The sequence below is a fragment of the Vibrio sp. Vb1026 genome (assembly GCF_033338745.1).
Taxonomy (GTDB): domain Bacteria; phylum Pseudomonadota; class Gammaproteobacteria; order Enterobacterales; family Vibrionaceae; genus Vibrio; species Vibrio alginolyticus.
In genome coordinates this window covers 112,720-343,405 of sequence record NZ_JAWOTH010000001.1, presented here as the reverse complement: position 1 = coordinate 343,405, position 230,686 = coordinate 112,720, and the positions used below count along the sequence as shown (strand labels likewise).

Here is a 230,686-nt window from a genome sequence, read left to right as displayed (position 1 = left end):
TTGTAGATCTGGGTAGTGTTTCGCAGCCGTATACTCGTTGTCCCTCACTAAACGTAGGGTGACACGTCGGTTTTTTGCTTGGCCATTAACCGAGTTATTGCTGGCAATTGGGTAACGTGAACCATGAGCTCGTGTTTCGATCATCGACTCGTCGACCCCAAGCTCAATCAAAGCATTGGTGACTTGCTCTGCTCGAGTACGTGACACAGAAAGGTTCGTTAAACTTGAACCAACGTTATCGGTGTGACCGTCGATGAGGATTTTGGTCACTCGATCATCCACAGATACATAGCTATACAGCGCTTCTAGTGTTGCTTTCTGTCCACGACTTAACGTCTTCTGACCAAACTCAAATGAGAGCGCCATATCCCTTGCCTCTGAAAAAGACAATTTAGGCAATCGCGCGCGACACGCATTAAATGATTTCAATGCGTTTTGAATTTGAAGAGTAGGAATCACAATCTCTGAAACAGAGGAAGCATTACTTCCTTTAAGTGACAGCGTCACCCAACTACCCGAAGCAATTGAATCCATGAATTCTTCAGCGCCTTTATTAAAGATGAAACGCTGAGACGGCTTGGTAAATTCAAGGGAGCCAAATTCTTTTCTATAAAGCTCATCACTCCAAGGAGCATTTTGAGTTGTTAAAGCAATCGTTTTCCATTTATTGTTTTCATATTCTATATCGGAAATAAAATAGAATTTATTATTAGGTTCCGCTAGGAAATAAAACTTCCCATAGTCATTATTTGATTGCAACAAGTTGCATTTGAATTTATTTCCCTCATATGTCCATTTAGAGAGGTCCATAGGGATTGTTAAGACTTCTTCTGAATATGACACTTTTGAAAAAATAAAACTGATAACAATAATTGTGTTACAAATTATCAAACGGACATGATTCATGTATATCTTACATTCCCATGACTTAAACCGTTTAATTAAATATGCCACCAAGCCGAGAGAACTGGCATAGCTAATCATTTTAATTACCTATTCTGAATATTAAAATTGGTTACAAAACGCTCAAGAGAGCACGCTTAGCCTCCAATGGAAGCTTTAAGCATAAAAAACAGTATCTTATAATTTATTTATTTGAAGTTGTTGTTACGCCATAAAGGCAATTTAAAAAATCTATAACAACTAAAACGCTCAACATTGTTATTTTATTTATTAAGCGATTTATAAAGAAAACTAACTCTTTTTAAATTTCATTAAAAGATTATGACTATATGAACAAAGCAACATGTGAACTAAAGTCACAATCTTAGAGTTTGGAGCTAAAAGATCATTAAAATTTCTGTGTAGACTACACGCCATTAAGTTAAAACACTTTCGATTGTTAACGCACGGTAAAATATAAATGGAAAATAGAGTTAGCGAGCCTATTTCTGATAGTCAACTACTTGATGTAGAATTATTAGGCAAACCTATTCATATCATTCGTGAGAAGCTCGATAATTTAATTTCAGAATCTTGCTCAAACCTTACGACTGAATTACAAAATTGGCTCAGCACAGGAAAAGTGGAAGCTAGCTTAACCTCAGTAGACTTGCACCGCTTTACATCGGTTGAGATGGACAAAGAGCAAACGTCGACCTATCAACATCAGGAAGGCGGCATGGTATTCATCCATGGTAACCCCCACACGCTAATAAAGTTGGCTGATAGATTTTATGGTGCAAGTGCAGAGCGTTCAGCCGCTACTCTGACGGCCAGTGACTTACGTTTACAAGAGCGCATCAGTCGAATCATCATCGGTTGGCTTGCTCCTGGTGAAATGTGGGACACGGGTGAGTATGAGACCCCTAGAGGTATTGGCATTAACGTTCAATTAAACATTGCGTTTGACGATCATCAAGGCTCAATTCATCTCAAGCTAGATGGTCATCTTATTCAAACGCTAATCGAGCAGCTTGAACTGCAGCCTGATACCGATTTGTTTCAACCTTTCTGTCGTTCTTTAGAGACGACCCCCGTTCGACTGAACGTTGTTCTAAGTAAAAAGAAGATGCCTTTAAGTGATGTGGTTGGCTTACAACCCAACGATATTTTACCTATTGAGCTTCTTAACACGGTTCCAGTAAGCATTGGCAACCAATCTCTATTTACAGGTCGTATTGCCGAGCAAGACGGCCAACTTGTTTTGATCTTTAACCCTGATAAGGAACCGCAGCGATGAGCGAAGCGCTAGAAACTAATGCATTCGACGCAGAAGAACTGAACTTTGATGATTTTCAATTAGAAGACTTTGAAGCCGAAGATACGCTCCAACAAGAACCAGCCACTGCGGAACGTGACCTTAGCTTTTTCAAAAGCATTCCTGTCACAGTCACGCTGGAAGTTGCGAGTAAGGAGATCCCACTTGGGGACTTAATGAAAGCGGGTGAAGGCACGGTTATCGAGTTGGAAAAGCTCAATGGCGAGCCTTTAGACGTGAAAGTAAACGGTTCTCTTATGGGCCACGCTGAAGTTGTCGTTGTCAATGATAAGTATGGGCTTCGTCTGATCGATGTACATGACTCTGCATTGAGTGGCGTTGGTCAATAATCTTAGGTAGGCATCACAATGAAAAATCTGAGCGCTTGGCACCGTTGGTTACCTCTTTTGGTATTGGTGTCACTTTTGTTTGCTTTCCCAACAATGGCGGCTGACAACGGCTTAACTATCTTGTCCGTTTCTGATGGCGACACACAACAAGAATACAGCGTTAAACTGCAAATTCTGTTGTTGATGACGGCGCTCAGTTTTCTTCCAGCATTTATTTTGATGGCGACGAGCTTTACTCGAATTGTCGTTGTCCTTGCGATTTTGCGCCAAGCTCTTGGTCTTCAACAAAGCCCACCTAACAGAGTGTTGGTCGGGATCGCTCTCGCATTGACGTTACTGATTATGCGCCCTGTCTGGAGCGATATTTATGAAAATGCGTTTCAGCCATACGACAACGGCGAAATCACGCTAATACAGGCTTTTTCTGTTGCAGAGAAACCAGTGAGAGAGTTCATGTTGGCACAGACGCACCAAAGCTCTCTTGAACAAATGTTACGTATTGCCAATGAGCCTCTCGACCAAAACGTTGAGGATATTTCATTTGCCGTTGTCTTGCCTGCATTTGTCATTAGTGAACTGAAAACCGCCTTCCAAATTGGTTTTATGCTTTTCATCCCGTTTTTGGTCATCGACTTGGTTGTCGCCAGTGTCCTGATGGCAATGGGTATGATGATGCTATCACCTTTAATTGTCTCACTTCCCTTTAAGTTGGTGGTATTTGTACTCGTGGATGGTTGGGCAATGACAGTTGGCACCTTATCTGCCAGCTTCGGTTAACTAGGAGCAGTTATGACCCCAGAACTAACCGTAACGTTATTTTCCGATGCAGTATGGCTGATCATTTTGATGGTTGCCGTATTGGTTGTTCCAGGCTTAATTGTCGGTTTGTGTATCGCCGTATTTCAGGCTGCCACACAAATCAACGAGCAAACACTCAGCTTTTTGCCACGTTTGCTCGTTACCTTATTAATGGTGATTTTTGCAGGTCACTGGATGCTCCGTAAGATCATGGAACTGTTTGATTTCTTGTTCCACAACATACCAGGGATGATTGGCTAATGGCCATCACATTTGCAGAGCTCTCGGCGATACTCGGTCAACTCTGGTGGCCGTTTTTTCGTGTGGGAGCCGTATTTATTTCAATGCCTTTCTTTGGTGATGCAATTATTCCTGTTTGGGTTCGTACTTTACTGGCCCTCTCGATCGTTGTCATTACTGGACCGTTAATGCCACCCATGCCACAAGTCGAATTATTCTCTATGACTTCCCTGTTCCTTGCTTTTGAGCAAGCTATTTGGGGGGTAATGTTTGGGTTAATTTTGCACATGCTCTTTAACGTTTTCACCATGCTTGGTCAGGTGATTTCTCTGCAAATGGGCTTAGGTATGGCGATGATGAATGATCCTATTAACGGGCTTTCTGTCGCCATTTTGGGACGCATATTTCTGATTTTCTCAACCTTGTTGTTTCTTGCGCTAGAAGGACACTTACTCGTCATAGATATCGTGATTCAAAGCTTTGTTGTTTGGCCAGTCGGATCTGGTATCACATCGCTTTCTCTGCAAGGTGTTGTCAATATTTTCGGTTGGATGTTTGCCTCTTCACTAGCTTTGGCTTTACCCGCTATTGTTTCCATGCTTCTAGCCAACATCAGTTTTGGTGTAATGAACCGAGCCGCACCATCACTTAATGTCTATGCGTTAGGTTTTCCTATGACGATGCTGCTGGGTCTATTCAGCGTATTAATCTCAGTTTCTGGTGTTCCTGGTCGCTACACGGCGCTCGTTCACGACACCATTAGACACTTGAGTAACTTTATGTTGGGGGGAGCATGAGCGATCAATCTTCTCAAGACAAAACTGAAAAAGCCTCACCGCAGAAGGTAAAGAAAGCCCGTCAGGAAGGACAAATTCCTCGCGCGAAAGAGTTTACTACTGCGGTTATATTTCTAGCGGTGGCGCTCTACTTTTACTCTCAGCTTAATAGTATTTGGGAAAGCATGTCGGGTATCTTTCGCTACAACATGATGCTGACGCGAGCCGACCTAGAAAATCCTAAACAACTTGTCGAGCAATTGGGACAAAGTTTAGCAGTCATCATCGACATGCTATTACCATTGTTTACCGTCATTATTATCGTGACCTGTGGTAGTAGCCTTGTGCTAGGCGGCTGGATGTTCCGTCCCGCGAACGTGATGCCAAAGCTCAGCAAAATTAATCCTTTGAGCGGGATAAAGCGCATTTTTTCGACCCGCTCAGTGGTTGAGCTCTTAAAGTCGACGTTCAAAGTAGCCGTGATCTTCGGCATCTTATATGGCTATTTAGACAACCACTTACAGCCATTACTTGGCATGCAAAACCTCCCACTCAGCCAAGGTTTTTCTCTAGTAATGTCCATTCTGTTTGAAGGCTTACTCTTAATGGGCTTCGCCTTGTTGTTATTTGGGGTTATCGACATTCCTTATCAGCGTTGGGAACACCTAAAAGAACTCCGCATGACGAAACAAGAATTGAAAGAGGAATTTAAAAATAATGAAGGTCGTCCGGAAGTAAAACAACGTATTCGTCAAATACAGCAACAGTTTGCGCGCCGTAAGATCGATAAAATGGTGCCGACGGCTGACGTGATCATCACAAACCCAACGCACTACGCAGTCGCACTGAAATACGAGCCTTCGCTTTCTGACGCGCCCTTTGTCGTCGCAAAAGGCGTAGACGAAACTGCTATGCACATTCAACGTATCGCCCGAGAAAACAAAGTGGAAATCATTAACTCCCCGCCACTTACCCGTTCGATTTATCACACGACGGCGATTGAACAAGCAATCCCAAGCCAACTGTACATCGCAGTGGCACATATTCTTACTTACGTTTTGCAATTGAAAGCCTTTCGTAAAGGTGAGGGAAAAGAGCCAATTCCTTTACCTCATTTTTCGATTCCAAAACATTTGCAGCACTGATTAACCCGCGTTTATCCAAGGACACGAAAGTATGCTTAACCGGTTAAAACAACTTCAAACATCAACCAAAGGCTACGTTGGCATTCCAATCGTCTTGCTAATGATATTAGCAATGGTGATTCTTCCTTTGCCTCCTCTGCTACTGGATGCGCTGTTTACCTTTAATATCGTCTTAGCAATCCTAGTATTGCTCGTCAGCACAACCGCAAAGCGACCATTAGATTTCTCTGTTTTTCCAACTATTTTGCTGGTCGCAACATTATTACGTCTCACATTGAACGTGGCTTCTACGCGAATTGTACTCCTAGAAGGACATAATGGTGGTGACGCAGCGGGTAAGGTCATTCAAGCATTCGGTGAAGTCGTCATTGGCGGTAACTACGTCGTTGGTATGGTGGTGTTCGTCATCTTGATGATCATCAACTTCGTCGTAATCACCAAAGGTGGTGAACGTATTTCTGAGGTTTCAGCCCGCTTTACGTTGGATGCTTTACCAGGCAAACAAATGGCAATTGATGCCGACTTAAACGCTGGCCTTATCGATCAGGAAACGGCTCGCTTACGCCGTAAAGAAGTCGCCAACGAAGCCGATTTTCATGGTTCGATGGATGGTGCATCAAAGTTTGTGCGTGGCGATGCCATCGCAGGTTTGTTGATTCTGTTTATCAATATCATTGGTGGTATTAGTATTGGTGTCTTCGAGCATGGACTCGCTGCGTCTGACGCCTTTAAAACTTATGCCCTACTCACAATCGGTGATGGTCTAGTTGCTCAAATTCCTTCACTACTATTGGCAACGGCTGCCGCGATTATCGTTACGCGAATTAATGATAGCGATAATGGCATGTCGGAAACCATGCAAAAGCAATTACTGGCAACTCCTGCAACGCTATTTACTGTCGCAGGTATTATGGCGGTAATCGGTATGGTACCGGGTATGCCACACCTAGCCTTTTTTGCGTTTGCTGGCGCATTAGCGTTCGCAGGGTGGCGTCAAACCAAGAAGCCAGTGCAAGACTCCCAGATTGAAGAGGTCGAAGCACTTTCACAAGCGATGCAAGACGATGATACACCGCTGACATGGGATGATATTCCTCACGTCCAAACATTATCACTTGCGCTTGGTTACCGACTCGTCCATCTAGTCAACAAAGAGCAAGGGGCTCCTTTATCACAACGTATCCGCGGTGTGCGTCGAAACCTTTCTGAACAAGTTGGCTTTTTATTACCTGAAGTTCGTATTCGTGACAACCTAAGCCTCAAGCCAAACCAATACACAATTTCTCTAAATGGCGAAGTCATTGAGCAAGGTTTTATTGAACCAGAGCGTTTAATGGCGATAGCGGTTGGCGAAACTTACGGTGAGGTAGATGGCATTTTGGGTAGCGATCCTGCTTATCAGTTGCCAGCTGTGTGGATTGAGCATCAAGATAAAGCAAAAGCACTTAATATGGGTTACCAAGTTGTCGATGATGGCACTGTTATTGCCACTCATATTAGTAAAATCATGAAGACAAACCTTGCAGAATTGTTTACGCACGACGATGTGGAAGCAATAACCCAGCGTTTGACACAACAAGCCCCGAAACTAGCAGAAGCATTAGCAGCAGCACTTAATCCAGCGCAGCAGCTGAAAGTATATCGTCAGCTTTTATTAGACCAAGTGCCACTAAAAGATATTCGCACGATTGCCAACACAATGTTGGAATCCGCGGAAAATACAAAGGACCCGATCCTACTTGCATCTGATGTGCGCTGTGCACTAAAGCGTACGCTTGTTAACTTAATTGCAGGACAAAAGAACGAGTTAAATGTCTACGCACTGTCTGATGAGCTAGAACAAATGCTACTAACTTCACTGCAACAAGCACAATCTTCTGGTACGGTAACACTAGATAGCTTCCCAATTGAGCCAAACATTCTTGGTCAGTTCCAACAAAACTTGCCATTGATCAGACAACAGCTTAAGCAACAGGGGCTACCTCCGATCCTTCTCGTTATGCCACAGCTGCGCCCTCTTCTAGCGCGTTACGCTCGTACATTTACACAAGGGCTGGCAGTATTGTCTTACAACGAAATCCCAGAAAACAAACAAATCAATGTGGTAGGAAACCTTGGTTAATCTTATTTCAACACATGCGATGTACGAACATTTGGTTGGTCTCGCAGTACAACATATCGTCACGGATGACGATCAATTAGTCTTTGATGCTTTAAAACACAATGATGTCCAACACGCATGCCAAGCAATTAGGGAAGCTCAATCAGGGGAAGTAGAATTCCAACACCTGACGTTGAGATTTGGTATGCGTGGAGAACAAAGTGTCTATCAATTCAAACTCTCTGAACAAATGCAGTACTGCCTGGATTTGTTCAGTCTTTACCTTGCACTAAGACAAACACAATTTCAGTTAGAAGCCTTTCACCACGACTTGATTAGTAATGTTGTCGTGCCGATTCGCGTTGATGCATTACTGTGGGAGCCTGGGGTTTATTTTCTCGAACAGACGATTCAATTCCACTCTTCTGCTTTTCAACATGTGATTCCTTCTCTTCAAGCTGATGAAACGTTATGTGATCGTGATAAAGTCGCCACACTCACCAAAAAGTTAAAAGAGAATGCATATTCACTTTGGTTTGAAGTCGCGACATCGCAAGTGAACTTCGAGCGCGTCGCAGACTTTAGTCCCGATATGATCAAATTGTCAGTCACACTAGAAGATAAAGAAGAAAGACACGCTTTCCTACCTATTGCTAAGTTCTTAAGAAAGCATAAATATACTTGGGTTGCCGGACGTGTAGCGAGTCAAACGGAACTTAACCGTTATCGTTTATTGGGTGCCAGTTATTATTTTGGTTATTTCAGCGATATCCCAACCTCTCTCTCCTTTCAGTCTTTTGATGAGGAATAGTTGAAACTCAACCATTTATATTTAAAACAGCACGATTTATTCGTGCTGTTTTTTTATTTATAACGGATAACCACAAGATCATTGGGCAATAGTTTCTTTAACTTAACTAAAAAATTTAGGCTTATATGATGATTTCCCCGGTTTTCATGGAATACAAATCACTAAAAATCATCAATTTTTATCTTTTTTAGAAATTTTTTAATTTTCAAATTAATCATTAAAGCCGACCGACCGCCTCTAGTTAGTGACAAGGGAATATCCCGAGGCCTGAAAGATATAGTGACTAACTAAGGAGACTAAGATGGCTTTATCAATGCACACTAACTACGCTTCGCTTGTAACTCAAAACACAATGAACACAACAAGCGGACTTCTAAACACAGCAATGGAACGTCTAAGCACAGGCTACCGTGTGAACTCAGCTGCTGATGACGCTGCTGGTCTTCAAATTGCTAACCGTCTAGAAGCGCAAACACGCGGCATGTCAGTAGCAATGCGTAACGCACAAGACGGCATCTCTATGATGCAAACTGCTGAAGGTGCGATGGATGAAATGACAAACATCGTTTACCGTATGAACGACCTTGCTACACAATCGTTGAACGGTTCAAACAGTGCAACAGACCGTGCGTCTCTTAACAAAGAGTTCACACAGCTTACTGCAGAACTAAACAACATCGTAGACAACACTAAGTTCGGTGGTCAAAACCTTCTTAAAGGCGGCGGCTTCGGTGCAGGTGACGTAACATTCCAAATCGGTGCATCTTCTGCTGAAACATTGACTGTAAGCGCAAGCGCAGGTATCGGTGAAATCACTACTATCCTTGCTGATGCAGCAATTACAGATGGTATCGATGACGCGACTAAAGCAAAAGCAGCACTAGACAAAATCAGCGGCGCTGACGGTCTAGTAGAAAAAATTGGTAGCTCTCGTGCAGACTTCGGTGCGAACATCAACCGTCTTGAGCACACAATGGCTAACCTTGGTAACATGGTAGAAAACGTTACAGCATCTAAAGGTCGTATCATGGATACAGACTTTGCAGTAGAGTCTTCAAACATGACTAAGAACCAAATGTTGATGCAAGCAGGTACAACTGTTCTGTCTCAAACTAACCAGCTTCCAAGCATGGCAATGTCACTACTACGCTAATTACTTAGTTAATAGTGCGCTTAATTTAAATCGTCTTAATTATAAAGCCTTCCTATGGAAGGCTTTATTTTTATCTACGAATATAAATAGAGCTCGTATTATCTTTGTGAGATTCAGGCACTCTGAATCCGAATTTCAACATAATATTAAATAAAACCTTATTAAACAGTTCTAATTCTATCGTCTCTAACTTGCTTCCTATTTTACTATCTCTAAGTTCAGGAAAATTGAACTTAGCTTCCTTTAAGATACTAGCTATCTCATCAGAATTGATGCTCTGTTTACTTAATAGTTTTTTGTTAATGAACTCTTCATATGCACGAGCACATTTCATCAATCGTAACGCAAATTCATTCATAACTGACATTCTTTGAAACGTAAAAAATTTAATTTTTAGTGAGAACACTTGCACATCGCACTATCAAAAATAATATCAGAACGCAATTAATGCACTCTGTAAGAATTATCTGAATCAAGCTGAAGTAAAGGCTGAATATAACGTCTAATTAAAACATCTCTCCTAATTAGAACCGTCAATACAATTAAATATTTTCTTTGTTTAGGTCGCCTTTTCTTATAAGGAAATTACTTTTTCCATGGAGGAAGGCGGAACAAACAAGGTGGAAACACCACTTCCTCCCAAGAAAACAAAATAGCTTTAAACCTTTGTTTTAATTGGATTTAATATACGGCACGCATCTTGCCACTGATAATTAAACTAAGGCGTAGCATTCAAAGTATTCAAGCCAATAAGAGATGAGAGGAGCACACCTCATGAGTTCTTTAGACCCAGTAAAAATGGCAACCCAATTCGCACAATTGGACACAAACCCATTCAAAAACCGTTACCAAGCGCAAGCTAATGTGTACCAGTCACAACTGTCAGCTTTTAATAAAGTTGAAAGCGCACTACGTGATTTTCGTACTGCAATGAAAGAGATGAATAACAGCACAAACAGCATCATCAAAAACAGTGCGACACTCTCTCAAGAAGGTAACTTTACTGCAAACGCGGATGCTAAAGCGCTAACGGGTAACTATCAGATTTTTGTAGAAAAAGTGGCAACGGCGCATCAAGTATCTACAGGAATGCCGGCAGACCTTGAGGCAACGACAGAAGTACCAACAACTGGATCTTTAGAATTCACCATCAACGGTGAAACAATGACTCTAGACTTGTCCTCCGTTGATGTTAATGGTGACGGCACTGCAACGATCAGCGATTTAGCCAGTGCGATTAACAATCACACGGACAACCCTGGCGTTAACGCCACTCTAGTTCGCTCGAATGGTCAAACACACTTTATGCTATCGAGCACTGAGACTGGTGTCGAAAATAAGATCAACGTATCTGCATCGGGTACTGGCCAAGCGTGGTTTGAAGACGCCTTCACCAACCTCAAGCAAATCAACGCTCCGCAAGATGCGGTTATGTGGCTAGGTGCAAAAGACTCAGGCCTGAAACTAACCAACGCAAGTAATACTTTTGAAGGTGTCATCGACGGTGTTGACATTACCGTATCTAAACCGCAAGCCGCGGGAGATTCTCCAATCGGTTTAAAAATTGGAGCTGATAGCGAAGGCACTAAAGAACAACTAGATAAGTTTGTGGAAACCTACAATGCCCTTGTTTCGACTATCGATCAGTACACCCAAATTGGCGGTGAAGATCAGAAACGCGGCGTGCTCGCTAGCGACTCGACATTGCGTTCTATTGAGAGTCAGTTAACGGGGTTAATCCGAGGTGAACACAATGGTATGCGCCTAAGCGAAATCGGCGTGAGCCTAGACCGCAACGGTAAAATGAAAGTTGATCAAGAAAAGTTCAAAGAAGCTCAACAAACAAACAGCGCAGGCTTAGAGGCGTTGTTTAATGGGGATGACGCTTTGCTAGATTCTCTTGACGCGATGGTAGAGCCTTTCTTGAAATTCTCATCAGGTACCTTCAGCACGCGTAAAGACGCAATACAGTCAAGCTTAGACCGAATCAAAGATAAACAAACCAATTTAGAGCGTAAGTACGAAATGTCGTACAACCGCTATCTCAAACAATTCACTCAAATGAATTCAATTATGACCCAAATGAACCAAACCATGTCCATGTTTAATGCTCAAAAATAAGACATTTGGTTCCAAATTTAGGAGAAATATTCATGCTTATGGATTCTGGTTACGATTCGTACCAACAAGTCGATCTCGACGCTCAAGCGGCAGCAGCAAATCCACACCAATTAGTCATCATGTTAATCGATGGCCTACTCGATGAAGTTGAACGTATTCGCGGCCACCTAGCCGCAAATCGTTTGGCCGAGAAAGGGAATGGAATCAACAAATGCATGAACATCTTGATTGGACTAACAAGTGCTCTAGATGATGAAAACGGCGGTGAAATTGCGGAAAACCTACGCCAGCTTTATGACTTCTGCCAAGTCGAACTTTATTACGCTAGCGTGCAAAACGATGCAAATCGCTTGGTTAACGTTGAGCGTGTAATGGGTAACATTCGTGAAGGTTGGATGAATTTTGGACAACAAGCATAAAGTATCGCCAGAGCGATTCCGTCATTTATCTCAGCTCATCCAGTTCGCCGCAAAAACGGCCGATTGGCATGCGCTCAAGCGGTACGACTTGCAGTTGCGAGAGCTTTTGATCAGTCACAAGCCTTTTTTGAAAGATCCTAAGCTTGCACCTGAAATCCAGCGAGCGAAAACAGTGCACGCTAATGCCTTCGCAGTATTAGAGAAGTCGACCAACGAGTTGAAAAAAGAGATGAACATGGTCAATGACCATCAAGAACGCGCTATGGCCTATCAATTAGCAATGACCATGGAGCTAACTCAATGATCATACCTTCTTCAACTCAGCACTCGGGTAATTCGCCAGCTAACAATGAGGGTCACATCAAGCAAGCGAACTCGGTACACGGCTTTTCTCATGGTTTTAAATCAGGGAACAAGCAGAATGGTGAGCAAGACTTTAACTCTGCGTCAGCGGTACCGAGTTTTCACCTTACGGCCTCTACTTTGAACAACGCAAACAAAGTACAAAGTCATGGTTTTGATACTGATGACCGCTCAGCTTCAGATCCGGATGCCAACTTGACCAGTACACCAGGGTTAACAGAATCGACTGATCTTGCAGCGCAAGCTCAAGCTTTAACCCAGGGTATGATTACCATGGCAGAGAAGCAGGCTGAGAAACTAGGAAAAGCGTCATCTTTAATGACTGCGAGCGAAGTTAAGTCTGTTACTCAAGATTCGTCTAACGCTATGTTAAACACATCATCAAAACAAGATGTGAAGCAAAGTCTGCCGACTTCATCGAGTTCGCGTTTGCCTATCTCCGGTGCTGAGTTTCAAACTCTTTTGAATCAACCTGTTCAAGGGCAACCAACCGCATCTCTACTTCAAGCACAAGCCCCTACAACACAATCTGCACATTCACCGGTTGCGACGAGTCATGTTCAAGCTCAAGGCTCTGAGTGGGCAGCGGTGCGTGTTGATACCACTGCCGGAAAGTGGGGGGAGCAAATGATGCAAGTATTACATGATCGCGTGACGCTCCAAGCTCAACAAAATGTACAAGAAGCAAAAATCCGCCTAGACCCACCAGACTTAGGGAAATTGGATTTACTTGTACGTGTTGAAGGTGACCGATTGAGTGTCCACATCAACGCCAATGCCGCAGCAACACGAGAAGCTTTAATGCAAGTTTCGGAACGATTGCGTACTGAGTTACAAGAGCAAAACTTCGTTCATGTCGATGTCAATGTTGGCTCTGATCAAAACCAAGGTCGAAATGACCCACATGCAAACGAAGAAGACGCCAATATTTTCGCCGCACGAGAATCTGGTGCATTCCAAACCACGACAACAACTAACTATTCAGAACACTGGCTAAGCACTCAAGCTTAGTAAATCTTCGAGGAAAAAGGTTATGACCAAACAACAAATGATCGCCCTGTTTATCGCCATGATCATCACCAGTGCCCTCGTTTCGGCCGTCACAATTATGGGCGGAATCTGGTACTTAAACAAACACGCTCAAGAGTCACCTGACTCTGGTTCACTGATCGAAGACTCTCCACTGTCTTTTTTGGTCACAGAACAACCGACAAGTAAAGGTCCTAGCTTCCATCCTTTGGACAAAGTCGTTTTGACCGTTAAAGGCAAGAAACAGACTCACTTTGTGATGCTAGAACTGGCAATTGAGACACGCCGTCCAGAGCGTATCAAAGAGATCGATGAATACATGCCTATGGTACAAAACTCTCTATTAAAACTGTTTAGCGACAAAACGTTTGATCAGTTACAGCAAGCGGGTGCCATCGATATTCTGCAAGACGAAGTGAAGCAAACGCTTCTACTCGCTTTTGCCAAAACAGACATCGTCCGAGAAATCGACGATGTTTTGTTGACTAAATATGTTGTGCAATAACGGAGCACAACCATGTTAGACATGAATGTACAAGACACTTACACCACAGAAGAGGAAGTGACAACACCGTCACGACCAATTGATGAAAACGCATTGCTACAACGTCATCAGGTCATGGTAAAACGCGTAGTTAACCAGCTGCGCGTTCATGCCACTTCTCACTGTAGTATTGAAGATATGCAGCAGATAGGCCTTATCGCTCTAGTCGAGGCTGGACGCCGATATGGCGATGTTGACGATCCTCACTTTCCTGCTTTCGCCGTTTGTCGAGTTCGGGGAGCTATTTTAGACGAATTACGCCGACTAGATTGGCGTTCACGTAAGACTCGTCAACAAGCCCACGAGCTCAACGACGTGACTCGAGATCTCACTCGAACGTTAGGTCGAATGCCAACGGATGCCGAAATCATCCAGGCTTTAGGGACGAATGAGCAAGATTATTACAACCGCCAAAATGCCGCTCTCGCAGGCGAGATGCAAAGCCTTGACCAACTGATGGAGAGCAGCGGTGATAGCTACATTGGCGGACAATACGATGGCATGGAACATGAACATATTCGTCGTAGTTTAGACAGTGCTTTGGGTAAGTTACCTAAGCGCGATCAACTGCTCCTGACTCTGTTCTATCAACATGAACTCAACTTACACGAAATAGCTCTGGTATTGGATCTGACACCACCTCGTATATGTCAGCTTCACAAACAAGCGCTGAAACAACTCAACCAATTAATGTCCTCTTAGGAGTCACAAGATGCAAAAGTTTTTTGGAGTGCTCACTATCCTGGTGTGCGTCTTCGGTGGATATATGTGGGCCGGTGGTAGCTTAGGTGCTATCTGGCAGCCAGCCGAATTCCTTATCATTATTGGCGCCGCTGCTGGTTCTTTGATCATCGGTAATCCGCCTCATGTACTGAAAGAAATGCGTCGCCAAGTGCCAGCGACCATTAAAGGTCCAACAGAAGAGCATGAGTACTACATGGAATTAATGGCACTACTCAACAACTTGCTAGAGACAGCGAGAAACCGCGGATACAAGTTTCTGGATTCTCATATTGAGGCTCCGGAGCAAAGCTCTATGTTCCTCGCTTACCCGACGATCGCAGAAGATCATCGCCTAATTTCTTTCATTACTGACAATTTACGTTTAATGGCAATGGGACAGATGTCGCCTCATGAATTAGAGGGACTGCTAGAGCAAGAAATCGAAGCAATACAGAACGAAATGCTTTTACCTTCACGCTCACTACAGCGTACAGCAGAAGCACTACCTGGCTTCGGTATTCTTGCAGCAGTTGGTGGCATCATTATCACCATGCAAGCTATTGATGGCTCAATCGCCATGATTGGTTATCACGTTGCGGCAGCTCTCGTTGGTACATTCATTGGTATTTTCGGTTGTTACTGTGGCTTAGATCCACTAAGTAACGCCATGGCTCAGCGAGTAAAACGTAATATGACTGCTTTTGAGTGCGTTCGTGCAACCTTGGTTGCCTACGTAGCGAAAAAGCCGACATTGCTCGCCATTGACGCTGGTCGTAAACATATTCAGCTAGACATCAAACCAACATTCAACCAAATGGAGAAGTGGTTAGCTGAACAGGAGGGATAATGCAAAAACAAGAGCATGTAGTGTTCAAACGTGCCAAAGTATACAGCCATGATGAGTCGTCTCATGGCGGCGCGTGGAAAGTCGCGTTTGCTGACTTCATGATCGCCCTAATGGCGCTGTTTCTTGTACTTTGGGTTATGCAGGTGGTAGACAAAGAAGAGCGTAAAGCGATTGTTGCCCACTTGCATAGTTCAAGCGTATTCGACAAGAGTTACGGCAACCCATTTGATACGTCACAAAGTATTTCTCCTATCGACTTGGCACAGGACTCTTCTGTGCCAAGTAAACACAACTCCAACCATGTGGTAAGCTCTTACTTCAAAGGTGATGGGGATGGACCAGAAATTGATTCTTTGATTCCTGGTAACTTCGATACTCAAGAGCAACTTGCCGCACTAGCGAAAGTAATTGAGCAAATGACTGCCCAAATTAATGCGCAGGGAAATGTAAACGTCACGGTGACACCACAAGGTTTGCGTATTGTCCTTCAAGATGATTACAAACAGCATATGTTCAGCCGTGGTGGTGCAGAACTTACTCCTTTTTTTGAAGATTTACTGCTCGCACTAGCACCTGTATTTCATCGTGTTAACAACCCTCTGATCATCAGCGGACACACAGATGCAATTCCATTTAAAAAGCGTTTTGGTCGTCAATCTAACTGGGCGTTATCAGCCTCTCGAGCAGACGTAGCAAGAAATACGTTAGTTGAAGGCGGTATGCCGGACGATAGAGTAATGCAGGTAACGGGTATGTCAGATAGAGCGCTGCTTAATCCTGATGAGCCAGATTCTAGCGAAAACCGTCGTATTGAGCTGTTTGTTTTAACGACTCCTGCCGCTAAAGTGCTTGAAACCCTTTTTGGCAACCACCAAGAAAGTGAACTGCAAAAAGCGAAAGATAAGGCTGAATTTAACCAACCAGTCATTCGTCAAGAAGTCATCAATTACTCCGGCGATACCGCCACCAGCGAAGTAAAAATTCAAGAATTATAATCTTAAAAGGTCACCACTCTGATGGTGACCTCTCTAACCAAAGCCTCTGTTACTGTGACTTTTTAGTTGAGTTCTATATGCACATAACATCATCCGAAAAAAGAAAAAGCGACTTACTGAAGAAAGCCTTTTTATGGCTCATTGTCTTCGATTACCTTTTATTGGCGTTTTTCTTAACTCAGCTATCAAGTATGACACTAAACAGCGGAACCATGATCAGCTTGTTACTTGTTGTTTATAACGTCTTACTTGTTTCGCTATGTTTTCAACGAACCAACAAGCAGGACTCTTACATTATCTACCCTGTTTTGTCCGCAACGTTATTAGCATTTGTCTGCTTTCTTTACTTCTTTTTTTTAATTTAGCTCCCCGACTCGACCATTGATTTTATTTTTACTGCTTTTTCGAAGTGGTCGAGCTGATGAGTCTGAATCCACCACGTAGCCGCTTCCATCAACAGCTCTGGGTCGTCATTTTTATTAGCGAAAAACGCATAAAATGAGAGACCAACCAATTCACCTTTACTCGCGATCTTTTTGTCACAGACCTCTATAATTTTGTCTCTCAGCGAAGCTCTCATTTCTAACCCCTTAACCTAGTACATACTCACTAACCATACGGTTGAAAGAAATCAAATCAAACGAGCCTTTAATTTCAAAACGCACTCTTCCCACCTCACTCATGAAGAACTCGATTTCACAATCCAAATCAAAAGTACCAGAGGTCTCGATAGAAAATGCATTGATCTTACTGTAAGGCAAAGAAGTGTAATCCACTTTTGAGCCGGTAATCCCTTGCACATTTGCCGCTATCACTCGCTTGTTCGTAAACACCACTTGGTCACGAACTGTTTTAAAAGCAGCGAAAATAGTCTCACCATCAATCAAGAACTTAAGGAAGTCTTCTCTGGCATTAGAAACGTCAATCGGCTTAAGCTTAAATACAGAGGAATTGTCGAAATCAATCATAATTAATCCTTTGAGTGGGCGTTAGAACGAATTATCAACGTATCAGATAGCACCACTTTTGCCTACTCGCAACGCACGTTTCTGCTTGATTCGCCCAACAACGAAGCGTCACTCACTTCCACCCTTGCATCCATTGCTCAGAGTCTTTTAGGTCTTGCCAGTTCATCTCTTGGTCGCGTTTACTCATGACTGCCTCGATGACACATCTCACAACGTTACCATCTTCATCTAGTTCCATTTCCGTCACGACAAAATGCTTCTCTTTGTTTTTAGGTGAAATTGCCGTCCATTTACTGTGCAATAGTTTCTTAGGGTGGATTCTGTTCATCGCATTGTACCAATTTAACTACCATGTTGATGTATACGACTGAATACCAAGAGAGAATCAGATTTTGTTTTTGCAAACCGACAAAAGATAAAACCGCAAAAGAGATCACTCCCTTTCGCGGCTCTAACTACAATCCGACTAGGTCTTCTGACCATTCAATCGAGGATTTAAGTACTGACTTTGTAGCAACTGTAACCCTTTACCGACCAGAACAATCACTATCGCGCCAATCAGGACAGGCGTGAAGAGAAAACTCCATCCCTGCCCAGACGCCATGATCAAAATTGGATTTGCACCCGCAGGTGGATGAGTGGTCTTCGTAATCAGCATCGCAGACACACCCAGCCCCGTCGCAATCGCGAGCGTGACCGGCGTGACGTCAACATACTGGCTAAACGCAATACCGATAGAGGCCGTGATGAAGTGACCAATGATCACGTTTTTGGGTTGAGCAAGAGGGCTGCCTGGCACCCCAAACACCAGTACTGCGGTAGCACCAAATGGTGCCATCAGGAGTACTACCTCAGTAAGAGATACCTCGGCGTAAGACAACACACCAATAGCCAGCGTAGCGCCAAGTCCGGCAACCAACGATAAAATTAAATTATTCATAAACACCTCAAAAGTAGACCAAATTGTCTACAAAATAAAATAGACAAACCTGTCTACCTTTGTCAATATGTGTTTATGGAACTTTTTGAGGACGTAGTTATGAACAAAAAGAAACAGTTATTGATCGACACAGCTTTGTCACTGTTTTACAAACAAGGCATCAACTCTATTGGCATCAATGAAGTTCTCAATGTTTCCGGCGTGGCTAAACGCACGCTATATAACCATTTTGAGAGCAAAGAAGCGCTTATCATCGCCGCATTAGAACAACGCCACCAAATATTTATGGAATGGTTGGAGGAAAAGCTTTCTTCAGCACAAACGTGCGCGGAGGTGATCGATCAGTTATTTACAGCACTCAACGGCTGGTTTCATGGCTCTGAAGAAAAATTGGGCGAGTTTCGCGGTTGCTTTTTCATCAATACGTCCGCGGAATTCAGTGACGACAGTGGCGAGATCGCAACGTATTGCCGCTACCATAAGCAGCAAGTCAGAGAGCTAATTCAACGCTATCTCAAATCAGACAACGCTGCATTACTCGATGCCATTTGCATCATGAAAGAGGGCGCGATCACTACCGCTTACATGACGAAAGAGTACGACAACGTCACGAAAAAATGCGTGACCATTTTGCACAAGCTGTAATGCGGTCAGGTATAGTCATTTGCGGATTAAGTATTCAAACGAAAGGCACCAATCGGTGCCTTTTGTTTTAGTTAGTCAGTGTACTTATAGCTCGTGTTCAGTACGAGCGATGATGTCGTCTTGCGCATCTGGTGATAGCGCGGTGAAGAAGGCTGAGTAGCCTGCAACTCGCACAACAAGATCACGATATTGTTCAGGGTTCTTCTTCGCAGCTAGCAAGGTCTCACGAGAGACGATGTTGTACTGCACGTGCCAACCTTTGTGGTGGTTGAAGAAGGTACGAATCAACATAGAAAGCTTGAGCTTATCCCCTTCAGACTCAACCGCTGCAGGGCTTAACTTCTGGTTAAGCAGCACGCCACCAAGGATCTTATTCGCTTGGATCTTACCGACCGAGTTGTACACAGCTGTTGGGCCTAAACGGTCTGAGCCAGATGACGGGCTTGCACCTTCTGCCAATGGCGTTTTCGCTTTACGACCATCTGGCGTTGCCATGGTTGAAGCACCGAATGGGACGTTTGCCGAGATACTTGATGTACCTGCGTAGTAACCGCCGCCAATTGGACCACGCCCATGACGCGTATTAACGAACTGCTCTAGCTCATCAATGTACACTTGGTACGCGTCTGCCAGTAGTTGATCTACTGCGTCATCATCGTTACCGTATTTTGGTGCAAAGTTGATAAGACGTTGGCGAAGTTGTTCGTTCTCCATGCCGTCGAAATCTTCAGCCAATGCTTTTGCTAGCTCTGGCTGAGTGATTTGCGCATCATCGAAAACAAGGTGCTTGATGGCTGCTAGGCTATTACCTAAGTTTGCGATACCGACTTGTAAGCCAGATACCCAATCGTATTTCGCGCCACCTTCTTTCACGGTTTTACCGCGAGCCAAACAGTCATCCACCAGCGTTGAGCAGAAGATGTCTTGTGCTTGCTGTTCAAGCACGCTGTCGACTACTGTATCAATCTCAATCGATTTACGGGTGTAGTAGCGGATTTGCTCTGCCCAAGAAGCCGTCACTTGCTCAAAGTTCTCAAAGTTACCTTTTGCTAATGACTTATCGTGTGGCAAGAAAGCTTTACCCGTTGTTGCATCCACACCTTCGTTCAATGAAGCGAGCAGGATACGAGCAAAGTTAATGAAGCTCATGCCCGTGCAACGGTAACCCCATTTGCCCGGAACCGCCGTCTCGATACAGCCGATAGATGCATAGTTGTAAGCGTCTTCTTTCTCTACACCAAGCTTGATGAATTCAGGGATGACAATTTCATCGTTGTTGAACGCAGGCATACCGAAGCCGCACTTAATCACTTCGATACAGCCCATTAAGAACTCTTGGTTCAAACCTTCGTGGTAACGCACACTCAAGTTAGGTTGCGTTGAACGTAACTGACCGCAAGATTCCAGAATCGCCCAAGAAAGTGGATTCACTGCGTCTTCAGGCTCACCCTTTTCATTCAACTTCTGACCGCCGATACACACGTTTTGGTACAGCGGAGAACCTGCCGATGCTTTTGAGTGTGCACCAGAGCGAATCTTGTTTACTTCAAGCAACTTCAACCAGCAGCTTTGTAAAAGCTCTAGTGCGAAGTCTTTCTCAATCGTGCCGTTTTCGATATCGCGAACATAAAATTCGTTGAGGAATTGGTCCATACGACCGAAAGAAACCGAGTGACCGTTCGATTCGATTTGTAGCATCAATTGAACGAAGTAGCTCAATTGCAGTGCTTGCCAGAAGTTTTCCGGCGCATCACTCGCGACATGACGACAGTTTGCCGCAATGCTTTCTAACTCAGCTTTGCGCAGCGGGCGCGTCTCTTCTAACGCCATTTTTGCCGCCAATTCAGCGTAGCTCACCATGTGATCTTGAATGGCAAGCAGTACAATTTCGACCGATTTGTAGAACTGCTCTTTCTTCAAGCCTTCAAAGGTCGAAACATCATTGTTAGCACGGTGCTGACGAACATCCTCTAGCAAACCGTTCATGCCTAGCTTAAGGATTTTCTCGTTATCCACCGCTAGGTGTGCGTCACCCGAAGTCATATTGCCTTCGGCTTTAATGATGGTGCTGGCTAAGATTTCTTGCTGCTCATCAGTAAACAAGCCATAACAACGGTCTTGAACGGTTTTACCTCGCCAGTACGGTGTGATGCTGTGGATGCTTTGCTTATCTTCTTCAGTGACCGCAAAGCCTGCACCAGGACGGTCGGCTAGCTCATCAATTTCCGCTTCAATCCAACGTACAGTGTATTCTGGGAAGATAGGCGCAGCGCGTACTTTGCTCGCTTGGTTACCGACGATTAACTCATCATGCTTAATCCAAATCGTACGAGTGCGTAAGTGCTCTTGCAGTGCTAGCGCACGTTGGACAATTACAGGTTTGTCTTCGTTCGCTTGATAAGCACGAGTGTATGCCTCTGCACGCTCGGTACAGACAGGTGGCGTTACGATATTTACCAGTGCCGATTTGTGCGCTTTGATACGCTCAGGAAGGTAATTCAGGTCCATAGTTAACCTCTTACAATCACGTTAAGTTGGGTGTTTTCGCTTGCGTATTGCATGGCGCTTTCTAGCAGTTCTGGTTTGTTTAATGGCTTGTCAGAACACTCGTAAGGCATATCGAGCAAACGGTATTTATTGATGCCGAGCGTGTGGTACGGCAGCAAGTGAAGTTCTTGGCAGCTTTCTAGTGAAGCCGCAAAATCGATGATGTCTTTCAACTCTTCGATGGTGTCATTGAACCTCGGCACAACGGGAACGCGAATCACAATGCGTTTCGCGATAGGTGCCAGTTTTCGGAAATTGTCTTTGATGCGTTTTAGTGAACCTTTCGCCCAGCTAAGAAACTTTTCTTCGTCGGTATGTTTTAAATCCGCCAACCAGCAATCAATATGCGGCGCGGCTTTTTCGACGTACTTCCACGGCACATGCATGCACGATTCAATAGCGGTAGAGACTTGGTTGTCATGCAGACGCTGCGCGAGTTCTGCCACCAAATCCGCTTGCATGAGAGGCTCACCACCGGAGAAGGTCACGCCACCTTGGCTTTGGTCATAGAAAGGTTTGTCTTTCATTAAGGTGTCGAACAGCATGTCTGATTTTGCATCTTCACCACAGACGGTCAGTGCTTGCGTAGGACATACGTTTCGCAGCGCGATCAGTTGGTCTTCTTTGATGGCTTTGCGATTGATGATGATCTGGTTGTCGATGCGTTGAATACCATCGCTCACCGTTTCACTACCCGCCGTGGTTTGAGTTGTAGCTTGATACGCAGAAACGCACAGCTGGCAATCTTCCATGCAGCTTCGCTGATCAAACAACAGTGAATGCTTTTCGCTGCGGCTTTCTGGGTTTTGACACCAAGGGCAAGACAAGCTGCATCCTTTAAGAAAAAGAATGGAACGAATGCCATCGCCATCATGGGTAGAGAATCGTTGGATATTGAAATACATCTCTGCTTGCCTCTTGGTCTGTGCTACCGCTGTGTACTTAATCTGTTTCTTGCTGGTTAAGCCTTATGAACGGCTTTTCTTTGTTCTAACTGAAAGCTTCATTTGAGTGTTCACAAGTTTCACTTAACTTTCATTTGATGAAATTATTATAGTTTCAAATGAAATTTCAATTGATCGAAATCAAGATCTCGTTCGATTGTCAGATCTATAGTGATCCCATCATCAAAACGAAGATTTTGTTTAAGGTAGAAACCATGATTGAACTTTATTTAGATACTGCTGATGTGGCAGAAGTAAAACGCTTTAACCAATGCCTACCGCTAAAAGGCGTGACGACAAACCCAAGCATTTTGGCGAAGTCAAAACAGGGACTGAATGAAACCCTAGCAGGCATGCAAGAAGCACTTGGCGGTACACCTCGCTTTCACGCTCAAGTCGCGAGTTCAACCGTCGAAGGCATGGTGGCAGAAGCGCGCCAACTGAATGAATTGCCTTACGATATGGTGGTAAAAGTGCCAGCCACAGAAACAGGCTTAGCTGCAATTAAGCTAATGAAAAAAGAGGGAATTCAGGTTCTTGCTACCGCTATCTATTCAGCTCAACAAGGGTTCCTTGCAGCACTGTGCGGTGCAGACTATCTAGCACCTTACGTAAACCGCATTGATGCGATGAACGGCAACGGTGTTGAAGTGGTCGCGGATCTTCAATTGTTGCTCGATCAAAACCAACTACCAGCGAAGATTTTGGCAGCCAGTTTCAAGAACACTCAACAAGCGATGGAGGTGATGAAACTTGGTATCGAAGCCATTACATTACCAACCGATGTGGCGGCACAAATGTTCGCACATCCAGCAGTAAAACCGGCGGTTGAACAGTTCGATAAAGACTGGAAAGAGACGTTCGGCGAGAAGCTTTCATTTGAAAGCTAATTAAAAATAGCAGCTAGACTTCATAGTTAACAATAAAGGGAATCTTAACTCACCCTGTGCGCCGGTGAACTTAAGGTTCCCTTTTGTATTTCATATAAACAGGTGAGGTTTACAGTAGTTCTCTATTGGTCAGTGACCAAAGGTACACGCGCTTTAGTAAACTGATTTTGATCCTTTTACGAATACCTCGTTTGGAATGGCGGAGTCGGTTTGGTAGCGCAATGGCTTTCACCTCGGTTTTCATTTCTTTTCCATCCACCAACACAGTAGACCCCCGATGCAGTAAGCCAGCAGATCTTTCCAATCAAATGTGGCGCCCAAAATCACAGCCAGAGGCGATGAAGATTCGATACCAAGCCAAACCGTGACCTGTAACAATTGCCCTAACTCAACAGCAAACGCAATCAACACCACCAGTGAAACCAGCCAGTTAACGGGCATGGAGAACAAGCTTGCAAGAAAGTAGTAGAGCCAAACCACAACGAGAACATCACCAACTGTCGGACGAATAAAGCTGTCTCGAACATAGAGCGCGATAACGACCAATGCGATAAAACACACCAAGCTTTTGAGTCCATTTTTTGCAGAAAATTGCAGGCGGATAGCAGACGTTTCTTCCACCATATTGCTTGGCTGCCCAGTGAGAATTGCTCGTTTAAACATCTTCATGATTCGCCTTTGCGCTTTCTTCCGCTTTCTTATTTCGTGCGTACCAGTCGATGTTGCGTGTAATAACCATAGTGAAGCTCAAAATCGCGAAACACAGCAATGTCCCCATAACCAATGCGTAGCTTTCTGCTTGTAGCAAGCCAAACAGTAATCCGTAGAGAGTGAGCAAACACGCTCCGAATACCGCGCCGTGCGTGGTGTTGCTCAACATACCGCTCACGTACACACTTAAAAGTCCCGTCGAGGCGATTGCCGACACCACATACGCCCAGTTAAAGCCGAGGTGTTCACTCATCGAAATCAACAACAGATAGAAAAGCGCTAAAGCCAGACCAATAAAGCCGTATTGCACTGGGTGAACCGGACGCGCTTGGAACAGCTCCAGTAAGAAGAAACTCGCAAATACTAATGTGATAACCAACAGTGAATAGTTCACAGCTCGGTGAGACTTCAAATAGTGGTCAACGGGGTCAATCAAATCTACGCCCATTTGTCGCTGTTCAAGCTCGTGACACGCATGATTCGATGACAAACAGCTTTGGAACAGCTGCGCGATATTGGTAGAGAAGTTATTGCTCGCCCACTGTGCATTAAATCCATCTTCAGATACCTCTGACGACACCGGTAAGTAATCACCGATAAAGCTTGGATGCGCCCATTTTGAAGAGAGCTCAACCGTTGTTTGACTGCCGATTGGTGTGACTTGAAGCTGCCCCATCCCTTGCAACAAGAAGTTAAGATCGAATGCCAAAGGTTGTTCTGCGTTTAGGTCTGCAAGTGTCAGAGTACTGTGGAAGCCTTGTGGTAACTGGTCTAACCCCGTTCCCGGTGCGACTTCGATGTTAGCACTCGCCATGGTCATGTCATCCAAACGAATTAATCCGCGGCTGTCTTCAATGCCAACCACTAGGCTCATGTTGTCAATATCAAGCCCATGCAACGCCGCGAGATCGTCTGCATCGAAAGTGCCTTTCAGTGCCACTTGTGCTTTGTATAAACGCGCACGGTAAATGCCTCGGTACTTTTCAAAACTGTCCAGATTCGCGCTCATATCAAAAGTGCTAGGTAAAAGAAATTTACGACGCTCTTTAATCTGTACTTTGTCATCTCGGTAACTGGTTTCGGTGTAGTTAACCATGATGAATGGACCAATGATGCGCTGCTCGCCGCTGCTACTGCGTGCGATGTCGTTTCTGACTTCATCTTGGCGATATGAGCGTTCTGAGATCAGCCCTGTGACCATTGAAAGCGGGATTTGCAGTAAGACAAACAAAAACAGCACGAAGGCGAACTTCGTGCCGAGTTGGTTATTGAGGATCTTTTTCATGTTTCATTCTCCATTTGCTGATGGGAGTAATCTAAATCAGCAATTTGGAGAACGAATGGAGCTAATGTGGAGTTTCTATGGAGTTGGTAAAACCAGCGTCACTTTCACGCCAGAATCGACGTTTTCGACTTGCAACTTACCCTTGTGCAGTTTGATCACTTGCTCAACAAAATTCAGCCCGAGCCCAGTGCTCTTAACACCATTTTTCCGAGCGAGGGAGTAGAAGCGCTCGGTTAAACGAGGCATTGCATAGTCGGGAATATGAGGACCTGAATTGAAAATCGACAGGCACACCTTTTCTTTCGTGACCTCAGTTTTCCACTCAATGCGTCCCTCTGAATGAACAAAATCCAGCGCATTGTCCATCAGGTTAAAAACGGCTTGTTTCAGTAAGAAGGCATCACCAAGCACGGCTTGGTGGTCATCAATTTGGATGTTGGCAATCACCGACTTTGCACTCAAACGCGCATCCGCCGATTCAACCACTTCATTGACCATTTGTTTTAGCGAGATAGCTTCGACTTGCTCTAGATCGGGGCGCTTTTCAAGACGAGCCAGTTCGAGCAACTTATCAATCAATGACTGCATGCGGTCGCTTTCTCGCTCAATGTTGCCAGCAAAGCGCGTGACCTTTTCTGCAGGCAACGGCATTTGCAATATTTCACTCGCGCCTTTAATCGCTGATAACGGGCTTTTCAGCTCATGAGTCAGCGTCTGTACGTACTCTTCCACATATTGTTTACCATCGAGTTGATTGCGCATCTTCTCTAATGCGTCGCTTAGCGTGCCGTACTCATAAAAGATACGAAATGTCGGCTTAGAGACCTTTTCACCTTCACCCATTTTGGTCGCGTAGTCTTCTAGCTTGTTCAGTGCTGAGTGAATTCGCCAAGCAAACAATGCCCCTGCCAATAGCACTAAACCACTCATCCACACCATCCAAAACAGCACATTGCGTTTAGATAGATCGATGAAGGGTTGTACTGAGCGATTGGATTTTGCCACCGTCACGCTACCAATGATTTCGCCTTTGTGGTAAACGGGCGCAGCAACGTGCATAACGGTTGAGAGTGGATCTTTCGGGTCTTCGATGGTACTGCGCGCGCCGTATTGACCACGCAACGTGAGATACACATCGTTCCATTGCGAGTAGTCTTTGCCTACGTCTTGCTGCCAAGAATCCGCAATCACAATGCCTTGTTTATCGGTGATGTAAATTCGATGGTTAATCGCTTTTTTGCCAATTTCCCAAATGCGCGCTTGGGGTTCTCGCTGCCCATAAGCCGCTAGTAGTTTGGAGAAGCGACTCTCAGACAACTTTCCGTTTGCAACGTCTTCTTCCGCCAATACCGCAAGCAAGTTCGCCATATCCACCAGCGTCTCTTCGGTGGTTTGACGCACGGTTGGCTTCAGTTCTTGGACAACGGTTTTGCTCACCATGTAAGCCGTCATTCCGACTAAGATGAAGTAGAGAAAAAACAGTCTGAGTCCAAGCGGGATCTTCGGCCAGCGATTCATCATTCACCTTTAGTGCAGTAAAAGTAACCAAAGCCACGTTTGGTACAGATGCGTTCAGACATCTCAAACGGCTTCAACTTATGGCGAATGGCTTTGATGTGGGTATCGATATTGCGCTCGTATGCAGCCTCTGGCGCCATGTCTGCCGCGACCATGAGCTGCTCTCGGCTCAATACATTGGAAGAGACGGAAATCAGCCTATCGAGGATCTTAAATTCCACCGCAGTTAACCCAAGCATTTGTCCACCGACACCGTAGTCGAAGTTCTGCGCAACCAAATCTTGACTAAATTGAGGTTGTTCTGGAACAGCTACAGGCTCTGGTTTGTGCTCCATCATTGGCGCTTTAGCTTTGATTCGAAGTTTAATGCGAGCCAACATTTCGCGCGGGCTAAATGGCTTAGTCACGTAATCATCCGCGCCAATTTCCAAACCGACTACGCGGTCAATTTCATCGCTTCTTGCGGTGAGAAAGATTATGGGAATATCAGAAAACTCACGGATGGTTTTGCATAATTCAAAACCATTGCCATCCGGTAAGCCTACGTCTAAGACAAGTAACGCTGCGGAGTTGTGCTGCAAAAAAGCTAAGCCCTCTCCTGCTGTTGCAAACCACTCTGCGTGGTAGCCATCCATCTCTAATACATGAATCAGGTTCTCTGCGATAGCAGATTCATCCTCGATAATAAGGACGGTGGGTTGTTCGCTCAATGTCTTAGCCTCATTGACGGTGTTTATCTTTATGTTGGTATTATCACTTAATTTGGGGCCAAGGCTAGTGGATTGATGCAGCAAAGGCGCAGTTCGTGGATAATACTAATCAAACACACTTCTATTCAGCATAATAAATTTATCACTTAGATTAATGAGTCACCACAATTGTGAATACAATGATTTCAACCATTGATATGAACAGTGTTCATTTTAAACTCAAGTTATCAATTCGATTTTATTTAAAGGACAGTCACTGATGAAAAGAGCGCTAATCCCCCTGGCTTTACTGACTTTGCTCTCAGGTTGCGCCAGCATGTCTCCGGATGAGTGCAAAACGGCAAACTGGTACAACGTAGGTTATCAAGATGGCCGAGATGGCAACGATCCAAACATTATCAATAGCTATACCGAAGACTGTGGTGAAGCGGGTGTGACACCCGACCGAGCGAAATGGAAAGAAGGCTTTGATAAAGGCACTATCCAATATTGCTCACCAGACAATGGGTACACTGTCGGTATCGAAGGCAAAGAATATTACGGTGTATGCAGCAGCAAAGAGTTTATTGAGAACTACCAGTTAGGTCATCAAGAATATCAACGCCAGCAACGCATCCAACAAATCGATACTGAAATCTCGGTCATCGATAATCAGCTTGATGGCAATCCAGACAAAGATAATGCCAAACGTCTGAAAGAGAAGAGAAAGCGATTGGCTGACGAGCGTTCAAGCCTCTTGTCGCCAACCATCAACTTGAATCTGAATTTCTAAATCGATTGGATTTAGCTTCTAAAAATTCATGGCCCTAGCTCAGTTCTAGGGTCATGAATTGACTGTTCGGATCGAGTTCGTAATCCCCGAACGGCTCGCAGTACACAAAGCCATGCTTTTCATACAACAGGCGCGCTGGTTTAAAAAACTCCATCGAGCCCGTTTCTAAACTCAAGCGCTGCAAACCTTTTTGCTTCGCTTGCTCAATCACATGAATCAATAATTGAGATGCCACACCTTGGTTTCTTGCCGTAGGCGTGGTGCGCATGGATTTCAGCTCCGCGTGTTGGTCATCCAACTCTTTAATCGCCGCACACCCAAGCAGTTGCTCACCTTTCCATCCGGTCCAAAATGTCACTTCTGGCGCTTTGAGCTTATCTAAATCTAACGCATGCACGCTTTCTGGTGGTGACGTGGCGTACATGTCCTGTAAATGTCCTTCCAACAGCGCAATCACTTGCGGCCGTTCTAAATTGTCGATTTCAATTCTCATATATCCATCCTTGGTTTTTCATAGCTAAAGCGGCTGTCTCATAATGTGCTGCGGTCCAACTGGGCCGCCGTGGTAAAGCTCATTGGTATCTTCAAACCCTGATTTTAAATAGCACTGATAAGCAGGTATGTTGCGGCAATTCACAGTGAGATAAAGCGCATCAAATTCGGGATAATGGCGTTTGGCGAAATTGGCAAACTGTTGAATTGCTCGCTTGGCGATGCCTTTGCCTTGATGACGGTGATCCACCAGCAAAGCACGCACGCCTAAACTGTTTTTCGGGCAAAAATCGTATTTCTCGCTGTAAGCTGCATCAAATAGAAAAAAGCCAACCACGTCATCGTCCGCCAGAATCAGATGCGGAAGCTCTGTGGGTTCAAGACGTGTAAGCATTTCACCCACATCCGCGACCGTAAACTGCGATTGCTCTTCTAGCACGCTAAGTTCGCAAGTTTGTTCATGTCGCTCAGGCGAATACTTTTCAATGGTAATCATAATCTTCCTTGTTGTTTTTATGCTCAATTCATACAGGGTATGTCGTAAATAGAAATACCTGGTGTCGTATTTCCCACTCGCAGGCAAACGTTTAGCACTCTATTATCCTCGCCATTCGATAGAGAGGTTTCCATGTCCCGTTTTTTACTTTGTAGTTTTGCACTCGTTTTACTCTACCCTACTGCCATTGATTTGTATCTTGTTGGTTTGCCTCAAATTGCGTCAGATCTCAACGCCAGTGAATCTCAGTTGCATATTGCGTTTTCGATCTATTTAGCTGGCATGGCTACCACCATGTTATTCGCGGGGAAAATTGCAGACTCTGTGGGACGAAAGCCTGTTGCCGTCGTCGGCGCGATGATCTTCGTGCTCGCGTCTTTTCTCGGCGGAATGGCTGAACAACCAAACGCTTTCTTGATTGCTCGCTTTTGCCAAGGCATCGGTGCTGGATCTTGCTATGTCGTCGCGTTCGCGATTTTACGCGACACGTTAGACGATGAACGCCGCGCGAAAGTATTGTCGATGCTCAATGGCATCACCTGTATCATTCCAGTGATCGCCCCCGTGATTGGTCACTTGATTATGCTGAAATTTCCTTGGCCGAGTTTGTTTACCACGATGGCAGGAATGGGCATTCTCGTCAGTGTATTGGCCATTTTTGTTCTCAAGGAATCACTACCCAGCCAACAATGTGAAGAACAGACAACGCCAGAGAGCCATCAAGAGACTTTCTTCGAGCGATTTTTTATCAGTAGGCTGATCATTACTGCACTTGGAGTGACCACCATCCTGACCTTTGTTAACGCTTCACCAATTGTTGTGATGAGTATGCTTGGTTTTGATCGCGGTGGCTATTCTTCCATCATGGCGGGGACTGCGACGATCAGTATGTTGATTTCGTTCTCGGCGCCATTGGCATTGGGGATTTTCAAGCAGCGAACCTTAATGATGAGCTCTCAAGGATTGCTCGTTTGTTCAGCCATCGTGCTCAGTGCAGCCCATTTCCATGATGGACAACCTTTTTACTATGTTTTCGGACTTGGGCTGATTTGCGCAGGCTTCGCTTGTGGCTTTGGCGTGGCCATGAGCCAAGCGCTCAGCCCATTCTCTCAACAAGCTGGCGTGGCAAGCTCGTTACTGGGCATTGCTCAAGTTTGTAGTTCCGCGTTCTATATTTGGTTTATGGGTTTCATCGGCGTTACTGCACTGAATATGTTGGTGTTTATCTTAGTGCTAGGTAGCGTAATCAGCCTTGCTCTAATACTATTGATTCCAAAGCCTGTTCACGATACCCATTATGAAGAAATTCCTAGCGCGACTTGATTTAAACTTACTGTTCACTCTGCAATTATTGTTGCAAGAGCAAAGCGTCTCGAAAGCCTCGAAAAAGCTGAACGTTACGCCCTCTACCGTAAGTAAGTCGCTCAACAAACTTCGTCATTGGTTCGATGATCCTTTGTTTGTCAAAACACCTAAAGGTCTTGCGCCAACGCCCTTGGCGCAAAGCATGGAGCAAGATCTTGCAGAATGGCTGCAAATTGGCTGCCAGATTGCAGAAAAACGCAGCGATATTACGCCTAAAGGAGTGCGTTTTGATATCACGATTGAGTCGCCATTAGTGCTCACAATGCTGGACAGACTCATCGTCGCTATCCACCAGCGATACCCTGAAGCGAAAGTAAAAACCAGTAACTGGGATTACGATTCACTCGACGCCATCATTCGAGGCGAGGCGGATATCGGTTTTACCGGCCGAGAAAGTCACCCGAGATCGAAAGAGTCGTTGGATCTTCTGCCGTATTTCTTGGATTTTGAGATTCTATTTTATGACCTGCCGATGGTGTATTTACATAAAGATCATCCGGCATTACAGCAAGAGTGGAATCTCGAGACCTTTCTGAGCTACCAACACATCAATATTGTTTGGGAAAAAAGTGAAACTTGGGCGTTGGATGAAGTATTAACGGAACTAGGGCTACAGCGCTCTATCGGGCTGACGATGTCCAACTTTGAGCAATCCCTTTTTATGGCAGCGCAGCCGACGCATGGCATGATCACCACCGCGCCGCACTATTGCAAAAGCTACACAGAAAAGCTGCATCTCGATTTGGTGTGCTTGCCAATTCCGTTAGACCAAACTCAACAAGACAAGTTACTGATTCCATTTACCATGATTTGGCATAAACGCAATGCGTACAACCCCAAATTGCTATGGTTGAAAAACACCATTAAGTCATTGTACAAACAACCTTCCCAACCACAGTAAGACTCAGGCTAAGGTCAGGTTTTCTCTGGTTATTTTTAATGACTTTCTTGCTCTGATAGCTATAACTAATCACTTTATCAACTAATAAAAATGTTCTTTTGGATCTACACTAGCTGTTCATTTACACGCTAAGGATCAAGGATGTCGACCTTCTTACTCACTGCTATTGCAATGCTGGCGTTCGCTGCCAATTCATTATTGTGCCGACTTGCCTTGGCAGAAGGGTTAATTGATGCAGGAAGCTTCACGCTCGTTCGATTGATATCTGGCGCGATTACCTTAATCGCAATGCTTGTCGTGAGAGGTCAGTGGAAAACCGATCGGCCAACTTCTCGCTTTCGCTTTTTTGCTGGCGTGGCGTTATTTGGTTACGCAGCCCTTTTCTCTTTCGCGTACTTACAACTGGCGACAGGAACTGGTGCTTTGCTTTTGTTTGGTGCCGTGCAACTTACATTACTGGCGATCTATTGGTTGCAAGGTGAGCGCTTTCAGTTTCTCGAAATCATCGGTATCGGCCTTTCGATTGTTGGCTTTGTTTGGTTAATGTTGCCATCTGCCACTCGCCCCGACACCAGTTCTGCACTTCTCATGTTGATTTCTGGCGTTTGTTGGGCTGCGTTTACTGCGCTCGGTAAACAAGCGCCTTCTCCAAGTAGTGGCATCACGTGGGGATTCATCGCTGCATCAATAATTGGCGTGCTCCTTTCGCCATTAATCTTGTCCTCAATCCACCTTTCTTGGAGCGGAGTGTTGCTCGCTATCGCATCTGGTGCCATTGCCTCTGGCCTTGGTTATACACTTTGGTACCAAGTCGTACGTAAGCTCTCTTTGCTTCAAGCCGCCGTCAGCCAACTTTCTGTGCCAGCCATTGCTTTGCTACTCGGCAGCATCGTACTCCACGAGCCTCTTTCACTGCATACTCTTTCAACCAGCGGCATCATTCTTGGTGGGATCGCTTTGGTTTTTTTATCTCGATCCAAAAAAACAAACGAACAATCAGCAAGCCGATAAAAAGTAATAACTTTCCCTCTCAAATACCCATTCATCATCTATGCTTTTTAAAGCAGTAAAGCTCATTGCAGATGGTATAAGTGGTCTGCTTTGGTACCAGGCGAAGAATATAAGGTGAGCATTGGCTCACACAATGCAACGATTTTGTTTCAAAAGTGAGAATCATCACAGATCGCGAATTTGCTCGTTTTAGGCGTTTCACCAATAACGCCAAGGGCTAGCACGAGATCAAGCCAAATACGCACTTTTTGTTTTGACAAAGGGTTTACAAAGCACACTTTTTCACCCGCTATATTCCGCCCCCGAATTTATTCAGAACAAGATTCTGATTATTCATATAAGAAATTCATCAACTTATAACGATAAGCCTGAGCAAACTTTGACACTATGAACGACAAAATAAAATTCGCTATTAAAGTATCGCTTAGCCTGACTCTGGCTTATCTGATCCCGTTTGCCATGGGTTGGCCGCAAGCATCGACGGCCGCAACTACTGTAATGCTGATTGCATCGACAGGCAGTCGTCGTGAATCACTCGCCAAAGGTACCTTACGCGTGTTAGGTACATTGGTTGGTGCCGTGGTTGGCTTGTTACTGGTGGGGTTGTTTGCTCAAGACCGCTTGCTGTACATGCTGAGCGTGTCGGTTGTGGTCTCATTCATTTTTTACTTCCGTAATGCCTATCAAAAAGATCCAACGCTACTCATGCTGACCGGCGTGATGACACTGATGATGTCCAATGGCGGTGACGCAGAAGGTGCGTTTCTATATGGCGTTGACCGCGCCTACATGACGGTGTTTGGGGTGGTGGTTTACACACTCGTGGGGACTTTCTTATTCCCGACCAAAACAGAACAAAACCTAAGACAGCTCATCGAACAACTCAACCAAGCACAACGCGCGTTGTTCACCTCTATCTTGCAAAATTTCGAGCAAAAATCGGCAGGGCAAATCTCTCCTCAAGAAGGCGGAGAAGAAAATCCAGAAGCGGAAGAGCCACAACCTCCTAGCGTGGACACTCTCATCGAACAGATGTTTGCCGCTCAAAATGCGCTCGAACAGCGTTTTGCCACGGTCAGTGTGGAATGCAGTGACGTGTCGGCCTACATGAAAGAGTGGCGCTTGGCAGTTCATTTGAACAAGCAGGTAACGCAACAATTGACCGTCGCGGCGCACAGCCACTTTAGCCACCAGCAAGACCGTGAAAGCATCAGCAACTTTGATCAAGCCGTGGCGGAAATTGACGCGCTATTTGATACCTGCCAACAAGTCTGGGACGAAAAAGAACCCGCTTATCGTGCTCAGGAATTCAAAGTCAAATACAACCAAGCGTTGCTAGAAGACGCAGCGCACCTAGAGAAAGGCTCTGCGCTTACGCTTGGTCACCTGTTGGAACTGATGCATCAAAATTTGTCGCGTTTAGCGGAGAGCATTAGCTGTATTGACTCTGTGACGAACAATGTCTCCTTTGACGTGCCACTGCCGAAACCGAAAGGCAAGTTTCTATGGTGGGACGCAGAAAACTTTAAAACTGCGGTCAAAACCTTTGTTATCTATTGGATTGCAGGACTGATTTGGATTTATTTCAATCCACCAGGCGGCTATTCATTCGTGGTCTTCTCGACCATGTTTATGTCTTTGCTGTCGTTCGTACCTGTGCACCCGATATTGTTACTTGTGCTGTTCACTTTCGGCTTCTTGTTCGCGGTGCCTTCTTACGTCTTCATTCTTCCGCAATTGGATCTCGGATTAGAACTTGGCCTGTTTATCTTTATCTACACCTTTATCGGTTTTTATCTGTTTAACGGGCCAGTGACGATTTTCTATATGATTGGCTTGTTTGTTCTCGGTTTAGACAACAACATGTTTTATCACTTCGGGATCCTCATGACGATCATGCTGTTGTTCTACATGGTGGTGTTCATGATTATTTTCGCGCACTACTTCCCGTTTAGCTCACGACCAGAACACCTCTTTTTGACCATAAAAGAACGCTACTTCCGACATACCCGAGAGCTGTTCACTACCTATCAACAGCAGTCTAGCTCGGTTATTACGCCGCTCAAACGGGCCTTACACTTAGTGACGCTCAATGTCTCATCGAAAAAGCTCAAAGTCTGGGGTTCGAAAATCAACCACAAACACTTTGATAAAACCACGCCAGAAGCGATTGGCGCGTTTAGCAAAGCGTGTGATGTACTCAGTAATCACATCAACATCTTAATGGCCGCCGAGAAAAAGTTGATGACCAATCCACTAATTACTCAGCTTCGCCAACAGCACCGCGATTCCATCATTCCTTTGATGGCGGGCGCTTTAGCCAGCCATCAAGCAACACAAGAACTCGACTCCGTATTCGACCAATACAGTCAAGATTACCAAACATTCGAAGATAAACTGGAAGATTTTTTTAGTGAGTTGGATTTATCTGACTACGCTTATTCAGAGATAGCCGGTTTTTATATCTTGCTGAATTTAAAACGGAACGTGTTCGAAGCAATCAAGCATTGCAAGCAAACCTACGAGGATATCGATTGGGTGAACTTACAACAGAAGCGTTTTTAAAGGTGGGGATATGATGCTTCCAAAACTAACCAAACCAAGCCTCGCCATACTTTCTTTGCTCGGACTCAGTGCGTGTACCACGGTAGGACCAGATTATGTTCATCCAAAGCAGGCGCCACTGCCAAGTGACTGGTCGGTGCAAAAAGCAGCCAAAGATACGCAGCAATCAGAGCAACAGCTACAACAATGGTGGCAGCAATTTAATGACTCGACTCTTAATCAGCTGGTTGAGTTGGCGAGCAAACAAAACCTCGATTTAGAAGCCGCAGGGCTACGAATTGTCCAAGCACGTTCATTGCTTGGTATTTCGACTGGCTTGCAATACCCACAAGTTCAAACCGTGTCAGGAAACCTAGCGCGTGCCTACGTAAATGATCAGGGCGTGAATAACGCCACTTTGTCGTTTGATGCTGCTTGGGAAATGGATGTTTGGGGCAAGTATGCTCGCGGTATTGAGTCGGCAGAAGCGGGTTACTACGCATCCATCGCATCGTATCACGACATCATGGTCACCATAACCGCCGAAGTGGCGCGCAATTACATCAACTATCGCACATTCCAAGAACGTATTTTGCTGTCTCGCCGCAACATAGAGATTCAAGAGCGTGTCGTACGTATTACTCAGGTGCAGTTCGACTCTGGCAACGTTACAGAATTGGACGTTCAACAAGCTAAAAACCAACTCTACACCACCAAAGCAGCGTTACCGAGCCTCGAAGTGGCAATGAAGCAATCACGTACTGTGTTGGCTTTGCTACTGGGTCTGTTACCAGAAGAAGTAGATCGACTGCTACAGTCGGATGGGATGCACAAGCAAATCGCTGAGTACGAAGCCCAGTTCAAATCGACGGGCAGAAAATCGGCACTATCGGGCACCGACGAGCTTTCCATTGTGCCACGTCCACCGCTTTTGGATACGCAAGTGGATGCTAACTTAGTGATGCGACGTCCGGATTTGCAAGTCTCTGAGATGCAAGCTCGCGCGCAAAGTGCGCAGATTGGCGTGGCAGAAACCGCTCTGTACCCAAGCTTTTCGTTGTTCGGTTCCATCGGTATCGACAGTACGGTTCCCGATGGCAGCAGTTTCAGTTTTAGCGATTCGCTCACCATGGTGGTTGGCCCAACGTTCAGTTGGAACATTTTCCAATACGGACGCGTGAAAAATAACATTCGTTTCGAAGATGCTCGCTTCCAAGAAACGCTGACGAACTACAACAAAAAGGTACTGCAAGCCGTTAATGAAGTCACCAATGCAATCGAAGCGTATGACCTGTATTTGCAACAAAAAGATTTACGCTTGCAATCGGTCAACTCTTCCATTCGTGCGTTCAACATATCCATGACACAGTACGAAAACGGACAAATTTCATTCGAACGTCTGCTTAACTCGGTAGAAAAAATGACCCGTGCGGAAGACAGCTACGCAACGATCAAAGGGAACGTGGCGAACCAAGTTGTTGCACTCTATAAAGCCCTCGGTGGAGGCTGGCAAACCCAAACAGGCAAACCCTTCCTCAGTGAATCTATTGCCAAGCAAATGACAGAACGAACTGACTGGGATGGTTATTTAAATGAAGAAAACCGCGTATTGCCGCCTTTGCGCCTCGAAACTCCGGCTGAGACCAGTGATGAAAACAAAACGGAGGATCGGTAATGCCTCATGAACTCTCTTGGGGAGACGTTTACTTTTCTCCTACGCTACTCGTGCTCTTTCTCGCCGTCACGGCCACGTGGATAACGGTGATGATATTGAACAAGACACGTTTGTCTCGCTTCATCGCTTTTCCGTCTCTGACGTTTATTGCCATCATGGTCGGTTATGTGGTGGCCATCGACAGCTTTTATATTCAATTTTAGGTGCCAAACAAGATGAAAAAACTATTCGTAATCGCACTCAATCTTGTCATTCTTGGTGGCGCAGCTTGGCTCGGCTATCAAAAGTTTGAGGAATACTTTAATAACCCATGGACACGAGATGGGCAAGTGCGTGCTAACGTCATCAAAGTGGCTCCTCGCGTATCAGGCCCAATTGTAAATGTCGCGGTGCAAGACAACCAAGAAGTAAAAACGGGGGATTTACTGTTTGAAATCGACCCTGCGACTTACCAGGTTGCGTTATCTCAAGCCGAAGTAGCACTGGAGCGCTCCATTGTTAGCTCTCGCGGTAAAAAAATCGAATATGACCGCTTAAAAGACATTCGTGCCAAAGACCGTGGCGCAGTTTCTCATAAGGATCTGATTCGTCGTGAAATCGCTTACGAAGAGTCGCTACTGCAAATCAAATCTGCAGAAGAGCAACTAAAATCAGCACGCCTTAATCTCAGCTTTACCAAAGTTTATGCGACCGTCGATGGTTTTGTATCTAACCTCGATATTAGAAACGGTACGCAAGCGGTCGCAAACCAACCACTGCTCGCACTGATCGACAAAAACAGCTTTTGGGTATTTGGTTTCTTCCGTGAAAACCAACTTGCGCAAATCGAACCTGGCAGCCAAGCGCGTGTCACTTTGATGTCTCACCCAGACACGCCAATTGACGCGACGGTTGACTCGATTGGTTGGGGTATTGCGCCCAAAGACGGCACGGTCGGCTACAACCTTCTGCCAAACGTAAACCCTGTTTTTCAGTGGATTCGCTTAGCACAACGTATTCCGGTGCGAATCTCCCTACAAGAACTTCCTGAAGATGTTGATCTTCGATTCGGGCTTTCTGCGTCCATCATGGTGATGAAAGAGTCATCCGCAGACAGTGAACAATAACTAAGTGAGAAGAGCCATGGTCATTGGTAAAAACCTCAAAAACATTAATGAAGAAAACAACTTCTTCTATCTAACCTTAGCGCTAGTGATTTTGTTGCTAGGGAGTGCGATGGCACAAGTAGTAGGTGAAGGGACGATTGAACACATACTTCAGGCTTTCACGGTTCTGACGTTTATCGTCTGTTTTGCGAGCCTTCGCTTTGACAAAACCTGGTCTCGTTTCCTCTACAGCCTGTTTGGTGTTTGGGTTCTTGTGATTGTGATCAAGACCGTTTTCGACATCAGAGAGATGAATGTGGTGATGCTTGCCCTCACCTTTGCGTTCTTTTTCGGCACTTTTAAATCCATCGCAAGACAGATTCTTTTCACCGGCCATGTCAACAGCAACAAAGTCATTGGCTCGGTAGCGCTTTTCTTGCTGCTTGGTCTGATGTGGGCGATTGCCTACCTCATTCTGCTTGAGTTTTCGCCTGAAGCCTTTACCGGTATGGAAGCGATTTCTTGGGGGCAGAACTTCTCCAATGCAGCGTATTTCAGTTTCGTTACCTTAACCACGCTCGGTTATGGCGACATTAGTCCTCTAACACCACTGGCTCAAGTCGTGGTGTATTTAGAGGCCATCACAGGTGTTTTTTATATGGCGATTGTTGTTTCAAGTCTCGTCAGTTCTAACATTGATCATCAGGTAAACAAAAATGGATAAACAATCGGTAAAAATCGACAGTAAGCTTTTCATCAGTAATATGGTGGAATCAGCAATACGCATTGGCTTGATCTTTGTCTTGCTGATGTTTACGTACGACATCATCAAACCCTTCATACTTCCGGTTATTTGGGGCGCTATTATAGCCGTCGCTTTAATGCCGCTTACCCAAAAATTGCAGCGTGTATATGGTGGTCGCAGAGGCCTGGCAGCCACAACCATTGCTTTACTTGGTATTGCCCTCCTTGTCACGCCACTTGTTATGGTATCAGGCTCCATTGTGGATGGTGCAACGCACGCGCTTGAAGTACTACAAAATGGACAAGTGAAAATACCAGGGCCAAAAGCTTCCGTAGCGGATTGGCCTATCGTGGGTGATAAGCTCTACGAAGTGTGGACCCTATTCGCTACTAATCTTGAACAAGCTATTCAAACCTTTATGCCACAAATAAAGGCAGGACTCACATCTTTACTGGGTACACTGGGGGGCGTATTGGGAAGTTTACTGCTTTCAATCTTGTCACTTGCGATTGCAGCAGGTTTCATGACGTACTCTGAATCTGCGGCATCAGGCTTAAGAACCATCGCGATTCGAACCGCAGGTGAAAACGCAAAAAGCTGGACCACGCTTATCGCAGCGACAATTAAAAGCGTACTGCTTGGCGTAGTCGGTGTAGCGGCGATTCAAGCACTGTTGATCGGTGCTGGTTTCTTCGTATTTGGCGTTCCGGCAGCAGGTTTACTCACACTGCTTCTAATGATCTTATGTATCGCTCAGCTCCCGGCGTTGCTCGCTGTGCTACCTGTGATTGGCTTCATGTACATGACCCAAGACACCTCAACAGCAACCATGTTTACTGTTTGGGTCGTAGTTGCGGCTCTTTCTGAAAACCTGTTCAAACCAATGTTAATGGGACGTGGCGTCGACGTGCCAATGCCTGTGATTCTGCTCGGTGCCATCGGTGGTATGCTTTTCTACGGCATCGTTGGTCTGTTCTTAGGTGCCGTTATCCTAGCAATTTGGTATGAGTTATTTGTTTGGTGGTTAAGCATTGAGAAAGCACAACAGCAAGAAGAAATGGCAGAACAACAAGACGCTTCTAATGACCAATCAGAACCTGGACACGGTGCAGGCATATAATAAATCAATAAGTTAGAAATAAATTTAATCTATAACTTATGATATCAAACCGCTGCATTTCAGCGGTTTGATTCTATTTGGATCACAGTTTCGTCGTAATAAATGCGATAAAAATGACGTTCTTGTTAAATTTTCATACTTATTACACTTGGGAGTTGCAATCGGGCAATGAACGATGCACTCTCGATGACCACTAATTTGCTTAGGATAAAAACAATGAAATTGATCAAGCCTTTAACTTGTGCGCTTGCTCTCGCAATGAGTGGCATGGCATTCGCAGATGTAACCGTGAGTGTTCCTGACAACGTTTCAGTATTAGCGGCTAACGGTGAAAAAGCAGATCTTTCGGGTGGTTTTTTCGCCTCTGAAAGAACACTGACGTTACCTGATGGCCTTAACCAAGTCGTATTTCGTTTCGCCCCTTACTTCAACCAAGGTAATGACCGTTTAAGTGTTGAAAGCGATGTTATCGTTACACGATTTGACGCGACCAATGCCGAACTCACTCTACAAATGCCAGAATACCGCAACCTACGTGATGCGGAAGAGAAGATCAAAGACTTAGATTGGAAACTGGTTGATGATTCTGGCAACGCAATCGCGGTTGACCAGGACAAGTTGCTCAAACCGGGTATGCAAATCGGTCGTGATTACGTGCGTGAAATCGAAGATTATAACCAAGCTGGCGGTGCAGCAGCCGTGGCTTTTGCTGGCGCAGCAACCATGCAGCCAGTCACGCTTCCTGCAAAGGTTCCTGCGGATATGAAGCAAGTGAGAGCAACTGCGGTTAAAGCGGATTCGACAGCTGAAGAGATGCTGCACTTCTGGTACCAAAAAGCAGACGCAGAAACCAAAGCTCGCTTTAAGAAATATGTTAATCAACAGTAAATCTGGTTAACTTTATCGATATTAAAAAAGCCACTTCACGTGGCTTTTTTGATCAAAAATTAGGAAGCTTGGACAACTTTAGTATTGGCGATCAAGTCATGCAACAATCGTCGCTCCGGATGAAAGAACAACAATGCCAAATTTACCAACGGGATCCCCGGAATGAGCATCTCCAGCAAGTAGCTAATAACAAGCCTTAACCCTGCTGTAACTTTCGTTGCCTTACTATCATTTTTCATTACAACTTTAATACCAATCATGCGCATACCAATGGTTTGCCCATGACTCAATGCATTCCAGTTGATCATTAAAACCGTTGGTAAAGAAAGCAAGTAAAACGCCTGAGTTTCACGAACAAGCGTAAGGTTATCTGCTAAAGAGAGCTGAAAGTCGTTAAGAAAAGAGTTAATACTCAATGCGATGATTAACACGACCACCATCGCAAAGAGCAGGTCGATAAAACCAGCAATGATTCTCTGTTGCTTGCTCGCGATAAAAGCATACATGGACTTCAGTCACCTCAATGTAATTGGTTAAGCGAGAATGACTGAGTGTACAGACGCGCAATGGTGAGCGCAGTTTAGGTATTGCCAACATAATATTCAACTAAGAACATACTAAATCGCGGTCGTATCTCAAAAGTAATCATTACATCTTGAGCATAACCGTATCAATTTAACAAAACGCTACCAGTAACGTTCGTAAATGATATTTCCCCCAGTTTGATGGCGATACTTTTCCAAGCCTAGCTCTTGTAAAACGGGCACGGTATCTTTGATCATTTGTGGATTCCCACACATCATGACAAAGCTACGCTGAGCTGAGAATGGCGCATCAGCGGCGTTGGACAGTAAACCCGATTCGATGAGTTCAGGAATTCGGCCTTGTAATTTACCATCAACCACTTCCCTGCTGACTATCGGTATATACTTTAATCTGCCTTCATATCGTTGCTGAAGCTGTTCAATTAGGTATTTATAAACCAGATCTTTTTCGAAACGAACGGCATGAACCAGCACAATGCGCTCATTGTGAGGCGGTAAGTTTATATCATCCAGCAGCGACAAAAACGGTCCAATCCCCGTACCTGTAGATAGCAGCCACAGGTCATGAGCCTGTTTAGGAATAGAATCATGGATTAAATCGCCATGTGCGGTGGTACCGACATAAATGCTATCACCAGATTTAAGCTTTTGGAGCCGTGGAGAAAGTTGTCCTTGAGGGTCGGCTACTATTAGAAACTCCAACCAATCGAATTGCTCGCTTGGCGCATTAACCACAGAGTAAGCGCGGCTGATCGGCTTACCTTCATCATCAAGCAAAGCAAGCTTGGTGAATTGGCCAGCTTTAAAGGAAAGAGGCGCGCCAGATATTCTCAAACTGAACAGCTCACCTGTCCAATCGATGCGTTTCTCAACTCTTGCGAGGTTGAAACCTTTGAGTTCAATCATGAGACACCTCCTATCTGGTTACTCTTAGTTAAACTTACGCCTTCAACTCGATTATGTAAAGTTTCTGGTTTACATAATCAAACCACTATTTCATTTCACATTTTAAAAACAATTTTATTACATATTAAATGATTACATCTAGAATAAATGCTCAAAGTGATAAGTCGCGTCGCAATTTGTGGCAAAGCAGATGAAAAAGGAGCAATAGAAATGGACACACTGTTAAAGGACTTTCCCGTTATCACAGAGATAAAAGTCGCATGGGGTGAAATGGATGCTCTGCAACACGTTAATAACGTGGTCTATTTTCGCTACTTCGAGACCGCACGTTTAGATTACTTCAACAAAATTAACCTGCTGGTCGACCTGCAGACCTCGCAAATTGGGCCAGTACTGAGCGAGACTCAATGCCGCTACAAATTGCCTGTTACTTACCCAGACACGCTATTAGTCGGTTCTCGCGTAATCGACATGCAAGAAGATCGCATCACGATGGAGTACCAAGTGCTGAGTAAGAAGTGGGGTAAAATTGCGACCATCGCGACCGCCACTGGTGTGATGTTTGATTTTAAGAACAACGTTAAAGCTGCGATTCCAGATCACGTTCGCCAGTCGATTTTAGACTTGGAAGGAACCGTGGGTAGTACGCATCATTTGGAGTAGCAATAAACGAGAGATTAAAGGCGAGGTTCCCGACAGCGCTTCTTCATCGCTATCGGGAATGATGCTGAGGTACCATTCCAACTTACGTAATAAGAAAACTAGCGTCACTCTAATGAGCCTAAGTGAATCATTCGAAACCTCGCTAAACGTAACAGCAGCGCGACTCTTCCAGCCTACGCGATAAGAAAGGCTACGTCATTCTAGCGAGCCATAGCGAGACTAAGAATCTACTTACCGCTTGCAGCAGACCATAAAGCCATGAATAAACTCAATACAATCTGAGAGTAGATTCTTAATCACGCTCGTTCCTCGCGGTTCAGAATGACGGTTCGAGATTGGCTCTGATCTCTACAAAACCATCTAAAAAAGCGATTGCAGACAAGCCTAAGTGACCATCCGGAATTTCGCTTTAGACGTAACAGTAGAGCGACTCTTTCAGCCCACGCGATAAGAAAAGCTACGTCATTCTAACGAGCCAAAGCGAGACTAAGAATCTACTTGCCGCTTGCTGCAGACCATAGAGCTATGAATAAACTCAATACAATCTGAGGGTAGATTCTGAATCACGCTCGTTCCTCGCGGTTCAGAATGACGGTTCGAGTTTGGCTCTGAGCTCTACAAAACCATCTAAAAAAAGCGATTCCAGACAAGCCTAAGTGACCATCCGAAATCTCGCTTGAGACGCATCAGCAGCGCGACTCTTCCAGCCTACGCGATAAGAAAAACTTCGTCATTCTAGCGAGCCAAAGTGAGACTAAGAATCTACTTGCCGCTTGCTACAGACCATAGAGCCATGAATAAACTTAATACAATCTGAGGGTAGATTCTGAATCACGCTCGTTCCTCGCGGTTCAGAATGACGGTTCGAGTTTGGCTCTGACCTCTACAAAACCATCTAAAAAAGCGATTCCAGATAAACCTATGTGACCATCCGGAATCTCGCTTTAGACGTATCAGTAGAGCGACTCTTCCAGCCTACGCGATAAGAAAAACTTCGTCATTCTAGCGAGCCATAGCGAGACTAAGAATCTACTTACCGCTTACTGCAGACCATAAAGCCATGAATAAACTCAATACAATCTGAGAGTAGATTCTGAATCACGCTCGTTCCTCGCGGTTCAGAATGACGGTTCGAGTTTGGCTCTGATCTCTACAAAACCATCTAAAAAGCGATTCCAGAAGAACCTATGTGACCATACGGAATTTCGCTTTAGACGTAACAGTAGAGCTACTCTTTCAGCCTACGCGATAAGAAAAGCTACGTCATTCTAACGAGCCAAAGCGAGACTAAGAATCTACTTACCGCTGCTGTAGGCCCATAGAGCTATGAATAGACTCAATACAAGCCTGAGGATAGGTTCTGAATCACGCTTTAAACGTAACAGCAGAGCGACTCTTCTAGCCTACGCGATAAGAAAAGTGGCGTCATTCTAGCGAGCCAAAGCGAGACTAAGAATCTACTTACCGCTTGCTGCTGACCATAGAGCAGTTAGCAAAACGTCTCGATATACAGCGCTTCGACTTTGTCCCGCGCCCATTGCGTTTTGCGCAGGAACTTCAGCGACGATTTGATTGAAGGATCTTTCTTGAAACAGTTCACACGAACGCGCTCATACATGCCATTCCAACCAAAGTGTTCAACTAGTCGGGTGACGATTTTCTCTAAACTCAACCCGTGAAGTGGGTTATTCGGCTGCTGTTGGCTCATGCTATTGATCCGGTAAAGTGAAGTTGCGCGCTAATCTAACTCAAACTCGCCGTGCAACCTAATGTTTTAACCTTGAATTGGCCTACGACTCTCCCCTATAGTAGCCCAAACTTCTTAAAAGCCCTTTTCATTATGAAAGCCCTCAACGACCTCAATATTTTTGTCGAAACCGCGCGCCAAGGCAGCTTTTCAAAAGCCGCTAACAGCATGGACATGACACCTGCCGCCATTAGCGCATCGATTAAGCGTCTTGAAGGGCAAATCGGTTTCCCGTTGTTTGTGCGTTCCACCCGAAGCCTGCGTTTAACCTCAGAGGGCGAACTGTTTTTAGACAAAACCACGCAAGCGTTGGCAACATTGCAAGAGGGGTTGGATCAGATCTCAAGTGCGCGCGGGGAGTTGTCTGGTCAGCTGCACATTACTGCACCCTCCGATTTTGGTCGCAATATGTTGCTCGATTGGGTGGATGAGTTCATCGATCTCTACCCAAATGTTTCCATTAAACTAGAGCTGTCCGATAGCTTGACGGATATGTATACCAAGCCTGTCGATATTGCGATTCGCTACGGCGAGCCGGCCGACTCCAATCTGGTCGTATTGGCATTGTGTGGGTCAAACGAACGGATCTTATGTGCATCGCCAGAGTACGTAGCTACACATCCAGAACTCACCTCTCCTGCCGATTTAACGCAACACAATTGCTTGTGCTACATGGTCGCGGATTCGGTCTACAACAAATGGACGCTCACGCGTGGCAGCGAGAAAGAACAAATCGTGGTCAGCGGTAACTTGTTGAGCAACGATAGTGACTTGCCACACCGGTTAGCGATCAAAGGCAAAGGCATTGCGAATAAATCATTGATGGACATTAGCCGAGACTTAATCGAGGGAAGATTGGTACGAGTGTTACCAGAGTGGGATTGCGGCCCAGTGCCGCTCTACATGGTATGTGCCGATCGTCGATTATTGACGCCAACGATTCGGACTTTCCGCGACTTTATCCAACAAAAATGCTGCCAGCAACGCGCCAACGTGCTGGCAACCTTCTGTCATTAGGCGATAAATCGAAGAGGACGAATCTGGGTATATTCAACCCAATCGTTCTCTTCCAATGTTTCAAGAAACGTCGCCATATGCGGGCTTTGCAAATGCTTATCCAAGGCCTCTTGCGACGCCCAGATTTCTTGGAACATAAATAGGCCATCAACTTTTTCGTCGAGATACAACTCGTATTGGCAACAGCCTTCTTCTTTACGAGTTGGCTCTAGTAAACCAGCAAGCAAATTCACCACCTGATCCTTACTATCTGGATAGGCTTTCACTTCTGCGACTAAGTGGATCATCGTTTTATCACTCTTTTGCGATTTATATATTGATTACGGGGTGCTACGTCACCTGTAAGTAAGCTCGAATTAGATCTCGGTGAATACGGTTTCTGCGTCCCAGCGAGACTTTGGCGTTTTCGCGTTGAAGTCATCTTCCGCGTGGTAGCCAAGCGGCACGATCACAACACTGGTATAACCTTTTTCACGCAAGCCAAATTCTTCATCCAGCACTTTTGGATCAAACCCTTCAATTGGTACTGCATCGATTTCTAGCGTCGAAGCACCCAACAGCAACGTACCCACGTTGAGGTAAACTTGTTTCTCCATCCAATGGTTTGCATCTTTCAAATCAAAACGGTGCATGTTCACAAAGTAGCTACGGCCACCGCGCACAGCCGCTTTCGCTTCTTCAGTTGGGAATCGACCATCTTTTTCTTCTTGCACCATTAGCGCTTCAATGTAGTCGTTATCAATGCCTGTTTTTGCACAAAACACCAATACGTGAGAAGCGTTGAGAATCTTCGCCGCGTTAAACGCGTAATTCTCTTGCGCCGCTTTAGCGATGCGCTGCTTGCCTTCTTCTGTGCTTGCCAGAATGAAATGCCAAGGCTGGGAGTTCACACTCGATGGACTAAAACGAATCAGCTCTTTAACTGCATCGATTTTTTCTTGAGGTAGCTTGCGCGTTGGGTCAAACACTTTCGTTGAGTAACGAGATTTTGCAGCTTGTACGATATCCATGAGGTTCTCCAATTAATGAATTTAAGCTGTGTAACAGCATAACCTCATGATATAAAGGGAAAAACCGATTTCGATTAAAAACATTTTCAAAATAAATTTGAAAATAAAACGATAAGAAAGGCTTTGAGCGTTCTCACTGAACTTCTTCATCTTTTCAGCAATAATGCATGTTTGCTCGCAACCAAACTCAACTCATGCTGCCTCAAGATAACGTTATTACATCCTTTCTGTGCAAAAAGCTCGGTCACAATCACCTTCGAATTGCCGGCGAATATTGGCACATTGAGAAGTTGGCGGCCTTGCAATGCATGATGTTGAAAGAAGCGCCTAACCTCCAAGAAGGGCTGCTTTGGTGGAGTAAAAGTGTCTCATTATTCGACCGCCGTTTGTACGTCACATTGCAACATGGTGATGCCCAAATCCATCTGCAAGTCGAATGTAGAACGGCCGATATGCCAAATTGGGCGGAGTCGGTGTTTGGCTTGCTCAAAATGCAGTTGGAAATGCTTGAGCTAAGCGAATCAATACAGGTACAAGTTCACGCCAACAATCCACTCGCGGCCGATATTTTTCTAGAGGAAACGCAAGATTCTAAAACGAGTTCAAACGTGTTTGACTTGGTGAAACATGTTTATTTGCTGCTTTCTCACCAGCCAATTGAACAACCAGAATTACTGAGTGTTTTGAACGCCTTGTTCATCAAAAACAGCAATTACGCGCTCAAGTTAGAGCAAGCGGCAAGGCAACTGGGCGTCTCCAAACGCACCTTGCAACGTCGACTGCAAGAGAAGCAAATGAGCTACTCTCAATGCGTTGATTTCGCTAAAAGAAAGCAAGCACTCACTTTGCTTGCCGACACCCAACTCACAACGCAGCAAATCGCCTATCAACTTGGTTACGAAGAACCATCGAACTTTCACCGCACTTTTCGTCGTTGGTATCCGTTTTCCCCCATGCAGTATCGCCAACAATGTTTGGATAACCGAACTCAACTAAATCAACAACCGATCCGCTTGTACTACGCCAAAGCCAATACCTTCGACGATAACCACATCGACCAACCTGTCGGCAAAATATGGATGGAAGTGGACAATATTGCGTTTGAAAAAGTGGTCTCGGTAGAATGCCGTGACCGTGATGGCGCATGGCGGCGCTATCCCGCCTTCTTCGAGCGTTTTTTAAGTCATGGCACCGAACTCTGGGCGACGACCGAACTTCCGGTGGCGCATCCCCTTACCTTTCGCCTGTGTTATGAAGTCGATGGGGAACGTTACATTGAGAATAACCACCAGCGTGATTATGTGGTTTCTAAGGGGCTTTTAATTGGCGCAACGGAATATATTGTCCCGACTCGGCAGCTTATTAATATTGGGGCGCAATACACGCTCTTTATCGAACTGGCATGCCGACTTGAAAACGTTGTGAGGATTGACTGTTACGCCGATGATGACCCCACACCTCACGCAATGCGCTTGACCCAACACTCGCAACATTATGCTTGTTGGGTGCTGCAATTATCGCTCACTCAAACTGCAAAGCAGTGCCGTTTCCGCCTTTATGATGAATCCGACAACGAGCTCGCGAAAGAGCATTACCCGATACAATATCCTATTGTGCAACCGCTCAATTAAAACTGTCGGTCAGATCAAAACCATCACTTCGTGACATCATTTCACGTCTTTTTTGGCGTGAGATGACACTCTCAATTTCAAACCTTTGCTTTATCGTTTCTGCATTGCTGCATAACGGAGGCAAAAACTGTGTTTGAAACTCTACCTAACCCAATGAATAAAATAAAAATACTTCCTTTAGCGATCGCTCTTGCTCTTTCTGGCTGTGGAAGCGACGAAACCACACCAGTCGATACAGGCAGCCACGTGGCATCTCCTGATTGGCAAGATCAAATCATTTACTTCCTGATGATCGACCGTTTTAACGACGGCGACAGCGCTCTTAATGATCAAGGGCAAAACGAATTCGATCCGACTTCGGATAAAAAATTTAGCGGCGGCGACCTCGTTGGTGTGAGTGATAAGTTAAGCTACATCGAAGATCTCGGTGCCACATCGATCTGGATTACTCCGCCAGTTGCTAACCAATGGTGGGATGCCGAACAAAACTACGGCGGCTACCACGGGTACTGGGCGCGCGATTTCCAAAAAGTGGATGAGCACTTTGGTGACATGGAAAGCTACCAAGCGTTAGCACGCGAAGTGCATGCGCGTAACATGTTCTTAATTCAGGACATCGTGACCAACCATGTAGGCAACTTCTTCACCTACGATGATCCTTACAGTTATGATCCAAGCCTACCTTGCCAAGGCTTCCGTTTGATTAAAAATGCACTACCCGCCGGGCAAGAACTGCCGTACCCACTCAACATGAACGAGTGTAAAACAGACGGCACAGGCAGCTACCACTGGACGCCGACCATCACCGACCACAACGATCCAGTACAAGAAAAAACCTGGCAGCTCTCTGATTTGGATGACCTTAATACGTCCGATCCTGAAGTACGCGCTTATCTAAAAGAGAGCTACCGAAAATGGATTCGCGAAGTCGGCGTCGACGGATTCCGTATCGATACGGTGAAGTTTGTTGAACATGATTTCTGGAATGACTTCCTACACGCCGACGATGGTGTGATAACGCAAGCGGTTGATACCGGTCGTGACAACTTCCTCACTTTTGGTGAAGTATTCGAAACATCGACGCCATACCACACCGAAGGCGAAGAGAAGATGCTGACTTACATCGGTGAAAATGGCTCACCGAAACAGCTAACCTCGGTACTGAACTTCCCATTGCAAGCGACCATGACGCGCGTATTTGCAGCAGGGCAACCGACCGACTATTTACGTTTCCGTCTTGAGAAAATGATGGAGATGTTCCCGAATCCATACATCATGCCGAACTTCATTGATAACCACGACATGCCGCGCTTTCTGTCGCAAGGTAGCGTGAATGACATGAAACAAGCATTGATCACCATGATGAGCGTACCGGGTATTCCTGTGATTTACCAAGGTACAGAACAGGCGATGTCAGCGGCGCGCGATGCTATGTTCGCCGGAGGGTACCGTGAAGATGGCAACTACGTAGACTCGTTCGACCAAAACAGTGAGATGTACTTGTTTATTCAAGAACTTGCCAAGCTACGCACTGAAAACAAAGTCATGACACGTGGCGAAATGAAGGTGATTGGCAGCGACAAAGCGGGCGCGGGCGTGTTCGCCTTTACCCGAACGTTGGATACCGACGAAGTCTTGGTGGTCATGAACACATCCAACTCGCCGATGTTGATGAACCAACTCGATGTAGAGCAAGCGGGCGGTACCGTCTTCAAACAGCAAATCATGTCGAACTGGGCAGACGCTCCAGAGCAGTTAGTCGCCGATGAAAACGGTCATGTAACCCTAGAGCTACCAGCCAAGTCTGCAGTGATTTACTCAAAAACAAGCAGCAATCAATCTGTAGATACGCCAGACCTCAACATCCAACTAGCGCAAGATTGGGAAGGAAAAACCATCACTGGTGATATTGTTATCGCGGGTAGTGCGAACGCCAACGAGAAGTTGAACCTTGTCGTAGACGGTAATCTGGAAACAGCACAAGCCATTACCGTAGGTGCTGACGGTCAATTCAGCGTGACTTTATCTACCCGTCACTTTGCGATTGGCGAACAGCAACACCGCTTCGCGATTTATTCTACTGAGAAAAAAGCTGGCATTGAAGATGTTAACTTTGTGTCGGACTTAAGCTGGTCAAACACGCCAGACGACACTATTGATGACGCGGGTGATGCGCAAGATGGCATGGGCGGTCCTAACGGTAACTATTCGCTACCAACGGATCCAACATTCGATAAAAACAATAGCCAACTCGCAATCAACAAAGCTGAGGTATTTACCGTTGGCAGTAACGTACGTTTGACCTTCACCATGGACAAGATCACCGACACTTGGTTGCCACCAAACGGCTTCGACCATGTGGGTTTCACCATCTTTATTGATTTACCGGAAGAAACGGCAACCAACTTGTCTGAGCTACCGAAGATCAACGCTTCTATGCCAAACGGAACCTGGAGTCGCAATGCGGTTGTTTTTGGCTGGCAAAGCTCGATTTACAACACCAAAGGAGCAAATGCGACGACATGGGGAGAAGCCGTAACACCAGCACCAATGGTCACGGTAGACAAAGCCAACAACACCATTTCGATGGACTTTGCTAGCGATGCACTAGGCCGCCCAGATTCGCTCGATGGTATCCGCTTCTATGTCACGACTTGGGACTTAGACGGCCTTTCGGCAACTTACCGTCCGCTAGAACAAGACAAAGGCCCTTGGAACTTCTCCGGTGGCGCATCGGATGAAAGTAAGATTTGGGACGATTTACCAATCATCACCTTGTCGGAATAAACCGTTAAATAAGACACCGCCCAGCGTTATGACTGGGCGGTCATCAACAAAAGAATGCAGAAAGAAACTTCTGCTCGTTTTTATTCTAGCTAAAGAATGATTTCACCCACAGCACCAAACTGTCCCAAAGCTGACCAAACCACGAGCCCTCTTCTACCGCTTGGCTGCTGACCAAGGGATAACTCGCCACGGTACTGTCATCGCTTTTCCAAACGACCTTACCAATCTCATCTCCTTGCGCGATCGGCGCAATCAACGGTTCATTTAACACCACACTCTTATCAAGCCCAGTCGTCATTGAACGAGGCAGAGTGAGATAGGCATCTTTAGCAAAGATCGCCTCAACTTGATTAGCATTTCCCTTCCAAACGCGAACTTTAGACTCAACTTCCCCCTGTTTAGCAACTTGCTTGGTGTCATAAAAGCGAAAACCATAGCTGAGTAGATTCTTCGATTGGCTGATCCGAGCCTGTTTACTTGGCGTACCCATCACCACCGAGATAAGGCGCATTCTTCCTTCTTTGGCCGAGCTCACCAAGCTGTATCCGGCATTGCTGGTGTAGCCGGTTTTTCCCCCGTCGACATCAATGGAATTGTCCCACAACAACTTATTGCGGTTGTACTGCGTAATGTCGTTCCACTTGAAGACTTTCTCACTGTATAGCGCGTACACATCAGGAACATCGCTGATGATCGACTGCATGAGTCTTGCCATATCGGTTGGTGAGGTTTGGATGCCATCACTATCAAGACCATGGGAGTTCACAAAATAGGTGTCTTGCAGTCCTAATTTCTCCGCCCAACCATTCATCAAGGCAACAAAGCCGCGTTCACTGCCTGCAACATGCTCAGCCAGTGCAACGCACGCGTCATTTCCTGATTGGATGATCACGCCGCGCATTAAGTTCGCAACACTAATTTCATCTTTCGGTTTGATGAACATTTTAGAAGAACCGGGAAACTTGGCCGACCACGCGTTTTCGCTCACGGTGACAACATCATCCCATTTCAAACGCCCCGCTTTGATTTCTTGTCCAACTACATAAGCGGTCATCAACTTGGTTAAACTCGCCGGAGCAAGGCCTGCTCGCCCGTTATACTCGGCAATAATGGCACCGGATTGAAAGTCCATTAATACGTAGCCTTTTGCCTGTAACTGAGGTGGGTTGGGCGTAACAACGGCAAAAGTAGGTACGCTTATTAAACAAGTCACAATTGTCCATCGAGCCAGTGACACTTTCATCCGACTTCCTCCATGCTCTTACTTTGTCGCAACTCTATTGAGCATAGCTCACTCAACCAGTTGCACCAGTCGCTAATCGTTTCATTTTCTTGAACTTACATTGATTTGACCAAGGTATAGAACTGAAGAGGCAATTGGGAAATAGCGTTGGTTCTTCGCGCCATTCGCAGTAAAGTAGCGCTACCCCTCAATAAGGAAATAAAGATAACAATGAACGCTCAATCATTTATCGACGCAGGATTGCATTACACTCCCCACAGTTTTACCGTTCCTCTGGATTACCAAGACGCAAGCAAAGGCACCATTAGAGTCTTCGCCCGTTCGGTTTGCCTAGTTGGCGATGAAGAATCGACCAAACCTTGGTTGGTTTACTTTCAGGGCGGGCCTGGCTTTCCCTCTCCACGTCAAAACGGCAATAATGGCTGGGTAAAACGCGCCCTGCAAGAGTACCGAGTTTTGCTTCTCGACCAGCGCGGTACGGGCAACAGCAGCGTAATTAATCACCAGACGCTTGCTCACCTCACGCCAGAGCAACAAGCAAACTACTTGAGCCACTTCCGAGCGGATAACATCGTGCGCGACGCGGAATACATTCGTGAGCAATTTGGCGTCGAAAAATGGGCGATCTTAGGTCAAAGCTTTGGTGGGTTTTGCTCCCTCACCTATTTGTCTTTGTTCCCAGACAGCTTGCTACAAAGCTACATCACAGGTGGCGTGCCATCAGTCTCACGTCATGCCGACGATGTGTATGAAGCCACTTTCAAACGCACCATGGAGAAAAACCAAGCGTTCTTCCAACAATTTCCAAGTGCGCAACAACTTTGCCAAAACATTGCGAATCACTTGCTGGAAAATGAAGAGTACCTACCAAATGGTCAACGCTTCACGGTGGAGCAATTTCAACAAATCGGCATCAACTTTGGTGTGAGTGATACTTTCTTGCCGACTTACTATTGGCTAGAAAGCGCGTTGATTGAAGTGGACGGCAAACCACAACTTCGCTATGAGTTCTTGAACGATATGTTGGCGCAGCAAAACTTCCAAACCAACCCGATCTACGCCATTTTGCATGAATCGATTTACTGCCAAGGCTTTGCGTCGAGTTGGAGTGCGCACCGCGTTCGCCAAACCCGATCAGAGTTTAATTATGAATCTGGCAAGCCATTTTACTTTACGGGGGAAATGGTCTTCCCATGGATGTTCGACCAATACGTTAACCTCAAGCCACTAAAAGACACCGCAGAAATATTGGCAGCGAAAGAAGATTGGACAACGCTGTACGATCAAACACAACTGGCTCAGAACAAAGTGCCTGTCAGTTGCGCCGTTTACGCCGATGATATGTTTGTTGAAATGGATATCAGTCGAGAGACGCTCGCGTTAATACCAAATTCAAAAGCGTGGATCACCAATGAGTACGAGCACAACGGTTTACGTGCCGACGGTGAACGTATTCTCGATAGGCTCATAGCCATGGGCAAACAGACCGCAGCTACGTTGAAATAAGCACGGCAGAAATTAGAAATACGCCTTTTCAGTATGTGGTGAAAAGGCGTTTATAGCGGTTTATGAACAATGGCGATCAGTCATTCACTCTTTGTCCCTAAACCTTTATCCCTCACCACCTCATGTATAAAACTGCGACATGTCCTTTCCTTGTCAATGACTCCGGTGATTATTTGGTGCTTCTTGCGCCTAACTTTTTTGAAGGGCCTAAAACAGAATAACAACATAAATTTAAACCAAAAGTATCGGCCCCAACCTACCTGACTCACTATAATTAATGCTTATAATTTGAACACATAGCGGCTTCACCTGCGGACATGCACCCCCTATCAAAGACCGCCAGGCCCCGCCTACTCATAATATCCGTATAATTTGTCCGTATTTCCGACTAGTTTAGTCAGGTATACTTCGTGCCGCTAAAATTTTAAGGTCGTTGACCACCTGTATTTTTAAAGGAAACCTCATGAGTCAGTATGTAGTTTGTGCGCTGTACAAGTTTGTTGAGCTGAATAACTATCAAGAGCTACGCGAGCCATTACTTGCGTTGATGGAAAAACACCATATTCGCGGAACATTACTACTGGCAAGTGAAGGTATCAACGGTACTGTTGCATCTGATCGTGCAGGTATTGATACGCTACTGGAGTGGCTAAACAACGAACCTCGTTTGACTGGCACCGTATACAAAGAGTCGTATTCTGAGACCCAGCCATTCAATCGCACCAAAGTGAAATTGAAAAAAGAGATCGTAACATTAGGTGTTGAAGGTATAGACCCTCGCCACGTAGTGGGGACTTACGTGAAACCTCAAGAGTGGAACGATCTTATTGCTGATCCTGAAGTGTTTGTTGTCGATACACGTAATGATTACGAAATCGAGATCGGGACATTCAAAGGCGCTGTAAACCCAAAGACTGAAACCTTTCGTGAATTCCCAGACTATGTAAAAGAAAACATGGACCCGGCAAAACACAAGAAAGTTGCGATGTTCTGTACCGGTGGTATCCGCTGCGAAAAATCAACTGCTTACATGAAAGAACAGGGCTTTGATGAGGTCTACCACCTAGAAGGCGGCATTCTTAAATATCTTGAAGAAGTTCCTCAAGAAGAGAGCATGTGGGAAGGCGATTGTTACGTATTTGACGGTCGTGTTGCCGTGAACCACCAGCTAGAAAAAGCAGATTACGATTTATGTAACGCTTGTCGTCTACCGATCACTGAAGAAGACAAACAGTCAGAATTGTTCGAGCAAGGCGTGAGCTGTCCAAAATGTCACGGCACACACTCAGAAGAACAAATTGCTCGATTCCGCGAGCGTGAAAAACAAATTGTTCTTGCAGAGCAGCGAGGCGAGCAGCATGTTGGTGGTGAAAGTGCCAAGCAAAGAGAAGCCCGACGTGCCGCTAAGTACGCGCAAAAAGAAGCGCAGCGTAAACAAGACTAAGCCCAACTCTCCTTATATTTAGCGAGCTGCCGTATGGTGGCTCGCTTTTACTGCGCACCAATACTCTTTCAGTACAGTTTTGTATCCCTCACCAATACCTCTAGTTGATTGTTTCTTTTGCCTTCGGGTAGCCCCACCATTTCATCATAAGCACTTTGATGTACTAAAACCTGCTTATTTGCTTTGATATTCCTGCACTTCTTTTGCATCTCGATAAGGGAATGAGCCCTCAAAAAGATGCCGTTGTCATCAGTGATAAATTGCGCTTCTCCATCAATCACAACAGATGCCTGATACAATGCGAGATCAAGCGAATGAATGACCAATTTATCTACATAGAAGTATTTTTGTAACTTACTCAATGGTATTGCCATGTGTCACCTCCCTAAAAGTTACCTTTACGTTTTGTAGAATAAAACCGATCATTGGATGAGATTTCTTCGGTTTACTTGCGTACAACATCGGAAACTAAAGAGGATTCCGATGCAAACAATCAATGTCGTGTGGTTAAAACGAGATTTAAGGCTGACTGACCATCAACCACTAACTCAAGCATTATCAACAAAGCACCCAACTGTGCTTTTATATATTGTTGAACCATTGCTATTGAACAACCCACACTATTCTGAGCGCCACTGGCGATTTGTTTGGCAATCACTGCAAGACATGGATGAAACGCTCAAAGCGTATGGGCATCGAATCACGGTGCTGTTTGACGATGCCTTAGCATGTTTCCAATCAATTCAAGCGCAATATCAAATCAACGCTGTTTTTTCTCACCAAGAAATAGGACTCAACTGCACCTTTGAACGAGACCGACAAGTTGCCGCTTGGCTGTATGAGCAGAACATCGACTGGTTTGAATTCGAACACGGTGCTGTAATCAGAGGTGCAATAGACCGGCAAGGTTGGGACAAACATTGGGACTCTGTCATGAGAGCCTCAATAAGCCCTATTGAGCTCCAAACCGACTTATTGCATTCATTGGATGCAGAAGCTCTCGGCTGTTCGTTTTTGCCACCATCATCCTGGCTATCAAAATGCAAAGGAATGCAAACGGGAGGAAGCCGGCTCGCTTGGAAAACACTAGAGGACTTTTTCCATCGTCGAGGTCGTGATTACTATCGAAGCATTTCTAGTCCCACAGCCTCACGCACAGCCTGTACTCGACTTTCTCCATATCTCGCTTGGGGTAACATATCCTTGCGTGAAGTGTATCAATACCTTTTGAAACACTGGCAAGTCGCTGGGTTTCGTCGCAGCTTAATTGCATTGTCTTCACGGCTTCATTGGCACTGTCACTTCATCCAAAAATTCGAATCGGAATACGACATGGAGTTTTACTGCGTTAATCGGGCTTACGAACCATTGATTAAACAAAGTAGTACTTTCGATGAAGAAAAGTTAGCAGCATGGAAATCCGGGCATACTGGCGTACCTTTGATTGATGCCTGCATGCGCTGTTTGCACCACACTGGTTACATTAACTTTCGCATGCGTGCCATGCTGGTTAGCTTTCTTACTCACCACATGAACATGGATTGGCGAGTAGGTGTAACGCATTTAGCGCAACTGTTTCTCGACTTTGAGCCTGGAATTCATTACCCACAATTCCAAATGCAAGCAGGAGTAACCGGGACTAACACAATCCGTATTTATAATCCGATCAAGCAAGCCCAAGAACATGATCCTAACGGTACGTTCATCTACAAGTGGGTACCTGAGTTACAAATGGTTCCTCCCCCTCTTTTATTCGAGCCCTGGACAATGACCCAGATGGAAGCTGTCATGTATCAATTGCAGCCAGATAGCCGTTACCTTGCACCTATTATCGCACCAGACAATGCAGCTAAGGCAGCAAGAGAGCGCTTATGGACGTGGCGGAAACGAGCTGATGTGAAACAAGAAGGCAGACGAATTCTTGCGCGACATGTTAGACCCTCAAAAGAAAGTAGGACGCGATGATCATCTTTCAATCACGATGCGTACAAATGCAAACACACTCCAGGGAACCCGTTGTACCCTCAACTAGTAAGGAACACATTATGTTCAAACGTATCTTAGTTATCGCGGCGACACTGATGGCGACATTATCTTTTATGCTTCCCGTTCAGGCTCATGAGCATGGCATGATGAAAGCCGATATTGTCGACGTTGCCGCTGAAAATGGCTCTTTCAATACGCTTGTTGCTGCGGTGAAAGCAGCGGGCCTGGTTGACACTCTCAAAGGGGAAGGCCCATTTACTGTTTTTGCACCAACGGATGACGCTTTTGCAAAACTGCCAGACGGCACAGTCGACATGCTCTTAATGCCGGAAAACAAAGACAAGTTAGTATCTGTTTTGACTTATCACGTCGTCCCAGGGAAAGTGATGGCTGCCGATGTTGTTAAGCTAGACAAAGCGACTACGGTTCAGGGGCAAGATGTGATGATTAAAACCATGGGCGATAAAGTCATGGTTAACGATGCAAATGTCATCGCAACCGATGTGAAAGCTAAAAACGGTGTCATTCACGTGATTGATACTGTCATAATGCCGAAATAACACCATCCAGAGGGCGGTACACTCCGCCCTTTAGACAGAACTTCTTCCACCCTTAGCACGATTCCTCTCCATTTATCCCCAACAAACCTCCACTCATTCTCCATGATTATTAATAAGATAAAAACAAAATTAAAATCAATATCTTGCAATACGATACTGCATAATATTGACGAGGTTAAGATATCGTTATCTTTCAATTTGAGAACAGGATTCCATGTCAGTGACGTTTACTTTTCCACATGTAAATTCTTAAGCTAAATTTTGGCTGCTCAATCACATTTCGGCAAACCATTCGAAAGGGTGGGACGCAAAGCTTCCGGTCTGTCAGCATTTAAAAATCTAAAAGAATGCTCATGATAGCGGGGTTACCATGACTCAGTGTTACAGAAGTCCAATTTCTGTAGCGTTGCTTTATGCTCAGCATGCGCCGGGGTGTGACATTAGTTTGTCAGTCATAACAGAGGACATGTGATGAAATCATTTCCAACCAAATCCGTACTCGCGTTAGCACTTGCAAGCATTAGCTCAGGTGCTGCGGCTCACGGTTATGTATCAGAAACCAATGGTGGTGTCGCTGCAAGTCGCTCGGCACTATGTAAGTATCCATCGCCAGATACTAACGAAAAAAATAATAACTGCGGTGCGATTCAATATGAACCGCAAAGCGTTGAAGGCCCTGATGGCTTTCCCGAAACAGGGCCTCGCGATGGTAAAATAGCGAGTGCCGAAACCGCTTTAGCAGCTGCCCTTGATGAGCAAACTGCCGACCGTTGGGTAAAACGCCCTATTCAAGCAGGTACACAAACTTTTGAATGGACATTTACCGCTAACCACGTGACGCGCGACTGGAAATATTACATCACCAAGCCTGATTGGAACCCAAACGCTTCACTATCACGAGACTCTTTTGATCTAACTCCTTTCTGTGTCGTCGACGGCAATATGGTTCAACCCCCGAAACAGGTAAGCCATCAATGTAATGTGCCTACTCGCGAGGGATACCATGTCATCCTGGCAGTATGGGATGTTGGCGACACTGCAGCCTCATTTTATAACGTGATCGATGTGAAATTTGATGGTGGCAGTCCCGTTATTCCAGATTGGAAGCAAGGCGGTCAAATTATTCCTACAATGGATTTAAATATTGGGGATTCGGTTTATACACGCGTATTTGATCAAGCAGGTGAAAACGTGGCGTATAGAACTGAACTAGAAATTACCGATGCAGCAATGGGCCAAGCGAAAAACTGGTCTTACGCACTCGCGACTAAGCTAAACCAAGAACAAGCAAAACTGCAAGCCGGGCAGTATGCAGAGGATAAATTCACTCCTGTTTATGGTACTAATCCGGTGTATCTGCAAGCAAATAGCGGCCTTGAGCGAGTAGAGATCGGCTATAACATTGAAACTCCTGTTCCAGAATACTCACTCACAGTAGATGGCTTAGCAGACGAGTATATCATTGAGTCAACACCGACAACGTTGGATCTGACACTAACTGCTGAAGGCGATTTAAATGCAGAACTCACCGTTTACAATCACCATCGCGAACCACTTGCAAGTTGGACAAACGAAATGAAAGACGGCTCTGTAGAGGCGATATCGCTCGCTTTAAGTAAATCAGAGCCGGGTCACCATATGCTCGTGACACGTATTAAGGACAAAGATGGCAACTTGGTGGATCAGCAAACACTCGACTTTCACTTAAAAGAAGAGTCAGTTACTCCACCACCATCTGGTGAGTACGATTTTGTCTTCCCTGAAGGACTATCTAGCTACACTGCGGGCACAAAAGTGCTTGCCAGCGACGGGGGCATTTATCAATGTAAACCTTTCCCATACTCTGGTTACTGTATGCAGTGGAAAGAAAGCGCAAACCATTACGAGCCTGGAATAGGTTCACACTGGGAGATGGCTTGGGATAAAGTCAACTAAATCACCCTTTGAACGTTAAGTAAAAAGAGCCTCACTATGAGGCTCTTTTATAATCAAACGCAAAAATGACAGCTTTCCCGGTCTAAACCATGAACACCAGATAAACTAGTGAGATGCGCTCGCCCCTCAATCAGCCCCATTTCATAACCTTCTAGTAAAACGGATTGTCGCATTGATAAGCGCTGAACATGAAAATTATCTGGTGGGGCAATCACCCTAACATGTGTTCCTGGTGGAGGGTTACGAATAAACTCTAATGATTGATTATAGTTATCTGCACGTCTTAACATCGCATCCGCCATTTTGGGGTGCTCCGCAAACAGTTTCTTCATCAGCCATGTGGTCTTAACTGGCTTTTTGGCATAATTCAGCGGGTGAGAGAGTACTACAGTTATGTCGCGAGCCCCTCGACGATAAGCCTCACGCACTGGGATAGAATCAGCGACCCCACCATCGGTATAACAACCGCCAGAAAAACAAGGGGTATGCTTGTAGGCAATCGGTAATGCTGTTGTCGCTTCAATCGCATGGTGAAAATTATCACGTGTCACGCGATAGTAATCTGCCTGCCCTGTATCTACATTTGTTGTCGCTGCGAGAAAAGGAACGCCATTAAACAGTTTATTTTCATCGACGGGATACAGGCGATTAGATTCTTCAAACAACCACTTCACATCGATGAGGTCCCCACCTTTAACGAAGCGAGTCGGGTCAAAAAAGCGTTTGCTTGTGGCCAGCTTAGTAATGACGTTAATACTGCGATGCGGGTAGTCGGTCAAATACCCAATCAAATTTGATGCACCAGCAGATACACCGATTGCAAAATCAAACGGTTTATAACTCTGCTCTAAAAACGCATCTAACACTCCGCTTGCGAAGACGCCTCGCATCGCGCCACCTTCTACTACAATTGCTTTTGTTACCATATTTCCCCCATTCTCCTTGCCAAAAGAGTAATGAAGTTCGTGCAATCACAACAATTGAATATTCTTATTATTGAAATAGGTGAAGTCTATTTATTTCTCTCTTAGAAAATGAAAACTAAAGTTCAAAAAATCCGTACCCGTTAGGAATGTAATTGCGGGCTTAACCAAGGTGGCAAGGTCTAAGAGAAATCTAGGAGAAAACCGTTTTATAGGCTTCGCCCGCGCCATCAATGAACATTTGAGTACCAATAACCGCTAGAATTAAGCCCATCATTTTAGTCACAACATTTAGAGCACTTGGTCCAACCGCTTTGACCAATTTGTCTCCAAACAAAAACAGTACATAGGTGATCACACAAAGGACAGCGAAAGAAACGATAGTAATAATGGTTTGATCGAAACCACCCGCTGTCGCAAAGTTCATCGCGGTAGCAATCGTTCCAGGCCCAGCTAATATTGGCATCGCCAGTGGAGACACTGCAATACTCAATGCCGCCCGTTGCTGAGCTGGTGAATACGCCTTCTCTTTGGTTTTCTGATGCGTCGAATCACCTTGAAGCATGTTAAAACCTATCAAAAACACCAAAATGCCGCCTGTTATTCGCAATGCATAAAGCGTGATACCAAACAAATCAAAAATTAACTTACCGGCAATAGAAAATATCGCGATGATAATAAATGCAATAAAAACCGAGCGGAGCGCAATGGAACGGATGGTTTCTTTATCTTCATCAGCAGTTAAACTCAAAAAGATGGGGATATTGGCGATAGGGTTCATGATGGCAAAGAAGCCCATAAACACCGTAACTGTATGAACAATGAGTTCTTTCATATTTTCCACTGCATTTAAATTATTGATTCTAAAAACAGTATATACGCTCTCAAACAGAACGAGTGGTGTATTCTCGATTCGTCTTCACACTTATGCACCAAGCATTGTTTTTCTTTTGAGATAGTTTACCGACTCATCAAATGTCGCTAAGGTGAGTCTTCAGCCTTTACACATAACAGGGGATGTTAAGTCACCATGAACAGCACGATTCAAACAATTCTCAATCACCGCTCAATTCGAAAATTCACCTCACAACCGATTGAGAGCGAACAATTAGATGCCATTCTTCAAGCCGGCCTTGCGGCGTCCTCATCAAGCATGTTGCAAGTCGTTTCAATTATCCGCGTGACCGACATAGAAAAACGTACACTATTAGCTCAATATGCCGGAAATCAAGGGTACGTTGAAAGCGCGGCTGAGTTTTTGGTGTTTTGCATTGATTACCAACGCCACGCCAGTATCAACCCAGATGTTCAAGCTGACTTTACCGAGTTAACGCTAATAGGCGCTGTAGACTCGGGCATCATGGCACAAAATTGCTTGCTTGCGGCGGAGTCGATGGGACTAGGAGGTGTGTATATTGGTGGTTTACGAAACAATGCCCAAAAAGTAGACGAATTATTAGGTTTACCTAAAAATACCGCCATTTTATTTGGTATGTGTCTTGGTCATCCAGATCAAGCCCCTGAAGTAAAACCTCGCCTACCTAAGCATGTCGTGGTGCATGAAAATCAGTATCAAGACCTAAACTTGGATGACATTCAGACGTATGACCAAACTATGCAAAACTACTATGCAAACCGTTCGAGCAATCAAAAACAGAGTACTTGGTCACAAGAAGTCACCAGTAAACTGGCTGGCGAATCACGTCCGCACATCCTGCCGTATTTGAATGGGAAGGGGCTAGCGAAAAAGTGACCATGTCGAAAGACAACAAAAAAGAGATCCGAGTCACACTTTTGATAATCCTATTTAATACAACGAGATAATTAGTCGGTAGATTTTCTTGGTTGTATTTTAGAAAGAAAACACTACATATAGAGCTAATAAACAAAATTTGAGCTAATTGAACAAGTTTTTTCTCCGAAATATGAAATCTTGTAAGTGAAAACATAAAAATACGATATTTATCTGGACACTTGCTGCATTATTGTCTATTGCTCTAATCATTGAAATTCATTAGAGTTCATGCCTCCAGATGCAATCAATCCCTTATTGAGCACTTTATAAATAGAAGAAGGTGGTGCTTATAAGGTTATGTTGTGAAGTCTTTTCTGGAAAAGAATGTTGCTACCAGCAACTCGCTCTTTACGTCAGATGAATGAAAAAACATGAATTTCAAACATAAAAAGCTAGCTAGTTTAGTGCTCTCCTCAGTACTTCTTTCTGGATGTACTGTACCCGGTAGTCACCTTTCCACAGATGGAAAAAACTTCGTCGAAGACAGCAATGTTAGTCGCACTTCTGATTTCAATGTTTTTCCACTTACACTTGATAAAGTATCTCAACTTAAAAGTTTGGGGATAGAAGCCAAATCCAACCCTGAACTAGATCGCCAACTTAGCGCTTATGAGTATGAGGTTGGCCCTGGAGATATACTAAACATTACTATTTGGGATCACCCAGAACTAACTATTCCTGCTGGTTCTTATCGCAGCTCTGCTGAAGCGGGGAATTGGGTACATGCTGATGGTACTATCTTCTATCCATATATAGGTATTGTTGAAGTTGCGGGTAAAAACGTTCGTCAAATTCGTGCTGATATTTCTCGCCGATTAGCAAAGTACATAGAAAGTCCTCAAGTGGATGTCAGCGTAGCAGCTTTTCGTTCGAAAAAATCCTACATTACTGGTGAAGTAAGTAATCCTGGACAACAACCAATCACCAACATCCCACTCACCTTGTTAGATGCAATTAACCGTGCAGGTGGATTAGCCGAAAACGCCGACTGGAAAAATGTAACACTGACAAGAAACGGCATAGTTGAAAACATATCTCTTTATGCGCTGATGCAAGAAGGCGACCTCACTGAAAATAGGCTACTTCAACCAGGTGATATCATCCATGTGCCAAGAAATGATTCACAAAAGGTTTTCGTTATGGGTGAAGTTAACGATCCTAAACTACTGAAAATAGATCGCGCTGGCATGAGCCTTACGGAAGCTCTGAGCAACGTTGGCGGTATTAATCAGATATCAGCGGATGCGACAGGTGTATTCGTAATTAGGAGGTCACAAGACGCAGGTTCACTGGGCGACATATATCAACTTGATGTCTCCGATGCGGCAGCGCTCGTTATTGGTACTGAATTTGCTCTGAAACCGTATGACATCGTTTATGTCACTGCGGCGCCTATCAGTCGTTGGAATCGCGTTATTGCACAACTAGTACCTACCATCTCAGGCTTCAATGAACTTACAGAAGGCGTCCTTCGAGTCAGGACTTGGCCATAGAAAAAGCATTCTGAAGGGCTTGTTTGAACATAAACAAGTCATTCAAACGTTGTCTATAAGGAGCAAAACATGTTTTCGAACATTCTTGTCGTGTGTGTAGGTAATATTTGTCGCTCTCCCACAGGAGAGCGGTTACTACAGCAACTACTCCCAGATAAACAGATTTCTTCGGCGGGTATTGCCGTAGAAAAAAGTCGCCTAACCGGAAAGCCAGCAGATGAAACCGCCAGACTTGTCGCGTCAGAACGTGGTATCTACCTGCTAGACCACAAAGCGCAGCAGCTAACCGCTAAGTTGTGCGCAAAACAAGACCTAATATTGGTGATGGAACAAGGTCATATCGATGCTTTGACGGAGCTGGTACCAGAGGCTAGAGGTAAAGCAATGTTATTTGGTCACTGGATAGGTTCCGTGGATATTCCAGATCCATACAGACAGAGTAGAGAAGCCTTTGAGCATGCATTATCTCTGATTGAAAATGCTGCTCATGCATGGGCAAAAAAAATATAAATTCAGATCACTTGGCGAAATAAAAAATAATGGCTAACCAAACAATACAATCATCTGCTCTTGCTGATGATGAGATCGACCTAGGCAAGCTCTTCGGCATATTGATAGACGCGAAATGGTTTATCATCAGCATTACACTCTTTTTTGCAACATTAGGTATCGCGGTCGCGTTGCTATCAACTCCGATTTACAAAGCCGACGCGTTAATACAAATCGAAAAGAAGAGTTCAGGTGGTATCTCGGCGATGGTCGGTGACATGGGAGAACTCTTTTCTGCCGAATCATCTGCAACTACAGAAATTGAAATAATTAAATCGAGAATGATTCTTGGCGATACCGTTGATAAGTTTAACTTAACAACCATTGCCACTCCTGATTACTTACCTTTTGTTGGTAAAGGTCTAGCACGAATCAACGGTACTCAAAACTACATTTCTTTGACCACGTTTGAAGTACCTCGAACGGCTAGAGGATTATCTCATCAACTGATTGCTACAGACATCGAGAAAGGTCAATTCAGCTTGATGCTTGAAGACCAAATGGTACTTTCTGGTTCAGTTGGTCAACTGATTGAGATGAATGGCTATCGTGTAAAAGTGAACCAGCTCAATGCTCAAAATGAAGATACTTTTACAATAAGTAAAATAAGCAAGTTAGATGCTATCAACAAGTTAGCCTCACAACTTTCTATTTCAGAGAGAGGTAGCCAAACAGGTATTGTATCTCTAAGCATTGAAGGTGAATACCCAGACCACAATCAGCTTGTTTTAAATGATGTTGTTCAAAACTATTTTTTGCAGAATGTTAGAAGAAACTCAGCTGAAGCTGAGCAGAGCCTCAACTTCCTTAAAGGTCATTTACCCGAGATTAAGGACAAGCTAACTATTTCAGAAGATACATTGAACAGTTTTAGACAAGAAAACGAATCTATCGATTTAAATCTCGAAGCACAATCGACTCTAAAAGTGATGGTGGCACTTGAAGCCCAACTTAATGAGCTAACATTTAAAGAAAGTGAAATCAGTCAAAAATTCACCCAAGACCACCCAGCTTATAAATCGCTGTTAGACAAACGTCAGACATTACTGCAAGAGAAAGAGCGTCTTAACAAACAAGTTCAAAAACTGCCAAAAACACAGCGCGAAGTCTTGCGTATGACTCGTGATGTCGAAGTAAACCAGCAAATCTACATCCAACTTTTGAATAAAGTTCAAGAGCTAAATATCATAAAAGCTGGCACCGTGGGTAATGTGCGTATTATTGACAATGCACAATCTTACGCCGTTCCTATTAAACCGAAAAAACCTTTGATTGTGGTTTTGGCTACTCTTCTTGGAGGCATGGTAGCTGTCGCATTTGTTCTGGTAAAAACCGCGTTTCATCGTGGAGTGACTTCTCCTGATGTAATTGAGCAAACTGGAATATCTGTATATGCAAGTGTTCCTAAATCGGCACAACAATTGGAAGTCGCGAACAAGCTAAAACGCAAAAACAACAAAGACTTACTTCTTTTAGCAAATGCCAATCCAGCAGATCTATCAATTGAAGCACTACGTGGACTTCGAACCAGCTTACACTTCGCAATGTTGGAAGCCAAAAACAATGTCTTAATGATTTCAGGCCCAGCGCCTTCCATCGGTAAGACGTTCGTATCAACTAACTTTGCTGCCGTTGCGGCTAAAACGGGTCAAAAAGTCCTTTTGGTGGATGCTGACATGCGAAAAGGTTATTTACAGCAATGTTTTGGCCTCACAGCAGAGCAAGGGTTATCTGACTTACTAAGTGGAAAAATTGATCGAGCAACCGCAATCAAGCCAAGTCAAGTTGAAAACTTGGATGTGGTTACTCGTGGTCAAGTACCACCAAATCCATCAGAGCTTTTGATGCATCCACGATTTGTTGAATTTGTAGAACAAGTATCAAAAGAATACGATCTAGTCATCATCGATACGCCGCCTGTACTCGCAGTTACCGACCCAAGCATTGTTGGCGCGCTTGCAGGAACAACTCTGATGGTCGCTCGTTTTGATCAAACGACTTTGAAGGAGATTGAAGTCGCGCAAGGTCGCTTCGAGCAATCAGGCGTTGAAGTTAAAGGTGTGATTCTCAATGCAGTTGAGAAAAAAGCATCTAACTCATACGGCTATGGATACGGCTACTATAACTACGCGTACAAAAGCGAATCATAACTTGAATTTAGATCGCTAATTAAACCAAATATGACAAAGCCCTGCTAGAAACAGCAGGGCTTTTTCTATTGCACTCTTAATTGCTTGTACGTAATCAAACTAAGCAAGACAAAGAATATTGGGTCACTCCAACCAAAACCGACAAATACTCCGATAATGCCGGCATAGGTAGTAATCACTGCCCCTAAGCCATTAGTAATCAATAATGCTTTAAACATCTGTTTCGCAGTATGCCCTGATTCCACATTACGTAACATCAAACTCACCGCTGCGATTCCACCTAAAAAGATCGAAGTATGCTGCGATAAAAACAGCGCGTACTGGTCGTTAATTTGTACTCCATACATCGGCCACATTATGGTTGGTACAAAAAACAACGCAAAAGCGAATACCGTATATACGACACCATGAACGGTTAGAAAAGTGCGGTTGGTCATCATCTCCTTATCCTCTAATAGGCCCTTGATTGAGCGTCGTTAACGGCACATTGATATCGAAAATTTGACCTCGTACTTCGACTACGCCCATTTTTCGTAAGCGTGCGGCATGCATTTCGAGATAAGCTTGCGCCGTGGCTTCATCTTCAAAAAGATAGATACCACCACCGAGTTTGTCTTTTTCGCTTTCCGTCCAGATTTTCCAAATCATGCCCGGCTCTTGGTTAATCGACTTAGCTAAGTCGACCAGAGCATTCGACATCTCGTCACCAAACGGACCATGAAATTCAAAATCAACTTGCAATAATTTCGCCATCTTGAGTCTCCTCTTCTTATTGACTCGTTTTCGATGACAAGATTATTACCTTTATAAAACTGACAGAAAAGTTCATAATTTCGCCATTAACTGTCTAAAAAATTGACTCATGAGACTAAAAACGACCTTAGAACAATGGCAAACGCTACAAGCGATTAATCAAGAAGGCAGCATTCAATCCGCAGCTTTACTTCTCAACAAGAGCCATACCACATTGATCTACTCGGTGAGGAAGTTAGAAGACCAACTTGGTATTCAACTTATCGAAGTACGAGGGCGCAAAGCGGGTTTGACAGAGCACGGCAAAACCATACTGCGTCGTGCACAATCCATGCTTGAACAAGCGCGGGAACTAGAAGTCATCAGCGAGCAGTTAAAAAGTGGGGTGGAATCTCAAATCACGGTCGCAGTAGATCATCTTTGTGACCCTTCTTGGCTTTATGCACCACTCAGTCAATTTTTGGAGGACAACAACACGACCTCCGTTCAAGTGGTTGAAACGTCACTGAGCAAAACAACCGAAATGGTCGTAAATGAGCTCGCTGACATCGCAATCATCAACTTACCGATAACCAACTACCCTGCCGAAGCATTTGGCGTAACAACCATGCTGCCTGTAATCGCAGCACACCATCCACTCGCTAAAAAGCCGCATGTTTCCATCGACGATTTTGCAACCACCAGCCAAATTGTCATCCGTGACTTAGGTGATTCAGACAAAACGAAAAGAGATGTGGGTTGGTTACGCGCACGTCAGCGTATTACCGTCGATAACTTCGACCACGCTTTTCACGCCGTAGAGCAAGGCGTTGGGTTTTGTCGGCTACCAGCGCACTTAGTCTCAGCCCGAAAGAGCGATAAAATTAAAGTATTGGAGCTCGAACACTCCCATCAATATCAAGTTGCGCTGCACCTCACTTTGCCCAAAGGAGCCAAAAGTGGTCCTGCGACTCAAGCGCTTTATCGTATTTTACTCAAAAGTGTAGAAACTCGAGTCTAGCAACAGTGGTATTGAGTTGAATCGCTAGTGTTATCGCCTATTGATTCTCCCTAAACATAGAGAAACGGCCATTTTGTGACGCTACACTCTCACAAAAGGTTGCACGAAGGATAGCGACCACCTACTATCACTCTGCTCATGCCTAAAGCACCCAACACTCGCGGAAAGAACTCGGTTCACGGCAATATCCTCACCTGCTTGGTTTAGCAGGCACAATCTGTTTTTACCTTCTTTTTAGCTTCTATTTAGGCGAGTGTGGAAGAAATAAGAAAGGTGAAATATGAACTCTACAAATAGCTTCTCGATCAATATCAATCAGCAAAAATCCATTGCTAAAAAAAGGCTCAAAGCTATCCGCCTATACGATGACGCCACGTTGGAGTTAGTTAAGCGATTTCACTCCAAACCAGAATCTTTGGCTCCCAATACAATTCAATTGGCTGACGTTCAACATGCACTCGCAAGAGAACTGGGCTTATCCAGTTGGAGTAAACTAAAAGCTCATGTCGAAGAGCTAGAAGCGCACAAACTAGCCATCAAAGAACAAAAACCGCCCCTAGATGCAAAAGTAAAAACGCTACACGTTCGTTGTGGCCACGACATTCAACAACAACTTAAAGCCAGCGGATTTGAAGGGACATTTTTAGCCCTGATCGATCCGCTTTGTATTGGCCCCATACCAGCAACACCGCAGAACTTCCTTGCCATTCGTGCCCAATATGTCGTAGAGACTCTGCTGCCCGTGATGAAGCGTGAAGACTCGGTTCAAGATATAGTCACATTGGAACAATCAAACCTCGATCTGTTGCAAAGTGATGTATTTGAACGAATCGTCTTTTGGGTCGAACATGACAGTTATGATCAATTGATGCTAATTCGTGCTCTAACACAGTTAGAGAATGTAAAGAATAAAGTGATAGAGATCATTGAGTTGAACCAGTTCCCGGGCACTGAACGATTCATCGGCTTTGGGCAGTTGCCTGAAGAAGCTATTCGTTCTTGTTGGCGATACCGTAAACCTGTGACAGCAAAATTATTCAGTCAGGCTAAACGGTGTTGGCACGCTATTACATCACCGACACCTATTTCCATAGTTAATTTGATTCAGCAGCATAACCTGGATTGCTTGCCCAATATATTCAACGTGCTTAAACGCCATTTGCAAGAGTTACCTAATTCACAAACTGGATTGAGCTTGACACAACACCTCGCACTAAAGGTTTTGAGCTCGCAAAATCGTTCAATTCCCATCAAAGATTGGTTTGAGCAATATCAACAACTAGAACCTCTTCCTTACCTAGGAGACGTGATGTTTTACGCGTTACTCCTCCCTCTAGCACAGTGTCAAACACATTTGATCACGATTGAGTCACGTGAAAGGCACTGGTGGGAACAAAGCGTCCGTATCACTGAGGCTGGCAAGCAGTGTTTGGAAGGCTTAATACGAGCGAAACAATGCTATTGGGTTGGAGGGATTAAAAATACCAGTCAAAGTTATTGGAGCTGGGATCACCTCCAACTAACTACACTTGCCAACCATCATTGAGTTGACAAATATGAAAGCATAAAGGGTTCGTTGGCTCTGATGAACACTCAATACTAAATTATCCCTAAAGAAGCGACCGCTAGTCTGAATACAACTTAAATAGTTATGCAGAAATGCATCCACTCAAAGAGAGTATGCACTCTATCTCTTATTAGAATTTATTGTAAATCCTCTTTGTTATCGGTTGTATATTCGATAAAAGTGTTAAAATACAAACTTTTTATCCAGCCAATTCGTTAATATTTGGTTAAAATTCCATTTTTATTAGTGATAAAGTTCACATCTATTAACCATTTAGAGGATTATTCTTTCGTATTTTCTCACTCCGCTGCTAATCTGCTCGCCGCTTTGAAGTGAACTCAAGGTGCATAACTATAAGGAGTGTTCTCATGAATACCAAGAAACCGATGTCGCTTACCAGCCGCGTAATTTTAGGTATGGTTGCGGGTATCTTGACAGGATTTGCAATTCGCACACTTTTTGCCGACAACGGATTTGTCGACGCATACATTGTTAATGGATTATTCGAAGTTGGTGGACAGATCTTCGTTGCCAGCTTAAAAATGCTTGTTGTACCGCTAGTATTTGTTTCGTTAGTTTGTGGTACTAGCTCTCTCAAAGACCTCTCTACACTGGGTCGCATGGGCGGTAAAACCCTCGCTTTCTACGTTACGACAACGGCTATCGCGATTACGCTTGCTCTAACTATGGGTACTCTATTCCAGCCAGGGGCAGGGGCAGATCTAACGGCAGCAAGTTCATTCAAATCAGCCGAAGCGCCATCTTTAGGTCAGGTGATCATCGATATGTTCCCGACCAACCCAATCAGCGCAATGGCAGAAGGTAAAACTCTGCAAGTTATCGTGTTCGCCGTGCTATTCGGTATCGCGATCAGTGCAGCGGGTAAACCAGGCGAACGCATCGCAGCATTCTTCTCTGATCTGAATGAAGTGATCATGAAACTGGTCGCGATTTTGATGAACTTGGCGCCTTATGGGGTGTTCTTCTTAATGGCGAAGCTATTTACTGGTCTTGGTCTGGGCGCGATCGTCAATCTGGCAGAGTACTTCTTAGTACTGGCTGGTACGCTTGTCCTACACGGTCTAGTTACTTACAGCTTAATGTTAAAAGGTTTCACAGGTCTAAACCCAATTACGTTCCTACGTAAGATGGAAGACGCGATCATGTTTGCTTTTTCTACAGCATCATCGAACGCGACGATTCCAGTGACAATGGAAACAGCAAAGCACCGCATGGGTGTTGAGAACCGTGTATCATCGTTCACAGTACCACTTGGTGCAACCGTGAACATGGACGGTACGGCGATCATGCAGGGCGTAGCAACTGCGTTTATTGCTCAAGCTTTCAATATTGATTTAACTATGGGCGATTACCTAATGGTTATCATGACGGCAACTCTGGCGTCTATCGGTACCGCAGGTGTTCCTGGTGTGGGTCTTGTCATGCTTGCTATGGTATTGAACCAAGTTGGTCTGCCGCTTGAAGGTATCGCGCTCATCATGGGTGTTGACCGTCTTCTTGATATGATTCGTACCGCGGTAAATATCACTGGTGACAGTGCTGTAACCGTCATCGTTGCGAAATCAGAAGGTGCATTGGATGAAGCTCGCTTCAACGACCCAATGGCAGGCGTAGCCGAAGAAGAAGTGCACCTGAAACGCACGGAAGCATAAACCCTTCCAAGTTAAATTATCCTGTCTAAGCAAAAACCACCTTACTCTAAGGTGGTTTTTTATTTCCAATTAACCCGAAATCAAAAAGGTTTAGATAAAACTCTCGTCCCCGAGGTTGTTTCAATTACTAATCGGTAAGTAGTTAGATTCTATATTAGTTCATCTACAGGGTTAAGATAACTCGCCTATGTTTATCACTTTGAAAATGATATAAGGGACATTTTCATCATATAGAGATACAAATTCCATTATCAAATTAAAGTTCAAAACCAAATCGCGATAGATAGTAGTCTGATAATTAAGTTGGTACTAAGATACATACATCATAAATTCATGTTTAAAAATAGTCTTTTTTTATTCATTTTCTCATTTCCAATACTTGCATTAGGTTTCAACGAAAGTATGTTCGATTTTTTTAAGAAATTTAAATATACATTAAGCCCAGATATAAAGGGTACTTTAGTTCTTGATCAAAGACCTCTAGAAAATGTAACGGTTTACTTAGAAGCTAATTTTTTAAAAAATAATTACAAAAGGAGTTCAAGTACTAATGAGTTAGGTGAATTTCACTTTAAACCAGTCATACATGCTCAAAGGTTCAAAGAATCAGCTTTGAATCAAACATATTCATATATCGGAATATATACCTATATAAATGAAGAAAAGAAATATATTTGGGAGTCTCAGTTAAACTACGTTTCACCACCTATATTTATAGAGGACAACTTAAGTAATCTTTACTGTGAGCTTGAAGATACCGAGTTTCGATACTTTTTCAAGAATATCAATCTAGAAAATGCTGGAGATCTAATGGTTATTAGCAACTGCAATTTAAATGGATTTTTATATAAAAGACATTTTTCATAGAGTTTATGATTGTGATGATTATTAAACTCAAAGTTCTTTAAAAGAAAAAGCTATACCTGCACGCCTCAATCAAGTTTAAACATATCAATCAAAGTGCTAATTCGCAGAATATTTCTCTAAAGTAATTCACTACTTAACTTTCGTATACTCCTGATTCTACATAACCAGTTAGTTTGCACTGACTGTACACATAAGTATCATCTTCACCATTTCCAAAATAAGAAAAAGCGAAGTAGTAAACTTCATTGGTTACTTCACAATTCAAATTTCCCATATTTTCTCTAGCAAACTCATAAGTCTCATAACCATCAGTTGAAGACTCCCATATCGTCACCCCTTCTCCATTTGCTAGATGAGTCTTCAGGAAAACGAGCACGTATTTCTGATCTAAGTTCAATAAGTCTTGAGACTCATGCTCTTCAAATACAGGGAAGGCAAACGATCCGTTAGCATCAGTAATAGTTTGAAACTCATGAATGGTTCCACGCACACCGACTCGGAGGACCACTAATTGAGATGACAACGGTTTTCCGTTCAAAGTTAGCATACCAATAATATCTGGCGTATACCTGTACATGAAAGGTTTCTCTTAGATAAAAACTTGAATCTGAAAGTACCCTTTCAAATCGAGCAAATCTACTACGGAAAAACGTATTGTGACGAGCTCGTGTACTTTGAGTAAATGTTAAAAATAACAATTTCTTGTTTGCGCTAAACCAAACATAGAACATGTTTGATGGGCCATACCTACTCCACCATCGAATTCAGCTTTTCTCTCGCTTGTTCTTCATGCTCGTCGGTGATGGCATTGCCGACCGAGTTCGCCGCCAGAGTCAGTGCCGCCATATCATCGGTAAAACCGACGCCAGCTAGTACGTCTGGCACCATATCTGTTGGTAGGACGAAGTAAGCCAGCGCGCCACCTAAAATAGCCTTGTGGCGAACAGAGGTGTTGGAATCTGCCATCGCGAGCCATGATTTTATGCCCATTACGGCAATTTCTTCACCCGCTTTCTTAACCGACCCTTTCATTTTACGCCAAAAGGTTTTCTCATCTGGCGCTTGCATCGTTTGGTCTAAGACGTCATCGGACGCCGAATTTACAGACATGCTTGTGGTCATCGTGCCTCCTAAATTTATGACTGTGGCAAAGATATTAAGAAGATGAACCTGAACGTAGGATTAATAGCGAGTAATGATAATGAAGAAAGGAAACAAAATGGCTAGATAAATAAATCCCCAAACCGAAGTCCGGGGATTATTGCCTTGAAATCAAAAGTCTTGGAAATCAAAAGTTTTGGAAACCAAATGGTTTTGAAACCAACAGCTTTGGGAACCAAGCTTTAGAAGCAAAATGCCTTATTGAGCAATCTTCTCCAGTACACGCATCAGCATTTTGATACGTGGTTCGATAGACTCAAGCAACAAGTACTCTTGATCGCTGTGGAAGCCCGCACCGATAGGTCCTAGACCATCCAAAGTTGGAACACCAAGAATCGCCGTGTTGTTTGCATCAGAGCCACCACCTACTTCTTTCCAGTTGATGTCGATAGCCAGTTCACTTGCGGCTTCTTCAACTAGCATCATCAGGCTTTCTGTTTGTGGGCTTGGCACCATAGAAGGCTTATAAGCTTCACGAACCAACTCAATGCTCACGCCATCAACGAATGGTGTTTCCAGCATGCCGTTTAGCTTGCTATCGACATCATCGTATTCTTCGTTGCTCCAGAAACGCACATCCACGATCGCTTCAGCGTGCTCAGGGACGATGTTCGCTCCGTTGCCACCAGAAACAATACCGACATTCAGCGTGGTACCAGATTCAAAGTTGGTCATTGCATTGACTGCTAGAATCCAATTCGCCATCTCAGTGATTGCGCTGCGGCCATTTTCTGGCTCGTTCCCTGCGTGAGCAGCAACGCCATTAAAGGTCATTTTGTAGCGAGCCATGCCTTTACGCGCTTTCACTAAACCACCGTCTGCACGTGCCGCTTCTGCAACCAGTACATTCTTAGCGTTTTTCGCTACTGATTGAATCCAATCCACAGAGTCCAGAGAGCCCGTCTCTTCATCTGGGTTCATGCAGATAGCGATAGACAGCTTATCCAACACCGCTTGGTCTAGATTGCGCATCGCGTATACGATGTTGAGCAAGCCAGATTTCATGTCCGAGACGCCCGGACCGTAGGCTTTCTCTACATCTTGAGACATTGGACGAAGCTCAGCAGTACCCACAGGGAACACGGTATCCATATGACCAATCAGCATCACGTCGATTTGCTCAGCTTCCGGCTTATTTCGAACTTCAAGACCGATGCCCGCTCTGCCACAGTCGATGCGTTTTACGCTCCAACCTGACATCGCTTGGTACTTCTCTTCAAATTGAGAAGCGATAAACTCGATACCATCAGTAGTGTAAGTACCACAATCCACATTGATTAGCGGACGTAGCTCTTCTAGATATTCATTTAGAGAGAATTGCATGATTCACTCCTAGACAAACAGATTCATCACCAGCATTGCGCCAAACGCGTTCAATACTGAGATCGCAATCATAACTGGGATGTAACGACCTTCAGTACCAATTGGGCCCATGATACGACCCATGTACTGAACTTGAGAGCCCATTAGGTAGATAGCAGGTGCAAGAATCGCAATGTGCGTACCGTTTAGGATGCCTTGGTCAAACAGCGTGATAACCACACCCACTGCGCCGCCCATCGACATCCAAGCGCCGATAAGAACAGCAGCCGCTTCACCAGGAAGGCCAAACACCGCCATGATTGGAGAAAACACCGTGCCCATCAGATCCAGCGCGCCAGTGATTTGCAGCGCTTTGATGATAACGAACGCCATCAATACGTTAGGAACCGTAGAGGTAGTCGCAATTACCCAACCTTTCTTAGCACCTTCGACGAAGATATCCGTCACCATTGGTTTTTTCGCTTTAACGTCACCCATTATGCCGTCTCCTCTTTTAGGTTCTCTGATTTGTTTTGGTCTTGTTTGTCTTCTTTACCTTCCGTCATGTTCAGGTAAATACGGAACAGGTTTGCACCGATGATCTTGAATGCGAACATCACCACAACCGCTAAACCAATAGAAGACGTGACCGCTAGAGAGCCGTCAGCCATCGTCAATGTGAACAGCACAGCACCTGATGAGAAGAAGTTCACGATGGTCGCACCTGCAGTAAACTGGAACATGGTAAATACGTCCGTTTCACGCTTAGTTAGGTGACCTTCATCTTTTAGCTGACGCGTCATCGCCGCGCCCGCGTCGGTACTTTGTAGAGAAGCAATTAAAGCCAGACCAGAGTTACCAGGGATGCCCATTAGAGGACGTAGAAGAGGAGTAAGAAGCTTACGAGCTGCTTCAAGTGCACCGTAGTGCTCAAGTACGTTGATCATACCTAAGGCGAACATAACAGTTGGAATCAAAGTAAGTGCGAAAATGAAACCGTCGCGAGCACCGCTACCACCAGTACCGCGAAGCGACGTTGTTGCAACTTGCACACCGTCAGCCGTTTCGGTGACACCATACGCCACCTTGCCGAAAGAGCCATTGAGCGTTGTAAAATCGAATACACCGTACCATTCGCTAGATTGCATCAGGCCAGAAAAGAACACGACCGCAAACGCCAGAGCAACGTAGCACCCCAGTGTAACTTTACGCTCAGTTTGAACAGGAATTTTCATAACATTACCTACACATGTGGAACTTAACACATATGTTCACCTGAATAATGTGCTAGAGAGATGATCAAAATCAATCCGCCTGCCGAACATTATCGCGACTCAGTTATGAAGTTTTGTTTTATGATTCCAATCACAATTGAAAGATAATAAAAATTTGTGCTAACAATTAGGTATATTAATCTATGTCGATAGCTCACGACTTCTTCATCAACTCAACAAATGATTCTGACGAATATTGCTTTCTACAACATTCATGACGTACTTCATACTTTGGCATTGAGGCAATATCGATTAACTCGAAAGTAACATTCAGCCACGAAATTTAGGTTAGGATGGCCCGGTCATATGTAAACGGCATAAACCAGAATTAACAGGACTATACGACCCATTGTTACGCTCACAATATAAAATAGCCAAATGGACACTCGCCCTCGTGCTTTGGGTGGTGATGATATGCTTAAGCCAAAATTCTGGTTTCTCGAAAAGCTGCCCGAAGGCTCACCAAATACAGAGTCAGCAAGATGAAAGCGTGAATTTATCACCATCTTGCGACCTTTCAGAAAAGCTGGTTCAAGCTTACCAACATCAGTTTGATCATATTCTTATTCCATTTTTTCTGTTTGCTTTGATTGTGGCGCTGCCGATGACAACCACAGCAATTCGCTATCTGGAATACACAGAACCGATACGGGAAAAGTATCGGGTTCACCTAAAACTTTGCGTGTTTAGAGAATAAAGCCAGCAAGGCGAGAGACCTTTCGGCCTGACTTTTGTACATATTTTATTCACTTCACATAACAAACAACGAAATTTAAAAGTTTTAGGAAATATTATGACATTCACTCGTACACTTTTGGCGTTAACGATGGCTATCGTACCTGCCGTATCTTTCGCATCAGAAAAGACCGCAGAACAAAAGCTAGAGGAAGTTACTCAGATACTAAAAGAAAACCCTCAAATTCTTGATTCATTGCACCAAAACCTTCAAGAGTACATTGCGTATCAACAGTCATTTGGCGACACCTTGAAGGAGGTTCGTCAATATCTAAGTGATGGCAAACATTCCTCTTTTGGTGCTGAAAACCCTGAGTTAACCATTATTAACGTAACAGACTATAGCTGCCCTTTTTGTAAACGTTTAGAAGGAGAGCTGGTCAAAGTTGGTAAGGAATATCCGCAGGTAAAAGTGCTTAACCTCAATGTCTCTTTTAAAGAACAATACGAGAAAAACGGCTACAACTCGGCAAGTTACGCATTAAATGTTTGGCAAAACCAGCGAGATAAGTACGAACAAGTGCATGAGTTATTGGTGAAAAAACCGGGCGCACATGACGCACGTTCCTTAAATCAAATAGCGAAAAAAACGGGGACAGAAGCACAGCTTGTCGACGACAAAGAGACCAAGGCGTTGCTTGATAAAAACTATCAGTATTTCACGCAACTTGGTTTACGCGGCACGCCCGCGTTGATCATTAATGATCAAGTCATTCCTGGCTATGTGCCGTTTGACGAGCTAGAAAAAGTCATCGACCAAGAACTGGCGAACTAATACAACAAAGCCCTTCCCTGATAACTCAAGGAAGGGCTTTTTCTATCTAGGCTTAAAACGAAGTTCTAACTACTTGTCGCGACCCACAAACGCCACAACGACTTTGTCATTGCCAAGCGAGCGAGAGAACACGTACGCGCCTTCTTGTTCAATTACTTGATGCTGACCCGCACCAATCGCTGGGTGCGCTTTACGGAACTGACCAAGAGTTTGCCAGTGTTTGAGCAGCGCTTGCTTCTCATCAGATAGCTTCCATACCATGTCAGAACGAGTGCCTTGGTGGAAATCGTCCGCGTAAGGACCAATGTTACGACCAACTTCATCACCATAATAAACCTGAACAGCACCAGGACTCAAAAGCAGTGCATTCGCGGCGTTACGCTGCATACCGTAATCTTTGAAGCGAGAGAAGAACAGCTCGGTATCGTGAGAAGACATGTAGCTCACAGGGTTAAAGTCTTTCTCATTGGCGATAGTGTCCGCATAGCTTTGGTAAGTGTCTGCCATTTGGCTGAAACACGCCGCGCCTTTGTCTAACTTCTTCTGCATATCGAAGTTAATCAACGCATCAAAGCCGTCGTCGAAGTAAGGGCTGCGATATGCGGTATGTCCCCATACTTCACCCATCATCCAGAATGGCTGACCTGACTTACCGTTCTCTTTACGCCACTGCTCAAGGCTGCTTGATGCCTCTTCTTTCAAGCGTTTCCACACATCGCCTTCAACGTGCTTCACCGTGTCGACACGGTAACCATCAATACCAAAGCGTTTCACCCAATCAGTTTGCCACTCAATTAGGTAGTCCGAGACGGTGTAATTATCACGCTCCTCAACGCGAGTGCCAGGGTTATCCAATAGCCATTGAGCTGGCTTCACGGCTTTGTCTGATTCAGTGATAAAGTCTGGCAAACCCGCCAATGACATGGTGATATCACTGCTGCCCGGAACTGGGTATCCCGGTAGACCTGTTCTTACCCAGTCACCGCCCCACCATTTCGCCCAGTTTGGACTCTGGTAATCAATATTCTGGTGGTAGCTATGCCAGTTTTCGCCCGCTTTTGGTTTCCAATCCCCCCATTTCTTAGGTAGGTCAGCGTTTGGTTTTAACACCTCAATACCGTCAAATTGCAAATCGGCTAACGTTGAGTAACCAGTGTGGTTGATTACTGCGTCCATCAAGACTTTAAGGCCACGTTTATGTGCCTCTTCCACCAGCTTTTTAAGATCAGCTTCGTTACCGAAGTTCTCATCAATCTTGGTAAAGTCACGCGTCCAGTAACCGTGGTAAGCGTAGAATGGGAATGAGCCGCTATCGCCGCCACCCACAAAGCCGTGTACTTGCTCAACGATTGGCGACAACCAAATCGCATCGGTACCTAGGCTCTTTATGTAATCTAGCTTTTCGATCACACCTTTTAGGTCACCACCGTGAAAGGTACCAATCTCTTCTTTACCGTCTTTCTTGCGACCATAGCTGTTGTCATTGCTCGTATCAGCATTATTGAAACGGTCGACCATCACGAAGTAAATGTTGGCATTGCGGTAATCAAACGGCACTGCTTCTTTGGTTTTCTTCACTGGCTCTAGTAGCACCAAACCGCCTGAATCTTTGCTTGGTGTCAGCGATACTTGCTGATCTTTTACTTCGACCATCTGACCAGAATAGGCATCACGCAACTTGGTGCCATCGGGGAAACTGTCACCCAGCGCGATGGTGACTTCGCCGCCTTGGTAAACCTCACATTGCACTTGTGGGATTGGGCGTTTAAATTCTGTCTTGGCAGCTTTCTTAGGCTCTCGCTTGAAGCGTAGAGTTTTGGCTTCCGCATCAAAAGCAAAAGAGTAATCGCCAGTAAAACGGATTTTTAAAGGCAGTTCTGTTGGCTTTCCACAGTTCAGCGCGATAGGTTTGTTGAATTTGACCTTCTGACCATCAGGCGCGACACAGTCGCCTTCAATACCCGTGATTTTGAGCGTGTATCCGTCTTTGGTTAAGGGCACAACCAAAGGCTGCTCTGCACTTAACGGAAAGTCACGGCTGTTGGTCGTGGTAGCAATGGTGATGTTTGGCTCGGCGATGGCACTTGCCGATGCAAGCAATAAGGTAGTCGTAATCAGATTCAGTTTCATCGTTCAGTCCATTGGTTGCGCATAGGCGCAGTATTCGTGTTGTAGTTTTATTCACACTAATAGTAAATGGATGAAAAACTGAGCACATCATTCTGAAAGGCTACGCCCTAAAGCTTGTGACGCTTCACATTTTGCTTTTATGGGGGCGTAGTTCTACTTATGAGCAGGGTAAAAAGGAGTTTAAAGCTGAATGCTACCAAGGTTACGCATTTGTCTCATCGCCCAATTGACGCGGCTGATGGTGTAAGAAGTCTGAGGGTAAACTTTGATGCGATACGGATTTGGCAGCACCACCGCAAGCCTTGCTGCTTGGCGTGTTGAAAGTTGTTTAGCAGGAATACCAAAGTAGTTTTGCGCAGCGGCTTCCGCGCCATAAATACCTGGACCAAACTCCACCACATTCAAATACACTTCAAGAATGCGTTTTTTACTCCACATTGCTTCCATCAGCAGAGCAAAATAAAGCTCATACGCTTTGCGCACATAAGAGTGTGAAGGAAACAGAAACACGTTCTTTGCAGTTTGCTGAGTAATCGTGCTCGCACCGCGAGAGGGACCGTTCTCGCCAGACTCTGAGATCACTTTAAACAAGGAATCAAAATCCACTCCGTAATGGGTCGGGAACTTTTGATCTTCTGTCGCAATCACGGCCAGTTGAATGTGTTTAGAAATATCACTCAAAGGCACCCATTCATTTTGACTCTCTTCAGGAAATCCTTCAGGAGGAGAAATCATGCGGCTGATCTTCCATCCCCAAATTGGTGGATCGATGTATTTCACTATGCCAACGAGCATCACTGGTAAAAGCAAAAGCACCAATAAGATATTGAACAGAAGGGATTTAATCTTTCTCAAAGTCCGACCTAGCCTGATTTAACAAAACAATATGATGCAAGTATAGAGTATGCAGTCTGTTTATCGTTAGTGAAAACTTGGTCAAAAAAAGCCCGATTTACAATGTAAAACGGGCTTAGAATTTGATTAGACTAAATTATTTGTGCAGCTTGTAGAACACGGTTGAAAGTGGAGGCAAACGAAGCTCAAGTGATTGAGGCAGTGATTCACTTTCAACTTTTTCCGTTTTCACACTGGTCAGCACTTTAAAATCGCTGCCGCCGTATTTGCTGTCGTCTGTATTCAGTAGCAGTTCGTATTGACCTGCATTTGGAACGCCTAAACGAAAGCGCTCGTGTGGTACGGGCGTAAAGTTGGTGATGATCAGAATACGCTCACCTTCTTTACTAATACGCTCGTGCGCTAGGATGCTCGCATCCGCTTCGTCTTGTAGACGCCACTCAAAACCAGCAGGAACACAATCTTGATCGTGCATCGCCGCTTCATTTCGGTACAAGTGGTTCAAATCTCGCATCAGCTTTTGGACACCTTGATGACGCTCATATTCCAGCAAGAACCATTGCAACTGATCATCGTGGTTCCACTCCGCCGTTTGGCCGATTTCCGCGCCCATGAAGTTCAGCTTTTTGCCCGGTTGACCATACATGTAACCGTAGTATGCACGTAGGTTTGCGGTTTGCTGCCATTCATCACCCGGCATCTTGTTATGGATAGAGCCTTTGCCGTACACCACCTCATCGTGAGAGAGAGACAAGACGTAGTTCTCGCTGTGCGCATAAACCAGCGGGAATGTGATGGTATTGTGATGGTATTTGCGGTGAACAGGATCTTCTTCGATGTATGAAAGACTGTCGTGCATCCACCCCATATTCCACTTGAAGCCAAAACCTAAACCACCCATAAAGGTTGGCGCAGACACGCCCGGAAACGCCGTTGACTCTTCCGCAATCGTCATCGCATTCGGGAAGTGCTTGTACACTTCTTCGTTCATCCATTTTAAGGTTGCGATTGCGTCGTAGTTTTCGTTGCCACCGTCGACGTTTGGTACCCACTGATCGTGACTACGTGAATAATCGAGATAGAGCATCGACGCAACAGCATCGACACGAATGCCATCAATATGGAATTGTTCAAACCAGTACAGCGCATTCGAGACAAGGAAGCGACGTACATGTTCACGGCCTAAATCGTAAATGTAGGAGTTCCAATCTTGGTGCCAACCGCGACGAGGATCTGGATCATGGAACAGAGGCGTACCATCAAAGTTAGCTAAACCATGATCATCCGATGGGAAATGCGCAGGAACCCAATCCAGCACTACACCGATACCAGCTTGGTGACACGCATCCACGAAGAATTTGAAATCATCAGGTGAGCCAAAACGGCTAGTTGGTGCAAACAAGCCAACAGGTTGATAGCCCCATGAACCATAGAATGGATGCTCAGACACAGGCATCAGCTCAACGTGGGTGTAGCCCATATCCACAAGGTATGGCACCAACTGCTCCGCGAGTTCGCGGTAGTTCAGGAAATCACCGTTCTCGTCGCGCTTCCATGATCCAGCATGTAGCTCGTAAAACGATAACGCTTCATCACGCTTTTGTGTCACTGCACGGTTTTGCCATTTCGCATCTTGCCATTGGTAACGCTTGTGATCGTAGGTAATGGATGCAAACGATGGGTATTGCTCAGAGTAGAAACCCCAAGGGTCTTGTTTGTGTGGCAACCCTTCCCCATTTGGCCCTTTGAGCTCAAATTTGTATTGTACCCCCTCTTCCAAACCAGGAATGAATAGGCCCCAGATACCGTAGTCTAAGCGTTGCATTGGATGACGACGGCCATCCCATTGGTTGAAGCAACCCACAAGGCTAACAGCAGATGCATGTGGTGCATAAACAAGGAAACGCACACCAGAGATGTTTTCACCGCCACGTTCTAGCGTGACAAAGTGTGCGCCCATGTAGTGATACATGTCTTTTGGCGTATGCAGATGCTCGTACTCTTGGTAGATATTGTGGTACTGGTACGGGTCATCAATAATTTGTTCAACACCATTCCAATCGACCGCTAAACGGTAGTGGGTCAGGTGTAAATCGCGTTGCTCTTTTAAGATGAAACCGCTGTCGCCATCACGCTCAAGCGCCACGCGAGGTTCACCATTAACAAGCAGTTCAACCTTGTTTGCGCCCGGCATCCAAACTCTCAGCGAAGCTTCGTCGTCAATGAAAGGACCCAGCGCCGCAAATGGATCTGAGTAAGCCGCCTCAGCAAGCAGTTCGTATGCGCGTTCGTGTTGTTTCTTTATTTTCTTGGTTTTGGTGGTTTTCAAATCTTTCTCCCTAGAGCCAACATCCTTTTCAAGACCAGAGATCTGAATCAAACATCGGTTTCTCCACAGCCAACGTTGTGAACTCACAAAAAGACTCCGCTTCTCACGTTCGTTGCGTAAACGGCGTCAAAATACAAAAATGCCCGCTATTGTCGCGGGCATAATAACGGTACTTCATCCTAACGGATTGTGTTTTAGGAATGAGTGACCTAGACGGAACTTTCGTACCTCTGAGCTAACAAAATTGGTAATCAGCTCGTCCATCTACGCCACTCTAGGCATCTTACTTACTCGCCTGTGCACGAACTTCAGTAAGGCGTTTAGAAATACGGTTCACATCTTCACGGCTGAAGATTTCATCTAGGTTCATCGACAATTTACGACGCCAGTTTGGATACTCATCCACCGTACCAGGAATATTGACCGGTTGATCCATTTCTAGCCAGTCTTCAAGCTGAACACTAAGCAGTGCAGAGTCACCCGCGGCTACGTGCAGTTGCAGCGCTTCGCTTAGGTATGAATCCATTGGCACGTACTGAGCATCATGACCAATGCCTTCTGGCAAATAGCCATGCCAGCGAACACTGTCTAGAATGCCTTGTTTGCACTTCAAGCGGTCAGCGAATAGGCCTTCCAACTGCTGCTCATCAGGGTACAGACCAATCTCACGCCCCATCTTCAAGTCATCACAGTGCCAGAAACCGCGTAGTGTTGGCATATCGTGCGTACACAGCGCAGCCATAGACTGCTCAGCGTAGTGCTTCGGAGAAATAAAACCGCCGTCGTCTTTTGATGTTTCGAAGAAGAAGACTTTGTACGAATGCACACCCGCATCACGAAGGATATCCACGATTTCATCAGGCACAGTACCCAAGTCTTCACCGATTACAGAACACTGATGACGATGAGATTCTAGCGCTAGGATTGCTAGCATGTCTTCAACTGGGTAGTACAGGTAAGCACCTTCTGTCGCTTTCTCGCCTTTTGGAATCCACCAAAGGCGAAGCAGGCCAAGTACGTGGTCGATACGCAATGCACCACAATGCTTCATGTTAGCACGTAGCAATTTGATGTAAGCGTCGTAGCCAGTCGCTTCTAAAACCTGAGGGTTAAGCGGAGGCAGACCCCAGTTTTGGCCTAGTGGACCAAGTACATCTGGTGGTGCACCGATGCTTGCATCCAATACTAGCGCGCCTTCATCAGCCCATGTTTCACTACCAGAATCAGCAACACCAACCGCAAGGTCACGGTACAAACCCACAGCCATGCCTTTTTCTTCGGCTAGCGCTTGCGCTTCTTTGATTTGATCGTCTGCGATCCATTGCAGGTACATGTACAAGTGAACACGATCTTGGTTATCCTTGATGTACTTCTGAGTACCAGCAGCGTCGAATGTGCGGTATTTCTCAGGGAATACAGGCCAACCCCACATGTTTGCATCTTCTGCATGTAAATCAGCATGAAGTGCATCGAATGCAGCTTGATGTAGCAAGCTGTCGCCGCCTTTTTCAACAAAGTCCAAGAAGGCACGAGCGCGATCGGTGTTTTTGTCTAAATGGCGAGCTTTAAACTCACTGAATAGTAGCGGAAGAACGCTCATTTTTAGTTGCGAAACTTCGGTGTAATTCACCCAATGAGAGTCTCGCGCTTTTTGTAAACGTTGTTGGAACTCTGCGCTACCAACACGCTGTTGTGCTTCTGCACTTAGCGCGAATTCAGGTACAGAGCTTACGTCGATGTACATGATGTTCAACCAACGACGAGAAGACGGGCTGTATGGGCTTGCCCCTTCTGGATTCGCAGGGAACAGCGAGTGAATAGGGTTCAAGCCAATGAAGTCACCGCCACGAGAGGCAATATCACTCACCAGTTGTTTTAGGTCGCCAAAATCACCGATGCCCCAGTTATGCTGAGTACGCAGTGTGTAAAGCTGGATACTAGGACCCCATAGCTTTTTGTGTTGGTTTAGATCGTCTTGTTTGAAACACGCTTTCGGCGTAATGATCAATGACATCTCGTAAGGTGTTTTACGACGCTTACGACTGATGATCAGTTTGTGATAACCCCAAGCCAAGTTCTTTGGCAATGCAAACACTAGAGGGCCACCCTCAGCACGCTCATCACGAACAATTTGGGACTGAAGATAGCCTTCAAGTACCTCTCCTTGTTCTGTTTCTAAACGCCAGCTGAATTCACTCTCACGAGCACTCGTACCTAGGTTTAGTTCCACTTCGACTGGTTCGCCGTCGCGTAAAACAAGAACAGGGGCTAGTACGTCTTTTTTATGTTTCTTTTCAGCAGAAGCCAGTAGTTTTTCATCACTGCTAGTATCGTAGCCAAGCGAAGCGAGCAAGCGGCGTAGCGTCTCCTCAGACACTTTAGCCTCATCTCCCCAAGCACTGACATAGCTATCAGCCAATCTCGCCATTTCCGCGACTTTCTTTAATGCTGTTTGTTCTTTCATCGCTTTCTCCGAAGGTAATACCAACACCTTCCATGTAGGGTTTTATTGTTATCAATAACTTCTTTTGGAAAATGACCAAAGGTAGCGCTTGGCTACCTTGGTCTTAACTAGGTTCTATTAGCGTTTCACCGCTTCAAGTTTCCAGATATTGTTCACGTAGTCTCGGATTGAGCGGTCTGACGTGAACTTGCCAACAAGGGCGGTATTAAGAATGGCCTTCTTCGCCCAGCCAGCTTGATCTTTATATTGTTCGCTCATGTCTTCGTGCGCTTTCACATACGATGCGAAGTCCGCAAGACATAGGTATGGGTCACCGCCATCCAGCAGGCTATCGTACGTTGCACGTAGTAGGCCCGGTTGACCTGGAGTGAATTCTTCACCCAGTAGTAGGTCCATGGACGCTTTGAGTAGGTGATCCGCGTTGTAGTAGTCAAATGGGTTATAACCTTGAGCTTTTAGCGCTTTCACACCTTCAACGTCTAGACCGAAGATGTAGATGTTCTCATCGCCCACTTCTTCACGAATTTCAACGTTCGCACCATCCATCGTACCGATAGTTAGGGCACCGTTTAGCGCCATCTTCATGTTACCTGTACCTGATGCTTCTTTACCCGCTAGCGAGATTTGTTGAGAAACGTCAGCCGCAGGGATAATGATTTCAGCCATGCTCACGCGGTAGTCAGGGATGAATACCACTTTCAGCTTGTTACCGATGCGAGGATCGTTGTTCACCTTGTCTGCAATCTTGTTGATTGCGAAGATGATTTCTTTCGCTAGGTGGTAACCCGGTGCTGCTTTTGCTGCGAAGAACACAACGCGTGGCGTACACTCAAAACCTGGTTCATTAAGAATACGGTGGTACAGAGACAGTACGTGTAGCAAGTCTAGATGCTGACGTTTGTACTCGTGCAGACGCTTGATTTGAACATCGAAGATTGCATTAGTATCGAGCTCGATACCCATGTTCTCTTTCACCCAAGTTGCTAGGCGTTCTTTGTTCTCTTTCTTCACTGCCATGAATTCTTTTTGGAATGTCGCGTCAGTAGCGTACTTCGCAATACCTTCAAGTTGCTCTAGTTTCGCTGGCCATTCTGGGCCGACTTTCTCAGTGATAAGCTGAGACAGACCTGGGTTACAGAACTTCAACCAGCGACGTGGCGTAATACCGTTCGTTACGTTGTGTAGACGTGTCGGGTACATTTCGTGGAACTCTGGGAATAGGTCTTTCTTAACCAGTTCAGAGTGAAGTGCTGCTACACCGTTTACTGCGTAAGAGCCGATTACACATAGGTTTGCCATGCGAACCATGCGGTGGAAACCTTCTTCGATGATAGAAAGCTTCTGTTGCTTCGCGACATCACCCGGCCACATTGCACGTACGTCTTGTAGGAAGCGGTGGTTGATCTCGTAAATGATCTCCATGTGACGTGGTAGCAGGTGCTGGATTAGCGACTCTGGCCATGTCTCTAGTGCTTCTGGAAGTAGCGTGTGGTTGGTGTACGCAAATGTCTTAGAGCTGATTTCCCAAGCCGCTTCCCAAGTTAAACCTTTTTCATCCATCAGGATGCGCATTAGTTCAGGAATCGCAATCGTTGGGTGTGTATCGTTAAGCTGGATAGTCTCTTGCTTAGGTAGATCCGCTAGCGAGTAGCCCGCAGCTTCGTGGCGACGTAGGATGTCACGTACAGACGCTGCTGAGTGGAAGTACTGCTGCATTAGACGCAGTGTTTTACCTTTCTCGTGGTTGTCGTTCGGGTAAAGCACTTTAGTGATGTTACCTGCGTCGATCAGTGCGTGCTGAGCTTCGAAGTAATCACCATTGTTAAAGCTTGCTAGTGAGAATGGTGCAATCGCCTGACATTCCCAAAGACGTAGCGGGTAAACCGTGTCTGATTCGTAACCCACAATTGGAAGATCCCAAGGCATTGCTCTTACTGTCATGCCTGGTACCCATTTGCGAACTTCTTTACCGTTCTCGTTAATCACTTCAACGTGACCGTAGAAACCGATCTCTTGCGCAAGTTCTGGACGCGCAATTTCCCAAGGGTAGCCTTCTACACCGCGCCAAGCGTCAGGTGCTTCTTGCTGGCGACCATCTTTGAATGACTGTTTAAATAGACCGTATTCGTAATGTAAACCATAGCCGACAGTTGGGAATTCTTGTGCCGCACATGAATCCATGAAACACGCAGCCAGACGACCAAGGCCACCGTTACCCAATGATGGGTCGCGCTCTTCTTCTAGCAGATCAGTTAGGTTGTAACCCAGTTCAGCCATTGCTTCTGTTACTTGTTCATACAGACCCATGCTGATTAGGTTGTTACCCGTCAAACGACCGATAAGGAATTCTAGCGAAAGGTAGTTAACGCTCTTCGCACTTTTAATGCGTGGATCTTCTTCTGTCGCAAGCAAATCTAGAGTAGTAAATTCAGCCAGAGCATGCCCCATTGCTAGGTACCATGCGCGGCTGTCTGCGTTTTCAATCGTATGAGCGTAAGTTACAGATAAGTGTTTCTTTACGCTTTCTTGGAACGACTTCTTGTCAAATTGTTTTTGTTGAGTAGGTTTCATTACGAAATTCTCACGTCTTTTGGTAATTCATCTGCCATACATCGTGCATTTACCTCTGTGAATAAACATCCTCCTAATTCTCATCCTTTGAAGGAGGAGGGCTGAGGGCGTAGAGGGGGTACCATTGCTAGGTTAGTGATCCAAATCTCAACAAAGTGAACTTTGCACCAGTTCTTAGTGATTTTGATCACAATGGAATGTGAGAAAGGTTAAAACCCGTTCATGACGCTTTTTATAGTCCACTCATCTGATGATGTGAAAATTGTAATATCGGTCACATTAACTCGGTCAGCGTAGAAGAACTTTTCGTAATCTATGTGCAACGCGATCTTAACGCTAACGAAACAAACGACATTTAAGTGACGACAATCACAAATAAAGGGCGTAGTTGATGGTAAATCCATCAACCCTTGAGAATTAGGAAGTGGATCAAAGTAACGAACATTTCTGATGTCGTAACATCCCTCTCAGCTCACAGGATTGTACGCTTTTTATACAAACTAGAATTAGGCGATGTGAGTTATTTCTAGTTTTCGCTAGCTTTTATATCTAAGTGACCGTATGGAATGGTTTTTCAGACGGACGCAAGCCCCAATAGTAGCGACATTATCCGGTATTCAAACAGTGTTTTTGATGCTGATGACATCATTCAGTAAGACGGCTTTCAAGGGGGCTTTACTAGAATGATCACGTTGCTGTCATTTGGGTATACATAAATAAGGACATAACTACTAATGTGGATTCCATCTAAGCTTACTCGACCAGGACGCCTGCACAATGCCATCGTGCGCCCACGAGTGTTGGACTTACTACAGCAAGCGCCTTACTACAAATTGGTTTTATTCCGCTCCCCAGCAGGTTACGGAAAAACAACAATGGCAGCGCAGTGGCTATCCGATAAGCCAAACGTCGGTTGGTACAGCATTGATGACAGCGATAACGACGGCTTTCGCTTTGTAAACTATCTGCTTCAAGCATTAAACAAAGCCACCAACTTCAGTTGCGCTAACGCACAAAAACTGGCGGAAAAACGTCAGATCTCGTCTTTACGCTCCCTATTTAGCGAAGTATTCGCTGAAATGGCTGACTTTCATCAAGAGTGCTACGTGGTGCTTGATGACTACCATTTAATCACGAATGATGAAATCCATGAATCCATGCGTTTCTTTTTAAAGCACATGCCAGACAACCTCACCGTTGTGGTAACCAGTCGTGCAGCGCCGCCTCTGGGCACTGCAAACTTACGTGTTCGTGATTTAATGATCGAAATCGGCAACGAGATGTTGGCGTTTGATACCGAAGAAACAACTCGCTTCTTTAACCAGCGTATCGCCGATGGTATTGATGAAGACATGGCGAACAGCCTAAGAACCTATGTTGAAGGTTGGCCATCGGCGATGCAGTTGATCGCATTGCAAGCCCAACATCAAAACCGCACATTGGCACAAACCGTAGAGTCGGTATCGCAGTTCAATCACGCGCATTTGTGGGATTACCTAGTCGAAGAAGTGTTTGACTTACTCGATCACGAAACTCGTCACTTTTTAATGCAAGTATCCGTGCTTGACCACTTCAATGATGAGCTAGTGTTTGCCCTTACCCAACGCGAAGATGCACTGGGAATGATTGAATCGCTTAACCGCTACGGCTTATTCATTTACCCGCTCGAAGGGGAACAGAACTGGTTCCGATTCCATAACTTATTTGGCGAGTTTTTGTCTCATGAGCGCCAAGCTCGTATTCCTCAGCAAGAAAAAGATCTCCACCGCAATGCTGCTATCGCTTGGTTACAGCAAAAAGCACCACACCAAGCGATTCATCATGCACAAAAATCGAATGATAAGGACTTAGTGGTAGAGATCCTAAACGAATTCGGCTGGAAGATGTTTAACCAAGGCGAACTCAGCACGCTGGAAAGCTCAATTAACAAGTTGGACGATGATCTGTTGTTCAGCCACCCAAAACTTACGATGCTCCGAGCATGGTTGGCTCAAAGTCAGCATCGTTATAACCAAGTGGGCCACCTGCTTGAAGAAGCGGAAGAGGAACACAAAAAGCGTAACATTGCGTTAGATATTCATTATCAAGGTCAAGCAAACGCGTTGCTTGCTCAAGTGGCTATCAACAGCAACCAGCCAGAAAAAGCTCTCGAATTAGCGGAGTTAGCGCTTAGCCAACTTGATAACACAATTTACCGTAGCCGAATTGTGGCGACTTCGGTTGTTGGTGAAGTTAACCACGTGCTAGGTAAACTAGACCGTGCTTTGCCGATGATGCAACAAACTGAAAAGCTAGCTCGTCAGTATCAGGTATATCACCAAGCGTTATGGGCAATATTGCAGCAAAGCGAGATTTTAATTGCACAAGGTTACGTGCAAGCTGCCTTTGAACTACAAGATTCCGCATTCCGTCTGATTGAAGACCAGCAGCTTCAGCATGTTCCTCTTCATGAATTTTTGCTGCGTATTCGCGCGCAAGTACTTTGGTGCTGGAACCGACTTGATGAAGCGGAAGAATGCGCGTACAAAGGTCTGCAAATTCTCGAAAACCATTCACCAAGCAAGCACTTACATAGCTATTCGATGTTGGCGCGTATTGCGATTGGACGCGGTGAATTAGACAAAGCCGGTAAATTCATTGAGCACATCCAACACTTGATGAAACAGTCGACTTACCACGTAGATTGGACTGCAAACGCTTCACTATCGTTGATTCTATTTTGGCAAGCGCGCGGGAATACCGATGCAATGCAAGAATGGCTCAACACTGCGGTTCGTCCTGAATCGGCATGCAACCACTTTTCTCAATTGCAATGGCGTAACATTGCCCGCGCCCACATTAACTTAGGCCAATATACCGACGCTCGTGCTGCGTTAGATTTCCTCCAAGGTGAAGCTCGTCGCACTAACCTAATCACAGATACTAATCGCAACTTAGTGGTTGAAGCGGTCCTTTCTGCTCGCCAAAAAGATGAGGAGCAAGCCAAGGCTCTGTTAAAAGAAGCATTAGTAATGACGAACCAAACTGGCATGGTCGGAAACTTCCTGATTGATGGTGCAACCATTGGCGGTCTGCTGGAGAAGTTGAGCCTCCGCCATGAACTGGGCGATCTTGAGCGTCACCGTGCTCAACAGTTAATGAAGGACATTTCATCGAATCAACGTAGCCGGTCGATTCACTTTGATGAAGACTTTATTGAAAAGTTGGTGAATCACCCTAATGTGCCAGAGCTAGTACGTACCAGCCCATTAACACAACGCGAATGGCAGGTTCTGGGGCTGATTTATTCAGGCTTTAGTAACGAGCAAATCGCACAAGAGCTGGATGTGGCAGGTACGACAATTAAAACCCACATTCGCAACCTGTACCAAAAGCTTAATATTGCTAATCGTAAAGAAGCCATTGTGACAGCTGAAAATTTGCTGCAGTTGATGGGATACTGAACTGCTCGATAAACGGGTTAAAACGTAAAGTAAAACACAAGGGTTGGCGTAACACGTCAGCCCTTTTTTATGACTGACAGTAAGAGAAGTGCAATTTGCAAAGCACGTAAGTAACGTTGTTCATATAAAAAAATAGCCAACCGCAATAATCGCGATTGGCTTATATTTAGTGTGAACAAATTGTATTCACTAACAACGTCAGTTGGCTAGGTGACCCTCGGCTTAAGAAGGGTCGAGCAGTATTATGCATTAATCATGCCAAAATGCAAAGACTTATTTTTGGGCACAAGATCTCATATAAGCTGGATTTATTCACGCGCAAATTATCAAAATGCAATTTGATAATGCAAATTGCAACTGCATAATGCAACCAAGATTGATAATTGATAGTAGAGTTAATCATCTCAAAAATGTAAACCAAGCATTAAAAGCTCGTTACGGCGGCATTGTCTCTTGACGGGTAATAAAGATAGGCAATAGATTGGATATAAAACCAAGTAGTTACAGCACTATTTCATACTTTTTTCATCGCAATGTTTGTATACTCTCTGCCATCGAAACGACTTAGCATTAGAGCAATGAACTACTTAATTACTTTCTTCAAGGGAATCGCCATGGGTGCAGCAGATGTTGTACCTGGTGTATCTGGCGGCACCATCGCGTTTATCACTGGTATTTACGATACGCTGCTTGAAAACATTCGACGCATTAACCCCTCACTTTTCTCTATCTGGCGAAAAGAAGGGGTTAAAGCCGCGTTTAATCACATCAACGGATTCTTCCTTATCGCTCTGTTTGCCGGCATTTTCACCAGTATTGCAACGCTAGCAAAGTTGATTACTTGGCTTCTTGACACACACCCGATCCCACTTTGGTCATTTTTCTTTGGTCTGATTTTGGTCTCTGTGTATCACATTATTCGTCAGGTTGAGCAACGCGATCTTGTCCGCTTTGTCATTCTGCTCGTTGGTGTCGGGTTTGCTTATAGTATTACTGTGCTCAAACCTTTACACATGGAACCAACGGCCATTAACACCTTATTCGCTGGAGCTATCGCGATTTGTGCGATGATCTTGCCGGGTATCTCTGGCAGTTTTATTTTGCTGCTGATTGGCATGTATGCTCCTGTATTAGCCGCAGTGAAAGGTTTTCAAGTCGATACATTAGCGCTATTTTTGTCTGGCTGCGTGATCGGTTTACTGTCCTTCTCTCACTTATTGTCGTGGTTACTACGCAAGTTCCGTGATTTCACCCTGATGTTTTTGACTGGATTAATGATTGGTACGTTGCCAAAGATTTGGCCATGGAAAGAAACCATCACTTGGCGCACCAATTCGAAGGGCGAACAAGTGCCATTGCTACAGCACAACCTATCACCATTTGAATTTGAACACGTGACATCACAACCTTCTCAGTTAGTACTTGCTGTCGTAATGATGCTTGCAGCCATTGCTCTGGTTTTGGGTCTAGAGAAATTCGCAGATTCAGATAAATAACTTTGGTATCAAGCACATACTGAACCAAATAAAAACGGAGCCAATTGGATCCGTTTTTATCTATTGGCTAAGGGCAAAACATCTCAATTGAAAACTCTGCTGTATTTGATGCAATAAAGTCCGTCGCGTTACTAGGAAGCTGGTCACCGAGGTATAACGCACAATTTACCGAGGTCATGAGTTGGCGAGCGGCGCATCTGTGCTACGATGCTCGTAATGTTAAGTGATAAATGCTGAACCTTAATGAAACTGTTACAAATAGCCGCTGTTTCAGCCGCATTAGTTGTGGGATTTTATGCCCCGACTCTAATAAAAAGCTTTTCTTCTTCCACTCAAAGCAAGTCAATAGATGAATACTGCTTTCTCTCTACAACCTCTTGCGTCCAAGAAAATGTTACGATGACGCTAAACTCAGAAACTGCTCAACCCTTGGTTCCAACCACTCTAAATGTTGAGTGGCATACAAGCGATGCTAAGCAACTCATCCTAAGTCTTTCAGGAAGAGAAATGGAGATGGGTGAGCCAAAGTTTTTGCTGAAGCAAATCGCTCCTGGCCAATATCAAGGTGACATCATTCTTCCGGTTTGCACGGAGGATGCAATGACTTGGGTTGGTGAACTCAGTGATGGAGAGAATACCGTTTACCCTGCTATAAAAATGCAAAGATAAGGAATCGTTATGAGCCGCAATTGGTCCCTATTTCTCGTAGCTGCTTTCGCACTCGGGTTTGGCGTAAAGAGCTATTTAGATAATCAGAAAACGAAGCCAGAGCAAGTGGACAGTTCCACCTCTCAACAAACGGTATTGTTTGGGGAAAATAACCAAGCCGTCAATATCTTCGATGTGAATGACCCTCGCATCCGAGTCGTCTATTTTGGCTTTACTCGCTGCCCAGACGTTTGCCCAACTTCTCTTGCAATGCTGGCAGGAGCACTGAATCAAATTGACGACGCGCAAAAAGCGCAACTACGCCCGATGTTCATTTCTTTAGATCCAGAGCGTGATGAGGCCGATGCATCAGCAAAATATGCCCATTACTTCCATCCAATGATTGAAGGCCTATCGGCGCCACTTGATGTAACGACACCTTTGGCACACAACTATGGTGTCATTTTCCGCAAGACAGAATTGGAAGGCTCGGAACTAAAATACACGCTGGATCATAGCTCTTACTTTTACTTCTTGAAGCCGGATGGCACGTTAATCACTAAAGTACCACATACGCTCTCACCGGCACCGATTGTTGAAGCCATTTCAAAACTAACGACCGAAGACTCTTCAAATGACGGTTAAGTCAGTGCTGAAGCAATTTTTCAATTTCCTAACTCATACCAACCCCAATGTCGAACAAGACGTCGATACGATCATTGACGCCATTGGGGGCATAGAGAACCTGCTAGAAACTGGTGCATGTGCGACTCGGCTGCGTCTTACCCTCAGAGCGACGTCCGTCATCGATAAGAACGCACTCAAAAATCATGGCGCGCATGGCGTCGTGATATTGGATGATCGTCATGTCCAAATCATATACGGCTTAAAAGCCAACACGTATTCGCAGATTATGGAAGAGCGCATCACAAAACAAAGTTAATATTTTTGCAGTATAGCTACCCTCTTTAAAAAAGGGCAGCTATACTCTTTTGGCTTAATTAACTCACTTATTTATTAACCAACGAAGAGGACACAAGATGATTGTATTGAATAACACTAACTGGGCATCGCAAGGGTAACCCTAACAGCACCAACTCTGTGGCATAACCACAACTCCCCTTCTCTGCCCGGTCTTCACCGGGGTCAACTCTATCCGAATTAGACCCTAATGCGATTTGTATTAAGGCGCTTTGTTGCGTCTGGGATAATTCAATAATGAATCAAACACATACTTTTTGTGACACATTAGTTTCAACTTCAAACCCTCTAAAACAATTGGGTTGGAAACCATTTTTTCAGCAACAACTGACATTAGACGATTACGACAACACTATCTTTGCTCGTGTAATTGCGCATCACCGAAGTGGTTATTTATTGGCAACAGAAACTGGGCAAGTTCATCTTAATGCCCACCATTCTTTACCCAATATGACCGTCGGAGACTGGGTAATCTTAAATGAAGATCAGCAATTTGTTCGCTTACTGGATCGCTTGAGCCTCTTTAGCCGCAAAGCCGCTGGCAGCAAAGTGGTAGAGCAACTTATCGCAGCCAATGTGGATACAGTGTTTATCGTCTGTTCCCTTAACGACGACTTCAATTTAAGTCGTATTGAACGCTATCTTGCCTTGGCTCATGAAGCCGAAGTCGAACCCGTCATCGTGCTTTCCAAAGCCGATTTGTGTGACAATACTGATGAACTAAAAAGCCAAGTACAGAAGCTCGACCCTCTATTAGCGATAGAGACAGTCAACGGCTTAGAAATAGAGAGTGCTTCTAAACTCATGACCTGGTGCAAAGAAGGACAAACCCTCGCTTTTATCGGTTCTTCAGGCGTTGGCAAATCAACTCTTGTTAATGCATTACTCGGGCAACAAGAACAGGCAACTGGGCATATTCGTGAAGACGATAGCAAAGGGCGACATACAACTACATCGCGCTCTATCCATCTATTACCTGATGGCGGCATCTTGATTGATACTCCGGGAATGCGCGAGCTTCAACTAGCAGATTGTGAATCGGGGGTCAGTGAGGCATTTTCTGACATTGAGGCGCTCGCTCAGCGTTGTCGCTTTGGCAATTGTAAGCACCAAACTGAGCCAGGCTGCGCAGTTCAAACTGCGATTGCAAATGGCACACTTGAGGTTCGTCGTTTCAATAACTATCAAAAACTATTGCGAGAACAAGCCTTTAACGGCGCGACTTTGGCAGAGCAACGAGCACAAAGTCGACGATTCGGTAAACTTGCTCGCAATGCCATGAGTGATAAGCGCAGGCGCCAACAAAGTTATTAATTTGTTGCGTTTGAGTTGTCAATAAAATCAAAGGAGACGAAAGTCTCCTTTTTAACAACTTTATTAAAAACCATTACTCATAACTAATGATAATTTTCAACATAAAAATCTTATTTAAATAACATTGAGCAAACATTTAATCCAAAAACAAACTAAAACTAGACACAAAATATTACCAAGCTAAGATATGTGATATTCAGCAAGAAAATGGCTGAATTTATAAAAACAGGATAATTGATAATCATGTGTCTTAGTGACCAGAAGCAATGCTCACCCCTTGCAATACAAGGGCATTATCGCCGTGTAATGATGGACTATTGCCCTGCCACTCTGGCATAAAATTGCAGGAATGATGTATGCAACACAACAGCCTCGTTGCCCGATATGCTCGTGGTAACCTCGTCGTCCAGATCCTTGTCGGTATCGTCTTTGGTATTTTGCTCGCGACAATTTCTCCAAGCCATGCCGAAAGCGCGGGATTAATTGGTAGCCTTTTTGTCGGTGCGCTTAAAGCGATCGCGCCAATTCTTGTGTTTATTTTGGTTGCCGCTTCAATTGCAAACCAAAAGAAAAACCAACACACTTACATGCGCCCAATCGTTGTACTGTACCTGATGGGTACATTCTTCGCGGCGCTATCAGCAGTGGTTCTAAGCTTCCTTTTCCCGACCAATTTAACGCTTGTCACCGGCGCTGAAGGTGCAACGCCTCCTCAAGGTATTGCTGAAATTCTACGCACATTGTTGTTTAAACTGGTCGACAACCCAGTAAATGCACTAGTAGAAGCAAACTACATCGGCATTCTTGCTTGGGGTGTGGGTCTGGGTCTTGCACTACACCACGCATCGGCAACAACGAAGGCCGTATTTGAAGATCTAAGCCACAGCGTGTCTCACATTGTGCGCTTTATCATTCGTCTTGCACCATTTGGTATCTTTGGCTTGGTTGCTTCAACGTTTGCGACAACGGGCTTTAGCGCACTAGCAAGCTACGCACACCTTCTGGCGGTTCTTCTTGGCGCAATGATGATCATCGCACTCGTTGTAAACCCAGCGATCGTGTTCGTTAAAACCAAACAAAACCCTTACCCACTTGTATTCCGTTGTCTACGTGAAAGTGGTGTAACTGCGTTCTTCACTCGTTCAAGTGCGGCGAATATTCCAGTAAACATGGCACTATGTGAGAAGCTAAAACTGGACGAGGATACATACTCAGTATCTATCCCTCTAGGTGCGACCATCAACATGGCTGGTGCTGCAATCACTATCACAACACTAACGCTTGCAGCTGTGCACACTATGGGTATCGAAGTTGATCTACTGACTGCGCTACTTCTAAGTATTGTAGCTGCGGTTTCTGCATGCGGCGCATCAGGTGTTGCAGGTGGCTCTCTACTACTTATCCCACTTGCGTGTGGCCTGTTTGGTATCTCAAACGACGTAGCAATGCAGGTTGTAGCGGTTGGCTTCATTATCGGTGTGATTCAAGACTCTGCAGAAACTGCGCTAAACAGCTCAACAGACGTTGTCTTTACGGCAGCAGTTTGTAAATCAGAGCAGCAAAAAGCTCAGTAAGACTGACAGAACAAAGAGAAAGGGGAGCCGATGATGGCTCCCCTTTTTTGTTTAATTGCGCTCAATTACGCGGTGACCAAAGCCACCTCTTCAATTGAGAAATGCTTACTTGGCTCAACAAACTCTTGCTGCGCAGCAATAGTTTGCAGCTCCCATTCGCCTGCATGGTACGTTGCACTTAACACCCCGTAGCATGCGTCATGACAATGTTGGAAAGCTTGCTTGGGAGACCAGCCTTTTAAGAGTCCCGCGGTAAAAATAGCTGAAATAAGATCGCCCACGCCAACAGGTTGTTTAGCAAACTCAAATTGAGGACGCTTCGCAAGGTAAATACCTTCTTGCGTAGCCAATAGCATGTTAAAGCTGCCATTTTCTAGGCAGTAAAGGTGCTTAACTAGCACCACTTTTGGACCTTTCTCTAGCGCACGTTGGCATGCGGTGATCGCATCGTCTAGTGAGTGGATTTCCATCTCAGCAAATTGACTTAGCTCGAATTGGTTCGGAACGATCACGTCCGCCATTGGCATCAAACGCGTTAGAAGATTTTCAGCAATGCCCGGAGCCACAATGCAGCCTTTGTCTGGCGCGCCCATCACAGGGTCGCAAACGTAAAGTGCGTTCGGGTTCGCTTGCTTCACTTTCGTCACGGTATCTTCAACAGCAAGGCACTGCTCTGCGCTACCTTGGTAGCCCGTCAATACCGCTTGGCACTTTTCCAGCGCGCCGATGTTACCAAGTCCACGAACTAACTCGCTGATGTCTTCAGCCGCAAACGCTCGCCCAGTCCAGCCTTCTTGATACTGCGTGTGGTTAGAAAATTGAACGGTATGAATCGGCCATACTTCGAAACCCATGCGTTGCATTGGGAAAACAGCACTGCAGTTACCAGCATGACCAAAAGAAACATGAGATTGTATAGAGAGGATACCTTGCATAGTACCTTACCTCTTATTGTAGTTATCGATAGTTCAAAGACAGCGGCAAGCGCCAGTTTTGCGAAACCAGTAGTGTATCCGACAAACCAAGATTCTCTAACTCAATTCTCCTCAATATCTTCAGAGTAAGTTGGAGCGCTGGTTTTCAACACCATCTTCTTAATTTCCATTTTGTCTTTATTCAGTGCGATTTCTAGGGTATCTCCTTCCCTTATCCCGAGCTGAGCTAGGATTACGCTTGGAATGACTACGGCGGTGTCGTCACCGATTTTAACAGGTTGACTTATCATCTTTCGTCCTCCAAATGTCGAAAATGAGTTTTCACGTCATTGGATGTCTAGCCTCAAATACATCGAGCTGACTTGGATTTGGCGTAACATTTTAAAGACAAAAGAAAAGCCTCAATCTTGAGGCTTCTGGATAAGATAGGTTATGGTTGAAGGAAGTTTTGAGTGAAATCGAGCGCCTCTTTAGAAAGTTTTTTTTCGTTGGGCGATGTGCTTGCCTGACCTTCTGCTGTTACCGTTGTCATGTTAGGCTGAAAATCTAGTGTTGATGCCTCCTCCCAAGCCTCGGAGGCGTCTTTATTCTCATCATTCAACACCGCATTGAGCTCCTCTTCCGCAGGAAAATACGCTTCGCGTTTGTACACTTTGTTAAGGGCTCGAATAATAGAGTGCTTTCTCACCATTCCTGAGGCCAGTTTTCTTTGCAACGGCTTCGCTATGGACTGCAATCCAACGACAACATCAACACCAATATTGGTTGCCACTTCATCACGTAACGTACGCGCAGGTTGGTAGCCCATATTGGCAGCAAGAAACAGCCAAACGTAAGCAATTGCATTACCCGTTTTACCTTTATCCTTCCACGCTTCGCCAGCATGATACATCGCTTTAGCACTGCCACCTTCCGCGGCCCGTTCCAGCCAGTAGCAACCTTTAACCATGCTTTTTTCTGTACCAATGCCATTTAGGTAACATAAGCCGACTTGGATCTTGCCATCCGCACTGTCTTTTTCCGCCGCTTTCATAAACCAGTAAAGCGCATCTGCACTGCGTCCTGCACTATTGTCTGGTGAAAGCTGCCATTCCCCCATATAAATCATGGCATCAATGCAGCCTTCTTCGGCGGCAGTTTCAATCAGTTGGTTACCTTTTGGGATATTTTTTTCAGTTCCTCGACCAAAGACCAAGGCCTTGCCCGTCGAAAATTTCGCTTCGGTATCCCCTTCCATTCCCGCAATTGCGGTACGCCAGAAGTTTGCCTGCTCTTTTAAAATCACATCTTCGCGCATGCGTTCACTTAAGCGAACAATGCCGTACATCCCCGTCACATTGTCCAGTTTAGCGGCTTTATCATACCAATACAGCGCTTGACGAATGTTGTCCTTTTCGGCTTCTTTCGCTAGAAATAAAATGGTGGGGATATGCCCGGTTTCTGCTTTGAACTCTCGCTCTTTACGCTCTTGCTCTCGCGCTTTATGCATCGCCTTTCGATAAGCGGCTTCGCGAGCTTTCCTCTCTGCCTCGAGTCTCTGTTTCCGCATCGACAACGAGATCATCCACACAAATATCAGGACGAGTGAAAGGCCAGTTGCCGCAATGGCAATGCCCATACTACTCATAAATAGCCTCTTTTGGTTTCAGGGCCCAATTCAACTCCCTTTCAGGGAAATCTTATGATTACGCGCCGACATAACGCCGACTACCTTCATTATATAACGACCACTTAGCGAAAATCTGAAGCTTGCGAAGACTTAATGGCGGTATTTTATTCAACATCACTGCAACTTATTTTTAAAAGAAAAATATAGCCCTCATTTTTATAGAACTTAATCACGGTTTTGGGGCTGAGACATTCTCATCCCCTATCATCCCCCCTTACTCATCCCATAAAAATTTACATTTTAATGATGTGCAGAATCTCTCACTATGCGCCTGTTTTATTATTTAATTTGTGAACAAAATCGACTGTGACAGAAAATTTGCACCTGTAAAAAACTTAACAGCCTGCTCTCACATTTTGCTGATGATTCAGTGTATTAGCATCTAATTGAACATTTCCTTTTTTGGCATCTGCCTTTCTAGCGTGTGCAAAACCTTCTTGATGATTGAGTCAGCGAAGGCAGCGCGCAGCTCAATATCAATTCAATAACAATGGATTTGTAAACGTGGACAATAAGACATTTAAATTATCAACAATTGCCAAAACCGTACTGCCTTTGATTTCCGTCGCGGTAATCAGCGGTTGTGGTAGTGATAGCACGAACGAAGATACGACGACCCCTGGCTCAGGCTTGTACCCTGCGGGAGAGAATGAAGTCGTCATTTATTACAAACGTGACGTAGCATCAGCTTCAACAGCCAGCGACTACGAAGGTTGGGGCTTGCACCTATGGAACGGTGAGGGCTGTACCAGCACAGATTTAGACGCAATGGGCATTCCGGGAACAGGAACGGATTGGTCTGCGCCACACCCATTCGATGGCATCAACGACACCTACGGTGCTTACTACGTACTGAAAATAAACCCTGACGCCTCTGACCCACACGAATGCATGAACTTCATTCTGCACAAAGGTGATGAGAAAGCGTTCGGCAGCGCAAACTCAAAAGTAGAGTTGACGAAAATCGGCGAATCGAAAGGTTTGTTTGGCTTCCACGGCAGCAGTGAACTTTACTACGAGCCAATAGAAGAGCGCCCTGTTGATATTGATGGTCAAAAAGCCCATTGGTTAGACGCCAACACCATCGCATGGGAAGCGGCGACCAGTGCGGATTCCATGAAGCTGTTCTACAGCCTTAGCAATGACATCAAAATGGATGAAGACAAGCAAATCTCTGGCGGTACAGCCGTTGAGCTGACAAAAGCTGGTGAGTTGTCTGATGGTCTGAAATCACGCTTCCGTCACCTTGCTAGCCTTCAAGCTGCGGGTATCGATGTCGATGACGCGACCTTGCGTACGATCCTGAAGTCACAAATTGTTATGGTGGCTTACAACGCAAATGGTGACGTCATTTCTGCAACTGAAGTGCAAAAGCCGGGCGTTTTGGATGCGGTGTTTGCCGATTCCAAGGCAGGTAACGCGATCGGTCAAGAACTCGGTGCGATTGTGGAAGGCGATGCCGCAACCTTCAAACTATGGGCACCAACTGCCCAAGATGTTGATCTGATAATCTACGATGAAAACTTAGCAGAAGAAGCGACCGTTGCCATGACGGAAGACCCAGCAACAGGTATCTGGGTTTCTGAGGCACAAAGCAACGTTGTCAACAAATACTATCGCTACCAAGTTAAGGTATACCACCCAACAACTGGCGTCGTTGAAACGCGTTTGGTAACAGACCCATATTCAATGAGCTTGTCTAAGAACTCACGATACTCGCAAGTGGTTGATTTAGATGATCCAAGCTTAATGCCTCAAGATTGGAAAAACTACGCACGCCCAACAGTTAAAAAAGACGAAGACCACGTCCTTTACGAGTCACACATTCGTGATTTCAGCTTTAACGACAGCAAAGGCACACCAAGTCTTGATGGCAAATATCTGGCGCTTACAGAACCTGAGCGTGAGTCTGTATCTCACTTACAAGCTTTAAAAGATGCTGGCCTAACAACGCTACATATCTTGCCAGCATTTGATATTGCAACCGTGGATGAAGACGCTGACAAGCGAGTCGATATCACCGACACCGTGGGTAAACTTTGTGGCATCAAGCCAGAAGCCTCCATTTGTGAGACCGAAGATGACGGCAAAGTAATTGAAGAGGTATTAAATAGCTACGACCCAACAACGGGCAAAGCACAAGCATTGATGAACGATCTTCGCATGCTAGACAGCTTCAACTGGGGTTATGACCCTTACCACTACACCGTGCCAGAAGGCAGTTATGCGACCGATCCTAACGGGTCTAAGCGTATTCTTGAGTTCCGCGAAATGGTTCAAGCGACGCATAAAATGGATCTGAAACTGGTCATGGACGTCGTGTACAACCACACAAATGCATCTGGTGTGAACGAAAAATCAGTACTGGATAAGATTGTCCCTGGGTACTACCACCGCCTAAACGTCAACACTGGCGGCGTCGAAAACTCAACCTGTTGTGATAACACCGCAACCGAGAACTTGATGATGGGTAAACTAATGGTTGACTCATTGATGGTATGGGCGGATGACTATAAAGTCGATGGTTTCCGTTTTGACCTTATGGGCCACCAGCCGAAAGATGTGATGGTTTACGCACTTGAAAAAGTCCGTGAAATTGACCCGAATACCTTGTTCTACGGCGAAGGTTGGGACTTTGGTGAAGTCGCGCAAAACGCTCGCTTCGATCAGGCGACACAAGTCAACATGGCGGGGACAGAAATCGGTACTTTCTCTGATCGTCTGCGTGACGCAGTTCGTGGCGGAAGCCCGTTTGATGGCGGTGTAGATTCTGAAGGTAAGCACCCACTTCGCTTTAACCAAGGCTTTGGTAACGCCGCTTACCCTAACGAAGAAACCAAAACTGACGCAGAGTCGGTGAATGGTCGTTTACACAACCAAGATCTGGTTCGTCTAGGTATGGCTGGTAACTTGGCTGACTACATCCTTCTTGATTACAAAGGCGAAACCAAGCTGGGTAAGAACGTTGATTACAATGGTGCGCCTGCAGGCTACACAAAAGTGCCATCAGAGAACATCTCTTACGTGTCTAAGCACGACAACCAAACATTGTGGGATAACAACGCCTACAAGATTGCGACAGGCACTTCATCTGCCGAGCGTGCACGTATGCAGTCTGTGTCCCTATCAACGGTGATGCTTGGTCAAGGCATTCCATTCATCCACATGGGTTCTGAGCTATTGCGCTCTAAATCTATGCAGCGCGACTCGTACGATTCTGGTGACTGGTTCAACCGTGTATTCTTCGACGGAAGCGACAATAACTGGAACGTTGGTCTACCACGTGAAGACAAAGACGGTGCAAACTGGGAGCTGATCAAAACCATCGTTGGTGACAGCACGGCGAAACCAGATTCAACCGACATCGAGCTGACTAAGCAACAATTCCTAGAGCTACTAAAAATCCGTAGCACAAGCGAACTATTCCGCCTAGATACCGCGCAAGAAGTGATGAACCGTGTGGACTTCCGCAACGTAGGGAAAGACCAAGTGGAAGGCTTGATTGTGATGTCTATCGACGATGGTACATCAGCGGGTGCCGATTTAGATTCGAACTACGATGCTGTCGTGGCCGTTGTGAACTCAACATCAACTGAGAAATCTTTCAAAGTTGCTGGCGCAACTGGTTTCGAACTGCATGAAGTTCAACAAAACTCTGCGGATGACATCGTCAAAGGTGCAAGCTTCACCAATGAAACGTTCACAGTACCAGCACTGACAACAGCGGTATTCGTGCAGCCACAAAACGGCGCGCAAGGTGCTGGCCTACCAGTAAACACGGATAACAAAGACGTATCGAGTATTCCTCCTTACGGCGAAACCGTGGTTTACGTGAAAGGCACGATGAACGATTGGTCTGATAGCAGTGATTGGGCGATGACCTTTATTGGCAACGGTATGTACTCTGTAACTGGCGTTCTTGAAGCTGGTGAACACGAGTTCAAATTCGCGGACTCTGGTTGGGCAAATCCAAACATCGGTTGTGATGCTGCGAATATAGCTTCTGGTTCACTAGAATTAGGTTCAGAAGGTAACTGTAAGCTGTCTGTTGCTGAAACAGGTAAGTACAACTTCACTCTGAACGCGCTACATGTTCAAGATGAAAGCGTAGAAAAACCGGTCGTGTCAGTGACCAAGTCAGCAGATGCACCAACATTCGGTGAAACAGCACTTTACTTACGTGGCACTATCACTACATGGGATGCTCCAGCACAAGACTCAACAGCGAAGTTCAGCTATGTTGCAAATGACGTTTATTCGCTAGACATTACCCTAGCGGCGGGCAACTACGAGATGAAAGTTGCGAGCGCAGACTGGGCAGCAGACACCAACTTCGGTGGTGAAGGCAGTGTTGAGCTTGGTAAAGCGCTGACGATGGAAGCCGGTGGCGGTAGCGCAAACCTAAAAATTGCGATTGCAGAAGCAGGAAACTACAACTTCCACTTCAATGCGGCTGACAAGTCGGCGCCAATCGTGACGGTAACGAAAAACTAGTTTCATTTAAAAACATCCGTAATGAAAAAGGGGAAGCATCACGCTTCCCCTTTGTTTTGTTGGCGTCACTAAATGGTGGATACCAAAATCAAAAAGGTGTTAGTTTCCCCAAATCTGTTCAACAAACTCAGGATGATCAATGAATGGATTACGATTGCCCTGAAAATCAAACACTTGTTGATTGCGGTTTCGTTCTTTTTCACTAACGGGATCATTTTTGTGCCAACGTTTCAGCATGTTTAACATCCAAGGTTCAAAAACCGTTGAACTTGAACCATCAAGGACAGCATCCGCATTGCTTGAATTGCCTTCCCAGTTACCTACAACATTTTCATAGCGGGTTGCCATGTAGAAATAAGCACGGGCGAAGTCGCCCTTAAACTCATCAATCGGCTCAAACACCGTACCGGAGTAGCCCAGACTAGTGCTTGCTTGTCCAAGTTTAGAGCCATTACTAGACACGTAGGTCGCGGTGCCCACTTCACCAAATGGCCAATTACTGCGCTTCGCGTTTACATAACCATCAGTTGCAAACAAGTGATGACCGTCTGAGTTCATCGGCTCAACCTTACCGCCAAACCAGCTTTTCGGAAAAGAGTGCTCACGGTTGTAGCAATCCCCTTCCGTTTTGTATTGGCCACATTGGTCTGTGACTTTGGTAAAGCTTACTGTATCGCTAGCAGATGGCTTTTCAGAGTACATATCGAGAATAGAGCCATCATTTTCATAATAACGATCAATATCGGCATCTTTTACCAAGGTCCAGACCGCAGAATAGCCTCGGCTGGAGTGATTACTGATAATGTTAAACAACGCTGTTTTTAGAGCGTATCCCGTCTTACCAGATGCCGCTTGATAGTAACCATCAACCACTGGTGGGGTCGTCGTTGTGTCACCTAAGTTAAAATCGGTGGTTTCACTTTTCGAGAATTCAGCGCCAGAAGCAAGAGTCTTATCTCCCTCAGTCAGCGTGTACGACCCCGCGCCACTGCCACAACAAATGCCGTCACCATACTCGTCTTGAATCGTGAATTGGTAGTTACCGTCAGCTAAGCACATGCTCTTTTCAATGGTGGTTGCTGACTCGTACCCCTGACCAGAAAACAGCACTTCGGCTTGGTTGTTTTTTAACGTCCAGCTAGTTTCTGAACCATAGTCATCTGTTGTGAGAGTCAAGACCACTTGGTGATCACTACAACTTTCTACAGGAGGTTGTGTACTCGTCTCAGTCGGTTGAAAATTATCGACGTAGACAACTTCTGAGCCATCAAAACTGGCTTCATCGTAAAAACGCAAACCGACGTTGATGGTCTTGTTCGAGCTCGCTGTGTAGTTGTGCGCGAGCTCTTGCCACTGGTTTATCTGTTGTGGGTTCGAGTAATTGTGATAACCATCAACCACCAGACGTGCTTTTACATTTCCTTCGGTATGATAAACCGAGACAGAAAACGGATAGGTTTTCCCTTGCTCCACATTAATGGTTTGCAAAAAGTCGGTGTTGCTTTGGGTACCTGTATTCACGACGACCTGGGCAACCAGACCACCCGATTTGATTTGCTCGCTGCTTGGCGACACTGTAATGCCCGCGTCAATCTCTGACCACTGCGTAGGTACATTGCCATTCCACTGCTCAAAGTCACCGTTGATAATTTGGCTATATGCAAACGGAGAGCTAACAGCAGCAAGGAGACAGAGGGAGTTCGTTATGGATTTCATTATACTTTTCCATTAGTTATATAAATCCCAAACACGATAAACATATTAGTGGGGCATAAGTAATCCTTCAGTCACACTTTTACGTTGCACAAGTGTTAATTTACTTTTTAATGTGCAGCTTATCTCACAAATATTCACCTGCTGAAAACAAACGCCAATACAAAAAGCGAAGCAACTTGTTGGCTACATCGTCGTAAAACCATTAAGGGAAAAGTAAAACAGACAGAAAAAAGCCAAGTGTGCGCCTATGGGGGTCAGCAACAACACTTGGCTTGTTTATAAGAAAGCTTGTGGTCAGCTCAACTGGTGAGCATCAATTCTGGATAATTCCTTAAGGTTTTACCGCAAAGAATCGTCCTTGTAGTGGCGACATCAGAATCTGATATTGACCATTACTCGGAGTAATTTTTTCATTCGTGAGCAAATCCACCAACTCACCAGTACCAACACTCTCCTGAGTAAGAGTGACGCTTCTAGCGCTCTCTAAGGTATTTAGCGCAAACAAGACTTTGTCCGAACCAGATTGTTTCAAGTCCACATAACTGCCGTTACTCGCAACTAAATTCGTGCGTGACCCCTGATAAAGTGCAGGATGCGCATCGCGCATTGTCATCAGCGATGTCACATAAGATTTGAGATCGGCTTGGTTTGCATCAAGCGTCGCCGTCACGCCTTCAATTTTCGCACTGCTGCGCGCAACGTGATCATCGCACAAACCTTGAATGGCGCAGGTGCTGTTGTCTTCTTTTACGGCAAAACCATCCACTTGATCCCCGATTTCATCACCGTAGTACAACGTGATTGGCCCGGTGTACGCCGCTTGGAAAGCAAACGCGGCTTTATGGCGTAACCAATATTCTGCATCATTCACATCCGCCAAGTTTCCACGCTGTAACAAGTCACCAAAGCGCACTAAATCATGGTTGCCGATCATCAAATTCGGCTGCGCATGTGTTGGATATTGATTGTGTGTGCTGTAGCCGTTGTCTAACCAATCCGCACCGCGACCACCCACGCCGCTCTCATTCACGGCTAAAGTTTCAACGATGCGATATCGCATAGGGAAGTCAAACGCAGAGCACAATGCTGGATCGCTGCTCGATCCATACGCCTCATTCGCGATTTCAGACTCCCCTTTCCAAATCTCTGCCACCATGTAACCCAACGGATTCACTTGTTCGCCTTTGCTATTGGTGTACGTCACATTTTGTGAGGCTTCATCGACGGCTTTACGAATTTGTGTCCAAGCGTCTGTCGGAACTTGATAGGCTTGATCTAAACGCCAGCCGTCAATCTTGAGTTCTTTGATCCAATACGTCGCCACCTCTTTGTAGAAATCGAGACTGGCTGGGTAATCCACGGGATTGCTTGAGCCTGAAGGCAACAAGCCGGAAGGCGAGGGTTTGATCAAACCATTCTTATGGTGGCCAAATACGCCATCAAAAAATACGTACAGACCGCGTTTGTGTGCTTCTTCGACTAAAGTTTTCGCGGTCGCTAAGTCACCAAATTTGGGGTCGATTTTAAAGTAATCTGTCGCAAAATAGCCGGTGGCGTCCAAACGATCCGCCCAATGATCTTGTCCTGCTATCTCTTCTGACTCAAAAACTGGCGTCAACCAAATCGCATTCATCCCTAAGTCTTGGATGTAATCGAGTGAATCAATCACTCCTTGCAAATCGCCGTTATGATGGCTGGTGCCATAACCTGTACCGTGACCAATGCTCGCATCACCATCCACAAAACTCTCTACCATGATTTGATAAGTACGAAGTTGGTTACTTTGCGCCATGACATTGGCTTGGCAAGCATAACTGGTATCCGGTAGCGGAGTGCTGCTATTAGTGTCGCCACCACCAGAAGAATTACACGCAGATAAAGCACCAATCACACTTAACGCAAGCAACGATCGAGACAGGCGATGGTTACGTAGGATATTACGCATTTTATTCTCCCTAACTTACTCAAATAAACTACGGAAATTTGAGTAATAAAATTAACCCCGACATGTGTTTCATGCAGGGGTTAATAAATAAAAATAGATTTTAAATAATTGAATTGAATATTATTGGCACTTATTTACCATGACATGAACAGGTTTGCCTTTTCCTTCAAACTGAAGACTCCATACATATTTACCATCTTCTTTAATATCAACCGAAGTATCCGTACCGTAACCACCAAATGTTAATGGTGTTAATTCACCAACGTTCATTCTATTACCTTTTGCGGTAAATTGTGGGAACCACAACTCGGTCGCATACTGCATTTTGTAGGAGCCTACTTTTTCTTGAACCACGGCTTGGTAGAAATTATTCCCTTTGTAGGTGTATTGACGCTGAGGCACGTGTTTCCAATCGGAATCCGCAAAAGTACCCACCACAAATAGTGGTTTAGAAATAGGTCCTTTCGCTGTGCTGTCTGGGTTGTCACACGCTTTCATGAAAGCAACCACTTCGTCTTGAGACATATTAACAACTGGCTCTGTGGCCGCTTCAGGTTCTGCCGTCGATTGACAACCTACTAAGGCAACAAGTAGGGCAGCAGCAAGAGAGGTCTTCATCATGTTCATTTCACGTAATTCCTTTTTAGTATATCCAAAGCAAAATAAACTCAACGGTTAAAAGAAATATTAATCGTTATTAAAATGGAAATATCAAACGCCAAATAAATATCGTCAGATTGCGAATTTAAATCACTTCGAGAAGTTTGTTTATTTCCTAAGTACAAAAAATAAGTTAGGAACTGCCATTAATTATTGATCCAACCTATATAAAAAACAAAGTAATAAAAATAATTATGTGAATAAGGTAACTCTATGTAGGGGTATTTTTATTGGTTTATTTTCTATGAAAAAGGTCAGCATTTCGCTGACCTTTTTTATCTGATTATTTTCTATTTACGGCTTTCACAAACACTTGTTGTGCACCTTCGATACCCAGCTCTTTTGCTTCATCAAGCAAAGTGAGCGCTTTCGGAATATCATTCGCTGCGACTGCTGCTTCAATGGAGCTGTAGTAGTAGCTAGTAAGGTCCGTACCTTGGGGAATGTTATCGTTTTTCGCAACAATCTTAGTATTCACGATATCATTCGCGGATACCGAAAAGCGGAACTGACCAAGTGGGCTATGTTTCGCTAGAGGGTCTGCAATATCTGGCGGCTGAGTGTGGCGCGCCATGGCGAAGGCTTTTGCAGGGTGTAAAACTTGTGTACTTCCTTTTAGATCGGCGGAAGTCGTGTAAACCAACACATGCAGATCGTTACCTGTCATGTCTGGAATCACATTGAGATCAAGTACGAATTTATCGTTGTCCAACAGTTTTGCTGGTTCATACTTAAACTTTGAAAAATCTGCTTGGTAAATGGTTTCTCCTGCCGAGTTCATCACTGCGACATTAGGAGCATAAAATTGAAGTTCTTTACTTACGAATGTCTCTAATTTGATATCGAGACTGCCACGGTTTCCTGGAAGAGCAAACGCTGCAATAGCGCCAGCACTGTTACCATCCAACAACATTTGGCTTTTATCAGTCAAAGCGAATTCAGTAACCACAGGCACGTTAAGCGGTACCCATTGAATATCACCCGATTGCGTGATCACTTGTTGCTGACCTTTTGGACTCATCTCTACTTGTTCTACAGACGCACAACCAGTAGCCAACATGCCCAGCAGTACGGGAGCAAGCCATTTTTTCATTACTGTCTACCTCGACTCTTTATTGTTTTTTAAATAAATACAGCCAGATAAGTTCTGGCTGTATCATTCTAGGACAATTTAGGACTTAGTGGTTAGATGATTACCACCAAGCTTCAGCTTGTACACCGAACTGGAACGTATCGTCTGAACGACCGTTGTCAAATGTGTTTGAGTTGTCTTCTTTGTCAGCCGTTAGGTAAGAAGCGTAAACACGGATTTCAGGACGAGCCCAGAAGCTAGAGCCAGCAGACCATGCTTGAGCAACAGTTAGCTTACCGTATTTGTTTTCTTCGCCGTCGTTATCGTCGATAGCGTAACCAGCTTCGAAAATAGTTTTGTGGTTGTCATCCCATTTGTACATTGGACGAACAACAACAGACATTGTTTCCCACTTGTCTTGGCCAGCCCACATGTCTTCACCAACACCGTACACTAACTGGTGACCCATTTCCCAGCTGTCGCCCATGCCGATTACACCCCAGTTGATTAGGCGGTAACCAGATGCACCGTTGTCAGCTTCTGCGCCGTACCAGCTACCGTCGCCGTAGAATGCCATTGTTTTAGAGTAACCTTCAGTACCGTACTGAAGCACTGTTTTGTTGAAACCAGCGTCTAGACCTTGAGTCAATTCTGCTGTGAACATTACGCCGTTTTTCGCATCTTTAGTGCCGTTTGGCGCAGCGTCAGTTTCGTTAAGAATTGCGTAGTTCAAGCCCATTTCTAGAGAGCCGTTGTCCCATAGAGGAAGACCTGCGTAACGTACGTCTAGAGTGTTTACGTTTGTTGCGCCACCATCGTTGCCTGGGTCTGCGATATCGCCGCGGTCGTTACGAACCCAAGCGAAAGAAACTTTACCAGGACCAGCTTCGATACCTTCAACACCAGCGCCCGCGCCAGAGATGTTCCAGTAGTAGAAGTCAGAGATATGAATGTCGTGACGTTGGTAGTAGCGTTTACCTGCCCAAAGCGTTGCTTCAGGAGCAAAGTTTAGTAGGCCTTTAGCTTGAACGTTGAACTGACGTAGTGCGAATTGTGCATCGTCTACACATTTCACTTCGCCGTTATCCAAACCACAGTTAGCAGAAGTGCTTTCCCAGTCGTTTGAACCGTTAGAAGTCATTGCAACCATAGAGTCTACGTAGAACGTTTTGCCGTTGTTGTTGTAAACTTCTTTACCTAGTTGAATCTCGCCGTAGATATCGCTTTCATTACCTAGACGACCGATCTTGTTCTTTTCGAATGTTAATTGTTGACCACCGTCAGCGTTCACGCCAACGCCAGCACGCATGTAACCGTGGAAATCCACTGCGAATGCAGAACCAGCAGCTAAAGTTGCAGCTACAGCAGCAGCAATTGCACTTACTTTTTTCATTCTTAACTCCATTAAGGGTATTTATAATTCTGTCTTCCCTGCTCACTCTTTTAGGTGAATATAGGCAGTAAAAACACACCTAAAGAAAGAGAGGTAAGATGGGAACGAATCCCCGTTTGTTTCAACAGTTGTGAGATTACCCGAGGCGTACAAGGATGACTTCCTCCGCCCTAAACTAATTTAAGGGGGATGAGAAGGGAGTAGAAAATTTACCGAATGGTGTTTTTTCGAGTCAGATCACCAATCTAGGGAGGAATTAGTAAGTTTGTTCGGTTTTGAGCCGCTACAAAGTGATAGCCATTTCATATTTTTGACTCTAAGCCGTCACATAAAGTAATTAAATTACACGAATATTTTTATATTTAGGGTGGTTGACCTTAGTAAGACAAAGTTTTTAACTTATAGTTTCCTAAAGGTAGCAATAAATATTAAATAAAGTATCTCCGATGACACGACTTCTCTCTCGCCCCTACCCGCTGGGCGCAACATTGAATAAAGAAGGCTGTAACTTCTCTATTCATGCTCCGGGCGTAAAAGACATTCAACTGGCATTGTTTGCAGACGATGGCAGCTACGAGCTTCACGGTTTACCGAATGAATACGCTGGCATACTTCATACTTTTATTCCAGATATTAAGCCGGGGCAAAAATACGGTTATCTTGTCTCCCACAAGGACGAGCCACTGTTAATTTCTGATCCGTACGCAAAATCAATAGATAAAGCCCTCCACTATCACCCTCCCTACTCTCCAGCCAAAAGTTTCGATATGCCGAAGTGCGTCGTTATCGAAGATGATTTTGACTGGCAAAACACGGTTCACCCGCGTATACCCAGAGAAGAGATGGTGTTGTTTGAGACCCACGTCAAAGGGCTTACCCAACGCCACCCAGAGGTTGAAGACAAGCTGAAGGGGCGCTACTTAGGTCTTGCATCACCTGAAATGCTGGCCTTTTACAAACAGCAAAACATCAACACGCTGCAATTGCTACCTGTCGCAGCATGCATGCATGAGCCTCACCTACTAGAGATGGAAAAGGTCAATTATTGGGGATACAACCCTTATCTCTTTATGGTGCCCGATCCGCGCTACGCAGAACAAGACGCCGTTACGGAATTAAAAACAACAATTCGCGAATTGCATAAAAACGGCATCGAAGTGATTCTCGACGTGGTTTACAACCACACTGCTGAAGGTGGTGAAGGGCCTACAATTTTCAACCTGAAGGCCCTCGATTCCTGTTTTTACATCAAACATGGCAACCACTTCGCTAATTACACTGGCTGCGGAAATACAGTGGATCTCACCTACCAACCAGCCTTAAACCTTGTGATGGATACATTGCGCTACTGGGTTAGCGAATTTAAAGTCGATGGCTTCCGTTTTGACTTGGCTGCAACGTTAGGTCGACAGGGCGATGATTACAACCCAGAAGCCGCTTTCTTTAAAGCCGTTGCGCAAGACCCAATTTTGCGTGAAACCAAATTGATTGCCGAACCTTGGGATATTGGTCCAAATGGCTACCAAGTGGGTAACTTTCCATTTGGTTGGAACGAATGTAATGACAAACTGCGTGATATTTCCCGCAGTTTTTGGCGCGGTGATCAAGGCTATTTAAAAGAGTTTGCCACTCGATTAATGGGCTCTCGTGACATTTATAGTGCAGCGAACTGGCCATACAAACTCACCGTAAATTACATCACGTATCACGATGGCTTCACACTGCAAGATTTAGTGTCTTACAAACACAAACATAACGAAGCCAATGGCGAAGAAAATCGCGACGGTCACGGTGACAATCGTTCAGAAAACTACGGTGTTGAGGGCGAGACGGAAAATCTGATGATCATCGCCACGCGTGAGAAGCAAAAACGCAACCTTATTGCTAGCTTGCTGTTTGCCTTCGGTATCCCACACATTCTCACTGCTGATGTTCTGTCTCACACCCAAGGCGGTAACAATAATGCCTATTGCCAAGACAACGAAACCAGTTGGCTGAACTGGGAAGAGACAGAACGTAAGCAACATTTCAAAGCATGGATGTCACAAATGGTCGCCAACCGAAATCAATACATGGTGCCATTTATCCGAGCTTTCAGTGGCGAAAACCGCAATAACAACCGTATTTTCTGGCGCCGTACAGACGGTCGCTTAATGGAGCACGATGATTGGAACCGTTTAAGCTCTGTCGCACTTCACCTTGGTATCGGTAAAGAAGGGCAAGAACTGGTCTACCTCATCAACCAAACTAACGCCACAGCGCGCTTTAAGCTCCCTAATGAGCGAAAGCAAGAATGGGTGACGATCTGTGATACAAACGTACGTAATCTCAACCCAGGACATGCTGAAGGCGAAGTCTTGCTGTCACCCACCTCGATGGTGATTTTGCACTATCAACCAAACCAAAGCACACCAAAAGGTGAGCAAACGCATAGCTAAGTTATAAACGCTCCAAAAAAGGAAAGCCGATGCATCTCAGTGCTTCGGCTTTTTTGTTGGTTAGATGTGCCTAACTCATTATTCGCAAGGCGGCGCTAGGTGAATCAAAGCTAACCCACCCAGTGACGTCTCACGGTATTTCTTGTTCATGTCTTTGCCCGTTTGGTACATGGTTTCAATTACCTTATCCAACGAGATCAGACATTTACTATTACGCTTTAATGCCATGCGAGATGCATTGATCGCTTTCATTGCGCCCATTGCATTACGCTCAATACACGGTACTTGCACTAAGCCACCGATTGGGTCACAAGTCATGCCTAGTGAGTGCTCCATGGCAATCTCAGCCGCAATACAAATTTGCTCATTGCTGCCACCACGTAGCGCGGTCAAGCCAGCTGCCGCCATAGAAGAAGAAACACCGACTTCGCCCTGACAACCCACTTCGGCACCCGAGATAGACGCATTGGTTTTGTACAAAATGCCAATCGCACCGGACACAGCAAGGAAGTCTTTAAGCTGTTTAGTATCAAGTTCTTTGATGAAGCGATGGTAGTACATCAATACCGCAGGAATCACACCCGCCGCACCATTAGTTGGCGACGTTACGACTTGGCCACCAGCCGCGTTTTCTTCACTCACAGCAAAAGCAAACAGGTTAATCCAATCCATAATTTCCATTGGATCGTTTTCGATTGCTGCATTTGCTTCAAGCTTCTTCAACAAGTTTGGCGCACGGCGGGTCACGTTCAAGCCACCATCCAAGATACCTTCTGTCTCGAAACCGCGCTCCATGCAACGCGTCATCACACGCCAGATCTGTTCTGCGCGTTGATTGATGGCTTCCATATCCTGAAACGCTTGTTCGTTTTTCAGAATCATGCCGCCAAGGCTCATACCGTTATTCTCTGCCTGCGCCAACATTTCGTCCGCACTGGAGAATGGAAACTCAACTTCTACGGGAGCAGTCGCACTGCCATTTTGCAGTTCATCCGCCGTTGCGATGAAACCACCACCGATAGAGTAGTAAGTTTCAAACCCAACCTGATTGCCGTGCGCATCTAACGCAGTAATCGTCATTCCATTCTCATGCAGAGGAAGGTTCTCTTCATGGAACAACATGTCCGTTTTGTAGTTGAATTCGATTTCATGACGGCCATCGACAGACATCATGCCCTCTTCAATCGCCTTGCGCATCGCTTTATTCGCAGAAGCGATTTTGATGGTATCTGGTTTGTTACCCAACAGACCCAAAATGGTTGCACGGTCAGTATGGTGACCAATCCCCGTTAACGAGAGTGAACCGTATAAATCGACCTGAATACGAACCACTTTTGCCAAGTTCGATTCAATCAAACGAGTGAAGTGGTAACCCGCGATCATTGGACCATTGGTGTGAGAGCTAGAAGGACCCACACCAATCTTGTAAATATCAAAGATGGACAGCATAAACTTACCTATTACGACAATGCAGCATAAAGCCAATCAGGGAGAACCATACAAGCAGCGATGGTCGCCACGGCGAACACCAACAGCCCGTAATGGCTTGCGGTTGGCTTTGCAAAAAGATGTTTTTGATTATTGATAAAAATTTGTTGCTCGGCAGTCACAGCGCCCCAACGACGGCTCACTAACACACCAAACAAAAGGAAGACAAACGTACCAATTGGCGCGAACCACGGCCAAGCCACGTCGAGATACATGGCAGTAAACACCGCAATCACACTCATGATACTGCCAACGATCACGCCTTTCTCATTGGCTTTTGCCCAGAATAAGCCAAGCACGAATGACCCAAGACGGATACCAACAAAGATGGAAGTCAGGCTAGCAATGGTTTTGAGTACCGATTCATTCGATACCGCCAGAAGAGCTGGCACTACCACCATAGCCGCAGCGAGCAAACTCATCTTTCTTGCGACTTTTTCGTAGTGCTCATCATCGGCACTCTTGCGAACGAAACGCTTGTAGATATCAAACGTTGCGACGGTCGCCATTGAGTTGTAGGTTGAATCCAAGGTCGACATTGCGGCCGCCGCCAATGCGGAAATGATCAAACCAACCACAATTGGGTTAGTGTGGTTGAAGACGAAATCCAAAATCACTTCGTTGCTGTTTTCAAACGATTGATCTTGATAGAAAACACTCAGAAGGACACCGAGTACCGCAAAGAACAAGTACACGAAAAACGCACCGTAACCACACAACAGCATCGACTTCTGCGCCGTCTTTTCACACTTCGTCGCTAGCGTGCGTTGGATGATCAGTTGGTTGGTGCCATACACACTCAGATGCAAAAAGCTCACTGCAACCACGCCTGCCCAGAGTGTGGTATCCACGCCTAAATCAAAGTCTAAGTTGATGATATTCAGGTGATCACGAGAAAGGTAATCTGCCGCATTAATCTCTGTCACTAACATAGCAAAGATGGCGATGCTGCCTGCTACCAATACTGCAGATTGCAACATATCGGTCCAGATCACCGTGGAAATCCCGCCCGCATAGGTATAGCAAGCGGTGAAAATACTAATGTAGATGATGGCTTCAGAAATACTGATGGGCAGAACTTGCACTAAGATCAGCGCCACGGCATACAGAATCACACCCGCAGAAATGCATTGAACCACAATGAACACAATCGAGTTGATGGTTCTTGCATACACCCCAAAGCGGTGCTCAAGGTATTCATAAATCGAAGTCAGACCCAGCTTATAAAAGACAGGTACAAAGAAGATAACAGTGAAAAAGATAACGATGGGATAGTTAAGGTGAATACTCATCGCTTCCATGCCAGAGCTATAAACCCAACCAGGCATCCCTACAAACGTCATCGCACTAATGTAAGTCGCAAGTATCGAAACACCCGCCGTAAACCAGCCAAATTGCTTTCCACCCGTAGAAAAGTCGCCACCATTGCTGTAGCGCTTATTCACTAAATAGCTGATTAATATGGTGATTAGCACGTATAACGCAATCACCACAAAACTTGAATACGTAACCATTTCAGGGTTTCCATAATTCTGGGTGCTAATTATTTGTGCTTGGATATTACTTTAAAAAAGCATATCTAAACGATAATCCCGCCATAACTGTGACTATAATCACCAATATAGACGGTTATATATTCAAAAATGCCAAAAAGACCGATTTAATGAGACTCTCATCACTAAAAACCACTAATTGGGTACGCATTCATTTTAAAATTGATATTGATCACGGATCTAATGACCTTAAAAAAACTATGATTCACCACGACACGAAATCGAAGATGATCCCAATAAGATCGTGTTCTTTAAGTTTGAATAGCAACAAATCCTAAGTGAAATAGAGGTTTATCGGTCATGAATGCCAAAAGACACATGAGCGAAGTTCCTATGATTCAAAGGGTAGCTGCCTATCTAGCGATACTGGTTGGTTACTTTTTCTATTGTTATAACTTTGTAATTATTGACTACGTACGCCCATACATCGTTGAAGCGTATGATGGTATTAGCCTGTCAGACACTGCCCAGTTCTATACATGGCAGTCGGTTGGTGCACTTATCGGTGCATTGAGCTGTGCTTGGTTCGCAACAAAATTTGGTAAGAAATCCACTCTTATTACCATCACAGCCCTAAACGGTGGCGCAACAATCATCAATATGATGTTCACCGACTACACAACATGGGCAGCAATGCGTTTCATCATTGGTTTGTCACTGGGTGGTTATTTCACCGTGGCAGTAAGCCTAATGATCGGCCTATTTACGCCAACGGTACGTGGTAAGTTGACGGCATTCGCGTCTTCTATGTTCTCTGTAGCACTGATGGTAATGGGTGCGTATGCAGCATTTATTGCAAGCATTGATGCACCATGGGAAAGCCTAATGCTTGTAGGTGGTATCCCACCATTGGCAGCAGCTGTTGTCATGATCTTTGTACTACCTAGCGACAGCAAAGTGATCGCTTACGGTGAAGAAGAGCAAGCAAAAGCAGAAGAATCAAATGCACCAGCGAAAAAAGGCTCTTGGGGCGAAATGCTAAGCAAGCCTTACCGCAAGATCACACTAACGTGTCTATTACTGGCTGGCCTTAACTTCTACGGTTTCCAATTCTTTGGTGGCTTCGTAACCACTTACCTACGTGATGTACGTATGTTCGACGGTGCAACCATCGGTCTCATCTTCTCTATCTCAGCATTTGGTTCACTGTTTGGTGCGTGGTTCTGGGGTTGGGTAGCTGACAAATTCGGTCGTAAGGTGAACGCATTTGGCTTCATCCTAGCGGGCATCATGGTTTCAATCTTCTTTGTTGCACCTGGCGACATGGTGATTGGCGGCCTAAACATGCTGGCTCTACTTGGCCTGATTTACAACTTCGGTCTGTCTTCTTCAGCGGTATGGGGCGGTTACTTCTCAGAACTGTTCCCAGCACACCTACGTAGCTACGGCGCAGCGCTATTCCACGGCGGTCGTATCCTCGGTATGTGGGCACCAATGGTACTTATCTTCATCCAAGAACGTACCGACCTACAAACCGCAATGTGGGGTTCACCAATCGTATGGATCCTTGCTGGTCTTCTATGGCTATCACTGCCAGAGACACTAAAAGGCGGCGTGTTCGATAAGAGCAAAAAAGCCGAAGCAGCAAAAGCGTAACTGAATTTCAAAAACTCCGGCTGGCTCCCCGGCCGGATGAAAAAACTTAATTTCGAGTCCTGTTCCCAAAGCCGACTCGACAGCAAATAAGAGAGTTTATTATGTCTAAATATCAAGAAGCAAAACGCGTTGTACGTGAATACTTCAGCGCAATGGAAAACGCAACTCACGAGAACGTGGCAGAAGTACTAAAAGCACATACTTCAGAAGATTACCTTTGGCGTGGTGTTTACCCATTCCGTGAGCAACAAGGCGCTCAAGCAGCGGCTGACGTTTTCTGGGCTCCTTTGATGAAATCAATGACTCGCATGCAGCGTCGTCAAGACATCTTCATCGGTGGTGAGAACGAAGTAACATCAGGTGAAATCTGGGTAATGAGCATGGGTCACTTCATGGGTCTATTCGACGCTGAATACCTAGGCATGCGCCCAACTGGCAAAATCATGAACATCCGCTACGCAGAATTTAACTGTGTTGAAAACGGCAAGATCACTAAGACTGGCCTATTCCTAGACCTTCTAGGTGCAATGGACCAAGCGGGTTGTTACCCACTACCACCATCAACAGGTAAGCACTTCGTATACCCTGGTCCTCGTAACCACGATGGTCTACTGTTCGAAGACGCAGCACCAGAAGAAGGCGTAGCAACACTAGCACTAGTGAACAAGATGGTTGATGACCTATCTGCACTAAACGACAGTGGCGCTATGGGTTGCCCACCAGAAGTTCTTGAGAAGAGCTGGTCTAAAGACATGATCTGGTACGGTCCATGTGGTATCGGTGCGTCTTACACAATCCCTCGTTACCAACAGCAGCACCAATTGCCATTCCGTAACAACCTGAAAGACAAGAAGTTTAACGGCCACGTATGTCGTTTCGCAGAAGGTAACTTCTCTTGTTTCTTCGGCTGGCCAAACCTATCTAACACACCAATCGGTGGTTTCCTAGGTATGACAGGTGGTGAAGTACGTGCAGACATGCAAGTGGTTGACGTTTACTACCGTGACGGCGACAAGCTATCTGAGAACTGGGTACTGATCGACCTTCCTTACTGGCTAAAACAGCAAGGTCTAGACGTGTTCGAGCGTACTCAACAGATCCTAAACCCTTCTCTATAAGAAGTCCTAGGGGCGGATTGTCAACCCGCCTTTATGTTGCCTGAATCCCCTCTCGGTTCAGGCGACATGCTCCCAACTCGTGCCTCAAGGATGGGGCACAACCTCAAGATAGAACCCTTATTCAAAACGGGCATGAACGCACGGTGGCTTTCTGCGCCCTGAATAATGAGATTGATGATGAAAAAGTCGACCCTTTCTGCAGTGATTTTAGCAGCGCTTACTTCTAGCTCAGCCTTTGCTGCACACACTTTTGTTAATGACGCTGGCGACAGCCTAACCATCGATGGCCGTTTCGATCTTCGCTACCAAGACCGTGGCGGTGATGACAACGGCGAATGGAACAGCGGCAGCTCACGTTTCGGTTTGAAAGGCCAAATGGGTCTGGATAACGGCTGGACTGGTTTCGGTCACGCGGAATGGGGCTACAACTCTGGCGCGAACGGCGACAACATTTACGACCGCTTGCTATACGCAGGTGTTGATCACGAAAAATACGGCAAGATTGCTGCGGGCACTAAGCAGTGGTCTACCTTCTACGACGTAGCATGGTACACCGATTTAGGTCGTGTATTCGGTACTCGTGGCTCAGGTGTTTACAACCTAGCTGACTGGGGTATCGCATCCGGTGCTGGTCGTGCGGAAAACTCAATTACGTACCGTAATTCAATTAATGAAAAAGTGAGCTACGGCTTTACTTACCAAACCACGCGTGAAGATGTTGCTCTAGCAAGCAATGCGACAGCCTCACTGAAAAACGGCATGGGTGCGTCTATCACTTACAAACCCGTTGATGGCGTAACACTTGGTGCGGCTTACCATCAAAATGAAGTTGCGGATCTAGACGCAAGCGTGGTTGGCGTAGAAAACGGCGACAACATGCGCATCATGCTATTGGGCGCAAACTACAGCAACGGTGGCTTCTACGCAGGTGCGACTTTCCACGTTGGTGAAAACTGGGAAGCAGTGAGCCAAGGCGGTACGGACGTAATGTTCGATACCCTAGGTGGCGAAATCTACACTTACTACCACTTCGACAACGGCCTACGCCCAACGTTGAACTACAACTACATGGAAGATCGCGGTGACGAGACGCAAGGTTACGAGCGTAACTTGCTGATTCCTGGTGTTGAATACCACTTCCAGAAGAACAAATTCCTAGTTTGGACTGAATACCAATTCGACCTAGGTAAAGATCAGTACGATGGCAGCAAATTCGAAAATCGTGATGATCAATTCGCGGCAGGTATTCGCTACTACTTCTGATAATACTCATCGCTCACCACCTATACCCAAGTAGCCTTAAGGTGGTGAGTGATGAAGTTCTTATCAACACAAAGCAAAGTTATCTTGAAGCCAAGTAGTCATCACTTCACTAACCATTAAAGGCTGCTCCAGCGTAGATAGATGCCCACACTCAGGGATAACATGAAGCGTGACGTTTGGGATGCATCTCTCCATGAGCAGGTGATTGTCTAGCGGACAAAGCTTATCTTCTTTACCTGTTATCACCAACGTAGGAACTTGAATGTCCGCCAATAAAGGTCGAGCATCCGGGCGAGTTGCTAACGCTTTAGCATGCGCTTCAAATGCCTCCAAACCTACATTGACCGCCATGCCTTCAATACGCTCTGTCAACACTTTGTCTTGCAAACGGCTGGGATGAATCAGCACAGGCATCAGAGTGTCAGGCGTAATGCGTTCAAACTCACCACTTAACGCACGGCTAACCAGTGCATCACGCTTTTGTGTCACCTCTGGCTTTTCATCTGCTGCATTGGTATCCATGAGGATCAAGCCTTTGACTCTGTTTGGCGCTTGACGGTACACCTCAAAGGCAAGAATCCCACCCATTGATAAGCCACCCAAGACAAACTCCTGCGGTGCGTCTTGCAACACTCTCTGCGCCAGCTGTTCCATTGACGGCAATGAAGCCAGCGTCGGGCATGAAGGCTCAACCCAACTTGGCAACGCTCGGTTGACTTCCTCAAACAATGTGCCATCACAAAGTAGTCCGGGTAGCCAAACTAACGAGGTGGGTTGCGTCATTTTATTCTCCTGCCAGCGGCTTTGGTTGATCAGAGCCAAGAATGCAATACGTCAAACTATTACCACGCAAGTTCGTCAGTGAGTATGACGCACCTTCTGGAACATTCAGCACATCACCGCGCGTTAAAACAACATTAGCTTGTTCGCCTTGATGCGTGAGGACCACCTCTGTATCGCCATCAAAGTTGATAAGTACTTGTTTTTCTTCTCGGCAGTGTTGAGGAATCGAGCCACCTTCAGAAAGCTCATAAGCCATGATGCTCACTTCATCTTCACTCTTTACTTGGAAGTCATAACTCGCCAAAGGATGACCCGTTAAGGCGTATTGTTTCACGTTGCTTCCGCCGAAATCGCCTTTGATTTCACGATAATCTTTTTGCAGAGCGACAAATGGCATCATCTCTTCTGCGGTGTAGGTATCGAAGGTCGCGAGCTCTTCTTCGGTAAGCAGCGGCATCAATTCTGATTCTTGTGGCACCGGGTCGCCATTAATGGTGTCCACGAGTGTGCCATCGGCTTTGAGGTATAAACCATAACCTTGACTGTCTTTAATAACGTTTGGATGCCAAATAACGCCGCCACCTGAATCGTCGCCGCCAAGTACCGAGAACATAAAGCCGTAATCGCGGCCAACCACTTCAAATCCACGGAAGAGATTGGTTGGAATCGAGATGACGTCACCGTGAGACAACACCGCCTCATGCTCTCCATCGTTCCCCCAATAAAAACGGAACTGACCTTTGAACACCAAGAAAAGCTCGGCGGTACGATGAGAGTGCAACGAATTTTTGATGCCCGGCGGTTGGCCTGCGGCACCAATGTTAAAGCCCGCCGTATCGCGAATATGAACATGCTGACGACTGCTCTCTGCCACCCCAGCACCGATAATGCAAAAGTTATCTTTGAGATCACTGCCTGGCGTGCGCGCATCAATAAACGCACTGGTACCCGGAATCAGTTCCATGTAGCGGACCAGGTTATTATTCATTTTAGATTGTAGAGTCATTGTAAATCCTTGTTGTCCTTGTTTGGACCTAGCCTTTGAATTGTTAGTTACAAACCTAAAGTTAGTTACAAACCTAAAGTGTGTTACAGACCTAAAGGTCGCCCACCATCAACCGCGATGGTATTGCCTGTCGAGAAGGTCAGAAGATCTGCCGCGGCGTACACGGCTTGAGCGACTTCTTCATCATTGGCTAAACGCTTAAGCGGTGTGGATTGTTCTTGTTGATTACGCCATGCGTCATCCAAGCCTTTGACAAACTCAGTGTCGACAAGCCCTGGAGCAACAGCCAAAACGCGAACCTCGGGAGACAGAGCGCGAGCTAAAGAACGGGTCATGTTCTCCGCGGCAGATTTACTTGCACAGTAAGCAATGTTGCTCCCCATCGCAGTCTGTGCCGCGATAGAAGTAATGTTCACCACACAACCATTGGCTTGCTTAAGCCAAGGCTCAAACGCTCGAACCATGGCAAAAGGCGCACGAACATTCACTTGGAATATTTGGTCAAACAGCTGGTCATCTAAGCTTTGCAAATCAGAGTGCGCGACGAATTTCGTCATCCCCGCACAGTTGACCAACAGATCCAGCTTGTCGCTTATTTCACTGACTTGATGTTTAAGCTGTTCAATCGCACTAGAATCTGCCACGTTCAATTTGAATGCTAGATGCTCGTTACGTGGCAGCGAGGAAAGCACATCCTCGGCCGCTTTCTGATTACTGTTGTAAGTTAGAATTACGCGATATCCCGATTCAGCTAGCTTGCGACAAATGGCGGCACCCAGTCCGCCACTGCCGCCTGTGACTAAGGCAAGTTTCGACATATTACGCCTCTTCCACTTTGCCTTTGTAACGGCGCACACGAATATCCGCTTGCTCTTTGTGGCCAGCAAAACCTTCGAGTGCACACAAGCGAGAGCAGTACTCACCGACTTTTAGCGACGCAGCTTCCGTTACACGCTGGTAAGTACAGGTCTTGATAAATTTACCTACCCAAAGACCACCGGTGTATCGCGCCGCTTTCTTCGTTGGCAGTGTATGGTTGGTACCAATACATTTATCGCCGTAAGAAACGTTGGTTTCACGACCTAGGAACAAGGCACCGTAGTTGGTCATGTTATCTAGGAAGTATTTAGGATCTTCCGTCATCACTTGAACGTGTTCAGAAGCGATATCGTCTGCCACTTCCACCATTTCTTCGTAGCTATCACACACAATCACTTGTCCGTAATCTGCCCACGCTTTACCCGCGACTTCAGCCGTTGGAAGAATGGTTAACTGACGTTCAATCTCTTTGATGGTTTCTTGCGCAAATGTTTCGCTATTGGTCAACAATACAGCGGGAGAGTTGTAACCATGCTCAGCCTGACCAAGCAAGTCTGCCGCTGCCAATTCCGGGTCACAGCCTTTCTCATCGGCAATGACTAGGGTTTCCGTTGGGCCTGCAAACAAATCGATACCAACGCGACCAAACAGCTGACGTTTTGCCTCTGCTACAAATGCGTTACCCGGCCCTACAATCATATCGACCGGTGCAATAGTCTCCGTCCCCAGAGCCATTGCACCTACCGCCTGAACACCACCAAAGCAATAGATTTCATCCGCACCCGCCATTGCCATCGCAGCGACAATCGCGACGTTCGGCTGGCCATTAAACGGTGGCGCACAAGCAATAACACGTTTTACGCCCGCGACTTTCGCCGTCAGTACACTCATGTGAGCGGATGCAACCAATGGGTATTTACCGCCAGGGATGTAACAACCCACGCTGTTGACTGGAATATTTTTATGCCCCAGTACCACACCAGGCATGGTTTCTACTTCGACGTCTTTCATTGAGTCACGTTGAATTTGAGCAAAGTTTCGAACTTGTTGCTGAGCGAACTCGATATCATGACGAGTCGATTCATCAAGCGCATCCACACAGGCTTGGATTTGCTCTTCTGACAGGCGGAATTGCTCCGGCGACCAGTTATCAAACTTTTCAGACAACTCACGTACAGCGCTATCACCTTTCGATTCAATATCAGCAAGAATGTTTTCGACAATCTGACGCACTTTTGCGTCATTTGATGCTGATGCTTCTTCAGTGATTCCGTTTTTTAAAATGCGTGCCATTGGGTTTCTCCTTGAACATTGAGGCTGACGAACGGTTATTTTTATGCTTTTGGATACGAATGCAAAATAAGATTAAACACTTAATTAACATTTGACAAGTTAAGTAAACAAACCACAAAAACAATCCTTAAGCCTTTGTATTTATTAGTTTAAACAAATAAAAGCAAGTAATAAGGACCTTGATTGAGTTTAATTTTTAATCAAAAATGAGTTTTAGATCACATCATTTTTACTCATCATTTACATTTCGCCGTGTTAGCTTTTGCATACCTTTGCAAAGGAGATAATCATGAGCAATTTTAAGCAACGTCTGACTAAAGAAACGCTATTAGGTACATTTGTTAAAACCCCTCATCCTCACATTATCGAGGTATTGGCACTGGCAGAGTTGCCTTTTGTGGTACTGGATGCAGAGCACGCACCTTTCGATCGTTCCTCGCTTGATCTGTGCATCATGGCGGCCAGAGCGAATGACCTCGCGTGCGTGGTACGAGTACAAGACAGCGCCCCTTCAACCATTTTGAACGCGCTTGACTGTGGCGCGGCGGGTGTACAAATTCCCCATGTTTGTACTGCTGAGCAAGCGACGCAACTGGCGAAAATCTGCCATTACGGCGAAGGTGGCCGAGGGTATGCTGGTTCCAGTCGAGCAGCGCAATACGCCACTAAGCCCATGGTTGAACACTTAAAAGACAGCCGTGCGAATACGATTGTCATTGCACAAATTGAAGACCCTCAAGGGGTTGAAAATGTTGAAGCGATTGCCAATGTTGAAGGAATTGATGCGCTCTTCATTGGCCAAGTTGATCTCACTGTCGCTTATGGTGCTGATAGCGTTCATGATGAGAAAGTCGCACAAGCAAGTATGCGAGTAATCGAAGCGGCCAGAGCCGCCAATAAACCTGTTGGCATGTTTGTCGCGACGGCTCAACAAGCTCGGGAATGGCGTGAACTCGGCGTTAGCTTCTTTTGTGTTGGCTCTGAACACAAAATGATCATTGATGGCTTCAAGCAAGAGAGAAATGTGATGAATTCTTGAGTTTTCTCTGATATTTACGCCTTATCAATGTAATGCTCTAGACACAGAAATCCCCTAGCCCATACACTCAGCACGTATGAGAAGGTTCAATGGCCTTAAATAAGGAGTATCACCATTAAAGCGAAAGTAACTTCGATCGACGTCGCGAAGATGCTCGGCGTCTCTCAATCGACGGTATCTAGAGCATTCAGCCCGACTGCGAGTATTAGCGAGAAGAAACGCAAAATGGTGATGGATGCCGCAGCTAAGCTCGGATACACACCGAATGCCATCGCCCGAGGTCTGATTTCGAATCGTTCAGGCTTAGTGGCGATTGCGTTAGATAGCGAATCAAACCCAATGTATGACATGCAATCTCGTGCTTTGGCTGTCGAAATTCAAAAGCGAGGCGGACAAGTTGTGCTTTGCCCTATCGACAAAGACGACCTCGATCTCGCCATTTCACGCGCCATTGAATACCAAGTGGACGGGCTCGTTATCGCCACCAGCCGTTTGACCTCACGCGCGTTTGCCCAATGCGAGAAGTTTGGCGTTCACTTAAGCCTGATCAACCGTTATGCCGAAGGCATTAATGCCAACAGCTCTGGTATTGATAACCGATTGGCGGGCCAACAAGCAGCCGAGTATTTAACACAGAAAGGCGCGAAACAATGTGCTTACATCAGTGGTGATGCAGGTTCAATGACCAGTGAAGAGCGCTGGCTTGGCTTCTCTTCAAAACTGCAAGAACTCGGCGCTCCATCCCCGACCTTTATTCAAGCTAAATACAGTTTTGAAGCTGGCCTAGATGCGGCGAAAGAAATCTTGTCACATACCAGTAAACCCGACGCGATTTTCTGTGCAAACGACATCCTCGCCATGGGTGTGATGGATGGTTTACGCCAAGCCGGAGCAAAGATCCCCCAAGACTTCTCTGTGATGGGTGTAGATAACATTCCGATGTCTGCATGGCCGAGCTATGATTTGACCACCATTGCTCAACCAGTCGACAAAATTGTTAAACGAGCGGTTGAAGATTTGATGAATCGAATCAACGGCAACCTGGATGCAACTGGCAAATACCTTTTCGAGCAAGGCACCTTGATCGAACGTAGTAGCACCATTTAATAAATCCATTTTTATTCATTCTTCATAAACAAAATGCCTTGCTTTCGAGTAAGGCATTTTCTGTGATCACGATTAAATTTTCACCAATCGTTATTTAATTCCTCATCAATTTATCAATCTTGTTATTGACTTGTTACTTTAATGTTTTATTTTGGATTCGTATGCAAAATGGATATGAATTGCTCAACTAATTTATAAAAACATAAAAAGTTGTGTGACTTGCCGACGAATACCAATGGCAGGTCATACCAGAAACAAGGAAGAACGATGAAGAAAGTAATCCTTACTTCACTTACCGCACTGGGGCTTGCATTTAGCAGTATGAATACGTTTGCAACCAGTGTTATTCGTCTTGCTCATGACAGTCAAGAAACCTCTCCCGTACACAAAGCAATGCTCTATTTCGAACAAGAAGTGGAAGCTCGCTCAAACGGTGAGATAGAAGTTGAAATCTATCCGGCGAGACAACTAGGCGATGTGCGTGAGACGACTGAACTCGTACAGCAAGGCAACTTACAAATGACGTTTGGTGCGTCAGTTTTACTCTCTCCCTACGTCCCAGAGTTTAACGTGCTCGACGTGTTCTACCTTTTTGATAGCGAAGAGCAAGCACACAAAGCGCTCGACAGTGAGAAGATCGGACAACCATTGTTGAATGCTATGGAATCAAAAGGCTTTCATGGACTTGGCTTTATGGAGGTCGGCTTTCGTAGCGTGACCAACAACAAACAGCCAATTGATAGTATTGAGGACCTGAAAGGGCTAAAGATTCGCTCGGCATCTAACCCCACTCAAATAAGCGCGTGGAAATCTATTGGTACTGCGCCAACACCTCTGTCTTGGGGAGAAATTTTCACCTCGTTACAACAAGGCCTGATTAACGCTCAAGAAAGTGCTATCTACTCTATTTATGCCGAACGTTTTTACGAGGCACAAAAGTACCTCTCTTTAACTAACCATATATACACCAACTACGTGTTGTTCATGAACAAATCGTTTTGGGATTCACTGCCGGCCGCACAACAAGCGCTGATCAGTGAAGTAAGCAAAGAAACCATCGCAAAACAGCGTGAGCTCGCCGCGCAGCAAAACCAAGAAGTAATCAAAGAGCTCGAAGCAAAAGGCATGACGGTTAACATCGTCCCAGACGAGGTACGCAGCATCATGAAAGAGAAAATGAATGCGGCCGTGTACCAGGACTTGCGCAGTAAAACGGGTAAAGACTTGTTTGACAACGTGATGGCCGAGATAGAACGCCTATAACTCCCACTCTTTTGCACGATCTGGAAACAGGTTGTGCTTCCGTTTTGGAGGTGAATATGAAGTGGTTTCGCTTACTAGACAAATACCTAGAACCTACCCTTATTGTTATCGCGATCTCAACGATGACAACTTTACTGTGCTTGCAAATCGCCCTACGCCTGTTCGATGCAACGATCGCGTGGGCTGAAGAGCTGGCACGTTATTTATTCGTATGGGCGATGTACCTGAGCATCAGCTATTGTATCCGAGATGATCGACACATCCGCATTCGTGTGTTCATCGATAAACTTCCGGGCAATTGGACGCAATTCAGTTTGATTGTTTCTGATCTTATCTACCTTGCCTTTAGTGCCACTGTCGCCTGGTTTGGATTTAAGGTGATCAATCGCAGCCTGCAACTCGGTCAGATTGCACCCGCAATGGAAATTCCTATTGCGTGTTTGTATGCCTCTGTTTTAGTTTGCGCACTATTAAGCTGCGCGCGCCTAGTGACAAGCATTTATCAACGTGTGAACGCGTGCTCCACCAGCAATGAACGAGTTCGCTTTTCACGCCAACGCTATCGCCATATCAAAGCAAAGTACCGTACTTCTAACCGACTATTGGAGTTTAACGCATGACGTCTGCACTTTTGTTTGGCAGCTTTGGTCTGCTTCTGCTCATTGGCGTTCCGGTCGGTATTGCTCTGGCGGCAGCCAGTATGGTCGCGATACTCAGTCTGCCGTTTCTTAACATTGAGTTTTTAGTCCAAGGAATGGTAACAGGGCTCGACTCTTTCCCTCTCCTCGCCGTCGTTCTATTTACCTTGGCAGGTAACCTTATGAGCCAAGGAGGGATCTCAAAACGATTATTACACGTGGCGGAGGTCTTCTTTGGCCACTTTACTGGTGGGCTTGGCATCGTCGCCATTGTGGCGTGCATGTTCTTCGCTTCCATCTCTGGTACAGGGTCTGCCACCGTTGCCGCTATCGGCCTGACGATGATTCCCTCTATGGTGAAGAAAGGCTACGACCGCAGCTTTGCCGGTGCCTTGATCGCCTCTTCCGGCGGGATTGGCGTCATTATTCCACCCTCTGTGGTGATGATCGTCTACGCGATCACAGCTGAAGTCTCGGTCACCAAGATGTTCATGGCGGGCATCATTCCTGGCTTGGTCGTCGGTATGGTATTGATCGGCTACTGTCTAATTGTCTCAAAAATGCGGGGCTACACAGGTAACGAGCGCAAAGCGACCTGGGCAGAGCGTCTTGATGCGCTAAAAGAAGCCAGTTGGGCAATGCTACTACCCGTGATCATTCTCGGCGGTATCTATTCCGGTATCTTCACACCTACCGAATCAGCCGCCATTGGTGTGCTCTATGGCTTATTCTTTGGCATGTTTGTTTATAAAGAACTCAAACCAGCGCAAGTGGTGAAAATCATTCTAGAGTCGTCACTGTTAGTTGGCGCTGTGCTCGTCATTGTGGGTGCGTCCGTGACGTTTGGCCGCATATTGACCCTAGAACGTCTACCGACCGAGATCGCTCAGTTCATTCTATCGATTACCGAAAACAAACTGCTGATACTGCTTTGCATCAATGTCCTGTTGTTGCTCGTCGGTACCTTTATGGAAACGCTGGCAGCGATTGTTATTCTCACACCAATTCTGTTACCCATTACGTCAGCACTCGGCATGGACCCAGTTCATTTTGGTATCGTGATGATCGTGAACTTAGCCATTGGCTTTGTTACGCCTCCTCTGGGTGCCAACCTGTTTATGGCAAGTCAGGTAGGCAAAGTACCGATAGAGTCGCTCTCTAAAGCCATCATGGGCTGGATTGGAGCAATGATAGTGGCCTTGATGTTGATTACCTTCACCCCTGCCATCTCGCTATCATTACCTGCGCTTTTATCCTGATCGTTGCACTCATAGAGCGCTTATGACTGTTATAGCCACTAGATAAATACCTTTCTAGTGGCTTATTCGTTATCTACTTCCGATTTAATAAAAAAGCCTTTAAGCATTCGTATGCAAAAGGAGAATTTGAAAGATATAAGGATAATTGACACCAAAATAGCTGAATATTAGCGATAAAGTCTATTTGGGTGCCTTGATCTGCATGATTATCAGTTTTGGCTTAATCATTTGTTTCCATTCAAACAGATAAAAATAAATTAAGCGATTAAAAAACAATAAGATATTAGGAAATTCATACAAAAAACTTTGACCTCCTTTCTTATTAACACGTCTCGATAAGAGATAGCTTCCATCTCTCCTGTACTTTTTTAGTTTATTTTCCGCTCAATTGTTAAAAATCTGATCATCAGCACGCTATTTAAACAATCTAAAAACAATCCGTTGACAAAATGGCAACATGATATATTTTGAATACGTAATCAAAACATAATTATTCAATTACGGAGGTGATTTATGGCCATGGTTGGCTTCGATGAAAAGTGGCGTGATTTTCCCGACTACATTCTTGGTATCACAAAAGAGATTTGGGAAGACCGAGGTTTAAACACCTTAGAACACTACTACTCTCCCGACATTGTTGTGCGTACTCCACTCTCTATCGTTCAAGGAAACGAAGGGGTGATCAGTGCAACAATGGCGACACTGGCCGAGTTTCCCGATCGCACGCTATATGGCGAAGACGTCATTTGGTCAGGCACCCCGGAACAAGGCATGCTTTCTTCTCATCGAATCATCTCTACTGCAACACACAGTGGCAACGGCTTCTATGGGCAAGCCTCGAACCGCAAACTTCGTTTCCGTATCATCGCGGATTGCCACGCCATCAATAACCAAATCAATGACGAATGGTTGGTTCGCGATCAAGCCGATATCGCGAAACAACTGGGTATGACGTCAGAAGAGTTTGCACGCCAACAAATCGAATTTGAAGGTGGCGTGGAATCAAGCCCATTTCCGTTCACACCTGAAGTCGACATTCCTGGACCTTATTTGGGCGTAGGCAACGACAACGAATATGGTCAGCGATACGAAGCAATTCTCAGAAGCCTTATGAATGCCGAGTTCTCAATAGTACCGAAAGAGTACGACCGCGCTTGCATCGGCGAATACACTGGCGGTCAAACTGCCCTATCACACTCGGAAGTCGATCATTTTTGGATGGCACTTCGTGCGTCTTTCCCAAATGCTCAATTTACCGTTCACCATCGTATTGGCCGAGATGACGACATGATGTCACCACGCGCTGCAATTCGATGGTCTTTGCACGGTAAGCATGAAGGGTATGGGATGTTTGGTAAACCTTCAGGAAAAGAGGTTTACATCATGGGGATCAGCCACGCTGAGTTTGGCCCTTGGGGTCTTCGTCGCGAATTCACTTTGTTTGACGAGACCGCAATCTGGAAGCAAATCCTGCTTCAGCAAGGCTAACGGCCGACTAAACACTATTTATTGAAATCACAGACAGTAAGGAAGCAACATGTCACTCAACATCATCGAACAGTTCTACCAGAACTACTTCAAAGCCGCAGACATCGAGCAGAAACAAGCCGCTTTGCAAGCTTTGAACCCTGACGTAAAATGGTGCGTGGCGCACCCTGTGAACGATCTTAATGGCCCAGATGCAACCCACGAATCTTTCCTCTCACCACTTGTTAATGCTTTGCCTGACGCCGAGCGCCGACCAATAATTGTTATGCACGGCGAATACGAAGGCCGCACTTGGTACAACTCTACCGGCTACTTTATCGGTACATTTGAACAACCACTGTTTGGCATCCCAGCAACAGGGAAAACACTCTACTTGCGTTACACCGAAATGGTGTGTGTGGAGAACGACCAAATCACCGAATCTTACATGATTCCAGACTTCATCGACGCGATGAATCAAGCAGGCTGCAACCCTCTTCGTAAAAGCTTAGGTCACGATGGCTTGGTTCCTTCTCCTGCAACTTCTAACGGTATTCAACAATCTGTTGTGTCTTTGGAAGAAAGTGAAAAGAGCGCCCAGCTGGTTGAAGATATGCTGTCTTGCTTGGGTCGTTTTGATGGTCAAGATCTTTTCTCGATGGATTTAGAAAACTACTGGCACAATGACTTCATGTGGTACGGCCCTGCTGGTATTGGTACTACGCGCGGTATCAAAGGTTTCCGTAACCACCATCAAGCGCCATTTGTGTTTGCCTTCCCTGACCGAAGTGTCGATATTGAGGTCAATTTTTTGGCCAAAAATGACTACGTATCCACAGGTGGTTGGCCACATATGCATGGTACTCACACTGGTCACAGTGGCTGGCTCGGTCTTGCCCCAACCGGAAAACACATCGAACTTCGCGTTATGGACATTTGGCGACGCGAAGGCGATTTACTGAAGGAAAACTGGGTGGCGATCGACATCGTTCATATCCTGCTGCAACTTGGCTATGACGTGTTTGCACAAATGAAAGAACAGTTAGAAGGACCTAATTATGCATGAGTTTGGCGCACTTAACTGGAGCATCCTTGGTGGATACATCGCCCTAACGCTAGTATTGGGTGCGGTGATTGGTAAGCGAGTAACTTCAGCTAGCCAATTCGCTTTGGGTGATAAGAGCATCCCTTGGTGGGCGATCGGTATTTCTGTCGTTTGTACTTACGTGAGTGCCATGTCGTTCCTTGGCGGGCCAGCTTGGTCTTACAAAGAAGGCCTGTCGGTTATCGCGATTCACCTCAATTATCCGCTGGTGATCTTCTTCATCGTGGCTGTGTTTATGCCGTTTTTCTACAACAACGGTTTAACCTCTATCTACGAGTATCAAGAACGACGCTTCGGTAAGGCTTCACGACTGACTTTGTCGTTTATCTTCCTTATCAAACAAGCATTGAGCTCGGCAGCCGTACTCTATGCGACAGCAATGATTTTAGAGTTCATTACTGGTATCGACGTGATGTACTGCATCATGATCGTCACTGCAATTGCCCTTATCTACACCGTAATGGGCGGTATCGCGGCTGTCATTTGGACCGATGTGATTCAAGCAGTAATCTTATTTATTGGCGCATTCATCATCATTGAAGCCGTTTGGAATGGCATGCCTTCTCCAATGACGGAGGTCATGGCAGAGCTCAAAGCGAAAGGAATGACCGATGCCCTACAAACAAGTTTTGACCTAAGCCAAGTAACGACGGTATGGGCTGGCGTTATCGCAATGACGATGTTCCACACCACCGTGTATGGCGGTAACCAGATGATGGTACAACGTTGTATGGCCGCGAAAAACATGGGCGATGCGAAAAAGGCAATGTTGATGATGGGCTACGTGGCCTTCTTTATTTACTTTGTCTTTATCTTGCTTGGTGTCCTATTCAACGCTTATTACGACGGTAAAGAGTTTGAAAACGGCAACACCATCATTCTTCATTATGCGAGTGAATATGGAATGCCAGGCTTGATGGGCATCATTGCCGCTGCGATTCTGGCGGCAAGTATGTCGAGTCTCGACTCTGCGTTCAACTCAATGGCGACCGTTTCTGTGGCTGACTTTTACAAACGCTTCTACAAGCAAAACGAGTCGGAAGAGCATTACTTGAAGGTATCGCGTTTCTTCACGGTGGCGTGGGCGATTTTGGTCATCATTCCAGCGATCATGTTTGCCACCAGCACAGGCTCGGTACTGGAAGTGCTGAGTAAGGCAGGCTCTTACTTTGTCGGTGCAAGCTTCTGTATGTTTGTCCTTGGGTTCTACTCAAAACACATTACTGAAAAAGGCTTGTTGATTGGCGTTGCTGCTAGCTTCTTGGTGATTTGGTATGTAGCCGTTGCGACCGATATTGCGTGGCCTTGGTATTGCGTGATTGGCGTCCTTGTGAATGCCGTTGTCGCTTACATTGCTAGCCTTCTCCTGACGGGTAAACAAGATGAAATGCATCTTTACACAGTGAAAGGCCAGCAAGCGGAATATGCTCGTCTAAATAAACCAATCAAGGAAGATGGTTGGTATGTCGTTCCCGGCAAAATCGATGCTCCATGTTATGGCTTACTGGTGATGTTTGTATTCTCTCTCGTGATGCTTTGGGGGATCAACGCGTTTACCGACAACGCTCCTATGCTGATTAACTTTATGCGTGGCTGCTCTATTCTTGTCGCTACCGCTTGCATCGGATACATGGGGTATTCACTCCTCTCCCCAAAACGTAAAGTTGCAGTCAAACAAGCAAATTAATGTTCTTTACGTAGATACTGTACGTCCAACAAACGGACAGTATCTACGCTCTAGATCTAGTGCTAGCTCAAAGCAAACCAAATGGGTTAACCCACATTTTGCTTTTTAACACTCCAAAGCCATTATTCTACTTAGGATACCCCGTCAGAACATTTATGAATACGTACCTATTTATGCTAGTCTTATGACCTCAATTACTGGCAACTAAGTTTTATTCATGAAATCAATTAAACACGTAGTCACATCAAAAGATGTGGCAAAGATGGCAGGCGTCTCTCAATCTACTGTATCGCGCGTGTTTGTTCCGGGTAGCTCAGTATCCGAAAAGACCAAGCAAAAAGTCTTTGAAGCGGCTAAAGCCCTTAACTACCGCCCTAACGCCTTTGCACGTAGCCTGACCACAAACGAATCGAAATTGATAGGTTTGGTGTTTCCTGATGCGGATTACCCTATCCATATGAAAACACTGCAATTAATTTCCAGTGAGTTACAGAAAAAAGGTTATTCTGCCGTATTGATTCCATGGCAAGTGGATGAAGAAGAGGGCCACTCAATCCCAAATATCTTCCAGTATCGCGTCGATGGTGTCATTGCTGCTTCCGCAACCTTCAATAAGTCCCTTTATGAAGAATGTGAAGAGTTTAATATCCCAATTGTTCAATACGCACGAGTTGTTGAAGGTACTAGGAGTAGCTACGTTATCAGTGACAACTACGAAGCAGGCCAACAAGCCGCGCAACTTCTGCACAAAAGTGGCGTGAAGAACGCGGTTTATTTGACGGGAGAAGTGCCAACCTTTACGAATGACGAACGCCAAAGCGGCTTCTGCTCTGAATTTGAAGACCTAACCGGCAAGACGCCACGCATCATTGAAGCCAGCTATGACTACGCGAGCTCACTTGATAAAGTCCGTGCCATACTGGCAGACAAAAATCGGCCTGAAGCGGTGTTCTGTGCAACCGATAACCTTGCTATGGCGGTCATGGATATCGCCCGTATAGAATGCGGGTTGAGCATTCCTCAGGACTTACAAGTCATTGGCTTTGATAATATTCCTCAGACAGAATGGTTAAGCTATCAATTAACCACATTCCGCCAGGATTTCCGTCGCCTCGCTCGCGAGTGCGTGAAGATCATTGTTGATCAAATTAATACGAAAAACGGAAGCCTAGTAAAAATGATGGTGCCAGTGAAGTTAATCGAGCGACAGACAACAAAAGCTTAAATAGCTATAGCCAGCCATTCGGTTGGCTTTTTTATGTGCCTCTGAATCCCAAACGGCTCATTTAGTGTTGTAAGCATTAATGAACCCATGTATATTTATGAGCTATTACACTATATGAACCAAAAGAAAAGAGGCTCATAATCCTTATGACCACGTATCTTTACACTCGCTATTCGCCAAAAAATCGAGCTTACCAAGAGCACCTTAATACTCTAAAAGCTTTTGCGCCCGAAGCTCAGCACTTTGAGGATAAGGTTCGTGGTTGCATGCCTCCAACCGAGAGAGAGGCATTCTTACGACTGCTCGATTCCGTCAGAGCTGGGGATACGATTGTGCTCTGGTGGCTGACCGCATTTGGTCGCGACTTTAGTCAAGCATTGAACACAATAAAAATGCTACTCGAAAAAGGGGTAACATTGAAAACCGTATGTGAATCAATAACTTTTGAGCCAGATTCTGTTCAAACTCAAACACTACTCACAGTGTTATCTGGATATGGGAAAGTGCAGACTGAACATCGCCTGTTTGCCGCAGAGCAAGGGCGACAGGCCATTAAAGAGCAGCCAGAATTATGGAAACAGAAGTTTCGCGGCCGCCCCGCAAACAAAACCAAACACCAACAGATCGCAACGTTACTGCTAGAAGGCTACACATTGCAAAACGTGGCAGAGCAATGCGAAGTCAGTCTATCGACTGTGAAGCGGGTCAAAGCAAAGCTAAATGAAGTGGATGACGAAGGCGGCTTAAGATCACGACGCCAAAAAGGTTGTTTGAATGGAGACCAGTCATGAGTCGCCCAATCAACTTTCATACTATACTACTCGCCTGTCTTATTATTAGCGTTGGCCAGTTGAGCATGGGGCTAGTCATGCCCTCTTTGCCATGGATAGCAAAAGACTTTTCCATCTCCCTCGACCAAGCTCAACTACTTGTGAGTATTTATTTGCTCGGCTTTGGCCCCTCTCAATTTATCTACGGGCCAGTGTCAGATGCTTTAGGACGAAAAAGAGTATTACTTACCGGTTTACTCATCGCGATGTCTGGTCTGCTGATGATTATTTTCTTCAGTGACACATTTACAGGGATGGTGATGGGGCGCTTTTTACAAGGGTTAGGTACAGGATGCTGCGCGGTACTCGCGAGGGCGTCGACTCGAGATAGATTTAGCGGGGATGAACTCCCAGTGGCAATGTCTTACATCGCCATGGCGGCTTCAATCACGCCACTTATTGCACCTGTGATTGGCGGCTTTATCAACTTCCACTTCGGTTGGAGTATGGTGTTTATTTCTCTGTTGGGCTATGTCTCGCTGGCCTGGGTAATCATCGCCTTTAAGTTCACAGAAACCATCGCAAAACGTTCTGTCATTCCGTCACCCCGAAAAATGTTGTTCCAATACAAGAACTTACTTACGTCTCGTTACTTTATGAGTTTCGCCAGTATCAGTTGGTTAAACTTCAGCTTAATGATTACGACAGTCTCTGTGATGCCATTTATCATGCAAGATCAAATTGGCATGACCTCCGCTCAATACGCGATGTGGGCGCTCATTCCCGCTTTGGGTATGTTATGTGGTACCACGATTTGTAACCGAGTAAGGCCAATTATTGGCAATAAAAAAATGCTGCTTTGCACCCCATTTCTTCACCTTACTGCCGCAATATGGCTATTTTTCTGTCCCGTTGAGCCTCTATTTCTGATGCTGGGACAGCTATTAATGATCTTGGGTAATGGTATTGCCCTACCTTGTGCACAAGCGATGGTAATGCAACCTTATAAAAAGCAAGCAGGTGCCGCAGCGGCAATGTCTGGTGGTGGACAAATGGTCGTCTCCTCATTGGTCAGCTTAACTCTGGTGCAGCTTGGATTGAGTCAAGCATGGCATCTAGCGATCGTTATCGTAATATTTGCATCGCTTACCTTCACCAACATTCAACGTGGCTTCAGTGCAGAGCAACCTTCAGAACGATAACAAAAAACATACTATTGTCCTTATAGTTACGACAAATCGTATAAACTTAAATTTAGGAAAAGTTGGCGGATACTAACATGATGTTGCATTTAAGAATGGGCGCCTTAACACTCGCCACATTGATATCCGCTGGCACTGATGCGAGCGCCAACGAGAACTGGCAGTTCGAGAGTGACAAGGATGGAATCACAATTTACTCCCGAGAACATAGTGACGGTTTAGTTGAGATCCGTGCCCGGATGTTCACACCCACCAGCTATGGTGCATTTTTAACGCTACTGGAAGACAGTGACAATATCCCGAACTGGATTGACAATGCCAGTCATAGCCGGGTTTTAAATCAGATATCGGCCACCGAGAACATCGTTTACACCCAGTTTAAAGCACCATGGCCTGCCAAAAATCGGGATATGGTCACCTACTCAAAGTACTGGGTCGATGAGCTGGGATTCACCATAGAAATCAAAAGCGCACCTGACTCATATCTTGCTGAACAAAATGGTTATGTTCGAATTCGCTCGGTTGATGCGACTTGGGAGTTACAAAAACTCACAAACGATACAACACTCGTGGAATACAAGGCGTTTGCTGACCCCGGAGGTCTATTGCCAAACTGGCTGATCAACAAACTCTCAAAAGAAAGTGCATGGGCGACATTTAGTAATTTAAGAAAAGAGTTACCTGAATATCAGCAATACTCTCATCCTCAAATAGATGAGTAAGCGTCGCTCTTCCCACTCGCTTTTTAATACGGTACATAATAACAAAAGGCGGCATTGCGCCGCCTTTTCTACTCAATGTGTTACTGCTGTGCAACCGTTACAGGTTTAGTTGCACCGCGGTAATCAAACTCAAAACCAATACCTTGGTCTGTCACGTCCATCGTCATACCACCCACAAGCTCGCCTTGTAAGCTTTTGACAACATCATCCGGAACCGGCTCCCCAGTGATTGACGACGCACTCTCTAGCACTTCCAAAATACGCTCTGAATCAAAATCAAAGCTGAACAGGCCATTTGGAGAAAGTGATTGCGCCATCACTTCTTTGCTTGCTTCCGCAGCACTATCACCACTGTAAAGGGTGAAATGGTTTTCGTTTAGACGAGCAAACACGTCCACCTTCATGCCAGTATGCATTTCTAATAGGTCACTGACATTAACAGGTTGGTTATCCGGTTGAATTTGCAATTGAGCAAGTTCAGGAACGAACATTTGCGCAGTTTGAATAAGCATCATTGGATCATTGGCAGAAAGAGACAACATACCATCTAGCTGGCTAAATACTTCACCATGCTGAGCATTAGTATCTACTTTGATATCAAACATTTGCAGGCTTAACCCTTTGAGGCCGTTAACCATGCCTGACCCCATGCTTACAGCGGCTGCTGGATTCTGGCCACCCATCTCTTGCTGCATTTGCGTCAATAAAGAGCATTGGTATTGAGGCTGAGTCAAGTCAGCCCAAATCTGACCAATCGATGGCGCTAGCGTATTAATGTCTAAACCAAGCGCCATACTAAAGAAACTCTTATCACTTTTAGACTCTGCCAATACACCACGAATCGACTTGAGCGCATCTAGAATCACTTTATTGTTGGACTCAACAACAAAAGAACCTTTAATGAACGCCTGATCGCCTTTCATCTTGTATTCTGCAAACGCGACGGACTGAGGCCAGTTTTCTGCAACTTGAGTAAGCTCAGTATGGCAGGCTGGTGAACGCATTTCCTCAATAGTTGGTTCAGGATCTATTGCATCCAACGTGCTGATTTGACTAGCAAACATATTGCCATCTTTCGTCGTCAAACCTTTAATCACTTCGCGATGATCAAAGTAACCAAAAGAGTTGTTGTTTTCACCGTATTTGGCTTGCAACGCCTCAAGGCGTCCACTGTCAGCAATATTTTGACTTGGTGCTTCAAGCCCTAATGCCATTTTAATCGGGTTTTGAACGCCCAGTTGCGGAACATCAACCGTTAACGTAAGCACGTTATCAACCACGGCTACAACCAAGCCAATACCGTCCTGCGGGTCAATTGAATCAGTCATCTCGTAACGACGATACTCGACTTCACCAAGCTTAACCAACTCATGCTTAGCGCCGCTCATCTGCTCTTCAAGATCCAGTGTTTTCCATAACGCGGCAGGGTCTTCAATATCCACTTTGTACACCGGTACCATACCAATTGTGTACAACACAGGATTAATGTTTTCCCCGGTGCCCAAATAAGCTTTTAATGTTTCTGGCGATGCAGCACTCTCTAGGTATCCATCGAATAAATTAACTGCAAACTGCTGTTGTGGAGACAGTGGTTCATCGGCAAAAAGTTCTGCAATCGAGCCTTGGTTCGCCGTACCGAATGCGTTCATGTATTTATAATGGTTAAAAGGTTCAGTCTGATACGTCACCATAAGTGAATCTGCAGGAACTTGCGTTAACAGTGAGCCTGCATCACTCGCGGTAGTATTGTTTTGGTACAGGTAGCCAGCGCCCCCTGCTGCTGCGACCACTGCTGTAGCCAATAGTAGTTTTTTCACGACCAACTCCGTTGTCATAGTTATGTGTTCCTAAACGAAATGTAACGCTTAGGTTTAAAGCCAATGAATAGTGCTTTATATCAACCGCTATCATAAACAAGTTATCGATGTAATGAATGTCGGTTTGATAAATTATCCAACATTTATAAGGCAAACCGTGAAGTAAGTTGAATTGCGTGCGGATGCTATTGGCAATATTCACAATCCAATTTCTCGGATAACCGCCTTAAAAATCATAATATTCAGTTAAATGAAGCGATTTGGAGTAATTACGACCAAAATCAGCAGAATATTAAATCTTTATTGAGTCTTTTATCTAATATCTGAAAACGCCTCACGACCTGACACTTCTTTCCAATTTGCCTCTGGCAGTCCCTACTCGTTTTCCTTACATTCCTACTAACTCAGTGACGAGACGTATACCAAATACGAGCAATAGAAGACGATGAAAGACCAGTTGACGATCTCTATATCAACTATCAATGGCTCAAGACATTGGTACTTCAGTAAAAGGATGCAACGCAACATAAAAACGTTTTTCGTTTTTTTTGTTGTTGCTCTGGCCGCGACCGTAATCTTAATTCATCACTTATACACTCGCGTTGATAATGCAGCGTTAAAACAAGCTGAATTGACAGAGCATTCACGCACCATGGGTGAAGAGCTCAGCACACTGAAAACACTTAAATCAGAGCTAGAAAATGACCTTTCAGAACGGGAAGAACGGGTACAACTTGTTTCGGAACGTTTGGGTGAATTAGAGAAAGTGCTTGGGGTTGGAGAACATACCTCGACAAATAACTTGGATGCTAGGCTCGATGCAGCGGCGATAACCTCAAACGTTCGCATGGTGTTATTAAACCAAATACCAAGTGGCTCTCCAGTCGGCAACGTACGGCTATCTTCCGGATTCGGTAAGCGTATCCATCCGGTGACAAAAGTTGCCAAAATGCATCGTGGGCTCGATTTTGCCGTAAATATCGGTACCAAAATTTATGCCCCTGCCGATGGGGTAGTGGAAGTTACCCGCCGCAGTAATAAAGGCTCTGGTAACTTCCTCAGGCTACAACATTCTTTCGGTTTTTCGAGTTCTTATTCGCACTTGAAAGCGTTCAAAGTAAAAAGTGGTCAGTTCGTCAAAAAAGGGCAGCTGATTGCAATTTCCGGCAACAGTGGGCTCTCTTCTGGCCCTCACCTGCATTATGAGGTGCGATTTGTTGGGCGAGCACTGAATCCGAAACCATTTGTCGATTGGAGCCTTAATGATTTCGAAGACATTTTTACTAAGGAGCGAAGAATACGATGGGAATCTTTAATCAAAACAGTGGAACAACGAGTAGCTCAGCAGCTTCAACTCTCATCGCCAAAGGCTGTTCTCTTAGCGGAGAACTCAAAGTAGAAAACGATGTCCAGATTGATGGCATCGTCGATGGTCAAATTAACGTGGAAGGCACTCTCGTTGTCGCAGAAAGCGGGCGAGTAAACGGTGAAATCTACGCTAAACAGCTGATCATTAACGGCATGATGGACGGAAACTGTCACGCAGAACACATTCAAGTGCTTGCCAAGGGACGCGTAAGCGGTAGGATCTGGAGCAATAACCTCAGCATTGAACCTGGTGGCAAATTCTTTGGTGAAGCAGCCGAATTACCTGAAAAGGAAGTGGTAACGTTAAAGGGTAAGGCTCAAGACAGTGCGAACACAAAAGAAAACAACACCAACAATGAAAAGCGACTTGCGCGTAAATCAGCATAAAACGCTCTGATTAAAGTGCTTAAAAAAGACGGCTTTCACGCCGTCTTTTTTATTACTATTGCCACGATTTTCGTCAGAAACTACGTGATTATTCGGCCGGATTTAAAACCATCACCGAGCGTTTTGCTTGTGGACCAAAAGCTGATTTTGCATGCGCTTTCACTTCATCTAACGTCACACTCTTAGCCACTTTCTCAACGTCAAGCAACACATCGACGCCGTAATCATGCACCAAATAACGAGTATATGCCCATGATCTCTGTGCTGGGTTGTCATCCAATCCTTGCATCGCGACTGCCAGTTGTTTCGCGGCCGTATCCACTTCTTTTTGGGTAATATTTGACGCTAAACCATCAAACACTTTGCCCAGTTTACTCTCTAAAAGTACCACGTCTTCGGGCTCAACTTGAGACTCCAAGAGCCAATCAGAGATGGGTTCGCGATCTTGTGTCATGGTGTAAATGCTTGGGCTGTAATCAAGGCTAGACTCTTCTCGCACAATATCCAAAACACGCGCATTACTAATACGTTGCAAAATATCTTCGATAACCGTGTCTCTTGCCGTACGTTGGTAATCGCTCGTATTAGTCAAACGCATTACATACAACGATGAAGGTTCATGCCCATCCGCAACCACAGTTCGCTCCGGCACTTCCGGGTTAAACGCAACGTGATAATCAATCGAACGACTCGGTTTCATTTCGATAGAGGCCACATACTTACGCAAAAGTGGTGTAATTTCTTCCGGCTCTACGTTTGCAACAATAACCATCTTAAAACCATCATTGGTTTTGAAAAGTTGCTCATGCACCGCTAGTATCTGCTCGGAAGTCACTTGTTCAACATCATCACTGGACACTATACGATGACGACTCCCCGGCAAATAAGAATTGCCGTTTGCTTTTTGAATCAGTTTGCCCATCGGTGATTCAAAAAAAGCGCCGCTCTGCTGTTTAAACTCTTGCTTCGCTGCCGCCATCTGGCGCTCGTCGACTTTAATCTCCGTCGCTAGGTTGTATAGTCCATTCAAAGCATCAGTTAGGTGCGTATTTGGCGCCGTAATTTGCGCTCCGTGACTGGTCGCATCAAGCATCGCGCCAAGCGCAATGTTGTTTTTGCGTAAGTAGCTATCTAGCTCTGAACCAGAAAATGCCCCTAACCCACTGCGTATTGCCGTTGTTGCTGCGATTTCATAAGCGGCATACAACATCGGATCAACAGCGGCTTTACCACCTTGGCTCGCATAGTAAATATACGCTCGACCACCCGCTTTAGTATCTTTTTGGAACCACACTTCGACACCGTTTGATAGCGTATAGACTTGAAAACCACCCGCTTCCTGACGCATGCTCGTGATGCTGCCTTCCTGGGTAGGCTTTAAGAATCCATCCACTTTGTCATACATCTCTAACGGTTTTTCGCCAGTTTGAAGATAGGCACTGTTTAGAGCGGCAAATACACCATTGAACTGTTCTGACGTTTCGCTTTTCCCCAAACCAATAAAAAAGCTTGGCTGCTGAGATAACAAAGCCGCCAATTGTGTGTTAATGCTCTCTAAATTCTCGTTGTTGATGAATTCTGCCAAACTCTGGGCGTAATTCTCTTTTGATTGGCTGACACTGTCTTGTCCAATTTGAAAAACACGTGCTTCTGCGTAACTGTTTGGCTTGCGCTGACTCCAATCTGAATCAATATTTGCAAGTTCACCTTGCCAATTTGACATAACGCTATCTAACTCGGATTGAGTCGCACCATAATCTCTCAACGACGCCAAGGTACGAATGAAAGTCTGGTGCATTTGTTCGCGGCGATCTGGTGCAAACGAAATCCCTGCCGACATCATACGCTGATAGTTAGAGTAATAGGGCTCTGCATAAGCGTATTGAAAAGGTTCAGCGGCATCACTGAGTACACGGATCAAACGCTGTTGAATGAGTTGTGTTGCGACTTCATCACGCCACACTTCATGTTGTTGCTCAATCGTCGTGCCGCCACTTAGACCACGCTCAATCACTAAATGAAGACTTGGTGATTCCATCGTGTTACTTGGCAAGATTCTGTTTTCGTTGTTCACTCGAATATCGCGGCGCTTCTCTATTACCGTATCCGAGGTACTTTCCCAGTTCGAGAACTTGCTTTTGATAATCTTGGACAGTGAATCTACGTCGATATTACCAGTCACAATCAACTCGGCATTTTGTGGCTGGTACCATTTGTCGTAAAACGCCTTTAACTTACTTGAGGAAGCATTTTGAATCGCTTCACGAGTACCAATTGGGTCATGCTCACCATACATAGTGCCTTCAATCGAGGCTTGGTAAGCATGCATAGAAAAGGACTTATCATCCGGATTAGCACGTCGCCATTCCCCGAGAATCACCCCTTTTTCTTTTTCTACTTGCTCAGGAGCAAACTCAAGTCCGTTACCGATATCTCTCATCCACTTCAGGGCATCTTCTAGCTTCGTATTATTCGCAAGGTCAAGTTGGTAAGACGTTTGCTGATAACTGGTAAAAGCGTTGATATCAGCGCCAAAGCTACCACCAGATTGCTCGAAAAGTTTGACAACGTCGTTACCGGTAAAATGCTCACTACCATTAAACGCCATATGCTCAACAAAGTGAGCGTAACCCTTTTGAGAAGATGTTTCTTGGAATGAGCCGATATTCATCACCAAACGGACCGAGACTTCTTGGTCTTCTGTTGGATAAAGATGGTATTTCATACCGTTCGATAACTGGTCCACGTGCCAGTTGGCGTCAGGTTGAATCGGCGTCGACTGTTGTATCAGAGCACACCCTGACACTAATAACGCGGGGACTAACAATATACTGCGCATAACGATTGCCCATAACAATGATTAAGCTAATCAATATATATCCGGTGCTATAACCTTCACATTTTTAATGGATTATCAGACGCGCAAATGTGATAAAGATCACCTTTTATTGAAATCAATTCTCATTTACAAAAATCGACAAATCCTTACTTTACAAATACATAAATAATATCGTTCCAAATCCTTTTGCTTATTTGGTGTAAAACTCAAATTCGCGACATGGAGTCAGTATTTATTTTGAGCAATAAAATATAATTATTGAACAGATTCGAATCTGACTTTCTGCTGCATATTCAACAGCGCAGAGAGCACTGATGAGAATAAAAACACAACAACTATTATTCAAAGATCTATTATTCGCTTTATGTTCAAAAATCTATCATTAAAAAACAAACTGGCAATCTCTGCCAGTGCCGCCATCATTCTAGGGGGAGTGCTGGTAGAGGGGCTGTCTTTTCGAGATTCATTAAATAGGCTCGATGTCGAAGTCGCACAGCGACTAGAAAGCACTAGCGCATCTTACAATCAATACGTAAAGGACTGGCTACTCTCTAAAGAGCGCGCACTAACTTCACTCTCTTCTGATTCAGAGAAACGTTCTCTGGTTACGCATTTGAAACAAGTCCGAGACTCTGGCGCGTTCGATAACGTTTTCCTCGCTTACCCGGACGGGTCACAAGACAACGCTAATGGGGTGGTTTTGCCACCAGGTAATAACGATCCTCGTAAGTGGGGCTGGTACACCAATGCAATCGCCAACCCATCGAAAGTCTTTATGGATAACCCGACCGTCGCAGCTGCCACGGGGGCTAACGTCGTGTCGCTCGGTAAAGCCCTGCAATTGCATGGTCAAACCGTCGTTCTGGGTGCTGACGTAGAGATCGGTGATATCCTGAACAGTCTCAACCAAGTGATCCTACCGGGTGAAGGTTATATGTTTATTGCCAATGAACAGGGCAATATTTTCACTCATAACAACGGTAAACTGCTGAATCAACCGGTTAGCAAGCTGGGCCTCAACAACAACGACATTACGTCTGCCGCACGTTCAGGTACAGAGCGTCGCGTCTCTATTAACGGCACCGAATATGTGATTTACGCGCGCCACATAGAGGGTACCAAACTCACAACGGTCACAGTGTTAGATCAAAACTCGTTGGTTGCCCCACTTTACGATGCAGTTTGGGATCAAATCATCGCAACCACTATCGTCGTCGTTATCTGTGTGGCTTTGTTTAACCTGCTATGTAACATCTTGTTCCGTCCGCTCTACAATGTTTCGAATGCGCTTGCGCAAATCGCCAACGGTAGCGGCGATCTGACTCAACGCATCAAAGTAGAAAACCGTGACGAAGTTGGTGAGCTGGCTGAAAACTTCAACCAGTTCGTTGAAAGTTTGCAGCAACTTATTGGTCACATTCGTCACCAAGCGGAAGAACTGAGCCAACAATCGGAGCTGAGCACGACTCGCGCGAATCAATCGGTTTCCGATCTGAACCATCAGCAACAAGAAATCACTATGGTGGCGACCGCTGTGACTGAAATGGCATCAGCAACGCAAGAGATTGCAGCACATGCAGAGCAGACGGCTAAAGCCGCTCAAGACTCTTCAGCAAGCACACAAAACGGTCATGAGTTGGTGATCAATTCCAAATCGTCCATCAATAATTTGTCTTCTGAAGTCAACCAAGCGAGCGTTGTCATCGGTGAGCTCAACCAGCACGCGCAAGACATCTCAACCGTGCTATCAACGATTCGAGACATCGCAGAGCAAACCAACTTACTGGCTCTGAATGCGGCGATTGAAGCGGCGCGTGCAGGTGAACAAGGTCGCGGTTTTGCCGTTGTTGCAGACGAGGTTCGCGTGCTATCACAACGCACACACACCTCAACCGAAGAGATTCGCTCGACGATCGAGACTTTGCAGCAAACCACACAACGCGCTGTAACTATCATGGATAAAAGCTCTCAGCTCGCGCAAGGTTCGGTAGAAGATGCAGATCGCGCAGCACTGGCTCTGGATGAAATCAACGCGGCCGTTGCGCTGATCAGCGATATGGCAACGCAAATCGCGACCGCCGCCGAAGAGCAAACGCACGTAACCAATGAAATCACGCAAAACGTCACGTCCATTAAAGATGTGACCGATCACTTGGTAGTTGGTGCCGAAGAATCGATGAATCAATCTGCTGAGCTGAAATCGCAAGCTGAGGATCTCAACTCGAAAGTGGCAACGTTTAAACTGGCTTAAACGCCACATTAAGGACACTCTTAAAAATAACAAACCCCGCTAGCAACTTTGTTACTAGCGGGGTTTGTTTTTATGGATCGACGTTTTTATTGAAGATAGCTTTCGAAAGACGTAAACCTACACCGCCACACACATCGGCGTGCCTGAGATTGGGTCGTTAAATACTCTCGCTTGTAAATCAAACACCGATGCCAACATACCTTCTGTCAGTACCTCTTGCGGTGTTCCCTGCGTGACTAACTGACCTTTTTCCAACACCACCAAATGATCGCAGTAACGGCACGCTTGGTTTAGATCGTGCAGCACTACGACCACTGTTTTGCCTTTGTCGTTCATCTGCCTCATGAGTTTCATCAGCTCAACTTGGTGAGAGAGATCCAAGTAAGTGGTTGGCTCATCAAGCATCACTACGTCGGTATCTTGCGCCATTACCATCGCAATCCACGCCCTTTGCCTTTGACCGCCAGACAGCGATTCAACTGGCTTGTCAGCAAACTCAATCACGCCAGTATCTTGCATTGCTTGCTCAACTAAGGTCTTGTCTTGTTGACTTAACCGGCCCCAATGAGAGAGATAAGGCGAGCGGCCATATTCGACCAGTTTTCTGACGGTAATACCTTCAGGACTGACAAGAATCTGCGGCAGCAAAGACAACGAACGCGCCAAGCGTTTATCCCCGTAGCTGCTTAGTGGTTTGTCGTCATACAACACTTGGCCAGAAGCGGGTTTATTGATGCGTACCAAGGTTTTTAATAGTGTCGATTTACCGCAACCATTTGGACCAACTAGTGCGGTAATTTTACCTTGAGGAATCGACAAAGAGAGATCTGGAATGATGGTCTGTTTGCCGTACGCGACGGATAAGTTCTGCGTTCGTAACATGCTTACCAACCTCTATAACGATACAAAAGAAAAATGAAATATGGTGCGCCAATAACAGAAGTCAGCACACCCGCTGGCAGCTCAATTGGTGGCTGTAAGCCTCTCGCTAGACCATCGGCGCAAATCACCAACAGCGCGCCAAGGGTTGCAGAAGCAGGAATCAACAACTTGTGGTTGTGACCAAACAGCAAACGCGCAAGATGCGGCGCAAGCAGGCCAACAAAGCTGATCGTGCCTGCCACAGACACACTGATGCTCGCCAATAGCACGGCAGCAATCAACGCAAGAATTTGGATCTGTCTTGGTTTCGTGCCAAGTGTAGTGGCACTTTCTTCTCCCAGTCCCATCACATCTAACCGCCAAGCCAGCCAAAACGCCAATGGCAGTAGCAGCATTAGAGCGCTCCAAATAAACGGCACTTGTTGCCAGTTTCGTCCCCACAAACTGCCCGTTAGCCATACCATCGCTGTGTTGATTTCGATAGGGTGCACAATCAGAAGAAAGTCGATACCGCTGGCTAAAAACGCGCTGACAGCAACGCCAATCAGCGCCAAGCGCGCAGGCGTTGGCTTCGACCAATAAGCCAACACTGCAATAAAGCCTGCGGCAAGCAAGCCTCCCGCCATAGCGACCATCGGCAACATTGCCACCGGCGCATTTGGATACAGCACCAAACAAGCGGTAGCCGCCAGTCCTGCTCCGGCGCTTATCCCCATTAAATCTGGTGAGGCAAGAGGATTACGGATGACGCCTTGAACTAAAACGCCTGACAGCCCCAACCCAGCGCCCACGCCAATGGCGAGCAACATTCTCGGTAATCGATATTGGTGAATCACAAAGTCCGAGTCAGAGAAAGAAAACAGTAATGCAAAAACCTGTTGAGCCGACATGTTCGCCGCGCCAACAAACAGCGTGAGAGAAGACGTAATCAGCAACAATCCAACTAATGCAAACAGTTTGGTTTGATTCATCATGATGATTTCCTCATTGCAATCGCGATAAAGCAAGGTGTGCCCAACAGCGCGGTAATCACGCCCACTGGCGTTTCAGCCGGAAAAGCAATCGCGCGTGATAAAGCATCTGACCACGTCACTAATGTCGCGCCACACAAGGCGGAAACCGGAATGAGAATGTGATAGTTGTGACCAACAATCGGGCGCACCAAGTGCGGCACTAACAACCCGACAAAGCCAATTGGTCCAGCAATCGCTACGCTAGTTCCTGCCAACAGCACAACCGATAAACCACTGATAAATCGCGTAAGACGAATGTTACCACCTAGCCCAACAGCAACTTCGTCCCCCAACGCGAGTAAATTTAAGTTTCGCGCTAAGCCCATGGCGAGCACCAAACCTAAAGTCGCAAAAGGCCACAGTTGCTGCCACTGCTCAGAATCTACCGCAGAGAGTGAACCCGTTAACCAATGCAACACGCTGTAAGCCATGTCATCCGCCAAAATTACCGACGCACGAGTTAACCCTATCAGCAGTGCACTGATGGCAATGCCCGCTAGCACTAAACGCAATGGGTGAGAACGCGCGGAAAAAAAACCGCCCAACAACATGACCGCACCACCACTTAGTAGCGCGCCGAGTACTGCGTTGATGATTGAGTTCAATTGACTAAAGAATGGTACGCCGATGGACGCCAAGGCCATAAAACAAGCCGCACCAGCATTAATGCCGAGAATGGATGGCGACGCCAAAGGGTTACGAGTTAATCCTTGCATCAGCACTCCGGATACCGCAAGCGAAGCGCCAATTAATAACCCAGCATAGGCACGAGGCGCACGCAGCGTCGCGAGGATTTGATGCAGCATATTGCCCTCATCAAACGCAAACCAATAGCTTGTCAGATCATTAACGCTCAAAGAAAAGTTGGACCAGCCAATCATTGAGGCTGCATAGCCTGAGAGCGTACACAACGCCATAGCACAGACAAACAAGCTCGCTTTCCAATGCGATTTGCTAACCGAAGACGCGCTTTCCGAGCTTATCGCCGCACTCATGAGCGCTCCAATAACGCTTCAAGATTGCGGGCAATTTCTTCCGCAGCCAACATGCCGCGATTTAACGACCACAGTTCAGGAGAAACCTCAACAAGTTGCTGTTTTTTCGCAGCAGTTAGCAACTTAAACAATGGATTTTTGCGCCACTCATCCACAATATTTGGTTGAGAGTAAAGTCCAACTAACAACCAATCAGGGTTGGTTTTTAGTAAAAGTTCGAAACTGGTTGGGATATACGCTTTTTGCTCAGATGGAGCCAGCGGGCTTTGGATGCCCAGCATACTCAAAACGCCCCCAGCGTAAGAAACCGGGCTATGCAACCACATCCCTTTGTCAGAAACCACACCAAACTGAATGGTTTCCTGTGTTGCAAAATGCTGTTTGAACTCCGCCATTGTCTGTTTGTGCTGCTCAATTCGTTGTGTCATTTTCGCTTGTTTGCCAATTGCCACGCCGATTTTGTGTGCGGATTCGAGATTTTCTTGATATGTCTCACCACGGCTTTTTAACAGCAAAGTTGGCGCAATTCGCTGCAAATCTTGATAAATCGCGCGATGACGTTCTGCATCAGCAATGATCAAATCCGGCTTGAGCACCGCAATCGCCTCTAAACTCGGTTGCGAGCGCATGCCGACCGATTGCCAAGGACCAACCTTGGCACGAACAGCAGGAATGACTCGTGTGGCATCGTTGTCATCGGCGACGCCTACAGGTGAGACATCGACTGCCGCTAATGCATCGACAAACGAAAATTCTAAAACCACAATACGTTGAGGTATCGCTTCTAGCTCAAAAGTGCCTTGCTCATCTTGCACGCTGCGCGCCTGAGAAAATGCGCTAAATGACATCAAAGCTGAGCTCAACAGCATCAGCAAAACTGTTGAAAAGTGTTTGATCGTAAATTGTTTTTTATTTTTCATCTTGCTTTTTTCCAGTGCTAAGAGTTTTCCATTACCTAAGATCGGCAAAGTCGCCAAGGTAAATTGGCGACTTTTCTTTTCAAACTCGGTGAACGAAACGCTTAAAACTGATAGTTCAGATCCAGTGTGTAAGAGCGTCCCGGAGCTGGGTACCGACCAACTGGGCTTGTATCAATCCCGCGGAAGTAATACTCCTCGTCAAACAAGTTGTTCACCGCAACATTCATGCGTAACTTGCCTTTGTCGTCTTTGTATAAATCCGTCCCCAAGTTGAAGTTCCACACCATGTAAGATGGTACTTTACCCGTTGCGCCAGTTGCATCTTCGGCACTGGTGTTGGCGTTATCGGTATACGAATCACTAAAGTAGAAGCCCGATAGCGTGGTGTCCATGCCGTAAAATGCGTAGGTTGCATCCCAACCAAGCTGATGCTTAGAGGTGTAAGGCAGTTGATTACCTTTATTCGCGCCTTCTTCTTCAAGCGTAGCGTCTAGATAGTTGTAGCTTGCGCCTAAACTCAGTGCAGGTAGTGCTTCAGGCACGTAACGAGCAGAAAGCTCTATGCCTTGGTGAAGTGTTTTTCCGATGTTATCGAAGGTCTGCGTTGAGCTTTGCCATTGCAATTGATCTTCAAAGTCGATGCGATAAAGTGCAGCGTTAAAGCTGGTCGCATCTTGGGTGTAACGCGCGCCGACTTCGTAGTTCCAAGCCAGTTCGCTACCTTCTTCACCCAAACCTCGGATGTAGGCAATTTGTGGCGCACGAAGTGATTTTTGCGCGTTCGCATACGTCACCCACTGGTCAGTTAAGTTGTATGCCACCGTCAAACCTGGCAACCATTCCGTCACGGTGTTGTCTGCCGTTTGTTTTTTACCACGATCGGTAAACGTCATTCGAACCGACTCAACACGCAACCCAGGCGTTACCTTCAATGTATCATTGAACAAACCAATTTCGTTGCTAACGTATCCAGCAAACGCGTCCGTATCTAGATGCCAATCACGCGGAACGCTGGTTGCACCACCGGCGATTGGAGTCTGAGTGAGTTTGTAGTCAATGTCTTCATTAACATAACGGGTACCCACGATCCAGTTTTGAGTAACGGATTTACCTTCGCCAAAGTACATCGCCATTTTTGGCTCTATACCATACACGGTAAATTCACGTGGAGAGGTACGAACGTCCGTCGCTGGCAGAGCCGGATCCGCCCAATGGCCACCCGCGCTGTTAAAGCCCCACTTGAAAAGACGCTCTGACTTATGGCCAAACGTTAGCACTTCTAGCTCGGCACTGTCGGCAAATGGCAAATCGTGGATGTACTTAACACTCCAGCGCGTCGACTTACCTTCATAATCATCGTAAGGACGTTTCGATTGGTGACGATCTTGCTCGTAATCTTGTGGCGAAAGTGCGCCCGGCATTTGCGTTTCAGCATCGTAACGTTGCAGGAATGCTTGAATCTCTTGAGTGTCACTCAGTAGCCACTGTGCTTTGGCTTGGAAGTTCTTCACGTCCGTATCGGAATGTTCACGGAAGCTTTCACCTTTTAGGAAGTTACCTTCCAACTGTAGTGCAAATGTGTCGCTTAACCAGCCGCCCGTGCGTAGGTAAAAATCATTCAGCGGCGCATCACCGCCATCAAACACGGTAAGGCGGTTACTGATTTCAGTTTGCCACGTGTGTGGAATCGGTTTGGTCACTAAGTTGATCACACCACCGACGTTGTTTGGGCCGTACTGTACTGCGGCACCACCGCGTACAATGTCAATACGATCAAGCATCGACAGTGTTGCTGGGAAGATAGACTGACCAGTGTGACCATATGGCGCAAGTGTTAGCGGTACACCATCCATCAAAAACTGAGCATGACCACTACGGCTTGCTTTCAAACCACGTACGGAAATGTTAGGCAATACGCCCGTTCCGCTTTCATCCTGAACTTTAATACCCGGCACGCGCTGCAGCGCGTTATCAATCGAACCTGCGGCGGTTTTCTCAATTTGATCACGGGTAATGACGGTACGAGCACCAGGGTACTCTTTGACGTCTTCAATTTCAGAGTTACCAATCACACTACCAGTGACAACGACAGTTTCCATCGCGGTAGTTTGTTCTTTTTTAGCAGGAGCGGCAACCGCGCTCATGGATGTGGCAGAAGCGATTGCAATCGCAAGCACACTGTAAGTGGTAGACAAACCAGCACGTACACGCACTTTACCATCCAAATTCTGGTAAGACATTAAGATCTCCTTTGCGAGAAATTGAGCCTCGGGCAGAATACATCCCGTAGGCTCTCGGGGCTAAACATCCTCAATATGAGGAAAAAATCGGCTAACAGGCGCTAACTACGCACAAAAAGCCTAGAACTGATATCCGTAGCTGAGCATGAACTCGGCTGGTGCGCCGTAGCCAATCTGGTTTAAGCCAGACGTGCCGTTTGTTGCGCCAAGAATGTATTTCTCATCCAAAATGTTGTAAGCGTTCGCTTGGATTTTGTGACGACCAGTGGTGTACGCCGCCATCAAATCCACCGTTGTGTAATCGCCAAGTGCGACGGCTTCGTCGTTACCTGCGTAACGGTCGCCCACGTACTTCACACCACCGCCTAAACGCCAGTTGTCATCCAATTGGTAAGTGCTCCAAAGAGAGAACAAGTGGTCTGATACATCGTTAGGCTTTTTGCCTGTGGCTTTGTCTTCCGCATCTAAGTAGCTGTAACCCACAGAGATGTCCCACTGTTTGGTGATTTGGCCGCGAGCCTCTAATTCAATGCCTTGGTGACGCACTTCAATTTTATCGATCACATCGCCGTCCACGTTAGTTTGTGGTTGCTCTTGATCAATCTGGAACAGTGCCGCATTCAACATTAATGCGTTATCCAAAAGGTACGCTTTCGCACCCACCTCTTTTAAGTCGGTGTGGAAGAATTCCGCCAATTTTGGATTGATGTAGATACCAGCGTACGGTAACTGCCAAGAGCGCGCTAAACTGGCGTATACGGATGTGTCGGAATTGATGCGGTATACCAAACCAGCACGGTAGCTGACTTTGTCATCATCCAATTTTTCCTTATCTGAGCCCGCTTTTTGTTGTTCTAGCTCCATCGAGTCGTAACGCACGTTACCGATCAAAGAAAGGTCACCCCACGTATAGACGTCTTGCACATACAAACCTGTCGTGGTGGTGGTATTGTCACGAAATGGCTTAAAGCCCGGATCAGGCGTTGGACCAACGACTGGGTCGTAGATATTTTGCGGAGGAAGCGTTTTGTCACTTGCCAACGTTAGGTCGATATCGATCTGGTTGAAATCTGCACCCACCATCAATTGATTGTCCCTGGTTTCCCAAACCAACTCAGATTGTAAAGTGGTCGTAGTACGTGGATCGTAACCAAAGTTGTTGACGGTTTGAGACACTTCATTACCCGTCACTTTGCCCTGACGCGTGCCTTTTTGCTCAAGTTCGATATGGTTGAATGCCGCTCGGTTGTTCCATACCCATTGATCATTCAGACGCCATTCGTAATCCACCGCAATACGGAGACTGTCTGACTCCTGATAGTCGTTTGTGCCGCCAAAGTAAGTGCTTACTGGTAAATCAACTGGCTTGCCATTTTTTGATGGCACACCACGATACGGCACTAGTTCTTGATGGGCGTATTCCACGTCAATATCAATGGTGTGACCTTCCGCTGGTAACACACGAATGGTCGGTGCAATGAAGAAATCGTTTGAATCAACATGATCAACGTACGAGTCGGCTTGACGGTATTCCAAGTTAATACGCCCGTTGACCTTATCTGTAAACGCCATTGAGCTGTCGACCTGACCAACATACTGGTTGTTGCTGCCTACACTACCGTTTACGTGAGTAAAATTCTCACCGTTAGCGCGTTTCGTCACCAAGTTGATGATGCCCCCAGCCGAACCGCGGCCATACAAAGCACCCGCAGGGCCTTTCACAATTTCAACGCGTTCAACGTTTGCTAAGCTGCGGTAAGACTGCAACGTACCGTCATCTCGCAAGCCATCACGGTACATATCGTTGAGTGAATCAAAACCACGGATCATGAACTGATCGCGGCTGCCTTCGCCCAAGGTGTTATTGACCCCGGCTACCCCATCTAGCGCATCCACTAAACGCACCGCGCCTCGGTCTTGCATTTCTGTTTTCGTTACTACGGATACCGCTTGTGGCACATCAAGCCATTCCACATCGGTTTTGGTGCCTGATTGAGGCATGTGTTCAGCATAACCTTCGTACTGATGACCGAAGACTTGAATCGTTTCAGTTGCTGATGGGGTTGAGTTCGTCTCTTCTGAAGCCACTGCGCTTGGTGCTACTAATGAAGAACCAATCGCGACCGCCAAGGGGGTCAGGGTCAATAATTTATTCATTCCATAATTCCGTTTAGTTGTTATAAAGCCAACGGATGGAAATAAGAACAAATATTATTTCTATTTGCAATATTAATTTTATGCTCTATATTTATTTACCCTAAAAACACAACTAACAACAAAAAAAACCAAATATCATAACAATAAACACTAAAACTTCTGCCCTCCGTCTCGAGAGAGGCACATTGGAAGACGACCGTGAGCGACTTTATCAACGTTAGAAGAAAATGTTAGAAAATTAGGAAAGCTCATGAAATCTACGATGATTATCGTAAGTCATGTCGTTAACGATGCAGTCACTCACGGCTTTGTGCCTGCAGCTAAAGCGATGGACCTTCACGTCGTTCTTATCACCGACCATAAGCTCAGCCATTTAGAGTTGGCGAGTCGTGATAGTCACTTTAATCCGGATACCATTCTAGAATGTGATGTCTTCAACCCATTAGAACTCATCGAAACCATCACGGAGCATGAATTAAAGCCAGACGCTATTTTCAGCAATAGTGATCACTTACAAACTTCCACCGCCATCTGCGCGCAATTTTTTGGCCTTCCATCCAAAGATTGGTCTGTCACGTTAAAAGCCAAAAACAAACACTTAACTCGACAAGTGTTAAATGAAAAATCCTTACCCAACACACAAAGCTGTTTGCTGCATCGCCATTCGAATGTGGCATTAGGCATGGCCTTCCCTGTCGTAGCAAAACCCAAAGAAGGCGTGGCAAGTTTAGATGTACAGCGCTGTGACTCCCAAAGCGAGCTCGATGCTTACTGCAAGGCGTTTTGGCAAAAGCACCCAAACGCCGCCATTCTGGTGGAGCAGTTTCTTCAAGGACCGTTGGTTACGCTCGAAACTTTAGGAGACGGTAACCAACTTATCGCCGTGGGCGGTTTTGATGTGTCGCTCTCTGAGCCGCCTTACTTCATCGAAACCGCCGCAGACTGGAACGGACCAAACGGCATTGCTCACCGAGAAGCTTGCTTGGCTCAACTGAAAGCGTTCGGCGTTGGTTTTGGAGTTTGCCACAGCGAATTTATCATTACGGAAAATGGCCCAATTCTGGTGGAAATTAACTACCGCAGTATTGGAGATGGCCGCGAATTCTTGCTCAACAATCTCGCTCACTTCGGCTGGTTTAGCACGATTTTGGGTCTGCATCTGGGTCGAAGATTGGACGGCGATTACCAAATTCACGGGTCAGCGCACGTGCACTACGTAGTTGCGGAACACTGTGGTGTGATTGACGGAGGTTCGACGTCGTTCATCCAAAACGATGACGATATCATCACCCAGCAACAGGTACTAAAAACCGCTGGAGAACACTTCCAACAGAGTTATTCCAATAAGGATTATCTCGCCCGAATTTCGATTGTCTCACCATCAGGGCGAAACCTCGACCAAGCGCTGCAGAACGCGCTTAGCAATTTCGATCTAGCTCCGACTCGTGAGGTGGCAGCATGAATAACGACGCTTTGTATCTAACGCAACGATTGATCGACACTTGCTTACGCGAAGACATGTTTGGCATTTTGTCGAAAGCCAAGTTCAGTAGCGACGCGCCAAAAGGGGGAATTGTTCCTCAAGGCGAGCAAGTCTGGCTGATATTTGCCAACTCTGATTTCACGTTGTATTTACCCGTTGCGCCAACGTATTACATGCAGCACTGGCGCTACGGTCACGCCAATGAAGAAGCACCACAAGGTTGGTGGGTGGAGAAAAATGGCCAAGTCGAACATCAACAACATTACAAAGAGTGGATTGCACTACTAACGACACTGGCGCATGACAGCTCTCACGAATTGTTGGCGGGATACCTTCAAGAACTGGAATGTGCAGAGAAACACAAAGCGCTGTGTGACCAAGCGTTTCATCATCACGCAGACCACATTTCTCAACCAATATCCGAGCTTGGTTCTTGGCATAAAAAGCTGCTGCTAGCCGACCAGATCGCTTCTTACCTTGACCATCCGTACTATCCAACTGCGCGGGCGAAGTTTGGTCTGAGCGATAAAGACCTAGCTAAGTACGCGCCCGAGTTCGCACAAAGCTTTGCTCTGCATTGGATTGCGATTGAAAAATCACTGGTAACATTAACCAGCGGACAACCTGATTGCTGGCCAACCATGGAGCAAGTGGGGCTTCCTGCTGATTTTGCACTGAGCCACGTTCTGTTCCCTGCACACCCGCTCACCCTGCGATCTTTAGAAGCCTTACCCGAAGGTGTGATAGAAGCGCCTTTAACGTATCTAGACGTGACGCCGACGCTTTCCGTTCGTACTGTGGTCGTCAACGAGGCACCGCACATTCACATCAAGGTTCCGCTGATCATGCGATCGCTAGGCACGAAAAATATTCGCTTAATCAAGCCTTCAACACTGTATGACGGCCACTGGTTTGAACGCCTACTCAGCCACCTTGAACAAACGGACGCCGATTTAAACAGTCGCTTGTTCCATTGCAACGAAAAACACGGTGGACACGTCGGCGAGGATAAGACCTTTGCGTACATCGTACGTGAGTATCCACTTATTCATTGCGAAGACAAAGCGCTAGTTCCGGTTGCCGCACTGGCAAGCCCAATGCCTGACGACCGCTTGTTCTTAGAACACTTGGCAGAGCAGTACTATCAACAAGATACGCTGGCGTGGTTCAAAGATTACGTCGACCTATTATGCCAAGTACACCTTACCTTGTGGCTTCGTTATGGCATTGCATTGGAGTCCAACCAGCAAAACGCCATCATTGCATTTGATCAACAGGGCAAAATGACGCTCGCGATGAAAGACAACGACGCAGCGCGAATTTGGCCAGAGCGCTTCCACTTTGCAACAGAGCATGCTGCCCAAAAACACGGCGCAAAACTACTTCCAGTGGATTGCGATGAACTGCTCGATCAACGCATCAAAGTCGACAATGAATTGGCGCTCGGTCAGATGTTTACCACCATCACATTACAACTGGATATCGCAGCGATTGTAGAAGCCATGGCAGCGAAGGGCATTGCCTCTTCAGCATCGCTTTACGCCATCGTGGCCAAAAGCATTTCAGAACAACTCAACCGATTAGAAGGCGAAGGGTTAGAGACGAAACTGGCACGCGAGTTACTGCAAGAGGCGCCTGATTTGTACGCCAAGTACTTGTTGAGCTCTGGCAGTTTGCTCTCGAAAGAAGCCTCCGGCGCGAGCGACATCAATAAGTTCTATGGTTTGTCGGCCCCGAACTTCTTACTGCTTTCTAGCGAAGAAGCGCAACGCGCCTACATAGAAGCCATCAAAAAAAGCGTACGTTAACGATTATGACCAAACTCATCTACAGTGTGTTGTTGTGCCACTTTATCGCTGCGTTTGCCGCGTTAGGTATGCCGCTATTTCTACCCGTCGTGTTGCCAACGTTAGGCGCAAGCATTGATGCGGACTGGGCAGGGGTATTGTTTATCCTACCTACGTTTTGTACTGCGTTGGCGGCGCGATTTTGGGGCAACTTTGCCGATCGCTACGGTCGCCGCCGCTCACTCTTGCGTGCACAACTTGGCCTTGCAGCAGGGTTTGCGCTGTGCGGCTTGGCAGACAACCTCGCCATGTTTGTGTTTGGTCTTATTGTTCAAGGAACCTTTGGCGGCACCATGGCCGCCTCGAACAGCTACTTATCTAGTCAAATTAAAGAAGCCAAAACACTCGGCAAGTCACTCAATAAAACCCAACTATCTGCTCGCTTGGCGCTGATCGTTGCGCCCATTGGGCTCGGCTGGAGCTTGTCAGAGACCAACCCGCTCAACGCGTATCTTTGGTTATGCGTTTTGCCTTTAATTGCTATGGGCATCACGCTAACACTGCCTGCGGATAAACCTGCCGAACTAAACCTCGAAAAGCCAAACTCAGAATCTCAGCAAGAAAAACCGGTTGCACAGAAAAACGCAATGCATGCCATTCGTTGGATCTTCTTTGCTCAGTTCGGGTTTGCGTTTTCCATGGTGGTGACCTTTCCTTATTTCTCGCCGTTTGTGCAGCAATATGGCATCACTCACCACGCATGGATCGGTTTTTTGTACGCACTGCCGCATGGCATCTATCTGTTGCTGGCAGGCAAAATCCACGTGTTGTCAGATGGGCTGAATCGCCATCAACCGCTGCGCACGTTGTGGCTCGGGTTTGCATTGCTTGCCGTGAGCTCTGCCTTGCATTTGATTGCGTCCGAAACCGCACTCATTGCTGCGAGAATTGTCTTCGGCATCGCGATGGTGTGTTGCTATCACGGATTGCATCAGCATCTTGCGAGCCATCTGGATCGCAAACTCAGTGGCAAAGTATTTTCTCGCTTTGATGCCATGTCCAAATGGGGTGGCGTGGCAGCGGGATTTTGCGCTTCTTTCATTTCTAGCTTGGGGCTACTTGAGGTTCCTTTCCTACTTTCTGCGATAGTCAGCGTAATCACCTTGATCGCGCTGGTTCTCCATTCAAAATTTGGAAATCAACATGTTACAAACTCAATCCTCTCAGACTAGCGAGTTGCGCGCGCATGATGTGCAGCTCAATCGGGAGAAGGCCCAACTCAACACGATTATGGGTGTTCTTAATTGTTACTTACGTGAATTTGCGCTACCGAATCAACAAGTGGAATGGCACTACCAATCGACATCGCTACCCCAAACGTTAAAACGCAACTATTCCGCCAAGCAGCGGGTAGCCGTTTATCTTTCTCAACAAAATGGCGTGCTGGTTTTGCCGATTCACTACGCGAGCAAACTGGGCAAAATCAAATTGGCAGAACTGCCATGGGCGAAAATGCCGGGATCTGGTTGGGCGAAATTGGATGCCACGCAAACTCTTACGCTTTTGCTTAACTATCTCAAGCAGGTATTGGCGATCCCATTTAACCATGAGCTGATCGAACAACTGGAAAATAGCGTGCTGGTTACCGAGCAGTTTCTCAACGTCGCGCCCAAATCGCATCACAACGAGTTTATCGCTTCGGAACAGTCTCTGATTTGGGGGCATACTTTCCATCCGACCCCAAAAAGTCGTTCGGGCGTCACCATGGATGATCTCTTGGCGTTTTCTCCAGAAGTCGGCGCGCAAGTCCCGCTGTACTGGTTTGAAGTGGATACGTCCTTACTTGATGTGCTGAGTTCCGACGGAGAAGCTAACCCTGCTCAGCACATGCTACAACAGCTCGCGCCACAACACGCCACCAGCAATGGGAAGACCCTCTACCCTTGTCATCCTTGGGAAAGCTACACCATTTTGAGCAACCCAAGCGTGAAGCGTGCCATTGAACAAGGCAAGATCACGCCACTGGGTTTAGGTGGTGAAAAGATGCAGCCGACCTCTTCAGTTCGTACCCTCTACCACCCAGATATGGATTGGTTTGCGAAATTCTCCATCAACGTACGATTAACCAATTGCGTGCGCAAAAACGCGTGGTACGAACTCGACAGCGCCGTGCAGCTCACGTCGATTCTCAAACCGATTCGAGAAAACGAACAGCTGCACAACCCTGTATTTAAAGTGATGACAGAGCCTTACGCCACCACATTAAATCTAGAAAGTGTCGCTGAGCGTAATTGGGATGACAACACCAAAGCGCGCGAATCGTTTGGGATTTTGTATCGCGAAAATTTCTCGCTGAGCGAAGTCGACATCTTAAAACCAACCCTCGCTGGCGCTCTGTTTGCTTACGACAAAAACGGCGACAGTTGTATTGCTCAACGCCTTAAAAACAAAGCGCGTACTACGCAAATTCGCTATTCCGATATCGCGACACTGTGGTTTGAACGCTATTTGCATTGCCTAATTCCGGGCGTGTTTAATTACTACTTCAAACACGGAGTGGCGTTTGAGCCGCATTTGCAAAACACCTTGATTGGCTTTGAGCAAGAGATGCCGTGTTGTGTCTGGATTCGTGATTTGGAAGGCACCAAGTTACTGCCGGAGTTTTGGCCAGAAGAAACATTAATTGACTTGTCTGAACGCGCGCGACAATCGGTTTACTACAGTCGCGAACAAGGCTGGAATCGCATCGGATACTGCACCTTTATCAACAACATCAGCGAAGCGATTTTCTTCATAGCAGAAGGTGATGAGCCACTAGAGCAAACGCTGTGGAATGCGGTGCAAAGTGCCATTGTGCGTTGGCAGTCAGTGAATGGAAAACAGCCGGAACTAGAAGCGTTGCTGAATGGCGGTCACTTCCCAAGCAAAAATAATTTCACCACTCGTTTGATGCAAAAAGCCGATAAGGAGTCGGGCTATACCCAAGTCGCCGCGCCTTGGCAGCAACACGAAAAAGGAGCGCAAAATGTCTAATTCCCTCTCTCTACCGACACGCGTTAGCCAACAAGTTCACACGCTCGCACAGCAGCAAAATCAACCCTTGTGCGCTTACGTGTATGACCTAAACGCCTTAGAAGAACACATCAAACAACTGCGTCACGTTTTGCCGAAAAATGTCGAGCTATTTTACGCAGCCAAAGCCAATCCATCGGGCCCGATTCTCAAAACGCTCGCGCCGTATGTCGATGGTTTTGAAGCGGCATCTGGCGGGGAGTTGACACACCTCCACCAACAACAACTCGATAAGCCATTGATCTTCGGTGGCCCAGGAAAAATGCCAAGTGAATTGCAACAAGCGATTGAGCTGGATGTTGATGCAATTCATGTCGAAAGCCTCACCGAGCTAAAGCGCATTGGAGCACTAACCGAGCGCCTCAACCGCCCTACTTCGATCTTTTTGCGTATGAACATCGATATTGGCGACATCACGCTCAGCAAGTTGGCGATGGGCGGCAAGCCAACTCCTTTTGGTTTGGACGAGTCCGAACTGAGTAATGCTTTGATGTTGCTGCGCGATTTCCCGCAAGTGTCACTCAAAGGCTTCCATTTTCACTTGATGTCGCATCAGCTCGATGTTGAACGTCACTTAGCGTTGATGCAGCGCTATTTCCAAGTCGTGAAGGCGTGGCAGCAGGAGTTCGAACTCGGTGAGCTGATGATCAACTTGGGCGGCGGCATGGGCATCAACTACCAAAACCCTGAGCAACACTTTCCGTGGATGGAGTTTTGCGACAAGTTGGAATTCCTCATCGCTAAAGAGCAAGTGCAAGATTGGACACTGCGTTTTGAATGCGGACGTTTCATCACGGCGGCATGCGGTTATTACGTAATGGAAGTGCTGGATATTAAGCAAAATCTTGGCGAAAACTTTGTCATCGCGCGCGGAGGAACCCACCATTTCCGCACGCCAGCAGCGCAGAGCCATGATCATCCATTCGTCATCCTGAAAAGCGAGCAACACCATGAGATTTCTCACCCAATTCAGCATGCACAAGCGACCTTTGTCGGCCAGCTTTGTACGCCCAAAGATGTGCTGGCACGCAATCAACACGTCGCCCACGTCGATATTGGTGATTACGTTGTGTTTACCTTAGCGGGCGCGTATGCGTGGAACATCTCCCATCAAAACTTCTTGATGCATGAACCGCCGATCTTCCACTATTTTTAAACGGCATACTTCGCTTCATTCAAGCCCCAATCATTGGGGCTTTTTTATTCCACTCGGCACAAATTCATTGCCATTAACCGCTTTGCGAAATAGCAATAATGCGTTTTATCAGCTCGTCGGGTTCCATCTTGGGATTGCGGTAAAAACGGAAAATTTCCGAGTTTATCGCTTGCTGGGCAACCGGATTGACCGCCATCGAATCAATCATACTCGGCACAGCGAGGTTGTGTTTAACGCCGTAGTGAAAGTCTTGATATGACTGGACCTGACACGGATTAAAATCGCTGATGTCGATATCGGTACGTACCGGAATCGAGCCTTTTACCTTATTGAACTTAGCTTGAAACTCGACATCTGCCAGCGCGCTTGCGGTTTGCTGAGCCGCCTCGGCAGAAAACGACTTGCTCGACATAAACACCAAGCTGTCCATGTTGTAGAGGAATACACCATCGCTGTCAGGCGTTGGGTAACAGCCGACCTCTTGCGGGACTGAGACTTGATTGGCGAGCAGCTCACCTAAAATCCAATCTCCACCGATTTGAAACAGCGCTTGACCGTCGGCTAGCGCTTGGGTCGCCGTATCCCACTTACTGTCGGGTAATTGGTTGTCGATCAACAAACTCAGGCGGCGAAATTGCGTCAACGCTTGGCGCAGGGTATCACTGTCGATGCTGTCTCGCTCAAGTTTAACCATTGCATTGGTGTAGAACTCAACGCCGCCAGTGGAGATTACTAAGTTCTCGAAAAGTTGGGCGACTTGCCACGGCTGCTCACCGACCGCGATTGGCACGATGCCATTTTGCTTCGCAAGCTCCATGGCGGCGAACATTTCTTGCCAATTTTTCGGCGCTGACAGATTCAGTTGTTTAAGCAGTTTGTGGTTGACCCACAACCAGTTTAAGCGGTGCAGCGTGAGTGGCAGGGCGATATAGCCGTTTTGTGTTTTGTTGATTTCGATAGAGAGTGGGTAGAGCACCTCGTCCCAGCGCTGCTCATCGGCAACCGCGTTGACGTTGTGCAAAATACCGATGGCATCCCACGCTTTAATACTTGGCCCTTCGATTTGCGCGAAGCTCGGTGGATTGCCCGCCAGCGCGCGAGCTTGCAGTACCGTCATCGCGCTGTCACCACCACCGCCTAACACCGGGCTTTGCAGCAGCTCAATATCGTGCCGTTTTAGCTGAGCTTTAAGTGTTTGCAGCGCTTGCTGCTCGCCGTCAGAAGTCCACCAATGTAAAAACTCTACCCCTTGTGGCGACTCAGCGTGAGCGACGCAAGGGGCGAGCAACAGTGGGAACAAGAATGCCAGTTTGTTCATAGTCAGTCTCTCGGGAAAGTCAGCGTGGCGCAGAGGCCGCCAAACTGAGAATGGCTCAGCAACAAGTTGCCGCCATGAGCCTTTGCAATACTCTGTGAAATGGTTAACCCCAGCCCACTGCCTTCTTTATCGTTGCTAGCGCGGAAGTATGGCTGGCAGAGCTTTTCAAGTAATAAATCGTCAACGCCGTCACCGTGATCTTCAATTTCAATCTGGATCGACTCTGGGCTTTCACTCAGCGTAATGTCCGCTTGATGGCCGTATTTGAGCGCGTTATCGACCAGATTCTGAATGCAGCGCTTAATCGCTAACGGTTTACCAGCAAAGTGGGTGCTGATTTCACCGTGGATGCGAATTGTGTCCGGCGCATCGGCGATATTGGCGGAAATGTGCTGAATCAGTTGGGTGAAATTGATCGGCTCGATTTCCTCGTGGATATCGGTCTCTTTAATGCATTGCAATGCGCCTTTGACCATCAAATCTAGGTCGTTACTCAGGCGGATAAAGCGTTCTCGGTCGGCGTCGTCATCCAGCATTTCCGCCCGTAGTTTTAGGCAAGCAATCGGCGTTTTCAGATCGTGTGAAATGGCACTGAACAGCATCTCGCGGTCTTTAATGTGGCTGTCGATGCGTCGGTTCATTTTGTTAAACGCACGTACCGCCGCTTTCAGTTCGTTACTGCCGCGCTCAGAGACTTCGGGCACGTCTAATCGGCTCGACATCAGGGTTGCGGCTTTTGCCAGCTCTCGAATGGGTTGAATTTCTTTACGAACGATAAACCAGGTACACAGCAACAGCATTAGCGCGGACAGTAATAGCGTGAGCCATTGGCGCAGCTCAAAATAGTTAGTCTCTAGGTTGATGTAAGGCGCGGGTAGCACCGCCGCGAGATAAAACCATTCGTTCTGTGCGACTTCGACCTGCATCACCAGAATAGGCGGATTGAGGTCACCAAACGAAAGCGAATAATGCGCCCACAATAACGGCAGTTCGTCGATAGGTAGCTCGTTGTTGAACACTTTGAGTTTGTCGCGCTGGGTGAACTCCACCTCGATATTAGGAATGCCGCTCAGCTCGCTTTCTAATACCTCGCGAACTTGGTTGATGACCAACGTTTTGCGCTCGCTCTCTGGCAGTGGGTCGACGTCAATCTGGTGATTGTTGAGTGAGACGAAAAAGCGCGTACCACCCATGTTGCGTAGTTGATTGAGCACCAAGTGGCGATATTCCGAAGGGAGGGTTTGAAAGAAGGCGATGGTAGAAGAAGCACTCAGTGCTAAGCTTTTGACTGTGGTGGTCAGGCCTTCTTTGTCGCGTTCGCTGGCGTGTTGATACCAGATAATCCCGGATAATACCTGCGCCAGAATGATCACCAGCAACAGGAACACACTGGTACGAACGACCAGTGATCCCGTCCAGCGTTTAATTCTCATAATGTACATCCGTGGTCAGCATGTAGCCTTTGTTGCGCACCGTTAGGATCAGCGAACGGTCTTTATCTTCAAGGTGATGACGCAAGCGGCTGATCTGCACGTCAATGCCGCGTTCAAACGGGTCGGCATCGCGTCCCCAGATCTCGCGCGCAATGTCATCGCGAGACAATATTGATTGCGCGTGGTTGACGAACAAACCGAGCAGCGACAAATCCGCGCCACTCAGTTGCTTAACCTCGCGGCTAGCAACGTGGGTCAGTTGCCGGGTTACGGTATCTAATAACCAATCGTCAAAACGCACTTTACGCGTCAGTTTGCTATTGGCGGTCGATTGGCTGCGTCTCAGAATCGTTTTGATGCGCGCGAGCAGTTCGCGCGGACTGAATGACTTGGTGATGTAGTCGTCGGCGCCCATTTCTAGCCCTGCGACTCGGTCGGCTTCTTCAGTGACGGCGGTCAGCATGATGATCGGGATATCGGAGTTTTTGCGCAGTTTCTGGCACAGGGTAAAACCGTCTTCACCGGGCATCATAATATCGAGGATGATCAAATCAGGATGGTGATCGTTGAGCAGTTGCCACATCACGCCGCCGTTTTCTGCGCAAAGCACTTCAAACCCTGCGCGACCAAGGTAATCTGACAATGCTTCGCGAAGGTCGAGGTTGTCATCGACGACCAGTATCTGCTTGTTTTCCATCCTACTTTCCCTGTGTCCGTCCCTGTGCCTGCCCCTGAGTTTGGCGCTGGCCAATATGATGCATTCTTAAACGCACATTCACAATCGAGCCGATTGCAATTTTCACTTCTCGGTGTAAGAGATTTGTAAGCGGCCACTTACAAACTGATTGCCTTTTGTAACCTTAGGCGCCGCCTTGCTCGCTATGATCATCCTGACCTTACGTGAAACAACATGACCTGAAGGAATCAGGTCCTACAACACTGGCATTCGTCAGGAGGAAACCATGTTTGCAAGTATATTTGGACAACTACAAAAAATAGGGCGGTCGTTGATGCTGCCTGTGGCGGTGTTACCGGTGGCTGGCTTGATGCTGGGTATTGGTAACGCGGGGTTTGCGTTTATTCCAGACGCGGTCAACAAAGTGATGCTCGCCGCCGGTGAAGGCGTGTTCGGCAACATGCAGTTGATGTTTGCGGTCGGTGTGGCGCTCGGGTTGTCAAAAGGCAATGACGGTGCCGCTGCGCTCGCAGGCTTAGTTGGCCTAATTATTATGAACGCATCGCTCGGTATTGTGACAGGTCTGCGCGGCTTAGAAACTGATGCTACCATCATGGGCGTTGAGACGCTGCAAACCGGGGTGTTTGGCGGCATCTTTATCGGTGCGGTCGCGGCAATCATGTACAACCGCTTCTACAATATCAAACTGCCGGAGTATTTGGGCTTCTTCGCGGGTAAGCGATTTGTGCCCATTGTCACCGGTTTATCGGCGATCGTCGTTGGTGCGATTCTCGCGTTTGCATGGCCACCTGTCGGACAACTTCTTGATGCATTCTCTCATTGGGCAGCGTACCAAAACCCTGTACTTGCGTGGGCGGTTTACGGCGCGGGCGAACGTTCATTACTCCCTGTTGGTTTGCACCACATCTGGAATGCGCCGTTCTTCTTCGAAGTTGGCAGCTATGTAGACCCAGAAACCGGCAAAGAGTTTACTGGTGAGCTCACTCGCTTCTTCGCGGGCGATAAAACCGCAGGTTATCTGTCTGGTGGCTTTATGTACTCCATGTGGGCGCTCCCAGCAGCGGCACTGGCGATTTACCACTGCGCGTCTCCTGAGCGTAAGAAAATCGTCGGCGGTTTGATGATGTCTGCGGCGTTGACCTCTTGGTTAACTGGTATCACAGAGCCAATCGAATTTACCTTCCTATTCGTCGCGCCAGTGCTGTACGTAATCCATACTTTCCTAACTGGTATTGCGTTTGCGATCACTGCATTTTTGGAAATCAAACACAGTACGGACTTTGCGCACGGTGCGATTCAGTTCTTCCTTTACTACCCAATGTCGACCAACGCGTGGATGTTCATCATCATCGGTCCAATCTGGGCGACGCTGTACTACGGCTTGTTCCGCTTCCTAATTGTGAAGTTGGATCTAAAAACGCCGGGTCGCGAAACCGACATTGCAGAAGTGAAGATCGCCGGACAGCCTGATGAAATTGCAGTAGATGTAGTGGCGGCATTGGGTGGGAAAGCCAACATCAAATCGGTTGATGCGTGTATCACTCGCCTACGTGTTTCGGTGAAAGACATTGCCAACGTTGATGTTGCTAAGCTAAAAGCACTCGGCGCGCGAGATGTTTTAGTGATTGGCGACAGTTTACAAGCGATTTTCGGTACGCAGTCAGACTCCATTAAGTCAGAAGTGCACAGCGTACTCGCCACCTCCTGATCTTACCTCCCCCAATCTAGGTAAGATTTGCCAACCTCCTTGTGAGGTTGGCTTTTTCGTTTTTGGGGTAAAAAAAGCGAAGCCAATAACCAGTCCTACTTCGCCGCCGCGTTGGTTAAATTGCCCAGCACGCCGCTGATTTTGTTCAATACCTCGTCACAGCCTTCAATATGATGGCGCTGCTTTAAATACATAGGATCGTTATAAGCTAACCACGTTTTGCCTTCATCATCTTCATACACCAACACTTTTTGGGGTAAATCGAGCGCCACTTCCTGCGCACAGGTCATCAGTGGCGTGCCCACTTTAGGGTTCCCAAACACGATAACTTCGGTTGGTCGCAACGTCATATCGACTTTCGTGGCATTCTCTTGATGGTTAATGCGCGCAAAGACGTTCAACCCTTTTTCTTGCGCGATAGCGACAAATTTATCCGCCGTATCTTTTGCTGAATGCGTGCTCGCAACGGTTACCACACCCTCACCAGCCAACGCACTCAATGACGTCAACGCCACTACCAACCCGATGATTACTTTTTTCATTTGTCGTCCCTTCCTCTCTCTGAGTCGAAAACTAGATATAGAAAAACCAAGTGTAGGAAAACTATAGAAGTCAGATTCCGCTATCGCGAATTGCACTCTACCCACTCAAGAGTCGACCGTGTAACACGGATTAATTGATTCAGATTAATAAAGCGTTAACTAGCCGAGCATCAAAAGCGTGAAATACGTAACATTTGCAGCCTATTTTAGTAAGAAAGAGAAAAGTAGTGACACGCGATCTATTTGAGTTATTAGCACCCGGTGGTGATTTAGATTCCATCAAAGCCGCCATTGCCGCTGGCGCCGATGCAATTTACTGTGGGCTCGACCGCTTCAATGCTCGTAACCGAGCGACCAACCTCACCTTAGATAACTTAAATGGCGTGTTAACGTTAGCCCATCAGCACAGCTGTAAGATTTTCCTAACGTTGAATGTGCTGATTTTAGAAAGTGAAATTCCGGCGATTGTTCGCTTACTCAGCCAACTGAACACCACCAAAATCGATGGCGTGATCGTGCAAGATCTCGGTCTGGCCTACATTCTCAAACATCACTTCCCCGATTTGGATGTGCACGCTTCAACGCAACTAAATACGCATAACGAAGGCCAGATCCTCTTTCTCAACCAGCTCACCGCAAGCCGAGTAAACTTATCTCGCGAACTTAACATCGATGAAATAAAACATCTGGCGCAATTTGGTCGCGAGCACAACGTAATGATGGAAGTGTTTGTCCACGGCTCATACTGCATCGGATTCTCCGGAATTTGCTATATCAGTTCCGCTCGCAATGGTGCATCAGGTAACCGTGGACGCTGCAGTCAACCTTGTCGCGAACAGTACGAAACGACCAAAACGGGCAACAACTACCCACTCAATATGAAAGACAACTCCGCCTTTGGGGACTTGAAAGCGCTTGCCGATGCTGGCGTGTATTCATTAAAAGTGGAAGGACGAATCAAGAAATCGCACTACGTCTATACCGTGGTCGATAATTGGCGTCAGCAAATCGATCGCTTGTGCGAAGGTTTGGAACTCTCTGAAGACACCACAGAGTTATACACGGTGTTCAACCGTGATTTCTCCAACGCATTTTTGCAAGGCGATTTCGGCAAGGCGATGTACATCGACAACCCGCGCGACCACGCTGTAAAGCATTTTTCGAAGGTTTATCAATGCCAGTCTGCTGATGATGTGCAAGCGGTGAAAAAGAAACTCTACGACGACAAAACCGCGATCATTGAGAAAGTGGCAGAGCAAACTAAGTCGTTCGATGTCACTTCGACACAAGTATCCGGCAGCAGCTTGAAAGGATCGATTGATGTGCCAACTCTGCCAACATTACCTCAACCAGAACCTCGCCAAGGTGCGCCAAAATTATCGGTTCTGATCTCGTCAGCACAAGAAGCCATGCTGTGCGAATACCGCGACATTGATGTTTACTATCAACTGCCAATGGGATTGCCTGGTGAACTGAGCGCGATGATTGAGTTGTTCCAAGCCAACCCAATGCTCAAACCTTGGTTCCCAGCCATTTTGATTGGCGAAGACTACCACGCCGCGCGCGTATTTTTGGAAACCATCCAACCTGAGTTGTTGATCACCAGCAACTCAGGCGTCGGCATGATCGCAAAAGAGCTCGGCTTAGGCTGGGTGGCAGGCCCACAAATGAACACGGTGAACTCATACGCGTTTAAATGCCTTCAAGACGAGTTCGCGGCAAGTGGCGCGTTTGTTTCTAACGAGCTGAATATGAAGCAGATGCGCCATATCAAGCGTCCGAAAAACATGCGCAGCTTCTACAGCATTTATAATCCAAATACCCTACTCACGAGCCGCCAATGTTTGTTCCAACAAACCGAAGGATGCCGTAAGGTGAAGGTCAACAAAGGTTGTTTGAAACGCTGTGATAAACGCACGTCTATCATCAACTTAAAAGACAATCCTTACGTGGTGCAAAAACAAAAAGGTAGCCACAATTCAATCTACAGCGAGCACAACGTCTTAAACCTGCAAGTGCTGCACGATCTGCCGCAATTGTTTACCGATGTGTTGATCGATCTGCGTGATATCCAGACCGAAACGAAAGTCTCAGCAAGCAAACCTGAGTTGATTGACGCGTTCTTAGCTCTACTTGAAGAGTACAGCGAACAAACCGTCCAAACGCTGAATGCCATGATTCAACCAACAGCCAACGCGCAGTATTTGAAGGGGTTGTAGGCGGTACTTGAAAGTTAAACAACGCATCGACTCTCAACATATCTTGAACACACACAGTGCACTGACTACAATAGCGCACTTTTTACGGAATTTAGGTCACACAAAATGACAGATACAGCTAAACCAGCTCTACCAGATCGCCTAGCGGGTAACCCACGTAGCCCATTCTTCATCAAAGAATGCTTCGAGCACCAAATCGGTATTCGTATCAACGGCCAAGAGCGTACTGACGTAGAAGAATACTGCATCAGCGAAGGTTGGGTAAAAATTGCTTCTCCTAAAGCAAAAGACCGTTTCGGTAACCCAATGCTAATCAAACTTAAAGGCGAAGTTGAAGCGTACTACGTGTAAGCTGACCACGCTGAATGTATTTGAAAGCTCGAGTTTGACTCGGGCTTTTTTAATGCCTGTCATATCCCTCCTCATTTAATCTCTTCCCTCTTCTTTTCAGTACAAGTTATTAAGAAATCGATGTAAATCGCTGTTTTTATCTAATTGTTGTCTAAAGTTTCTAGAGAACTAACTGCAATAGCGATTGCCAAAAGAAACGACACCTTTTGAATACAGGGAGAGGAAATGGAAAGCCCACTTGTCACACTCAAACACGCCAGCAAAAGCTTTGTTGATGGCAAAGAGACACATCGCGTGTTGGAAGGGGTCGACTTTACGTTGAACACAGGAGCGAGTGTTGCACTGACGGGCGCAAGTGGCAGCGGCAAAAGTACCTTACTCAACATCATCGCTGGCTTTGAGCCGCTTTCCGATGGTGAGTTGTGGTTAGATGGCGATAACACAGCGGCTTGGAAAGACCCACAATGGAGCCGATTTCGACACCAAAAACTCGGTGTTATCTTCCAGCAATTCAATCTATTAACGCCGCTCAACGTGCAGCAGAACATCGCATTCCCTCTGCATTTGAATCAACAGAAATGGAATGACTGGTGCGATTATTTGGTCGAGACTCTAGGCATCAGCCAACTGCTCGATAGACATGTTTCTGCCCTTTCCGGAGGTCAACAACAACGAGTCGCTATTGCGCGCGCCTTAGCACACAAACCTAAACTGCTACTTGCTGATGAACCCACAGGTAACCTTGACCAAAAAGCAGGGTTAGAAGTGATGAAACTGCTGAGTGAAATCACCACCCAAGGCAATACCGCCGTGCTCTTGGTGACCCACAGCCATGAATGCGCTGAATTTATGAAAGCACGGCTGCGATTGGATAACAGTCAGCTACAGAACAGCCATCAAGTAAACAAACATGAGCTTCACCATGAAGCAAACTAAGCCATCAAACAACAGATTCACTCATACTCGACTCGCCCTGAATCTGTTTGCAGCGCACTATCGGCAGGCGCCACTGCAAGCCGCCGCAATTCTGATCGGTATCGTGCTGGCCGTGACCTTGTTTGTTGCGGTGCAAGCCATCAACCTCAATGCCAAGCGCAGTTATGCTGAGTCTACCGAGCAGCTCAGCGCACAAGCTCAGAACTTAATTATTCCACCAGCAGGGCAAAACTACCTGCCTGAATCGATCTACTTCACCCTTAGACAAAACGGACTCAGTGCAGCGCTACCTGTAATCGAAGGGCGAGTGAGAGACGAACAAGGTCGACGCTGGTCAGTACAAGGTAGCGAGTTGATTGCCGCTATCTCTTCACGTTCTCGCTATTCATCAGATAGTGAACAGAACGTGTCTTTGTTCCATAGTGCTTTACCTTTGCCTGAGCTTTTAGCCGGCAAGCCAATCGTGATGATGAGCCAATCTCAACATCAAAACTTAGGGGAAGTAGAAACCCTAACTCTGGATGACATTCCAACCCAAGTGGTGGTGCTACCAGACGAATGGCAGTTAGGTAGCCGAATGTTGATGGACATTGGCTTTGCCCAGCAACTGCTCAATAAACAAGGGCAGCTCAGTTACATTGCAGTTTTCCATTCGGGTGATAAAGGGGATAAAGACACGCAGGCAAATTGGCAGAAGCTGATTAGCGATCAAGGGCAATGGATTTCCAATAACCAAAGTACAGACCTTGGTTCGCTGACCGAAAGCTTTCACCTCAACCTCACCGCAATGAGCTTACTCGCGTTTTTAGTCGGGCTGTTCATCGCTTACAACGGCGTAAAGTACAGCTTGCTGAAACGCAATCGGCTGTTAGTGCAAATTCAACAAGCGGGTGTTGCGCCGAGCATTGTGTTCTCTGCGCTGTTAGTTGAGCTCACTCTTCTCGTTACCATCGGCGCTTCCCTCGGTTTTGTATTGGGCATGCAGCTTAGCCACTGGTTACATCCGACCGTGGCACTGACTCTAAAGCAACTTTATGGCGCGACACTGCTGCCCGGAACTTGGCAGTGGCAATGGTGGGCACAAGCATTGCTACTCACGTTAGTCGCCACCCTGTTGGCATGTTGGCAGCACTTTAAACAGCGAGTGCGCCAGCCGCTTTCCTCTCATGGCGGATTTTATCAAGCGCCGGAAGCCTCTAACGAAAACCAATTGTTCGTGATAGGTGCTTCGTTGACGGCTCTCGCACTCGCAGGGTTATGGTTGAGTGAGCATCACCGCTTCACCATGGCGTGGCTCGGCGTGCTTGTGGTGTCGATTCCTTTATATCTAACCAAAACACTCAGCGTCTTAGCCAATTGGTGTGAAAAACGCACCAATTCCGGTTTGATGCAGTATCTTTTTGCTGAGTTGCGCGAGCTGATTTCTCCGCTTTCTCTCGCCATGATGGCACTGCTACTCGCCGTTACAGCCAATATGGGGATGAATACGCTAGTGGGCAGTTTTGAATCCACCTTAAAACAGTGGTTAGAACAAAGGCTACACGCCGATATTTACGTCAGCCCTGCCCAAGGAGAAATCGCTGATGTAGAGCGCGCGTTAGGGCAGTTCAATAATGTTGAGACCGTCTACAAGCAATACTACGTCGACGATAACCTGCAAGGCTTACCGATTTTGCTTGGTACCAAAGACAAAGACACCTTAGAACAAACCATGGTGTTCAAATCGCATTTGGAGAACTTCTGGTCACGCTTTTACCAAGGTGAGTTGGTCGCTATCAGTGAACCAACCGCGGTCAAACTGGGTTTATCACTGGGTAGCGCGCTCACGCTTGATGCCGTTCCAAATAAGAACCTGCTTGTGGGTGCGGTATTCCACGATTACGGCTCACCCAACGGTGAAGTGTTATTGGCACCCAAATTATGGCAAGAGAGTGGCTTTACCGACCTGCCAACAAGCCTTGGCATTAAAGTATCAGGAGACCCACAAATCGTATACGAGCAACTGCGCGAGCAATTGAATCTGCATCCAAGTCAGCTCTACGATCAGGCGCAAATCAAATCCATCGCGTTGGATATTTTCTCGCAGACCTTCGCCATTACACGCGCACTCAACGGCGTGACGTTGATGGTCGCGGTGATTGGTTTGTTCAGTGCTTGTTTTATGTTGCTCGACGCGCGCAAAGCCGCCATTGCAAGGCTGTATGCACTTGGCGTCAGCCGTCGTAAATTAATGACCATGGTGGTCGGGCAGATCGTCGCTTTGGTCAGTTTTACGCTGGTCATTGCCCTGCCCCTCGGTGCGATGGTGGGTTATGTACTGACAGACATCGTCACCTTACGAGCTTTTGGTTGGAGCTTAAATTATCTGTGGAATTGGAGTGATGCGCTGAGCATTGCGGCAATCACCATCTTGGTGGCAGTGATCGCAACCTTGATTCCGCTGTGGCGATTGGTCAGTAAGCCTGTCGTCTCCAGTTTGCAAAGCGAGGTCTTGTGATGGTTCGATTGGCAAGCAAGCTTACTCTACTCATAAGCAGCTTATTCCTATTCGGTTGTGAAGATGCGCAGCAACAAAATATGGGAACTTTTCTGGGCAGTGGAGATATGCAAAGCGAAAGCAACCTATTCACACCCGTAGAAAAAGGGGTTGAACTCACCTTTCCTACCGATCATCAAGCGCACCCAAACTTTCGTCATGAATGGTGGTACTTAACCGCTAACTTAATTGATGAAGAAGGCAACCCACTTGGCGTTCAATGGACACAATTTCGCTTTGCTGCTGCGCCGCCAACGGGCGAAGATGACGTGAAGAAAACCGAGTGGCAAACTCAGCAAATCTACATGACGCACAGCGCAGTCACGACAACCGACAAACACTATGCAGATGAAAAATGGTCACGCGCTCAAGCGTCCTTAGCCGGCGTCGATAGCTCTCCATTTCGTGTTTACCTCGATGATTGGCAGTGGACCTCTTCAACCAACGACCTCTTCCCTGCCACGCTAAATGCCAATTCAGAGCAGTTTGGCTACTCACTAAAACTGACCAGCAGCGCACCTTATCAAAAGCAAGGCGAGCAAGGTTACAGCACCAAAAGTGCCGATGGTCAGGTGGCTTCGTATTACTACAGCCAACCGTTTATTGATGTCTCCGGTGAAGTCACCATCGACGGCGAAACTCATCAAGTGTCGGGTGAAGGCTGGATAGATCGAGAGTGGAGCTCGCAATTCTTACTCGACTCACAACAAGGCTGGGACTGGTTTGCTCTGAGGTTGAGTGACAAAACCAGCTTGGTGGTGTTCCAGTTGCGGGATTCCAAAACCGGACAAGCTAGTTACGCCAGCGCAAAGCTGATGCAGCAAGATGGCTCTGGCATCGCCATTTCTCAAAAAGACATTCGCTTAATAGCAACCAAGCAAACAGAAATCCAAGGGCGAAAGTATCCAACCCAGTGGCAAGTGTCGATTCCAAATCAGCAAATTGAGCTTACCGTTTCTGCTCTCAACCCGAACGCGAAAATGCCGCTTTCGGTACCTTATTGGGAAGGCCCAGTACGTATTGAGGGCTCTCATTCTGGGACTGGTTACATGGAGCTAACGGGGTATTGAAATGTTGAGCGGGAGCCCCAATTATTCTACTAGAACAAATACTGGCAACCAAGTCATACACTGATTGAAAGGAAATATGATGAACCCAATTATCGCCTTGCTGAAAGAGAACAACATCAGCGATGAGCAAATCAACGAGATTTTTCAGACTCTGACGCAAAACCCTCTAGCGGCAATGGCAACAATCAGCCAACTAGGTTTGCCACAAGACAAGCTACAAATGCTGATGGCGCAAGTGATGCAAAACCCTGCGCTAATCAAAGAAGCCGTAGACGAGTTGGGATTGGATTTCTCAAAGGTTGAAGAAGCAAAAGAGAAGCTTCAAAGCCAAAACCAAGGCAACTAAGTGTTAGCCATTTAGCGCTGAATATAGAAAAGGCCGTTAACCCGAGCATGTGGGTTAACGGCCTTTTTTGTTGGCTACTTTGTTGTTAGCTACTTTTTTGTCGGCTAATTATTAGCGATTTAAAGACGCGAATTGCTCTGCTGTCATGCCGTAGTAGAGCTTGTCGTCAAAGCCTTGCGTTAGTTTGTAGTAGTCTTTCTGACGGCCTTCTTGAGTAAAACCATTTTTCTCTAACGTCTTGTAAGAGCCAGCATTAGAAGCGTAGCAATTGGCACTGACTTTATGGGCATTTAGCTCAGTAAAGCCAATCTCGGTCATCATTTGGCAAGCGCGAGTCGCAACGCCTTTACCCCATGCGCAAGTAGGTAACTGATAACCCACTTCGTAGTTGCCAGTTAAGAACATCACCGCGGTCACTGCACACATTCCCATGTACTGACCTTGTTGGTCACGAATCACGAACGTTGGGCTATCTGGCCAAACATCGTCTTTAATCGCTTGTGCCGTATTTTCAATAATAGGGCCAAAGAAGCCTTCATATAAGCTGTTGTCAGCAGGTGCGAAGAACAGATATTGATTGACCTTATCGTCGTTCAACATCTCGATAATATCTTGTAGATCAGAGCCTTGAATCAGTTGGATAGTCAACGATTCATTAAATGGAATGGCTTCGCCTTGTTTTAGTTTTTGATATGACATGTGTTACCTCGTTATCTGCTGAAAATAGTAGCCCAGCGGATAAGAGAAGAATTGGATTTTTGCGACAACTTTCGGGCTGATTAGCAATGTATTACGACTCAAAATCGCCATAGATATCGATGGTTAAGTCACGCTTTTTCAAGTATTTGCTCGGCGTTTTTCGTAGCTGCTGTTTGAGGGTGCGAATCAAATGCGATTGGTCACTGAAACCAAATTGTTGTGAGAAACTCGCCCAATCAATCGCCTCTTGTTGCTTGTAGAGGGTCAAAATCATCTGCTCCAGACGCGCCATTTGTTGATACTGCTTAACGCTCAACCCCACCACTTGTTTGAAACTGCGCTCAAGCGTTCTGCGAGAACAGGCGCACTGTTTGGCTATCTCATCAATATCCATCGCTAACTCAGGTGAGCGTAGCGCTTGAGCATCCATCACGGACACTGCTTTTTGCGATGCCAAAAACGGTTTGGTGCGGTAAGGTTCGATATCTAACGCATCTAAATGTTGTTTGATGTAGTTCAGCAAACATTGCGGTGAATCTTGCAACTCTAGCTGCCATAACCCTTGTTGAAAGCGCACATCAAACGCCGTGTTGAGCCAATCAAACCATTCGCATTGGTTAATTGCAGCTACTTGGGGTGCATCACTAAACCGTGATTCAATGGCATACAAACCCTCTGGGCGAAAGGTGATACCAATACGCTTGATGGGAGCCGTATCTTCCAACAACAGTAAATGTTCGTTAGCCATTAACAAGTGGCAGCCTTTGCCAGCAAGCTTTGTGTGTCCCGTGTCGTAGCTGTAGCCTTGCTCTGGTGGCGTAAAGAGTAAATGAGCACGCGGGTTTGGGATAAGGTGCGGCTTGGGGTCAATGACTTCACCCTCTGGCACTTCCAAGTACCAAACTTGATGAATGAGCCATTCGTACTCTGGCAGAGACTGTTTCCAAGCTATCATGATTGTCCTAGCGGTTAGTAAAGATAATGGGCGCAACGTTTTTGCTTAAACATCTGCTCGTTGAGTGTGACTGATTGACGCTCATCTCGCCACGCATTTCTCACGCTGCTCCCTTGCAAGCTTGTTGGATTGCGGTAGGCTTTGAGCAGAGAAAACAAGCTGAACAGAACAAGGAAATCCCCCGATGCGCGTCGACTACCACCAACGACTGGTTCCTGTGATTCGTTATTTAGAACAACACTTTAATGAACCACTCAATCTGCCAGAAGTGGCCGCGCTGGCGAACCTTTCTCCTTATCACTTTCATCGCACCTTCAAAGCCGTGCAAGGCGAGACATTGGCTGATTTCATTCGACGTTTGCGTCTAGAAGCCGCCGCCGATGACTTATTCAAATCCAAGCAACCGGTATTAAACATTGCCTTAGAGTACGGATTTTCTAGCTCACAGAGCTTAGCCAAAGCCTTCAAACAACATTATGGCGTTACACCTACGGCCTTTCGCGACTGCGAAAACTACCAGCAGTTTTCTGAATTAGCACGAAACAGCAAGATTGGACACACGTTGCGCAAGAATGGAAACGAAGTAACACCAAGCGATTCATATACTGGCTCTGAACTCACCAAATGGAGCATGACAATGGAAACGCAAAACTTTGAAAAAGCAAAACTGGCTTACATTCGCGTAAACGGCCCTTACGGCCAAGGCTATGAGGAGCCATCAGGTCGCTTGTATCAATGGGCAGGAATGAAAGGTTTGGCAGGCAATACCTGCATCTTCATCTACCATGATAATCCTGAAATCACGCCAGACGAGAAGTGTCGCACTGATATCTGCTTGATGGTGCCAGAAGATACCGAAGTTCCGAAAGGCATTGAGCTGCAAGACTTCCCCGGCGGTCAATACGCGGTGATGCGCCAGCACATTACTGACCCGAGCCAATACTCAAAAGCGTGGGATGATGTCATGAGCAAAGTGATTGAATCCGGTATTGAGAACGACGACCGTCCTTGCTTTGAGCTTTACCACAGCTTCGACCCACAAACGCACCATGCAGACGTTAGCTTCTGCACTGCTATCAAATAAACCAAAAGCCTGCGTACTTGCAGGCTTTCTTGTCTTTGTGCAGTGGTTGAAACCGCTTAAATTGCTTCGCCGTTTACCGTTACTGCCACATCAATGTTGCCACGAACTGCGTTTGAATATGGGCAAACTTGGTGTGCAATGCGCGTTAGCTCTAGCGCTTGTTCTTGTGGCATGTCTAGCTCTACCGCTAGGCTCACTGTCAGTGCAAAGCCACCGTTATCATTTGGACCAATGCCCACTTCTGCCGTTACAGGAGCGCTTTTCAGGTTTACTTTACCTTCACGTGCTACGTGCAAAATCGCGTTAGAAAAACACGCTGAATAGCCCGCTGCGAACAGCTGTTCTGGGTTAGTTGCTGCGCCTGTGCCGCCCATTTCCTTCGGGTATGACAGCTCTAGATCGAGAAGACCGTCATCAGTTTTTACTTGACCATTACGACCAGCCAAAGCGGTAGCTTGAGTTTTGTATAGAGTAGTCATGCGAGTGTCCTTCTTAATTTAAGTTGCGCACAATTTAATTGCTTGCAATCTTACATCGAAGTGAAGATAGTTTGCAACTATATTGTGCACAATTTATTTTATAACTCTCTTTCTCTGTAAGCAGGTAGGCAACACCAATGAGCCAGTGTTACACCGACAATACCATGACCGACAACGATAAACTCTTACTCGAAAACCAAGTTTGCTTCCCGCTCTACAGCGCAGCAAATGCAGTGATCCGAGCTTACCGCCCGTTGCTGGACGAGCTTGATCTGACTTACTCGCAGTACTTAGTGATGATGGTGCTGTGGGAGAAAGACGGTGCCAGCGTGAAAGAGCTGGGATCACAACTGCATTTGGACTCTGGCACACTCACACCGCTGCTCAAACGCTTAGAAGCAAAAGGTTATGTAGAACGCGGCCGAAGTGAAACCGATGAACGCGTTCGCGTACTCAACCTAACAGAACAAGGTCGTGACCTTAAAGAACAAGCCAAGTCAGTGCCAAACGCCATGATGTGTAAAATCACCTTAGAGTTGGATGAAATGATCATGCTGAAGAAGTTGTGTGGCAAAGTGCTCGACAATCTGAGCTAAAAAAATAGAAGCATTCGCTTCCCAACTTCCTATTAGAAAGAGCCTGCCGAGATGCAGGCTCTTTCGATCTTATTCAGACGATCCACTTAAGGTCATCACCGCTATTCTCTATTGCTACTCTGCCTTCATCTTCAATAAAACCTATCAAAGGAACCCCTCTTACATCGGATTTCCCTATCAAGTGAAATAGGAAATGGCTATCAATAGGATAGTTACAAGCGATTTTCCTTAAACACACTCCGATGAGAATATACTTTCCGAAAGCAACAACAGCTCAGCTTAAAACATTCAAAGGAAAGTAAATTATGATTAATACTCAAATCAAACCATTTGCAGCTACAGCGTACAAAAACGGCGAATTCGTTGAAGTAACAGAACAAGACGTTCTAGGTAAATGGGCAGTATTCTTCTTCTACCCAGCAGACTTTACGTTTGTATGTCCAACAGAACTGGGCGACCTAGCAGACCACTACGAAGAGCTACAAAAACGTGGCGTAGAAGTTTACTCAGTATCAACTGACACACACTTCACTCACAAAGCATGGCACGACAGCTCAGACACAATCGGTAAGATTCAGTACTACATGCTTGGCGACCAAACAGGCAACATCACAAACAACTTCGGTGTGATGCGTGAAGGTCAAGGTCTTGCAGACCGTGCAACGTTCCTAATCGACCCAGAAGGTACTATCCAAGCAATGGAAATCACTGCTGAAGGTATCGGTCGTGACGCAGAAGACCTACTACGCAAAGTGAAAGCAGCTCAATACGTAGCAGCACATCCAGGCGAAGTTTGCCCAGCTAAATGGAAAGAAGGTGAAGAGACACTAGCTCCATCACTAGACCTAGTTGGCAAAATCTAAGCCACTGAAATTTAAGTTCTAATCAGTTCCGATTTCCTTTTTCTGATTAGAACTGAATTAGAGAGCACTTCAGGTTAGATACCTTGACGACCTTCTGCCTGATTTGCTCTCTCCCCCTCAGGTTTTATCTACAGTAACCACTTTTAATATTTTTAGGGTAGTAACAACTATGTTAGACCAAGCGATCCAACAACAACTCAAACAATATCTGGCTAATGTAAAAGAAGAAGTTCGTTTAGTGGTTAGTCTAGATGAAAGCAAAGCATCGAATGACATTTTGTCTCTAGCGAACCAAATCGCAGAGATGAGCGACCTAATCACCGTTGAACGTGACGACAACGCAAGCGCACGTAAACCAGTGATGGCGGTAACTAACCCAGCAAAAGGCACAGCACTACGCTTTGCAGGCTTGCCAATGGGTCACGAATTTACCTCTCTAGTATTGGCACTGCTTCATTCTGGCGGTCACCCAATCAAACTAGAACCAGAAGTGATTGAGCAAATCGCAGCACTAGACAAAGATCTAGACGTAGAAATCTTCATTTCACTTTCGTGTCAAAACTGTCCGGACGTGGTTCAAGCGTTCAACATGATGGCGGCGATCAACCCGAAAGTAAAAGCAACCATGATCGACGGTGGTTTGTTTCAAGATGAAGTGAAACAACGCGACATCATGGCCGTACCAAGCGTATTCGTGAACGGTGAGCTATTCGGTCAAGGCCGTATGTCTCTGACTGAAATCCTAAACAAAGTGGATGACGGCGCGAGCGAGAAAGCCGCGAAAGCACTGAGCGAAAAAGACCCATACGATGTACTTGTTGTCGGCGGTGGTCCTGGTGGTAGCGCAGCTGCACTATACGCTGCTCGTAAAGGTATTCGTACTGGCGTTGTTGCTAAGCGTTTTGGTGGTCAGGTTATGGACACCATGGCAATCGAGAACTTCATTTCGGTAAAACGCACTGAAGGTCCAAAACTGGCAACAGACCTAGCAGAACACCTAAAAGAATACGACGTAGACGTCGTGACTGAGCAACAAGCTGAGAAGCTAATGGGCGCAGCACACACTGAAGATGGCTTGATTCACATCCAACTTGAAAGCGGTGCAACGCTGAAGAGTAAGAGTGTCATCCTAAGCCCTGGTGCACGCTGGCGTGAAATGAACGTTCCGGGTGAGCAAGAGTACCGTAACAAAGGTGTCGCGTACTGCCCACACTGTGACGGTCCACTGTTCAAAGGCAAGAAAACTGCAGTTATCGGTGGTGGTAACTCAGGCATCGAAGCAGCTATCGACCTTGCTGGTATCGTAGAACACGTAACGGTTCTTGAATTCGCAGACGTACTTCGTGCAGACCAAGTGCTTATCGACAAAGCGAACTCACTACCAAACGTAGACATCATCACGATGGCGCAAACAACAGAAGTAGTGGGCGACGGTACTCGCGTAACAAGCTTGAAGTACAAAGACCGCAACACAGACGAAATCAAAGAGATTGAATTGTCAGGTATCTTTGTTCAAATCGGTCTAGTACCGAACACAGAATGGCTAAAAGATTCAGAAGTAGCGCTATCTGAGCGCGGCGAAATCGAAGTCGGCAGCCGTGGCGATACTAGCCTAGAAGGTGTGTTCGCAGCAGGTGACGCAACAACCGTTCCTTACAAACAGATCATCATTGCGATGGGTGAAGGTGCAAAAGCAAGCTTAGGCGCATTTGACTACCTAATCCGTAAGCAAGGTTAATCTCCAATTTCTTGAGCACAAAGCGCACGGTGCTGTGTTTTCTTCCCCGGAAAACCAATCGGGGCACCGTGACAGCGATGAGTAACAAGAAATAAAATCAAAAAACCTAGAAGCCCAAAGACTTTGCCAGCAGGTATTAACTGCTGGCTTTTTTGTTTTTTTTTTGGGGGGGGAAACAAATTATTACTAGAAATAACAGCGTAAAATAAAGCTGCCGAAATACACTTAGGGTGAAACATTGCGGGCTTTAACTCGTTTCTACTGCTTCAAATATCAGGCCTTTTAGCTGACAACGATGGTAAATTTCATACAAACCACCTAATTCATCATTGCAGTAAACACCGCTTCCGTTATTTTCAATCCTGAACAAGCCTCCGGATTTGATTGATTTACTACTCAACACTAATTTTTTAAACCGCTTTACACGACTTGGCTTACCATTAGCTCTTACATTTAACACAGTGCGATCCTTATCAATGGCATCGCAAGTTTTGAGTATGTTTATAGCATACCAACGCTCGCCAGCGACGCGTAATGGCAAAAACTCACAACTGGAATCAAGAGCTTCGTTTATTTGATTATATGCGGACTCAGAACAAGCAAACTCGCCTGCACGCCAGATTGCAAAATCAGGTTTTGTTGTAAGCATGTGGTTATCACTCACCCACTCCAAATCAATAATCATCCAAGTATCAGCGACACGCTCACCACATAACTCCCGCAAATCGCCATCCGAGTATTGTATAGAAATCTCTAGTTGAGCTTCTTGTAAAAAAGGGAAATTCTCAACATCATGATTAAGTGTAAAAACTTTCATCTTTTGCTTACTTAAATCAAACGGTTAACTGGAAGTCCCCATCATGTAACATCTTTCCAATCTTGCACAAGGTTTCAATGATTTCTGTGTGAGCCAACTCTTCAGTGTCAGCTGCCTGACCTTTATAAATGGCGTCTACAAATAAAATCAAAAAAGCCCTTTACCTCAACTTTACTTGAGGTTTTAGCATATTCATCGTTGGCTAGAAAATGACAAAAAGGAGCACATCATGATCCAACTAGAACATATTAACTTAGTCGTGAAAGATATCCCTGAAATGCTGAAGTTTTACCAAACTGCATTTCCACATTGGTACGTGCGTGATGAAGGTAAAGGCGAATGGAGTGGCAAGCCAAGAAACTGGCTACATTTTGGCGACGAGTATCAATACATAGCCATGAGTGACCATGGCGAAGGAGAAAACCGCGAGTTGAGCGGGCACCAAGTTGGGCTAGCGCATTTTGCTTATGTGACCAACAACGTCGATGCAATCATCAAAAGACTAACCGATGCAGGTTATCCGATTGCCCAACCTGGTGCTGATGAACCTTACCGCAAAAATGTGTATTTTGTTGACCCTGCCGGTTTTGAGATTGAATTTGTTGAATACCTGGCGGATGACCCAAAACTTCGTAACCTGACAAGCTAAAAGAGATGTAAATAATAAAACGCCAGCAGATAGTGACTGCTGGCGTTTTATTTTATCTATCAGGCTTCTTTATCGCATTAGCGCTGTTTGGCGAAAACCTGAGTCCAGTAATACCCGTAACGTGCAGAGTGATTTTCGACAAGCGACGCGCCCATCTGATCAAAATCCGCACTCATGATATTAAGGCAGTGACCTTCACTCGATAACCACGCGTTAACGACGGCGTTAATGGTACTTTGCCCTACGGCGACATTCTCACCAATGGCGCTCCAAGCATAACCCGTTGCGTTAACTCGATCTGACATTTTGCTGCCATCAGAGCCTGTGTGGCTCATGAAATCGCTGTTCGCCATATCGCTTGAATGTCGATAAGCGGCGCTTTCCAAATCGTAGCTCCAAGTCAGGGCCCCAACAGGTGGCATGGTGGTTGCGCCACACTGTTGTGTAGTAGAGCGGGCGCTGTTGACCGCTGCAAGCATCTGCTTGGCAAATGTGCCTTGTGACGATGTGGAACCTGTGTTTTGTGAGCCGCTTTCTGTTGGGGCTGACGACTCCCCATCGCCGCCACATGCGCTGAGAAGTAGGGCCAAAGCAGGCACTAAGATCTTAGTTGGCATTGTCTTTCCTTTATGAGTGACGAAGAGCAAACTGCGCTTTTCGATAATAACGCCCAATAAACTAACAAAAACCAATAAAAGCGCCATATAGCTTAGGGGGTTTTAACCAAAGACTCACATGAAGTTTTCAATCGCCTTGGTTCGGTCGATAAATCGGCAACGTTTCAGCCCAAGTATGGAATGGCGTTTCATCCATATCCTGTATTGCTTGAGTGATAAAATCGATGAACACCCTCACTCGGGCAGGCACATATTCCCGGTTGGCATAGAGAAGATACACGCCATTTCCTGCTTGGCGCATGCTCGGAAATATCGGCACTAAACGCCCCGCTTTAAGCCAGTCTCTCGCGATAAAATGAGGGATCTGAGTCAATCCTAAGCCTTCTGCGCAAAGCTCTGCCATAGATTCACCGTCATTTACAATGTAGTTTCTTTCGGGGTCATATTCACTCGCACCGTCTGGTTCTGGCATCCGAATCGGCAACAGTTTCCCCGTTTGTTTAAAACGAAAACGAACCCAAGAATGGTCATTGAATACATCCGAGCCACTCGGAACACCATGGCGCGCTAAGTAATCCTGACTGGCACAAATGATAAAATCGATAGGGCTGAGCTGACGCACAATCAATTGACTATCGTGAACGACACCAGAGCGAATCGACACATCAATACCTTGCTCAATAATATCAGCGTAGGCGTCATCGTAATGAATATCGATAGTGATGTTAGGGTAGCGGCGACAAAACTCTTTTAATAAAGGACGAATATAGAGGCGACCGTACGAGACTGGCACATTAATCTTAAGCTGCCCTGAAAGCGCATCATTGTGACTTTTTAATGAATCCTCACATGCCGCCAGCTCCTCCAGTACAAACCTAGCAGTATTTGCGTACCTACGACCAGCTTCTGTCAGGCGGCTCTGTCGCGTAGAACGTTGAAAAAGCTGTATACCCAAATCGCTTTCAAGACGATGTATGGCTTTACTCACGGTCGAAGGGTCAGTGCCATACACTTTGGCAGCCGCAGCAAAACTACCGCCATCTAAAGTGGCAATAAAAAATCGTAGGGACCGTATCTTATCCATATAACCAATGAACTCTATTCATGAATTTTATTCACTTTAGTAAAGACCAAGTGGCTCTTCAATCACTAATTAGCCTAAATATAATGAACCTCAATAACTTGATGCTCTGTTAGCGAGGAAAAAACCATGGGTAAAAACGGATTGAAGAATGCACTACAACTATTGATAGCGACACTAGTCCTATTCTTTGGGGTGCTTCAAACAGCACATGCCGCAGATAAACGAATTGGTATTCTGGTTTACGATGGCGTACTGACCTCTGATGTTACTGCGCCTTTAGAGGTTTTTGGCGTCGCAAGTCGTCTCACTTGGTTTAGTGATTATGACGTGCTCACCATTTCCGTCTCAGATCAGAAAACCATCACCACTGAAGAAGGATTAAAAATTGGTGTGGATGCTTGGATTGGTGATCTGCCGGAACTCGACGTATTGGTTTTAACATCCAGCTATGACATGGATGCACTAATCGAAAATAAAGATCTCATTCACTTTATTAAAACTACCTCAAAGGCGGCAGATTGGATGGCAAGTAATTGCTCTGGCGCGTATTTGTTAGCCGAAGCTGGCCTTTTAAACGGCAAAGAAGCAACAACTTGGGCCGGAGGTGAAAACGGCTTTCAAAGAGATTACCCAGCAGTCAAAGTACAAGTCGACCAGAATTTTGTCATTGATGATGGCGTTATCACTTCGAACGGTAGCCTAGTTAGCTATCAAGCTGCTCTTAAGCTACTTCACCTTATGACTTCAGAGTCTAAAGCTCAGGAAGTCGCAGATGCCATCCAGTACTCACGCTTTTCCAACCAACCATTTTAAGCGTGTAAGAAAGAAATCAGAGTCACCCTTCGATATTTGGAAGGTTAACTCTTCGAATTTGTCTTCCTAATCGAACAACCCTTTTTATCACTGTAAAAGCGATAAAAAGGGTTGTCGTTCATCTGGCAGACACAACGTGCTCTCCAAACTTTTTATCTTAATGCTATGGAAAAACATAAACGTTACGAAGCACTGACGAGAGATCGATACCAAGAGATTTACCGTCTCGCGTATTGGTTATGCAAAGATCACCACCTTGCTCAAGATTTAGCGCAAGAAACCTTTCTGAAAGCGTGGCGATTCTTTGATAAATTAAATGACCCCAACGCCGCGAAGTCTTGGCTCATTACTATTTTGCGTCGTGAGAATGCTCGGCGCTTTGATAGAAAACAGTACGATTTTGTCGACATTGATGAGTGTGCAATACAGACAAAAACCTACCCTGGCAGTGACTACGACATGGCCCAAGATTGGCTTCAAAAACAAATGATGATTCTCGAACCCAAATACCGAGAGCCGTTGCTCTTGAGCTTAGTGGCTGGGTTGAATCATGATGAAATTGCCCAAGCCTTGAGGCTCAACCACAACACAGTGGCGACTCGATTATTCAGAGCGCGTAATCAGATCATCGCACAGAAGGAGAGTCATTAAGACACAAAAAGTAGTCAATCATGTAAACTAACTGGCTATGCTCCGGTCTATTTCATAAGTCGTTACACAACTCGACGCTTTAACGCTTTACATCAAGCGCGACTAGATGAACACTTCTTGTCAAAGTACAATAACAGCCGACATAGAGTAGAGTCAGTAAAACATTATGAGTAACACGACGGCGAAAAAGCCGAATCCCTTATTTGAAATCCTTTTCAACGTATTTATCCCTTCCTTCATTTTGATGAAGTTTAGTGGCGATGAGCATCTAGGGACAGCAATGGCGCTGGTTGTCGCTTTGCTATTTCCTATCATTTATGGCGGTATGGACCTTGTCCGTAACAAGAAATTTAACTTTATTTCTGCTCTGGGCTTTATCAGTGTTCTACTAACTGGTGGCATCGGCTTGTTAGAGCTTGATACACGCTGGTTAGCACTAAAAGAAGCCCTGATTCCTGGCCTGATCGGTTTAGCGGTTTTGGGTTCAACGTTTACCCGCTACCCGCTGATGCAGAAGTTAGTACTGAATGACACTGTGTTGAACCTCGCGTTGATTAACCAACGTTTAAAAGAAAATGGTAAAACCGATGCGTTCGAACGTTGCCTTATGTCTTCTAACTACCTGTTTGCAAGTACTTTTGCGTTTTCATCTGCAATGAACTACTTCCTTGCGACTTGGATTGTGACTAGCCCTTCTGGTACTGCTGCCTTTAACGAAGAGTTAGGAAAAATGACGCTGTACAGTTACCCAATGATTGCCATCCCAAGTATGTTGATGATGTTCGGTATTTTTTATTACATTTGGCGTCAAGTACGTGCGATGACATCGCTCGAAACAGAGCAAATCTTCCATCTAAAATAGCCCAATCATTACAAGTAAACCCATAAAAAAGGGAGGATTTTATCCTCCCTTTTCTCAACAGGCTCACTGTAATTCACAGCGTCAAAATGATTTTTCCTGACACTGCTGACGAGCGTCGCTCAACCATTTCAATCGCTGTTTGAAAGTCCTCTAACGGCAGATCATATGCAACGTTTAACTTTATGTCGCTGCTAATAAAGTGTTCTAACATTTCAGCAAACACCGTCTTTCTCCCGCCTTTGCCTACCGATTCTTCCCAATACCGCAAAAAGAATGTACTAAAGTCGATGTTGTTGGCCTTCATCGATTCAAAAAACTCAGGCGTATAAGGCGTTAACGACAATGTTCCGTAGTTGATGTATTGGCCGTTTTCTTTCAAGGTACGAATGAGATCCGTGCCAGCCTCACCACCTATCGCGTCCAGAGCGACCGTTGGTTGTGGCAGTTGGCGCGTTTGCAGCTGAACTTGTAAGTTTTTCTTCGCGTCCAACACTGGAATGGTACCGTACGGATACTCGTCTCGCTTTGAGGTCACAGCAATCAGTGCAAAACCCAGTGAATGGGCGAGCTGGGCAAATATCTTACCGATCGCTGACCCTGCTGCATTGATGATCACCACATCGCCTTTGTTCAACTTCGCCACTTTAGTGGTGATCACCCACGCGGTTAGCGCGTTGATGTACAACTGGCAGGCATAGCCGTTCTCCAAACTCTCAGGTAGCGGAAAAAGATTCTCAGGCGAAGCATCTATGTAGTATTGCCAAGTACCACTCATCGCCACCAACACTTTTTGCCCAACTTGAAGGTCAGTTTGACCGACTGCACTGACTTCCACCACACGCCCAACCGCTTCAAATCCCGGCACGCGAGGTGGTACGTGAACGCGGCGGTATTGCCCAACACCATGAATGGAAAGCAAGTCACTTGGGTTAATGTTTGTAGCTTCGAGTCTCACCCGAACCTTGCCCTGAGCAAGCGGTTTGAGGGGCTCTTTTTCCAACGACAGCGACGTTTTGGGTTGACCAAAACAGAATTGATTCACTCGAGTATTTATCGTTGGTGCCATTGTTATTCATACCATGTAATTGAAATTCAAAAAGGAAGTTTCGTAACTTCTACTCAAAAGCATTAAGTGAAGTCGAAACTCTGTATTTCTACCTGCGCGATGCGCCGTTCACTCTAAACTGTTGTGGCGTCATATCAAAATAGGCTTTAAATGCTTTGATGTAGGATGAGTCGTTTTGATAACCCACTAGGTCTGCAATGGCTTGGATTGGCAACGATTCATCTAACAAAGAAAGCGAGTAAATTAGCCGAATTTGTTGCCGCCAAAGCAGAAATGAAGTATTGAATTCCTTGGCGAACAACCGTGATAAAGTGCGCTCAGACGCCCCAATTTTCTCTCCCCAGTCTTTTAGCGAACAGCTCAACGCGGGCTCGTCGGTCAACTGCTCGAAAATCAGTTTTAGTCGTCTGTCTTGTGGTAGCAATAACTGAAATGTCTGCACGTTGCTTTTCAAAATTTGATCATGCAACACCGCCAGCAAATGCAGCACTTCTTCGTGGCTTGTCTCACCTTCACACTGTCTGCGGATCTCTTGTAAAAGCTCATTTAAAAACGGCGTTAAAGCAATGGTTCTCACTTGTGGCTCGTACGTTGCGCCAAACTCAGGGTTGAGGTAAATGCCAACAAATATCGTATTGCTTAGAGCAATCGACTCGTGTTGAACACCCGCAGGAACAAATAACGCAGAGGTGTGCGGAACCAAATGCTGATAATGCTCAGTTTGTGTTTGCAATAACCCTTTGATAGGAAAGATGATTTGATGCCAAGTGTGTTGATGCAGCGCATCAATGTAACCTTTTGGCATGTCGATGGTTTTCACTAAAACAGGAGAATGGGGATTCGCGGCCATCATCTCATTGGAGGTGACGACGCCTGACTTCGAATCAATTTGGCGAGTTAGCATTGTTAGTTGTCTTTTCATCCCTACACCGACACAAGTTTACTAGGCTATCATGCTCCGCATCGCGAATGAAGGTAAACACTTTATCTCTCATTCAAATAATAAGGAGGTTACATGAAGAAAATCGGCGTCGTAAAAGCTGTGCTAGCAGGGAAAACCGTCCCTTATGCTCATGGTGCGCAAAGCGCAATCAACAAACAAGTGCTGCCTGAGCGCCAGCATGCAACAGAGCTCGGTTTTATCAGTGATGAGCAAGGTGATCCGCGCTTTCATGGTGGCATTCAAAAAGCGCTTCATATTTACCCAAGCGAACACTACCCAATCTGGCAACAAGAATTAGGCGAAAGACCAATTTTCCAATCCGCCGGCGGCTTTGGCGAAAACATCAGCTCCGAAGGCGTCACCGAATCCACGATTTGCTTGAAAGATAAAATTCGCATCGGCTCAACACTACTGGAAGTGTCGCAAGGTCGTATGCCTTGTTGGAAACTTAACGTACGCTTTGACCAACACGACATGGCGAGAAGACTGCAAGATACGCTTCGAACAGGCTGGTATTTCCGAGTGCTGGAAGAAGGCGATATCGGTGCAGGTGACGAGATTATTCTGTGCGAAAGACCTTATCCAGAATGGCCACTGGCTCGCATCATGGGCGCGGTTTTCACTGGCTGTTTAGATAGAAAAGAACTCACTCAGCTGTCTGAGCTGCCGTTAGTCGAGTCTTGGGGCAAGTTGGTCGAGCGCCGCCTAGAAACTGGCGAAGTTGAAGATTGGGAAATGCGCTTGGTTGGCCCAACTGTGGGTTAACACCCCAAAGTAAAATTTAAGCCACGCTCTGAACCGACTATGCCGTCAGAGCGTGTTTTTTTGGTTTACTTCGCACTCGGGGCTGGGCGTTTCGACTTACCTTGGAACTGCTTAATGCTCTTCTTAGCATTAGTTCGGCGGTTGGCTTTTTTATCGCGTGGCGCGCGTTTGCTCTCGCCAGTTGATGGCTTATCCGTTACTGGAAAACCAACCAGATCTTGCACTGGCAATGCACGTTGAGTCAGGTGACGAATCGCGTTTAGTGCGTCCATTTCACCATGACATACCAATGACATCGCCACACCTTGTTCGCCTGCGCGAGCAGTACGCCCAACTCGGTGAACATAAGTTTCTGCATGCATTGGCAGTTCAAAGTTGATCACTACAGGCAATTGCTCAATGTGAATGCCGCGCGCTAGTAGATCGGTGGCAATCAACACCTGAATTTGCCCAGATTTAAACTGCGCCAGAGCTTCTTCTCGCTCATCTTGACTCTTATTGCCATGCAGCGCATTGGTTGAGATGCCCGCTTTGTTTAGCTTCTTCGCTAAGCCATCGGCGTTCTCTTTCGCACCGATAAAGACCAACACCTGTGCCAAAGCATTCTGTTTTATAAGTTCAATCAACGCCTTGGTTTTGCTGCCTTTGTTGACGAGGTACAGCGTTTCAGCAATATCTTGGTTGGTGCTGTTTTCTTGATGCGCTGCAACTTGCTTTGGTGCCTGCATAAGCAGCTTCGCTTTACCCTTCAAATCATCTGAAAACGTTGCGGAGAACATTGCGGTTTGGCGCTGGTTTGAAATCAGCCCCGCAATATTTTGCACGTCAGGCCAAAAGCCCATATCCAACAGACGATCGGCCTCATCCAACACTAGGTAATGGATATTGCTTAAGTCTAAACCGTTGTTTGCCAGATCAACCAAACGACCTGTCGTCGCGACAAGGATATGAGGATTTGTCGCTAGCGCCTGCTGTTGTTGCTCTTTATCAACGCCGCCACACAAACACACTGCGTTGAGTTCAAGAACTTGACCAACTTGGTTAATTGCTTCACTCACTTGCATTGCCAGCTCACGAGTTGGCACAAGAATCAGCGCTTTTTGCTCTGGATTGACACCCAGCTTTTCCAACAAAGGCAAACCATAAGCAAGGGTTTTGCCGCTGCCTGTATTTGCCAAAGCCAATAGATCTTGACCAGCCAACAGCTCAGGAATGGCCAACGCTTGAATATCGGTCGGTTTCTTGAAGTCTTTTGGCAGTGCGTGAATCAGCTCAGAACTCAATGAGAGAGTAGAAAATGGCATTAGCGAAACCTTGTACTTTGGGTTGAAGAAGCAATAAAAATAATGAAGATGCGGTAAAACGCAGGCGCGGACTTTACCACAATCTGCTAGGTGAACCATCCTATTTTAGGCGCTTAAACCAAGCGTCGCCTACGCAAATCGTCAGAAAACTAAAAAGCGCAAAAAAGCCGTTAGTCTGTACTGCCACAGAGCTAACGGCTAAAAACCCTTGAAGAGAACGCTTCATCAGCCTTTCACTGCGGCTGAAAAGAAATGTGCAGTTTATTAAAGCACAGCTTTACGATTCGGTAAGAACACTTCACCCAACATGCAACGAACCGAACCACCACCAATAGATTCTATGGTAGAAACGTCGAATGGCAGCAATTTACCGTGCGTTGCCAATTGGTTTCTTTGTGCTGGTGAAAATGCATCGTACGCCGATTGCGACATCGCAATCACCTTGTCGCCGTTGATCGTTTCTAGTTGCAGAATGTTACCGCAGAACTGGTTCATCTGATCAAGCGAAATTGAGATGACTTGCTTGTCTTTGGCGAGTGACTTCATTACAAAACGACGCTCAAATTCTGGGATCACTTCGTCACAAATCACGCAAAACTGTTCGCCAACCGCCATCATCACATTGGTGTGATAAATCGGCGCACCAGACGGCAAACGAGTTTGGAAAGAAATCACTCGTTCATAGCCAATACGATCGGCGTAATCTTCTAAAACCAGACGATCACAACGTTGTGAGAGTGCGGCGTAGACCGTTTTATTTAGGTGGTCAAACACCATCACACCCGTGCTTTCTAAATACGCTTGCTCGTCAAGATATTCAGTTAGACTGCTGCGTCGATGAACTTCTCGCCCTGCTTGCGCTAGTGCTGCCACAAGTGCATCGGGACGTACTTCTTTTTGACGGTTTTCACAGGCCATTGGAAAGGTGTACAACGTGCCATCTGGCGTAGTGCTAAACCAATTGTTTGGAAATACCGCGTCTGGCGTTGCAACATCTGAAGTTGGATAATCAAATTCAACAACTTGAACGCCCTCTTGACGCAGCGTTGCAACCATACTCGCGAACTCGGCCATTACTCGACGTGAGACTTCTTCTTGGCTGAGTGACACTTTATGTTGGAACTCATTATCTTGTGCGGTTTCTTCATTAAAACGAAACTCTTTCGGTGGCACCATCACTACGCAGTTCGCGGTTTGGCGCTGAGCACTTTGCGTGCTTTCTTCTTTCCCATTAGCAAATTGGGTCACTGATTCGTGTAATAGCATCCAATACATTCCTTATCACTAGAATGAGGAGATTGTAAATTTATTGTTAACTTCAGTTTTGCTGTTTTGACAATTAATTTAATTGCCCAAAAGTAATTTTTGCTGCATTAAGTTCATTTTTCCCTAAATTTTATTGTCACTTTGCAGGTTTAAGCTTTTATTGCACCGTGATGAACATGATAAGAATTCATCATAAGAATCAGAACCATAGACAATCACACTCATAACCAACTAGTTACATTTAAGACACAATCGGTTAGACTATTTTTTCGCCCCTCTCGTCAATCGGTCTGCTTTATCGAGGAGCAGGCAAGAAACTCTCATACACGCGGTTTCGCCCAAAGCAGCGTGAATCGATGGATTTAGCCACCCCAAATGGCACTGTTTTAACTTTAGGATGAGTTATGTTTAAACGATTTGAAGGCTTTACAGAGCCATTCCCCAAATCTACACCGGATCAGCCTCCTTCAGGGATGTTCGCTTTTCTGCGTTATTACACTCGTGGTTATGAAAAGCCTTTGATCATCATGTCTTTGATGGCCACAATTGTGGCTGTTGTTGAGGTAATGTTGTTTGGCGCCATGGGACAATTGGTTGATTGGTTGTCTACCAGCAATCCAGAAACGTTCTTACAAGACAATAAATCGGATTTGATTTTCTACGGAGCCTTATTGCTGGTTGTCATGCCTATATTGGTGATCTTGTACTCGTTGCTCGTTCATCAAACGTTATTGGGCAACTACCCAATGTCTATCCGCTGGCTTGCACACCGGTATTTGCTCAATCAAAGCTTGAACTTCTATCAAGATGATTTTGCAGGCCGAGTCGCAACGAAAGTCATGCAAACCTCATTAGCTGTGCGCGAAACCGTAATGAAAGCTATGGATGTGTTTGTTTACGTTACGGTTTACTTCACCAGCATGATCATTATGTTAGCGACGGCAGACTGGCGTTTGATGATCCCAATGATCGTCTGGCTACTCGCTTACATCGCTATCCAAATCTATTTTGTCCCTAAGCTCAAAGACGTCGCTTCAGCGCAGGCCGATGCACGTTCGACAATGACAGGGCGTATCGTCGACAGTTATACCAATATTCAAACCGTCAAACTGTTTTCTCATAGCCAGCGCGAAACCCAATATGCCGAGCAAGGCATGAAAGGATTTTTGAATACGGTCTATCGTCAAATGCGCCTAGTGACCGGCTTCGACGTCGCTGTAGAGATCTCAAACTATATTTTGGTATTTTCCGTTGCTGCTTTATCGATTTACCTGTGGTTGGATAGTGCCATTAGCGTTGGCGCGATTGCGATTGCTGTTAGTCTTGCATTGCGCGTAAACGGTATGTCGATGTGGATAATGTGGGAAGTTGGCGCCCTCTTTGAAAATATGGGAACCGTTGTCGATGGAATGAAAACGCTCTCTAAGCCTATTGATATTAAAGATAAACCAGGCGCAAAAGACTTGGTTGTCACTGAAGGAGGCATTCACTTTGATAACGTCAGCTTCCATTACGGTGAGAACAAAGGCGTGATTAGCCATCTCGATCTCAACATCAAACCAGGAGAGAAAGTAGGCTTGGTTGGGCGCTCCGGCGCCGGAAAATCGACTTTGGTGAACTTGTTACTTCGTTTCCACGATGTCGAAGACGGCAGCATTAAGATCGATGGACAGAACATCTCAGAAGTCACACAAGACTCTTTGCGTTCAAAGATCGGTATGGTGACCCAAGATACTTCTCTGCTACACCGTTCAATTCGAGACAATATTTTGTATGGCAATCCAGATGCGACAGAAGAAGATTTGCTGAAAGCCACTAAGCAAGCGCATGCCCATGAGTTTATCGAAACTCTGACCGACCCATTTGGTAATGTCGGATACGATGCGCAAGTTGGTGAACGTGGTGTGAAACTGTCTGGCGGCCAACGTCAGCGTATCGCAATATCTCGTGTGCTACTCAAAGATGCACCATTGCTGGTACTGGATGAAGCAACATCGGCTCTAGATTCAGAAGTCGAAGCAGCGATTCAGGAAAGCTTGAATGAATTAATGCAAGGGAAAACGGTTATTGCTATCGCTCACCGATTATCGACCATCGCACAAATGGATCGCCTCATCGTGCTAGATAAAGGCAGCATCGTTGAACAAGGTTCTCATCAAGAACTCATTGCGAATAACGGCATTTACGCCCAGCTTTGGGCGCATCAAACTGGCGGATTTATCGCTGAAGAACTAGACAATCAACACGCTTCTTAACGAGTGGTAAGCTCAATAAAAACGGCGCTTTAAGCGCCGTTTTTTATTTAAATCCATGGCTAGATGCTCATATAGCCATTGTGGTTTCTCATATATGAAACACTCTCCATGATAAAGCTCACACTTTTTCTGCTAATATACCGCCTCGTTGCGTATCCATTGCAATGAACACAATACAGAGTATTGAGCCGTCTTCATTTGTCATTTCACTTTTTGAGAAACAGCTATACTCAATAGATGGCTTAGTTATTATATTAACAATAAGGTAATTAGCTTATGTGTAAATGTGGTTCAATGCAGATCGTACAACTCAAACCAAGTTGGGCTGACAAGCTATTTGGCTACTCAGAAAGATGGAAATGCCAACTTTGTTGTAAGATCTACCGCATCTAAAATTAAAAATAGAATCTTAGTTTTTCTAAGAAAAAGCAGTGGCCCGACAATGATTGTCGGGTTTTGTTTTTCTGAGCATTCATTTTTTGTCCCTTCTCTACAAGATTACTCATCACGGCAAAACCTAGCATCTTAATGTGACTTAGGTATAGAATCAGGCCCACTTATTCTTTCCGATATTCATATATAACTGGTCACTATGAACAAAAGTTTGCTAACGAATGTCCTCGCTATCGCTTTGATGGCTGGAGGTCATCAATTACAAAACGACTATCTTTGGTATGCAGGGCTGTTTGCGTTCTCAGGCGCCATCACCAACTGGCTTGCCATCCATATGCTGTTTGAGAAAGTGCCTGGATTATACGGTTCTGGCGTGATCCCCGCGCGATTTGAAGAGTTTAAACTGGCTATCAAAAACTTAATGATGGAACAGTTTTTTACTGAAGCGAACATTGACCGATTCTTGAATAAAGAAATGGCGGGCGGTGTGAACATCGATCTTCAACCAGTAATTGAGAAAGTAGATTTAAATCCAGCATTTGATTCCCTAGTGGAAGTAATTGAAGGCTCTCAGTTTGGTGGCATGCTAGCGATGTTTGGCGGCTCGGAAGCGCTACAACCCATGCGCCAACCTTTCGTCGAAAAGATGCAAGAATCCATCATTGAGTTGAGCAAGAGCGATAACATCAAAGAAGCGCTGAAAGAGCAATTCGAATCTCCTGCAATGATGGATGAGATAAAGCAGAACATTGAAGGTATCATCGATCAACGTTTAAGCGAATTAACACCGGCATTAGTTAAAGAAATGGTGCAAAAGATGATCAAACAACACCTTGGCTGGCTAGTCGTTTGGGGCGGTGTTTTTGGTGGTTTAATTGGCGTTATCAGCACCTTTATCGGGGCATAATCGCTCACCGATTTATTAAAAAGGAGCTTCGGCTCCTTTTTTTATCTTGAAAAAATAATACGCCAAGTCACGCTAAATAATATGCTCAACACATTAGCGCTGCGGTCATAGACATCAGCCTCGCCTAACCAAGGAGCTCAGGGTTCACGCCAAATCCCGTTTTATGTTCTTCAATGACCACTTCACTGCGAGTTTGAATCACGCCCGGAAGCGTGCCTAACTTACTCGACATAAACTCCTGATACGCTTTCATGCTCTTAACACGAACTTTTATCATGGTATCGAAATCTCCAGAGAGCGAGTAGCACTCTTCAATTTCAGGCATCAATTCCACCGCTTTCGCAAACTTTTCAAAAATAGAAAAACTGGTTTGGTCTAAACGAATATGGATGAATACTTGCACATCCAGCCCCAACTTTTCCGCATTCAACTCTGCATGGTAACCATTGATATACCCTTCTTTTTCTAGTCGCTTTACACGGTCAGAACATGGAGAAGTCGTTAAGTTAATCAGCTTTGCTAGTTCTACAACTGGAATTCTGCCTCTCGAATGAAGCACTCTCAAAATATGTAAATCAATCCGGTCCAATTGATAACTCATTAACCCACTTCCTTGTAACCACTTAGAAAGCATCACATTAATCGTTGCTCAAACAATTGCAAACTATCAAATGCACAGCATGTGAAATTCAGCAGAGAATAACCAGAAAACAACGAAGGAGGGAAAGAGCTATGATTATTGCCGCTCACTTAGTAACCGTGATATGAAGAGAAAAAGCAACCTAGCGGCTCACGCGGAGTCGCAAATTTGAAAGCGCATGACACGCCTGTATAGATCTGTCGTTCGGGCAACGCCGCCCTATTTAGCCATTAATCATGGCTATCACTCAGAGTTAGAGTGCGGCCGATGTATGCCGTGTAGGATGTGGAACAACCTCTCCAATTGCACGATGATTACAACAACGGCAGTAGTATTGAGGCTCCATCTCGTAATAATGTTCACCTGATACAAATTTCGCCATCAGCTGTGTAAAACTCACCATTTTGCCTGTTAACGAGTCAACAGACTGAGGCTCGCAACGCTTCATAATCACTTTATGTTGCGTTGATTTTCTACAAGCTGCGCAATATATATCCGGCATTTCTCTTCTCCCTACTTTTTCGTCCTACTGACAATTGACATATTTTGTTCAAAATAATTCCACAATTAAAAAGCTCCTTTAATTTTTTGTGCCCTATCTTCAAAAAATTGAATGAAAGTATCAAAAACTGAGACATTGGTCAGACCTCAACTTTTGTACCATCAATATGAGCAAACGTGCTTATGTGTGTAATAATACGACACATTACACATAAGCAATTGTTCGGGCTTATTATTTAGTAAGGCGCATGACAACTTTACAGCTGGCTAGATCGAGCTTTCGAGACGCCTTGTTATCTTGATTTACCCCGCAAACCAGTTGCTAGCAGCTATAGCCGTCTCATCAAGGAAGAAATGCATGACGATACAACCGATTCTCACTACCGAAAGACTCGTCCTCCGGCCATTCAATATCGATGACTGCCAACAAGTGGCTTTACTCGCTGGAGATAAGCGAATTGCCGACATGACAGCAAACATCCCTCATCCTTATGAGCGACCGATGGCGCAAGCATGGATAGATAGGCACGATCCGATGTATCAGCAGCATCAAGGCGTGGCGTACGCTATTACCTTGCGAAACACTGGGGAGTTACTTGGTGCAGTGAGTTTACCGCGTATCGACGAGGGCTACGGTACATTAGGCTACTGGGTTGGCGTGCCACATTGGGGGAAAGGCTATGCATTCGAGGCCTCCAAAGCCTTACTCGAATTTGCTCGAATACACTTTGAGTTAAACGGAATAACCGTGATGCATTTGGTGGACAATCAGCGTTCTAAATCAGTGATCCAAAAACTAAATATCCCTTACATCGGTGACAAAACATTGCGCATGCAAGGCAAAGAACGAAAGGTTTGTGTCTACCAACTCACGTTCGTCGCTTTTGAATAAAGTCGAGGGATATGTCGGATGATCATCCATGAAACTTCACAAAATCTGCCCAAGAACAACCCTTTCTTGCTAGGAACTGTATTGTTGTCGCTGTTCTATTTTTCCTACCTAGCAGACAAGATCGTCGAGTTTGGACTCGTAGCACTCACAATAATAGGATTGAAACTGCTCTCAACGTACTTCACGCGCCGCGCGTTCAATCCTAAAACGCTAGATATCGATGCAAGCACCAACACCTTGAAGTACCGCCAGGGCTCAACGGTTTACTTCCGTCTACCTCTTGATGACATTGTCAAAGTCCAAATACAGAAAGAGTTCCTCTCTAGCAAAAGTTTGATGCTCTACACAGTCAACGACGCTTACCAAGTGCCGAATTCAGACAATTTCGATTCTCTACAGTTAAAGGATTTAATGAAACAACTTGAAGAGAGAATTGATGATCAATCTCGCTAAAACGAAAAGAGAAGACATTCTAGAATGTTGCCAATTTGGTCTCTAAATAGAAAGACAAAAAAGCCAGCAATAACGCTGGCTTTTCTCTGTATTAGTCTTGTGCGACTTTCACGCGAATTTTGCTTTTTTCTACGTTCGTCAAATTCAGTGCTTCAAGAGCAGAAATGGCTTCTGCTTCGTCCGGCATGATGACAAAACCGAAGCCTTTCGACAAACCCGTGTCTTGATCAAGCACTAGCGAACACAGTTCTACTTTGCCGTACGCTGAGAATAATTTGCGGATATCTTGCTCGGTCATGTGACGAGCCAAGTTTCTTACTAAAAGTTTCATAATGAACCTAGTTGGTTTGATAACGGTTCGATTCTCTCAGTTTCTCTCTGGCAAACCAAGTGAATAATATGACGGCGTTGACTAGATCATTCTAAGTACATCTGTTTAAATGATTTTCCGTTCATTTTTCACCCATAGGAGAGTCGGCATGGAAACGAAACGTCTCAAACTCATCCCTGCTTGTTTAGAACGAGCCGAAGAGGCGCATCAAGCTGTCGTTCGCAGCCAAAAGACTCTCGAAGTCTATCTGCCGTGGGTGCCTCATGTGCTGACATTAGAAGCGATGATAGAAGGGACAGAGAAAGCCATCGCAAACTTTGAAAACTTCGAAGAAGAGCTGCGTTACTACATCATTGAAAAGGAAAGCGATCGCTTACTGGGTGCGGTCGGCTTGATGATTCGAGATCCCGACGTACCATCCTTTGAGATAGGTTATTGGTTAGATAATGCTGCCGTTGGCAATGGTTATGTTGCCGAGGCTGTGCTCGAAGTTGAGCGCTATGCGTTTGATGACTTGGGCGCCAAGAGAATCGCAATTCATGCTGATAGCACCAACCAAAAGAGCCGGGCTGTAGCCGAGCGCTGTGGTTATGAGTTCGAAGGAGAGCTCAGAAACGAACGTCTGACTACATCGGGAGAGTTGAGTAACACCGTTATTTACGCCAAAATTCGTCGCGACTAACACTCCAATCTAACCGAGCAATGCTAAGCTTTGATCTCAAGCTACCACCATTAACGTTAATTAAGTTTCAGATAAAACAAAGCCCGCTAAAATAGCGGGCTTTGTGTTCATATACGGGAAGTTACTAGTCTAGTTCAACCAGTTTTTTCTCGAACGACTGGTGTTGGTCTAACACGTCTTGCGCAGCACCGCCCGTTGCTTTACTTACCACAATGATAGCAAGCGTAGAGAAGATGATGCCCGGTACGATTTCGTACACATCAAACCAACCGCCAGTTAGCTGCTTCCAAACCACGATAGTGATACCACCAACAAGAATACCTGCTAACGCACCGTTACGGTTCATACCGCTCCAGTAAAGGCTAAGTACAACCGCAGGACCAAATGCCGCACCAAAACCAGCCCAAGCGTAAGATACAAGACCAAGTACTGAGCTATCAGGCGTCATCGCTAGGAATAGCGCAACAAGCGAAATAACGATAACACCGATACGACCAATCATTACGATTTCTTCAGAAGACGCTTCTGGCTTGAATACTTGCTTGTAGAAATCTTCTGCAAGCGCTGAAGATGAAACAAGGAGCTGTGAGTCAGCGGTACTCATTACCGCCGCTAGGATTGCTGCTAACAACATACCCGCAACGACAGGGTGGAATACTGCGTTAACCAATAGCATGAAGATCTTCTCACCGTCTTCTAGTTGAGTACCCGGATGACCCGTAACCCAAACCAGACCAACAAGACCAACAAGCATTGCACCAACCATAGATAGTGCCGTCCAAATCACTGCGATACGACGTGCAGTCGTTAGATCTTTGTTTGAACGAGACGCTTTAAAACGCGCTAGGATGTGTGGCTGACCAAAGTAACCAAGGCCCCACGCCGCTAGAGAGATAATGGCAATCGCAGACAATGGTTCGCCTTTCGCGTCATTCCATAGCGTTGCAAGTTCTGGGTTGATGTCATGTAGATCAGAACTTAGCTGACCTAAACCACCGTCCATTACCGCTATAGGAACAATCATTAGCGCAGCCGCCATTAGCAGACCTTGCACTAAGTCAGTCCAAGATACCGCTAGGAAACCACCGAATAGTGTGTAAGAAACGACACACACCGTACCGATGATAACAGCGTAGGTATAATCTAGACCGAATACCGTCTCAAACAGTTTGCCCCCTGCGACCAAACCTGAGCTGGTGTAGAAAAGGAAAAATAGAAGAATGAAAAACGCAGAGATTGTCTGAATCAGTTTCGACTTATCGTTGAAGCGACGTGACAGGAACTCTGGCAACGTTAGCGCGTCAGTTTGGATACTGTAGGTACGGAGGCGTTTTGCACTGATGAGCCAGTTTGCCCATGTACCAAGAAGTAGACCGCCGGCTAACCAGAAGGCCTCGATACCCGCAGCGTACGCATAGCCAGGCAAGCCTAGCAGCAGCCAACCACTCATGTCTGAAGCACCTGCAGATAATGCAGCAGGCCACGGACCTAGGCTACGGCCACCTAGGAAGTAGTCAGATGAATTGGAAGTCCTCTTATACGCGTAAACGCCAATAGCAACCATAATCAGTAAATACGCCACAAAAGTGGACGTGATAGCAAAGCTATTTTCTATCATTAGATAGTCCTCGTTATAATTATTTCCTTCCTTGCCTGCCCTGATATTTTACCGTCTCAGCAATACATCAGAGTATAAAAAACCAATCTGGACCGGCTCTCAGTCCAGTTACTCCAGATTGGCATTACAAGTCAGGTTAGTGAGTTTCGTTCCCCAACTCGAGTAGAGTTGCGTTACCACCCACCGCGGTAATATTTATCGTTCGAGTGCGCTCAGTAATGAAGCGCAACGAGAGATGAGGATCATGAGCCAATTTCGGTGACTCTAAATCCGTTTCAGAAACTAAGCCGACGATTGCACCGTCACGCTTAGCTAGTTGAAGATTGAGCGCATGCTCAACCTGTGAACGCCCAACATAACCCACACTACGTACATCGCTCTCAAGCAACGGGGCAGACGCATCGTACGCAACAACCTGGACTAAGTTAGATGGGAAGTTTGCCAACGCTACAGCTTGCTTAACCAATTGGTTTAGCTCTGCATTGTCACTGCAAACGACCACACTGTTGCCGGCAATTAAGGCACAGGTGATCATCGCAAAAGCACTGTATAACGCATTATCAGCAGGCTCGATGTTGTTTTCACAAATCACCAAAGCCACACCGCGTCCTGCGGCATACAGTTCGTTAGTTTCCCCTGTAGGGCCAACTAACTGGTGAGTTTCTGCAAGAAGAGCTGATGCTTGTTGCAAGTGGTAAGAAACCACTTTGGCAACGGTAGACTGCTGCCCTTCTAGTGCAGATTTAAATGCCAGAACATGCTCGCATTTGTAATCAAAATCAGTCAGATTCCACTGCTCCCACGCAGAGAATGCATCTTTAAAATAGGTGATCTGATGAACCATAATGCGACTCCTTATGCGTTTTCTGCTTGAGCAAGAAGATGTTGAGTAAATCGGAATAGGTAGTGTGGACCACCAGCTTTCGGGCCAGTACCTGACAAGCCTTGACCACCAAACGGCTGTACACCAACCACAGCGCCAACTTGGTCTCGGTTGATGTAGCAGTTACCTACTCGTGCATGTTTCTCAATCCAACGGTACGTGGTTTCGTTACGGCTATGGATACCCATCGTCAAGCCAAAACCCGTTTTGTTGATCTGCGCAACCACGTTCGGTAATTCAGACGCTTTAAAGCGAATAATGTGCAAGATTGGACCAAATTGTTCTTCTTTCAGCACATCGATGCCCGAGATTTCAAACGCACTTGGTGAGACAAAGTCACCATGCTGGCACGATTCATCCAGCTGTAGCTGAGCGACTTTAGTCTGTGTTTTGCTCATTTGCTCAAGGTGAGCGAGGAGTTTTTGTTTTGCATTGCTGTCGATAACCGGACCAACATCTGTTTTGTGTAGGTAAGGTAAACCAACATGCAGTTCATTCATCGCACCCTGAATCAGGTTGATCATACGGTCTGCTACATCTTCTTGTACAAATAGAACACGAAGGGCAGAACAACGCTGACCAGCAGATGCAAACGCCGAACGAATCACATCACGCACCACCTGCTCTGGCAATGCAGTACTGTCCACAATCATTGCGTTTTGGCCACCTGTTTCCGCAATAAACGGAACTGGTTTCGCGCTGCGCTCCGCGAGCGTGACGTTAATGCGTTGCGCCGTTGCCGTTGAGCCAGTGAATGCCACACCAGCAATAGCATCATGAGAAGTCAGTGCATGACCGATCTCAGCGCCGCGACCAGTAAGTAACTGAATCACACCAGCAGGGAAACCCGCATCAAGCATTAATTCAATAGCACGAGCGGCAATTAAGCTTGTTTGCTCAGCAGGTTTTGCAACCACAGTGTTACCTGCAATCAGTGCTGCCGTTACCTGACCAAGGAAGATAGCCAACGGGAAGTTCCAAGGGCTGATACACACAAACACACCAAGACCTTCACGGCTAGAAATGCGTTTCACACCGTCAAAGCCTTCTAGCTCAAATGGCTGTAGGTTTTGCGCTTGTTTCGCGTAATAACGACAGAAATCCACTGCTTCACGAACTTCATCAATACTATCGTGAATCGTCTTGCCCGCTTCTTTGTGACAAATCGCCACCAGCTCAGCCAGATTTTCTTCCATTAAGTCAGCAAGCTTTTCTAAACAAGCCGCTTTTTGCTCAACAGGAACGGTTTTCCAATCAGAGAAAGCAGTTTGCGCCGCATCAATTGCAGCGGAAACATGATCAAGTGTTGCAAATGCCACTTTGCCGACTTCAATTCGGCGATCGTACGGTGCGGTGATGATCTCAGCCGCATTTTCCTTGATCATGCTTTCGGCAAAACGCTCACCATTGATCATCGGGCCTGCAACCCACTGATTGTCCATGAAGCTTTCTACCTGCGCTTCAAATGGCTTCGCCTCACTGTCGATATCAATGTTGACGCCATATGAGTTCTTACGCTCAGGGAAAATATCGGCAGGCAATGGAATTTTGTCGTTGTGTATCGTGTCAAAACCCGTCAACACATCCACAGGGTGATGGGTCAACTCATAAATCGGACAACGCGCATCAACTAGACGGTGTACAAACGAGCTGTTCGCACCATTTTCAAGCAAACGACGAACCAAGTACGGAAGAAGATCAGCATGGCTACCGACAGGAGCATAAATACGTACTGGCTGACCGTACATTTTCATAACATGGTTATACAGTGAATCACCCATACCATGCAGGCGCTGGAACTCGTATTCTTTGTGCTCCGCCATGACAGCAATTGCCGTCACCGTGTGAGCATTGTGGCTTGCAAATTGTGGGTAGATATTACCGCGAACACCTTCGCTAAGTAGGAAACGAGCACAAGCTAGGTATGCAACGTCCGTCGCTTCTTTGCGAGTGTATACTGGGTAATTTGCATAACCCGCTTGTTGAGACCACTTGATTTCGCTGTCCCAGTACGCGCCTTTAACCAAACGCAGAGGAATAACGTCACCTTGTTCTTTTGCGAGTGCATTTAGCCACACCAAGACTGGTAGCGCACGTTTTGAGTAGGCTTGAATAACCAAACCAAACTTGCCCCAACCCTTCACAAGATCGCTACGGTATACTTTCTCAAATAGCTTCAGGGAAAGCTCAAGGCGATCCGCTTCTTCTGCATCGATTGTGATTGCAACGTCGACTTCAATTGCACGTTTCAATAGCTGCATTAGTGAGTCATACAACTCTGTCATTACACGTTCTTCATTTGCAACTTCGTAGCGCGGGTGTAATGCAGAAAGCTTGATGGAAATCGAAGGCGCAGGGCTGGTGTCGTTACCGTAAGTCTCGCGACCCACCGCTTCGATCGCCATTAGGTAATCTTTGAAGTACTTGTTCGCGTCCGCTGTAGTTAACGCCGCCTCACCCAACATATCAAACGAGTAGGTGAAACCTTTGTCGCGCATTGGACGACCGTTCTTCTGCGCTTCTTCGATCGTACGACCACGAACAAACTGGTGACCCATGATCTTCATTGCCTGATACATGGCTTTACGAATCACAGGCTCAGAGAATTTATTTACCAGACGGTTTACAGCCTGACCTGGGCTCTGGGTGCCTTGCTCACCAAGACCAACCACTTTACCTGTTAGCATGAGGCCCCATGTTGATGCGTTAACAAACACAGAGTCAGAGTTCTTCAGGTGAGATTTCCAGTCTGCGACACTCAACTTATCTTTAATCAAAGAATCTGCTGTCGCGGCATCTGGGATGCGCATTAATGCTTCTGCAAGACACATCAGCAAGATACCTTCTTGAGTATCTAAGCTGTATTCCAGCAATAAAGCATCAATCATCTGGATTGACTTCTTATCGGCACGAATGGCTTCGATAAGGTGGGTCGTTTGGGTAGTGATCGCCGATTTTTCATCCTCTGTCGGCGTCGCTAGTGGCAATAGTTGCTCTAGCCATTGAGACTCGTCCACCATATATAATGGCGAGATCAGTGACCACAACTTATCAAGCGGCTGCCCGATAAATTCCGGTGTCAACACGTTCGTAGCTGTAAACATGTGTGTTCCTCAATCTCACTCCTCGAAAACCGCTTCGAGGATTATCAATGGCTGGCAGTGTATTTTGAGGCCGATAAGAATACTTGTCAAAAACTACGACATTTTTGCCAAAAACTCGCTTTTATAACAAAACATCCACATAGTCACATTCAAATAGGTAATATTTTGTGTTGTAAATTTTAATTTTTTCATTGCATTCACAACAAAATATCAAGAATATCAATAAGATTTTTGTGAAGAGCTCGTTCTAAGAGAAAATGTAGGATCAAGTGGCATATCAACCACTGCAAAGAACAGAGAATTTAAAAAAACGAGAGATAGGTCACGTGAATAAAACATAAAAAAACCATGCATAGTGCATGGCTTTATTCTGATTGATGATTATTTGACCTAAAAAACGCGTTGTTATCCAACTTGTTTTTTATAACGGGAAGGTGATATTCCCTGTAAGCGAGTAAAAGTATGAGTAAAAGTACTCTGGCTTGAGAAGCCAGTAAACTCGGCAATTTGCCCTAAAGAAAGGTGCCCTTGCTCGATTAATTCACGAGCCATGTCGATACGCTTTCCGAGAACATATTGATGAGGTGTAATCCCCATCTGCTCTTTAAACAAGCAATGGAACTGACTTTCCCCAAGAAACACTCGCCCGGCCAATTGAGCCACACTAATCTTATGACTCAGGTGCTGCTCAATGTAACGATCAATCGCCTCCAAATCAAAGCGCGACTCTTTTCGACTGGTCTCAAATGCCGAGATATGGCGCTGCATTAACGCAATCACAGTGTCGTTACACGCACGACTTAACAGCAGGTCATCCGGATGCTTTCGCATTTCCTGAACCAACATCTGTATCAGCTTCTGAATTTGACTATCTAACTGGAAGTAGACATGGTCTCTCTCCAGGTTATTGATTTTTTGAAGCATTTCAGGATCATCATTTGTCGGTTTGGGCATATTCAGCACCAAAATATCCGATTGATTGATGACGCCACCGAAAGCATGATCAGAGCATGCGGTGACCACACAACCTTGACCAGGGCCGACAAGATTACCTCGCCCGCGCACTTCAAATTCGGCTTGCCCTTTTAAACCAATCACGATCTGCGTATAAGAATGATCGTGGCAATCCATATAAGACGGAAGTGTGATCAGCTCCGCCGGCTTCGGCAGAATAATCTCTTGATATGAAAGGATTTTTTGGTTATCTGAGTCACTCATTTTAAACAGTCGTCTTTACACGGTCAGCCTACGTCTTCGCATCATATACCTTCTTTGTTGGGTTGCAACTTTTACCCAACTCAATCGACAAGATCAAATCAGCATGATCAAGTTCATTTACATGATCATAGTTCCGGAACGATGATCATGCGAGGTTAATTTACGGTCAGTGAGCAACCAATTTTATTAACAAAAACGGATAGATAGGCAACACCTTACGTATACATAATCAATCAATGTAAAGATCCTTATTACCGAACAATCCGTTATTTTGTAAAACACCGTGCTCCATATTAGATAAGTCGTCCCTGAAACGGATCGAAACCCACGCTTTAAACTCAACATAGAGGGATTTCCCCCCTTACTAATATGCCTCTGATTCAATACATTAGTTATCGAGCTTTAAGATGCATACGATCTAAAGCTCTCGGTATCTCATTGATACCTCTAACTTACTTAGCAGACCCTCGCTAGGTAATTTAGAACCTCTTCTACACGTCGACAAGATTATATCTTGTGTTGCCAGCCCGTCTTCAGGCTGGCTTTTTTTTCGCTTCTCAACAATGAAAACAATAGCATAAGCTGATATCATAGCTTTTGTCTCACTGTCCCTCTCATATGCTTAGGTGCTGCTCTTTCGCTCACAAGTGATATGAACGTCAACCACATTACAACTGAGTTGTAGGAAGCATGATCAAGGACGATACGAGTTGTAAGCCGAACATTAGGCGGACATCCGTGAGCGCACATATCTGTAATGAAACAGACCATTTTCCCAATTAAACTCTTCGTTCCATTTCGTCGTTGTCTATGACTACCTGACGAAAACATCGAACACCACGAATTTAATTGGATTGAGCGCCAATCAACGAACGTGTTCTAGCAACGTAACTGCCTACTTGGCAACATCAATACGAGCCATGTAACACGGACGTCTCTGTATTGGTAAAAGCAGTATGTAGTGAGTCCTTTTGTGAATATTTCAGTCGATACCATAGAACAATCCCTCCTTAAACAGCTACCAGGTTGTTGGGGATGCAAAGATAAAGATTCGGTATTCCTATACGTAAACCAGGAATACGCAGAACTGTTAGGGCACACGTCGCCCGAGGAGTGCTTGGGTAAAACTGATTTTGATATGGCCAGCCCAACCACTGAATGCGCGCAAGAATTTCAACGCCAAGATAAACACGTTCTCGAAACTGGCGAGTCACTAAAAATTCTGGATATCCACCCTTATCCAGATGGCCGCTGGCGAGCACATATATTTACTAAAACACCGTGGCGAGATGACAAAGGCGACATCGTAGGCACCATTTTCTACGGAAGGGAACTCACCGACACCGCCGTGATTGAAGTCGGGTATTGGGTTTGTCGTGCAATCAGTACCAACCCAAATCAACAATCCATCTTTCGTTTCTCTGACTTACAACCAAAACCAGAGAAGCTCACATGCCGCGAGCAAGAAACGCTTTTCCTCTTGCTCTATGGCAAAAAGCCTCAATTTATCTCTCAGGTCATGGGCATATCAACAAAAACCGTTGAAGGTCACGTCGCACGCTTACGTAATAAGTTTGCAGCGAACAGCAAGAACGAGCTAATAGATAAAGCAATGGAAGCAGGCTACGGCTCTGTTGTACCCAAAACGCTGCTTAAGCATCAATTATCGGTTGTGTTGAATGGAGAGCGATAATTCGCATCGCTTCTACCTACAAAAACACCGCCCCAATTCGGCGGTGTTTGTTTATTCATGAGGGACCATAAGCCTATGGCGCTAGACGATCAATGTCCCAACTTCCATCATGTTGGGAGAAAAGAAAACGATCGTGAAGGCGATGTTCGCCACCTTGCCAAAATTCGATGCTCTTTGGTTTTACGCGAAAGCCACCCCAAAAGGTTGGTACTGGTATTTCACCCTTAGCAAACTTCTGTTTTAGCTCTAAAAACTTACCTTCCAACACACCTCTGGCAGAAATACGGCTACTTTGTTTGCTCGCGATTGCGGCCAACTGGCTCTCTTTAGGACGAGAAGTAAAGTATTTCATATTCTCTACGGCGGTAAGCTTTTCAGCCACACCAGTAATATGAACTTGGCGCTCTAACGGATGCCAAGGGAAGTGCAAACTAATATTGCTGTTATGCTCTAGCTGCTGGGCCTTGCGACTGCCTAGGTTGGTGTAAAACACAAAACCATCTTTGTCGACGTTTTTCAATAGAACAATGCGTTGAAACGGCATGCCATTTTCATCAACCGTTGCGACTGTCATCGCAGTCGGGTCCGTTAAACCCGCTTCAACTGCTTGCTCTAGCCACAGATTAAATTGATCAATAGGATCAGCTTTCAAATCTTTACGACGCAGCCCACCTTTGGTGTACTCACGACGAATATCAGCAAGTTCCATCTTTACTCCTTCACTCGTTTTTGTCGATTGTGCTCCCGATACTGAGGAAATACAAGGACATCATTGTGCTTGTTATCGTTGCCGCTCACAGCATCACAGTGCGTCATTTGATACCATGACACAAAAAACCAGTGAGCCGATCGTGAACTTACTCAACCCCAAAGCCCTACGTCATTTTTTACTGCTACTGTGTGCCGTCGGCATTTCAGGGCTTGCGCTTACTCATCATTACGCAACTCAATACCAACATGATCAATGGCAACAAAAGCTAGAGAGACAAGCCGCGCAAGTGTCACAAGAAGTGGACTACGAACTGGCAAAGTTTGAACAGATACCAAACCTATTAAGTCACGACCCAAGACTACTCAAAGCAGTAGAGCGCGGAACGCCCTCTCAAGAGCTCAACCTACTGTTATCAGATTGGTTGAAGCAAAGTTTGGCCGATACGATTTACGTTCATGACCGCACCGGGTTAGTCATAGCCTCAAGTAACTTTCAGCAAGAAGATACGTTTGTTGGCTCTAGCTTTAGCTATCGCCCCTATTTTAAAAATGCGCGACGCGGTGAGCCCGCTCAATATGTTGGATTAGGCGTGCGCTCGAATAAACGTGGGTACTTCTTCTCATCTCCGCTGTGGGTAAATGAGGAAGTCGTTGGCGTGATCACAGTAAAAGTGAACTTGGAGCAATTAGAACAGCGCCTTTCGCAAACCACGACTGACGTACTCATTACAGATAAACACAATGTCGTGTTTATGAGCAATTTACCAGACTGGCGCTATCGTGCACTTTTCCCACTGTCATCGAGTGCAATAAATGAACTTACCGAAACGCGTCAATATGGCGATACCTTACCCGAATATTTTGGTGAGTTAACGGCACACAGTGGTGTCACGGAGTTTGATGACAATCAATTGCTTCTATCACCGAATTACCTCGCATACGCAACACACTTATTGGATAAAGGGTTTCGCGTCGTTGCCTTAATTAACCACAACAGCGTTCTTGCCGCCGTTTTACAGGCCGATATCGTCTTCCTGATCTTATATGCGCTCATTGCTCTAATTGCGTTAGCGTGGTTCCAAACCCTAGTTAACAAAGCACGCCTTGCCCATCTCAATGTGAGCCTAGAAGAAAAAGTAGTGCAACGGACACTAGTTCTGAGTGAAGCCAACCAAAAACTACAACAGACCATCCGCCAATATGAGCAAAGCCAACAAGAGCTTAAACAAACACAACAAGAACTGACGCAAGCCGCGAAATTGGCATTGTTGGGCGAGCTATCAGCCAGTATTAATCATGAGATAAATCAGCCACTTTCCGCACTAAGAACCTATACCGAAAACTCGCAGCGTTTGTTGGCAATGGAAAAATACCCAATGGTCGCCGACAATTTGGGCAAAATGCTGACACTTAATGACACCATTTCGGAAGTCATTGCCCGCTTAAAAGTCTTTACTCGGAAAGCCACGCACGATTCACACAATGAAATCTCAGTACTGCACGACGCGGTACATACTGCCACCAGCATTTTGAGCAACAAGCTTATTAAGCAAGGAGTAACACTAAAAGTTCCGGCCATCGACTATGATGTGAAGCTGGCCATTCACAGCGTTGAATTAGAACAAGTGCTGATCAATCTCTTCCACAACGCGGCACAAGCGATGGAAAACCACTGTATCGATCCGCAAATATCCATTGCTGTTCAGTGTCATGATGACAGTTGCGACATTCTTGTTTCCGATAACGGGCCAGGGATGTCAGACGAAGCCCTAGCAAAAGTGTTCGACCCATTTTTTACGACTAAGCCGGAGGGTCTTGGATTAGGTTTAACAATCTCCAAGCGGATTATAGAGAGCTATCACGGCTCCCTCTGTGCCTATAAACATCAGAACACAGAACAACAAGCAGGAGGCATGACCTTTATCGTGACGCTACCAATAGTCAATCAGAATAAACGTACCCCAGAAGTGGAAAACGACCATGAATAACCCAGTTTTCTTTGTTGATGACGAACCACACATTCGTGATGCCGTGTCTCAAGCCCTGCTGATTGAAGGGATAGACGTCACCTGCTTACCAAACGCAGTAGAAGCCTTACGCGTAATCGACTCAAATACACCTGCGATTATCATTACCGATATCCATATGCCCGTGATGGATGGCTTGGAGTTTATGCGAACTTTGCGAAGCAAAAACGATCACTTTCAATTCATCGTACTTACTGGACATGGAGATGTGAAAACCGCGGTAGATGCGATGAAAAGCGGCGCGTACGACTTTCTAGAAAAACCGTTTTCAACGGAACAGCTCATGAAATCGCTCAACAATGCCAGCGATAAACTGAACTTGTTGCAAGAAAACATCTGGCTTAAGAAAGAGCTCGACATGCAAACTCATGTTGGTCCGAAAATGATTGGTCACAGTAAGGCCATGGTTAGTATTCGTCGCGCCTTGATCAGTGCGCCTACAAGCCAGCCGCTCATTTTTGTAGGTCAAGATGGTACAGGTCGCCGGCTCGCCGCACAATTTGCCCACGACATACATGCAACACCGGATAGTGAGCTAATCGCCGCTTCTGGTGAAGACCTCTATGAGCTTTCATTAGAAGCGCTCGACAAAGCCATACACCGCTTAAGTGAAGGAAAACGCCACTGCAGTTTGTACTTACATAGCGCAGAGCATGTATCATTTGAGCAATGGGAATACTTATTCAAGCACCCAAAACTTGAGCGTGTTTTTGGCGCGACCACCCAAGCCGAGCCACCTCTAAAATCCCTGGCGACTCTAATTCACTTACCGACGCTCGATGAAAGAAAGGAAGATATAGGGCCTTTATACAAGCACTTTGTGCGCCACACAGCGAGTCGATATCAGTTACAGCCGCCACATATCAGCCTAGAAGAGGTCAAACACCTCACCAGTCTCGAATGGCCAGAAAACGTTAAGCAGCTACGCCAATTTGCTGAACTTCGTGCCCTCAAGCCAGATACTTTTAGAATGGAAGATTGGAACAGTGAGAAAAGTCTTGAAATTCAGAGTATGACTCAGCGCACAGAATACTTTGAATATTGCTTGTTATTCGATGCATTGCAAAGACATCGCGGCAGACTCAAAGAGGTTCAACTAGAATTACAGGTATCACGCAAAACCTTGTACGACAAACTAAAAAAACATCAGTTGGATAAAGCCAAGTTCAAGGCGTAATAGCTATACTCCGGCGCTAATTATGCTTTTGTTTGATTTAGAAAGTGTAAGAAAGCTCATTTGAAGAGAGAATAACCCTCTTCTCATATTTTATTAGCCGAGCATGCTGACATGATCGGTTAATAATAATAAGATCAAAAAGATAATCCGTAATTATATAAGCAGGGACTGTGATGAGCCGAGATAACTACAACAAACTCAACGATGAAGAGTTGGATTTTGTTGATGACAAAACTGCAGCATTGCTCCTCAATACCCCCAACAGCGCGCGTTTTATGCTCTGGGTTATGGTGCTATTTTTCATTGCAGCAATAGGTTGGGCATCTTGGGCTGAAATCGACAAAGTCACGGTTGGTCAAGGCAAAGTGATTCCCTCCTCACAGATACAAGTAGTCCAAAACTTAGAAGGTGGCTTAGTCAAAGAAATCTTGGTCAAAGAAGGCCAGTTGGTTGAAAAAGGCCAACAGTTACTGCTTATCGACGACACCCGCTTTCGCTCAGATTTTCGTGAACGTGAGCAACAAGTTGCCAACCTTACCGCATCTGTGCTGCAACTATCCGCTTCTATTAACAGTGTTGCCGTTAATCGTGATTTTGAAACGGAAAACTGGCGTCAAAGTGTACTACTTGATTACGGTAAACTGACCTTCCCACCAACCTTGGAAGAGACTCGACCTCAACTCACACAGCGTCAAAAAGCAGAATATCGCGAAGATCTAGATAATTTACGCAACCAACTTTCTGTTATTGACCAACAAGTGCAGCAAAAGCAGCAGGACTTGGTAGAGATCCAAGCACGAGTAAGGAACTTGCGTCAAAGCTACCAATACGCGAAAAAAGAACTCGATATCACCAAACCTTTGGCAGACGAGGGCGTTGTTCCTCGTATTGAACTGCTCAAATTACAGCGCCAAGTCAACGATACCCGTCGTGAAATGACGTCCAGTGAGCTCAAGATTCCCGTATTGCAATCAGCGATTCGAGAATCCATGCTCAACCGTATTGATGTTGCACTCAAATTCCGCTCTGAACAGCAAGAGAAACTCAACAGCGCCCAAGACCAGTTATCTGCTTTGGTTGAATCAGCGGTGGGCTTGGAAGATAGAGTAAACCGAACGGTTGTGAATTCGCCAGTAACAGGCAAAATCAAAACACTGAACATCAATACTGTCGGTGGTGTTATCCAACCTGGCATGGATATCGTCGAGATCGTACCAACAGAAGACACACTATTGGTAGAGGCGAAAATTGCGCCAAAAGACATCGCATTTTTACGCCCAGATCTTCATGCTATCGTGAAGTTTACAGCTTACGACTTCACAAAGTACGGAGGTTTAGAGGGAGAGTTGGAACATATCAGCGCGGATACCACTCAAGATGAAGAAGGCAACAGCTTCTACATTGTTCGTGTACGCACCGAGAAAACAAACTTTGGTCAAGATGCAGATTTACCAATCATTCCAGGAATGACAGCATCGGTCGATATCATCACAGGGAAGCGAACCGTTTTGGAATATCTACTTAAACCGATTTTAAGTGCCAAAACGAACGCCTTGAAGGAGTAAACCACATTAAGGTACTCGCGATAGGGAGTATTGAGCGATAAGTGATTAAATAAAAAGCACTTATTTCTCACTGACGAACTCTCTAGAAGAGTATACTTGTGATACGAGTCGAATATGCGATCCAATTTGCAGCGTAAAGTTACATTATTAATCAGCTTAAGTTGTTTGTCGTTCCAACTTGGTGCGCTGAACAGTAAAGAACAACGATGGGTCAATACGGTCACAGCGGTGTACGGCGAACGTGCGGGATTGCGCGTAAATACATGGCGAAAGAACCTCGACTTATTTAAACAATTAGAGACTCATGAACAGCTCGCTGGCGTTAACGACTTTTTTAATCAGCTGTATTTCGTTGACGACATAAAACTGTGGGGAAAGACAGATTATTGGGCTACGCCACTCGAATTTTTAGGGAGTAACGCAGGAGACTGTGAAGATTTCACTATTGCTAAGTACTTCTCTTTACTCGAGCTAGGAATACCAGATTCAAAGATGCGGTTAATATACGTAAAAGCCATCGAACTGAATCAGTTTCACATGGTATTAGCTTACTACCCTACCCCAAGTTCTGAGCCGCTCATTCTCGATAATATCAATCCTGACATTGTCCGAGCCTCTAAGCGTAGCGACTTGCTACCGATATACAGTTTTAATGGTACAAACCTGTGGTTGATGAAGTCATCTGCTAGCACTGGAGAGCTGGCAGGGAAAGCATCACGGTTGAGCCTTTGGAATGACTTACGCTCGCGCGAACGTAAGTTGCAGTTAAATAAACCTAAAATTAACTATGACGAGTGAGAAACATGACCCTATATAAGAAGCTTGTGGTGGGGATGGTTACGGTCTTTATACTCTTGTTGGCATCAGTATTCGTAATCCAATTCAACACGACTCGAGACAGCTTGGAGCAACAGCAACGTTCAGAGGTCAACAACACTATTAACACCGTAGGTTTGGCATTGGCTCCTTACCTAAAGGACAAAGATAAAGTCGCGGTTGAGTCCGTGATTAATGCTCTATTTGACGGCAGCACCTACTCCGTTGTTCGTCTTACAGCATTAGATTCTGACTACCAGATCGTGCGTACTTACCCAGTTAAACCAAGTACGGTGCCACAATGGTTTATCGACATGAATCTATTTAAAGCGATTCACGATAAGCGTGTTGTGACCAGTGGTTGGATGCAGCTCGCCGAAGTAGAAATCATTAGCCACCCAGGCGCAGCTTACGAGCAGCTCTGGCAAGGTTTTATTGGCTTGCTGTCTGTATTCAGTGTCATTTTTCTAGCTGGTTTAGTGGCAATTTCATACATCCTACGTCGCTCGCTAAAACCATTAACGGCCATCGTAAATAAAATGCATGAAATCGCGAATAACCAATTTGGTGAACCGCTTGCTCGTCCAAGAACCAAAGATCTTATCGCGGTGGTAGATGGCATTAACATGATGTCTGCTCAAATTGAGCTATCATTCAAAGAGCAAGCCAAAGAGGCGCAACGTCTGCGTGCTCAGGCTTACCTCGACCCTATATCTAAATTGGGTAACCGCTCATTCTACATCAACCAAATTGACCAATGGCTTGCAGAGCAAACGCAAGGGGGTATCGCGCTACTCCATGCTGAATACATTGGGGACATTTACGAGACCAAAGATTACCAACGCGCAGATGCCCACGTTAAAGAACTGTCTCAACGTTTGAAAAACACCATTGATGTACCGGGTGCCACTATTGCTCGCTTGTCTAGTGATGAGTTCGGTTTGCTTTTCCCTCATATGGATGAGAGCGAGTTACGCATTTTATCGGACAGCATCGTCAATTGTGTGAACGGCCTAAATACTGACCCAACAGGCTTAGCAAAACCTAAAGCGTCACTAGGGGTTGCACACAGCAAAGATCAGAAAACGCGCTCTGAAATCCTCTCGATGGTGGACAACGCACTATCGAAAGCCAAAGCGCAACCAGACAAGCCATACGGCTTCATTGGCAGTGATACACCTTCTAGTTTGATGGGTAAACAGCAATGGAAAGCGTTGGTTGAAGAAGCCATTCATAGTGATTGGGTTAAATTCCGTTTCCAAGCTGCGAAAAACACATGGGGTAAAGTATTCCACAACGAAGTATTTTCAAGCATCGAAAAAGATGGTGAAACGTATCGTGCGAATCAATACCTATTCGCACTAGAACAGTTAGACGCCACCAACATCTTTGACCAGTATGTCATTGAATCAATGATTAAGATGCTAGAAAGTGGTGAACTTAATGACCCAGTCGCGATTAACATCGCGCAAAGCAGCTTGTCTCAACCATCGTTTATTCGCTGGACAACTAGCATGCTGGAAAAACACGCCAAAGTGGCCTCTAAGCTACACTTTGAAATTCCAGAGGAATGCTTTATCGATCAGCCTCACCACACAGCACTGTTATGTAATGCCATTCGCCAATCAGGTGCTGAGTTCGGCGTAGATAACTACGGACGTAACTTCCAATCTTTGGAATACATCCAAGAGTTCCGCCCGAACTATGTGAAGCTCGATTACCTATTCACACACAACTTGCACGACGAAAAACAAAAATTCACGCTAACGTCGATCTCTCGTACTGCCCACAACCTTGGTATTACGACTATCGCATCGCGTATCGAAACTCAAATCCAGTTGGATTTCCTCACTGAACACTTTGTTGAGGTATTCCAAGGATTCATCGTCGACAAGGAATAAAAAGGTTTATCAACGATGAAAGACCCTTTACTGAATTCGCTCATCTACGTTAGCCGTTACTATGGGTTAGCTAACTCGCCAGAAGCGCTAGTCAACGGACTACCGCTATCTGACGGTAAACTGACCCCATTTTTGCTACCAAGAGCAGCGGAAAGGGCCGGATTGGTTGCCAAGGAAAACCGCGCAGAGCTGGAGAGCATCTCTAGCCTAATTCTGCCGGCAATCTTAGTTCTTAAAGGCGGTGACTCTTGCGTTCTCAACAGCATCAATATGGAGAAACGCGAGGCCGAAGTCACCACCCTAGAAAGTGGAATGGTGCCGATCTCTATTCCATTAGAAGACCTACTTGAGCAATACACTGGTCGGTACTTTTTAGTTAAAAAGCAATTCCGTTTCGATGAGCGCTCTCCCGAAGTGCTCAAAACCAACGAAGGCCACTGGTTCTGGTCAACCTTGTGGCAGTCAAAACGCATCTACCGTGATGTTTTAATCGCATCACTTCTCATCAACCTCTTTGCGGTTGCCGCTCCGCTATTCACTCGCTTGGTGTACGACAAAGTGGTTCCGAATCTTGCGTTTGAAACCCTATGGGTACTAGCGAGTGGCATCTTTGTCGTGTTCCTGTTTGACTTCATTCTCAAGTCGCTGAGAAATTACTTCATTGATGTGGCGGGCAAGAAGTCTGACATTCTGATTTCATCCAAACTGTTCAGCAAAGTGATGGGGATTAGAATGGAATCGAAGCCGCCTTCGGTCGGTGCCTTCGCTCGCCATTTACAAGAATTCGAATCTATTCGAGAGTTTTTTACTTCAGCGACCGTCAGTGCTCTCATTGATTTGCCTTTTGCCATTTTGTTCTTAGTGATTATATGGCTGATGGCTGGCGATCTTGTGTATGTACCGATGGTGGGCGTGGTCATTTTGATTATTCACTCGCTACTGATACAAGGGCCGCTGCGTCGCTCCATTGAAGAGGGTTCACGCCTAGCATCGCAAAAATATGCCAATTTGATAGAGAGCTTGGCTGGGTTAGAAACCGTAAAAATGCTCAGTGCGCAAAGCCAATTCCAATACCGCTGGGAAGAGGCAGTTGCGCACATGGCGAACTGGAATATAAAAAGCCGCCGAATTACGGATAGCATTCAAAACGCAGCAGGTTTTGTGCAGCAAAGTAGTAACGTAGGGATGATCATCCTAGGCGTTTACTTAATTGCAGAGGGCGACTTAACCATGGGTGGTTTGATTGCCGCAACCATGCTTAGCGGCCGCGCGATTGGTCCTTTGGTTCAGTTATCCTTACTCTCTACGCGCTACAACCAAGCGAAGTCTTCTATGACAATTATCAATCAAGTCATGGAAATGCCGGATGAACAAGAAGAAGGTAAACGTTACATTCACCGCCCAATAGTACAAGGCAAAATTGAACTTGAACGCGTGACCTTCCACTACCCAGATTCACCGGTGGCGTCGATTCGAGATTTGAGCTTGACCATTAACCCAGGCGAAAAAGTAGCGATCATAGGCCGTATCGGTTCGGGTAAAACCACGTTAGAGCGTCTCATCATGGGCTTGTATCAGCCGACGGAAGGTCATGTTCGCATTGATGATACCGACATCGCACAGCTGCATCATGTCGACATTCGCCGTAATATTGGTTGTGTGCCGCAAGATTCGAATCTGTTCTTTGGTTCTATCCGCGACAACATTACGCTAGGTCGCCCATTAACCGATGACCGTGACGTACTAGACGCAGCGAATCGTGCCGGTGTTACTGCGTTTACGCAATCTGACCCAGCGGGCTTAGAACGCCAAGTTGGTGAAGGTGGTGCAATGCTTTCGGGTGGTCAACGTCAAGCAGTCACGATCGCTCGTGCATTTTTGGGGCGTCCTCCTGTTCTACTCATGGATGAACCAACCAGTGCGATGGATAATCGCTCAGAGATGCACATTAAACATCAATTAGCACAGTTGAAACCTAGTGAAACGCTGATTCTGATTACGCACAAAACGTCTATGCTCGACACCGTTGATCGCGTAATTGTGATGGAGAAAGGCAGCATCATTGCAGATGGCCCTAAAGCGCAAGTGCTGAACGATTTGAAACAAGGCAAAGTGCGTGCGGTTAGCTAGCCTGAATTCACATTGATAAAAGACAAAGGCCCCGTTTGACTCATGTTTAACGGGGCTTATTTTATTGGGAGCCCGAGATAGTTAAGTTCTTCAAGCGCGACCCAAACGAGTACAAGGCCAACAATCACGAATAAAATCATAATCGCCTTTTCATCTTCTTCCATTTTTCAACGCCCTAAAAGCTATTTCAATTAATACACCTTAGGTTATCAGGACAAAAGTCATATTCAGCTCGTTTATGAGGAACTAGCATCATAGAATGTCGGATATGGGATACAGCTCAAAGAATGCTCTCTTCAAAATCACGTCAGCTTTGATTGAATATAAGTAATGAAGCCAAAGAGTTCGTAATGCTCACTAAGTCTTTGATTAACTTATATAGTACTCTGTGGTACCTCAACACAGAGACAAATGGTGTAAAGAAAAATTGTGATTACTTACAGCAAAAAATCAGCTATAAAAGCCGCTTTCTAGATATCGTCGAGATGAAGAAATGAATGATTGGATCCCATTAGAGCAAGTGAGCCAGTATTTCACTACGGGCTCCCTCGGTTACAAACTATTGATGGGCATTTTTGTCCTGATCGCGTATCGCATCCTGAAGAGGATTGTAAATCGAGCCATCCTAAATTTGGCAACAACGAAAGGTGTAAAAAAGGCTCGTTTGAGTTTTATTCAGCGCTGTTTCAATGTCGCGCTGCTATTTTTGACCGCCTCTATTTTTGCCATTATCACAGGTATTGGCTATGGCGATGTGTCTTTGTTCCTATCGTCCATTTTTGCCGTATTAGGTGTGGCGTTTATTGCGCAGTGGTCAATTCTGAGCAACATCACTGCCAGCTTTTTGATCTTTTTTGTCTTCCCATACCGAGTGGGTGACCGAATTAAAGTCGTAGACAAAGATGAAGACATCTGCGGTGAGATTCAAGAAATCAGCATGTTTCACGTGTTAATTAAGCACGACAACGGAAACTTAATCACTTACCCAAACAACCAGATTTTGCAAAAAGCAGTGCTAAAGCTGGCAAAAAACAAGCCAGAGCCAAGTAAAGCAAAATCTCGGATTTATACTCGCAGAAAGAAATAACCCACTAAAAAGCCGATGTATCTACATCGGCTTTTTAGTATCACTTGGTGGTCACAAATAACCCAAAGTTAATGGCGAAAAACAGTGAAGAGACAAAACGTATAAGCTGAAGGTCACCACTGTATTCTTTCATGATAAAAGCATGACACATCGCCGAAACCAAAAGCGCCACTTCAACCAAAGGAAGCTTCTTATTTACGAACCTTAAATAAATACAAAAAATAGAGATGGTGCAAGCAAAGAAAAAATCGTCACTAGTTCCATCTTCCTTAAAATACAAGGACATGGTTTTAGTTAAGCTTATATTTTTAGCTTCATTATGAGCCAACCACTAATATTTAGCGAGATAAGGGCATAAAAGAGGTAAAAAACAAGACTGACCGAAACAAAAAGTAGTGCATGCACTTTTTCTTCTAAGCTCTCTGGATGAACATTCATATCCACATCAAACACACCCGCTATAAAGTGTGCAAATACCGTGGAAGAGGCTGTAGAAAGGCCTCCTACCATAATGATAATAATCCCTCGCCTTAAGAAACGATGAAATGTACTTTTCCCGCCTTGGATCAGGTCTGAGTTTACATATTTTAATCTATTTTTCCGCCTATTACTCATCACTAGTATCGGTACCTTTATCATTGTTTCCAAGAGAGTTTTCTACATCTTTAAGATCTTCCTTTAACGCTTTTATACACGATATTCATCGTCGTTGCATTCACTGTAGTTATGCCGTCGACTTACCCTATAAGAAAGCTCTTTAGATACCAATTCGTACTTTATCTATCTCAAATCTCTTCTTGACCTCAACTTAGCTTGAGGTTTTAGCCTTAGTCGCACGATTAAAAATCAACAATGAAAAAAGGAACCATTGTGTCCAAAATTGCGATTATTTATTTCTCTAAAACCGACGTTACTGGTCAGCTTGCTCGCGCGATTGCCGCAGGCCTTGAACAACAAGGCATTAAGCAGCAAGATGAATGTGAAATCCTCTCTCACCGAATTGAAGGTAGTGAGATTATTGAGGGACGTTTTGTGAACCCTAAACTAATGGATGAACTTGCTGAGTGTGATGCGATTATCTTTGGCTCACCGACCTATATGGGCGGTGTAGCAGCGCAGTTTAAAGCATTTGCAGATGCAAGCAGTGAATCTTGGTATTACCAAAAATGGGCGAGCAAAATCGCGGCAGGCTTTACCAGTGGTGGGGCAATGAATGGCGACCAATCTTGCACATTACAATATCTACAAACGCTCGCTAACCAACACGGCATGATGTGGGTCGGGTTGGATAAGATCAGCAATTCTGGGGAGCAAAGCCTGAATCGTTATGGTGTACAAGGTGGTATTGTTGCACAAGGTGGTGAAGGTGGTCAGTTGCATGCTTCTGATGTTGCAACGGCGGAGTATCTTGGCAAACGAGTCGCTATGCTCGTGAATAAGCTCTCCACTCGCTAACAATAAAAAGAAGCCCCGTAAGATACATCTTCGGGGCTTCATATTTATCGCTTGTTTTGAGCGCTACTTCTTGATGTAGAGGTCTTTCGAGTAGATACGACCTTCTACGTTGTTCTTGGCAAAACCGCCAACCGTAGGACGAACCAAACGCGCTTGCATGTAGTAGTAAATCGGTGCGATTGGCATATCCGCCGCCAACAATTGCTCGGCTTGATCATAGAAACCTTGGCGTGCTTTCTCATTGGTTGCAGCCAATGCACTGTTCATCGCGTTGTCGTACGCTTCACTGCTGTAACGTGCAAAGTTACCCGAAGAACCTGAGCGAAGTAAGCTCAGGAAAGTAGACGCTTCATTGTAATCACCGCACCAGGAAGCACGCATCACATCGAAATTGCCTTGTTTACGCGCCACTAAGTACGACTTCCACTCTTGGTTTTCTAACTCCACGTTTGCACCGAGATTTTTTTGTAGCATCGACGCTATCGCAACCGCGATCGATTTGTTTGCCTCACTGGTGTTGTACAGCAATTTAAAATCGAGCGGCTTGTCTTTGCTGTAACCCGCTTCTTTTAACAACTGACGCGCTTTCTCGTCACGTTGTTGCTGACTCCACTTACTATACTCAGGGGGCGTCGCATCAAAACCGGCAGTGTACTGATGCGCAAAGGTATACGCAGGAAGGTTGCCCACTTGCGTGACACCATTCGTAATCACATCACGCATGATGGAGTACGACACCGCTTGACGCACTCGCGCATCATCAAATGGCGGACGAGTGGTATTGAACGCGTAGTAATACGTGCACAGTAATGGCACCACCGTGTAAGCCTGCTTGTAATCTTGTTTAAGCTTCTGCGCCATATGAGTCGGCACATCGGACGTGATATCCAACTCTCCTGCCGCATAACGATTGATCGACGCGTTTTGGTTTTCAAACGGAATGTAAGCCACTCTGTTTAGATGCGTATCTGCGCTGTCCCAGTAACTTGGACTCTTAACCAGTTCAATGCGCTCATTCACGACCCACTTATCCAATGTGAATGCACCGTTGCTAACAAATTGGTCTGGATCGCTCCACGGCTTGTCGCGGTTTTCCACTGTCGCTTGATGCACTGGCATCATGGACGTGTGCCCAGTCATAGCAACAAAGTACGGCACTTGACTGTCCAACTCAAAACGTAGGGTGTATTTATCCACTGCCTTGATGCCGAGATCGTCCAAAGGCTTTTTGCCCTCTGCTACATCGGTGATGTTTTTGATCTTGGTGAGTTTGAGATACCAAACATTTGGAGAAGCGGTTTTCGGATCTACCGCTCGGCGCAGTGAATAGACAAAATCATCCGCTGTCACAGGCTCGCCATTCGACCATTTCGCGTCTTTGCGCAAGTGAAAAGTAAAGGTTTGGTTGTCGTTGGTTTCCCATGATTCTGCCACACCGGGAATAATGTTTCCGTCACGATCTTGAATCACAAGCCCTTCAAATAAGTCACGAATCACATGCATTTCTGGCAGACCTTCGGCTTTCGCTGGATCAAGCGTCGCCGCCTCTGCGTCATTCGCACGTACTAAATGCTGTTCTGCGGCGAGTTGAACGCCGTTAGGTAAGGTATCCGCAACGACAGATGCAGAAAGAAAAGGGGTGAATAAAGAGGAAATCAGCAACGCCGTTGAATGTTTTTTAAAATCCATATCGTTTTTCGTTCTCCTAACGCGTCTTGTGAAGCAAGCGCCACAATTAACATTTCAACCGTTGACGAGTTTAAACGGTTCGGTTTAGCTAGGTTTAATTAGCTTAGATATTGATATTACTTCATCAATCAGGAGATTACGGTGAGTCTAATTCCAAGAACGGAAAGAGCGGCATTTTTAATTCGGCCAACAACATACGGTCATTCCGTGCTTGGTGCGCCATTACTGTATTTTCCGGCACAAGTCGAAAGTGCTTCGCGAGGTTTGATTTTGGCAGGCACTCACGGGGATGAGACAGCCTCGATTGCAGGTTTGTCCTGTGCGCTAAGAAGCTTGCCAGCTAAAAACTTACGACATGATGTGATTCTGTCAATGAATCCTGACGGCAACCAGCTAGGCACACGTGCAAATGCAAACCAAGTGGATCTCAATCGCGCGTTTCCAACCCCAAATTGGACTGAGCATGGCACCGTGTATCGATGGAGCTCTCACACACCCGTTCGAGACGTACAGGTGAAAACTGGCACTAAAAACCAACTAGAGCCTGAAGTTAGCGCATTAATTAACTTGATTGAACTGCGCAAGCCAAAGTTTGTGGTGTCGTTTCATGAACCGCTTGCTTTTGTGGATGATCCCAAACATTCCGACCTTGCCAAATGGCTCGGCGAGCAGTTCCAACTGCCAATCGTTGACGATGTCGACTACGAAACACCCGGCTCATTCGGCACTTGGTGTAGTGAACGTGATTTACCTTGCATCACGTTGGAATTACCCGCGATTTCTGCCGATCTCACCATTGAAAAACATCTCTCTGCTTTTATTGCTTTGCTGAGGCACGATCCGGATCTCTAGTCCGCTGTTGGTTAAGCGATCATGTGAGGATCTGTTTGATGTCGGTACTGATATCGCTGATCAACTGACGGGCACTGTCGTCTCTTTGTTGAACCAAGATGATAAACAGCAAATCGGTGATCACGTTTTGCGCGGTACGCGAAGCAATGGATGAGCTGCGATGTTCCGTTTCATTGGCAATCGTATCAAACGTAATATCGGCAATACCGCGCAAGCGACTTCTTCCAGGCGCAGATAACGCAATCACCTTCGCGCCCTGCTCTTTTGCCGCTTCTGCCGCGACGAGAATTTCTTTGCGCTCACCCGAAAACGAGATTGCGATCTGAACATCTTCTGGAGAGAGCGTGCGGGCAACAGCAATCTGCACGTGGCTGTCTTGTTCAGAAAGCGCCGTAATACCAAGTTTAAGCAGTTTAAAGCTTAAATCCTTCGCGGTCAGTGCAGAGCCCCCAATCCCGACCACTTGCACTCGACGCGCTTCACTCAACCATTTCACCGCTTGGTGACACGCTTCGTAAGACAGCGTATTGGTGGTTTGAAACATAGCGTCGGTTTTCGCTTTCACCAGTTTCTGTGAAATAACCGCAATGGGGTCGTCAGCCAAAATATCACTGTGCAACGGTGTCGACCCCATCGCATGCTTACGGCCAATCTCTTCATTCAGAGCTAACTTAAACTCGCTGTAACCTTTAAAGCCGATACGCTGAGTAAATTTCACAATGCTCGATTGACTCACTTTTACTTGCGCCGCAAGTTCTTGGCTGGTGAGCAGCGCCGCCTTTTCTGCGTTTTCAACAATCCAATCGCCAACCAAACGACCGCTTTGCGAAAGCTGAGTACGCCTCGCGACTATCCTATTGATAACTGACACAACAAAAACCTCAAAAATTTTAAATAAATTATTCCAAAACAGAAATAATAGGCGTTTGATTTAACCCCCTGATTATTCTAACCAAGACAGTTAATCCCGGATGTAATAGACGTATATTTTCTCTCATTATTCCAAATTTCTCCTGCATAAAGAATAACCTCAAGTGTGATTTTTATCACCAAACCTGAATATTTTATTCCATAAAATCGCCCTCAGATTGAACATTACGAAGAGTGCAAAACATGAAAATTGATTTAAGCAGATTGGTGACAGAAAGCCGTAACCCAGCCAGTGCCGAGATCGATACGCTTTCGACCATCGAGATGCTGCAAGTCATTAATGAAGAGGATCAAAAAGTCCCGCTCGCGGTAAAAGCGGTGCTACCACAAATTGCAGAGACAGTTGACGCAATTACCCAAGCTTTTGCAAATGGTGGCCGTTTAATTTACATGGGAGCTGGTACGTCAGGTCGCTTAGGCATTCTTGATGCAAGCGAGTGTCCTCCTACCTACGGCACGCATCCAGATATGGTGATTGGCTTAATTGCTGGTGGACATCAAGCGATTTTAAAAGCGGTAGAAAACGCAGAAGACAACGCGAAAATGGGTCAAGACGACTTAAAAGCACTTCACCTCACCAAGCATGACGTGGTTGTAGGCATTGCAGCGAGTGGCCGTACACCTTATGTAATAGGTGGTTTGGACTACGCTAAATCCATCGGAGCCACGACCGCATCTATCGCCTGTAATCCAGAATGTGCCATGGCAGAAGCGGCCGACATCGCGATTCTGCCGATAGTTGGCGCAGAGGTTGTCACTGGATCTTCTCGCATGAAAGCCGGCACCGCACAAAAACTGGTGCTAAACATGCTCACGACAGGCGCAATGATTCGTAGCGGTAAGGTATTTGGCAACTTAATGGTGGATGTAGAAGCCACTAACGCCAAGCTCATCCTACGCCAAACCAACATTGTTGTGGAAGCAACCGGCGCATCAAAAGAAGAAGCAGAGCGAGCATTAAATGCCTGCGGTCGCCACTGCAAAACCGCCATCTTAATGATTTTGGCCGATTTGGATGCCGAACAAGCCAAATCACGCCTCGCCGCGCACAACGGCTTTATTCGCGCAGCACTAAATAATAACTAAATAATCCGAGTTCTGAAGGATAGACCCTATGGCAAAAATAACTTCAAACACAGTATCGCAGTTGCTGTCCGCAGTGGGTGGCAGTAGCAACGTAAGCAAATGTGGTAACTGTATGACGCGTTTGCGTTTATCGCTCGCCAACAATGGCTTGGCTGATCAATCAGTTATCAAGCAAATTCCCGGCGTAATGGGTGTCGTGGAAAGCGATGAGCAGTTTCAGATCATTCTCGGTCCCGGAAAAGCTCAACAAGCGGCTGAGATGATGAATCAACTGATCGACAGCTTAACCTCTGGTGACAGTGAAGAAGCAGATATGCCGCAACAAGATCTTTCTGCCGTCGCGGCCGAGCAGAAAAAACAGATGAAGAGCAAACAAACCAGTGCGGTTCAGCGTTTTTTAAGCAAGTTTGCCACCATCTTTACGCCGTTGATCCCTGGTTTTATTGCCGCTGGTTTGTTGCTAGGTTTTGCGACGTTATTGGAACAAATGTTTGTTCTCGACCAGACACCAAGCCAGTTTATGTTGGATCTGATCGCCTACATGAAAGTCTTTGGTAAGGGTCTGTTTGCTTTCCTAAGTATTCTGATTGGTTACAACGCGCAGCAAGCGTTTGGCGGCTCTGGTGTTAATGGTGCCATTCTCGCCTCTTTGTTTGTGCTGGGTTACAACCCAGAGGCGACATCCGGGATTTACTCTGGCATGAACGAGTTTTTCGGCTTTGCGATTGATCCGCGCGGCAACATTATCGGCGTACTTTTGGCAGCGATCATCGGTGCACAAGTCGAGCGTAAGGTTCGTCAATACATGCCTGATGATCTGGACATGATCTTAACGTCCGTTATCACTCTATTGATCATGGGTGCGGTAACCTTCTTGATCATCATGCCGATCGGCGGCGAGTTATTTAAAGGGATGTCTTGGTTGTTCCTCAACTTAAACGATAACCCATTAGGCGCTGCAATCTTGGCAGGTTTGTTCTTAATTTCTGTGGTATTTGGCATCCACCAGGGTTTTGTTCCAGTGTACTTCGCATTGATGGAAGCACAGGGCTTTAACTCGCTATTCCCTATCCTGGCAATGGCTGGTGGCGGTCAGGTTGGCGCGTCAATGGCGCTGTATTTCAAAGCCAAAAAAGACGCTCTACTGCGCACTCAAGTTAAAGGCGCTATTATTCCGGGTCTTCTAGGCATTGGCGAACCATTGATTTACGGCGTGACATTACCACGCGTAAAACCATTCGTTACCGCTTGTATTGGTGGTGCTGCGGGCGGCTTCTTTATCGGTTTAGTTTCTTACCTTGGCTTACCAGTTGGTCTTAATACGGTGTTTGGCCCGTCCGGTATCGTGGCGATTCCTCTCATGACATCTGAAAATGGCATCTTCCCGGGCATGATGGTGTTTGTTGCCGGCCTGCTTATCTCTTACATCGTCGGCTTCCTCGCGACTTACTTCTTTGGCTGCAAAGACGTCGATTTAAGCTAAATCATTCTTCCCCTATAGGAATGGACTAGCTCGCGCCCTTGGCAAATAAGGGCGCACCCTCTCTCTACTTCACGACAATTTTTCTTATTCCGTTACTCGGAAGGGGCTTTGTCGTACCTAAAACAATAGAAATGAAAGGTCGTTAATCATGAAAAAGCACATTTTGACTCTACTTCTCCCAACATTGATGGCATCAAACGCAATGGCAGCGCAGCTGTATCAAGCGGAAGATGGGTCAGTTTTAAATATTTACTCTCGTCTTGGTTTCAATGTCACCAGTAAAAATGACGAGCACGGCGATGCAAATGGCGAGTTTGATGGCCGTATTGGTTTAAACGGTTCACAAACCATCAACGAGTACGCGTCGATCATCGGCCAAGCGCAATACCAAGTGGGTGCCGCTGAATACGCAAACCAAGTAAACGACAAACCGTCTCTGACCGCACGTTATGTATGGGCGGGTATTGATGCGAAAGATTATGGTCGCATTACTGGTGGTCGCGTGGCATCTGGATTGATTATGTTTACCGACATTGGTGATGTGTTCGCCTCTTCCGATGTTTCTATGGCGCGCCAAGCGAATAAAGTCGACAAAACCGCGACGCAAGTTTTCCGTCAAGATGGCACGCTGCAATACCAAAACAGCCTAGGTAATTTCGATTTTTCTGTCGCGTACATTTTAGGAAATAACACTTCTGAGCTCGACTACGGTTACAACGCTGCACTGCGTTATACGCTAGACATGGGGAATTTGGGTACCTTGGCACCAGTGGTAGCGATGCAGAAAAATAAAGGTGATGCACGTGAAAGCAACGACACCGATTACACATTCTGGGGCGCAGGTACGCGTTATTACTTAGGTGATTTGATGTTGGGTGCGTTGTACTCGGAAGATGAACTAGAGGGCTATTACTCACAAACTAGTACCGACAAAGTGATGGAACTGACGGCGGTTTACAGTGTAAATGACAAATGGGCACTGCGTGCTGGTTATCGTTCTTTAGAAAACAGTGATGGTGACGAGCTAGAGCTGAAAGATACAACGCTAGAAGTGCAATACAAACTGACGCCTCGTTCTTCTATCTACACAAACTACGTTGATCGTAACGGCTCGCGTGGCTATAGCAATGGACAAGAAGTCTCGTTTGGCGGTGCGCACGCAGACGAAAGCTACTACCACTTAGGTCTGCGTTACGAGCTGTAAGCACGATACTTAATGTAAGTTAGCTGAATCCAATGAGCTTCTTCTGTGTCCGGTCAGTAGTTATTGCCTTTAATGCTGATTTGAAGAAGCTCACCCTCGTAATATGTTTTCTTCGTTACCTGTTTTGACCAACACGCCTGCATCAGGAAAGCTGGTGGCAGTAGCTAACAATTTTCCATCGACAAAGTGCAATGCCGCATAATCGTGAATACCATAACAAGTGATGCTCGGTAGAGAACGAGCAAAGGCTTGGAAAACCTCGAACTTCTCACCTACATGAGAAAAATGCGCCGCAGCCAAACCGTCAATAAATCCAAGACAACGCATAACTTGGTATGCTTCGGGATCACTGTCTGTCACCGCAAACTCAAACCAACAAATTGCACCAGCGCTCATGCCACAAATGATGATGCCTTGTTCATAACACTGCTTGAGTATTCTATCGATTCCCCATTCGCGCCAAATGGCCAACATCGAACGCGTATTACCGCCACCGACGTAAATGATGTCTTGTTCAAATAGCGTTTCTTTCCAACCAGCTTCAAACTTAAACAGCGGAAAATGGGTCACGTTTTCACTAAGCTTCGCATCGTAAAAACGTTCAATCACTTCATCGGCATCTCCCGTGGCTGTAGGTAGAAAACAAATGTTTGGATTCTCCTTACCAGACAAAGACAAAATGTATTGATCGAGCGGGCTCGGATTCTCTCCCATCATCCAGCCCCCACCGCCAATCGCAATACAGTGTTTTCGCATTCCTTTGCTTCCTCAATTGTTGCTAAGTTTGTTGTCGCTATTCGCCGACAGAATATATGTTCCTAAAGTGATCAATGAACGCTCGCGTTCTTCTTGGTAAGTGCTCACGTTTTGGGTAAAGCAGATAAAGCGGCAAAATCGCATCCGTTTGCCATTCTGGCAGCAAACTCACGAGTTGTTCTTTTTGTGCAGGGTCGAGTTTAGCCAGTGCAAATTCATCTAACATGGCTACACCACAGCCAGTCAAAGTAGCATCCAACATGGACTGGACAAGATTAAAATTCAGCGTACTTTCTAACTCAATGCTGCACTGCTGTTGAGTTTGCTTATGCGTAAACGTCCACTTGTCTAACACCAAGTCACGACTTTTATAAAGGATGTGCTCTAAGTCACCAAGCTCCTCTGGCGTACTTACATTTGGTTTATCAGCTAAATACGAGCGATGAGCGATCGGTTTACAGTGTAAAGTGCGTAGCTGATGGCCGACGTATCCCTCTGGGGGAGTATCGGTAAAGTAGAATGCGATATCAAACCCAGCCTCAATCAAGTCGAGAGGTGTCTCTGTGAAGATCACTTCAACACTCACTTGTGGATGTTGCAATCGAAACTCGATCAATGTTTGGCTGAGTAACGCAGCTCCGAAAGAAGCGGACGCCGCTATTCTCAATTTTCCCGATACGATCTCGTTTGCCATGACTTGCTCATTGATCTGCTCAGCGCCTTCGAGCAGTTGCTTTACCTGCTGATAAAACCGCAAACCATCGTAGGTCAAATTAAACTGGCGCGTAGTTCGCTGAATAAGCTGCACCGACAATATGTCTTCAAGCTGTTTAAGTTGCCGACTTACATGCGCATTCGAACAATTCAGTCGCTTTGCTGCACCAGCAATACTTCGTTCCTCACACAAAGCGACGTAAAGTGGTACGTAGCTGAGCCATTTTATTTCCATACAGTAATTCTGAATCTCTAAAATCAAACTACTGGAAATAATAGAAAGCCTCTAAACTCTGTACAACCTAAATTTGAAAGGATGAGTTATGAGTGTTTTCGACACGTGGTTAAAAGGTCAAGTCATTAAA

The 230,686-nt window shown here is 45.7% G+C and carries 202 protein-coding genes and 1 riboswitch (2 of these 203 running past the window's edge); of the genes, 117 read left to right on the top strand and 85 right to left on the bottom strand.

The features are described from left to right. On the bottom strand, positions 1-984 hold the 5' portion of the coding sequence (locus R7E47_RS01570; RefSeq protein ID WP_170893960.1) for an OmpA family protein. Its footprint begins 36 nt before the window's first position; only the first 984 of its 1,020 coding nucleotides appear in the window; its start codon is at positions 982-984; the stop codon falls past the left edge of the window. 379 nt (positions 985-1,363) lie between these two features. Here R7E47_RS01570 and R7E47_RS01565 point away from each other — a divergent pair, with 379 nt between their 5' ends. From R7E47_RS01565 to lafA, 9 genes are all read left to right on the top strand, one after another. After that, positions 1,364-2,182, top strand: coding sequence for a FliM/FliN family flagellar motor switch protein (locus R7E47_RS01565; protein ID WP_005375039.1), 819 nt, complete (start codon positions 1,364-1,366; stop codon positions 2,180-2,182). Next, the gene (fliN, locus tag R7E47_RS01560) at positions 2,179-2,550 is read left to right on the top strand and encodes a flagellar motor switch protein FliN (protein WP_005375038.1); all 372 of its coding nucleotides are present in this window, start codon (positions 2,179-2,181) and stop codon (positions 2,548-2,550) included. The genes R7E47_RS01565 and fliN overlap by 4 nt, the downstream gene beginning before the upstream one ends. Before the next feature lie 18 nt (positions 2,551-2,568). Further along, on the top strand, positions 2,569-3,327 hold the full coding sequence (gene fliP / locus R7E47_RS01555) for a flagellar type III secretion system pore protein FliP (protein ID WP_005375037.1): 759 nt from the start codon (positions 2,569-2,571) through the stop codon (positions 3,325-3,327). A gap of 12 nt (positions 3,328-3,339) precedes the next feature. Beyond that, a complete protein-coding gene (gene fliQ, locus R7E47_RS01550) occupies positions 3,340-3,609 on the top strand; it encodes a flagellar biosynthesis protein FliQ (protein WP_005375036.1) in 270 nt (89 codons plus the stop codon). Beyond that, a complete protein-coding gene (gene fliR / locus R7E47_RS01545) occupies positions 3,609-4,385 on the top strand; it encodes a flagellar biosynthetic protein FliR (RefSeq protein WP_005375027.1) in 777 nt (258 codons plus the stop codon). The genes fliQ and fliR overlap by 1 nt, the downstream gene beginning before the upstream one ends. Further along, entirely contained in the window at positions 4,382-5,509 is a 1,128-nt protein-coding gene (gene flhB / locus R7E47_RS01540) for a flagellar biosynthesis protein FlhB (RefSeq protein WP_005375025.1), read from the top strand. Before fliR ends, flhB begins: the two co-directional genes overlap by 4 nt. Before the next feature lie 31 nt (positions 5,510-5,540). Further along, positions 5,541-7,631: a flagellar biosynthesis protein FlhA gene (gene flhA / locus R7E47_RS01535; RefSeq protein WP_005375024.1), complete on the top strand. Its 2,091-nt coding sequence runs from the start codon at positions 5,541-5,543 to the stop codon at positions 7,629-7,631. Positions 7,632-7,650: 19 nt separating this feature from the next. Further along, positions 7,651-8,421 (top strand): EAL domain-containing protein, encoded by a 771-nt coding sequence (locus R7E47_RS01530; protein WP_005375023.1) that lies wholly within the window; start codon positions 7,651-7,653, stop codon positions 8,419-8,421. Positions 8,422-8,722: 301 nt separating this feature from the next. Beyond that, complete coding sequence (gene lafA / locus R7E47_RS01525; protein ID WP_005375019.1) at positions 8,723-9,574, top strand: lateral flagellin LafA; 852 nt, start codon at positions 8,723-8,725, stop codon at positions 9,572-9,574. 70 nt (positions 9,575-9,644) lie between these two features. Here lafA and R7E47_RS01520 read toward each other — a convergent pair whose 3' ends face one another. After that, positions 9,645-9,932, bottom strand: coding sequence for a hypothetical protein (locus tag R7E47_RS01520; RefSeq protein WP_005375016.1), 288 nt, complete (start codon positions 9,930-9,932; stop codon positions 9,645-9,647). A 416-nt stretch (positions 9,933-10,348) separates the two neighbouring features. On the opposite strand from R7E47_RS01520, the gene fliD reads away from it, so the two are divergent. From fliD to R7E47_RS01475, 9 genes are all read left to right on the top strand, one after another. Then, the gene (fliD, locus tag R7E47_RS01515; protein WP_005375015.1) at positions 10,349-11,695 is read left to right on the top strand and encodes a flagellar filament capping protein FliD; all 1,347 of its coding nucleotides are present in this window, start codon (positions 10,349-10,351) and stop codon (positions 11,693-11,695) included. A 32-nt stretch (positions 11,696-11,727) separates the two neighbouring features. Beyond that, positions 11,728-12,114 carry a flagellar export chaperone FliS gene (gene fliS, locus R7E47_RS01510; protein WP_005375014.1) on the top strand — a complete coding sequence of 129 codons (387 nt, stop codon included), beginning with the start codon at positions 11,728-11,730 and terminating at the stop codon, positions 12,112-12,114. Continuing rightward, positions 12,098-12,418: a hypothetical protein gene (locus tag R7E47_RS01505; RefSeq protein WP_005375013.1), complete on the top strand. Its 321-nt coding sequence runs from the start codon at positions 12,098-12,100 to the stop codon at positions 12,416-12,418. Before fliS ends, R7E47_RS01505 begins: the two co-directional genes overlap by 17 nt. Continuing rightward, positions 12,415-13,488 (top strand): flagellar hook-length control protein FliK, encoded by a 1,074-nt coding sequence (locus R7E47_RS01500; protein WP_017634432.1) that lies wholly within the window; start codon positions 12,415-12,417, stop codon positions 13,486-13,488. Before R7E47_RS01505 ends, R7E47_RS01500 begins: the two co-directional genes overlap by 4 nt. A 22-nt stretch (positions 13,489-13,510) precedes the next feature. Next, positions 13,511-14,011 (top strand): flagellar basal body-associated protein FliL, encoded by a 501-nt coding sequence (gene fliL, locus R7E47_RS01495; protein ID WP_005375011.1) that lies wholly within the window; start codon positions 13,511-13,513, stop codon positions 14,009-14,011. Positions 14,012-14,023: 12 nt separating this feature from the next. Continuing rightward, positions 14,024-14,752 carry a FliA/WhiG family RNA polymerase sigma factor gene (locus R7E47_RS01490; protein WP_005375008.1) on the top strand — a complete coding sequence of 243 codons (729 nt, stop codon included), beginning with the start codon at positions 14,024-14,026 and terminating at the stop codon, positions 14,750-14,752. A gap of 10 nt (positions 14,753-14,762) precedes the next feature. Continuing rightward, positions 14,763-15,620: a flagellar motor stator protein MotA gene (gene motA, locus R7E47_RS01485; protein WP_005375006.1), complete on the top strand. Its 858-nt coding sequence runs from the start codon at positions 14,763-14,765 to the stop codon at positions 15,618-15,620. Then, complete coding sequence (locus R7E47_RS01480) at positions 15,620-16,615, top strand: flagellar motor protein MotB (RefSeq protein WP_005375003.1); 996 nt, start codon at positions 15,620-15,622, stop codon at positions 16,613-16,615. Before motA ends, R7E47_RS01480 begins: the two co-directional genes overlap by 1 nt. Positions 16,616-16,692: 77 nt before the next feature. After that, complete coding sequence (locus R7E47_RS01475) at positions 16,693-16,980, top strand: hypothetical protein (protein WP_005375002.1); 288 nt, start codon at positions 16,693-16,695, stop codon at positions 16,978-16,980. Here R7E47_RS01475 and R7E47_RS01470 read toward each other — a convergent pair. The 4 genes from R7E47_RS01470 to R7E47_RS01455 form a co-directional block, all read right to left on the bottom strand. Beyond that, the gene (locus R7E47_RS01470) at positions 16,977-17,195 is read right to left on the bottom strand and encodes a DUF6500 family protein (protein ID WP_017634431.1); all 219 of its coding nucleotides are present in this window, start codon (positions 17,193-17,195) and stop codon (positions 16,977-16,979) included. The two genes, R7E47_RS01475 and R7E47_RS01470, sit on opposite strands and share 4 nt — an antisense overlap. 10 nt (positions 17,196-17,205) lie before the next feature. After that, positions 17,206-17,583 carry a PH domain-containing protein gene (locus tag R7E47_RS01465; RefSeq protein ID WP_005386881.1) on the bottom strand — a complete coding sequence of 126 codons (378 nt, stop codon included), beginning with the start codon at positions 17,581-17,583 and terminating at the stop codon, positions 17,206-17,208. A gap of 112 nt (positions 17,584-17,695) precedes the next feature. Beyond that, on the bottom strand, positions 17,696-17,911 hold the full coding sequence (locus R7E47_RS01460) for a TIGR02450 family Trp-rich protein (protein ID WP_054576599.1): 216 nt from the start codon (positions 17,909-17,911) through the stop codon (positions 17,696-17,698). 138 nt (positions 17,912-18,049) lie between these two features. Continuing rightward, the gene (locus tag R7E47_RS01455) at positions 18,050-18,523 is read right to left on the bottom strand and encodes an HPP family protein (RefSeq protein WP_064369614.1); all 474 of its coding nucleotides are present in this window, start codon (positions 18,521-18,523) and stop codon (positions 18,050-18,052) included. 99 nt (positions 18,524-18,622) lie between these two features. On the opposite strand from R7E47_RS01455, the gene R7E47_RS01450 reads away from it, so the two are divergent. After that, positions 18,623-19,168, top strand: a complete 546-nt coding sequence (locus R7E47_RS01450) for a TetR/AcrR family transcriptional regulator (RefSeq protein ID WP_064369613.1) — start codon at positions 18,623-18,625, stop codon at positions 19,166-19,168. Between the two features lie 84 nt (positions 19,169-19,252). Here R7E47_RS01450 and R7E47_RS01445 read toward each other — a convergent pair whose 3' ends face one another. Together R7E47_RS01445 and R7E47_RS01440 are read right to left on the bottom strand one after the other, a co-directional pair. Continuing rightward, positions 19,253-21,676, bottom strand: coding sequence for a formate C-acetyltransferase/glycerol dehydratase family glycyl radical enzyme (locus R7E47_RS01445; RefSeq protein ID WP_213867892.1), 2,424 nt, complete (start codon positions 21,674-21,676; stop codon positions 19,253-19,255). Positions 21,677-21,678: 2 nt separating this feature from the next. Beyond that, positions 21,679-22,620, bottom strand: a complete 942-nt coding sequence (locus R7E47_RS01440) for a glycyl-radical enzyme activating protein (RefSeq protein ID WP_318083627.1) — start codon at positions 22,618-22,620, stop codon at positions 21,679-21,681. Between the two features lie 254 nt (positions 22,621-22,874). Here R7E47_RS01440 and R7E47_RS01435 point away from each other — a divergent pair, with 254 nt between their 5' ends. Beyond that, positions 22,875-23,549 carry a fructose-6-phosphate aldolase gene (locus R7E47_RS01435; RefSeq protein WP_318083625.1) on the top strand — a complete coding sequence of 225 codons (675 nt, stop codon included), beginning with the start codon at positions 22,875-22,877 and terminating at the stop codon, positions 23,547-23,549. Positions 23,550-23,789: 240 nt separating this feature from the next. On the opposite strand, the gene R7E47_RS01430 is transcribed toward R7E47_RS01435, so the two are convergent. The 4 genes from R7E47_RS01430 to R7E47_RS01415 form a co-directional block, all read right to left on the bottom strand. Beyond that, positions 23,790-24,218, bottom strand: a complete 429-nt coding sequence (locus R7E47_RS01430) for a DUF2809 domain-containing protein (protein WP_318083623.1) — start codon at positions 24,216-24,218, stop codon at positions 23,790-23,792. Then, the gene (gene creD / locus R7E47_RS01425; RefSeq protein WP_318083621.1) at positions 24,205-25,545 is read right to left on the bottom strand and encodes a cell envelope integrity protein CreD; all 1,341 of its coding nucleotides are present in this window, start codon (positions 25,543-25,545) and stop codon (positions 24,205-24,207) included. Before creD ends, R7E47_RS01430 begins: the two co-directional genes overlap by 14 nt. A 75-nt stretch (positions 25,546-25,620) precedes the next feature. Further along, on the bottom strand, positions 25,621-27,063 hold the full coding sequence (gene creC, locus R7E47_RS01420; protein ID WP_318083809.1) for a two-component system sensor histidine kinase CreC: 1,443 nt from the start codon (positions 27,061-27,063) through the stop codon (positions 25,621-25,623). Further along, the gene (locus R7E47_RS01415) at positions 27,063-27,773 is read right to left on the bottom strand and encodes a response regulator (protein WP_005374975.1); all 711 of its coding nucleotides are present in this window, start codon (positions 27,771-27,773) and stop codon (positions 27,063-27,065) included. Before R7E47_RS01415 ends, creC begins: the two co-directional genes overlap by 1 nt. A gap of 259 nt (positions 27,774-28,032) precedes the next feature. Here R7E47_RS01415 and R7E47_RS01410 point away from each other — a divergent pair, with 259 nt between their 5' ends. Beyond that, positions 28,033-28,545 (top strand): DUF2799 domain-containing protein, encoded by a 513-nt coding sequence (locus tag R7E47_RS01410; RefSeq protein WP_005374970.1) that lies wholly within the window; start codon positions 28,033-28,035, stop codon positions 28,543-28,545. 34 nt (positions 28,546-28,579) lie between these two features. Here the strand turns inward: R7E47_RS01410 and R7E47_RS01405 are convergent, their stop codons facing one another. Further along, a complete protein-coding gene (locus tag R7E47_RS01405) occupies positions 28,580-29,038 on the bottom strand; it encodes a GNAT family N-acetyltransferase (RefSeq protein ID WP_005386911.1) in 459 nt (152 codons plus the stop codon). A 24-nt stretch (positions 29,039-29,062) separates the two neighbouring features. Continuing rightward, on the bottom strand, positions 29,063-29,533 hold the full coding sequence (locus R7E47_RS01400) for a GNAT family N-acetyltransferase (protein WP_054579371.1): 471 nt from the start codon (positions 29,531-29,533) through the stop codon (positions 29,063-29,065). Between the two features lie 132 nt (positions 29,534-29,665). Between R7E47_RS01400 and R7E47_RS01395 the strand changes: the two genes are divergently transcribed. From R7E47_RS01395 to R7E47_RS01350, 10 genes are all read left to right on the top strand, one after another. Beyond that, positions 29,666-30,856, top strand: a complete 1,191-nt coding sequence (locus R7E47_RS01395) for an MFS transporter (RefSeq protein WP_005386919.1) — start codon at positions 29,666-29,668, stop codon at positions 30,854-30,856. After that, positions 30,831-31,799, top strand: coding sequence for an HTH-type transcriptional regulator YidZ (gene yidZ, locus R7E47_RS01390; RefSeq protein ID WP_176311345.1), 969 nt, complete (start codon positions 30,831-30,833; stop codon positions 31,797-31,799). Before R7E47_RS01395 ends, yidZ begins: the two co-directional genes overlap by 26 nt. 141 nt (positions 31,800-31,940) lie before the next feature. Further along, positions 31,941-32,810 (top strand): DMT family transporter, encoded by an 870-nt coding sequence (locus tag R7E47_RS01385; protein ID WP_176311346.1) that lies wholly within the window; start codon positions 31,941-31,943, stop codon positions 32,808-32,810. A gap of 387 nt (positions 32,811-33,197) precedes the next feature. Then, positions 33,198-35,375: an FUSC family protein gene (locus R7E47_RS01380; RefSeq protein ID WP_062730905.1), complete on the top strand. Its 2,178-nt coding sequence runs from the start codon at positions 33,198-33,200 to the stop codon at positions 35,373-35,375. 10 nt (positions 35,376-35,385) lie between these two features. Then, positions 35,386-37,029: a TolC family protein gene (locus tag R7E47_RS01375; protein WP_062730904.1), complete on the top strand. Its 1,644-nt coding sequence runs from the start codon at positions 35,386-35,388 to the stop codon at positions 37,027-37,029. Continuing rightward, positions 37,029-37,232, top strand: coding sequence for a DUF1656 domain-containing protein (locus tag R7E47_RS01370; protein ID WP_005374946.1), 204 nt, complete (start codon positions 37,029-37,031; stop codon positions 37,230-37,232). The genes R7E47_RS01375 and R7E47_RS01370 overlap by 1 nt, the downstream gene beginning before the upstream one ends. A gap of 12 nt (positions 37,233-37,244) precedes the next feature. Next, positions 37,245-38,135, top strand: coding sequence for an HlyD family secretion protein (locus tag R7E47_RS01365; RefSeq protein ID WP_047102391.1), 891 nt, complete (start codon positions 37,245-37,247; stop codon positions 38,133-38,135). A gap of 16 nt (positions 38,136-38,151) precedes the next feature. Beyond that, positions 38,152-38,838: a potassium channel family protein gene (locus R7E47_RS01360; RefSeq protein ID WP_017634413.1), complete on the top strand. Its 687-nt coding sequence runs from the start codon at positions 38,152-38,154 to the stop codon at positions 38,836-38,838. Continuing rightward, positions 38,831-39,979, top strand: a complete 1,149-nt coding sequence (locus tag R7E47_RS01355) for an AI-2E family transporter (protein ID WP_017820553.1) — start codon at positions 38,831-38,833, stop codon at positions 39,977-39,979. The genes R7E47_RS01360 and R7E47_RS01355 overlap by 8 nt, the downstream gene beginning before the upstream one ends. A 216-nt stretch (positions 39,980-40,195) precedes the next feature. Further along, complete coding sequence (locus R7E47_RS01350; RefSeq protein ID WP_017634411.1) at positions 40,196-40,867, top strand: DUF2057 domain-containing protein; 672 nt, start codon at positions 40,196-40,198, stop codon at positions 40,865-40,867. Positions 40,868-40,926: 59 nt separating this feature from the next. Here the strand turns inward: R7E47_RS01350 and R7E47_RS01345 are convergent, their stop codons facing one another. After that, complete coding sequence (locus tag R7E47_RS01345; protein ID WP_005374936.1) at positions 40,927-41,373, bottom strand: RDD family protein; 447 nt, start codon at positions 41,371-41,373, stop codon at positions 40,927-40,929. A gap of 180 nt (positions 41,374-41,553) precedes the next feature. After that, positions 41,554-42,318 carry a ferredoxin--NADP reductase gene (locus tag R7E47_RS01340; protein WP_017820554.1) on the bottom strand — a complete coding sequence of 255 codons (765 nt, stop codon included), beginning with the start codon at positions 42,316-42,318 and terminating at the stop codon, positions 41,554-41,556. 210 nt (positions 42,319-42,528) lie between these two features. On the opposite strand from R7E47_RS01340, the gene R7E47_RS01335 reads away from it, so the two are divergent. Beyond that, positions 42,529-42,981, top strand: coding sequence for an acyl-CoA thioesterase (locus R7E47_RS01335; RefSeq protein WP_005374933.1), 453 nt, complete (start codon positions 42,529-42,531; stop codon positions 42,979-42,981). 1,489 nt (positions 42,982-44,470) lie between these two features. Here the strand turns inward: R7E47_RS01335 and R7E47_RS01330 are convergent. Next, positions 44,471-44,689 (bottom strand): VF530 family DNA-binding protein, encoded by a 219-nt coding sequence (locus R7E47_RS01330; RefSeq protein WP_005374929.1) that lies wholly within the window; start codon positions 44,687-44,689, stop codon positions 44,471-44,473. 132 nt (positions 44,690-44,821) lie between these two features. On the opposite strand from R7E47_RS01330, the gene R7E47_RS01325 reads away from it, so the two are divergent. Then, positions 44,822-45,745 (top strand): LysR family transcriptional regulator, encoded by a 924-nt coding sequence (locus R7E47_RS01325; protein WP_025768616.1) that lies wholly within the window; start codon positions 44,822-44,824, stop codon positions 45,743-45,745. On the opposite strand, the gene R7E47_RS01320 is transcribed toward R7E47_RS01325, so the two are convergent. Then, on the bottom strand, positions 45,742-46,032 hold the full coding sequence (locus R7E47_RS01320) for a putative quinol monooxygenase (RefSeq protein WP_005374925.1): 291 nt from the start codon (positions 46,030-46,032) through the stop codon (positions 45,742-45,744). The two genes, R7E47_RS01325 and R7E47_RS01320, sit on opposite strands and share 4 nt — an antisense overlap. Positions 46,033-46,101: 69 nt before the next feature. Then, positions 46,102-46,755 (bottom strand): oxygen-insensitive NAD(P)H-dependent nitroreductase NfsB, encoded by a 654-nt coding sequence (locus tag R7E47_RS01315; protein WP_005374924.1) that lies wholly within the window; start codon positions 46,753-46,755, stop codon positions 46,102-46,104. 167 nt (positions 46,756-46,922) lie between these two features. On the opposite strand from R7E47_RS01315, the gene R7E47_RS01310 reads away from it, so the two are divergent. Both R7E47_RS01310 and R7E47_RS01305 read left to right on the top strand, forming a co-directional pair. Beyond that, positions 46,923-48,386 carry an AraC family transcriptional regulator gene (locus R7E47_RS01310; RefSeq protein ID WP_318083615.1) on the top strand — a complete coding sequence of 488 codons (1,464 nt, stop codon included), beginning with the start codon at positions 46,923-46,925 and terminating at the stop codon, positions 48,384-48,386. A gap of 129 nt (positions 48,387-48,515) precedes the next feature. Next, entirely contained in the window at positions 48,516-51,173 is a 2,658-nt protein-coding gene (locus R7E47_RS01305) for an alpha-amylase family glycosyl hydrolase (protein WP_318083614.1), read from the top strand. An 85-nt stretch (positions 51,174-51,258) separates the two neighbouring features. Here R7E47_RS01305 and R7E47_RS01300 read toward each other — a convergent pair whose 3' ends face one another. Further along, positions 51,259-52,416, bottom strand: coding sequence for a D-alanyl-D-alanine carboxypeptidase family protein (locus R7E47_RS01300; RefSeq protein ID WP_318083612.1), 1,158 nt, complete (start codon positions 52,414-52,416; stop codon positions 51,259-51,261). A 210-nt stretch (positions 52,417-52,626) separates the two neighbouring features. Between R7E47_RS01300 and R7E47_RS01295 the strand changes: the two genes are divergently transcribed. Together R7E47_RS01295 and R7E47_RS01290 are read left to right on the top strand one after the other, a co-directional pair. Further along, entirely contained in the window at positions 52,627-53,922 is a 1,296-nt protein-coding gene (locus R7E47_RS01295; protein ID WP_136976812.1) for an alpha/beta fold hydrolase, read from the top strand. Positions 53,923-54,385: 463 nt separating this feature from the next. Then, positions 54,386-55,366 carry a rhodanese-related sulfurtransferase gene (locus R7E47_RS01290; RefSeq protein ID WP_136976811.1) on the top strand — a complete coding sequence of 327 codons (981 nt, stop codon included), beginning with the start codon at positions 54,386-54,388 and terminating at the stop codon, positions 55,364-55,366. 68 nt (positions 55,367-55,434) lie between these two features. Here the strand turns inward: R7E47_RS01290 and R7E47_RS01285 are convergent, their stop codons facing one another. Then, positions 55,435-55,740: a DUF6482 family protein gene (locus R7E47_RS01285; protein ID WP_136976810.1), complete on the bottom strand. Its 306-nt coding sequence runs from the start codon at positions 55,738-55,740 to the stop codon at positions 55,435-55,437. 109 nt (positions 55,741-55,849) lie between these two features. On the opposite strand from R7E47_RS01285, the gene R7E47_RS01280 reads away from it, so the two are divergent. The 3 genes from R7E47_RS01280 (at position 55,850) to gbpA (ending at position 59,847) form a co-directional block, all read left to right on the top strand. Continuing rightward, on the top strand, positions 55,850-57,331 hold the full coding sequence (locus tag R7E47_RS01280) for a deoxyribodipyrimidine photo-lyase (protein WP_318083608.1): 1,482 nt from the start codon (positions 55,850-55,852) through the stop codon (positions 57,329-57,331). Between the two features lie 80 nt (positions 57,332-57,411). Next, complete coding sequence (locus R7E47_RS01275; RefSeq protein ID WP_005374896.1) at positions 57,412-57,912, top strand: fasciclin domain-containing protein; 501 nt, start codon at positions 57,412-57,414, stop codon at positions 57,910-57,912. 272 nt (positions 57,913-58,184) lie between these two features. After that, positions 58,185-58,285, top strand: a riboswitch (cyclic di-GMP riboswitch). A gap of 98 nt (positions 58,286-58,383) precedes the next feature. After that, entirely contained in the window at positions 58,384-59,847 is a 1,464-nt protein-coding gene (gbpA, locus tag R7E47_RS01270) for an N-acetylglucosamine-binding protein GbpA (RefSeq protein WP_318083606.1), read from the top strand. 53 nt (positions 59,848-59,900) lie between these two features. Here gbpA and R7E47_RS01265 read toward each other — a convergent pair whose 3' ends face one another. Both R7E47_RS01265 and R7E47_RS01260 read right to left on the bottom strand, forming a co-directional pair. Continuing rightward, positions 59,901-60,773 carry a patatin family protein gene (locus R7E47_RS01265; protein WP_258484041.1) on the bottom strand — a complete coding sequence of 291 codons (873 nt, stop codon included), beginning with the start codon at positions 60,771-60,773 and terminating at the stop codon, positions 59,901-59,903. 190 nt (positions 60,774-60,963) lie between these two features. After that, positions 60,964-61,605: a MarC family protein gene (locus R7E47_RS01260; RefSeq protein WP_005374889.1), complete on the bottom strand. Its 642-nt coding sequence runs from the start codon at positions 61,603-61,605 to the stop codon at positions 60,964-60,966. A 195-nt stretch (positions 61,606-61,800) separates the two neighbouring features. Here R7E47_RS01260 and nfsA point away from each other — a divergent pair, with 195 nt between their 5' ends. The 4 genes from nfsA to R7E47_RS01240 all read left to right on the top strand — a co-directional run bounded on the left by nfsA (position 61,801) and on the right by R7E47_RS01240 (position 66,757). Beyond that, positions 61,801-62,523, top strand: a complete 723-nt coding sequence (gene nfsA / locus R7E47_RS01255) for an oxygen-insensitive NADPH nitroreductase (protein ID WP_206953142.1) — start codon at positions 61,801-61,803, stop codon at positions 62,521-62,523. 413 nt (positions 62,524-62,936) lie between these two features. After that, positions 62,937-64,058 carry a polysaccharide export protein gene (locus R7E47_RS01250; RefSeq protein ID WP_033906671.1) on the top strand — a complete coding sequence of 374 codons (1,122 nt, stop codon included), beginning with the start codon at positions 62,937-62,939 and terminating at the stop codon, positions 64,056-64,058. A 69-nt stretch (positions 64,059-64,127) separates the two neighbouring features. Then, positions 64,128-64,568 carry a low molecular weight protein-tyrosine-phosphatase gene (locus tag R7E47_RS01245; RefSeq protein WP_064376871.1) on the top strand — a complete coding sequence of 147 codons (441 nt, stop codon included), beginning with the start codon at positions 64,128-64,130 and terminating at the stop codon, positions 64,566-64,568. Positions 64,569-64,597: 29 nt separating this feature from the next. After that, a complete protein-coding gene (locus R7E47_RS01240) occupies positions 64,598-66,757 on the top strand; it encodes a polysaccharide biosynthesis tyrosine autokinase (protein ID WP_033906668.1) in 2,160 nt (719 codons plus the stop codon). 65 nt (positions 66,758-66,822) lie between these two features. Here the strand turns inward: R7E47_RS01240 and R7E47_RS01235 are convergent, their stop codons facing one another. Together R7E47_RS01235 and R7E47_RS01230 are read right to left on the bottom strand one after the other, a co-directional pair. Then, complete coding sequence (locus tag R7E47_RS01235) at positions 66,823-67,194, bottom strand: hypothetical protein (RefSeq protein ID WP_025768628.1); 372 nt, start codon at positions 67,192-67,194, stop codon at positions 66,823-66,825. 7 nt (positions 67,195-67,201) lie between these two features. Continuing rightward, entirely contained in the window at positions 67,202-67,510 is a 309-nt protein-coding gene (locus R7E47_RS01230) for a monooxygenase (RefSeq protein ID WP_005374871.1), read from the bottom strand. A gap of 109 nt (positions 67,511-67,619) precedes the next feature. On the opposite strand from R7E47_RS01230, the gene R7E47_RS01225 reads away from it, so the two are divergent. The 4 genes from R7E47_RS01225 to R7E47_RS01210 all read left to right on the top strand — a co-directional run bounded on the left by R7E47_RS01225 (position 67,620) and on the right by R7E47_RS01210 (position 72,617). Continuing rightward, positions 67,620-68,510, top strand: a complete 891-nt coding sequence (locus tag R7E47_RS01225; protein WP_025768629.1) for a LysR family transcriptional regulator — start codon at positions 67,620-67,622, stop codon at positions 68,508-68,510. A 280-nt stretch (positions 68,511-68,790) separates the two neighbouring features. Then, on the top strand, positions 68,791-70,056 hold the full coding sequence (locus R7E47_RS01220) for a DUF1835 domain-containing protein (RefSeq protein WP_025768630.1): 1,266 nt from the start codon (positions 68,791-68,793) through the stop codon (positions 70,054-70,056). 389 nt (positions 70,057-70,445) lie between these two features. Next, positions 70,446-71,750, top strand: coding sequence for a dicarboxylate/amino acid:cation symporter (locus tag R7E47_RS01215; protein ID WP_104976405.1), 1,305 nt, complete (start codon positions 70,446-70,448; stop codon positions 71,748-71,750). A gap of 402 nt (positions 71,751-72,152) precedes the next feature. Continuing rightward, positions 72,153-72,617 carry a DUF6795 domain-containing protein gene (locus R7E47_RS01210; protein ID WP_238967382.1) on the top strand — a complete coding sequence of 155 codons (465 nt, stop codon included), beginning with the start codon at positions 72,153-72,155 and terminating at the stop codon, positions 72,615-72,617. A 133-nt stretch (positions 72,618-72,750) separates the two neighbouring features. On the opposite strand, the gene R7E47_RS01205 is transcribed toward R7E47_RS01210, so the two are convergent. The 5 genes from R7E47_RS01205 to R7E47_RS01185 form a co-directional block, all read right to left on the bottom strand. Beyond that, the gene (locus R7E47_RS01205; protein WP_318083600.1) at positions 72,751-73,194 is read right to left on the bottom strand and encodes a DUF6795 domain-containing protein; all 444 of its coding nucleotides are present in this window, start codon (positions 73,192-73,194) and stop codon (positions 72,751-72,753) included. Positions 73,195-73,364: 170 nt separating this feature from the next. Next, positions 73,365-73,739, bottom strand: coding sequence for a YkvA family protein (locus R7E47_RS01200; protein ID WP_318083598.1), 375 nt, complete (start codon positions 73,737-73,739; stop codon positions 73,365-73,367). 237 nt (positions 73,740-73,976) lie between these two features. After that, the gene (locus R7E47_RS01195) at positions 73,977-75,101 is read right to left on the bottom strand and encodes a M20 family metallopeptidase (protein ID WP_258484036.1); all 1,125 of its coding nucleotides are present in this window, start codon (positions 75,099-75,101) and stop codon (positions 73,977-73,979) included. Positions 75,102-75,110: 9 nt separating this feature from the next. After that, positions 75,111-75,578: a YjiG family protein gene (locus tag R7E47_RS01190; protein WP_005374849.1), complete on the bottom strand. Its 468-nt coding sequence runs from the start codon at positions 75,576-75,578 to the stop codon at positions 75,111-75,113. Then, positions 75,578-76,315, bottom strand: a complete 738-nt coding sequence (locus R7E47_RS01185) for a nucleoside recognition domain-containing protein (RefSeq protein ID WP_005374846.1) — start codon at positions 76,313-76,315, stop codon at positions 75,578-75,580. The genes R7E47_RS01190 and R7E47_RS01185 overlap by 1 nt, the downstream gene beginning before the upstream one ends. Positions 76,316-76,844: 529 nt before the next feature. Between R7E47_RS01185 and R7E47_RS01180 the strand changes: the two genes are divergently transcribed. Further along, positions 76,845-77,051, top strand: a complete 207-nt coding sequence (locus tag R7E47_RS01180; protein ID WP_411913447.1) for a copper resistance protein — start codon at positions 76,845-76,847, stop codon at positions 77,049-77,051. Positions 77,052-77,147: 96 nt separating this feature from the next. Next, complete coding sequence (locus tag R7E47_RS01175; RefSeq protein WP_005374842.1) at positions 77,148-77,864, top strand: DsbA family protein; 717 nt, start codon at positions 77,148-77,150, stop codon at positions 77,862-77,864. Positions 77,865-77,933: 69 nt separating this feature from the next. Here R7E47_RS01175 and R7E47_RS01170 read toward each other — a convergent pair whose 3' ends face one another. From R7E47_RS01170 to R7E47_RS01150, 5 genes are all read right to left on the bottom strand, one after another. Then, positions 77,934-79,994, bottom strand: coding sequence for an alpha-amylase (locus R7E47_RS01170; RefSeq protein WP_042522184.1), 2,061 nt, complete (start codon positions 79,992-79,994; stop codon positions 77,934-77,936). A gap of 180 nt (positions 79,995-80,174) precedes the next feature. Further along, the gene (mtgA, locus tag R7E47_RS01165) at positions 80,175-80,849 is read right to left on the bottom strand and encodes a monofunctional biosynthetic peptidoglycan transglycosylase (protein ID WP_025768637.1); all 675 of its coding nucleotides are present in this window, start codon (positions 80,847-80,849) and stop codon (positions 80,175-80,177) included. Positions 80,850-80,985: 136 nt separating this feature from the next. Next, positions 80,986-83,178 (bottom strand): 1,4-alpha-glucan branching protein GlgB, encoded by a 2,193-nt coding sequence (glgB, locus tag R7E47_RS01160; protein WP_411913446.1) that lies wholly within the window; start codon positions 83,176-83,178, stop codon positions 80,986-80,988. A 283-nt stretch (positions 83,179-83,461) separates the two neighbouring features. Then, positions 83,462-85,642 carry a 4-alpha-glucanotransferase gene (gene malQ / locus R7E47_RS01155; protein WP_005374838.1) on the bottom strand — a complete coding sequence of 727 codons (2,181 nt, stop codon included), beginning with the start codon at positions 85,640-85,642 and terminating at the stop codon, positions 83,462-83,464. Between the two features lie 117 nt (positions 85,643-85,759). Beyond that, positions 85,760-88,213 (bottom strand): glycogen/starch/alpha-glucan phosphorylase, encoded by a 2,454-nt coding sequence (locus R7E47_RS01150; protein WP_053307964.1) that lies wholly within the window; start codon positions 88,211-88,213, stop codon positions 85,760-85,762. A 734-nt stretch (positions 88,214-88,947) separates the two neighbouring features. On the opposite strand from R7E47_RS01150, the gene malT reads away from it, so the two are divergent. The 7 genes from malT (at position 88,948) to sstT (ending at position 97,669) form a co-directional block, all read left to right on the top strand. Then, complete coding sequence (malT, locus tag R7E47_RS01145; protein WP_005374834.1) at positions 88,948-91,656, top strand: HTH-type transcriptional regulator MalT; 2,709 nt, start codon at positions 88,948-88,950, stop codon at positions 91,654-91,656. Between the two features lie 578 nt (positions 91,657-92,234). Beyond that, positions 92,235-93,152 carry a DUF368 domain-containing protein gene (locus tag R7E47_RS01140; protein WP_318083595.1) on the top strand — a complete coding sequence of 306 codons (918 nt, stop codon included), beginning with the start codon at positions 92,235-92,237 and terminating at the stop codon, positions 93,150-93,152. 243 nt (positions 93,153-93,395) lie between these two features. Next, positions 93,396-93,821, top strand: a complete 426-nt coding sequence (locus R7E47_RS01135; protein ID WP_318083592.1) for a hypothetical protein — start codon at positions 93,396-93,398, stop codon at positions 93,819-93,821. Between the two features lie 9 nt (positions 93,822-93,830). Then, the gene (locus R7E47_RS01130) at positions 93,831-94,445 is read left to right on the top strand and encodes an SCO family protein (RefSeq protein ID WP_005374827.1); all 615 of its coding nucleotides are present in this window, start codon (positions 93,831-93,833) and stop codon (positions 94,443-94,445) included. Further along, positions 94,435-94,743 carry a PTS transporter subunit EIIB gene (locus R7E47_RS01125; protein WP_005384641.1) on the top strand — a complete coding sequence of 103 codons (309 nt, stop codon included), beginning with the start codon at positions 94,435-94,437 and terminating at the stop codon, positions 94,741-94,743. Before R7E47_RS01130 ends, R7E47_RS01125 begins: the two co-directional genes overlap by 11 nt. Positions 94,744-95,018: 275 nt before the next feature. Further along, positions 95,019-96,095 (top strand): ribosome small subunit-dependent GTPase A, encoded by a 1,077-nt coding sequence (gene rsgA, locus R7E47_RS01120; RefSeq protein ID WP_158173266.1) that lies wholly within the window; start codon positions 95,019-95,021, stop codon positions 96,093-96,095. Between the two features lie 356 nt (positions 96,096-96,451). Continuing rightward, complete coding sequence (gene sstT, locus R7E47_RS01115) at positions 96,452-97,669, top strand: serine/threonine transporter SstT (protein ID WP_005374821.1); 1,218 nt, start codon at positions 96,452-96,454, stop codon at positions 97,667-97,669. Between the two features lie 65 nt (positions 97,670-97,734). On the opposite strand, the gene pdxY is transcribed toward sstT, so the two are convergent. The 3 genes from pdxY to R7E47_RS01100 all read right to left on the bottom strand — a co-directional run bounded on the left by pdxY (position 97,735) and on the right by R7E47_RS01100 (position 100,231). Further along, on the bottom strand, positions 97,735-98,604 hold the full coding sequence (gene pdxY, locus R7E47_RS01110; protein WP_158173267.1) for a pyridoxal kinase PdxY: 870 nt from the start codon (positions 98,602-98,604) through the stop codon (positions 97,735-97,737). A 101-nt stretch (positions 98,605-98,705) separates the two neighbouring features. After that, entirely contained in the window at positions 98,706-98,894 is a 189-nt protein-coding gene (locus tag R7E47_RS01105) for an AbrB/MazE/SpoVT family DNA-binding domain-containing protein (RefSeq protein WP_017634469.1), read from the bottom strand. A gap of 140 nt (positions 98,895-99,034) precedes the next feature. After that, positions 99,035-100,231 carry a tetratricopeptide repeat protein gene (locus R7E47_RS01100; RefSeq protein ID WP_158155528.1) on the bottom strand — a complete coding sequence of 399 codons (1,197 nt, stop codon included), beginning with the start codon at positions 100,229-100,231 and terminating at the stop codon, positions 99,035-99,037. A gap of 546 nt (positions 100,232-100,777) precedes the next feature. On the opposite strand from R7E47_RS01100, the gene pulA reads away from it, so the two are divergent. Further along, the gene (gene pulA / locus R7E47_RS01095) at positions 100,778-104,767 is read left to right on the top strand and encodes a pullulanase-type alpha-1,6-glucosidase (RefSeq protein ID WP_318083589.1); all 3,990 of its coding nucleotides are present in this window, start codon (positions 100,778-100,780) and stop codon (positions 104,765-104,767) included. A 99-nt stretch (positions 104,768-104,866) separates the two neighbouring features. On the opposite strand, the gene R7E47_RS01090 is transcribed toward pulA, so the two are convergent. The 5 genes from R7E47_RS01090 to R7E47_RS01070 all read right to left on the bottom strand — a co-directional run bounded on the left by R7E47_RS01090 (position 104,867) and on the right by R7E47_RS01070 (position 111,553). Further along, positions 104,867-106,483 (bottom strand): endonuclease, encoded by a 1,617-nt coding sequence (locus tag R7E47_RS01090; protein ID WP_158173269.1) that lies wholly within the window; start codon positions 106,481-106,483, stop codon positions 104,867-104,869. A gap of 331 nt (positions 106,484-106,814) precedes the next feature. Beyond that, positions 106,815-108,428, bottom strand: a complete 1,614-nt coding sequence (locus tag R7E47_RS01085) for an alpha-amylase family glycosyl hydrolase (RefSeq protein WP_318083587.1) — start codon at positions 108,426-108,428, stop codon at positions 106,815-106,817. A gap of 120 nt (positions 108,429-108,548) precedes the next feature. Next, positions 108,549-109,055 carry a hypothetical protein gene (locus tag R7E47_RS01080; protein ID WP_017634473.1) on the bottom strand — a complete coding sequence of 169 codons (507 nt, stop codon included), beginning with the start codon at positions 109,053-109,055 and terminating at the stop codon, positions 108,549-108,551. Between the two features lie 316 nt (positions 109,056-109,371). After that, the gene (locus R7E47_RS01075) at positions 109,372-110,181 is read right to left on the bottom strand and encodes a MalM family protein (protein ID WP_005374786.1); all 810 of its coding nucleotides are present in this window, start codon (positions 110,179-110,181) and stop codon (positions 109,372-109,374) included. 100 nt (positions 110,182-110,281) lie between these two features. Continuing rightward, complete coding sequence (locus tag R7E47_RS01070; protein WP_005374784.1) at positions 110,282-111,553, bottom strand: maltoporin; 1,272 nt, start codon at positions 111,551-111,553, stop codon at positions 110,282-110,284. Positions 111,554-111,999: 446 nt separating this feature from the next. Between R7E47_RS01070 and glgX the strand changes: the two genes are divergently transcribed. After that, complete coding sequence (glgX, locus tag R7E47_RS01065; protein WP_213885242.1) at positions 112,000-113,991, top strand: glycogen debranching protein GlgX; 1,992 nt, start codon at positions 112,000-112,002, stop codon at positions 113,989-113,991. A 78-nt stretch (positions 113,992-114,069) separates the two neighbouring features. Here the strand turns inward: glgX and R7E47_RS01060 are convergent, their stop codons facing one another. After that, the gene (locus tag R7E47_RS01060) at positions 114,070-115,440 is read right to left on the bottom strand and encodes an L-serine ammonia-lyase (RefSeq protein WP_193837792.1); all 1,371 of its coding nucleotides are present in this window, start codon (positions 115,438-115,440) and stop codon (positions 114,070-114,072) included. Between the two features lie 11 nt (positions 115,441-115,451). Then, positions 115,452-116,993: a sodium:solute symporter gene (locus R7E47_RS01055; protein ID WP_318083585.1), complete on the bottom strand. Its 1,542-nt coding sequence runs from the start codon at positions 116,991-116,993 to the stop codon at positions 115,452-115,454. Positions 116,994-117,332: 339 nt separating this feature from the next. Between R7E47_RS01055 and R7E47_RS01050 the strand changes: the two genes are divergently transcribed. The 3 genes from R7E47_RS01050 to R7E47_RS01040 all read left to right on the top strand — a co-directional run bounded on the left by R7E47_RS01050 (position 117,333) and on the right by R7E47_RS01040 (position 121,009). Further along, positions 117,333-118,628: an MFS transporter gene (locus R7E47_RS01050; RefSeq protein ID WP_017634479.1), complete on the top strand. Its 1,296-nt coding sequence runs from the start codon at positions 117,333-117,335 to the stop codon at positions 118,626-118,628. 101 nt (positions 118,629-118,729) lie between these two features. Beyond that, positions 118,730-119,746, top strand: coding sequence for a nuclear transport factor 2 family protein (locus R7E47_RS01045; RefSeq protein ID WP_005374772.1), 1,017 nt, complete (start codon positions 118,730-118,732; stop codon positions 119,744-119,746). A 177-nt stretch (positions 119,747-119,923) separates the two neighbouring features. Further along, positions 119,924-121,009 carry a porin gene (locus tag R7E47_RS01040; protein ID WP_062730895.1) on the top strand — a complete coding sequence of 362 codons (1,086 nt, stop codon included), beginning with the start codon at positions 119,924-119,926 and terminating at the stop codon, positions 121,007-121,009. A 63-nt stretch (positions 121,010-121,072) separates the two neighbouring features. Here the strand turns inward: R7E47_RS01040 and R7E47_RS01035 are convergent, their stop codons facing one another. The 4 genes from R7E47_RS01035 to hisD all read right to left on the bottom strand — a co-directional run bounded on the left by R7E47_RS01035 (position 121,073) and on the right by hisD (position 124,910). Further along, positions 121,073-121,792: an alpha/beta fold hydrolase gene (locus R7E47_RS01035; protein ID WP_053350176.1), complete on the bottom strand. Its 720-nt coding sequence runs from the start codon at positions 121,790-121,792 to the stop codon at positions 121,073-121,075. Position 121,793: 1 nt separating this feature from the next. Further along, positions 121,794-122,798: a cupin gene (locus tag R7E47_RS01030; RefSeq protein ID WP_025768658.1), complete on the bottom strand. Its 1,005-nt coding sequence runs from the start codon at positions 122,796-122,798 to the stop codon at positions 121,794-121,796. An 83-nt stretch (positions 122,799-122,881) separates the two neighbouring features. Beyond that, positions 122,882-123,616, bottom strand: coding sequence for an SDR family NAD(P)-dependent oxidoreductase (locus R7E47_RS01025; RefSeq protein WP_025768659.1), 735 nt, complete (start codon positions 123,614-123,616; stop codon positions 122,882-122,884). A 1-nt stretch (position 123,617) separates the two neighbouring features. After that, a complete protein-coding gene (hisD, locus tag R7E47_RS01020) occupies positions 123,618-124,910 on the bottom strand; it encodes a histidinol dehydrogenase (RefSeq protein WP_005374756.1) in 1,293 nt (430 codons plus the stop codon). A gap of 289 nt (positions 124,911-125,199) precedes the next feature. Here hisD and R7E47_RS01015 point away from each other — a divergent pair, with 289 nt between their 5' ends. The 12 genes from R7E47_RS01015 to R7E47_RS00960 all read left to right on the top strand — a co-directional run bounded on the left by R7E47_RS01015 (position 125,200) and on the right by R7E47_RS00960 (position 138,394). After that, a complete protein-coding gene (locus R7E47_RS01015) occupies positions 125,200-125,949 on the top strand; it encodes an HpcH/HpaI aldolase family protein (RefSeq protein ID WP_005374748.1) in 750 nt (249 codons plus the stop codon). A 150-nt stretch (positions 125,950-126,099) separates the two neighbouring features. Further along, positions 126,100-127,056 carry a LacI family DNA-binding transcriptional regulator gene (locus R7E47_RS01010; RefSeq protein WP_318083582.1) on the top strand — a complete coding sequence of 319 codons (957 nt, stop codon included), beginning with the start codon at positions 126,100-126,102 and terminating at the stop codon, positions 127,054-127,056. Between the two features lie 267 nt (positions 127,057-127,323). Further along, entirely contained in the window at positions 127,324-128,319 is a 996-nt protein-coding gene (locus tag R7E47_RS01005; protein ID WP_005374744.1) for a TRAP transporter substrate-binding protein, read from the top strand. Positions 128,320-128,375: 56 nt separating this feature from the next. Beyond that, complete coding sequence (locus tag R7E47_RS01000) at positions 128,376-128,939, top strand: TRAP transporter small permease (protein WP_025768663.1); 564 nt, start codon at positions 128,376-128,378, stop codon at positions 128,937-128,939. Continuing rightward, a complete protein-coding gene (locus tag R7E47_RS00995; RefSeq protein WP_318083579.1) occupies positions 128,936-130,216 on the top strand; it encodes a TRAP transporter large permease in 1,281 nt (426 codons plus the stop codon). The genes R7E47_RS01000 and R7E47_RS00995 overlap by 4 nt, the downstream gene beginning before the upstream one ends. A 513-nt stretch (positions 130,217-130,729) precedes the next feature. After that, entirely contained in the window at positions 130,730-131,704 is a 975-nt protein-coding gene (locus tag R7E47_RS00990; RefSeq protein WP_017820104.1) for an ester cyclase, read from the top strand. Positions 131,705-131,753: 49 nt separating this feature from the next. Next, on the top strand, positions 131,754-132,749 hold the full coding sequence (locus tag R7E47_RS00985) for an ester cyclase (RefSeq protein WP_262629150.1): 996 nt from the start codon (positions 131,754-131,756) through the stop codon (positions 132,747-132,749). After that, positions 132,742-134,475 (top strand): sodium:solute symporter family transporter, encoded by a 1,734-nt coding sequence (locus R7E47_RS00980; protein ID WP_318083577.1) that lies wholly within the window; start codon positions 132,742-132,744, stop codon positions 134,473-134,475. The genes R7E47_RS00985 and R7E47_RS00980 overlap by 8 nt, the downstream gene beginning before the upstream one ends. A 217-nt stretch (positions 134,476-134,692) precedes the next feature. Next, positions 134,693-135,700, top strand: coding sequence for a LacI family DNA-binding transcriptional regulator (locus R7E47_RS00975; protein ID WP_005374731.1), 1,008 nt, complete (start codon positions 134,693-134,695; stop codon positions 135,698-135,700). 146 nt (positions 135,701-135,846) lie between these two features. After that, positions 135,847-136,491 carry a recombinase family protein gene (locus tag R7E47_RS00970; protein WP_213869923.1) on the top strand — a complete coding sequence of 215 codons (645 nt, stop codon included), beginning with the start codon at positions 135,847-135,849 and terminating at the stop codon, positions 136,489-136,491. Next, on the top strand, positions 136,488-137,672 hold the full coding sequence (locus R7E47_RS00965) for a multidrug effflux MFS transporter (RefSeq protein ID WP_318083574.1): 1,185 nt from the start codon (positions 136,488-136,490) through the stop codon (positions 137,670-137,672). Before R7E47_RS00970 ends, R7E47_RS00965 begins: the two co-directional genes overlap by 4 nt. 77 nt (positions 137,673-137,749) lie before the next feature. Next, complete coding sequence (locus R7E47_RS00960) at positions 137,750-138,394, top strand: START domain-containing protein (protein ID WP_102970221.1); 645 nt, start codon at positions 137,750-137,752, stop codon at positions 138,392-138,394. 80 nt (positions 138,395-138,474) lie between these two features. Here the strand turns inward: R7E47_RS00960 and R7E47_RS00955 are convergent, their stop codons facing one another. After that, positions 138,475-140,229, bottom strand: coding sequence for a hypothetical protein (locus R7E47_RS00955; protein WP_318083572.1), 1,755 nt, complete (start codon positions 140,227-140,229; stop codon positions 138,475-138,477). 427 nt (positions 140,230-140,656) lie between these two features. Here R7E47_RS00955 and R7E47_RS00950 point away from each other — a divergent pair, with 427 nt between their 5' ends. Together R7E47_RS00950 and R7E47_RS00945 are read left to right on the top strand one after the other, a co-directional pair. Further along, positions 140,657-141,610 carry a M23 family metallopeptidase gene (locus tag R7E47_RS00950; RefSeq protein ID WP_005374721.1) on the top strand — a complete coding sequence of 318 codons (954 nt, stop codon included), beginning with the start codon at positions 140,657-140,659 and terminating at the stop codon, positions 141,608-141,610. Further along, a complete protein-coding gene (locus tag R7E47_RS00945) occupies positions 141,514-141,966 on the top strand; it encodes a polymer-forming cytoskeletal protein (RefSeq protein ID WP_080659230.1) in 453 nt (150 codons plus the stop codon). The genes R7E47_RS00950 and R7E47_RS00945 overlap by 97 nt, the downstream gene beginning before the upstream one ends. Before the next feature lie 88 nt (positions 141,967-142,054). On the opposite strand, the gene R7E47_RS00940 is transcribed toward R7E47_RS00945, so the two are convergent. Continuing rightward, complete coding sequence (locus R7E47_RS00940) at positions 142,055-144,805, bottom strand: M16 family metallopeptidase (RefSeq protein ID WP_318083570.1); 2,751 nt, start codon at positions 144,803-144,805, stop codon at positions 142,055-142,057. A 364-nt stretch (positions 144,806-145,169) separates the two neighbouring features. Between R7E47_RS00940 and R7E47_RS00935 the strand changes: the two genes are divergently transcribed. After that, positions 145,170-147,056, top strand: coding sequence for a methyl-accepting chemotaxis protein (locus R7E47_RS00935; RefSeq protein ID WP_258484029.1), 1,887 nt, complete (start codon positions 145,170-145,172; stop codon positions 147,054-147,056). 117 nt (positions 147,057-147,173) lie between these two features. Here R7E47_RS00935 and fecE read toward each other — a convergent pair whose 3' ends face one another. The 6 genes from fecE to R7E47_RS00905 all read right to left on the bottom strand — a co-directional run bounded on the left by fecE (position 147,174) and on the right by R7E47_RS00905 (position 155,263). Beyond that, positions 147,174-147,938: a Fe(3+) dicitrate ABC transporter ATP-binding protein FecE gene (gene fecE, locus R7E47_RS00930; RefSeq protein ID WP_054575393.1), complete on the bottom strand. Its 765-nt coding sequence runs from the start codon at positions 147,936-147,938 to the stop codon at positions 147,174-147,176. 2 nt (positions 147,939-147,940) lie between these two features. Further along, positions 147,941-148,912: a FecCD family ABC transporter permease gene (locus R7E47_RS00925; RefSeq protein WP_258484028.1), complete on the bottom strand. Its 972-nt coding sequence runs from the start codon at positions 148,910-148,912 to the stop codon at positions 147,941-147,943. Further along, entirely contained in the window at positions 148,909-149,868 is a 960-nt protein-coding gene (locus R7E47_RS00920; RefSeq protein ID WP_373921288.1) for a FecCD family ABC transporter permease, read from the bottom strand. Before R7E47_RS00920 ends, R7E47_RS00925 begins: the two co-directional genes overlap by 4 nt. A 74-nt stretch (positions 149,869-149,942) precedes the next feature. After that, positions 149,943-150,866: a Fe(3+) dicitrate ABC transporter substrate-binding protein FecB gene (locus tag R7E47_RS00915; RefSeq protein ID WP_025768676.1), complete on the bottom strand. Its 924-nt coding sequence runs from the start codon at positions 150,864-150,866 to the stop codon at positions 149,943-149,945. Positions 150,867-150,967: 101 nt separating this feature from the next. Next, a complete protein-coding gene (gene pvuA, locus R7E47_RS00910; RefSeq protein ID WP_074190320.1) occupies positions 150,968-153,106 on the bottom strand; it encodes a TonB-dependent siderophore vibrioferrin receptor PvuA in 2,139 nt (712 codons plus the stop codon). Positions 153,107-153,226: 120 nt separating this feature from the next. Next, positions 153,227-155,263 carry a TonB-dependent receptor gene (locus tag R7E47_RS00905; RefSeq protein WP_005383467.1) on the bottom strand — a complete coding sequence of 679 codons (2,037 nt, stop codon included), beginning with the start codon at positions 155,261-155,263 and terminating at the stop codon, positions 153,227-153,229. 250 nt (positions 155,264-155,513) lie between these two features. Between R7E47_RS00905 and R7E47_RS00900 the strand changes: the two genes are divergently transcribed. The 5 genes from R7E47_RS00900 to R7E47_RS00880 are packed head-to-tail and all read left to right on the top strand — an operon-like array spanning position 155,514 to position 162,761. Further along, entirely contained in the window at positions 155,514-156,725 is a 1,212-nt protein-coding gene (locus R7E47_RS00900; RefSeq protein ID WP_318083564.1) for a hypothetical protein, read from the top strand. Continuing rightward, positions 156,722-158,554: an IucA/IucC family protein gene (locus R7E47_RS00895; protein WP_318083563.1), complete on the top strand. Its 1,833-nt coding sequence runs from the start codon at positions 156,722-156,724 to the stop codon at positions 158,552-158,554. The genes R7E47_RS00900 and R7E47_RS00895 overlap by 4 nt, the downstream gene beginning before the upstream one ends. 5 nt (positions 158,555-158,559) lie before the next feature. Further along, positions 158,560-159,765: an MFS transporter gene (locus tag R7E47_RS00890; RefSeq protein WP_318083561.1), complete on the top strand. Its 1,206-nt coding sequence runs from the start codon at positions 158,560-158,562 to the stop codon at positions 159,763-159,765. Then, positions 159,737-161,566, top strand: a complete 1,830-nt coding sequence (locus R7E47_RS00885; protein ID WP_318083560.1) for an IucA/IucC family protein — start codon at positions 159,737-159,739, stop codon at positions 161,564-161,566. Before R7E47_RS00890 ends, R7E47_RS00885 begins: the two co-directional genes overlap by 29 nt. After that, a complete protein-coding gene (locus tag R7E47_RS00880) occupies positions 161,559-162,761 on the top strand; it encodes a type III PLP-dependent enzyme (protein WP_029842115.1) in 1,203 nt (400 codons plus the stop codon). Before R7E47_RS00885 ends, R7E47_RS00880 begins: the two co-directional genes overlap by 8 nt. A gap of 73 nt (positions 162,762-162,834) precedes the next feature. Here the strand turns inward: R7E47_RS00880 and R7E47_RS00875 are convergent, their stop codons facing one another. The 3 genes from R7E47_RS00875 to R7E47_RS00865 are packed head-to-tail and all read right to left on the bottom strand — an operon-like array spanning position 162,835 to position 166,209. Next, positions 162,835-164,079 carry an ABC transporter substrate-binding protein gene (locus R7E47_RS00875; protein WP_024700884.1) on the bottom strand — a complete coding sequence of 415 codons (1,245 nt, stop codon included), beginning with the start codon at positions 164,077-164,079 and terminating at the stop codon, positions 162,835-162,837. Between the two features lie 2 nt (positions 164,080-164,081). Next, positions 164,082-165,512, bottom strand: coding sequence for a HAMP domain-containing sensor histidine kinase (locus R7E47_RS00870; RefSeq protein WP_318083556.1), 1,431 nt, complete (start codon positions 165,510-165,512; stop codon positions 164,082-164,084). Then, positions 165,502-166,209: a response regulator gene (locus R7E47_RS00865; protein WP_005383484.1), complete on the bottom strand. Its 708-nt coding sequence runs from the start codon at positions 166,207-166,209 to the stop codon at positions 165,502-165,504. Before R7E47_RS00865 ends, R7E47_RS00870 begins: the two co-directional genes overlap by 11 nt. Before the next feature lie 265 nt (positions 166,210-166,474). On the opposite strand from R7E47_RS00865, the gene ptsG reads away from it, so the two are divergent. Then, positions 166,475-167,917, top strand: coding sequence for a glucose-specific PTS transporter subunit IIBC (ptsG, locus tag R7E47_RS00860; protein ID WP_206971284.1), 1,443 nt, complete (start codon positions 166,475-166,477; stop codon positions 167,915-167,917). A gap of 95 nt (positions 167,918-168,012) precedes the next feature. Here the strand turns inward: ptsG and R7E47_RS00855 are convergent, their stop codons facing one another. Next, positions 168,013-168,459, bottom strand: a complete 447-nt coding sequence (locus R7E47_RS00855; RefSeq protein WP_266521800.1) for a DUF302 domain-containing protein — start codon at positions 168,457-168,459, stop codon at positions 168,013-168,015. A gap of 227 nt (positions 168,460-168,686) precedes the next feature. Between R7E47_RS00855 and R7E47_RS00850 the strand changes: the two genes are divergently transcribed. The 6 genes from R7E47_RS00850 (at position 168,687) to R7E47_RS00825 (ending at position 175,917) form a co-directional block, all read left to right on the top strand. Next, the gene (locus R7E47_RS00850) at positions 168,687-170,678 is read left to right on the top strand and encodes a U32 family peptidase (RefSeq protein ID WP_318083552.1); all 1,992 of its coding nucleotides are present in this window, start codon (positions 168,687-168,689) and stop codon (positions 170,676-170,678) included. Positions 170,679-170,783: 105 nt separating this feature from the next. Next, positions 170,784-171,029, top strand: a complete 246-nt coding sequence (locus R7E47_RS00845; protein ID WP_005374689.1) for a DUF3297 family protein — start codon at positions 170,784-170,786, stop codon at positions 171,027-171,029. Positions 171,030-171,254: 225 nt separating this feature from the next. Further along, a complete protein-coding gene (locus R7E47_RS00840; RefSeq protein WP_053350157.1) occupies positions 171,255-171,965 on the top strand; it encodes an ABC transporter ATP-binding protein in 711 nt (236 codons plus the stop codon). Further along, entirely contained in the window at positions 171,952-174,462 is a 2,511-nt protein-coding gene (locus R7E47_RS00835) for an ABC transporter permease (RefSeq protein ID WP_318083548.1), read from the top strand. Before R7E47_RS00840 ends, R7E47_RS00835 begins: the two co-directional genes overlap by 14 nt. After that, positions 174,462-175,571, top strand: coding sequence for a lipocalin-like domain-containing protein (locus R7E47_RS00830; protein ID WP_318083802.1), 1,110 nt, complete (start codon positions 174,462-174,464; stop codon positions 175,569-175,571). The genes R7E47_RS00835 and R7E47_RS00830 overlap by 1 nt, the downstream gene beginning before the upstream one ends. A gap of 79 nt (positions 175,572-175,650) precedes the next feature. Beyond that, positions 175,651-175,917 carry a DUF2999 family protein gene (locus R7E47_RS00825; RefSeq protein WP_004746427.1) on the top strand — a complete coding sequence of 89 codons (267 nt, stop codon included), beginning with the start codon at positions 175,651-175,653 and terminating at the stop codon, positions 175,915-175,917. Positions 175,918-176,028: 111 nt separating this feature from the next. On the opposite strand, the gene R7E47_RS00820 is transcribed toward R7E47_RS00825, so the two are convergent. Together R7E47_RS00820 and R7E47_RS00815 are read right to left on the bottom strand one after the other, a co-directional pair. Further along, positions 176,029-176,616, bottom strand: a complete 588-nt coding sequence (locus R7E47_RS00820) for a GNAT family N-acetyltransferase (protein ID WP_213886392.1) — start codon at positions 176,614-176,616, stop codon at positions 176,029-176,031. Between the two features lie 91 nt (positions 176,617-176,707). Next, positions 176,708-177,571, bottom strand: coding sequence for a helix-turn-helix domain-containing protein (locus R7E47_RS00815; RefSeq protein ID WP_258669756.1), 864 nt, complete (start codon positions 177,569-177,571; stop codon positions 176,708-176,710). Positions 177,572-177,755: 184 nt separating this feature from the next. Between R7E47_RS00815 and R7E47_RS00810 the strand changes: the two genes are divergently transcribed. Next, positions 177,756-178,655, top strand: coding sequence for a GyrI-like domain-containing protein (locus R7E47_RS00810; RefSeq protein ID WP_009706616.1), 900 nt, complete (start codon positions 177,756-177,758; stop codon positions 178,653-178,655). Positions 178,656-178,711: 56 nt separating this feature from the next. On the opposite strand, the gene R7E47_RS00805 is transcribed toward R7E47_RS00810, so the two are convergent. Further along, entirely contained in the window at positions 178,712-179,134 is a 423-nt protein-coding gene (locus tag R7E47_RS00805) for an organic hydroperoxide resistance protein (protein WP_005374640.1), read from the bottom strand. A 137-nt stretch (positions 179,135-179,271) separates the two neighbouring features. On the opposite strand from R7E47_RS00805, the gene R7E47_RS00800 reads away from it, so the two are divergent. From R7E47_RS00800 to ahpF, 3 genes are all read left to right on the top strand, one after another. Next, positions 179,272-179,730: a MarR family winged helix-turn-helix transcriptional regulator gene (locus R7E47_RS00800; protein WP_206949177.1), complete on the top strand. Its 459-nt coding sequence runs from the start codon at positions 179,272-179,274 to the stop codon at positions 179,728-179,730. 305 nt (positions 179,731-180,035) lie between these two features. Further along, complete coding sequence (gene ahpC, locus R7E47_RS00795) at positions 180,036-180,593, top strand: alkyl hydroperoxide reductase subunit C (protein WP_005374632.1); 558 nt, start codon at positions 180,036-180,038, stop codon at positions 180,591-180,593. A 169-nt stretch (positions 180,594-180,762) separates the two neighbouring features. Continuing rightward, positions 180,763-182,331 (top strand): alkyl hydroperoxide reductase subunit F, encoded by a 1,569-nt coding sequence (gene ahpF / locus R7E47_RS00790; RefSeq protein ID WP_005374617.1) that lies wholly within the window; start codon positions 180,763-180,765, stop codon positions 182,329-182,331. Here ahpF and R7E47_RS00785 read toward each other — a convergent pair. Continuing rightward, positions 182,328-182,570, bottom strand: a complete 243-nt coding sequence (locus R7E47_RS00785; RefSeq protein WP_318056876.1) for a hypothetical protein — start codon at positions 182,568-182,570, stop codon at positions 182,328-182,330. The two genes, ahpF and R7E47_RS00785, sit on opposite strands and share 4 nt — an antisense overlap. 8 nt (positions 182,571-182,578) lie before the next feature. Beyond that, entirely contained in the window at positions 182,579-183,148 is a 570-nt protein-coding gene (locus R7E47_RS00780) for an imm11 family protein (RefSeq protein WP_318083544.1), read from the bottom strand. Positions 183,149-183,377: 229 nt separating this feature from the next. Between R7E47_RS00780 and R7E47_RS00775 the strand changes: the two genes are divergently transcribed. Continuing rightward, on the top strand, positions 183,378-183,797 hold the full coding sequence (locus R7E47_RS00775; protein WP_005374615.1) for a VOC family protein: 420 nt from the start codon (positions 183,378-183,380) through the stop codon (positions 183,795-183,797). 77 nt (positions 183,798-183,874) lie between these two features. Here the strand turns inward: R7E47_RS00775 and R7E47_RS00770 are convergent, their stop codons facing one another. Both R7E47_RS00770 and R7E47_RS00765 read right to left on the bottom strand, forming a co-directional pair. Further along, on the bottom strand, positions 183,875-184,414 hold the full coding sequence (locus R7E47_RS00770) for a CAP domain-containing protein (RefSeq protein WP_258669754.1): 540 nt from the start codon (positions 184,412-184,414) through the stop codon (positions 183,875-183,877). 127 nt (positions 184,415-184,541) lie between these two features. After that, the gene (locus R7E47_RS00765) at positions 184,542-185,498 is read right to left on the bottom strand and encodes a LysR family transcriptional regulator (protein WP_258669752.1); all 957 of its coding nucleotides are present in this window, start codon (positions 185,496-185,498) and stop codon (positions 184,542-184,544) included. 126 nt (positions 185,499-185,624) lie between these two features. On the opposite strand from R7E47_RS00765, the gene R7E47_RS00760 reads away from it, so the two are divergent. The 3 genes from R7E47_RS00760 to R7E47_RS00750 all read left to right on the top strand — a co-directional run bounded on the left by R7E47_RS00760 (position 185,625) and on the right by R7E47_RS00750 (position 187,824). Beyond that, entirely contained in the window at positions 185,625-186,311 is a 687-nt protein-coding gene (locus tag R7E47_RS00760) for a DJ-1/PfpI family protein (protein ID WP_213971391.1), read from the top strand. 120 nt (positions 186,312-186,431) lie between these two features. Next, a complete protein-coding gene (locus tag R7E47_RS00755) occupies positions 186,432-186,962 on the top strand; it encodes a sigma-70 family RNA polymerase sigma factor (RefSeq protein WP_258616870.1) in 531 nt (176 codons plus the stop codon). Positions 186,963-187,128: 166 nt separating this feature from the next. Next, on the top strand, positions 187,129-187,824 hold the full coding sequence (locus tag R7E47_RS00750) for a VC0807 family protein (RefSeq protein WP_005383527.1): 696 nt from the start codon (positions 187,129-187,131) through the stop codon (positions 187,822-187,824). Between the two features lie 73 nt (positions 187,825-187,897). Here R7E47_RS00750 and R7E47_RS00745 read toward each other — a convergent pair whose 3' ends face one another. Continuing rightward, positions 187,898-188,890 (bottom strand): zinc-dependent alcohol dehydrogenase family protein, encoded by a 993-nt coding sequence (locus R7E47_RS00745; protein ID WP_042522260.1) that lies wholly within the window; start codon positions 188,888-188,890, stop codon positions 187,898-187,900. An 88-nt stretch (positions 188,891-188,978) separates the two neighbouring features. Beyond that, entirely contained in the window at positions 188,979-189,794 is an 816-nt protein-coding gene (locus tag R7E47_RS00740; protein ID WP_042522262.1) for an AraC family transcriptional regulator, read from the bottom strand. A gap of 111 nt (positions 189,795-189,905) precedes the next feature. Between R7E47_RS00740 and R7E47_RS00735 the strand changes: the two genes are divergently transcribed. Further along, positions 189,906-190,598: an MOSC domain-containing protein gene (locus R7E47_RS00735; RefSeq protein ID WP_054729889.1), complete on the top strand. Its 693-nt coding sequence runs from the start codon at positions 189,906-189,908 to the stop codon at positions 190,596-190,598. Positions 190,599-190,663: 65 nt separating this feature from the next. Here R7E47_RS00735 and R7E47_RS00730 read toward each other — a convergent pair whose 3' ends face one another. Both R7E47_RS00730 and R7E47_RS00725 read right to left on the bottom strand, forming a co-directional pair. Continuing rightward, positions 190,664-191,902 (bottom strand): DEAD/DEAH box helicase, encoded by a 1,239-nt coding sequence (locus R7E47_RS00730; RefSeq protein WP_318083539.1) that lies wholly within the window; start codon positions 191,900-191,902, stop codon positions 190,664-190,666. A 264-nt stretch (positions 191,903-192,166) separates the two neighbouring features. Beyond that, entirely contained in the window at positions 192,167-193,168 is a 1,002-nt protein-coding gene (locus R7E47_RS00725; RefSeq protein WP_005374598.1) for an arginine deiminase-related protein, read from the bottom strand. 404 nt (positions 193,169-193,572) lie between these two features. Between R7E47_RS00725 and R7E47_RS00720 the strand changes: the two genes are divergently transcribed. Then, entirely contained in the window at positions 193,573-195,423 is a 1,851-nt protein-coding gene (locus R7E47_RS00720) for an ABC transporter ATP-binding protein (protein WP_005374597.1), read from the top strand. Positions 195,424-196,015: 592 nt separating this feature from the next. Beyond that, positions 196,016-196,723, top strand: coding sequence for a DUF445 domain-containing protein (locus R7E47_RS00715; protein ID WP_005383549.1), 708 nt, complete (start codon positions 196,016-196,018; stop codon positions 196,721-196,723). Positions 196,724-196,847: 124 nt separating this feature from the next. Here R7E47_RS00715 and R7E47_RS00710 read toward each other — a convergent pair whose 3' ends face one another. Next, positions 196,848-197,324, bottom strand: a complete 477-nt coding sequence (locus R7E47_RS00710; RefSeq protein WP_005374595.1) for an Lrp/AsnC family transcriptional regulator — start codon at positions 197,322-197,324, stop codon at positions 196,848-196,850. A gap of 292 nt (positions 197,325-197,616) precedes the next feature. Then, positions 197,617-197,865: a hypothetical protein gene (locus R7E47_RS00705; protein WP_005374593.1), complete on the bottom strand. Its 249-nt coding sequence runs from the start codon at positions 197,863-197,865 to the stop codon at positions 197,617-197,619. A gap of 357 nt (positions 197,866-198,222) precedes the next feature. Here R7E47_RS00705 and R7E47_RS00700 point away from each other — a divergent pair, with 357 nt between their 5' ends. Together R7E47_RS00700 and R7E47_RS00695 are read left to right on the top strand one after the other, a co-directional pair. Continuing rightward, complete coding sequence (locus tag R7E47_RS00700; RefSeq protein WP_258484025.1) at positions 198,223-198,756, top strand: GNAT family N-acetyltransferase; 534 nt, start codon at positions 198,223-198,225, stop codon at positions 198,754-198,756. Positions 198,757-198,774: 18 nt separating this feature from the next. Beyond that, entirely contained in the window at positions 198,775-199,209 is a 435-nt protein-coding gene (locus R7E47_RS00695) for a hypothetical protein (protein WP_053303956.1), read from the top strand. Positions 199,210-199,300: 91 nt separating this feature from the next. On the opposite strand, the gene R7E47_RS00690 is transcribed toward R7E47_RS00695, so the two are convergent. Then, on the bottom strand, positions 199,301-199,540 hold the full coding sequence (locus tag R7E47_RS00690; protein ID WP_005374587.1) for an RNA recognition motif domain-containing protein: 240 nt from the start codon (positions 199,538-199,540) through the stop codon (positions 199,301-199,303). A gap of 148 nt (positions 199,541-199,688) precedes the next feature. On the opposite strand from R7E47_RS00690, the gene R7E47_RS00685 reads away from it, so the two are divergent. Continuing rightward, on the top strand, positions 199,689-200,222 hold the full coding sequence (locus R7E47_RS00685; protein WP_017820066.1) for a GNAT family N-acetyltransferase: 534 nt from the start codon (positions 199,689-199,691) through the stop codon (positions 200,220-200,222). Between the two features lie 124 nt (positions 200,223-200,346). Here the strand turns inward: R7E47_RS00685 and putP are convergent, their stop codons facing one another. The 4 genes from putP to R7E47_RS00665 all read right to left on the bottom strand — a co-directional run bounded on the left by putP (position 200,347) and on the right by R7E47_RS00665 (position 207,045). After that, positions 200,347-201,840: a sodium/proline symporter PutP gene (putP, locus tag R7E47_RS00680; protein ID WP_005374582.1), complete on the bottom strand. Its 1,494-nt coding sequence runs from the start codon at positions 201,838-201,840 to the stop codon at positions 200,347-200,349. Between the two features lie 136 nt (positions 201,841-201,976). Next, positions 201,977-202,684, bottom strand: a complete 708-nt coding sequence (locus R7E47_RS00675; RefSeq protein WP_005383557.1) for a 1-pyrroline-5-carboxylate dehydrogenase — start codon at positions 202,682-202,684, stop codon at positions 201,977-201,979. Positions 202,685-202,695: 11 nt separating this feature from the next. After that, on the bottom strand, positions 202,696-205,827 hold the full coding sequence (gene putA, locus R7E47_RS00670; protein ID WP_138939518.1) for a bifunctional proline dehydrogenase/L-glutamate gamma-semialdehyde dehydrogenase PutA: 3,132 nt from the start codon (positions 205,825-205,827) through the stop codon (positions 202,696-202,698). 405 nt (positions 205,828-206,232) lie between these two features. Beyond that, positions 206,233-207,045, bottom strand: a complete 813-nt coding sequence (locus R7E47_RS00665) for an AraC family transcriptional regulator (protein WP_053308001.1) — start codon at positions 207,043-207,045, stop codon at positions 206,233-206,235. 973 nt (positions 207,046-208,018) lie between these two features. Between R7E47_RS00665 and R7E47_RS00660 the strand changes: the two genes are divergently transcribed. Continuing rightward, positions 208,019-208,738 (top strand): PAS domain-containing protein, encoded by a 720-nt coding sequence (locus R7E47_RS00660; RefSeq protein ID WP_017820063.1) that lies wholly within the window; start codon positions 208,019-208,021, stop codon positions 208,736-208,738. Positions 208,739-208,811: 73 nt separating this feature from the next. Here R7E47_RS00660 and pdxH read toward each other — a convergent pair whose 3' ends face one another. Next, positions 208,812-209,447 (bottom strand): pyridoxamine 5'-phosphate oxidase, encoded by a 636-nt coding sequence (gene pdxH, locus R7E47_RS00655; protein ID WP_005374570.1) that lies wholly within the window; start codon positions 209,445-209,447, stop codon positions 208,812-208,814. A gap of 115 nt (positions 209,448-209,562) precedes the next feature. On the opposite strand from pdxH, the gene R7E47_RS00650 reads away from it, so the two are divergent. The 7 genes from R7E47_RS00650 to R7E47_RS00620 all read left to right on the top strand — a co-directional run bounded on the left by R7E47_RS00650 (position 209,563) and on the right by R7E47_RS00620 (position 220,152). After that, the gene (locus R7E47_RS00650; RefSeq protein WP_017634535.1) at positions 209,563-211,437 is read left to right on the top strand and encodes an ATP-binding protein; all 1,875 of its coding nucleotides are present in this window, start codon (positions 209,563-209,565) and stop codon (positions 211,435-211,437) included. Continuing rightward, complete coding sequence (locus tag R7E47_RS00645; protein ID WP_005383565.1) at positions 211,430-212,653, top strand: sigma-54-dependent transcriptional regulator; 1,224 nt, start codon at positions 211,430-211,432, stop codon at positions 212,651-212,653. The genes R7E47_RS00650 and R7E47_RS00645 overlap by 8 nt, the downstream gene beginning before the upstream one ends. Before the next feature lie 173 nt (positions 212,654-212,826). Next, positions 212,827-214,218, top strand: coding sequence for an HlyD family type I secretion periplasmic adaptor subunit (locus tag R7E47_RS00640; protein WP_005374562.1), 1,392 nt, complete (start codon positions 212,827-212,829; stop codon positions 214,216-214,218). 114 nt (positions 214,219-214,332) lie between these two features. Continuing rightward, entirely contained in the window at positions 214,333-215,016 is a 684-nt protein-coding gene (locus R7E47_RS00635) for a transglutaminase-like cysteine peptidase (protein WP_005374561.1), read from the top strand. Positions 215,017-215,021: 5 nt separating this feature from the next. After that, positions 215,022-216,935, top strand: coding sequence for an EAL domain-containing protein (locus tag R7E47_RS00630; RefSeq protein ID WP_005383568.1), 1,914 nt, complete (start codon positions 215,022-215,024; stop codon positions 216,933-216,935). A 15-nt stretch (positions 216,936-216,950) separates the two neighbouring features. Further along, positions 216,951-219,065, top strand: a complete 2,115-nt coding sequence (locus tag R7E47_RS00625; protein WP_318083536.1) for a type I secretion system permease/ATPase — start codon at positions 216,951-216,953, stop codon at positions 219,063-219,065. A 493-nt stretch (positions 219,066-219,558) separates the two neighbouring features. Further along, the gene (locus R7E47_RS00620) at positions 219,559-220,152 is read left to right on the top strand and encodes a mechanosensitive ion channel family protein (RefSeq protein WP_318083535.1); all 594 of its coding nucleotides are present in this window, start codon (positions 219,559-219,561) and stop codon (positions 220,150-220,152) included. Between the two features lie 300 nt (positions 220,153-220,452). Here the strand turns inward: R7E47_RS00620 and R7E47_RS00615 are convergent, their stop codons facing one another. Next, positions 220,453-220,791 carry a hypothetical protein gene (locus R7E47_RS00615; RefSeq protein ID WP_025500824.1) on the bottom strand — a complete coding sequence of 113 codons (339 nt, stop codon included), beginning with the start codon at positions 220,789-220,791 and terminating at the stop codon, positions 220,453-220,455. A gap of 231 nt (positions 220,792-221,022) precedes the next feature. On the opposite strand from R7E47_RS00615, the gene R7E47_RS00610 reads away from it, so the two are divergent. Then, positions 221,023-221,607, top strand: a complete 585-nt coding sequence (locus R7E47_RS00610; protein ID WP_115386877.1) for a flavodoxin family protein — start codon at positions 221,023-221,025, stop codon at positions 221,605-221,607. A gap of 63 nt (positions 221,608-221,670) precedes the next feature. On the opposite strand, the gene R7E47_RS00605 is transcribed toward R7E47_RS00610, so the two are convergent. Further along, on the bottom strand, positions 221,671-223,296 hold the full coding sequence (locus R7E47_RS00605; protein WP_318083532.1) for an ABC transporter substrate-binding protein: 1,626 nt from the start codon (positions 223,294-223,296) through the stop codon (positions 221,671-221,673). Positions 223,297-223,437: 141 nt separating this feature from the next. Between R7E47_RS00605 and mpaA the strand changes: the two genes are divergently transcribed. Beyond that, positions 223,438-224,148 (top strand): murein tripeptide amidase MpaA, encoded by a 711-nt coding sequence (mpaA, locus tag R7E47_RS00600; protein WP_318083531.1) that lies wholly within the window; start codon positions 223,438-223,440, stop codon positions 224,146-224,148. 19 nt (positions 224,149-224,167) lie between these two features. Here the strand turns inward: mpaA and R7E47_RS00595 are convergent, their stop codons facing one another. Then, positions 224,168-225,019 (bottom strand): SIS domain-containing protein, encoded by an 852-nt coding sequence (locus R7E47_RS00595; protein WP_031778862.1) that lies wholly within the window; start codon positions 225,017-225,019, stop codon positions 224,168-224,170. Positions 225,020-225,261: 242 nt separating this feature from the next. Here R7E47_RS00595 and murQ point away from each other — a divergent pair, with 242 nt between their 5' ends. From murQ to R7E47_RS00580, 3 genes are all read left to right on the top strand, one after another. Then, the gene (murQ, locus tag R7E47_RS00590; RefSeq protein ID WP_318083529.1) at positions 225,262-226,164 is read left to right on the top strand and encodes an N-acetylmuramic acid 6-phosphate etherase; all 903 of its coding nucleotides are present in this window, start codon (positions 225,262-225,264) and stop codon (positions 226,162-226,164) included. Positions 226,165-226,192: 28 nt separating this feature from the next. After that, positions 226,193-227,647, top strand: a complete 1,455-nt coding sequence (murP, locus tag R7E47_RS00585) for a PTS N-acetylmuramic acid transporter subunit IIBC (protein WP_025500819.1) — start codon at positions 226,193-226,195, stop codon at positions 227,645-227,647. Positions 227,648-227,795: 148 nt separating this feature from the next. Beyond that, positions 227,796-228,851, top strand: coding sequence for a porin (locus R7E47_RS00580; protein WP_006740897.1), 1,056 nt, complete (start codon positions 227,796-227,798; stop codon positions 228,849-228,851). A gap of 90 nt (positions 228,852-228,941) precedes the next feature. Here R7E47_RS00580 and R7E47_RS00575 read toward each other — a convergent pair whose 3' ends face one another. Beyond that, on the bottom strand, positions 228,942-229,607 hold the full coding sequence (locus tag R7E47_RS00575; RefSeq protein ID WP_318083526.1) for a peptidase E: 666 nt from the start codon (positions 229,605-229,607) through the stop codon (positions 228,942-228,944). A 37-nt stretch (positions 229,608-229,644) separates the two neighbouring features. Continuing rightward, on the bottom strand, positions 229,645-230,556 hold the full coding sequence (locus R7E47_RS00570) for a LysR family transcriptional regulator (RefSeq protein ID WP_318083525.1): 912 nt from the start codon (positions 230,554-230,556) through the stop codon (positions 229,645-229,647). Between the two features lie 88 nt (positions 230,557-230,644). On the opposite strand from R7E47_RS00570, the gene catC reads away from it, so the two are divergent. Next, positions 230,645-230,686 carry the 5' end (the start) of a type C chloramphenicol O-acetyltransferase gene (catC, locus tag R7E47_RS00565; RefSeq protein WP_042522290.1) on the top strand. The gene runs 618 nt beyond the window's last position, so the window shows 42 of its 660 coding nt (coding positions 1-42); its start codon is at positions 230,645-230,647; the stop codon falls past the right edge of the window.

Excerpts from the sequence above, each read along its gene's own strand:
- R7E47_RS01565 (WP_005375039.1), top strand. The coding sequence starts at position 1,364 with ATGGAAAATAGAGTTAGCGAGCCTATTTCTGATAGTCAACTACTTGAT.
- fliN (WP_005375038.1), top strand. The coding sequence starts at position 2,179 with ATGAGCGAAGCGCTAGAAACTAATGCATTCGACGCAGAAGAACTGAAC.
- fliP (WP_005375037.1), top strand. The coding sequence starts at position 2,569 with ATGAAAAATCTGAGCGCTTGGCACCGTTGGTTACCTCTTTTGGTATTG.
- fliQ (WP_005375036.1), top strand. The coding sequence starts at position 3,340 with ATGACCCCAGAACTAACCGTAACGTTATTTTCCGATGCAGTATGGCTG.
- fliR (WP_005375027.1), top strand. The coding sequence starts at position 3,609 with ATGGCCATCACATTTGCAGAGCTCTCGGCGATACTCGGTCAACTCTGG.
- flhB (WP_005375025.1), top strand. The coding sequence starts at position 4,382 with ATGAGCGATCAATCTTCTCAAGACAAAACTGAAAAAGCCTCACCGCAG.
- flhA (WP_005375024.1), top strand. The coding sequence starts at position 5,541 with ATGCTTAACCGGTTAAAACAACTTCAAACATCAACCAAAGGCTACGTT.
- R7E47_RS01530 (WP_005375023.1), top strand. The coding sequence starts at position 7,651 with ATGTACGAACATTTGGTTGGTCTCGCAGTACAACATATCGTCACGGAT.
- lafA (WP_005375019.1), top strand. The coding sequence starts at position 8,723 with ATGGCTTTATCAATGCACACTAACTACGCTTCGCTTGTAACTCAAAAC.
- R7E47_RS01520 (WP_005375016.1), bottom strand. The coding sequence starts at position 9,932 with ATGAATGAATTTGCGTTACGATTGATGAAATGTGCTCGTGCATATGAA.
- fliD (WP_005375015.1), top strand. The coding sequence starts at position 10,349 with ATGAGTTCTTTAGACCCAGTAAAAATGGCAACCCAATTCGCACAATTG.
- fliS (WP_005375014.1), top strand. The coding sequence starts at position 11,728 with ATGCTTATGGATTCTGGTTACGATTCGTACCAACAAGTCGATCTCGAC.
- R7E47_RS01500 (WP_017634432.1), top strand. The coding sequence starts at position 12,415 with ATGATCATACCTTCTTCAACTCAGCACTCGGGTAATTCGCCAGCTAAC.
- fliL (WP_005375011.1), top strand. The coding sequence starts at position 13,511 with ATGACCAAACAACAAATGATCGCCCTGTTTATCGCCATGATCATCACC.
- R7E47_RS01490 (WP_005375008.1), top strand. The coding sequence starts at position 14,024 with ATGTTAGACATGAATGTACAAGACACTTACACCACAGAAGAGGAAGTG.
- motA (WP_005375006.1), top strand. The coding sequence starts at position 14,763 with ATGCAAAAGTTTTTTGGAGTGCTCACTATCCTGGTGTGCGTCTTCGGT.
- R7E47_RS01480 (WP_005375003.1), top strand. The coding sequence starts at position 15,620 with ATGCAAAAACAAGAGCATGTAGTGTTCAAACGTGCCAAAGTATACAGC.
- R7E47_RS01475 (WP_005375002.1), top strand. The coding sequence starts at position 16,693 with ATGCACATAACATCATCCGAAAAAAGAAAAAGCGACTTACTGAAGAAA.
- R7E47_RS01470 (WP_017634431.1), bottom strand. The coding sequence starts at position 17,195 with ATGAGAGCTTCGCTGAGAGACAAAATTATAGAGGTCTGTGACAAAAAG.
- R7E47_RS01465 (WP_005386881.1), bottom strand. The coding sequence starts at position 17,583 with ATGATTGATTTCGACAATTCCTCTGTATTTAAGCTTAAGCCGATTGAC.
- R7E47_RS01460 (WP_054576599.1), bottom strand. The coding sequence starts at position 17,911 with ATGAACAGAATCCACCCTAAGAAACTATTGCACAGTAAATGGACGGCA.
- R7E47_RS01455 (WP_064369614.1), bottom strand. The coding sequence starts at position 18,523 with ATGAATAATTTAATTTTATCGTTGGTTGCCGGACTTGGCGCTACGCTG.
- R7E47_RS01450 (WP_064369613.1), top strand. The coding sequence starts at position 18,623 with ATGAACAAAAAGAAACAGTTATTGATCGACACAGCTTTGTCACTGTTT.
- R7E47_RS01445 (WP_213867892.1), bottom strand. The coding sequence starts at position 21,676 with ATGGACCTGAATTACCTTCCTGAGCGTATCAAAGCGCACAAATCGGCA.
- R7E47_RS01440 (WP_318083627.1), bottom strand. The coding sequence starts at position 22,620 with ATGTATTTCAATATCCAACGATTCTCTACCCATGATGGCGATGGCATT.
- R7E47_RS01435 (WP_318083625.1), top strand. The coding sequence starts at position 22,875 with ATGATTGAACTTTATTTAGATACTGCTGATGTGGCAGAAGTAAAACGC.
- R7E47_RS01430 (WP_318083623.1), bottom strand. The coding sequence starts at position 24,218 with ATGAAGATGTTTAAACGAGCAATTCTCACTGGGCAGCCAAGCAATATG.
- creD (WP_318083621.1), bottom strand. The coding sequence starts at position 25,545 with ATGAAAAAGATCCTCAATAACCAACTCGGCACGAAGTTCGCCTTCGTG.
- creC (WP_318083809.1), bottom strand. The coding sequence starts at position 27,063 with ATGAATCGCTGGCCGAAGATCCCGCTTGGACTCAGACTGTTTTTTCTC.
- R7E47_RS01410 (WP_005374970.1), top strand. The coding sequence starts at position 28,033 with ATGAAAAGAGCGCTAATCCCCCTGGCTTTACTGACTTTGCTCTCAGGT.
- R7E47_RS01405 (WP_005386911.1), bottom strand. The coding sequence starts at position 29,038 with ATGAGAATTGAAATCGACAATTTAGAACGGCCGCAAGTGATTGCGCTG.
- R7E47_RS01400 (WP_054579371.1), bottom strand. The coding sequence starts at position 29,533 with ATGATTACCATTGAAAAGTATTCGCCTGAGCGACATGAACAAACTTGC.
- R7E47_RS01395 (WP_005386919.1), top strand. The coding sequence starts at position 29,666 with ATGTCCCGTTTTTTACTTTGTAGTTTTGCACTCGTTTTACTCTACCCT.
- yidZ (WP_176311345.1), top strand. The coding sequence starts at position 30,831 with ATGAAGAAATTCCTAGCGCGACTTGATTTAAACTTACTGTTCACTCTG.
- R7E47_RS01385 (WP_176311346.1), top strand. The coding sequence starts at position 31,941 with ATGTCGACCTTCTTACTCACTGCTATTGCAATGCTGGCGTTCGCTGCC.
- R7E47_RS01380 (WP_062730905.1), top strand. The coding sequence starts at position 33,198 with ATGAACGACAAAATAAAATTCGCTATTAAAGTATCGCTTAGCCTGACT.
- R7E47_RS01375 (WP_062730904.1), top strand. The coding sequence starts at position 35,386 with ATGATGCTTCCAAAACTAACCAAACCAAGCCTCGCCATACTTTCTTTG.
- R7E47_RS01370 (WP_005374946.1), top strand. The coding sequence starts at position 37,029 with ATGCCTCATGAACTCTCTTGGGGAGACGTTTACTTTTCTCCTACGCTA.
- R7E47_RS01365 (WP_047102391.1), top strand. The coding sequence starts at position 37,245 with ATGAAAAAACTATTCGTAATCGCACTCAATCTTGTCATTCTTGGTGGC.
- R7E47_RS01360 (WP_017634413.1), top strand. The coding sequence starts at position 38,152 with ATGGTCATTGGTAAAAACCTCAAAAACATTAATGAAGAAAACAACTTC.
- R7E47_RS01355 (WP_017820553.1), top strand. The coding sequence starts at position 38,831 with ATGGATAAACAATCGGTAAAAATCGACAGTAAGCTTTTCATCAGTAAT.
- R7E47_RS01350 (WP_017634411.1), top strand. The coding sequence starts at position 40,196 with ATGAAATTGATCAAGCCTTTAACTTGTGCGCTTGCTCTCGCAATGAGT.
- R7E47_RS01345 (WP_005374936.1), bottom strand. The coding sequence starts at position 41,373 with ATGTATGCTTTTATCGCGAGCAAGCAACAGAGAATCATTGCTGGTTTT.
- R7E47_RS01340 (WP_017820554.1), bottom strand. The coding sequence starts at position 42,318 with ATGATTGAACTCAAAGGTTTCAACCTCGCAAGAGTTGAGAAACGCATC.
- R7E47_RS01335 (WP_005374933.1), top strand. The coding sequence starts at position 42,529 with ATGGACACACTGTTAAAGGACTTTCCCGTTATCACAGAGATAAAAGTC.
- R7E47_RS01330 (WP_005374929.1), bottom strand. The coding sequence starts at position 44,689 with ATGAGCCAACAGCAGCCGAATAACCCACTTCACGGGTTGAGTTTAGAG.
- R7E47_RS01325 (WP_025768616.1), top strand. The coding sequence starts at position 44,822 with ATGAAAGCCCTCAACGACCTCAATATTTTTGTCGAAACCGCGCGCCAA.
- R7E47_RS01320 (WP_005374925.1), bottom strand. The coding sequence starts at position 46,032 with ATGATCCACTTAGTCGCAGAAGTGAAAGCCTATCCAGATAGTAAGGAT.
- R7E47_RS01315 (WP_005374924.1), bottom strand. The coding sequence starts at position 46,755 with ATGGATATCGTACAAGCTGCAAAATCTCGTTACTCAACGAAAGTGTTT.
- R7E47_RS01310 (WP_318083615.1), top strand. The coding sequence starts at position 46,923 with ATGTTTGCTCGCAACCAAACTCAACTCATGCTGCCTCAAGATAACGTT.
- R7E47_RS01300 (WP_318083612.1), bottom strand. The coding sequence starts at position 52,416 with ATGAAAGTGTCACTGGCTCGATGGACAATTGTGACTTGTTTAATAAGC.
- R7E47_RS01295 (WP_136976812.1), top strand. The coding sequence starts at position 52,627 with ATGAACGCTCAATCATTTATCGACGCAGGATTGCATTACACTCCCCAC.
- R7E47_RS01290 (WP_136976811.1), top strand. The coding sequence starts at position 54,386 with ATGAGTCAGTATGTAGTTTGTGCGCTGTACAAGTTTGTTGAGCTGAAT.
- R7E47_RS01285 (WP_136976810.1), bottom strand. The coding sequence starts at position 55,740 with ATGGCAATACCATTGAGTAAGTTACAAAAATACTTCTATGTAGATAAA.
- R7E47_RS01280 (WP_318083608.1), top strand. The coding sequence starts at position 55,850 with ATGCAAACAATCAATGTCGTGTGGTTAAAACGAGATTTAAGGCTGACT.
- R7E47_RS01275 (WP_005374896.1), top strand. The coding sequence starts at position 57,412 with ATGTTCAAACGTATCTTAGTTATCGCGGCGACACTGATGGCGACATTA.
- gbpA (WP_318083606.1), top strand. The coding sequence starts at position 58,384 with ATGAAATCATTTCCAACCAAATCCGTACTCGCGTTAGCACTTGCAAGC.
- R7E47_RS01265 (WP_258484041.1), bottom strand. The coding sequence starts at position 60,773 with ATGGTAACAAAAGCAATTGTAGTAGAAGGTGGCGCGATGCGAGGCGTC.
- R7E47_RS01260 (WP_005374889.1), bottom strand. The coding sequence starts at position 61,605 with ATGAAAGAACTCATTGTTCATACAGTTACGGTGTTTATGGGCTTCTTT.
- nfsA (WP_206953142.1), top strand. The coding sequence starts at position 61,801 with ATGAACAGCACGATTCAAACAATTCTCAATCACCGCTCAATTCGAAAA.
- R7E47_RS01250 (WP_033906671.1), top strand. The coding sequence starts at position 62,937 with ATGAATTTCAAACATAAAAAGCTAGCTAGTTTAGTGCTCTCCTCAGTA.
- R7E47_RS01245 (WP_064376871.1), top strand. The coding sequence starts at position 64,128 with ATGTTTTCGAACATTCTTGTCGTGTGTGTAGGTAATATTTGTCGCTCT.
- R7E47_RS01240 (WP_033906668.1), top strand. The coding sequence starts at position 64,598 with ATGGCTAACCAAACAATACAATCATCTGCTCTTGCTGATGATGAGATC.
- R7E47_RS01235 (WP_025768628.1), bottom strand. The coding sequence starts at position 67,194 with ATGACCAACCGCACTTTTCTAACCGTTCATGGTGTCGTATATACGGTA.
- R7E47_RS01230 (WP_005374871.1), bottom strand. The coding sequence starts at position 67,510 with ATGGCGAAATTATTGCAAGTTGATTTTGAATTTCATGGTCCGTTTGGT.
- R7E47_RS01225 (WP_025768629.1), top strand. The coding sequence starts at position 67,620 with ATGAGACTAAAAACGACCTTAGAACAATGGCAAACGCTACAAGCGATT.
- R7E47_RS01220 (WP_025768630.1), top strand. The coding sequence starts at position 68,791 with ATGAACTCTACAAATAGCTTCTCGATCAATATCAATCAGCAAAAATCC.
- R7E47_RS01215 (WP_104976405.1), top strand. The coding sequence starts at position 70,446 with ATGAATACCAAGAAACCGATGTCGCTTACCAGCCGCGTAATTTTAGGT.
- R7E47_RS01210 (WP_238967382.1), top strand. The coding sequence starts at position 72,153 with ATGTTCGATTTTTTTAAGAAATTTAAATATACATTAAGCCCAGATATA.
- R7E47_RS01205 (WP_318083600.1), bottom strand. The coding sequence starts at position 73,194 with ATGTACAGGTATACGCCAGATATTATTGGTATGCTAACTTTGAACGGA.
- R7E47_RS01200 (WP_318083598.1), bottom strand. The coding sequence starts at position 73,739 with ATGACCACAAGCATGTCTGTAAATTCGGCGTCCGATGACGTCTTAGAC.
- R7E47_RS01195 (WP_258484036.1), bottom strand. The coding sequence starts at position 75,101 with ATGCAATTCTCTCTAAATGAATATCTAGAAGAGCTACGTCCGCTAATC.
- R7E47_RS01190 (WP_005374849.1), bottom strand. The coding sequence starts at position 75,578 with ATGGGTGACGTTAAAGCGAAAAAACCAATGGTGACGGATATCTTCGTC.
- R7E47_RS01185 (WP_005374846.1), bottom strand. The coding sequence starts at position 76,315 with ATGAAAATTCCTGTTCAAACTGAGCGTAAAGTTACACTGGGGTGCTAC.
- R7E47_RS01175 (WP_005374842.1), top strand. The coding sequence starts at position 77,148 with ATGACATTCACTCGTACACTTTTGGCGTTAACGATGGCTATCGTACCT.
- R7E47_RS01170 (WP_042522184.1), bottom strand. The coding sequence starts at position 79,994 with ATGAAACTGAATCTGATTACGACTACCTTATTGCTTGCATCGGCAAGT.
- malQ (WP_005374838.1), bottom strand. The coding sequence starts at position 85,642 with ATGAAAGAACAAACAGCATTAAAGAAAGTCGCGGAAATGGCGAGATTG.
- R7E47_RS01150 (WP_053307964.1), bottom strand. The coding sequence starts at position 88,213 with ATGAAACCTACTCAACAAAAACAATTTGACAAGAAGTCGTTCCAAGAA.
- malT (WP_005374834.1), top strand. The coding sequence starts at position 88,948 with ATGTGGATTCCATCTAAGCTTACTCGACCAGGACGCCTGCACAATGCC.
- R7E47_RS01140 (WP_318083595.1), top strand. The coding sequence starts at position 92,235 with ATGAACTACTTAATTACTTTCTTCAAGGGAATCGCCATGGGTGCAGCA.
- R7E47_RS01135 (WP_318083592.1), top strand. The coding sequence starts at position 93,396 with ATGAAACTGTTACAAATAGCCGCTGTTTCAGCCGCATTAGTTGTGGGA.
- R7E47_RS01130 (WP_005374827.1), top strand. The coding sequence starts at position 93,831 with ATGAGCCGCAATTGGTCCCTATTTCTCGTAGCTGCTTTCGCACTCGGG.
- R7E47_RS01125 (WP_005384641.1), top strand. The coding sequence starts at position 94,435 with ATGACGGTTAAGTCAGTGCTGAAGCAATTTTTCAATTTCCTAACTCAT.
- rsgA (WP_158173266.1), top strand. The coding sequence starts at position 95,019 with ATGAATCAAACACATACTTTTTGTGACACATTAGTTTCAACTTCAAAC.
- sstT (WP_005374821.1), top strand. The coding sequence starts at position 96,452 with ATGCAACACAACAGCCTCGTTGCCCGATATGCTCGTGGTAACCTCGTC.
- pdxY (WP_158173267.1), bottom strand. The coding sequence starts at position 98,604 with ATGCAAGGTATCCTCTCTATACAATCTCATGTTTCTTTTGGTCATGCT.
- R7E47_RS01105 (WP_017634469.1), bottom strand. The coding sequence starts at position 98,894 with ATGATAAGTCAACCTGTTAAAATCGGTGACGACACCGCCGTAGTCATT.
- R7E47_RS01100 (WP_158155528.1), bottom strand. The coding sequence starts at position 100,231 with ATGAGTAGTATGGGCATTGCCATTGCGGCAACTGGCCTTTCACTCGTC.
- R7E47_RS01090 (WP_158173269.1), bottom strand. The coding sequence starts at position 106,483 with ATGAAATCCATAACGAACTCCCTCTGTCTCCTTGCTGCTGTTAGCTCT.
- R7E47_RS01085 (WP_318083587.1), bottom strand. The coding sequence starts at position 108,428 with ATGCGTAATATCCTACGTAACCATCGCCTGTCTCGATCGTTGCTTGCG.
- R7E47_RS01080 (WP_017634473.1), bottom strand. The coding sequence starts at position 109,055 with ATGAACATGATGAAGACCTCTCTTGCTGCTGCCCTACTTGTTGCCTTA.
- R7E47_RS01075 (WP_005374786.1), bottom strand. The coding sequence starts at position 110,181 with ATGAAAAAATGGCTTGCTCCCGTACTGCTGGGCATGTTGGCTACTGGT.
- R7E47_RS01070 (WP_005374784.1), bottom strand. The coding sequence starts at position 111,553 with ATGAAAAAAGTAAGTGCAATTGCTGCTGCTGTAGCTGCAACTTTAGCT.
- glgX (WP_213885242.1), top strand. The coding sequence starts at position 112,000 with ATGACACGACTTCTCTCTCGCCCCTACCCGCTGGGCGCAACATTGAAT.
- R7E47_RS01060 (WP_193837792.1), bottom strand. The coding sequence starts at position 115,440 with ATGCTGTCCATCTTTGATATTTACAAGATTGGTGTGGGTCCTTCTAGC.
- R7E47_RS01055 (WP_318083585.1), bottom strand. The coding sequence starts at position 116,993 with ATGGTTACGTATTCAAGTTTTGTGGTGATTGCGTTATACGTGCTAATC.
- R7E47_RS01050 (WP_017634479.1), top strand. The coding sequence starts at position 117,333 with ATGAATGCCAAAAGACACATGAGCGAAGTTCCTATGATTCAAAGGGTA.
- R7E47_RS01045 (WP_005374772.1), top strand. The coding sequence starts at position 118,730 with ATGTCTAAATATCAAGAAGCAAAACGCGTTGTACGTGAATACTTCAGC.
- R7E47_RS01040 (WP_062730895.1), top strand. The coding sequence starts at position 119,924 with ATGAAAAAGTCGACCCTTTCTGCAGTGATTTTAGCAGCGCTTACTTCT.
- R7E47_RS01035 (WP_053350176.1), bottom strand. The coding sequence starts at position 121,792 with ATGACGCAACCCACCTCGTTAGTTTGGCTACCCGGACTACTTTGTGAT.
- R7E47_RS01030 (WP_025768658.1), bottom strand. The coding sequence starts at position 122,798 with ATGACTCTACAATCTAAAATGAATAATAACCTGGTCCGCTACATGGAA.
- R7E47_RS01025 (WP_025768659.1), bottom strand. The coding sequence starts at position 123,616 with ATGTCGAAACTTGCCTTAGTCACAGGCGGCAGTGGCGGACTGGGTGCC.
- hisD (WP_005374756.1), bottom strand. The coding sequence starts at position 124,910 with ATGGCACGCATTTTAAAAAACGGAATCACTGAAGAAGCATCAGCATCA.
- R7E47_RS01015 (WP_005374748.1), top strand. The coding sequence starts at position 125,200 with ATGAGCAATTTTAAGCAACGTCTGACTAAAGAAACGCTATTAGGTACA.
- R7E47_RS01010 (WP_318083582.1), top strand. The coding sequence starts at position 126,100 with ATGCTCGGCGTCTCTCAATCGACGGTATCTAGAGCATTCAGCCCGACT.
- R7E47_RS01005 (WP_005374744.1), top strand. The coding sequence starts at position 127,324 with ATGAAGAAAGTAATCCTTACTTCACTTACCGCACTGGGGCTTGCATTT.
- R7E47_RS01000 (WP_025768663.1), top strand. The coding sequence starts at position 128,376 with ATGAAGTGGTTTCGCTTACTAGACAAATACCTAGAACCTACCCTTATT.
- R7E47_RS00995 (WP_318083579.1), top strand. The coding sequence starts at position 128,936 with ATGACGTCTGCACTTTTGTTTGGCAGCTTTGGTCTGCTTCTGCTCATT.
- R7E47_RS00990 (WP_017820104.1), top strand. The coding sequence starts at position 130,730 with ATGGCCATGGTTGGCTTCGATGAAAAGTGGCGTGATTTTCCCGACTAC.
- R7E47_RS00985 (WP_262629150.1), top strand. The coding sequence starts at position 131,754 with ATGTCACTCAACATCATCGAACAGTTCTACCAGAACTACTTCAAAGCC.
- R7E47_RS00980 (WP_318083577.1), top strand. The coding sequence starts at position 132,742 with ATGCATGAGTTTGGCGCACTTAACTGGAGCATCCTTGGTGGATACATC.
- R7E47_RS00975 (WP_005374731.1), top strand. The coding sequence starts at position 134,693 with ATGAAATCAATTAAACACGTAGTCACATCAAAAGATGTGGCAAAGATG.
- R7E47_RS00970 (WP_213869923.1), top strand. The coding sequence starts at position 135,847 with ATGACCACGTATCTTTACACTCGCTATTCGCCAAAAAATCGAGCTTAC.
- R7E47_RS00965 (WP_318083574.1), top strand. The coding sequence starts at position 136,488 with ATGAGTCGCCCAATCAACTTTCATACTATACTACTCGCCTGTCTTATT.
- R7E47_RS00960 (WP_102970221.1), top strand. The coding sequence starts at position 137,750 with ATGATGTTGCATTTAAGAATGGGCGCCTTAACACTCGCCACATTGATA.
- R7E47_RS00955 (WP_318083572.1), bottom strand. The coding sequence starts at position 140,229 with ATGACAACGGAGTTGGTCGTGAAAAAACTACTATTGGCTACAGCAGTG.
- R7E47_RS00950 (WP_005374721.1), top strand. The coding sequence starts at position 140,657 with ATGAAAGACCAGTTGACGATCTCTATATCAACTATCAATGGCTCAAGA.
- R7E47_RS00945 (WP_080659230.1), top strand. The coding sequence starts at position 141,514 with ATGGGAATCTTTAATCAAAACAGTGGAACAACGAGTAGCTCAGCAGCT.
- R7E47_RS00940 (WP_318083570.1), bottom strand. The coding sequence starts at position 144,805 with ATGCGCAGTATATTGTTAGTCCCCGCGTTATTAGTGTCAGGGTGTGCT.
- R7E47_RS00935 (WP_258484029.1), top strand. The coding sequence starts at position 145,170 with ATGTTCAAAAATCTATCATTAAAAAACAAACTGGCAATCTCTGCCAGT.
- fecE (WP_054575393.1), bottom strand. The coding sequence starts at position 147,938 with ATGTTACGAACGCAGAACTTATCCGTCGCGTACGGCAAACAGACCATC.
- R7E47_RS00925 (WP_258484028.1), bottom strand. The coding sequence starts at position 148,912 with ATGATGAATCAAACCAAACTGTTTGCATTAGTTGGATTGTTGCTGATT.
- R7E47_RS00920 (WP_373921288.1), bottom strand. The coding sequence starts at position 149,868 with ATGGCGTTGTGTACGCTCTCAGGCTATGCAGCCTCAATGATTGGCTGG.
- R7E47_RS00915 (WP_025768676.1), bottom strand. The coding sequence starts at position 150,866 with ATGAAAAATAAAAAACAATTTACGATCAAACACTTTTCAACAGTTTTG.
- pvuA (WP_074190320.1), bottom strand. The coding sequence starts at position 153,106 with ATGTCTTACCAGAATTTGGATGGTAAAGTGCGTGTACGTGCTGGTTTG.
- R7E47_RS00905 (WP_005383467.1), bottom strand. The coding sequence starts at position 155,263 with ATGAATAAATTATTGACCCTGACCCCCTTGGCGGTCGCGATTGGTTCT.
- R7E47_RS00900 (WP_318083564.1), top strand. The coding sequence starts at position 155,514 with ATGAAATCTACGATGATTATCGTAAGTCATGTCGTTAACGATGCAGTC.
- R7E47_RS00895 (WP_318083563.1), top strand. The coding sequence starts at position 156,722 with ATGAATAACGACGCTTTGTATCTAACGCAACGATTGATCGACACTTGC.
- R7E47_RS00890 (WP_318083561.1), top strand. The coding sequence starts at position 158,560 with ATGACCAAACTCATCTACAGTGTGTTGTTGTGCCACTTTATCGCTGCG.
- R7E47_RS00885 (WP_318083560.1), top strand. The coding sequence starts at position 159,737 with ATGTTACAAACTCAATCCTCTCAGACTAGCGAGTTGCGCGCGCATGAT.
- R7E47_RS00880 (WP_029842115.1), top strand. The coding sequence starts at position 161,559 with ATGTCTAATTCCCTCTCTCTACCGACACGCGTTAGCCAACAAGTTCAC.
- R7E47_RS00875 (WP_024700884.1), bottom strand. The coding sequence starts at position 164,079 with ATGAACAAACTGGCATTCTTGTTCCCACTGTTGCTCGCCCCTTGCGTC.
- R7E47_RS00870 (WP_318083556.1), bottom strand. The coding sequence starts at position 165,512 with ATGAGAATTAAACGCTGGACGGGATCACTGGTCGTTCGTACCAGTGTG.
- R7E47_RS00865 (WP_005383484.1), bottom strand. The coding sequence starts at position 166,209 with ATGGAAAACAAGCAGATACTGGTCGTCGATGACAACCTCGACCTTCGC.
- ptsG (WP_206971284.1), top strand. The coding sequence starts at position 166,475 with ATGTTTGCAAGTATATTTGGACAACTACAAAAAATAGGGCGGTCGTTG.
- R7E47_RS00855 (WP_266521800.1), bottom strand. The coding sequence starts at position 168,459 with ATGAAAAAAGTAATCATCGGGTTGGTAGTGGCGTTGACGTCATTGAGT.
- R7E47_RS00845 (WP_005374689.1), top strand. The coding sequence starts at position 170,784 with ATGACAGATACAGCTAAACCAGCTCTACCAGATCGCCTAGCGGGTAAC.
- R7E47_RS00840 (WP_053350157.1), top strand. The coding sequence starts at position 171,255 with ATGGAAAGCCCACTTGTCACACTCAAACACGCCAGCAAAAGCTTTGTT.
- R7E47_RS00835 (WP_318083548.1), top strand. The coding sequence starts at position 171,952 with ATGAAGCAAACTAAGCCATCAAACAACAGATTCACTCATACTCGACTC.
- R7E47_RS00830 (WP_318083802.1), top strand. The coding sequence starts at position 174,462 with ATGGTTCGATTGGCAAGCAAGCTTACTCTACTCATAAGCAGCTTATTC.
- R7E47_RS00825 (WP_004746427.1), top strand. The coding sequence starts at position 175,651 with ATGAACCCAATTATCGCCTTGCTGAAAGAGAACAACATCAGCGATGAG.
- R7E47_RS00820 (WP_213886392.1), bottom strand. The coding sequence starts at position 176,616 with ATGTCATATCAAAAACTAAAACAAGGCGAAGCCATTCCATTTAATGAA.
- R7E47_RS00815 (WP_258669756.1), bottom strand. The coding sequence starts at position 177,571 with ATGATAGCTTGGAAACAGTCTCTGCCAGAGTACGAATGGCTCATTCAT.
- R7E47_RS00810 (WP_009706616.1), top strand. The coding sequence starts at position 177,756 with ATGCGCGTCGACTACCACCAACGACTGGTTCCTGTGATTCGTTATTTA.
- R7E47_RS00805 (WP_005374640.1), bottom strand. The coding sequence starts at position 179,134 with ATGACTACTCTATACAAAACTCAAGCTACCGCTTTGGCTGGTCGTAAT.
- R7E47_RS00800 (WP_206949177.1), top strand. The coding sequence starts at position 179,272 with ATGAGCCAGTGTTACACCGACAATACCATGACCGACAACGATAAACTC.
- ahpC (WP_005374632.1), top strand. The coding sequence starts at position 180,036 with ATGATTAATACTCAAATCAAACCATTTGCAGCTACAGCGTACAAAAAC.
- ahpF (WP_005374617.1), top strand. The coding sequence starts at position 180,763 with ATGTTAGACCAAGCGATCCAACAACAACTCAAACAATATCTGGCTAAT.
- R7E47_RS00785 (WP_318056876.1), bottom strand. The coding sequence starts at position 182,570 with ATGTTTCACCCTAAGTGTATTTCGGCAGCTTTATTTTACGCTGTTATT.
- R7E47_RS00780 (WP_318083544.1), bottom strand. The coding sequence starts at position 183,148 with ATGAAAGTTTTTACACTTAATCATGATGTTGAGAATTTCCCTTTTTTA.
- R7E47_RS00775 (WP_005374615.1), top strand. The coding sequence starts at position 183,378 with ATGATCCAACTAGAACATATTAACTTAGTCGTGAAAGATATCCCTGAA.
- R7E47_RS00770 (WP_258669754.1), bottom strand. The coding sequence starts at position 184,414 with ATGCCAACTAAGATCTTAGTGCCTGCTTTGGCCCTACTTCTCAGCGCA.
- R7E47_RS00765 (WP_258669752.1), bottom strand. The coding sequence starts at position 185,498 with ATGGATAAGATACGGTCCCTACGATTTTTTATTGCCACTTTAGATGGC.
- R7E47_RS00760 (WP_213971391.1), top strand. The coding sequence starts at position 185,625 with ATGGGTAAAAACGGATTGAAGAATGCACTACAACTATTGATAGCGACA.
- R7E47_RS00750 (WP_005383527.1), top strand. The coding sequence starts at position 187,129 with ATGAGTAACACGACGGCGAAAAAGCCGAATCCCTTATTTGAAATCCTT.
- R7E47_RS00745 (WP_042522260.1), bottom strand. The coding sequence starts at position 188,890 with ATGGCACCAACGATAAATACTCGAGTGAATCAATTCTGTTTTGGTCAA.
- R7E47_RS00740 (WP_042522262.1), bottom strand. The coding sequence starts at position 189,794 with ATGCTAACTCGCCAAATTGATTCGAAGTCAGGCGTCGTCACCTCCAAT.
- R7E47_RS00735 (WP_054729889.1), top strand. The coding sequence starts at position 189,906 with ATGAAGAAAATCGGCGTCGTAAAAGCTGTGCTAGCAGGGAAAACCGTC.
- R7E47_RS00730 (WP_318083539.1), bottom strand. The coding sequence starts at position 191,902 with ATGCCATTTTCTACTCTCTCATTGAGTTCTGAGCTGATTCACGCACTG.
- R7E47_RS00725 (WP_005374598.1), bottom strand. The coding sequence starts at position 193,168 with ATGCTATTACACGAATCAGTGACCCAATTTGCTAATGGGAAAGAAGAA.
- R7E47_RS00720 (WP_005374597.1), top strand. The coding sequence starts at position 193,573 with ATGTTTAAACGATTTGAAGGCTTTACAGAGCCATTCCCCAAATCTACA.
- R7E47_RS00715 (WP_005383549.1), top strand. The coding sequence starts at position 196,016 with ATGAACAAAAGTTTGCTAACGAATGTCCTCGCTATCGCTTTGATGGCT.
- R7E47_RS00710 (WP_005374595.1), bottom strand. The coding sequence starts at position 197,324 with ATGAGTTATCAATTGGACCGGATTGATTTACATATTTTGAGAGTGCTT.
- R7E47_RS00705 (WP_005374593.1), bottom strand. The coding sequence starts at position 197,865 with ATGCCGGATATATATTGCGCAGCTTGTAGAAAATCAACGCAACATAAA.
- R7E47_RS00700 (WP_258484025.1), top strand. The coding sequence starts at position 198,223 with ATGACGATACAACCGATTCTCACTACCGAAAGACTCGTCCTCCGGCCA.
- R7E47_RS00695 (WP_053303956.1), top strand. The coding sequence starts at position 198,775 with ATGATCATCCATGAAACTTCACAAAATCTGCCCAAGAACAACCCTTTC.
- R7E47_RS00690 (WP_005374587.1), bottom strand. The coding sequence starts at position 199,540 with ATGAAACTTTTAGTAAGAAACTTGGCTCGTCACATGACCGAGCAAGAT.
- R7E47_RS00685 (WP_017820066.1), top strand. The coding sequence starts at position 199,689 with ATGGAAACGAAACGTCTCAAACTCATCCCTGCTTGTTTAGAACGAGCC.
- putP (WP_005374582.1), bottom strand. The coding sequence starts at position 201,840 with ATGATAGAAAATAGCTTTGCTATCACGTCCACTTTTGTGGCGTATTTA.
- R7E47_RS00675 (WP_005383557.1), bottom strand. The coding sequence starts at position 202,684 with ATGGTTCATCAGATCACCTATTTTAAAGATGCATTCTCTGCGTGGGAG.
- putA (WP_138939518.1), bottom strand. The coding sequence starts at position 205,827 with ATGTTTACAGCTACGAACGTGTTGACACCGGAATTTATCGGGCAGCCG.
- R7E47_RS00665 (WP_053308001.1), bottom strand. The coding sequence starts at position 207,045 with ATGAGTGACTCAGATAACCAAAAAATCCTTTCATATCAAGAGATTATT.
- pdxH (WP_005374570.1), bottom strand. The coding sequence starts at position 209,447 with ATGGAACTTGCTGATATTCGTCGTGAGTACACCAAAGGTGGGCTGCGT.
- R7E47_RS00650 (WP_017634535.1), top strand. The coding sequence starts at position 209,563 with ATGACACAAAAAACCAGTGAGCCGATCGTGAACTTACTCAACCCCAAA.
- R7E47_RS00645 (WP_005383565.1), top strand. The coding sequence starts at position 211,430 with ATGAATAACCCAGTTTTCTTTGTTGATGACGAACCACACATTCGTGAT.
- R7E47_RS00640 (WP_005374562.1), top strand. The coding sequence starts at position 212,827 with ATGAGCCGAGATAACTACAACAAACTCAACGATGAAGAGTTGGATTTT.
- R7E47_RS00635 (WP_005374561.1), top strand. The coding sequence starts at position 214,333 with ATGCGATCCAATTTGCAGCGTAAAGTTACATTATTAATCAGCTTAAGT.
- R7E47_RS00630 (WP_005383568.1), top strand. The coding sequence starts at position 215,022 with ATGACCCTATATAAGAAGCTTGTGGTGGGGATGGTTACGGTCTTTATA.
- R7E47_RS00625 (WP_318083536.1), top strand. The coding sequence starts at position 216,951 with ATGAAAGACCCTTTACTGAATTCGCTCATCTACGTTAGCCGTTACTAT.
- R7E47_RS00620 (WP_318083535.1), top strand. The coding sequence starts at position 219,559 with ATGAATGATTGGATCCCATTAGAGCAAGTGAGCCAGTATTTCACTACG.
- R7E47_RS00615 (WP_025500824.1), bottom strand. The coding sequence starts at position 220,791 with ATGATAAAGGTACCGATACTAGTGATGAGTAATAGGCGGAAAAATAGA.
- R7E47_RS00605 (WP_318083532.1), bottom strand. The coding sequence starts at position 223,296 with ATGGATTTTAAAAAACATTCAACGGCGTTGCTGATTTCCTCTTTATTC.
- murQ (WP_318083529.1), top strand. The coding sequence starts at position 225,262 with ATGAAAATTGATTTAAGCAGATTGGTGACAGAAAGCCGTAACCCAGCC.
- murP (WP_025500819.1), top strand. The coding sequence starts at position 226,193 with ATGGCAAAAATAACTTCAAACACAGTATCGCAGTTGCTGTCCGCAGTG.
- R7E47_RS00580 (WP_006740897.1), top strand. The coding sequence starts at position 227,796 with ATGAAAAAGCACATTTTGACTCTACTTCTCCCAACATTGATGGCATCA.
- R7E47_RS00575 (WP_318083526.1), bottom strand. The coding sequence starts at position 229,607 with ATGCGAAAACACTGTATTGCGATTGGCGGTGGGGGCTGGATGATGGGA.
- R7E47_RS00570 (WP_318083525.1), bottom strand. The coding sequence starts at position 230,556 with ATGGAAATAAAATGGCTCAGCTACGTACCACTTTACGTCGCTTTGTGT.